The organism is Streptomyces sp. NBC_00996 (genome assembly GCF_045162675.1).
Lineage (GTDB): Bacteria > Actinomycetota > Actinomycetes > Streptomycetales > Streptomycetaceae > Streptomyces.
In genome coordinates this window covers 5,098,101-5,328,786 of record NZ_CP108723.1, presented here as the reverse complement: position 1 = coordinate 5,328,786, position 230,686 = coordinate 5,098,101, and the positions used below count along the sequence as shown (strand labels likewise).

Genomic DNA, 230,686 nt, shown 5'->3' with positions numbered 1-230,686 from the left:
GTGGAGATCCCCGGCCGGGGCGAGTACCGCGTGCAGTATCAGGAAGGCAGGAACGGCGCCTTCTACGTGGCGCTCCCGACCAGCGACGTCACCAACACCCTCACCACGCTGATCTACGTCGAGGTCAGCGTCACCGGTGCGGGTCTGGTGGCCGCCTCCCTGGCGGGCGCCGCCATCGTGACCCTCGCCCTGCGCCCCCTGCGCAAGGTCGCCGCCACCGCCACCCGGGTCTCCGAACTCCCCCTCCACACCGGTGAAGTCACCCTGTGCGAGCGGGTCCCCGAGTCGGAGTCCGATCCGCACACCGAGGTCGGGCAGGTCGGTGCGGCGCTCAACCGGATGCTCGACCACATCCACGGCGCCCTGCACGCGCGGCAGCAGAGTGAGATGCGCGTACGGCAGTTCGTCGCGGACGCGAGTCATGAGCTGCGGACGCCACTGGCGTCCATTCGCGGGTACGCCGAGCTCACCAGACGCGGCAGGGAATTGACGGGTCCCGACACCCGGCACGCGCTCGGGCGCATCGAGTCCGAGGCGGGGCGGATGACCCTGCTCGTGGAGGACCTGCTGCTGCTCGCGCGCCTCGACGCCGGGCGGCCGCTGCAGCACGAGCAGACCGACCTCGTACCACTCGTCATCGACGCTGTCAGCGACGCCCGGGCGGCCGGGCGCGACCACAACTGGCGGCTCGAACTGCCGGAGGAGCCCGCCCTGGTGTCGGCCGACGCCGCACGCCTGCAACAGGTCATGGTCAATCTGTTCGCGAACGCGCGCACGCACACACCACCGGGTACGACCGTCACGGCACGCGTGCACCGGCACGGGCCGTGGCTTTGCGTGGACGTCCAGGACGACGGGCCCGGGATTCCCGCCGATCTGCTCCCACGTGTTTTCGAGCGGTTCGCGCGCGGTGACTCGTCGCGCTCCCGTGCCTCCGGATCGACCGGTCTCGGGCTCGCGATCGTGCAGGCCGTCGCGTCCGCGCACGGGGGTGCCGTGACCGTCGACAGCGTCCCCGGCCGGACGGTGTTCACCCTGCATTTGCCTGCGCTTGCTCTGGAAACACAGTGGCAATCGCATTCACAGGCACAGCACAGCGCCACCACATGGGTGCAACAGGGCGCTTGACGAGAGTCGTTCGCATGCGAACCGACTCTTCTCCCGGCAACCTGCCGGCGCGGGAGCACCTCCCGGCCGGAGACGCCGGTACGCCTGTCCTGGACGTAGTGATCCCCGTCTACAACGAGGAGAAGGACCTCCAGCCATGTGTGCTCAGACTGCACGAGCACCTCAAGCACACGTTCCCGTACGCGTTCCGCATCACCGTCGCGGACAATGCGTCCACGGACACCACGCCACAGGTGGCCGCGCGGCTGGAGGCGGAGATCCCGGAGGTCACGTCCTTCCGGCTGGAGCAGAAGGGCCGCGGCCGGGCGCTGCGGACCGTGTGGTCGGCCTCGGACGCCCCGGTCCTCGCCTATATGGACGTGGATCTGTCCACCGATCTCAACGCGCTGCTGCCGCTGGTGGCGCCGCTGATCTCCGGTCACTCGGATCTCGCGATCGGCTCCCGGCTGTCCCGCTCCTCGCGTGTGGTGCGCGGCGCCAAGCGGGAGTTCATCAGCCGCACGTACAACCTGATCCTGCGCGGTTCGCTGCAGGCCCGCTTCTCGGACGCGCAGTGCGGCTTCAAGGCGATCCGCCGTGATGTCGCCCAGGTGCTGCTGCCCCTGGTCGAGGACACCGGCTGGTTCTTCGACACCGAGATGCTGGTGCTCGCCGAGCGCGCCGGACTGCGCATCCACGAAGTGCCGGTCGACTGGGTCGACGACCCGGACTCGACGGTGCACATCGTGAAGACCGCGACCGACGACCTCAGGGGGGTGTGGCGGGTGGGACGCGCTCTCGCCACCGGCTCGCTGCCGCTCGACCGGCTCGCCCGGCCCTTCGGGGACGACCCGCGCGACCGCGACCTGACCGACGTGCCCAAGGGACTCGCCCGCCAGCTCGTCGGGTTCTGCGTGGTCGGCGGTCTGTCCACGCTCTTCTATCTGCTGCTCTACAGCGGCTTCCGGTCGTTCTCGGGGTCGCAGGTCGCCAACGCGCTCGCCCTGCTCGTGTCGGCGGTCGCCAACACGGCGGCCAACCGGCGGCTCACGTTCGGCGTACGCGGCCGGGGCAGTGCCATCCGGCACCAGGCGCAGGGCCTGGTCGTCTTCGGTATCGGTCTCGCCCTCACCAGCGGCTCGCTCGCCGCCCTGAACGCGGCGACGACCAGCCCCTCGCACTCCACCGAGCTGGCGGTCCTCATCGCCGCCAACCTCGCGGCGACGGTGCTGCGGTTCCTGCTCTTCCGCGCCTGGGTCTTCCCGGACCGGCAGGGCGAGATGCCGTCGCAGGTCGTGGCCTCGTACAACCCGGCCCCGTACAACCCGGCCTCGCCCACCTACGCGACGGCCCCGCACGCCCAGGCCTCGCACGCGCACGCCGCGCATCCGCCGCTGCCCCAGCGCCAGGCGGCGTCCCCGTCCCCGTACGACACCTCTTCCTACGACACAGCCCAGTTCCGCGCCGGTGAAGCCACGGACCGCACCTGGGGGGACTCGACCATGCAGTTGCAGGCGGTGCGCCCGCACGATCACGAACCGAGGAACGCACGATGACGACTCAGCCCGATACGAGCCATCAGGGGGGCGGGAGTCCCTCCTGGGGACCACCGGACACGCAGGGCGGGAGTCCCTCCTGGGAGCCGCCGGAGACGCAGGGCGCCACCGCCGTGCACGAGCCGGTCGTGCCGGCCGCGACCCCCGTTCCATCCCCTGGCTCCGGTGATCCCGAGCAGCCCTTCGCGCGCCGGGTCTGGCGCGGCCGGCCCGAGGACCCGCGCTGGGCACGCCCCGCCTTCCTCGGCCTGCTGCTCGCCACCGCGGTGCTGTACCTGTACAACCTGAGCGCCTCCGGGTACGCCAACTCGTTCTACTCGGCGGCCGTGCAGGCCGGCAGCCAGAGCTGGAAGGCGATGTTCTTCGGCTCGCTCGACTCGGCGAACGCCATCACGGTCGACAAGCCCCCGGCGTCGCTGTGGCCGATGGCCCTGTCGGTGCGGATCTTCGGCGTCAGCTCGTGGGCGATCCTCGTCCCCGAGGTGCTCATGGGCGTGGCCACGGTCGGCGTCCTGTACGCGGCCGTCCGGCGCCGCTTCAGCCCAGCGGCAGGTTTGATCGCGGGCGCCGTGCTCGCGCTCACTCCCGTCGCCGCGCTGATGTTCCGGTTCAACAACCCGGACGCGATGCTCGCGCTGCTGATGACCGTCACCGTCTACTGCGTGATCCGCGGTCTTGAGGACGGCCGCACGAAGTGGCTGGTCTGGGCGGGCGTCGCGGTCGGCTTCGCCTTCCTGGCGAAGACCCTGCAGGCCTTCCTGATCCTGCCGCCGCTCGCGGTCCTGTACGCGGTCTGCGCGCCGGTGAAGCTGAAGAAGCGGTTCGGCCAGCTGGCCCTGTCGGCGGTCGCGATGGTCGTCGCCGGCGGCTGGTGGGTCGCGATCGTGGAGCTGTGGCCCGCGTCCTCCCGCCCGTACATCGGCGGCTCGCAGAACAACTCCTTCCTCGAGCTGACCTTCGGCTACAACGGCCTCGGCCGCATCAACGGCGACGAGACCGGCAGCGTCGGCGGCGGTGGCGGGGGCGGCGGCACCGGCCAGTGGGGCGAGACCGGCTGGGACCGGATGTTCAACTCGGAGATCGGCAGTCAGATCTCGTGGCTGCTGCCGGCCGCGCTGATCCTTTTCGTCGCGGGGCTCGTGCTCACCCTCCCCCACTCTCGGCTTCGCTCGAGCGGGGGGACCCCCATGGCCAAGCGGACCGACCTGGCCCGCGGTTCGTTCCTCGCCTGGGGCGGCGCGCTGCTGATGACCGCGGTCATCTTCAGCTACATGGCGGGCATCTTCCATCAGTACTACACGATCGCCCTGGCCCCCTATATCGCGGCCGTGGTCGGCATGGGCGTGACGGTCCTGTGGGAGGAGCGGTCCAGGATCTGGGCCTCGCTCACCCTCGCGGCCTCGGTCACCGCGACCGCGGCCTGGGGGTACGTCCTGCTCAACCGCACCCCCGACTACCTGCCCTGGCTGAAGTGGCTGGTCCTCATCGGCGGTCTGGCCGGCGCGCTCGGTCTGATCTTCGCGGCCAGGCTGGGCCGTCAACTGGCGCTCGCGGCAATCGCGTTGAGCTTCGTGGCCTCGATCGCGGGCCCGACGGCGTACACGCTCTCCACCGTGAACACCGGGCACACCGGCTCCATCGTGACGGCCGGTCCCGCGGGCGCGAGCATGATGGGCGGCCGGGGTGGCGGCCGAGGTGGCGGTCCCGGCGGCGGCGGTGGCATGCGGGGTGGCTTCCCCGGTGGCGGCCAGAACCAGCAGAACGGCAACGGCAACACCCGGCAGGGTGGCGGCATGGGCCGGCCCCCGACCGGCGGTACCGGCGGTTTCCCCGGTCAGAACCAGCAGGGCAACGGCAACACCCAGGGCCGGAACCAGCAGGGTGGCATGCCCGGCGGTGGCGCGATGGGCGAGGGCGGCATGGGCGGTGGCGGCGTGGGCGGTCTGCTCAACGGCGCGAGTGTCGGCTCCGCGGCCAAGAAGCTGCTGGAGACGAACGCCGAGGACTACACCTGGGCTGCCGCGGCCATCGGTTCTCAGAACTCCGCGAGCTACCAGCTCGCCACCGGCAAGCCGGTGATGGCGATCGGCGGCTTCAACGGCACCGACCCGTCCCCGACACTGGCCCAGTTCAAGAAGTACGTGGAGGACCGCAGGATCCACTACTTCATCTCGGGCGGCGGCATGAGCGGTGGCGGCAACTCCGGCACCTCCTCGCAGATCAGCTCGTGGGTCACGGCCAACTTCAAGAAGGTGACGGTCGGTTCGGCCACCTTCTACGACCTGACGCAGCCGACGAGCAGCAGCTGACGGTTCCTTTCACAGGGCGGTGGCCCGGGGCGATCCCGCTCCGGGCCACCGCCCTTTTCGTACGGTGCCGCATGCCGCTTTCGTACGGTGCCGAATATCGCGTTGTACGCCGTATGGGAACTGTTCTACGATGTACAGCACGCCCAGCATGCCGACCTCTCAAGCTCCCCGAGCTCCCCAAGGACACCCCCAGCGCTGGCTGATCCTCGGCGTCATCTGTCTCGCGCAGCTCACCGTGCTCCTCGACAACACCGTTCTGAACGTCGCGAACCCCTCCCCCACCCGGGAGTTGGGGGCGGCCAACTCGGACGTTCAGTGGATGATCAACGCGTACTCGCTCGTGCAGTCGGGGCTGCTGCTGGCGGCGGGCAGCGCGGCCGACCTCCCCCACTGCCCAATCGGCGTGGGGGACCCCCATCGGCCGCAAGAAAATGCTGACGGCGGGACTCGTGCTCTTCGGGTTCGGCTCGCCGGTCGCCGGACTCGCCGACTCCACCGGGCAGTTGATCGCCGCCCGGGCGGGCATGGGCGTGGGCGGAGCGCTGCTGCTCACCACGATCCTCGCCGTCGCGATGCAGATCTTCACGCCCGACGAGCACCCGAAGGCGATCGGTATCCGGAGCGCCGTGAACGCGCTCGGGTTCGCCGCGGGCCCCCCTCCTCGGCGGCTTCATGCTGAACCACTCGCGGCGGCGTTGCTGCGGCGGGCGGAGAGGGCAGACTCCGCGATGGCGGTTTCCGCGTAACGCCCGCTTAGCATCATCAGGGAGGCGGACCGGGGAATTCCGGCCCGCCCCGCAGTCCGAGTTCCGAGGAAGGTGCGCCATGGTGAGGGCAGCCGACAGGGCCAAGCGTCCGGCGCGGACCAGTGTCTGGCTGGAGGGCAAGGCCCACCGGGGCGGAGCGGCCCGTGGTGGCGGCCAGCCGTCGGGACTCGACCGGGAGCGGATCACCGAGGTCACGGTGCGGCTGCTGGACGCGGAGGGGCTGGCCAAGTTCTCCATGCGCCGGCTGGCCGCCGAGCTGAACGTCACCGCGATGTCCGTGTACTGGTACGTCGACACCAAGGACGATCTGCTCGAACTGGCCCTCGACGCGGTCTTCGGCGAACTGGAGCTGCCGGATCCCGAGTCCGGCGAGGACTGGCGCGATCAGCTGCGCTCCCTCGCCGTCGGCTACCGGGCTCTGCTGGTGCGCCACCCCTGGGTGTCCCCGCTCATCGGCAACTTCCTCAACATCGGCCCGCACTCCATGGCCTTCTCGCTCCGTGTGCAGCAGGTGGTCGGCAACACGGGGCTGCCGCCGCACGGCCAGATGGGCGCGCTCTCCGCCGTCTTCCAGTTCGTGTACGGCTTCGGCACGATCGAGGGGCACTTCGTGCAGCGGTGCGCCTCCGCGGGCATGTCCCAGGACGAGTACTTCCGCCAGGCCATGAGCACCATCAGCGAACAGCCGCAGTTCGCCGCGAACCTCGAGAGCGCGGCGGATCTGCTGGAGGCGCGCGGGGGCGACACGGTCGAGGAGATGCGCGAGCGGGACTTCGCCTTCGCCCTGGAGATGCTCATCGCGGGCATCGAGACGATGGTCCAGCGCGGCTGAGGGACGGCTTTCTTCGCCCCCTCCGCCCCTGAAAGGGGCGCGGGGAACTGCGCGAACAACCCCCACCGGCCCGCACCAAGAGAACAACGCAGGGGGGTCCTGGGGGCGCAGCCCTCAAGTACGGGAACGGGCAGGCGCGGAGGGGGCGAAGAAACCGCTCCTACTCCTGCGCAGCGAGCCGCGCCGGGAAGCCCCCGGTCGCCACCGGCCCCCACCGCTCCGGGGTGACCCGGATGATCGACTTGCCCTGCTTGAGCATCGCCTCGCGGTACTCGTCCCAGTCCGGGTGCTCGCCGGCGATATTGCGGTAGTACTCGACGAGCGGCTCGACCGAGTCGGGGGAGTCGACGACCTCCGCCGTGCCGTCGATCTGGACCCACGGCCCGTTCCACTCGTCGCTCAGCACGATCAGGCTGACACGCTCGTCCCGCTTGGCGTTGCGGGTCTTGGCGCGCTCGGGGTAGGTCGAGACCACGATGCGCCCCGAGTCGTCGACTCCGCAGGTCAGGGGGGAGCCCTGGGGGCTGCCGTCGGCCCGGCGGGTGAGGAGGATGGCGCGGTGGCGGGGGCGTACGAAGTCCAGCAGTTCGTCGCGGGATACGGAGGTGTTCGTCGCGATGTTCGGTGCCATGGGTGCAGCCTAGGGGCACAGTGGCCCGCCCAGGCTGACCCTGCCGTGCCTACGCTCACGCCTGCGGCAGCGATTCCCCCTGCACCGCCTGAATGTCCAGCTCCACCTTCAACGTCGTACCGATGGCCGAGATGCCCGCCTGGACGACCTGGTTGTAGTTCATGGCGAAGTCCTCGCGGTGGAGTTCGGCGGTCGCGCGGAACGCGGCGCGGGTGCCGCCCCATGGGTCGGCGCCGGTGCCGAGGTACGCCAGGTCCAGGTCGACCGGCCGCACCACCCCGTGCATCGTGAGCTCGCCATGGACCGTCCAGCGGTCCGAACCGGCCGGGGCCAGCCCCGTCGAGCGGTACGTGATCTGCGGGTAAGTGCCGACGTCCAGGAAATCCGGGGACTTCAGGTGCCCGTCGCGCATGCCGTTGCCGGTGTCGATGGAGGCGGCCTGGATCACCGCCTCCACGCGGGACTTGGCCACCTCGGCGGGGGCGATCTCGATCGAGCCCGCGAAGTCCGTGAAGCGGCCGTGCACGCTGGAGATGCCCAGGTGCTGGGCGACCGCACCCACGGAGGAGTGCGCCGGGTCGATGGTCCAGGGACCGGGCGGCGGAAGCTCGGTGCCGCCCTGGCGGGCGAGGGTCACGTTGCCGACCTCGGCCCGGCCGCTCGCCGTGACGATCGCGCTGGACGCGGCGGGGGCGTACCCGACCGCGGTGACGATCACGGTGTACGCGCCGGGCGCGAGGGCGGTCGTGTCGTGCACGGCTCCTTCGCTGTCCGCCTCGGCGCGCACCACCTGCGTACCGGTCATGTCGATCACCGTGACGACCGCGTGCGACACGGCCCACCCGTCCCGCGTGCGGATGCGTGCGGTCAGTCCCATCCCGTTTTCTCCCTGCAATGCATGAAAAATTGGTCGCAATGAAACCGGCCCGTGGGGGGCGCACCTCCGCTCAGAGTGCGCGCGTCCCCACGGGCCGGGGCTCGGACTACTCGCCGGGGTGGGCGAGGTCGATGTCGTGGTCGTCGACGCCGCGGCCGCCCACGGTCAGGGCCGTCGCCACCGGCGGGTAGCCCGTCGCGATGACCGTGTACTCGCCGGTGTCCAGGTCGGTGAAGGCGTACGCGCCGTCCGTGCCGGTCCTGGCCGTGCCGATCACGTTGCCCGCCGCGTCCACCAGCGTCACGCGGGCGTCCGCGAGGGGGCCGTACGGTGCCCGTACGACACCCTGGACCTGGGCGCCCGAGTCGAGTTCGACCTCGATGCGGGTGACTCCGGCGCCGCCGACCTCGACGGGCAGGGCCCGCGGCCGGTGACCCGCGGCGTTCACCGCGACCGTCATGACACCCGGCACCAGTTCGGCGAAGGTGAATTCGCCCTGCTCACCGGTGGTCCCGGTGGCCAGCACGTCACCGCGGACGTCGGTCACGATGACCATGGCGTCCTTGACCGGGGTGCCGAAGGCGGCGGCCCGGACGACACCGCTCAGCCCGCTCGTGCCGCTCAGCAGGATGTCGTACGCGACCGGCTCGTCGTTCACGACGATCGTCGAGGCCTGCGGCTGGAAGCCGTCGGCGGAGGCGATCAGGACGTACGACCCGACGCCGGGCGCGTCCACCGCGTAGGAACCGTCGGCCTGCGCGACCGAGCGGCCCAGCTGCCGTCCCGCGAGCGAGATCAGCGTGACCGCGGCCTGCGGCACGGGCGCGCTCTCGGCGCCGCGGACGTGACCGCGTACCGGGATTCCGCCGGACAAGGGCATCGGGGCGCTCTCCTTCGTCGCCGTGGCGACTGCCGCCAACGGCTGCGTTCCCTGGGGGCCCGTCTCGGTGACGGCGACGGCCCAGCTCGGGACCCTCTCCTCGACGGCGGCCGGGGTCTCGGCGACGGCCGGAGCAGCGACCTCCGCCTTGGCCTCCGCGGCCTGGGCCAGCGCGCCCGAGGTGCGCAGCGGGACCTCCTTGATGAACAGCACGATGAGGAAGGCGATCAGCGCCATGCCGGCGGCGATCAGGAAGACGTCCGCGATGCCGTGGCCGTACGCGCTCTCCATCACGGTGCGCAGCGGCTTGGGCAGCTTGTCCATGTCCGGGATGCTGCTGGAGCCGGAACCGGACGCCAGCTTGGCGTACTTGGGGCCGAGGTCGGTCAGACCGTCCTTGACGTAGTCGGTGATCCGGTTGGCCATGACCGCGCCGAGCGCGGAGACGCCGATCGCACCGCCGAGAGAACGGAAGAACGTCACCGTGGAGCTGGCCGCGCCGAGGTCGGACGGGGCCACCTGGTTCTGCGTGGACAGCACCAGGTTCTGCATCATCATGCCGATGCCGAGGCCCAGCAGCGCCATGAAGATCGCGATGTGCCAGTACGTCGTGTCGGAGCGGATCGTGCCGAGCAGGCCCAGGCCCGCGGTCACCAGGGCGCCACCGGCGACCAGCCAGTACTTCCACCGGCCGGTCTTGGTGATGATCTGGCCGGAGACCGTGGAGGAGATGAACAGGCCGCCGATCATCGGGATCGTCATGACGCCCGACATCGTCGGGGACTTGTCGCGGGCCAGCTGGAAGTACTGGCTGAAGAAGACAGTGCCGGTGAACATCGCGACACCCACGAAGAGCGACGCGAGAGAGGAGAGGGTGATGGTGCGGTTGCGGAACAGCCGCAGCGGGATGATCGGCTCGCTCGCCTTGGACTCGACCAGGATGAACAGCAGCCCGAGGACGACCGCGCCGCCGACCATCGCGTACGTCTGCCACGAGATCCAGTCGTACTTGTCACCGGCGAAGGTGACCCACAGGAGCAGCAGGGAGACCGCGGCGGAGATGAAGAACGCGCCGCCCCAGTCGACCTTCACATCCCTCTTCACCACGGGCAGGTGCAGGGTCTTCTGCAGCACGATCAGCGCGATGACCGCGAACGGCACACCGACGTAGAAGCACCAGCGCCAGCCGAGCCACGAGGTGTCGGTGATGACACCGCCGAGCAGCGGGCCGCCGACGGTTGCGACGGCGAAGGTCGCGCCGAGGTAGCCGGAGTAGCGCCCGCGCTCACGCGGGGAGATCATCGCGGCCATCACGATCTGCGCGAGGGCGGACAGACCGCCGACGCCGATGCCCTGCACGACACGGCAGGCGATGAGCATGCCGGGGTTCTGGGACAGACCCGCGGCGGCCGACCCCAGCACGTAGATGATCAGTGCTATCTGTACAAGCGCCTTCTTGCTGTACAGGTCGGAGAGCTTGCCCCACAGGGGTGTGGTCGCCGTCATGGCGAGCAGCGAGGCGGTGACGACCCAGGTGTAGGCGGACTGGCCGCCGCCCAGGTCGCCGATGATGCGGGGGAGGGCGTTGGTGACGATCGTCGACGACAGGATCGCGACGAACATGCCGAGCAGCAGCCCGGAGAGCGCCTCCATGATCTGCCGGTGCGTCATCGGAGCGCCGTCGGCGGCGCCTCCGTGCTTGGCGTGAGAGCCCCGCACACCGGCTGGTGTGGTCGTTGCCATGGGCTTCCTTTTCTTACGTGCTTAAGCGGGTGTACGGGTGGTCGGTTCGGGATGCGCTGTCGCATACGGGTGCGGGTGGGGCGGCCGCGGTGTGGCACGGCAGTCGCCGAAGCTCTCCCGCAGCCGGCCCATGAGCGCGATGAGCAGCCCGACCTCGTGGTCGGACCAGTCGCTCAGCCGGTCGGCGAGGAGCCGCGTCGTGCGTCGGGAGAGCTCGTCGAGCTGCTCCTGGCCCGCGGCGGTCAGGTGCAGGATGCGTGAGCGCTTGTCGGCCGGGTCGGGGGACCGTTCGATCCAGCCCCGGTCCGCGACGTGCGCGACATGGCGGCTGGTCACGGACATGTCCACGGAGAGCAACTCGGCGAGCCTGCTCATCCGCATCTCGCCGTACCGGCCGAGCAGCGTCAGCACGGCAGCGGAGCCTCCGGGGCAGTCGGGCGGCAGGATCCGCCCCATGTCCCGCTTCACGGCACCGATGGCGCTGAGCTGACGAGCCAGCTCCTCGTACTGCGCCTGCTCGGCCATCACACACCTCCCGTATTCGTTGCTTAGGGCAACCATAAATACAGTTGGTTGCCGCAGGCAAACTAAAAAGAGCATGCGGGGCTAAAAACTTGGCAAAGGCAAGTATTGGCAAATGTAAACCTGCAGGTGGGAGGGGCGGCCTGGCGGGGAGATCGCTGGGAAGCCGCGGTCGGGATCACCGAGTCCCAGTGGCCCCCGCACTTGGGCAGTCCCGGCGCATTCGCTAGTGTCCTGCTCCATGGCAAACACCCAGGGCCCCGAGGGCAACTACGACCCCGCGGGTAGCACCCAGATGTTCCGTGCGTTCGTGGACGAGGCCCCCCAGGGCCGACAGCAGCAGCAGGCGGCCGCCCCCGCGGGGCCGCGTATCGGTCTGATCGTCGGCGTCGTCGTCGCTGTGGTGGTCGTGGCCGCGGTGGCTTGGCTCGCGCTCAAGTAAGTCCGGCGAGCGGCTCGGCTCGCGCTCAGGTGACCACGGCGGAGCGAAGCCGTACGGCTCTGGGTGCGGGGCGAAGCGCTACTTCCACCGGACGGACACGTCCCGCGTCTCGATGTGCATGCCCAGCGGCACGCGCCACGCGTCGACGCACACGCCTTGTCAAGCCAACCGTGGGGCACACGCCATCTGAACGGGCCCGCATTCTCGAGGGCCTCCACATCAAGGCCGTCCGGCAGCAGCACCGGACCCAGGACCTGGCCCACCAGCCCGGCAGCGGCATCGATCCCCTCGCGCGCGCCGGCCACTGGGAAGAGCGCATTGAGGAGATCAACGCCCACTGGGAACAGGCCGACCAGGCGTGGCGTGACGCCCGCACCCAAGCCGGCCCGTACCCCACCCCAGGCGAAGCCGCACGTATCGCCATCCTCCTCGGCGAACGCGACCGCCTCAACGCTGAGTACAGCCGCGCCCGCGACCTACGCGACCAAGCCATCGACGAGGCAGAAGCCCACTACCGCCTGCGCGGCTGGTGACCACCATGAGCGGCACCCTCACCCCCAAGCACGGCGTCAACGCGGGTAGCGAACCCCGCCAAGGCTGGCCACGACGGACCTTCCGGCCCGAGCCAGACCTGCGCCGTACGCGAGCCGCAGCCGATCCGGACGCTCCAGACCACTCGGCTGCGGTTCGCACCTCCAGCCACACGCGATCATGCATCGTCGCAGGTCAGAGCCGTGGAAGCGGAGGGGTAGGGGGGCGGGTCCGGCACGTGGTCATGGAGCACCCTGACCCCGCCCCCATTCAGGATTTCTCTCCCTGGCTTTTTTGGTCACGTAACAGAGCCCCCCTGGATATTTCCAGGAGGGCCGCAGAACTGATCTGGGGTTATGAGGCGTTCGGCTCGCTCCGGTCGAGGTTCCGTTCCCGGGGGCCCTGTTCTGCCTCTGATTCCATCATCCTGCTACGGCAGGGTGGCGTCAACGCCCCAACTCCCCTTTCCTCGACATCTTTTGGGATGCCCCCGCAGGTGAGGGGGCAAGGGTGCGGAAGTGATCAGCAATTCCGTCGTTGCTCTTCCGTGTCACGGTACGGACCCCCCACCACACATCTGACCTGGTGTTTTACGGGTTGGCGTAACGGCGTAACGGCACATCGTGCTGCCGTAACGGAGACGGTTCGGCATGTGCGGGCCGACGTCTGGGGGTGTGGCTGATGGGCAGCTCCCGCACCTCTGTCGTCTGGGACTTGATCGCCCGCGACCGGGCATCCCGCACCTTCGCGCAGGTCGGCGGTGCGGCCACCCGCCTGTCCCACCAGGGCAGCAAGGTCGGCGCCGCGCTCGCTACCGGCTTCAAGGTCGGCTCTGTCGCCGCTGGGGGGCTCGCGTTCGCCTCGCTGAAGGCGTCCGGCGACTTCGAAAAGAGCATGAACCAGGTTCGGGCCGTGTCCGGGGCGACGGGCAAGGATTTCCAGGACCTTCGCAACGAAGCCAAGGACCTGGGCAAGACCACGAAGTTCAGCGCGAGCCAGGCCGCGGATGGCATGGGATTTCTCGCGATGGCGGGCTTCAAGGCCAAGGACATCCTTTCGGCGATGCCCGGCGTGCTGTCGCTGGCCTCTGCCGGGAACATGGACCTCGCGCAGTCCGCGGACATCGCCTCGAACATCCTCACCGGCTACGGCTTCAAGGCGAAGGACACCAACAAGGTCGTCGACATCCTCGCGAAGACCTTCACCTCGACGAACACCAACCTCGAGCAGCTCGGCGAGGCGATGAAGTACGCCGGGCCCGTCGCCCACAGCGCCGGCCTGAAGTTCGAGGAATCCGCGGCGGCGATCGGCCTCATGGGCAACGCCGGTATCCAGGCGTCGATGGCGGGCACCTCGCTGCGGGGATCGATCTCCCGGCTGCTCGCGCCGACGGACAAGATCCAGGGCGCGCTGGACAAGCTCGGCGTGAAGGTGACGGACGCCCACGGCAAGATGCTGCCGCTGGCGGACATCATCGAGCAGCTCGGCAAGAAGGGCGCCAGCACCTCCGACCTGATGACGATCTTCGGTCAGCGGGCGGGCCCCGCGATGGCCGCCCTGATCGACCAGGGCGCGCCCGCGCTGCGGAAGCTGACGGGGCAGCTGGAGCATGCGGGCGGCACCGCCGACCGCATCGCGAAGATCCAGATGGAGGGCCTTCAGGGCCAGTTGGTCTCGCTCAAGAGCGCCTGGGAAGGCCTGATGATCGAGATCGGTGATCTCGGCATCCTCAAGCTCGCCACCGGCGCGGTCGAGGGCGTCACCACTGCCACCCGGGGTCTCACCGGCTTCGTCGACGAGCACGCCTTGCCCGCGATCAAGGGCTTCCGCGACAAGGTCACGGACATGGTTCCGCTCGGTGACCTGAAGAAGAAGTTTGCCGACGCCAAGACTGCTGTGGGTGACTTCTTCTCCGGGCTGGCAGGCAAGGGCACGGTCAACGTGGCTACGCCGCGCTTCGACAAGGCGCCCATGGTGATGCCGACGTCGCAGGCGACGCAGATCGGGCAGCAGATCCGAAACGCGATCAGCGGCGGCATCTCTGGCATCGACTGGGGTGAGCTCGGCGGGAGCATCGGCTCCGGTCTGGCGAAGGCCGTCGGAGTGGCTGCGAAGGGCGCCGTGAAGCTGACCGAGGCGTTCGGCAAGTTCCTCGGAAAGATCGACTGGGTTGGTGTCGGTATCAGCGTCGGCAAGTTCGTTCCCTCGCTGATGGCTGGCTTCATCGTCGGCCTACTTAATTTCGACTTCGCCGGCTTGCTCAAGGGCATCGGCCAGCATTGGCAAGACGTGGCGCTCGCCGTCCTGTTCGTGGCGTTCTTGCCCGCCAAGTGGGCCGGCGCCATCAGCAAGACCCTCGGCAAGATCCCGTTCGCGGGCAAGCTACTGTCCTGGGGATTCGATGCCTTCACGAAGGCATCGAAGGGCCTGGTCAGCGGCGCGGGCAAGTTGCTCGGCGCGATCGGCCGCGGCTTCCTCGGCGGCCTCGAACACATCTTCCCCGGCCTCAAGTCGGCGCTCAGCGGCAAGTTCGATGACATCGTCCTGAAGATCATCGGCTATGGCGGGCGGCTCGGCGGCGCCGCCGAGCGCATCGCCAAGGGCATCGGGCCCGGCTTCCTCAAGGGCGCCGAAGGCATCGGCCAGGTCGCAGGCCGGGTGATCGGTTGGATCGTCAAGCCCTTCGCCCGCGCGGGCGGCTGGCTCGTCAAGCGCGGCGGCGAGTTCGTCGGCGGCCTCATCCGGGGCATCGCCAGCAAGGCCAAAGGCATCGGCTCATGGGCGTGGCGGACTGCCGGGAAGCCTGCTGTGGATGCCTTCAAGGGCGCCGGATCGTGGCTGTATTCGAGGGGCAAGGGTTTCGTCGGCGGTCTGAAGTCCGGCGTCACCGAGGGCGCCAAGGGCATCGGCGGCTGGCTGGGCAAGAACGTCATCAGCCCGGTCAAGGGCGCCTTCAAGTACGCGGGCACGTGGCTGACCGGCAAGGGCAAGTCCATGATCTCGGGCCTGGTTTCAGGAACTTGGGACTGGCTGAAGGCGAAGGGCAACAGCTTCACGGACTGGGCCGGGAAGATCTTCAAGAAGATCACCGACGCGATCATCGACGTGTTCAAGATCGGCTCACCGTCCAAGAAGATGATGGTGTACGGCGGGCACATCATGTCCGGTTTGTGGCATGGAATGCTTCGAGGCAAGGACACGCTCGACGCAATCGCGAAGACCCTGTTCAGCAGCCCGCTCGATGCCGCGAAGAACATGTTCAAGAACGGCATCAGCATCGGCAAGGAGTGGCTGGGCAAGGTTGGTGGGTCGATCGGTCTCGGCGACAGCTCCGCCACCACCAGCGCCCAGCAGTTCGCACAGGGCGCGATCAAGTCGTATGGCTGGGGGCCCGCCGAGTGGCCCGCGCTGAAGGCGCTCTGGCAGCGCGAATCCGCGTGGGACTACAAGGCCACCAACGCGAGCAGTGGCGCCTACGGCATCCCGCAGGCTCTGCCCGCATCGAAGATGGCGTCTGCGGGCTCCGACTGGCGCACGAACGCGGCCACGCAGATCCGGTGGGGTCTCGGCTACATCAAGTCCCGGTACGGCTCTCCGTCGAATGCCTGGTCGTTCTGGCAGCGGCAGTCCCCGCACTGGTACGACTCCGGCGGCTACCTGCCCACCGGGGCCTCGCTGGTGATGAACGGTACGGGCCGCAAAGAGCCCACCGCCGTGTTCACCCAGCAGCAGTGGGACACCCTGCACGCCCTCGCCACAGGCAGCGCAGGCACCGAGGTGCACGTCTTCATCGGAGACCGGGAGATCCGGGACATCGTCCGCGTCGAGACCAAGCCCATCGTCACGGATGCCGTGGACCGGGCCGCGTTCAGACAGAAGGTGGGGTACAGGTGAGTGAGCAGCTGCCCAGGGTGGAGCTGGGTCCGGTGGTGTGCCCTGAGTGCCAGAAGGTCATCATGCCGGGGGCGAAGGTCGTCGACCGTGGCCGCCAGGGGTGGGCACACCGCCGCTGCGCCCCGGACGCCGCGGGCAGTGTGGCCGTTCAGGATGCGTGGAACAGCGGCGTGCCCGTGGGTCGCGTGCACAGCGTGAGCCCGCTGCGGATCTGGTGAGAGCCTCTTGCGGCCTGCTCAGGCCGTGTTGGTCTCCTGTTCGCGCATGGCGTCGGTGAGATCGGCGAGGTCCCACATCGCGGTGGCCTGCCCGCGCTTGCCCGGGGGCCGGTAGTGGGCGACTGGCGTCACGCCGCGTCGCGCTGCCCAGCTGCGGAAGCTGGCCGCCTTGAGGCCGAGGCTGTACGCGGCGAGTTCGGTGGGGACCAGCTGCCGCCCGTCGCGGCCCGTGCGTGTGGAGGGGAGCACGGTCCCCAGTGTCCTCCCGCGCCTGCCCTGTCGGCGCCTCCCAGCCGCTCAGGGTGCCGCGCATGCCGGGCGCCATCGGCGAGCCGCACGGGCCGGAGACGGGCGCCTGGCCGGTGGCTAGGCTCGCGCCCATGACTGACTTCGTGCAGGTATCCACAGCGACGGAAACCCGTGAACAGGCGGTCGCACTGGCCCGATCGGTCGTCCAAGGCAGGCTGGCCGCGGGCGCGCAGATCATCGGCCCTGTGACCTCCGTCTTCTGGCACGACGGCGAGTTTGGCACCGGCGAGGAATGGCAGCTCCTGCTGAAGACCCAGCAGGTCCGGTACGCCGAGCTGGAGGCGCACCTCCTCAAGCATCACCCCTGGCAGAACCCGGAGATCGCGGCCGTACCGATCGTGGCCGGTTCGGAAGCCTGCCTGCGGTGGCTGGCCGCCAACACGAAGCCGGAGCCTGCCGAGTAGCGGCGGTCAGGCGCTGGCCTTGTCCAAGAGCTCAGCGACAGCAGGGAGCGCACGGTGCTCGCCGAGCCGCCGCAGGACGGGAGCAAGGCGTTCGCGGGGCCGTACGGAGGCCAGGCCGGCCGAGAGGTCGAGCGCGCGGCCGGTGACGGAAGCCGCCTGCTCGACCTCTCCGGCGGTCAGATATGAGTCGGCGAGCCACGACAGGTACAGGCTCTTGTCCCGCGCGTGCGCGTCGTCGTAGCGAGCGAGAGCGGCCTCAAGGACGGGAACTGCCCGCAGAGGGCGGCGCAGTTCCGTCCAGCACCGGCCGGTCATGATCTGTAGCTCATTCGCGTCGACCCACGTCACCCAGTCCGGTTGCGGGAGGTCGTCGACCTCGGCGAGCGCGGCCGCCGCAGACTCGAGAGCGCGCTCTGTCTCACCGGCCCGTCCGGCAACCGCGTGCGCCCACGCGAGCCGCTCGTACAGGAGCGCGCGGACTCCGGGGGCCGCATCCGGGCCGGCCTCTGCCACGGAGCGGGCGGCGATCTCGATTCCGGCTTGCCGGTCACCGGCGACGGTCTGGTAGGCGAGAAAAGCGAGCGCGTTGCCCGCCAGCTCGGCGTCCCCGGCGTCGGCCGCGGCCTTGTGGCTGGCCTCATACAGCCCGGTCGCATCCTGGTGTCTGCCGCCGTCGAACGCAGCCCAACCGGCCTGCTGCGCCTGTTCGGCGAGTATCGAGAGCAGGGCGCGGCCGGTCTTCTCGGTGTATGTCGCATCGCGCAGCAGCGCCTTCGTGGCCTCGTACTCGCCGAGATAGACCGGGTATGTGTCGCCGCCCCCGAGAACGTCATCGAGGCGACGCAGGCGCGCCGTACGTTCCCGTAGCCGCTCAGGGAGGTCACTTCCGACTCGGCCGCCCTCTCTGGGGCGGATGAGGTCGGACAGGCCGACGATGAGCCCGGCTCCGGCCGTTGCCTTGAAGAACTCCCTGCGCCGCAACTCATCTCCGTCCGCATCGGGGGCATGGGCGGGCGTGGGAAGCACGCGGCGCAGCGGGGCCGGCGCTTCCCAGCCGCGTGGGGCGAGGCCGAGCATGTGTCCTGGGATGCGCAGGGCGTCCGCGATGCGCGTGATCTTCTCGAAGGTGGTCACGCTGCCCTGTCCACGCGCCAGGAGGCCGACGCGTTCCGGCTTCATGTCGCACTCGGCTGCGATCTTCGAGTAGCTGATCTGCGCTTCGGCGCGTGCGAGACGGAACACTGTGCCGAAGTCGTGGGCCGTGATCGCGGCCCTCATGTCCGCGCGGTCAAGAAGTGTGCACGGAAGAGCGGTTGGCGGTTCATAGCCGGTCATGGGATGCCCCGTCGCGCCTGATGTCTCGCTGCCTGGGAGGCAGCCTACCCATCATGGGGATACCCGCGGATGGGAAGTCAGCAGCTCTACAGCGCTGGAAGGTTGGGGCGTTCAAGACCCCGGCGGCCGTGCGACCGGCCCCGGGGCGTGGCCAACGCTGCAAGGAGCGTCGACGTGAAGAACGCTACCGCTGACCCGCCCACCGTCGAAGACCAGGGCGCCCCGCCTCCGGACCTTGAGGCGATGCGGGACGCTGTGAACTGCCTCCTCGATCCGGACGCGGTCCCCGAGGCGCTGCCGCCGGCCCCCGAGGAACTCGACACGCTGACCCTCCAACTCCGCGGGCACGTGGGGCTGCTCGTCGCCGAGGTGGAGCAGATGGCCTTGCGCCTCCCGAAGGACAGCATCCCGCGCTATTGCGCGCTCGCCTGCCTGGGTGAGGCGCGGGAGAAGCTCCGCGCGCAGCCCGGCGGGGGACCACACGGCGCCCTGGTGTACGCCCGGCGCCTGGCCCGCGTCCTCAATGCCCTGTGCGACCACCACGAGGCGCTGAGCGGCTCCCCGTCGTGAAGGCGGTCGCCGCCCTCTTCCTGTACGTGGCGGCCGTGTCCGCCCCTGTCCTCGCCCTGGTGCTGGCGCGGACACCGAACTGACGCACCCCCATGGCGGCCGTACGGGATAGGGCCGCACAATGAACGCCCGTCCCGCTGGAGCTCCGCAAGACTCCGGCGGGACGGGTTCGACGGCCCCGGCCGCTGTCCGATCCCCGTGACAGCGGCCGGGGCTTCCTCGCGCCCGCACGCGCACGGGCCGCACAACTGGTCCGGACGGACCAGTTCAGCCGTAGCGCTCGCGCGCGCGTACGGCCATACAGAAAGGTGTCTTCCTGAGAAGACACCTTTGCAAGCGCTCGCGCGCGCGTACGGGCCATACCCTCGCCGACCAGCGACGCGACGGCGCCCCTGGTCCGTTTCGGACCAGGGGCGCTACGCCGTACGGCAATCAGACCGCGCGCAGTCCGTGCCGGTCGGTCCCGTGGATGTGCTGCTGGCCGCTGCTGCGGCCGCCCTCGAGGACCCGGAGCACCGGCCGGGAAGACTGCGGCCCGGCCGCCTCCATGTCGTCCTCGGCGAGCAACTGGCGGAGGAACTGAAGGTGTGCGCGGGTGGCCCGCAGTTCGCGTGTGAGGTTGACCAGCTGCTCCTCGGCGGCCTCCAGGCGCCGTTCCTCAGCGGCCGTCATCTCCGCTCACCCCCGTCGCGTATGACGGGCGGTGCGCCACCCGTACGACCGCCGCGCGAGCCGTCATACGGCTTCACCATCAGGTGGGTGACCTCGGGCATCACGCCCTCGGGGATCCGGCCGGACTCCCACGCGTTGCGACAGCCGCCCGCCACGATGGACACCGCGGTGCGCACCGCGTCGGACAGCGTCATACCGGTCTGGAGCATCGTCGCGAGGTCGTCATACAGCTGTGGGTCGACCTTCACCGACAGGGCTTTGCCCGGCTTCGGAGGAGTGCTCACCGGCCCTCACCTCCTGCCAGGATCACGGCGAGCCCGCGGGCTCGGTCGCGCAGCTGCTCGGCGTGCGCCTCCAGTTCGGACGCCATCCGTTCAAGGCCGGCGAGTCCGGTCTCGTACCAGTCGCCGCCGATCTCGACGGCGACGAACGGCCCGCGCAGGAACGACTCGGCGACGAACGGGCGCGACTCCAGCGCGGTGACCAGGTGGACGGCCGGGCCGCGGCGGGTGGGGATCGTCAGCGGGCGGTCGGGGCCGACGTGTGTGATGTCGACGCGGGCGCCTCCGTCCGGGTGGCGTCCAGCGCACCAGGACGGCTCCGGGATGGTGACCGGCCCGTGGTCGACCGTGCGGATCGTGACGGTACGGGGAGCGCTCATCGCGTCTCACCGCCCGCAGGCTGGACGGCTTCAATCCACGACTTCCCGGCCGCGAGCGAGGCGCGCGCCTGGTCGTAGGCGACGTATCCGGTGGGCGGGTGCTCGGCGAGCCGCTCGCGGAGGTACTGAACGTTCCAGTTGACGCCGAGCGGGCAGTCGTCGGTGAGGACGCTGTGGAGAGCGATCTTCGCGTGCATGACGCGGTCGATCAGGATCCGGTCATGCGCCTCGCTGTCGCCGACGGTGGCGGGGTGCGGGATGTCGAGCGCTTCGAGGACGGCCGCGAGCAACTCGCGCAGCGGCTCGTCCGGACGTGCAGGCGTGGGTACGGTGTGGGCCATGGGGGTTGACCTCCGAGTCAGGTGATCCCCTAGGGCTCGTCCGGTGTTGACGCACCGGGCGGGCCCGCAGTGATCCGGAGGCCGTGTCGCCCCCGGCTGTTACCGCTCCTTCTCTCGTGTGTGAGAGATGAAGATCGGGTCTGCTCCGGGGTACGTCACCGTGATGTCGTGCTCCATGTGCGCACCCAGAAGAAAAGACCCCTCATAGAATCTGTCGACGCACACCGTCCAGGTCTTGTCCTTCCTCGTGCCGGCGGTGATCGGCGCGGGAAGGTCCTCGGTGGACTCGATCGTCGCCCAGTCGATCCCGAGCGCCCCGATGATGTGCGTCCCGAAGGTCACCGTGCCCGAACGCACCGCCGTACCACCCGTGTTGCGGAACGAGACGGTCACCTTCTCGCACCACCGCTGATCGGTGGCCTCGCGCGAGGGGGTGCCCACGCTGAGCACGGCGGGCCCGGGGCTCGCCGTGGACCCGGACGCCGTCGGGGTCGGCGTCGCGGACGCGTGCCCCGAAGTCCCGCCTGAACCACCGTTCGAACCCCCGCTCGTGCGCCCGGAGTTGCCGTCACCGGACGGGGGCGTCGACGTACCGCTTCCGTCGGCCGGATCGCCGGAGCTCGAAGTCGTCTCTCCGGAGGCCGAACCGGATTCGGAGCCGGGACCCGAGGCCGTCTCCCCCGAGCCCGAACTCCCGGAAGTGTTCGTCCCCTTGGAGTCGGGGGCCGCGTCACCCCCGCCCTCGAGCGGCATCAGTGACACGTCTCCCGAGGGGGCCACCACCGCCCCCGGTCCCCCGGGCGAACCCCCCGCGGCCCCGACGGCGACGTACCCGTCGCCACCCCCGCCACTCCCGCACGCGGCCAGCACGCCACCCAGACACAGCACAGCCGCCGAGGCACCCACAAGGGCACCTCGGCGACCACGTATCGACTCTCGACGCATCGCGCCAGTGTGGCTGACGCATCGTCAATTATGAACCCTGCGTGGGGTGGTCAGTCGGAGATGAGCCCTTCCCGCAGCTGCGCGAGCGTGCGGGTCAGCAGCCGGGAGACGTGCATCTGCGAGATGCCGACCTCCTCGCCGATCTGCGACTGGGTCATGTTCGCGAAGAAGCGGAGCATGATGATCCGGCGCTCGCGGGGCGGCAGCTTGGCGAGCAGCGGCTTGAGGGACTCGCGGTACTCGACGCCCTCCAGGGCCGTGTCCTCGTAGCCGAGGCGGTCCGCGAGGGAGCCCTCGCCGCCGTCGTCCTCGGGGGCGGGGGAGTCGAGGGACGAGGCCGTGTACGCGTTACCGACGGCGAGGCCGTCGACCACGTCCTCCTCGGACACGCCCAGGACCGCGGCGAGTTCGCCGACCGTCGGGGAGCGGTCCAGCTTCTGCGAGAGCTCGTCGCTGGCCTTGGTGAGGGCCAGTCGCAGTTCCTGGAGGCGGCGCGGCACGCGCACCGACCACGAGGTGTCGCGGAAGAACCGCTTGATCTCGCCGACGACCGTCGGCATCGCGAACGTCGGGAACTCCACGCCGCGTTCGCAGTCGAAGCGGTCGATCGCCTTGATCAGGCCGATCGTGCCGACTTGGACGATGTCCTCCATCGGCTCGTTGCGGGAGCGGAAGCGCGCGGCCGCGTACCGGACGAGCGGGAGATTGAGCTCGATGAGCGTGTCCCGGACGTAGGCGCGCTCCGGGCTGTTCTCGCCGAGTGCGGCCAGCCGCAGGAACAGGGAGCGGGACAGGGTGCGGGTGTCGATGGCGCCCGAGGATTCGGGGGCCGGGAGGACGGCTTCGGGGGCCGGAACGGCCGGGACGGCGTCGGGGGCCGGAAGGGCCGGGACATCGTGAAGCGCGTCGGGCGCGGACTCGCTCTTCATGAGCGTGAGCACCTTCGAGCTGCCCTGGTCTGCGGACATGCCACCCCCTTTGGGTCGCGGACGGTCGCGGCAGTCGCTCCCGTCGGAGGAACGCAGCCTCCACCTGAATACCGGAGGCGAGGCCGCGGCAAACGCGCTTCCGGAAGAATGTCACATGTCGGCAACACGCTGTAGTGACATGTCGACATGGAGGGGGTGAATCGGCCCTGGAAAGAGGGGGTCTGACGGTTTTTCAGTACGGAACTGTCGGAAAAGGCGCCGCTGGGGGATTCGCTCTCAGCGGTTACGCCTCGATCCTGTTTGCGGATCGAAGACGCGCGAAACTGCGGGCGAGCAGCCTTGACACATGCATCTGGGAGACTCCCAGTTCCGCGCTGATCTGTGACTGCGTCAAATTGCTGTAGTAGCGCAGGAGAAGGATCCGCTGTTCGCGCTCGGGCAGTTGTACGAGCAGATGCCGTACGAGGTCGCGATGTTCGACCCCGTCGAGCGCCGGGTCCTCGTAACCGAGCCGGTCGAGCAGTCCCGGCAGCCCGTCGCCCTCCTGGGCCGCTTCGAGGGAGGTCGCGTGGTAGGAGCGGCCCGCCTCGATGCAGGACAGCACCTCGTCCTCGCCGATGCGCAGCCGCTCGGCGATCTCGGCGGTCGTCGGCGAGCGCCCGAAGGCGGTCGTCAGGTCCTCGGTCGCGCTGTTCACCTGCACCCACAGCTCGTGCAGCCGGCGCGGTACGTGGACGGTGCGGACGTTGTCCCGGAAGTACCGCTTGATCTCCCCGACCACGGTCGGCATCGCGAAGGTCGGGAACTGCACACCCCGGTCGGGGTCGAAGCGGTCGATGGCGTTGATCAGCCCGATGGTCCCGACCTGGACGACGTCCTCCATGGGCTCGTTGCGGCTGCGGAAGCGGGCTGCCGCGTACCGGACGAGCGGGAGGTTGGCCTCGATGAGGGCCCCGCGTACGCGGTTGTGCTCCGGGGTGCCCGGCTCCAGCGTCTTGAGCTGACCGAAGAGCACCTGGGTGAGGGCCCGGGTTTCGGCACCGCGGCGGCGTTCGGGCGAGGCCCGCTCCGGCGCGACTTCCTGCACGACGTCCCGTGCGACTGCCGGTGCGACTTCGTGTGGCGGTGCTTGAGGCGCAGTACTGGCCGGCACGGTCAACTCCACCTCTGTGATCCGTCAACTCATCCGTGATCAACTCATCCGTCAAAAGCGGTCATAGCATCACAAGACATGTGCACTGTGTGCAAGCACCGCATAACGCCGTGTTGAGGGAGAGTTGGGGTGTAAGGCACAAAAAACCTCTGGCCGGTTGCGGCCAGAGGCTTCGAAACGGTGTGGCCCGGAAGGGTCAGAACGGATAGTCGGCGATCACCCAGGTCGCGAACTCCCGCCACAGCGCGACGCCCGCCTGGTGCGCAGGGTGCTCCAAGTACCGCTTCAGGGCGTCGATGTCGTCGACGGCGGAGTTGATCGCGAAGTCGTACGCGATGGGCCGGTCGGTGATGTTCCAGCCGCATTCCCAGAAGCGCAGCTCGGGGATCCGGTCGCCGAGCACGCGGAACGCGGCTACGCCCTCGACCACGCGCGGGTCGTCGCGCTCGACGCCCTCGTTGAGCTTGAAGAGGACCAGATGGCGGATCACGGACACTCCCTGGTGGTGCGGTTCTTGTCTCTGCCCCGTCGGCTCGGCGCCGGCTCGGTTCGGGCTCTGTGCCGGCTCGGTTCGGGCTCTGTGCCGGCTCGGTTCGGGCTCTGTGCCGGCTGGGCTCCGGCTCAGTTCTTGGCTCCGTCGGCGACCCAGGTCATGAAATCTCCGATGGCCTGAGCGGCGTTCGATATGCCTTCGAACCCTATCTGGACGTAATCGGCGGCCTTGGCCGGATCCGTGATGATCACATAGAGCGCGAAGACTACGAGCACGTAGACGGCGATCTTCTTCGAATTCACCGCCATCGCGGCCTCCCTGTGACTGTTGCGCCCGGTGGGCCCCCTGTTGCCGGCGGTGAGTGTAACCTTCACGCCGCTTTTAAGGACCAACGGCCCGCTGGTCGAGGCCTTTTGTCGGGCCGATCCGGGCACCGCCGGGCCCAGGATGGATGGTGAGCCCGGCGGAATCGGCAGGAATCCGCGGGGCCGGGACGGACCCCACTGCGGGGTCTCGCCGCAGGCTTCCCCCGAGGCAGCGGTGCGGACTTGTGGGTCCTTCTCCATCGGTGGAAGCGGCTTGTCCCCCCGATGTCGCTTCCCCCGCCCTCATGGGGTGCGGGAGCCACCGGGATCGGGTGCGAAAGCCCCGGCTCGAGCGGCGCCGGGGCTTTCGCGCACCCGGGCGACTGTTCGCGCGCACTCGCGCGACTGCCGGACGCACAACGCGACTGCCGGACGCACAAAGGGCCCCGTCTCTCGACGGGGCCCTTCTCAAGCGGTAGCGGAGGGATTTGAACCCTCGGTGACTTGCGCCACACTCGCTTTCGAGGCGAGCTCCTTCGGCCGCTCGGACACGCTACCGAGGGAGACCCTACCCCAAGGTGGGCCGTGGTCCGAAATCCGTTTCGGCGACCCGGATGATCAACGATCAGCGGCCGTGGAAGCAGCCCCGGTGATCAGCGGCGACGATCAGCGATCGCGGAAACAGCCCCGATGATCAGCGGTCGCGGAAGAAGTCGGTGAGCAGGCTCGCGCACTCGCCGGCGAGGACGCCCTCGATCACCTCGGGCCGGTGGTTGAGCCGCCGGTCGCGTACGAGGTCCCAGAGGGAGCCGGCCGCGCCCGCCTTGTCGTCGCGGGCGCCGTAGACGACCCGGTCCACCCGGGACTGCACGAGCGCACCCGCGCACATCGTGCAGGGCTCCAGGGTGACGACGAGCGTGCAGCCCGTCAGCCGCCACTCGCCGAGCTCTGCGGCGGCCCGGCGCAGCGCGAGAACCTCGGCGTGTGCCGTCGGATCGCCGGTGGCCTCGCGCTCGTTGTGCCCGGTCGCGAGCACCGTCGTACCGTCCGCGGACAGCACGACGGCGCCGACGGGAACATCCCCGCCCCGGACGGCCCGGTGGGCCTCGTCCAGGGCGAGCCGCATCGCGGCCCGCCAGCGGTCGCGTACCGGATCGGCAGGATCGGGCTGTGGAGTTTCCTCGGTCGTGCTCACCCGGGGAACCTAGCGGAAGGTCTTCAGGGCCTGGTGAGAGATCTCCAGGGACTCGCGGAAGCTCCCCGGAGACTTCCAGGCCCTATCGGACGGTCTCCAGGACCTCCGCCGCTCCCAGGGCGTCGGCGATCGTGCTGAGCGCGTCGCCTTCGTCCAGGGCGAGCAGTTCCTTCTCGCTCACTCCGAGGTCCGCGAGGATGTCGCGGTCCCCGACGGGGCTGTGCGAAACGGCCTCGTCGGACACGGTCTCCTCCTCGTCCTCGTCGGAGTCCTCGGGTTCACCGTCCTCCGTGCCGTCCAGGTCGAGGGAGTCCAGGTCGGCTTCGTCGTCGCCGGGCTCCCGTCCTAGTAGTTCGTCCGTGAGCAGGATCTCGCCGTACGAGCTGCGGGCAGCCGCGGCGGCGTCCGAGACGTAGATACGAGGGTCCTCCTCGCCGTCCACGCGGACGACGCCGAACCACGCGTCCTCCTGCTCGATGAGCACGAGCACCGTGTCCTCGTCCGAGGCTTCACGGGCCAGGTCGGTCAGATCCGACAGGGTCTCCACATCGTCGAGCTCTGTGTCGCTCGCTTCCCACCCGTCTTCGGTGCGCGCGAGCAGTGCGGCGAAGTACACCGTGACTCTCCCACTGGTCATAGGCGTGCCGGTTGGGGGTCCCCCCGGCGGAGGCTGTGGGCGGGGAGTGCTTCTCCGAGCCCCACCCACTCGGAATCGTGGCAGAAACAGAGCGTTCAGGGGACGTCTTCGGCCTGCTGTGTCTGCCTCTTTTGATCGCTAACAGCGGATCGTACGCGGCTGTCGGCCCTCGTACGCACCTCCCCGCCCAGACACGGGCTCGCGCGGCACGGGTGGGGGATCGGGTTGGTACGGGCGGGGCACCGGCTCGGGGCATGTGCGCCGTCGGTCCGGGCGGGCGCGCTACCAGCGGAAGGTGCGCATGCGCATGGCGTGGCGCAGTCGGGCGGCCTTGGCGCGGCGGGGCTGGACCCGGTCGCGCAGCTCGCGCGCCTCGGTCAGTTCCCGCAGGAACCGGGCGCGGCGCCTCCTGCGCACGGCGTCGGTCTCCGCCTGCTCGGGGGACTCCTCTTCCTGGTTCCGCATAGGCACACCACCCCAGGTCCGTCCCTCCCACTTTCCCTCCGCCGGACGGTTTGATGCCAGCATTCGGGTGACTGGGCGGGCGGGTACTTGACGGGCGGCGTCGCGCGGGGCAAAGGCCTTTGTCCGCAGCGGACGGGGCAGTGGCGGGCGCCCCGGGCCCGGCTACTGTTGTCGACATGCGTCTCCACGTCGTCGACCACCCCCTGGTCGCCCATAAGCTCACCACCCTGCGCGACCGGCGCACCGACTCCGCGACCTTCCGGCGCCTCGCCGACGAGCTGGTCACCCTGCTCGCCTACGAGGCCACGCGGGACGTGCGCACGGAGCAGGTCGACCTCGTGACCCCGGTCGCCTCGACCACGGGCGTCAAGCTCTCCCACCCGCGCCCCCTCGTCGTGCCGATCCTGCGGGCGGGTCTCGGCATGCTCGACGGCATGGTCCGGCTGCTGCCGACCGCCGAGGTGGGCTTCCTGGGCATGGTGCGCAACGAGGAGACGCTGCAGGCCTCCACATACGCCACCCGCATGCCGGACGACCTCTCCGGGCGCCAGGTGTACGTTCTCGACCCGATGCTGGCCACCGGCGGCACGCTCGTCGCGGCGATCCAGGAGCTGATCAAGCGCGGCGCCGACGACGTCACCGCCGTGGTCCTCCTCGCCGCACCCGAGGGCGTCGAGGTCATGGAGCGCGAACTGGCGGGCACGCCGGTCACCGTCGTCACAGCCTCGGTCGACGAGCGCCTCAACGAGCACGGCTACATCGTGCCGGGCCTCGGAGACGCGGGGGACCGGATGTACGGGGCCGCCGAGTAGCCCCTTTACGAGGACGGACCACGAGACTTCCAGGACGAGGCTTTCAGCAGCTCTTCTGTGAGGTGGAGGGCGTTGAGCGGGGCTTGGCCAGGACGGCCAGGGCCCTGTCGGCGTCCTCCTTCTTCGTCAGCGACTTGAAACCGGTGCCGATGATGAAGTCGACCTCGTCGGCCTTCTCGCGGCCGTCGGTCTTCAGTTCGGCGCCGGCGAGCTGCGTGTTGAGGACGGGGAGCGCGGCCGCGAAGGCCGCCTTCGCGCCGAGCAGTACCCCGGCGCCGTCCACCTTCTTGTCGTACGCGTCCGTCGCGTTGCCCACCTTGCCGATCTTGAAGCCGCGCTTCTTCAGCTCGTCCGCGGTCGCCTTGGCGAGCCCGCTGCGGGGCGTGGCGTTCAGGACGTTCACCGTGATCCGGCCGGGCTCCGGCAGGGCGGTGGTCGCTGTGGACGCCGTGGATGCCTTGGCCGACGGGCCGGCCTTGGACGGGCAGTTCCCCTTGGATCCCGCCGCCGTGGCCCTGTCGCCGCCGCCCGTGAAGACGTCGAGGAGCTGCAGGGTCCCCCACCCGATCAGCCCTAGTGCGGTGACGGAGGCGACGACCAGGAACACGAGCCTCCGGCGCCCCTTGGGTCGGCGCATCCGCGGGTACTTGTCCCCCGTGATCCGATACTGACCGCCCATGCCAGGGGGAGTGAGCATGCTCATGGGCGCAGCGTAGTGCGCCTGGGCAGCAATGCCTACTAGATGATCATTGGATTCCGCCCAGGAGAACCCGAAAGGGCCAACCTCGGGTCAGGCTCGGTGAACCGAGCCTTGGAAAGGGGGCCTGTCAGTCGAGCTCGAGCACACGCGCGTGGAGGACCTGGCGCTGCTGGAGCGCGGCGCGGACGGCGCGGTGCAGGCCGTCCTCCAGGTACAGGTCGCCCTGCCACTTCACGACGTGCGCGAAGAGGTCGCCGTAGAACGTCGAGTCCTCGGCGAGCAGTGTTTCCAGGTCGAGCTGGCCCTTGGTCGTCACGAGCTGATCGAGGCGGACCGGGCGCGGCGCGACGTCCGCCCACTGCCGGGTGCTTTCCCGGCCGTGGTCGGGGTACGGCCGTCCGTTTCCGATGCGCTTGAAGATCACACGGAAAGCCTACCGGTCAAGACCTTCCGGGCGCAGCCATGGCGACGGAGTGCGACGCTGGAAAAGACGCCGTTGATGCCGTAAATCCGCGCAAATCGGGAAGCAGGGGCCTGATATGAGCGACAGCGAGACTGTGCCTGCCGCCACCGATCCACGGTCGGCCCCGGCCACCGCCCCCAAGACGGCTTCAGCCATCGCTCCCGAGAAGGCCGGCAGCGCTCCCGCTCTCCCTCAGGAGGCCCTGGAGATCGCCTCCGGGTATGCCTTCTCCGGCCCCGCCCTCGATCTCGGCGCCCTGCTCTGGGTCGGGCAGTGCCTGCCCGACCTGCAGATCCGCATCCCGCTGCCGATAGCACGGCCTGGTCGCGGGCGCCACCGGCACCGGCAAGACCAAGACCCTCCAGCTGATCGCCGAGCAGCTGTCGGCCCAGGGGGTGCCCGTCTTCCTCGCCGACATCAAGGGCGATGTGTCGGGAGTGTCGGCGCCGGGCGTGTCGAACGACACGGTCCAGGAGCGCGCCCGGCACGTCCACCAGGAGTGGACGCCCGCCGGGTGCCCCACCGAGTTCTACGCGCTCGGCGGCATGGGCCATGGCATCCCCGTACGGGCCACGGTCACCAGCTTCGGTCCGGTGCTGCTGTCCAAGGTGCTCCAACTCAATCGGACCCAGGAGCAGTCGCTCGGTCTGATCTTCCACTACGCCGACCAGAAGGGCCTGGAACTGGTCGACCTCAAGGACCTGCGTGCGGTGGTCGCCTTTCTGACCTCGGACGAGGGCAAGCAGGAACTGAAGGGCATCGGCGGGCTGTCCACCGCCACGGCCGGCGTGATCCTCCGTTCCCTCACCGCCTTCGAGGCGCAGGGCATGAGCCCGTTCTTCGGGGAGCCGGAGTTCGACACCGGCGAACTGCTGCGAGGTCGTCGGCAGCGGCCTGTTCGAGTCCCTCGCCCGGTCCGTCGGCACGCAGATCGGGCGGGAGATCACCAGGTCGCTCTTCGGGACGGCGCGGCGCCGGCGGTAGGCGCCCGCTCCGTCCCGGTGAGGGGCGGCGACCGCTCCATCCGGGTGAGGGGCGACCGCTCCATCCGGGTGAGGGGCGCCCGCTCCCTCCCGGTGAAGGGGAAGAAGCGGTCGCCTTCCGTGATCAGTCGCGGCCGTGTTCCTTGATGGGGGTGATCGGCGCCGGCCCGCCGGGAAGTTGTCCGTCCGACAGGTACCGGTCGGACGGTTGTCCGTCCGGCTCGGGGCGGTGGTCCGGCTTCGGTGCGTTGCGTACGGCTTCCGCGCGCAGCAGGGCGCGCAGCACCGCGTAGGGGTCGTTGGGCATGGGGGTGTCCTTGTGTTCGCTGGTGAGGGACCGTTCCGGAAGCCGGGTCCGTCAGCAGCGCAGGACCACGCAGCGCAGGGCGTGCAGGGCGTGCAGGGCGTGCAGAGCGGGGGAGCACGAGCTCGGTGCGGGTGCCCGAACGGGGCGGGGGCCTGCTTCCCGCTCGGAGTGGCCCGCGTCGGGGCCCAGGGCGGTGAGGGGACGGTGTCCCTGGCGGCTGGGCGGTCGCAGGGCCGTATCGGGTACGTCGTGTTCGGCGGTACCCGATCCGGCGGTGGCCGTGGTGGTGGCGGCGGACGTGGCGAACACCTCGGGGTGTGCGCCCGTGGCGAGCATCGCGACGATGAGCACGATGAGAATCCGCAGCCAGGCACTCGAAGGAGCCCCTCCCCGCGCTCGCGCGCGCCGGGGCAGCGGGTGCGAGTGGCGCGGAGCGGGGCTCATAAGACGTCATCTCCCCACCGGGGGCCGGTGGTTCATCGGGTCTGCCGGGAGATCCGCCCTGTTGGCGTACCCGGCGGTCGCCGGGTTGACGTCCGGGGACGCCGGGCGGCGTCGGGGAGCGGTCACACGATGCGGGGGACGGACCGGGCGCCGGAGCGGATCCGGAACGCCATGATGATCTCGATGATGCCGACCGCGACGAGCCAGCAGCCGCCGACGACGGTGAGGACGGCGACCGACTCGAACGGGGACGCGATCAGCACGATTCCGGCGAGAAGGCTGACGATTCCGAGGAGGACCTGCCAGCCGCGGGCCGGCACGCTCGGGTCGGAGGCGGCGGCGATGGTCTGGGTGATGCCGCGGAACAGCCAGCCGATGCCGATCCACAGGGCGAGCAGCAGGATCGACTGCATCGCGCCCCGGAAGCAGAAGAGGCCCAGCAGGATGGACAGCGTGCCGCTGATGAACGCCATCACGCGGAGGGACGTCGCCGCGTGGGTGCCGAAGGCGGCGACGAGTTGCAGAACGCCGCTGAAGATCAGATAGAGGCCGAAGAGCACTCCCGCGGCGAGGAGCGAGGCGCCCGGCCAGATCAGCACCAGGACGCCGAGCACCAGGGCGGCGAGGCCGGCGACCAGGACGGTCTGCCAGGTGGCGCGGGAGAGGAAGTGCAGGGGGCCTTCGGGCTCGACCGTGGGGGCGCGCGCCTCCTTCGCGGCGTGCACGTGGCGGTCGTCGTCGTACTCCGGGCCCCAGGGGGAGCCGCTCGGTGGCTCGGTCATGACCCATGCTGTGAACGGCCCGGGGGCGCCCGCCACTGGGATGAGCCGAGCGGTGGACACGGCGGGGTCGGTGGGCGGGGGGTTTCCGCCCCCGCCGCCCCCGCCCGTCCCGACCTGGGGCTCCGCCCCGGACCCCGTTCCCCCAGTTGCCCGCGCCCCTGAAAAGGGGCGCGGGGAACTGCGCAATCTTTTGGCGGGGGTCTGGGGGCGGCAGCCCCCAGGGACGGGACGGGCAGGGGCGGAGGGGGCGAAAAACACCCGGGGCCTACCGGCCGGATGCCTTCGCTGCCTTGGCCGCCGCCTTCATCTCCTGTTTGTGGGCGCGGACCTTGGCCAGGGATTCCGGGCCGGTGATGTCCGCCACCGAGCGGAAGGACTTCGGCTCGCCATAGGCGCCCGCGGCCTCGCGCCACCCCTTGGGGTGTACGCCGAACTGCTTGCCGAGGAGCGCGAGGAAGATCTGCGCCTTCTGCTTGCCGAACCCGGGCAGGGCCTCCAACCGCTTCAGCAGTTCCTGCCCGGTTTCGACACCCTCCCAGATCGCGCTCGCGTCCCCGTCGTAGTGCTCGACGAGGTACTGACACAGCTGCTGGATCCGCTTGGCCATCGATCCCGGGTAGCGGTGCACGGCCGGCTTCTCCGACAGGAGCGCGGCGAAGGCCTCGGGGGCGTTCGCCGCGATCTCGTGCGCGTCCAGGTCGTCCGTGCCCAGCCGCTGGGCGATGGTCGACGGGCCCTTGAACGCCCACTCCATCGGCACTTGCTGGTCCAGCAGCATCCCGATCAGTGCGGCGAGCGGACTGCGGCCGAGGAGTTCGTCGGCCTCGGGGTCCTGGGCGAGGTGAAGAGTGACATTCATGGGTCGATGATCGCCCGACCGCCTGCCGGGCGCAGCCGGGCGCGACGCGCGACCGTCGTTCGGCGCGCACTGTCTCGACCAGGTGCGCGCCGGAGCGCAGCCGCGGCATGTGGCGCACCTCGTGCCGGTCCGGATCCACGCGGAGGGGGAGGTCGTTCGGCGTGCCCTCGAACCAGATGGCCGCCGGTGCCGAATCCAGCGCGTCGAGAAGGGAGTTGAGGGCGGGAAGCGATGCCGGGTCGGCGATCGCGAAGACGCGCGAGGGGTCGGGCCGGGGCCGCTCGAAGCCGGTGCCGTGGACCGTCGCCTCGATGGTGTCCCCGGGCGCGGCCGCCCGCGCCAGTCGCCGGCGCGGCCCTCGTGCAGGGCGAACTCCAGGTCGAAGGTCCCGGCCGCCGGGGCGGGACCGACGAGCGTGAACGCCCGCTGATGCGGTTTGCCCGCGTCGTCGAACCACAGTCGTACCCACATGGTCGGGTGGGCCCCGGTCGCCGCGAGCATGCCGCCGTCGGCGAGGCGCAGCCGCCGGTAGCGCGGCGTGACGTCCTCGGCGCCGGTCACCGTGAAGGTGAAATCCCTGGCGCGCAGCAGCTTGAGGACCGCGCCCTCCCAGCCATGACCGCGGCCCATGCCGTCTTCACCCCTCGCGTACGATCCCCGCGCACCCCGCGCACCCCGCGCACCCCGCGCACCCCGCGCACCCCGCGCACCCCGCGCTGGCCGAGCTGACCGATCCGCCCGCCTACCCGGAGGTCTTCCTCCCCTGGCTCGCCCTCACCCCGCGCGTCGGCTTCGCCCTCGAAAACCTGCTGAAGGCCGAGGAGTTGTACGGCATCGACCGCGACGCCGTGGGGCGGGACGCCGTCGAGGAGGTGGCGGCGGGCCGCACGCCGGGCACCTGGGGTGACACCCACCGGCTCGCCCCGTGGCGCGCGCTCCCCGACCCCTCGTACCGGGCCCCTCGGCTCTCCGGCGACCACGACTGCGTGCTGTGCACGTCGGCGGTGCCCGGTCTGACCGACCTGAGCGCGCGAGGCCCCGCCGCCCGCTACGTCTGGGATCTCGCCGACCGCGACAACAACCTCTGGGTGGTTCCCCTCGGCGCCGACGGCGTCCCGGGCGCGGCCCACCACCGCGACCGACTCCCCTTGTGGCTCAAGGGGGATCTGGTCCCGGTGGCCACCGACTGGAACGAGCTGACCAAGGAGAACCATGACGACTGAGCCGTACGGGCGCGACCGCGAGGCCGTTCACGAGCAGCTGGTCGACGGCTTCGGCACCGTCCGGATCCTGCCCCTCGACCCGCACGCGGACCTCGACATCGTGCACACCTGGGTGGCCCAGGAGCGGGCCGGGTTCTGGGGGATGAACGGGTTGACGAAGCAGCAGGTCCTGGACACGTATCTGCATCTCGCCTCGCTCCACACCCACCACGCCTTCCTCGCGGTCAGGGACGGCGAACCGGTCGCGCTCTTCCAGGCAGGCCTACGAGCCCGAGGCCGACCGCGTCAGCGAGTGCTACGACGTCGAGCCGGGCGACATGGGCGTCCACCTGTTGATCGGGCCGCCCGGACAGGCCGGCGCGCGCTCGGGTTTCTCCTCTTCGCTGCTGGTCGCCTTCACCACGTACGTGCTGGTCGGCCTGGACCGCGAGCGGGTCGTCGTCGACCCCGGCGAACGCAACGAGAAGGCGATCGCCCGCTTCGAGCGGCAGGGCTTCGACCCGGGACCGGCCGTCGTGCTGCCCGAAATCGACCTTCCGGACGTGTACCTGCCCGAGAACCGCGCCCGACTCGCCTTCCTCACCAGGAAGGCGGCCTTTGGGGAGTGATCTCACGCTGCGGCGGGTGAGTACGCCGCCGGATTCGTCCGTACGTATCCGAGACTCTGGAAGCGTGAGACGGAGACGGCGTGTGAGCGGACAGCGAGACCGGCGGCGCATCGTCCGGGGCCTGAGCCTGATCATCGGGGTCCTGGCCCTTGTCCTCTTCGGCGGCGTGGGCGGCGCGTCCGCGCACGCCGCGCTGACGGGCTCCGATCCGCAGGACGGCAGCGTGCTGAAGTCGGCCCCGCGGCAGGTCACGCTGACGTTCAGCGAGTCCGTCGGCCTCCTCGACGACTCCTTCCGCGTGCTCACCCCGGAGAACCGGCGTGTCCACACGGGCAAGCCGGGCCACGCGGGCGACCGGTCCTCCACCGCACGCGTGACGCTGCCGCGCGGACTGGGCACCGGCACGTTCACCGTGGTCTGGCGGGTCGTCTCGGCGGACAGCCACCCGGTCTCGGGCGCCTTCACCTTCTCCATCGGCGAACCCTCCGCGACCAGTGCCGCCGTGCCCACCGCACCCGCCGCCGACGCCGCCTCGGCCACCCTCTACGACATCGCCCGCTACGTCGCGTACGGCGGTCTGGCCCTGCTCATCGGCGTGGGCGCCTTCGTGCTGGCCTGCGGGTACCCGGGCAGCGTGCGGCGCCTGCTGCAGGCCGGCTGGTGGACCCTGCTGCTGTCGACGCTCGCGCTGCTGCTGCTGCGCGGGCCCTACGAGCGCGGCACGGGGGTCGCCTCGGCCTTCGACCCGGCGGCCCTGCGCGAGACGCTGACGAGCAGGCCCGGGGTGGTCCTGGTGGCCCGGCTGGTGCTGCTGATGGCGGCCGCCTTCCTGCCCGAACGCGTGCGCGTACGGGAGCGCGGGCAGGCGCGCGGGGTCCTCGCGCTCGGCGGAACGCTCGCCCTCGCTCTCGCGGTCACGTGGGCCGCGGCCGAGCACGCCTCCGCCGGGATCCAGGTCCCCGCCGCGATGGTCTCCGCCGTGCTGCACCTGCTCGCCATGGCGGTCTGGCTCGGCGGCCTGACCGCCCTGCTCACCGCGCTGCACCGTCCGGACGAGCCCCTGCCCACGGCCGTCGTCACCCGCTTCTCCCGGCTCGCCCTCGCCTCGGTAGCCGTCCTCGCCGCCACCGGCGTCTACCAGTCCTGGCGCGGCCTCGGCTCGTGGGACGCCCTGACCTCGACGTCGTACGGCAGGATCCTCGTCGTCAAGCTGTGCGGGGTGCTGCTCCTGCTGGCGGGGGCGGCGTACTCGCGGCGCTGGACGGGGCGGCTGGTGATGGCGGAGACCGCCGCTCCCGTGACCGTTCCGGCGGAACGGGTGGCTGTGCCGGTCGGCGGTCCCGCTGTCGCGGAGACGGTGGCCCCCGAGGACGTACCAGCCGAGGCCACCCCTGAGCCGGGCTCAGGTCCAGGCTCCGGTTCCGGCTCAGTTTCCGGTTCCGGTTCCGGCTCCGGCTCGGGCTCGGGCTCGGGCTCGGGCTCGGGCTCGGGCTCGGGCTCGGGCTCGGGCTCGGGTGAGCCTGCCGCGTACCGCCGGGCTCTGCGCCGCTCCGTCCTCGCCGAGGTCACCGTCGGGATCGTCGTCCTGGTGATCACCACCCTGCTGACCGGGACTCAGCCGGGGCGGGCTGCCGAGGAGACCGCGGTGGCCTCGACCACGGCCCCCGGGCAGCCCACGTCGTCGACGACGCTGGTCCCCTTCGACGTCGGTACGCCGGGCGGGCACGGCAAGGTGCAGATAGAGCTGACGCCGGGCCGGGTGGGCGAGAACTCGGTGCAGGCCGTGATCCTGGGTCCCGACGGAGGCATCGCGACCGTCCCCGAACTGCGTCTGACCTTCACGCTGGCCGCGCAGAAGGTCGGCCCGCTCGACGCGGAGCTCACCGACAAGGGCGGCTACTGGGGCACGGACGGCCTCACGCTCCCGCTGGCCGGCACCTGGACGATGAACGTCACGGTGCGTACCAGCGACATCGACCAGGTCACGGTCTCCAAGACCGTCAAGATCGGCTGATCCGCCCACCGCGGCGCGGCCGGCCGGGAAGTCCACCCGCAGCGTGGACGGCTCGCTCGTAGCGGCATCGCGGCCACCCCGGTCGGCCCCTGCCAGGGCAACTCGCGCGCTCGCCGGGCCGACCGGCGGCGCACGGCTGCCGCGGCGCGGCCGGCCGGGAAGTCCACCCGCAGCGTGGACGGCTCGCTCGTAGCGGCATCGCGGCCACCCCGGTCGGCCCCTGCCAGGGCAACTCGCGCGCTCGCCGGGCCGACCGGCGGTGCACGGCTGCGACCCCGCCCCGGTCCCCGGCCGCCGCGGTGAGCCCCCGGTCGGCGGATTTGATCACGGTGCCACGATCACATTTCAACAAAGGCGCCCGACATCTCTTGACGCATGACAAGACATACGGCTGTTATTGCGCCCACGATGTTCGGTCGAGTTGATTTCTGGTCGATTTCGATCTGGCTCAACTCGGCTCTCCCCGCGACCGGACACATGCCCGTCAGGAGCCGCTCATGCACCACCTTTCCCCCTCCGGTCTCTCCGTCCCGGGTCCCAGCCGCCGCACCCTGCTGCGCGGCATCGGCGGAGCGGCCGCGCTCGGCGCGTCCATACCCTTTCTCAGCGCCTGCGCCGGCAGCGGCGCGGCCAGTGACCCGAAGACCCTGACCCTCGGCTCCAACGCGTCGGACGCCGTGCCGAAGAAGGCTTTCGCCGACATCTACGCGGCCTTCAAGAAGCAGTCCGGCATCACGGTCGACGTGAACACCAAGGACCACAACACCTTCCAGGAGCAGATCAACTCCTACCTCCAGGGCACGCCCGACGACGTGTTCAACTGGTTCGCCGGCTACCGCATGCAGTTCTTCGCGGGCAAGAAGCTGGCCACCCCGATCGACGACGTGTGGAAGACGATCGAGGGCGACTTCCCCGACGCGATGAAGGCGCTCAGCAAGGGCGAGGACGGCAAGTACTACTTCGTCCCGCTGTACACGTACCCCTGGGCGATTTTCTACCGGAAGAGCGTCTTCAAGCAGCACGGCTACGAAGTCCCCACCACCTGGGCCCAGTTCATCGCCCTGTGCAAGCAGATGAAGAAGGACAACCTGGTCCCGATCGCCTTCGGCGACAAGGACGAGTGGCCCGCGCTCGGCACCTTCGACCAGATCAACTTCCGGACGAACGGCTACGACTTCCACGTCGAGCTGATGGCCGGAAAGGCATCCTGGACCGACAAGCGCACCCGCGCCGCCTTCGACAACTGGGCCGAGATCCTCCCCTACCACCAGGACGGCGCCGTCGGCCGCACCTGGCAGGACGCGGCCCAGACCCTGGTGTCGAAGAAGGCCGGCATGTACCTGCTGGGCATGTTCGTGGGCCAGCAGTTCACCAGCGCCGCCGACCGGGAAGACCTGGACTTCTTCCCGTTCCCGGAGATCGACCCCTCGTACGGGCAGGACACCGTCGAGGCCCCGACGGACGGCTTCATGCTCAGCAAGGCCCCGAAGAACCACGCCGGTGCCGTCAAGCTCCTGGAGTACCTGGGCTCCCCGGCCGCCGAGCAGATCTACCTCAAGTCCGACCCGAACGTGGTCGCCGCCTCCACCAAGGCCGACACCTCCTCCTACAGCGCCATGCAGAAGAAGGGGTACGACCTGATCAGCGGGGCCAAGAACCTCACGCAGTACATGGACCGCGACAGCCGGCCCGACTTCACCTCCACGGTGATGCAGCCCGCGCTGCAGAAGTTCGTCCGCGACCCCAAGGGCGTGGACAGCCTGCTCTCGTCGATCGAGCGCCAGAAGAAGACGATCTTCGCGTCCTCATGAGCACCGACACCAGCACCGCTGAGATGCCGGAGGCGGCCCTCGCGCCGCCTCCGGCCCCCGCACCCGGCAAGAGGGGGCCGCGGGGACACCGCCGCCTCCTCACCCGTCGCGACCGGTTCACGCTGGGCCTGATGGCGGGCGTCCCGACGATCCTGCACATCGCGCTCGTCTGGGTGACCGCCCTCGCCTCCGTCGCCCTCGCCTTCACCACCTGGGACGGCATCGGCTTCGACTCCATCAGGTGGGTCGGGCTGCAGAACTTCCGCGAACTGTTCACCCAGAACCCGCAGTTCTGGCCCGCCGTCCAGCACAACGTCATCTGGTTCGTGGTCCTGATCCTGATCCCGACCCCGCTCGGACTCCTCCTGGCCGTGCAACTGGACAAGAAGATCCGGTTCAGCAGGGTGTACCAGACCGCGTTCTTCCTGCCGGTGGTCGTGTCGATGGCGTGCATCGGCTTCGTCTGGCAACTCGTCTACAACCCCGACACGGGCCTGATCAACAGCCTCATCGGGGCCAACAAGCCCGGCCACTACATCGACTGGATCGGCGACCCGCACCTCAACCTGTGGGCGATCCTCATCGCCGCCTCCTGGCGGCACACCGGCTACATGATGATCCTCTACCTGGCCGGTCTGAAGGGCGTCGATCCCTCGCTGCGCGAGGCGTCCTCGCTCGACGGCGCCAACGAATGGCAGACCTTCAAGAACGTCATCTTCCCGACGCTGCGCCCCACCAACACCATCGTGCTGGTCGTCACCATCATCGAGTCGCTGCGCGCCTTCGACCTCGTCTACGTCTTCAACGGCGGAGCCCAAGGCACCGAACTGCTCTCGATCCTCGTGACCGACAACATCATCGGCGAGTCCAGCCGTATCGGATACGGGTCCGCCATCGCGGTCGTCCTGCTGCTGATCTCGCTCGTCGTGATCATTCCGTACCTGGTGAGCACCTTCCGGAAGGAGCGGCGAGCATGAGCACCGCCACTGTCGCGCCGAAAAGGCGCGCGCCCGTCCGCCCCGCCCGGCTGCTGCTGCACCTGTTCCTCGCGGGCGCCGCGCTGGCCTGGCTGGCCCCGCTGCTCTGGGCGCTGTACGCGGCCATGCGTCCATACGCCGAGACCAGCACGAAGGGCTATGTCTCCTGGCCCGACAAGCTGAGCTTCGACAACTTCACGAACGCGTTCACGCAGTCGGACATGGCGCACTACTTCGGCAACACGCTGCTCATCGCCGTCCCCGCGGTGCTGCTGACGCTGTTCCTGTCGTCGATGGTCGCCTTCTACGTCAGCCGGTTCGACTTCCGCGTCAACCTCGCCCTGCTGCTGGTCTTCACGGCGGGCAACCTGCTGCCGCAGCAGGTCATCATCACCCCCCTCTACCGCATGTTCCTGCTCATCGACCTGCCCGGCATCACGGTCAGCGGCAAGCTGTACGACTCCGCGCTCGGCCTGGTCCTCATCCACATAGCGTTCCAGTCCGGCTTCTGCGCCTTCGTGCTGAGCAACTACATGCGCATGCTGCCGCACGAGCTCACCGAGGCCGCGCTCGTCGACGGCGCCTCGGTGTGGCGGCAGTACTGGCAGATCGTGCTGCCGCTGTGCCGCCCGGCGATGGCGGCCCTGGCGACGCTGCTGTCCATCTGGATCTACAACGACTTCTTCTGGGCCATCGTCCTCATCTCGACCGGCGAGAACATGCCGATCACCTCGGCCCTGAAGAACCTCTCCGGGCAGTACTTCACCGACCCCAACCTGGTCGCCGCCGGCGCCCTGCTCACCGCGATCCCGACGCTGATCGTGTACTTCGTGCTGCAGCGCCAGTTCGTCAGCGGCCTCACGCTCGGTGCCAACAAGGGCTGACGCCCGACCTGATGTCGTGGCCGACGCCCGACCCTTTGAAAGAGAACCACCGTGCCCCACCCCTTCACGCCCCTCGCCCTTGTGCCCGTGGACCCGCGCACCGCCCGGGTCCACGAGGAGGGCTGGCAGTCCTGGAGCCCCAGCGGCGCCTATGCCCTCGGCGACAAGCCGTACCGCCCGACCGACGACAACTGGGCGACCGTCTGCTATCGGCCCGGGCGCACCGTCCCGTCCGGCGTCTTCCAGGGGGAGGGACTCCTGGCGCTCGCCCCCGGTGACGGCTCGCCGGTGCGGCTGTGGGCGGCGGCCGATCCGCTGCACGCCGTCCCCTCCATCCGCCTGGAAGTGCACGGCGAACGGGCGGAGGTCAGCGCCGACGGGCCCGTTCGGGAACTGACCGGCAGGGACATCCAGTCGGCCCTGGCCACGTGGGCGCAGGGCCTCGGTCTCGTCGCCCCGCGACCGGCGCCCACCGTCTGGTGCTCCTGGTACGAGTACTTCACCGCGGTCACCGAGGAGGACATCCACGAGAACCTCCGCGCGATGGACACCCTCGACCTGCCCATCGACGTCGTCCAGATCGACGACGGCTACCAGAGTGCGCTGGGCGACTGGCTGACGTTGTCCGGCCGCTTCCGCTCCCGCGCCGGGATCGCGGAGGCCATCCGCGCGCGGGGCCGCAGGGCGGGCATCTGGACGGCACCGTTCCTGGTCGACCCGGCGAGCGAACTGGCGGCCGAGCATCCGCAGTGGCTGGTACGGGACCCGCAGGGCGGCTTCGCGCACGCGGGCCGCAACTGGGGGCACGACCTGTGCGTCCTGGACACGACGCATCCTGACGCGGCGGCGTATCTGACGGACGTGTTCAGGACCCTGCGCGCCGAGGGTTACGACTACTTCAAGGTCGACTTCCTGTACGCGGGCGCGCTGGACGGCGTACGGCATTCCTCGGACGACGCGCTGACGGCGTACCGCGAAGGCATCTCGCTCGTCCGCGAGGCGATCGGCGCGGACGCGTATCTGCTGGGCTGCGGCGCGCCGATCCTCCCCTCCATCGGCCTGTTCGACGCGATGCGGGTCAGCCCCGACACGGCTCCGCACCGCCGTCCCGAGGCCGACGACTACTCCCAACCCGGGCAGGATCCCGCCGAGTTCACCGGTGTGGGCCGCCGGTGGCAGCACGGCCGCCTCTGGGTCAACGACCCCGACTGTCTGATGGCCCGCCCCGCCGTGGAGACCCGTGAACGCTGGGCGGCACACGTGGAGTCGACCGGCGGACTGATGGCGTCCAGCGACCGGCTGCTGTCGCTGGACGAGTGGGGCGTGACCACAACGCGCCGTCTGCTCGGGGGAGTTGCCCGATGAACCGCACGCTGTCCGTCCCGGGCATCGCCTACGGCGGCGACTACAACCCCGAGCAGTGGCCCGAGGAGGTCTGGGCCGAGGACATGCGCCTGATGCGCGAGGCCGGCGTGACCATGGTCAGCGTGGGCATCTTCGCGTGGGGCCTACTGGAGCCGTCCGAGGGCGAGTTCGACTTCGCCCGTATGGACCGGCTGCTGGATCTGTTGCGGGAGAACGGCATCGCCGCCGACCTCGCCACGCCCACGGCCGCGCCCCCGGCGTGGTTCTTCCGCGCCCACCCCACGGCGCTGCCGGTGGACCGGGACGGCCGCACGCTGTCGTACGGCAGCCGCCAGACGTTCTGCCCGAGCAGCCCCGCCTACCGGGAGGCCGCCCTGCGCATCGCGGGAGCGCTGGCACAGCGGTACGCCGACCACCCGGCCGTGGCGATGTGGCACGTCCACAACGAGTACGGCTGCCACAACGCGGAGTGCTACTGCGACACGAGCGCGGCGGCCTTCCGCGCGTGGCTCCGGGCCAGGTACGGCGATGACCTGGCGGCGCTGAACCACGCCTGGGGCACCACCTTCTGGAGCCAGTGGTACTACGACTGGGACGAGATCCTGCCGCCCCGCGCCACCGGAGCCGTCCCCAACCCGACCCACCGACTGGACTGGCGCCGCTTCTGCTCGGACGAGTTGCTGTCCCTGTACACGGCGGAGCGCGACGTCCTGCGCGCGGCGGCCCCTGCCGTGCCGGCGACCACCAACTTCATGGTGATGCACAACTTCGACGCCCTGGACTACTGGCGCTGGGCCCCGGAGCTGGACGTGGTCTCGAACGACCACTACCTGCGGTCCACGGATCCGGAGTCGGAGATCGACATCGCGCTCAGCGGCGACCTGACGCGCTCGCTCGCCGGCGGCCCCTGGCTGCTGATGGAGCACTCCACGGGCGCGGTGAACTGGCAACCGGTGAACCGGGCGAAGAACCCGGGGGAGTTGCGCCGCAACGCTCTCGCCCATGTGGCACGCGGCGCGGACGGCATCGCCTACTTCCAGTGGCGGGCGGCGAAAGCGGGTGCCGAGCAGTGGCACTCGGCGATGCTGCCGCACGCGGGGACGGACAGCCGGATCTGGCAGGACGTGGTGGCGCTGGGCGCCGACCTGAAGGCCCTGGCGGAGGTACGCGGCAGCACGGGCACGGCCTCCGTGGCCGTCGTCTGGGACTGGAACGCCCGCTGGGCCCTGGAGCTGCCCTCCCAGCCGAGCGGCGAACTCCGTTTCCAGGACCTGGTCCGGGACTGGTACGAGCCGCTGTGGCGCTCGGGCGTGGCAGTGGACTTCGTACGCCCGGACGCCGACCTGTCGTCGTACCGCCTGGTCCTGGCCCCGAGCCTGTACCTGGTGGACGACGCGGGCGCGGCGAATCTGGTCGGCTTCGCGGAACGCGGCGGCACGCTGGCGGTGGGCTTCCACAGCGGGGCGGTGGACGAGAACTGCCATGTGCGGCTGGGCGGTTACCCCGGCGCCTTCCGGGAGGCGCTCGGCGTACGGTCCGACGAGCTGTTCCCGCTGCTGCCGGGCGAGCCGGTGGGCCTGAGCGGGGGCGGCACGGCCACCCTGTGGTCGGAGCGCGTGCGCCTCACCGGGGCCCAGGCGCTGGTCTCGTACACGGAAGGACCGCTGGCCGGCGTCCCGGCCGTGACACGTCACGCGTACGGCGCGGGCACCGCCTGGTACCTGGCCACCCGCCCCGACCCGGCCACTCTGGCCGACCTGCTGACCCGGATCCGTACGGAGGCGGGCGTCGAGCCGGTCGCCGCCGCTCCGCCCGGCGTCGAGGCGGTCCGGCGGCGCGGTCCGCACGCCGAGTACCTCTTCCTGATCGACCACAGCGGTCGGGGCGCCGGGATCCCGGTCCCCGACGGGGCGACGGAACTGCTCACCGGCGAGCGGCTCTCGGGGACGGTCACGGTGTCACCGGGGGGCGTGGCGGTCGTACGGGAGCCGCGCCGCAGCTGAGGCGTCCCGGGAGCCCCGGGAGTGTGCGCCGTGTCAGGGCTGCGTCGGGTGGCCGGTGTGCTGAAGGGCGAAGACGGCCTCCGTGGTGCGGCACAGGGCCCCCACCGCGCGGCGCAGCGACCGCCAGGAGGCCAGCCAGACCACGGCCCCGACGGGCGCCGCGGGCCACCACCAGGCGCCGAGGAGGGTGAACGCGATGCTCCAGGCGAGCGCCTCGCACGCCGCGTCGTAGGCGTCGCGAGCCTTGCTCAGCGCGGCCCGGGAGGTGTCCGGGACGGTGAGGAGCAGCCTGGTCCAGTCGCTCGCGATGTCGACGCCGGTCTCCGCTCGGACCTGCGCCTCGGCGGCGCGGATCCGGTCGCCCGACCAGGTGGGGGAGCCGGGCCCGGCCCGTCCGGTACGCGCCCGGCGCGCGTCGAGCCGGTCGGCGCGCAGCTGTCGCCCGGCGGCGCGTGCGCGGACGGCTTCCCTCCCGATCTCGTCGGGGTGCGCCCAGCGCCGTACGCGCCACGCGGTGAGGCGCCGGCCCAGCGGCATCAGCCACCAGGGCCAGGCCCCCGACGCGAGCGCGCCGATCGCGCCGGCGGCGAAGGGCACCGCGAACGCGGCCGCCACCGCCGCCACCGCGACGAGTACGAGGGACGCGACGGCGTCGGCGGACATACCGCCGCTCAACCGCAGCGCACCGGCGATCCGTTCGCGGGCCAGCCCCACGTCGTCCCCGTGGCACTGCCCGAGCTGCCCGCCACCCACGGTCGCCACCACGACGAACAGCACCGCGGGCAGCAGCCGCCGCAGGAACCATCCGTCGGGTATGCGCTTCTGCAGCTCGACGAGCAGTCCCACCGCCCTCAGCCGTCCACCAGGCGCATCGCCCGGCCGGCCAGGGCACATGTCGGCGTATCCGGGGCCGCGCCCTCGCGCAGGTCCACCCGGGCACAGCGGCCGGTGGGGCAGACCCAGCCGACCGACCGCGGCGTGGGTGCGGACGGCCAGTCGCCCACCCCCATCGTGGAACTCAGGCCCAGCCCGCCGGGGATCCCGGCCGCCTCGGCCGCGAGGTGCAGCTCGCGCACGGCGTCCCGCCACTCGACGGTCGAAGGGTCGCCGAGCCGGACGACCGCGAAGGGTGCCTCCCAGAGTGCGGGGCCGAGCAGCTCGCGTACCGCGTCGACGTTGCGGCACAGGTACTCGACGGCGTCCTCGTACACCCTGAGCGCTTTCGCCCCGTCTCCCACCGCAGACTCCCTGAAAGTCCGGAGAACCACTGCTCCCTGACGTGAGATCAGATTAGTGTAATGAAGGATGACTGAGCTTCAGGACCGTGTGGTTGCCCGCCTCGTAACAGCTCAGAACGCCCGCGACCCCGCCCCGCTGCGCGGGCCGGACGCGGTGGGCGACGCTCTGGCCCTGCTGCGCGAGGCCGCACCGTCGCCCGAGGGCGCGATCGATCTCGACTCGGTCGCCGCCGTCTGCTGGACCTTCTGGCTGCGCCATCAGGGCGCCGAGGACCCCGACGCGCTGCAGAACGTGCTGATCGCGGTCGGCACCTGCGGATTCCTGTGCCCGCGGGTGCCCGGCCACGTGCCGCTGCCCGAGCCCTTGCGAGACGCCTTCGACCCCACCGATCCGGCGCACGACGCGCGGTTCTCGCACGTCGTGAGCGCGGTGTACGCCGATGGCGCCCTCAACCCGCCGGATCTCGCGGAGGCGGACCGGCTGGCCGCGCTCGAGCACGCGCTCGTCTGGTCCGACGCAGCGCACCACCAGCTGCCGGAAGGGCATGAGAGCTTCGTCGATCTGGCCTGGCATGCTCACGGGCTCAACGTGACGCGTTTCCAGCTCGCCGCGGATCCGGACGCGCTCGCCGCCGCGGCCCGACATGCGGCAACGCTGTGCGAGCGGCTGTCCGCCGTCGGGCAGAGCGCCCTGGGCCCGGAGGGCGCCGGGGTGGCCGCGGCCGCCCTCGGGACCGTGGTGGACGCCGCACGGCTGCTCGGCGAGCCCGAACTCACGGTGGTCGAGCGGCTGGTCGCGACCTTTCCGGACGGGATGCTCGCCCCGGAGGCCAGCGAGGGGCTGCGCCTGCTGCGCGCACTGCACGCCGAACCCGCCGCCTGGCCGGGGCAACGGGACCTGCGGATCGGCTCGGCCGTCGCCGAGGCCGGCATCCGTGAGCACGACGCCGGGCGGATCGCCTGCGCGGTACGACGACTGCGCGCGGCGCTCGCCCACACCCCCGCCGATCACCCGCAGCGCCCCCTTGTCACCGCGGCTCTGGGCCAGGCGCTCGAGGCCCTGGCCCGGGAGCGCGGCGACGACGAGGCCGCTCGCGAGGCGGTGGAACTCCTCGCCACGCTCGACGTGACGGGCATGATGAGCGACGCCGACCGGGAACTGGTCACTGATCTCCAGGAACTCACCGAGCTGCTGGACGGCGACGATCGGCGCCGCATCCAGGATGCCGGGCCGCTGCTCGGCCGCTTCCGTGAGCGCCTCGAGGAGCGCGCCACACGCAACGGTGACCCCTCGCCTCTTTTGGACATCGACCTCGAAATCCTCGACCTGGGCATCGCGCTCGCCGGAAATGCCGCAGCGGTCTCCGACGAGCGGATCGAGCGGTACCGTTCCGGCCTGGCCGCACTGCCCGCCGGCAAGCCGCGCCGCCATGCCTACGTCGCCGTGCTCGCCGCTCTCACAGGAGCGCGTGCGGAGACTCTGAGGGAGACCGAACCCGCCGGGGCGGAACGGCTCGTGGCCGAGGCACGGTCGCTGACGGACGAGGTGGCGGCCGCCGCCCCACCCGGTTTCCTGGCGCTCGGCCTGCTGCGCCGTGGCCGGTTCGACGCCGCGCTGCCCATCGCCCTGTCGACGATCTTCTCCGACCAGCCGGACGGCATGGCGGACGGAAAGGCCGCCCGGCTGGTTTCTCTCCTGTCCGGCCTCGACGACATCCGCTTCGACGGCGACGAGTACAGCGCCTCCGACATCGCGACCCTGCGGAAACTGCTCGCGGACGTCGGCGACGACGACCCTTCCCTGCGGGCACCGCTCGCGGCGGCGCTGGGCTGCGCGCTCCTGTTCCATGCCGTCAGGCACCATGACGACGCGGCCCTCGACGAGGCGGTCCCGTTGCTGCGCCACGCGCGCTCGCACGGGCAGGACCTGCCCGAAGAAATCGACCAGATCCTCGCCTTCGCGCTCACGTCCTGGTCGCTCGGAAGCTTCGACGCGGAAGCGGCGCGCGAGGCGTCGGCTCTGCTCGCCTCGGCGCCCGCCGACGAGACACCCGCCGACCTCGGCGCGGCGATGCTGTCGGCCCGTACCGAATTCTTCAACGCCCTGCAGAACTATCTGTTCGGCCACGAGCCGGCGCAGCTCGAACGTGCCCGGGAGCTCGCGCGGCGGCTCAACGACCTCAGCCGTGCGGCAGCCGCCCCGACCGGGGACGATCCGCCGGAGCCCGAGGTGATGGGCGAGGCCCTGCTCAACCTGGTGGACAGCATCGGACCCGGCGGCGGCCCGAGGGCCGACATCACCGACGACGCGATCGATCAGTGCCGGAGAACCTTCGCCGCGTCTCCCGCCGGCCAGCCGATACGGCTCTTCACCGCGTCCACCCTCCTGCGGACGCTCATGCAGCGGTCCTTCGCCCTGCGCGGCGCCGACCCGCAGGCCGCAGCGCGGCTCGTGGCCGAGGCCAATGACGTGTTCCACGCTGTCGAGGGGCAGGCACCCGAGGACTGGCGCGACATGACACGCATGTTCCTCGACCTCGTGGAGCGCGGCAGCCTCCCTCCCGTCTCTCCGTCGGCCCCGCCGCCCGAGGCGTCGCCCCAGCCTCCGGCGAACGCCGTGGAGGCCATGCTGACGTCGCTTCGGGCGCGGCTGTCCGGCGCCGAGCCTGCCGCGTCGGGCCGTCCCGCGCTGCCGACGTGGTTCCGGGCACATGGCGAACTCGGCGCGGCGGCAGGGGCGTTGGGAAGGGACACACCGCGCGTCGACCTGGCCCTGTCCCACCTCGAAGCGGCCATCGAGGCCATGGCCGAGATCACCGACCGGGGCAGTGACCAGCAGTCCGCCGAGCACGGTCTGACGACGTTCGAGGGTGACATCCGGACCATCGTCGAGCTGATCCTCATCCAGGCCCTCGGCCGCCAGGCCGCTGTGGGGGTGCGCGCCTTCAGGGAGGAACTCGCGGCGGCCCTGGACGGCCTCAAGGCGGCCCTCAGCGAGCAGCGGGTGCCCGACGCCCTCGATGCCCTGCCCAAGCCCGAGGCCCTCCACCGATCCCTCCTCCACGGCCCCGTCGCCGGCCCCGAAGTGGACCGCGCCGCCGAGCTGCTGGAGCGCGGCCGGGGACTGCTGCTGGCACGGAGGATCGAGGCCCGCGCCGACATCGGCGAACTGCGCGCGGCGCACCCCGCGCTGGCGCGCGACTTCGAGCGGCTGACCGACCGGCTGTCCGCCGAGCCCGACGTTCTGGCCCCGGCTCCCGCCGGGCAGGCGGAGTGGTCCCGCCTCGCCAAGCTCCGCGCGTCGCGCGAACTGGACGAGCTGGTCGTACGCATTCGTACCGAGCCGGGATTCGACGCCTTCCTGCGCCCGCTCTCCGCCGAGCAACTGCGCGCGCTCGCGTCCGACGGCCCGATCGTCGTGCTCAACCACGCGGCACGCCACTGCCACGCCCTCGTCGTGACGGCCCGGTCGATCACCGCCCTGCGCCTCGAAGCCGAGTCGGACGAGATCACCGACGCGGCACGGCGGCTGGGCGAGACCGTCGACGCCATCAACGCGCACGGCCCGTCGAGACCGTCCCCGGCGCAGCTCATCGCCGCCGGGGCCGCGCTCCGCCGGACGCTGTCCTGGGCCTGGCACAAGATCGTGCGTCCGGTCCTGGAGCTCGTCGGGTCGTCCGATCCCGTTCCCGACGGCGGCACCTGGCCGCGCATCTGGTGGGTGCCCACGGGCGCCTTCAACGCCCTCCCGCTCCACGCGGCACAGTGCACGCTGCCCGACTGCGCCCTCCACGGCTGCGGCGCCGCGCTCGACGCCGTGGTGTCGTCGTACGCACCCGGGTTCCAGACCCTGGCGTACGCGCGCAGCCGGGCCGAGCACCGCGACACCACCGACAACGGCGGTGCCCTGCTGGTCGCGTCGTCGGAGGACGAGCTGCCCGGCGTCGCGGCGGCGGCCGGCTACGCGGCCGGACTGCTCGGCGCCCGGGAGCCGCTGGTCGGTGCCGCCGCGACCCGCGAGACGGTGCTCGCCGCGCTCGGCGGCACCCCCTGGGCGCACTTCGGCTGCCACGCGGCGACCGACCCGACGGAACCCTCCGGCGCCCTGCTCCACCTGCCGAGCGGTGAGCCGCTGTCCGTCCTGGAGATCTGCCGGGCCCGTCCGCAGTCGGCACGGCTCGCCTTCCTCGCGGCCTGCGGCACCGCGCGCACCTCCGAACGGCTCGCGGACGAGGCCATCCACATCACCAGCGCCTTCCTGCTCGCCGGTTTCCCCACCGCGATCGGCACCCTCTGGGAGATCGACAGCACCCACGCGGATCACGTCACCCGCGACTTCTACCGCCGCATGACGCCCCCCGTCACCGAAACCTCCGCACACGCCCTGCACCACACGGTCCGAGCGCTACGGCACCGCATCCCCGACCGCCCCCATGTCTGGGCGGCCTACGTCCACGCGGGAACCTGAGCGCACCGGTCCCGGACGACGCGGTCCTTCACGTGGCTGTCCTCACTTACCTGGAGCGACTTCGTGTCGCACACTGAGCGCTTCAGTTGGCCGGGTTGGCCACCTGTGGCGCTCAATTGGCGGTGCTCGGGTCATAGGCGGAGGACGATCAGGGCGATGTCGTCGGGGGCGCCGCTGCTGACGCCGAGGTGCGCGAGCAGGGCGTCGGCGAGACGTTCGGGATTGTCGCGGGCATAGAGAGCGAGCGCGTCGGTGAGGCGTTGCAGGCCGGCATCGATGTCCTCGCCGCGGCGTTCGACAAGGCCGTCGGTGTAGAGCACCAGGGTGTCGCCGGGGCTGTAGGGCAGGTCGGCTTGGGGGCGGGGGACGTGTTTGAGGCGGGCTGCCAGCGGAGGGTCGGTGGCCTGGTCGAGCAGGTTGCAGGTGCCGTCTTGGTGAACCAGGACGGGGGGCGGGTGGCCGGCGCTGCTGTACGTGATGCGGCGAGCGTCGGTGTCGACGACTGCTTGGACGGCGGTGGTGGCCAGCGCGCCCTCCACGTAGCGCGCGTACAGGCCCAGGACTTCCAGGGCTCTCGCGGGCCCTTCGACGGCCCGGAGGGCGGAGGACAGCGCGCTGCGGAGCATGCCCATGACGGCGGCGGCTTCCAGGCCATGGCCGACGACGTCGCCGACCGCGACGGCGAGCCTGTTCTCGGGCAGGTCGACCACGTCGTACCAGTCGCCGCACACGTTCAATGACCCGGTGGCAGGCAAGTAGCGCACCGCAGTGTCCCGGTGCCGGGCCAGGTGGGGCGAGCGGAGCATGGCCTCCTGCAAGGTGAGGGCGACCTGGCGTTCCCGGGCGTGGGCTTGGCGCAGTTGCTCGTTCAGTCGCTGGAGCTCGCGCGCCCGCGCGTACAGTTCGACCTCCATCGCCTCCGCGTCGCTGAGCGCCCCGCCTTCTCGCGGGCGGGAGTGGGAGAGGATGAACGCGGTCACGTCCTCCCCCCGGTGGATGATCCACGCCACCTGCCCATCCGGCCCGAGCACCGGAGTGTTGATCGCGGACCACCACCGCTCCTCGAACACGCCGGGTTGGCCGGCCACGGGAATGTCGTACTTCTGCGGCGCCACCGTGTCCGGCTCCTTCGAGCGCAGGACCCGGTGCAGGGAAGCGTGCAGATTCCGCACCCCTTCAGCGCCGGGGTCCGCCGGATTCTCAGGGAAGGCGTCGAAGAGGTACCGCCCGAGCAGATCCTCCCGAGTGCGGCCGGTCACTCGGCAGGCCGCCTCGTTGACGTCGGCGATCACCAGGTCCGGGCCCAGCACCATATAGGGGCTGGGGGTGACCGCGAACAGCGCCTGGTAGTCGATCCCTGGCCTCGTCACACGCTGCGGCCGTGCATCCTCATCAGGGAGGTTCTCGTCCCTCACCCCTACGTTCTACCGTGCACCAGCACCCTCGGCACCTGGGCACACCGCCTGCCCTCGACCCGGCACCCCCTGCCACGTGCCCCCATGACGACAGCCTCCAGAGGCCGCGAAGGCACTGGCGCAACCGCGCCGAACCGGTTGCCCGCCAACTCTGCCCACAGGTGGACAACAAGCTGAGCGCCAGAGTGGCCAACTGAAGTACGCAGTGGCCAAGTAGCGCGCTCAGTCACACCTCCGCCGCCTGACGCGGCCTCTTTGCCGGCCCGAAAAATCGAACACATGCTTGAATTCGGTCATGCGACCGTTTCCCGACGACCTTGCCCAGGCGCAGCAGGAGTGGAGTGCCATCTACCGGCAGCTTGCCGAGCGGCCCGGCCGTACCGAGTTGCGCCGGCGTCTGTACCGGCCGGCGGCTCAGCTGTTCTTTCATCCCTACTGGCGGCGACAGCGCCCGAGCCCTGCGGCGTGGCGGGAACTGCGTGATCTGGGACGCTCGGACGGGGACGTGAGTGAGCGGCTTCATCGATGACGCGCTGCAATGCGGGGCCGCATATCCCAGATGATCCTGAAGGCATGTCCGGACCGATTCGCGTGATCGTGCATCCGCCGTCGCCCACGGGTGGCCGGCGCGTACGCGTGGACGGCGAGATCCTCGGCCTGGCCCACAGCGTGGTCGGCGTCGCGGAGTTCCTGCGCCGTGCCGGGCTGGAGATCGACCCGGCGGAGGTGGCAGGGGCGCCGTGGATCGACTGGCGCGGAGTAGGGCCGGAGCGCTGGGGCCCGGAGACGTGATGCCCTGGGCGCATCGCGCCGAGGCCAGCACCTTCTGATCCGTAGCTCTATGTGGATCGGTCATTGAAGGTCATACAGGCCGCGATGAGTGCGGTGGGAGCCGATACTCAGACGCTGGCGGTTGCTGGGCGCATGGCCGTAGACCTGGGCACGGGGCTGGAACGCCTGGCGTGGGCCCGCACCCGCATGAACTGGCACCGACTCGTATACGGCAGATTCGCCCGGGCAGCGCCGACGGGAACCTTGGATGCCATCCGTACGGCCACGCTCCTCATCGGACACGGGATCACGCCCGCGGCCAGAGGGCCCGGTGGAATCACCCGGCGGGTGGTCGGCACGATCTCGCCCGACGCCGTGCCCCTCGGCGTCAGCGCCTTCGTCCGCACCTCGTACGACTACTGGTCGCTCTTCGGCCCCCTCTCCGTTTCGTGGCCAGCTGTTGTGGCGGCTATCGAGAAGGAGTTGCTGCTGTACAGCGACGCGAGGGGCAAGCTTTCCCGGAGCGCGGGCCGGCATCCGTAACGCTTGATCCCCTACACCAGACGCGGGACACGACGTATTTCCCGGCGCTCGCTCAGAACAGTTCCAGGCCCTCGCCGCTGGTGTCCGCGATGACTGGCCGGAACTGGGCGGGGAGGCCGTCCAAGCGGTCAGGGCCGGCCGCGGCGGCCACGGCGGGGGCCGTCTCGGCCAGCCAGACGCGAAACCGCTCGACGGCTTCGCGGTAGGGGACTCGCGCCAGGACACGGTGCTCGCCGGAGGGGCAGAGGTCGATGGCGACGGTCAACACACAGGAACGGGGAGCCTGCTGATTGCCCGTCCAGGACACGCGCAGGACACCGCAGGGCTTGCGCCCACGGGGTGCGCGGTGGGTCGGGCGCAGTGATCGGCAGGCTATGTGGGCGGTCCATGCGGCGAGGTGTGGCAGGGGCAGGGTGGTGCGTGCGCGGCAGCCGGGGCAGCGGTGCCAGTGACGGAGCCAGGTGCCGGTGTCAGTGTGGAAGAGGCGTGCGTAGCGGTTGGTCACGCGGATGTCGTTGCTGTACAGGTGGTCGGGGCGTTCCTGTGTGTTGCAGGACTGGCAGACGGGGGCGCGGACGTAGCCGTGTTCGTGGCAGTGGTCGAGCACGGTGGCGGGTGCGGTGCGGCAGACGGCGCACGCCCACCCGGCCACCTTCCGGGAGGTGCCGGGCTTCCTGCTGAGCACCGAGTACAGCTGGCCTTCCAGCTCTCGGGTGTACGGGCGCAGTGAGACGGTGGGGCGCTCGGGGCTCGTCGTCTGCCGCCCGTCGGCGTCTCGGGCCTGCCCGGCGCAGGAGGACGGCTCGACGACGGCCGCGTCCGCCCGGCGGGTCCGCGCGGCTCGCGCCCACTGCGTTTCGGTGTGCTCGGCCGCGTCGAGCAGCCTGACCACGGCGCGCGGCAGCCACCACGTCCGCCGCGTCCCGTCGCGGGTCCGCTCCACGAGTATTTGTCGCCAGTCGATCCCCGCCAGATGGCACTGGCCGCCTTCACGTCGTGCTGCCTGCTCGGAGCCGCCCAGCTCCTGCAGTTCCCACGTGATGCGCTGACGCCAACGCAGCGGCGTTCCCTCGTCGTACTCCTGCCTCGGCACCCGACGAAACGGACCGATGCGAACCAGGTCCTGCCGATCCACGCCCACCGCGTTCAGTTCCGCCGCCGCCCGGCGCACTTCGGCCTCCGGAACACCCCACTGGCCGCCGCTCGCCTTCACCGTCGCCACCACATGGCCGCCGAGCAGGACGTACCCCGTCCGTGCAGGGGCAGGAGAGCGGGTGAATGCCCCGGAAGCCGTCGGCACAGCACTGCCAGCCGTCAGATCGACCCACAGAGCGTCTGCGGCACCCAGGGTGATCAAGCCGTCCGTGCGACCGGGTATGACACGCTCTGACATATCGACAGGCTAACGGTCCGCAACACCGCAACGGGTTCCAGCGCCTCGGGCAGCCGGGCCTGCGCCCAGCCGTATCCGCCGCACCCCGCAACTCGCCATTCCTGAGCGACTGGACGGCCGGTCGCCTTCGAACAGAGACCAACGGCGGGGCCCGTCGCCTTCGAACAGAGACCAACGGCGGGGCCCGTCGCTGCATGACCACCGGTGCCCGCGACCCAGGTGGAAACCCCGGAAGACTCGATACAGGGTCTGGGACATCCTTTCGGGGCCAGCGCTGAAGGGCGCCGGCCCCAAAGGGATGCGACGGTGTCAGACCTTTGTGATCAGGTGCGTGGTGAGCGTGCGGGCCTGGGGTGTGAGGCCGTTGAGTACCTCCTGGGTGTAGGGGGTGTCGGGGCGGGCTACGAGGTCGTGGACGGTTGCCCAGTTCTCGGTGATGAGCTGGAGGGCCTGCTGGGCGCGGGCTATCGCCTCGGTGCGGCGTGTGCGGTGTTCCTCGGCGTGTTGGGCGGCCTGCTGCCAGGTGAGGTCGCCTTGTTCGGCGAGCGGTTCACGAGCGGCGGGTCGTCCACCATGCCCACGCTGCGTTCCTGCCCGGTGGCGAGCGTGAGCCGACCGTTCGTCCGGAGCCATGGTCGCTGGGACGCCTGGGAGTTCGAGACGCTCCTCTACACCGACCAGGTGGTGCGCTGGAGCACTCTTCGCCGACTCGGAGGGGAGATCGATGTCCGGGCGAGCGGAACGGACGAAGGAGCTGTGACGGCGGCTTTCGCGGCGGCTTGCGCACAGGCTGCGGATCGCGCGAGGGATCCGGACAAGTACGGCGACGGCGAAGAGCGGTAGCTGGAGACGCGGTGGACTGTACCGGAAACGGTGCAGGCCACTGCCCGTTTACGGTTCGTGGATTGGCCGATCTGGGTGGCCCACAGGGCGGGCAGTGCAGCACGAGGCCGTGACCGGCCCCCCGTCCCGGTCACGGCCCCGCTGGTGTGTAGGTCGGTTCATCGACGGATCAGCAGCAGCAGCCGCCTGCCGCGGCCGGTTCCTTCGCGTCGGTGCCGTCCAGGGCCGGGCTGGTGCAGCAGGCACTGTCCTGCTGCTTGGCGAGGGAGTCGGCGTCGGCCTTGACCACGTACACCTCCCAGGGTTCCTGGCCGGGGCCGTGAACCCAGACCTTGTCCTGGAGGGCGTAGCAGCAGGTGGTGTCGTTCTCCTCGGCCGTAGCCAGGCCAGCCTCGCTCAGGCGGGCGGTGGCGGCGTGGACGGCCTCCGTCGACTCGACTTCGACGCCGAGGTGGTCCAGGCGGGTGTCCTCGTCCGGGGGGCCCTCGATCAGGACGAGCTTCAGCGGGGGCTCGGCGATGGCGAAGTTGGCGTAGCCGTCGCGGAGTTTGGCGGGCACGGTGCCGAAGAGCTTGCTGTAGAAGGCGATGGACGCGTCGAGATCCGGGACGCGGAGGGCGAGTTGTACGCGGGGCATGGCGAATCTTCCTGGATGGGTTGGGCGTTCAGCAGCCGGACGCGGGAGTCGCGGCGCCGCTGCCGATCTGGAGGGCAGCGGGCGCGGCGCAGCATCCGCCACCGGACTGCTCGGCGTTCTCCGGCTCGTCGAACAGGCCCGCGCCGCCGCACACACCGGTCTCAGGCAGAGTGAGCTCGACGCGCTCGGCGGCCTCCTGGTCGCCTGCGATCGCGGCGGTGATGGAGCGGACCTGCTCATAGCCGGTCATGGCGAGGAAGGTCGGGGCGCGGCCGTAGGACTTCATACCGACCAGGTAGACGCCCTGCTCCGGGTGGGAGAGCTCGTTCACGCCGTGCGGGTAGACCGTGCCGCAGGAATGGACGTTCGGGTCGATCAGCGGAGCGAGCGCGGTCGGGGCCTGGAGCCGCTCGTCGAGGCCGAGGCGGAGCTCGGAGAGGAAGGACAGGTCAGGGCGGAAGCCGGTCAGGACGATGACCTCGTCGACCGGGTCGAGGCGACGGCCGCCCTCGGCGACGAGGACGAGCCGGTCGCCGTCGCGCTCCACCGCCTGTGTACGGAAGCTGGTGACCGCGCTCGCGTGGCCCGCCTCGACGGCCTCCTTGGCGCGCAGGCCCAGGGCGCCTCGGGCGGGAAGCTGGTCGGCCTCGCCTCCGCCGTAGGTGTTCGCGCCGATGCCGCGCCGCAGGATCCACACCGCGTGGGTGCCGTCTTCCTCCTTTGCCAGGCTGGCGAGGAGGGCCAGGGCGGTGAAGGCGGAGGCGCCTGAGCCGATAACGGCGGTGCGCTTGCCCGCGTATCGGGCGCGTACGGCCGGGTCCTTGAGGTCCGGGACGCGGTAGGAGACGCGGCTGACGGCCGACTTCTCGCCGAGGGCGGGCAGGCCGTCCGCGCCCATCGGGCTCGGGAGGGACCAAGTGCCGGAGGCGTCGATGACGGCACGGGCGGTGATCCGCTCCTCGTGGCCGTCGGCGGACTGGACGTGCACGGTGAAGGGCTGCTCTTCGCGGCCGGCGTCGACGATGCGGTCGCGGCCGACGCGGGCGACACCGGTGACGGTCGTGCCGTAGCGGACCTTGTCACCGAGGACATCGGCGAGCGGCTGCAGGTAGCGCTCGGCCCAGTCGCCGCCGGTCGGGTAGGCGGAGGCATCGGGGCGGACCCAGCCGGTCGGGGCGAGGAGCTTCTCGGCGGCCGGGTCGATGACCTCGCCCCAGGGGGAGAACAGCCGGACGTGTGACCAGTCCCGTACAGCGCTGCCTGGGGCGGGGCCGGCTTCCAGAACGAGGGGCTCGATGCCGCGCTCGACGAGATGGGCGGCTGCGGCCAGGCCGATCGGGCCGGCTCCGATGACCACGACGGGCAGCTGGTCAGTGGTGGGCGCGTTCACGAGGTCCCCTTTGTTTCGATGTTTGTCGATGTCGTGGCGCCAGGATGGCACCTGAATCGATGAGCGTCAACATAGACATGCATCGAATCTAGCTGGATGGATCCCTCTCGCCAGGCTGGTTAGGCGTGTGTCAACATAGATGCATGTCGAATATGAAGGTGCTGCCGCTGCTGGAGCCCGAGGGTTCCGAGGGTGTGGCACCGTGCTGCCCTCCGCTGACCGAGCGCCCCTTCACGGCCGAGGAGGCCGAGACGGCCGCCCGGATGTTCAAGGCCCTAGGTGACCCGGTGCGTCTGCGGCTGTTCTCCGCTGTGGCCTCACACGAGGGCGGCGAGGCGTGCGTGTGCGACATCTCCGACGTCGGTGTGTCCCAGCCGACCGTCTCCCACCACTTGAAGAAGCTCAAGGATGCTGGCCTGCTCACCTCCGAGCGGCGCGGCACCTGGGTGTACTACCGAGTCGAGCCGTCGGTGCTGGCAGCGATGGGCAAACTGCTGACCATGACGCCAGCTGTCTCCTGAGTGGTCCGTCATACCGGGACGGGATGTCAGTAGCCCCGTGGATGATGGGGCGATGAGCATCGACGTCGAGTGGGCGCGGGTGAGCTGGCACGCTTCTTGGAGCTCACTGAGCTGTACCGGCCGCCGGATCCGCCGGGCATGACCGTCTTCAGCACCGGGAAGCCCAACCGCGGCAAGCCGGACGAGATCGTCGCCGGCGCGCATGTGGTGGAGCAGATCATCGACCGTGTCCTGCCGGACTGGCGTACTGAGGCTTCCGCCAGTGGCAATCAGCGCATCAATCGGTGGTATCAGCACCACGAGGCCGCCCAGCGCGCCGACGCAGCCCTCCTGCGGGACGCGGAGATCCGGGAGCGCCTGGGTGATGCCGCGCCACGCCTGAGCGCTGCCAGCCTGCACCCTTGGGTCTGGTCGGCGGCACGGGCGCTGTGGCGTGACGGGCACTTCCGGGAGGCTGTCACCGCCGCCGCGAGGAAGGTCAACCGCGAAACGCAGAACAAGGTAATGCGTCGGGACGCGACCGAAACCGCCTTGTTCCAGAGCGCCTTCTCGAAGGACGCGCCCAAGCCGGGGCAGCCGCGTCTGCGGCTGATGACCGACGACGGCGGCGACACCTTCCGAAGCATCCAGCGTGGTGCCGCGGTCTTCGCCGAGGGCTGTTACGCCGCCATCCGAAATCCCAACAGCCACGAGGACGGCCTGCCCGAGTTGCCCCAGCACGAGGCGCTCGAGCAACTCGCTGCCTTCAGCGTTCTGGCCCGCTGGGTGGACACGGCCACCCTCGCCACGTGATCGTCGGCCGAGGAGTTCGGAATCAGGACAGGATCTCGGCGATCTGCCGGGCCGCGTCTCGGGCAGGCCGTCCGACGCCGATGAGGGTGGCGGAGGCTGGGCCGGTCCAGTCGCCGTAACCGAGCAGGTGCAGTCGCGGTTCGTGCACCGCCTGAGTGCCCTCGGTGGCGATGTGGCCGCGGCGGCCACGGAGTTGGAGTGGGGCGAGGTGGGCCAGGGTCGGGCGGAAACCCGTGCACCAGATGATCACGTCAGCCTCGGCGTGGGTGCCGTCGGACCACTCGACGCCGCCGGAGACGAGACGCGAGAACATCGGTTTCGCTTTCAGGAGGCCGTGGTCCCGGGCCTCGCGTACGGGCGGTACGGCGACGATGCCGCCGAGTGAGGCGACCCCGCGGGTGTCCGTGCGTCCCTCGTCCAGGGCGCGGCGGCGAGCGGTGGCCACGTCGAACAGGGCACGTCCGTCGATGTCGTCGGCGAGGAAGCGCGGGGGGCGCTGAGTGACCCAGGTCAGCCGGGTGTTGTAGGCGAGGTCGGCAGCGATCTGGGCGCCGGAGTTGCCGCCGCCCACCACGATCACACGTTGGCCTGCGAAGTCGGCGGGGCTGCGGTACTCCACCGTGTGCAACTGGCCGCCTCCGAAGGCCGGGTGGCCGGGGATGGCGGGGAGGAAGGGGCGCCACCAGGTGCCGGTGGCGCTGATCACCGCGGGGGCGTGCCAGGTGTCCGAGTCGGTCTCCACCCGCAGCAGTTGGCCGTCTCGGTGGACGCCGGTAACGCGTACGGGGCGCTCGACGGGCAGCCCGTACCGCTTCTCGTAGTCGGCCAGGTACTCCACCACATGCCGCGCATCGGGGCAGGTCTCCCCGGCCTGCGTCGGCATGAGGCGTCCGGGCAGTGAGGAGTACGCGGCCGGGGAGAACAGGTGCAGCGAGTCCCAGGCTTGCTGCCAGGCACCGCCCGGTGTGGTCTGGGCGTCGAGGATGACGAAGTCCAGGCCGAGGCGGCGCAGGTGGTAGCCGGCGGCCAGCCCGGCCTGGCCGCCGCCGATCACCACCACCTGCGTTCTGCGGCTCATTCGGCCGATCGTCCGGGCATGAAGATGAGGGCCACCAGGGCCAAGCCGACCACGCCACCGACGATCTGCATGCCGATGAAGGCGGCGAGCGAGCCGGGCGCAATGCCTGCGAAGGTGTCCGTGAACGCCCGGCCGATGGTCACCGCCGGGTTGGCGAAGGATGTGGACGAGGTGAACCAGTAGGCGGCACCGATGTAGGAGGCGACGGCCACCGGGGCGTACTGCAGGCGGTCAGCGCGGGCAAGGCCGAAGATCAGCAGGATCAGGCCGGCCGTGGCGACGACCTCGCCGAGGAGCAGGTGCCCGGCGGAGCGGTCGTGGGTGGACCACTTCACCAGCGGCTCGCCGAACATCGCGTCCGCCAGGATCGCGCCCGCGATCGCGCCGACGATCTGCGCGGGCAGGTATACGGCCGCCTCGCCCGCCGTGACGCCGGCGCCGCCACGGCGGGCGGTCCACCACTCGGCCAGCGTGACCACGGGGTTGAAGTGGGCGCCGGAGACCGGACCGAGCAGGAGGATGAGGACGCCGAGGCCGAAGACGGTGGCCGTGGAGTTGGCCAGCAGTTGCAGGCCGACGTCCTTGGTCAGTTCGGTGGCCTGGATGCCGGAGCCGACCACGACCGCGACCAGCGCCGCGGTGCCTATGAGTTCGGCGGCGGCCCGGGCGACCAGCGGGGTACGCGGCGGGGTGGCGCCCGGCGCGGGCGCAACGGACTCAGGCGCGGGCGCGGTTTCGGCGGCGGTCACGGGCAGGCCCTCTTGTTCTCTGCGGCGGCACGAGCGGACTCGGCCAGGTCGGCGAACTGGTCGGCGAGCTGGGCGATGACGTCCGGGCGCAGCTTGTAGTACGTGTACCGGCCGCATGGCTCCGTCTCGACGACCCCGGCCTCGCGCAGCACCTTCAGGTGGTTGGAGAGGTTGGTCTGCCGGGCACCGGTCTCCTCCACGAGGTGGGTGGTGCACAGAGTCTCTTTGGCGAGCAGGGTCACGATCTGCAGCCTGAGCGGGTCGGACAGAACCCGGATCAGATCAGTGTCGACTGACGTCATCATGGACTGATACTGTCACATCAGCGGTGACTGACACCATCGGGTGCTGATATGTCGTGCCCGTTCTGTTGCGAGACAAGAGAGACCTCTGATGTCCGACAAGCCCTCCGTGCTGTTCGTCTGTGTCCACAACGCCGGCCGTTCCCAGATGGCCGCCGCATGGCTGACCCACCTGGCCGGAGACCGCGTCGAGGTCCGCTCAGCCGGCTCCAACCCCGGTGCCAACGTCAACCCGGCCGCCGTCCGGGCCATGGCCGAGGTCGGCGTCGACATCTCCGCCGAGGTCCCGAAGATGCTCACCGTCGACGCGGTCAAGGAGTCCGACGTGTGCATCACCATGGGCTGCGGCGACACCTGCCCCGTCTTCCCCGGCAAGCGGTACCTGGACTGGAAGCTGGATGACCCGGCGGGCCAGGGCGTCGAGGCCGTCCGGCCGATCCGGGACGAGATCAAGGTGCTGGTCGAGGGCCTGATCAAGGAGATCGCGCCGGAGCCCCAGGCATGAGCACCGAGACCGACACGACCGGGGACGTCCGCAACGTCATCGTCATCGGCTCGGGTCCGGCCGGATACACCGCAGCCCTCTACACCGCCCGCGCCTCACTGAAGCCTCTCGTCTTCGAGGGCGCCGTCACGGCCGGCGGCGCGCTGGTGCAGACGACCGAGGTGGAGAACTTCCCCGGCTTCCGCGACGGCATCATGGGCCCCGACCTGATGGGCAACATGCGGGCCCAGGCCGAACGCTTCGGCGCCGACCTCGTCCCCGACGACGTCATCGAGGTCGACCTCACCGGCACGGTCAAGACCGTCACCGACAGCACGGGCACGGTCCACCGGGCGAAGGCCGTCATCGTGGCCACCGGCTCGCAACACCGCAAGCTGGGCCTGCCCGGCGAGGACGCGCTCTCCGGCCGCGGGGTGTCGTACTGCGCGACCTGCGACGGCTTCTTCTTCCGCGACCACGACATCGTGGTCGTCGGCGGCGGCGACACCGCCATGGAGGAAGCCACCTTCCTTTCCCGCTTCGCCCGCTCCGTGACCGTCGTCCACCGCCGTGACACGCTGCGAGCCTCCAAGACCATGCAGGACCGCGCCTTCGCCGACCCGAAGATCTCCTTCGCCTTCAACCGCGAGGTCGCCGAGATCCACGAGGACGGCGGCAAGCTCGCCGGACTCACCCTGCGCGACACCGTCACCGGCGAGACCTCCCGCCTGTCGGCCACCGGCCTGTTCGTCGCCATCGGCCACGACCCCCGCACCGACCTGGTCATCGGCCGGCTCGACCTGGACGACGAGGGCTACCTCGAAGTGGCTTCTCCGTCCACGCACACGAACACCCCTGGCGTCTTCGGAGCGGGCGACGTCGTCGACCACACCTACCGTCAGGCGATCACCGCGGCCGGCTCCGGCTGTGCGGCTGCCCTGGACGCCGAGCGGTACCTCGCAGCCCTGAGCGACACCCACACCGCAGGCGAAGCGGCCGTGGCCGCCGTCTGACGCACCGGAGGAAGATCATGGCTCTCAAGGACGTTACCGAGGACTCCTTCGAGCAGGACGTCCTGACCAGCGGCAAGCCGGTCCTGGTCGACTTCTGGGCCGCCTGGTGCGGCCCGTGCCGCCAGCTCGCACCCTCGCTGGAGGCGATCTCCGCCGAGCACGGCGACAAGATCGAGATCGTCAAGCTCAACATCGACGAGAACCCCGCCATCGCCGCCCGCTACGGCGTGATGTCCATCCCGACCATGAACCTCTACAAGGGCGGCGAGATCGTGCAGACCATCGTTGGGGCCAAGCCGAAGGCCGCCCTGGAACGCGAACTCGCCGACCACCTCGGATGAGCGCGACGCAGGTGGGTGCCCGCAACGCTCCCACCGGCCCCTTTCCCGTTCTCCGACGGCCCCGACCGGTGGGCGCTGTCACCGCTCTTCTGGACGTCGAGTTGGACATGAAGAGCCGTCGGTAGCTGAACCTGACCGCCATGGCGGTCCCGGTGCCCGGTCAGTGCAGCCCGCCGGGGCGAGGCGGCCCAGGCGTAACACCGCAGAGCTGGGCTGAAGAACATCTGCCCGCACGGCGCTCATAACCGCCGGGCTGCGAGCCTCCTCCACGGCTACCTGCCGCGCCAGACACCAGGGCCGTCCGAGACCGCGGCCCGTGACGCCGTACCGCCGGACAACGTAGTACGGGAGGCGCCAATCCACTCACCCGGTGCGGGCTGGGAGCTCAGGCGGAGGGAGCTGAAATGCCGGGAGAGGTGTCCTCGGTGCGGGCGGCTGTGAGCCGGGTGCGGAGGGTGGTGGCAAAGTCCTCGGCGCGGGCCCAAATGTTCGTCTGGGGGTTCTGGGGCGTACGGGAACGTCCTGACCTGCGATCCAGCTGGTCCGGGCGGGGGTTCTGAACGGTGCTGTACGCCGGTGAATGCAACCGGAACTGCGACCACGGAAGTGGAGCAGCGTGAGTGGGTCCAGCTTCAGCTCGTGGCTCCTGGTCAGCTGGGAATCGCCTCCTTACTCCCCGTTCCGCGACCAGGCCGCGGTGAGCGCGGTGACCGGGTCACTGTCGGCTGGTGCCGCGGGCCACCATTCGCCGTCGTCGTCCTGCAGGTAGGGGTACCAGCGGGCGTCGGGGCCCAGACGCAGCTGGATGCCGTGGTGGGTGAGGGTGAGGCGGTTGCGCCAGGCTCTGAGGTGTGTGGGGGAGTCGGTCATCTCGGCGAGGGCCGTGTTCAGAGCGGTGCGGGTGGCTTTCATCACCGTCGGGTCGGGGGTGTGGGGCTGTTCGGCGACGGTGATGCCCGTGGGGCCGCTGTGGCGCCAGGCGCGGGTGAGGCGTGCGAAGGCAGTGGGGTTGGTGCCGGTGTTCTGGATCAGGTGGTGGAACCACTCGGGTCCGGGGTTGCTTGCGGCGATGCGCACGGCGTCCTGGTGCCGGGTCAGGTGCAGGTCGGCGGTGTCGCCCGCGAGGAGCCGGGCGGCGCGCGCGGTGGCGTCGGCCATGAGGCGTTCCAGGTCTGCGGCGGCCAGGCCGGTGCCGGGTGGCGGGACGACGGGCAGTGCTGTGGTGTGGGCGGCGGGTTCCGGGAGTTCGGGCAGTTCGGGGGGCTCTTCGGCCCAGTGGGCGTACGCGGCGGCGGCCGGGATGCCGGCCGGTGCCGGTGCGGCGGCGGTCTCCTGTGCTGCCGTACGGAGTGCGCGCAGCTGGGCGAAGACCTCCTCGCGACCGCGGCCGCGCAGCGCGAAGAGCACGAACGGGTCGGTGTCGATAGTGGCGGCGATGGCGTAGCAGAGCGCGGCGGCGTGCTTGCAGGGGTATCCCCAGTCGGGGCAGGAGCACTCCGGATCGAGCTCGGTGGGCAGTGGGAGCAGTGGGACGCCTGCGTGTCGGGCGTCGTCCACGAGTTCGGCGGGCATCTCGTCGTCGAGAAGTGCTGCGAGATGCCCGGCGCGGGCCGCGATCGTGTCGAGCAGGGTGTCCCACTGGGGGTCGGTGAGGACGGGCAGGTGGACTGAGGAGCGGTACGGGCGCGGGCGGCTGCCCTGAACAGCGGCATTGACCTGGCCCGGAGCGACGGTGACCGGGCCGACCATGCCTTTGCGGGCGTAGGTGCGTCCGCGCGAGAGCCGTCCGGCGTCCAGGGTGGAGTCCTCCAGGGCGGCCACCCATGCCTGGCCCCACCATGTCGCGGCGAAGGCTCGCTTGCCGCGGGTGGGCGCACGGCGCGGGCCGGGGACAGCGGGACTCATGACTGCCTTCCCAGGGCGACGAGTTCGGCGAGTTCGGCGTCGGACAGTTCGGTGAGGGCTGCCTCGCCGGAGACGACGACGGCGTCGGCGAGGGCGCGCTTGGCTTCGAGCAGCTTCGCTACCTTGTCCTCCACGGTTCCCTCCGCGAGGAGCTTGTGTACTTGGACGGGTTTGTCCTGGCCGATGCGGTAGGCGCGGTCGGTGGCCTGGTCCTCGACGGCCGGGTTCCACCAGCGGTCGTAGTGCACGACGTGAGTGGCGCGGGTGAGGTTGAGTCCGGTGCCCGCCGCCTTCAACGACAGCAGGAACACCGGTACTTCACCGCGCTGGAAGCGGTCCACCATCTCCTCGCGCCGCGCGACGGGGGTGGCACCGTGCAGGAAGAGAGCGGGGACGCCGCGCTCTGCGAGATGCATCTCCAGCAGAGCCGCCATCTGTTTGTACTGCGTGAAGACCAGCACGGATTCGCCTTCGGCGGTGATGGTGTCGAGAAGTTCGTCGAGCAGGTCGAGCTTGCCGGAGCGGCCCCGCAGGGGAGTGGACTGGCGCAGGCTGTGCTCTTTCAAATACTGGGCGGGGTGGTTGCAGATCTGCTTCAGCGCGGTGAGCAGCTTGAGTACCAGACCGCGCCGGGCGATGCCCTCGGACTCCGCGATCTTCGCCATGGTCTCGCGGACCTGTGCCTCGTACAGGCTGGTCTGCTCGGCCGTCAGCGGGACGACGTGGTCGGTCTCGGTCTTGGGCGGCAGTTCGGGCGCGATGCCGGGGTCGGACTTCTTGCGGCGCAGCAGGAAGGGACGTACGAGACGGGACAGGCGCTCGGCTGCCTCGGGATCCTCGCCCGCCTCGATGGCGCGGGCATGCCGGTCGCGGAAGGCGGTGAGTGTGCCGAGGAGCCCGGGGGTGGTCCAGTCGAGCAGGGCCCACAGCTCGGAGAGGTTGTTCTCCACGGGGGTGCCGGTGAGAGCGACGCGGGCGCGGGCGGGCAGGGCGCGCAGTTCGCGGGCGGTGACGGCGTAGGGGTTCTTGACGTGCTGGGCCTCGTCGGCGGCCACCAGCGACCAGGCCGGCTCGGCAAGCACCTCGCGGTCGCGGCGCAGCACCCCATAGGTGACCAGGACGATCTCGGCGCCGGCCAGGTCCTTGAGGTGGCGGTCGCCGCCGTGGTAACGGCGTACGGGGGTGGACGGTGCGAATCTGGCGGCCTCGCGCTGCCAGTTGCCGAGCAGGGAGGCCGGGCAGACGACAAGGGTGGGGCCCGCGGTGGTGGGGTCGCTCTGGCGGTGCAGGTGCAGAGCGAGCAAGGTGATGGTCTTGCCCAGGCCCATGTCGTCGGCGAGACAGCCGCCGAGGCCGAGTGCGCACATCTCGGCCAGCCAGGCCAGGCCCCGCTTCTGGTACTCGCGCAACGTGGCCTGGAGAGCGGCGGGCTGCGGCACGGGGGTGCGGGACTCGGGGTCGCGGATACGAGCGACCAGGTCGCCGAGCGCACCGACCGCCGCACAGGGGACCCGGTCACCGTCCCGCTCGGCCTCGCCGGTCAGCGCGGCGCTCAACGCCTCCATGGGGGTGAGCGGTTCCATTCGGCGGCGCTTGGCGCGGGCCACCAGCTTCGGGTCGGCGACCACCCACTGGTCGCGAAGCCGGACGAGGGGACGGCGTGACTCTGCGAGGGCATCCATCTCGGCCTCGGTGAGCGGCTCGCCGCCAAGGGAGACCTGCCAGCGGAAGTCGAGGAGGGCCTCGGTGTCCAGCAGGCCGCCCGCGGTGGAACCGGGGGCGGTGCGCTGCCCGACCTCCGCGGTCACGGTGAGCGCCTTGACCAGTTCGCGCGGCCAGTGCACGTCGACACCAGCCGCGCGCAGCGCGTCCGTGGCGTCCCCAAGGAGATCGAAGGCTTCGTCGTCGGTCAACCGGAGCTGATCGGGAGCGGCACCGTCGAGCAGCCTCCGCAGCGGAGGCCAGGCGCGGGCGCCGCGACGCAGGGCGAGCAGGGTCTCGGTCTCGGCGCGCGGGCCGAGCAGCCGCTCCACTTCGGTCGGCTCGCTCCACAGCCGTGCGGCCTCGATGACGAGCGCCGGGTCCGCCGCGGTGTGCAGTTGCAGGACGGCCCGGAACTGCCGTCGGCGTCCTTCGGGTACGTCGACGCGCAGGGAGACACTGACCTCGGCGGTGAGCGCCGCCTGGGTTTCCTCGGCCCATTCACGCAAGGTGGGCACGGCACGGGCCTCGCGCCAGGCGTACGGCAGTGCTCCCATGGCGAGCGGCGCGGCCGGCGTACGGACCAGATCATCGGCGACCGCGTCGCAGAACTGGCGTACCAGCGCAGCCGGTTCGGCGATCCGTACCGGCGCAGGGCCTGGCTCGGGCAGGCAGTGGGCGTGCGGCGGGAAGGCGGCGGCCAGGGCGTCCAGCGACTGGCGCTGGGCGGCGGTGCAGGGACCCACCTTCCAGGTGTCGTAACCGGCGGGGGTGAGGGCCGGGTGGAGGCGGCCGTCGGCGAGCAGCCGCAGCGCGAAGCGAGTGGCGGCCTGCCAGGCGGCGCCGGAGGGATGCGTCGGCTCCGCATCAACCAGGGCGGAGACAGCGAGGGCGACAGGCAGCGCGTAACCCTCGACCCTGCGCCGCCTGACCGAGCGGCCGTGCGGCAGGACCAGCTCCACCGCCTCGGTCTCAAGGCCGGTGGGCGCCACACTGTCTCCGGCTGCTGCCCCGGTCGGCTTCCACAGCAGCAGCCGCCCAAGGCGGGCGGGCTCACCAGGCAGGAACACCGCCGCCCAGCCGGCGCCGAGCAACTCCTTCACGAAGGCGGATGTTTCCTGCCGGGCCAGCGGCGGTGTGCTCCTCGCGCCCGTACTCGGCTCTCGTACGACGACTCGTGCCACTCTCTTCCGCCCTGTCGCTTGCCGGACCCTCCCCAGGCCCGCTCACTACCGAACCCCACCAGGCAACGTCACACGCTGGCAACCGCGGGCCTTGGCTTGACTGCTGGCGACGGCGCCACGGCGGATATGCCGCTGCTGAACACACCGGTCCTCAACCGTACGGTGCGGCGCTACGGTGAGGCCATGAGCACCTGGGAACCAGCCGCGCTGGAGGCGTTGATCGAAGAGGCCACCGTCGACGCCTACGGCGAGGATGAGCAGCTCACCGGCTTCTTCACGATGATCGAGGACAACCTTGCAGTGCCGTTCACCACGACTGTTCTCGGCGTCGAGGTGAACGTGGTCGGGGTCGACCTGGCCGAGGACGGGCGCGTGGTCGCACGCTGCGCCCGGAGGTCGTTCCGACAGGACATCGGAATTCTGGACCTGCCGCTGCCGGAACCCGCCCCCGAGGGCTCGCAATGGATCGAGGCATACCGCTACTGGACCCGCTGAACCGGCGCGTCGCGCAACTGCCCGGCTGAGCCCGTGCTCGAACCCACCTGAGCCCGTGCTCGAACGGACAGTCGCCCCGACTGACGCTGACCGCCCCGACTGCGGGAAACAGAGAGTACGTAGCGCGCATACCGCAGTATGCTTACCGCTATGGCTGACACCACACGCATCACGGTGACACTCCCCACCGAGCAGGTGGCGGAGCTGAAGAAGATCACGGACAACATCTCCGGCTACGTGGCCGAAGCGGTCGCCAGACAGATCCGGCACCAGCTTCTCGGGGCCGACCTGCGCAGCCACACAGACGAGCACGGGGCCTTCAGTGAGGAAGAGCTGGCCGAGGCGCGGGCGCGGATCTTCGGTACGACGCAGGCCGCCGGCGGCGCGAGCGCCGCGTGAGCGGGCACATGGAGACTGTCGTCCTGGACAGCGAGGGGCTGTCGGCCTGGGTGGCGCAGGACCGGAAGGTTCTGGCGATGTTCCAGGTGTTCCACGACACGGGAGCGGACCTTGTCGTCAGCGCCAACACCATCGTGGAGGTGAGCCACGCCGGGGTGAACCTGCCCCGACTGCAACGGGCGCTCTCCCGGGTCAAGGTGGAGCCGGTTACCGAGGCGGCGGCCAAGGTGGCAGCACAACTGCTCAAGGGCGCCGGTCTGCACGGACACAAGTACGCGATCGACGCCACCGTCGCGGAAGCGGCCTTGCGTCAGCCCGGCCCGGTCGCCATCCTCACGTCGGATGTCGATGACATGACCCGGCTGTGCGGCAGCAAGGTCCGGATGATCGGGCTCTGACCGCGACATCGTCCCGGGACCATGGACGAATCCGCGTGGATCCGCCGAGAACCAGAGTCGCCGCAGTGGGTCCTGGCGGCCGATAGCCGTCGTGACGTATCCCGTCGGATGGTGTGGCTCCGCGCAGTCTGCGCCGGTCGCCCTGTGCGGACGCGAGCGTGCGCCCTTCCCGCTTGATGACATGTCCCAAACGTCGGCTATGAATGCAGCCGAAACTGCAACCAGAGCATGCCGAAGAGCTGGACCGCAATGAGCGGTCCAGCTCTTCGTTTCGCCTGTTCAGGCGGCTGCGGAGGATACGAGATTCGAACTCGTGAGGGGTTGCCCCCAACACGCTTTCCAAATGTTCGTCCGGGGGTTCGGGATCGATCGGCCGTGTCCTGGCCTGCAGCGGAATAGGCTGGGGCCAGGTAGCGGACGGTGCTGAATAGCAGCGAATGCAACCAGAACTGCAACCGGGGGCTCGGTTCCTGCTCATGCCCTGCGCCAAGCGCTGAGCAGTTCCTCGGGGCCGTACACTGCCTGAAGGCCGGAACAACCGACCCCGCTGCGGGAGACCGCCACGAGCGGTACCGGCTCGTCGGTGATCGCTGCCCGGTGCTTGTGCAGTGCGGCCAGGTCGTGGCGGTCGAACGCGGAGTTCTCCAGCCACTTGACCGAGCCGAGAAAGAGCAACTCCTTGGCCACCGGCTGCCGGTCGGCGCCCACCAAGTCGATTTCGATGTCATTGCTGCGGGTCCAGTACCCGCCGATCGCCGGGGCGGCGGGCAGGAGCCCGTCCGGCAGGAGACGGGCGAGGGACTCCCGCACCAGGGGTTCGACCGCGCGGCCCCGCCAGCTCGTCCACTGCTCCTGGATGCGGCTCAGCGTGAGATCGCCCCGCATCCGCTCGATCTCCGCCATACGCGGATCCAGAAACGCGAGCCAGAAGCGCAGGTAGGGGTCGGCCACCCGGTAGCGGCGTTCCTTCGACGGCCTCAGCGAGAGCGGCAGCTCGGCGGCCACGACCCTTTTCTCGGTCAGGACGTCAGTGGCTCGGGTGAGAGTGGTGTGGGAGATGCCGCCCGCCGCGCGCGCGATGTTGGTGAAGGTGCGCTCTCCGGAACCGATGGCTCGCAGGACCTCCCTGCTCATCGCCTGCGGTGGAAACTCCGCGGCCAGTGAGCGCTCGGCGGAGACCAGCAGCGCCGAGATCGGGTTGTCCAGCGAGTCGCGGAGGAACTCCCGGACATCCGCGCCGGCCCGCCACTCGGCGCAGATCAGGGGGAGACCACCCGTGATCAGCGCGGCGTCGAACGCGGCCGCCGGAGACAGACCGAGCATCTCGCCGATGTCGGCCGGGTTCAGGGGCCCCACGACCATTTCCCGGCCCCGCTGGTGAAAGGGACGGTCGTAGCTGTTCAGCGCCTCCATCATCGACAGATCGGACCCGACCAGGAGGAGAAGCACCGGTTTGCGGCTGAGCAGCCGGTCCCACGCCCGCTGGAGCATGCCCTCGAAGGCGTCGATGCGGTCCATGAGGTACGGAACCTCGTCGATGACCACCACGCTCGGGCTGTCGTCGGGAAGGATCTCCGCGAGCAGCCTCAAGGCCGCGTTCCACTGCGTCGGGGTCTCCTCGGAGAACAGTTCCCGCTCCGGCAGGGTGGATCTGGCGACGGCGTCGAGCAGTTCCGTCATTTCGTCCTCCGCCGTGCCGCCCGCAGCGGTGAAGAAGAGGTACGGCGTCTCGGTACGCCGGAGGAACTCCTCGACGAGGCTGGACTTGCCGACCCGCCGCCTTCCCCGCATGAGGACGCACTGCCCCGGCTTCGCCGACCCGACGGCGTCGTCGACCGCCCGCAAGGCGTTGCCGAGCACGTTCAGCTCGCGGTCCCGCCCGATGAAACGAGGCATGGCAAGCCTCCCGACGGAGATAGTATCGGCAGAGATACTATCTCCATCGATACCAAACTCTTCCATTCGCATGGGCTCATGACGCCGTGGATGCGGGAGAGGGCGAACACGCGCTCGTCGTCTCGCAGGTGGCACCAGGCTTCGAGGTAGAGCCGGGTCGAGTTCGAGGGGGCTGAGGGTGCGTACCGTCCGGTTCCCCGAGGTGGCGACGTAGTCGAACGGTGCTGGGTGCACCGGCATCGATGGCGTGGGCGAGCTGGCGGACGTCGCTGTACGGCAGGTGCTTCGCCCACCCCGCGGGGATCTCCTCGGTGCCCGTGGCGAAGGGCGATCCTCGGTCGAACGGCACGGGATTCCGGAGTCGTTGTCGTTCCCCCGATCAGGCCGGGAGGATTCGGGCGTAGGCCGATCATGGCGGCTTCGTCACGATTCCGAGCTCCTTCGTCGAAGCAACCCCGACCGGCACACCAGGATCTTCGAAGCAACCCCGACCGGCACACCAGGATCTTCTAGGAACTGCTTAGCGGGACTCCGGCGGTTAGTGTCCGCAGGACCTCCCGGGCCTCGGCGCGGAAGCGTTCGTCGTCGAGGATGATCCGGTCCTGGAGGCCGGCGCCCACGACGCGCCGGTCGCCGTCCGCAAGGTTGCGGATCAGGTCGAGCTGTGCGGCGGTGAAGGCTGTCGGGCCGAGCGCGACGAAGACTTCCAGCAAGGCCGAGGCGGAGCGCGCATACAAGCCCGGTCGGGTCGCTGCCAGGACACAGTCGGCCAGGGCGGTCCGAGCGAGCCCGGCGGGGGTGTCGGCCTCGGGATAAACGCTGGTCAGGACGAGCACGAGGGCGGGGGAGAGTTCTGGATCGTCCAGCAGCGTCAGGAGGTCGGGGACGAGCGGCTCGGCTGCGGGACCGAGTAGGCAAGCGACTTCGGCGGCGCGCCTCACCGTCGCCTGGCCCCATACTGGGGAGGCCCAGGCGAGGCCCTCCTGGATCACCGGGAGCACCGCCTGCTCATCCCCGGTCATTTCCCAGACCAGCGTTGCGGCCCCGAGCGCTGCCCTGATCGCCGGCACGGTCTCGCGCGACTGCGCCGGTTCCGCCAGCAGTGCGTGCAGTAGCGGCAGCAAGGGACGAGCGGCCTCCCTGAGCGCGGCGGCCGCAGTGACGGCGTGGTCCAAGCTGTTGCCTCGCCTGGCCAGCAGCTCGGAGAGTACTGAGATCAGGGCGTCGGCGTCGCCGGTCAGGGAGTGGAGTGCGCTCGCTGCTGCCTGACGCGTTGCCAACGGTCCCTGTCCAGCCTGGGCTCGCAGCGCCTCGATCACGTGGACGTCGGCCTGGGGATCGGCCACGGTGGCCAGGACGCGGCTGACTGGGAGCGGATGACGCGGCAGCGCGGCGAGCAGCTCCGGCAGGGCGGCCCTGGCCGACCCACCCCAGGCGGCCAGCAGCCCGCTCAGGTAAACCGGTTCGTTGGTCGCGGCCAGCCCGCCGGCGAAGACTGATCTGCGCTCGGGGGATGGTTCGGCGGCAAGCCGGACGCGTATCGCGTCGAGCAGTTCGGGATCGTAGGGCAGCGGCGTCCGGTCCTCGCCGGGCGTGTGGATATGACTCGGCGTCCGGGTTTCACCGGTCGCGAGGCGGTACGCGGCCTCCAGCGCCCGGGGCCGCTCGGACAGATGGCGGGCGAGCAGCCCGGACGCCTCTGGGGCTCCCAGGCACACCAGCGCCGCGAGGGCCTCGTCGGCCAACTCACTGTTGTCCTGCGCGATGGCAAGCAGCGCCGGTACCGCCTCTGGGGCCGGTTGACACCAGGTTTGCAACAGCGGGATCACGTCGGCCGCGGTGGCCGGATCGTCGAGCAGCGGGAGCAGCTCGGGGAGCAGCCGCGCCGGGGCGGTTCGTGAGCGGCGGGCGAGGGACTCGGCGGCCCACCGCGCCTCGGTGATGGCGGCCTGCGCATGCTCGCTCCCCTGAAGCCGCAGCGCCGCGGCCCGCCCAAGCGCGGAGCCGACCACGTCGATGGCGGTGTCGACCTCGCCGCGCGCGTGCAGAGCTTTGGTCAGCGCCTGCAGCGGCTCTCGCTCCCACAGGGCGCCGAATCCGTGCCGCTCCAACGGGACCAATGTCGTGACGCGCGCGGTCACGTCCGTGTTCCACGGCAGGCCGCAGTCGGCGGTGGCCAACAGGGCCGCAACCTGAACCGGCGCCGGCTCGTTTCCGGCGAGCACCGCGGAGCACAGCTCCTCGGCCGCATCGGGATTCAGGAGCACACAGGCCGTCAGCACGTCCGCGCGCACCATCGGATCGCTCTCCGCCGCCCAGCGGGCCCACAGCGCCGCACGCGCATCGAGGCCGGCCGCCGACCGGCACTGGGCCACCGTCCACGCCGTGGTCCGCCGCACCTCGCGATCGTCGTCCGCGAGTAGCGGCAGGAGCAGCCCCAACTGTGCTGCGACGGCGTCGCGGGCCGCGCCCGGCACCGGCAGATCGTGCTCGTCGACGCTCCCGGCGATCACGCCGAGCATGCCCACCAGGGCGCTCCGGCGCACGCCTTCGGTAACGAGTCGCACCAGGAACGGCACGGCGGGCGCTGTCGCCGTATAGACCGTGCCCTGGTGCACGATGCTGTCCCACAACTCCTGCTCCGCCTCCGCGGCAGTCTCCTCCACAGGGGACGCGAGGTCCCGAAGCAGCGCGGGGAGGGCCTCTGCGGAGCCGTAGGCATGGCGAAACTGTGACCAGTCCACATGGTCGAGGCCGGCGAACACGAGGAGGAGATCCATGCCGCGGATCATGCCACCTGGAACCGACAACGATCGGCTGTGCCCACCGCGGCAGCACGACCGAGGCCGGGCTCTGGGGCGGGACGCGACACGCAGCACGCGCAGCGGGACATGCTCAAGATCCCGTGCCCGGACGCCCTCCGGTCAGCTGATCACGTGGGTATTGGCTGTCGGCAACCGCCGCGACGTCTACCGCCCACTTCCGTAGGGCCCTCTGCGGGCAGGCCGGTCCCGATTGTCCGCCGGGAGCCGTGGGGGCGTGCGCCTGCCCGTTGGGCGCGATGTCCTGAATGTCGCCCGTGAATGCAACCAAAACTGCAACCGACGCATACCGAAGAGACGAGCCGCAACTGCGGCTCGTCTCTTCGTTTCGCCTGTTCAGGCGGCTGCGGAGGATACGAGATTCGAACTCGTGAGGGGTTGCCCCCAACATGCTTTCCAAATGTTCGCCAGAGGGTTCGGAGGTGGTCGTCGGTGTCCTGACCGGCAGTGGAGTGGACTGTTCAGCGGCGTCCGGACATAGCTGAACGGAGGTGAATGAGACCAGAGCTGAGACCACGAGGTGACGGGTGGGCGACCCACGTCGTTCGGCGGGTACTGGCACGCAGGCCAGATTCCTACTTATTTGATAATCTCGATCCCATGAGTGAGATTCCGTACAGCGTCGGCGAAGGGCCGGCCACCAGGGTCAGCCTCTCGCTCCCCGAGGGGACGGCGGAGGCGATCCGCCGACGGGTCGGCAAGCGTGAGTTCTCCGCGTTCATCACCGAAGCGGTGGAGCGCGAACTGCGCGGTCAGATCCTGGATGAGTACCTGGCCGACTACGAACGCCGTCAGGGGCCGATCTCCGAGCACGAGCAAGAGCGGGCACGCCGGGTCTTCGACGAGGTGTTCGCCGAGGAGGGGCAGTGGCCCGCCGCAAGCTGAGTCACGAAGGCACCCTCGTTCTCGACCGCGAGGGCCTGTCGAAGTTCGTCAGTGATCACGAGCCCGTGGTCGCCCTGATCGCCGAAGCCCGCAAGCGGGGCATGGAGGTGGTCATCGGCGCGCTCACCATCATCGAAGCGGTGCATCGCCGGACCGACAAGGCGCGGCTCGCCTGGGTCCTGTCCGGCGTGCGGATCGTGCACATCGGCGACGAGGAGGCCAAGGCCGCCTCAGCCATGCTGATCAACGCCGGGCTGCATGGTCACAAATACGCCATCGACGCTGCCGTGGCCGAGATGGCGCTGCGTCAGCGGCGCCCGGTCGTCATGATCACCTCGGACATCGACGACATGACGAAGCTCTGCGGCGACAGAGTGCGCCTCGTCGCCGTGTAGTCGATGCCCAAGACCCGAACGCCGGGCCAGGAAGGTCGGCCCGTACGTCCTTGTCCGAGCGCGGCGGGGCCGGTGGAGCAGTCGGTAGTACCCAGGGCCGTGAACGGCTGCGGGGCAGGACGCCTTGTCTTTCATGGTGCCTTGAGGTGCAGCAGCCGTGCGTTGGCCTCGTCTGGCGTGAAACGGCCAGGGGCGAATTCCGTGGCGGACCGAAGTCCGAGCCACGCCAGCATGGCGTGGTGTTCCTCATGGGCCGGGTCGGCGAGGATCACTTTGAGATCGCTGTAGCCGGGGGCGCCGCCGCAGTCCTCGGGCGGGCACGCCCCAGCACCGTCCATACAGTGCGGGTAGTGGAGCCCGGCTGAGGCTGTCTCGAACCGCTTCACGGTGATGAGGTGCTCCCAGGAGTCCCCGAAGTCGTATGTGTACACGAAGTGGGTGCCCGGTTTGAGCAAGTCGGCCAGTGTGGCGATGCGCTCATCGCGGAATCCGAGTTCACCGCCGGGACGGCCGTACTGGACGCCGTCGATGGTGAACGCGTGCATGTGGCAGTTCTGCCAGCCCATCGCGTCCTGGATCACGGAGTGGAGCCGGTCCAGGCTGATCGCGGCGGGCACAAGTAGTCGCCGCCAAACTCGGGGGCTGTCCACATCCGCCAACTCGACGAGGATCTGCAACACCGCGTCGCCGGGCTCGGGCTCGCCGCGCATTCGGGCCGTCTCGGTGCGGCCGTCCGCCGTCAACTCGGCGCTTTCCCCGGCGACATGGACAGCGCCCAGGGAAGCGAGGGCCTTCAGGACTCGCTGGATGTCGTGGTCGTTGGCGGTGCGCAGATGCCGCAGACGGTCGGGGGACAGGTCGTCGAGCACGTACAGCGGGCTGACCGCCTGCCACACCACCTCCTGCAGGTCACTGAGCGGCACCGGGGTCGTGGCCGCGTATAGCCGCTGAAGCAAGGCCCGCAGGCCCCGGTCGTACTCGTGCGCGAACAGGGACTCCAGCCAGCCGGACACCGTTACGGCGGGGCCGATGTGCGGTAGTGCGGCGAACAGCGCGCGACGCAGCTCGTCGGGGCGGTCCAGCAGCTTGGCGTTCTTCTTCACCGGCAGCAGGCGCCCGCCCGCGGCCCGCAGCAGTCGTGCAGCCTTCGCCCACTCGACCAGCAGCGTGAGGTGGTACAGCTCCTCGCTGGACTTCGTTTTGAACGTACGGTCTCCGATCACCGGGTCCATCCGGTCGCCGGTGTCCAGAATCTCCACCAGCGCACGCGCGTCGGCGAGCGTCACACGGCCGGTCTGGGTCAGCTTGCGACCCGCACCGACCCAGCTGACCAGCGCTCGCACCTGCTCGACGGTCCTGCCTACTGCCTCACCCATGTCGACCCACACGTTCCGGCTCGATTGCGCCCGTTGCCACCAAGCCCAGGATGACAGGCGGCGGGTAGCTGGGCCGGGATGCCCTCACGTGCACTCCGTCGTGGGGCATGACGCGTGCGTGGCAGACTGCGACGGTGACCACGCACGACGAGGAACTGCTGGCCCGGGTACGGGAGATGAGGGAGCGCGGCAGCGCGCCGAAGCAACTGGCCCAGGCGATCGTGCGCGACGCGGTCACCTACGCCGGCGGGCTCGGCTTCGAGCCCGCGGCCGGCTTCACCGACGCCGCCGTGCACCTGGGAACCGCGCCCGGCGATCGCCCCACCATCGGCTTCGGCCGGGACGGTAAGCCGTTCTATTTCTCCGGTCCCTACGACGATCCGCGCAAGGTGGTACAGGCGCTGGAACGCACCTGCGGGACCGGCAACTATCACTATGCCGCCCACCTGTAGGAACGGGACGTGAGCGGCACGAAGCAGGGAATACGCGCAGTGGCACCGGTCGAATGGCAACAGCAGTCCACCGACGCTCCGCGGGTCCGGCACACCGAGCATGAGGCGCAGACCAGCCTGCTGGCGGTGCTGCGTCTGTGCGCCGCCGGCAAGCTGAGGTGCAGTGAGAAGACCCGTCGCCCCGGCGCCGCCACCGTCGCGGCGGTCGCCGACGTCCTGGAGGGCGGCGACTTCTATGAGCACGAGGCCATTGCCGCCTTCGCCTGGCCGATGCTGCTCCAGGCAGGCGGCCTCGCCCAGCTCACCGGCGGTCGGCTGGCGCTGACTCCGCGCGGACGGGCCGCGCTGACCCGGCCACCGCACCTGACGATTGCTCAGCTGTGGCAACGCTGGCTGAACAACAGCCTCCTGGACGAACTCTCCCGCGTCGAAGAGATCAAGGGCCAGCGCTCGGCGAACGTCCTGACTGCCGCCAAACCGCGCCGCAAGCTCGTCGGCAAGGCACTCGCCGGCCTTACCCCGGGTGAGTGGACAAGCATCGACGGCCTGTTCACCGAGATGCGCGCGACTGGTCTGAATCCCGTCGTCCACCGCAGTGAACGCGCCCTGTGGAAGCTCTACCTGGAGGATCCCCAGTACGGCAGCCTCGGCTACGACGGCCACCACGGCTGGTCCCTCCTCCAGGGCCGGTACACCCTGACGGTGCTCTTCGAGTACGCCGCCACGCTCGGCCTCATCGACATCGAGCACGTCGCCCCGGAGGGCGCCCGCGACGACTACCGGCACAACTGGGGCGGCGACTACCTCGACCGGCTCAGCCGCTACGACGGCCTGACCGCGGTCCGCCTCAACCCGCTCGGTGTGTACGCCCTCGGACTCACCGGCGACTACGCCCCCACTCCGGCACCGGCCGTCCCTACGGGCAGGGTCACCGTCCTGGCGAACTTCGACATCGTCGCTCTCGACGGGCTGCCCTCGGCCGACGCACTTCTCCTGGACACGTTCGCCGACCGGAAATCCGACCGGGTCCGGACGCTCAGCACCGCGTCCCTTCTGAGCGCCCTCGACCGCGGGCACACTCTCGACGAGTTCCGCCGCTACCTGGACCAGGCAGCCTCGCACCCTCTGCCCCAGACCGTCACCACGCTGCTGGACGATACCGCCCGCCGCACCGGCCGACTCCGTGACACAGGGCAGGTCCATCTCATCGAATGCGAGGACGAGACACTGGCGGCCCTCGTTGTCAGCGACCGCCGCCTGCGCGCGTTGTGCACCCGGCTCGGCGAACGCCACCTCGTGGTCTCCCCTGAGCGGCTACAGGCGTTTCGCAAGGCCACTCGCGCCCTGGGCTACCCGCTGGGATGAGGCGAGCAGACCACTTGGGGGGCGGCCCCAGGGCCGGGCCCGGGGCGCACGTCGATGCGGGATCCCTGGTCACCGCGGGAGCGGTCCGCCGTGCGAGCGAAATGAGTTGAATGCCGGAAATAAATGAGACCAAAACTGAGACCAGAGCATGACGAAGCTCCGGACCGCGAGATGCGGCCCGGAGCTTCGTTTCGCCTGTTCAGGCGGCTGCGGAGGATACGAGATTCGAACTCGTGAGGGGTTGCCCCCAACACGCTTTCCAAATGTTCGTCTGGGGGTTCGGCGGGGGACGGGAACGTTCTGACCTGCGGTGGAGCAGTCCGTTCAGACGCTTCCGGACGCCGCTGAACGGAGATGAATGCAACTAAAACTGCAACCACGATCCCGGCTCGCTCAGCGCGTCGGGGCTGGCGTCATGTTTGGCCGTACAACATCGGCAGGCTGATCAGTTGGATGTCGAGGGCGCCCTCCGATGCGGCCTCTGCCTTGTCGTTGAAGCCCGCCCCGCTGAAGCAGAGCAGCCGGGTGTGGGTGGTGTCGTAGCGTCCGGCCTGGGTGATGAGGTCGCGAATGTGCTGGAGGCGTTCGATGTGGGCGATGCCCATCGTGTCGTTCCATTTGGCTTCGCCGATGGCCAGCAGCGGGGGCTTCGTGCCGTCTGCGATGCCGATGACCGCTACGTCGACCTCGTGGCCGGTGCGGGCCTTGGGGTCGTGGACGACGCCGTGGCCGACGCGGGCGGGCAGGCCGCCGAGCAGGTCGGGGTCGGCGTGGTGCAGGGCCCAGTCGCGGCAGATCTGCTCGAAGTGGGGGCCGAGGACATTGCTGACGTAGCGGCGACGGCTCGCCTGCCAGACACGGGCGGCGCTGCCGGGGCGCTCCAACTGGTCCCATACCGGGCGCATGATGGCGTGGTAGAAGCCGATCAGGGGTTCGGCGATGCGGTAGGTGGGCCGGTTGTCGCGGAAGGCATCGGCGTCCCGGTGGAGCAGCCCGGCGTCTTCGAGGACGTTGATGGGGTGGGCGATGTCGGTGGCCTTGCGTTCCAGGTAACCGGCCATGCCGCCGCGGGTGGCGTTGCCGTCGGCGACTGCTGCCAGGACGGACAGATACAGGGCGGTGTCGCGCAGGTCGGGTTCCTCGGCCAGCAGGTAGCGGGCCTCGCGGAAGAGGGGCGTCTCTGGATTGAGGACGGTGCGGACGACCCAGTCGTCGAAGTCCTCCGGCCCGGCTGGGCTGTCGCCCCGGGCGAACTCACGCCGGTAGGCGGGCGTACCGCCGACGATCGCGTTGACCTGGAGGGCCAGCCAGGGGTCGGTGATGTTCCAGAACTCGGCGGCCAGACGGTGGTCGAGGGGACGTACGACCAGTTCCAGGCCGGCCCGGCCACGCAGCGGCGCGTTGCCTGACAGCAGCTTGCCCATAAAGGACAAGGCCGAGCCACACAGGAGGAGCCTGGCGCGGGAAGCGGTGCGCTGGTCCCGCAGCGGGCGGAACGCTTCCTGGATGATCGAGGGCAGCTCCGGGTTGGCTTTGGCGAGGTACGGGAACTCGTCGATCACGACCGGCACCGGCCGTTCTGCCCCGAGGGCGAGAAGGGCGTCGACCGCCTCGACCCAGTCGGCGAAGTGAAAGGGACTGGCGGGCTGGACATGGGCGGTGAGGGCGGCGCTGATACGGCGTAGGGATTCCGCGTCGGCGGCCTCCGTCGCTCCGAAGTAGAACCCGCCTGCGGCACGGCAGGCCGCGTCCAGCAGGAAGGTCTTGCCCTGGCGCCGCCTCCCCGAGACGACCCCAAGGGTTGCGCCGGGCTGTGGGTCGGTGACGAACCGGGTCAGCGACGACCACTCGTACTCGCGATCGAACATCTCGGCAGGCTTGTCCACGCGCCACCCCTCGCGACAGATATAGAAGTACGTATCTATAAAACTTACTCCTATATGTGCGCCGATGGTGCCGACGCGCGCAGTGACGGCGCATCGCGAGGGGAAACCTGGCCACGAGGACTGCTGCGCGCAGGACGACGTCCAACACGGTGTCGGCGGGAATACCTCGCAGCGCCAAGGCTGAGCGAAATGACTGTAATGCCCGACATAAACGCAACCAAAACTGCAACCAAAGCACGCCGAAGAGCCGGACCGTGATCACGGTCCGGCTCTTCGTTTCGCCTGTTCAGGCGGCTGCGGAGGATACGAGATTCGAACTCGTGAGGGGTTGCCCCCAACACGCTTTCCAAATGTTCGTCTGGGGGTTCGGGAGTGATCAGGAGTGTCCTGACCTGCGGTGCAGCTGGTGTGGGTGGGGCTTCTGAACGGTGCTGTACGCCGGTGAATGCAACCAGAACTGCAACCATGGATCTGCGTGTTCTGCCTGGTCAACGCTCCGCCGACTCCGGCTAGCGCCTGGTCACGGCTCCTGCGTGGAGGGTGGCTGTTTCCGGGAGCTTGGTCTGTTTTGCCACGGTATCGGCGATGGCCGCTATTATCTCTTCGGAGTTGGCCTAGAGCCAGCGTTTGAACTCTTCGCCGACAGCGGCTCCGAGCGTTTCCGGCACGCTCACCTCGTGCAGGTAGAGCCAGTCGGCGAACGCTTTCGTGACACCCTGTTCAACAGCGCGAGACTCCCTGGTCGAGGTGCTCCGGAACGCGAGGACCTAGGCCGGTCTGGGGAGTAGCACGGCTCCCCTTCGCTGCATGTCGCGCAGGAGGTGGAGGGGCTTCCGATGGAGCTGGAAGTGGGGAACCCCAGGCTCGCTCTGTAAGTTCACCCCAGGCGTCAGGGGCAACGGTTCGGGGGGCTACGCCTTCGCTGAGTGCGGTGGTCTTGTAAACGCCGTCGGGGCGCTCGGAGCGGACCCCGGGGGATCACCAGGGGATCTGCCGACCCCTCTCCGTGAGGCCCGCAGGTGCCGAGGGGAGCTGGTCCCTGGAACTGAGGCTGGGATGCCAGCCGCTCCCACGTCCTTCTCGATGCCCTGCGTGAGGGTCGTCTTCCCGGTGGCGTACGTGCCGACGAAGCCTATGCAGAACGGGAGTTGCTCTCTTACCCGGCGTCCCAGGACTGCGACAAGGAACCCTTCTGGGTGGACAAGGGCGACGCACCGCCAGCTGACATCCCGCAAGCCATCACACCGGAGAGGCTCGCCCAGCTCGCCTATGCCGAGATCCGCGTGCCGTCGACCAAGGTGAGCCTCGCCCCCGATGGCACGACGAAGGTGAACCTGCCGACCTGGGCATGGCTGAACGCCGCGAAGTTCAAGCCGGTCTCCGTCACCGCGTCCGTCCCGCTGCTCGGCATCAGCGCGACGACCACCGCCGAGCCGGTCTCGCTGACGCTCAAGCCGGGCACGGACGACGCGGTCACCTACCCCGCCTCCGGCCAGTGCGCGATCCACGACGGCCAGATCGGCGAGCCCTACGCCAAGGGCAAGGCCGACGAGACCCCGCCATGCGGGGTGAAGTACCTGCGCTCGTCCGGCGACGGCTCGTACAAGCTTCAGGCGACCATCACCTGGAAGATCAGCTGGACAAGCACCACCGGCCAGGGCGGCGACCTCCCGGACGGCACGTTCGGCGCCGATCAGGACGTCGTGGTCCAGGAGATCCAAGCCGTCAACCGATAGATGGTCAGGTGCGACGGGCTCGACGATTCGATTCGTTCTGCCGGCCGGGGGCAGATGGAATGGGCCACGTCGTGCCGGACAACGGGCGGGGGGTCAGTGCCGTGGGGAGTCGTCCCCCGTCACGCCCCGGCCGGCGGCGTCCAGGATCTGCGCGTACTTGGCGTACCTGCGGCGGGCCATCCACAGGCCCAGGAAGTACAGGCCGAAGACCGCCAGCCACACGAACGCCCCGACCGCCACACTCGTCGCGGTGAAACCGATCTTGGCAAGAGCGATGACGATCAGGATCGGCGCGATGAAGAGGAAGGGCAGCGTGCGCTTTCTCTGGACGTCACCGCTGAGGTCGACCTCAATGCGCGCGTGGAGAAGATCGACAGCGGGCCGGACCTTCGGAAGAGGCCGCAGTCCGCTCGCCACCGGCTTCATGCCGGGCGTGGGCCCGCCTCGCGGAGCCGAGGGGTACTGCGCCCGAGTCGCCGCGGCCCGCTCACGCGCTTCCGGGCTGGGATTCCGTCGGAAGAGAAACACGGGACGGGCGCTCCCCGACAGGGTGGGTTCGAGACCCGCGTACACGTAGCCGTACTGCTCGGCGATGTAGGCGTACGCCGCGAACTTCCGCTTGGAGTTCCAAGGGCTCTGGAAAGTAAAGGTCTCAGCGCCCCGCTCGTCCTCCCGGAGCAGGGCCCTGATGTGTCGCTCGACGCCCATCTTGCCTCCCCTTGGCCTGTGCGGGCTCGCTTCTGGCAGCGCTGCCCCGGCCGACCCGCCCTACTGTCTGCGCGCAGTCATCTTATGTGTGCTCGGATACGGGCCGACCGATCGCACTCGCAATGCTTGGGGCGGGCGTCTGACGAGTACCTGCCCATCATCATGGCGTCCATGATCGCCCCACCGATACCGTCGTACCCAGCAGCCTCTGCTGTGGGGGATGAACCAACGGGGCAAGAGTGAAGGGGGATGAGGCGGTGTCGTTCCTGAGATTCGCAGGCACCGAGGTCAGGGAGATGGCCAGGAACCTCGAGACCGGCGGCGGTCACATGAAAAGCGCGTCCAAGAAGATGTCGGCAGCCGATGCCGCTCGGATCGGGCACAGCGAGCTGCAAACCGCTTGCGACGACTTCGCGGATTCCTGGAACTACGGCTTCGGCCAGCTGTCCAAGATGACCAAGGGAGTCTCGAAGTTCGCCAAGAACGCGGCGGACAAGTTCGACGAACTGGACCAGAAGCTGCGAGACGAGCTGAAGAAGGCCGCCGAGCAGAGGAAGAAGGGCAAGTGAGCAGTCACGACTACCCGCATCTGGGATTCGACCCCGCGCCCGGCGACCTGGAGACCATTCGCGAGCTGGCTCTCACCGTCGGCACAGTCAGCCGCGACGGCGACACCACGAAGACCGAACTGGACAAGATCGGCACAGACGACGGGCTGTGGGTCGGAAAGGCCGCCAACGCGTTCACCGACACGTTCAGCGAGGTGCCGCCCTACCTCAAGAAGGCCCTGTCGGCCATGGGCGAGGCGGCACGCGCACTCGACACGTGGCACAGGGAGGTGAGCGCCTTCCAGACGCGCGCTCGACGCCTCGAGGAGGAGGCCGCCACAGCCGCCAAGAAAGCCAACGGCGCGAAGAGCGCCCTCGACGGGCTCCCCAGCGACACGACTTCGATGTCCGCTAAAGAGCTGGAGGAGCACAACAAGGACAAGAAGGCGAAACAGAGCGCCTACGACTCGGCCGACGACGAACTGGCGAGCATCCGCAGGCGCGCCCACACGCTGAACGACGAGTACAACACCTCGGCCACCCATGCCGCGTCACAGCTCAAGAAGGCCACCGACTACGCCCCGCCCGAGCCCGGCCTCTTCGACGAACTCGTGGGCATAGCCAGCGACATCCTCGAAGGCGCTTGGGACTGCGTCACGGACCCCAACTGGTGGAAGGCGCTGGGCGACGTACTCGCCGACATCGCGATGGTGATCGGGGTCATCTGCTTGATCACCATCTTCACCGGCGGACTGGGCTGGCTGGCCCTGGCAGGAGTCATCGTCGCGGCCGGCGCGCTGGCCGCCCACGGCATCGCCATGAAGATGGGCGCGGACGTCACCTGGGAGACACTCGCCTGGGACGCCGCCGGCCTGTTCGCCGCCGGCACCGGCATGGCAGGTGCGAGGCTGGCCCGAGCGGGGCGAGGTCTCGTCGTCGCAGGCCGTGAACTCAGGGCGGCGGAAGGGCTGCTGAGCCGCTTCGCCGGTGCCAGTCTCAGGAACCCCAAGTCGTGGATCTACCCTCTGTCGGCACCCTCGGGTGCGCTGCGGTCCCTTGAGGGCTTCGCGATGAGCGGCGGCGGGCGCGTGGCGGTAGGGATCGGTGAGGTGGTAGACAAACTCAGCACCGGCTCCGGGCTGATTCTGGCCGGCGGGTCCAACATCGAGCGCTGGTTCGGCGACAGCCTGAGCAAGCAGGACATCCCCATCATCGGGCCGATCCTGGACTTCATGAACCCGCCCGACAAGTACAACGACAACTACGACGACACCGACCTGGTGACCCCGCCCAGGGAGGTTGAGCCCCAGGTGATGCTGAGTTCCGCGGGAGACAGCTTCCTCAACGGCCTCAGGCCGACCGGTGGCGCGGGAGCAGTCGCGTGAACGTGAACGCCCGAGAGTCCCGCGGAGTCCAGGACGACGCAGAGACCGGAAAGCATTTCAGGTACGCCTTCAAATACGAGGTCCCTCACGCTTTCGTCGAGCTGCCGGACCCAGCCGACGACCGAGGATGGACACGTGCCCTGGAAGAACTCATGCCCGGAAGCGAGGAACCCGCACGCGTTATCGCCGCAGAGCAGATGCGTGCCGTGCTTCCCATGATGGCGGGGATCAACACCGTCGAGACCGGGCTGTGCGTGGGGACCGACGCCGGATCCCTCTCGACCGGATTCCTCGTCGTGTCCGTCCAGCACACCGGGCACGACAACCCCGTTCTGGCGGCCGAGGGCATCTTCCGCGCCAAGGAGCAGCAGTACTTCGCACAGGACACGGCCACCGAGGACGTGGATCACGAACTGGGGAAAGGGACCAGAGGGACGCAGGACCTCCTGCTCGCGACGCGGCTGCCGTGCGGACCGGCCGTCACTGCCGTCTCGATGCGTTCCATGACGTTCCCCGCGGGCAACAGCAAGGTGCCGCCTCCCGTTCTCGCCATAGGGTCGCTGCAGATGGTCATTCCCGCCCCGCGCGAGTACTGCGCCTACGTGACCATCTCCACCCCGACGATCTACCACCTGGACGCATACAGTGCGCGTCTCGCCCACATCGCCCGCACCTTCTCGTTCGACGTGCCGAAGGAACAGTGAGGCATTTCGGTTGGGTGGAGTCGGCAGTGAAGGAGCCGAGTTGGACGGGCTGAGTGAGCAGGAGTTCCAGGAGCGCGCGGGCGAGCTCTGGCCGGTCAATCGCTTCACGGCGGCGCCGCACCTGTTGAGCCCGTGGCTGACCCGGCGGATCCCGGCGTTGTCGCGGCGGGGCGCGATCGGGCTGTTCGTGAGCGCCGCGATGCCCGTCGCCGTCTTTCCCCTCCTTCTGGTGCTGCTGCCGGTCGACGCCGCCGCAGCGGTACGGCGCAATACGGTGCTGCTGGTCGCGGTCTGGCTGGTGGTGCTGATGCTGGAACTGGGCCGCTATGGCGTCGGAGTCCTGTCTCTGATCTGCCTCTACTTCATCCTGCTCGGGGCGGTGGTTGCTTCCACCTCCCTGTATGAGCAATTCGTCCTGCACGAGCGCGGACACTGGATGGAAGTGACGGTCGTCGGACAGAAGGCCGCGAGCAGGTCGTCGAGCGAGTCCTGTTCGCTGCGGTCGGTGCACGACGGGACCGTTCTGGAGCGTTCGCTGGGCGACTGCGGCGACCTGTCCGTCGGCGACCGCCTTCGGGTGTTCGCCGATCCGGAGGGCTATGCGACCCCCACGCGGCATCCGGGGGAGTCGGGCAGGTGGGGGCCGGCCACTGTCATTGCACTGAACGCGGCCTTGTCGGCAGCGATGACCGTGACGGTGGGCCTCGCGGCGGGGCTCGGCCACTGGCGACGGAAGCGGAGCGGCCTGCACGGCCGGGCGGCCGGCGACGCCGAGGCCCACTACGGGCGCTATCGCGGACCGCGACGTCCCGACGTGCGGCAAGACCCTCCGGTCGGCCCGCCCGAGGCGGAGCAGCGGCTTCGGGAGCTCCTGCGCTCCAGATCCTTCGACCGCCGCGGCTACATCCGCGTCTCACCCGGTGGCCCGTACCGAGGCATCACCCAGCAGCGAGCGGCCCGGATCGCCCGCGAGGAGGGCTTGCGAGCCGAGGCGCTCGGGAACCGCGGTTACTGGCGCTTCGCCGAAGAAGCCATCGAAGAGGTGGAGGGAGCCGTCGGGGTCGGTCCCGGCGGTGAAGAAGAGGAAGCGGCCGAGACGAAGTGAAAGACGCGGAGATCACGGGCCGTTTCGACGGACGCGGCCGTGCCGAGTTCGTCCTCGGGGGACTCCAGGGCATGGACGCCGACCAGATCACCGCCATCGCCTACGAGTTCGGCTACGACCTGGGCGAAACCGAGTTCGTGAGCAGGAGCGCGTACCGCATGATCTATGTCCGGAACGACTCCCCGGAGGTGCGTCGGCGCGCCCAGCAGACTCACCACAGACTCCGCGCCGGTGGCCCGCTCCTCCGCACGGCAGAGTGACGGTCGGCTTGAAGGATGACGGCAGGCCCGATCGTCGTCACATCGAGCGCAAGACAAAGACCGAGGTAACCAGGGCTGTCCGCGAGATGGAGCGGGCGCGGGACGCCAAGAAGCTCAAGAAGCCCGGCAAGAGCTGGACCTTGCAGAGCTGGCTTGAGCACTGGGTCGAGAACATCGCCAAGCCGTACGTCTCCGAGAACACGTACGACGGGTACGAGGTAGACGTACGCGTGCACCTCGTGCCCGGCTTGGGCGCTCACAAGCTCGACAAGCTGGAGCCCGAACACCTGGAGCGCTTCTACCGGAAGATGCAGGACTCCGGGAGCGCTGCTGGCACCGCTCACCACGTCCATCGGACGGCTCGGGTCGCCCTGGGTGAGGCAGTGCGGCGCGGGCACGTCCCGACCAACGTGGCCGAGATCGCCAAGGCTCCGCGTCTCGAAGAAGAGGACATCGAGCCGTTCACGATCGAGGAGGTGCAGAGCCTGCTTGTCGAGGCGGCCAAGCTCCGCAACAGCGCGCGCTGGGTCGTCGCCCTGGCACTCGGTCTCCGCCAAGGTGAGGCGCTCGGGCTGCACTGGGAGGACGTCGACCTCGACGCCGGGTACGTCCGTATCCGCAAGAACCGACTCCGGCCCAAATACACGCACGGCTGTGGGGACAACCCGTGTGGCCGGAAGGCGGGGTACTGCCCCAAGCGGGAGCAGACCCGTCGCGAGCACAAGTCCACCAAGTCCCGCGCGGGACGGCGCACGATCGGCCTGCCCGACCCGCTGATCAAGATCCTCCGCCACCACCAGGAGGTGCAGGAGAGGGAACGGATCGCGGCCGGTGCGGATTGGGAGGGCAAGGGATACGTCTTCGCCTCGCCGATCGGTGGGCCGCTGAGCCCGAACACCGACTTCCACATTTGGAAGCGGCTTCTTCGGGATGCGGGCGTTCGGGACGGGCGGCTTCATGACGCTCGCCACACGGCGGCGACCGTGCTGCTGATCCTCGGCGTCCCTGACGTCGTGATCGACTCGATCATGGGGTGGGAGCCCGGGGGAGCGGCACGGATGCGCGCCCGGTACATGCACATCACCGGCCCGATGCTCCGGAAGGTCGCGCAGCAAGTGGGAGACGCGCTCTGGGCTCTGCCCGAAGCCAACCGGCGAGCCAACTGAGACGGAAACTGAGACGGACAACGACGAAGGGCCCCACCGCGAACGGTGGGGCCCTTCGACATCGTGCCCGGTGAGGCACTGGCGGAGGATACGAGATTCGAACTCGTGAGGGGTTGCCCCCAACACGCTTTCCAAGCGTGCGCCCTAGGCCTCTAGGCGAATCCTCCGCCGCAAACAATACAAGACGTTGAGGAGTGCTCGCGAACTCGTTCCCCCTGCCCAGATCCTGTACTCTGTGCAGAGCCCCTCACGTGGCGCTATCTGACTGAACTCCCCCAGGGCCGGAAGGCAGCAAGGGTAGGTTGGCTCTGGCGGGTGCGTGGGGGGCGCTTGCGTTTGCGGGGACGGCGGGGATGCGATCCGCCGCGATCTCGGGGGGCGATCCGCCGGGATGCCGGACAGGGCGGGGATCGGGGATCGGGGATCTAATCCGCCGGGACGTCGGGGACGCCGGGGATGCGTTGTCGGGCGGTCCTTGTTGTCAGTGGGCGCCTATAACCTCGTATGCGTGTCGTCTCTCGCGCTGTACCGCCGCTATCGCCCGGAGTCGTTCGCCGAGGTCATCGGGCAGGAGCATGTCACCGACCCGTTGCAGCAGGCGCTGCGGAACAACCGGGTCAATCACGCGTACCTGTTCAGCGGTCCGCGCGGGTGCGGGAAGACGACCAGCGCGCGGATTCTGGCGCGGTGTCTGAACTGCGAGCAGGGGCCTACGCCGACGCCTTGCGGGGAGTGCCAGTCGTGCCGCGATCTCGCGCGCAACGGTCCGGGGTCCATCGACGTCATCGAGATCGACGCCGCTTCGCACGGTGGTGTCGACGATGCCCGTGACCTGCGGGAAAAGGCCTTCTTCGGGCCGGCGAGCAGTCGGTACAAGATCTACATCATCGACGAGGCCCACATGGTGACGTCGGCCGGCTTCAACGCGCTGCTGAAGGTCGTCGAGGAGCCGCCGGAGCACCTCAAGTTCATCTTCGCCACCACCGAGCCCGAGAAGGTCATCGGGACGATTCGATCGCGTACACATCACTATCCGTTCCGGCTCGTGCCGCCGGGGACTCTTCGGGAGTACCTGGGCGAGGTCTGTGGGCGTGAGGGCATTCCGGTCGAGGACGGGGTGCTGCCGCTGGTCGTTCGGGCCGGCGCGGGGTCCGTGCGTGACTCCATGTCCGTCATGGATCAGCTGCTCGCGGGGGCGGCCGAGGCCGGTGTGACGTATGCCATGGCGACCTCGCTGCTCGGGTACACGGACGGGTCGTTGCTGGATTCCGTCGTCGAGGCCTTCGCCTCCGGTGACGGCGCCGCGGCCTTCGAGGTCGTGGACCGGGTCATCGAAGGGGGTAACGACCCCCGGCGGTTCGTCGCCGACCTGCTGGAGCGGCTGCGGGATCTCGTCATTCTGGCCGCCGTGCCCGATGCCGCGGAGAAGGGGCTCATCGACGCTCCGGCCGATGTGGTGGAGCGGATGCAGGCCCAGGCCGGGGTCTTCGGCGCCGCCGAGCTGAGCCGCGCCGCCGACCTCGTCAACGAGGGGCTGACGGAGATGCGCGGCGCCACCTCGCCGCGGCTCCAGCTCGAACTCATCTGCGCGCGCGTGATGCTGCCCGCCGCCTACGGGGACGAGCGGTCCGTCATGGCCCGGCTGGACCGCATCGAGCGCGGGGTGAACTTCTCCGGTGGCGGGGGCGGCCCTGTCATGGGGTACGTGCCCGGGCCCGAGGTGCACGGTGCGGCGCCCGTGCCGACAGGCCAGGCCGTGCCTCCGGGAAGCGGACCCGCGGCGGCTCGTGCGGCGGTGCGGGGGGCTGGACCTGGGGGAGGCGGTTCCGGCGCCGGGGCCCCGCAGGGCGTGGGAGCGGCTCCCGAGCCGGCGGTGCCCGCGGTTCCTGCGGTGCCCGCGACGCCTGCGGTCGGCGCGCCCCCTGCTGCCCCGGTGGCCCCTCCCGTGGCCGCGCAACCGCAGGCGCCGGCTGCTTCGCCCCCGGCCGGCGCTCCGGCGGAGGCCGCGCCCGGTGCCTGGCCCACCGCCACGGCCGCGGGCAGTGGCCGGCGTCCCGGAGGGTGGCCGACGGCGGCCCCAGCGGGTGGGGGGCAGCCTCCGGCACCGTCGGCTCCCGCTCCGGCGCCCACGCACGCTGCCACTCCTGCCGCGGCCGCACCCGCCCCTGCCACGGCGCAGGCCCCTGGCGGCCCCGACCCCCGCATGCTGTGGCCGAACATTCTGGAGGCGGTGAAGAACCGCCGCCGGTTCACCTGGATCCTGCTCAGCCAGAACGCGCAGGTGACCGGCTTCGACGGTACGACCCTGCAGATCGGCTTCGTCAACGCGGGCGCGCGGGACAACTTCGCGAGCAGCGGCAGCGAGGAGGTCCTGCGGCAGGCGCTGTCCGAGCAGTTCAACGTCCAGTGGAAGATCGAGGCGATCGTCGACGCCTCGGGCGGTTCGGGCGGTTCGGGCGGTCCGGGCGGCTCCGCACCGGCGGGTCCTGCCGGCTCAGGGTTCGGCGGCGGTGGTTACGGCGCGGCCCCGGCCGCCCCCCGCCCCGCGCCCCAGCAGCCGCCGGTCCAGGCGTCGCGCCCCGCGACTCCCCAGGGCGGCCCGTCCGCGGGCCACGCCCCGGCCGCGCCCGCCACGGCACCGACCCCTCCTCCGGCCCCCGAACCGCCCCCGGTCGCCCCCGAGGACGACATCCCCGAGGACGACGACCCCGACCTCGACGAGTCCGCCCTCTCGGGCCACGACCTGATCGTCCGCGAGCTGGGCGCGACAGTGATGGAGGAGTTCTCCAACGAGTGACCCCCTTTTCGGAGGATCCCACCAACGCCCAGCACCCCCCGCTTCGGAAGCCCCCACAAAGGCACCCGCTCACGGCGGTTAGGCTGACCCCGTGAAGGTCCTCGTCATCGGTAGCGGCGCCCGCGAACACGCCCTGTGCCGTTCCTTGTCCCTCGACCCCGACGTCACCGCCCTGTACTGCGCCCCCGGGAACGCAGGCATCGCGGAGGTGGCCGAGCTGCACGCGGTCGACGCCCTCGACAGCGCCGCCGCGGCCGCGCTGGCTGCCGAGCTCGGCGCCGAGCTGGTGATCGTGGGCCCGGAGGCCCCGCTCGTCGCGGGGGTCGCCGACGCCGTGCGCGAGGCGGGCATCCCCTGCTTCGGCCCCTCGAAGGAGGCCGCGCAGCTGGAGGGCTCCAAGGCCTTCGCCAAGGACGTGATGGCGAGTGCGGCGGTCCCGACCGCGCGCTCGTACGTCTGTACGACGCCCGAGGAGGTCGAGGAGGCGCTCGACGCCTTCGGAGCCCCGTACGTCGTCAAGGACGACGGGCTGGCGGCCGGCAAGGGCGTCGTCGTGACCGACGACCTCGAGAAGGCCCGCGCGCACGCCAACGCCTGCGACCGCGTCGTCATCGAGGAGTTCCTCGACGGCCCCGAGGTCTCGCTCTTCGCGATCACGGACGGCGAGACCGTCGTCCCGCTGCAGCCCGCCCAGGACTTCAAGCGCGCGCTGGACGGCGACGAGGGCCCGAACACCGGCGGCATGGGCGCGTACTCGCCCCTCCCGTGGGCGGACCCGAAGCTCGTGGAGGAGGTCGTGGAGAGCGTCCTCCAGCCGACCGTCGACGAACTGCGCCGCCGCGGCACACCGTTTTCCGGTCTTCTTTACGCGGGTCTGGCGATCACCAGCCGTGGCGTACGGGTCATCGAGTTCAACGCCCGCTTCGGCGACCCGGAGACCCAGGTAGTCCTCGCCCGCCTGAAGACCCCGCTCGCTGGCGTGCTGCTGGCCTCGGCGAACGGCACCCTCGCCGATCTGGCGCCGCTGCGCTGGAGCGACGACGCCGCCGTCACGGTGGTCGTGGCCTCGTACAACTACCCGGACACCCCGCGCACCGGCGACCCGATCACCGGGCTCGACGAGGTGGCGGCCCAGGACGCCCCCCACGCGTACGTCCTGCACGCCGGGACCAAGCGCGACGGCGACGCGGTGGTGAGCGCGGGCGGCCGTGTGCTCTCCGTCACGGCGACCGGCACCGATCTCACCGAGGCCCGCCTCCGTGCGTACGCGGCGGTGACCCGCATCGGTCTCGACGGTTCGCAGCACCGCACGGACATCGCGGCGAAGGCGGCGGCAGGGGAGTAGCCCCGGTCGCGGACCAGTCGCAGTCCAGTCGCACCCGCTCATCCCGCCGAGGCGCCTTCGCCGCTCGGCAAGCTCCCGGGCCCCGGATTCCGCACGGAATCCGGGGCCTCTTGCTGCCCGGGTTTCCGCACGGATTTCTGCACCCTCGCGTGGATTTCTGTACGGAACCGGGGCCTGATCGTTGCCCACCGTCATCCACCTTTCCCCAAAGCCATTCCATCGAGTGACCGATGCCCCATCCGGCTGACGGGGACCGAGGCCCCAACTAGGGTGCGGCGAAAGCGTTCCGGCACTTGGCCCACCGGCATTGCGATGTCAGTGATGGGTGCCACAGTGGGGGAGTGAGCAACACCAGGGCATCCGTCGGTGCGGGCTGCGAGACAGTCGGCGCGGGGCGGACAGTAGGGGGTGACGTCCGGTCGTGACCGGTATGGGTGTGGAGGTGGGCGCGCAGGCCGCGCGTTCCCGGGCTCTCGCCGTGCTGCGCATACGCAGCAGGGCGTTGGCCGTCGCCCTGCTGCCCGCGGCCGTCGCCGTCGTGCTGCTCGTGGGCGGCTCCACCGGCCATATCGTCGGCGGGCACTGGGGGATCACGCGCTGGATCGTCTCGGTCCTCGCCGCGATCGTCCTCCTCGCCGCCGCGGGCATCGCGCTCGTCGTGGCCCGCTCGCGGCCGGCAGTGAGCCCCACCGTCCCGATCGCCGAGGAATCGGCGCCCGACCTCTACCGCATGGTCCGCGACCTGGCCGACCGCCTCGACGTCCCGGCACCCTCGGCGATAGCGCTCACCCCCGACTGCGACAGCTGGTTGGAGGACCGGACCCACCCGGCACACGGCCCGCCCCCGCCCGAGGGCAGGGACGAGATAGAGGGAGTACGAGGCATATGTGGAGCGCGGGGCGTACGGGGACTGTCGACACAGCCCCGCCGTGCCCCCTCCGCGCCGGTCCTCGTCATCGGCTCCCCCTTCCTGTGGTGGATGCGGGTCGGGGAACTGCGCGCGGTCCTCGCCCCGGTCGTCGCCGGTACGGGCCCGTCGGCGCACCCCGACATAGCCGCGGCCCGTCGCTTCGTACGAGGCCTGGACGCGGCCGTGGCCGTGACGTCGACGCCCGCCCGTGGCCCGCTCTCCCGCACGGTGCTCGGCGCGGTCGGCTGGGTGACCCGCCTGCTGCTGCGCAGTTGCCGGGGCCACGCGGCCGAGATGGAACGCGGCGTGGCGGCCGCCGCGGCCGAGCGTGCACAGGCTGTGGACTACGGCCTGCGGATCGTCGCCCAGGAGCAGGTGGGTCTGGCGTACGCGGGATGGGACCGGCTCCTGACCCGGGTCGCGCTGCCCGCCTGGCGGATGGGCCGTTGGCCGTCCCGGCTGGACGCGGGTGTCGTCGCGGCCCTGACCGAGCTGTCCCGCCGTGACCGCCTGGCCGAGGGCTTCGCCTCCCGCCTCGGCGAGCGCCCCGCCTGCGACCTGCTCGAAGAGCCCGGCACAGTGGACGAGGCGGCCTCGCTCCTCGCCGCCCGCCTTTTCCACGGCGGTCCTGCCGAGTCCGGGCCGGACTGGGCGCCGGTCGACTGGCAGGACTACCCGGAGGAGGTCGTCGACCGCAAATGGCGCACCGACGCGGCCCGTCTCCACCGGGTGCTGGACGCGCTCGGCGTGCGGCACTCCACCGACCCGGCGGCACGTGACTCGGACGGGCCGACGCTGGCGCGGGTGATGGACCACCTGTCCGCGCGGCCGGAGGACCCGGACTCGGCCGCCCTCGCCACTTCCCGCGAGGACGCGTACGCGCAGATGGGGATGACCGAGGACGAGGACGACGCGGACCTCGGCCTCGGGAACGAGCGGACGGCTTCGCTGGCGGCCGGTCTCAGCGCGGAGCTGGCCCGCGAGGAGGCGTCGGCGCCGCCGCCCGCCCCCGTCGGGGGCACGGAGCCGCACGACCCCGCCCGGGCCCTCTGGGACGACGGGATGCTCCCTCTCTTCCCCCTTCAGCCACCCCGCACAGGCCGGGAGCTACTGGCCGACCACGTCACGGCGATGGTGTGCTGCGCGGCGATGGACACCGCCGGGGCGGCGCCGGGCCTCGACTGGCTCGACGGCCCGTCCCTCCTCATCGACGGCGAACGCGCCGCCGACCTGGGCCCGCGCGTCCTCAGTCTCGTCGAGACCGGCGACCCCGCGCCCCTCCGCGACTGGCTCCGCCACCTCGGCGTCCGCCCCGAGAAACCGGTTCGCCTGGTCTGAGACCCCCGGCCGCGCCCCACGAGCGAGTCTTTCGCCCCCGCCGCCCCTACCCGTCCCGTACCTGGGGGCTGCCGCCCCCAGCCCCCGCTTCGGCCTTGACGGCCTCGTCCTCAAACGCCGGACGGGCTGAAAGTCCTCCAGCACCGCCCGGACTGACCAGTGCAACGGGGATTCCGTCGGGCGGGTGGGATGCCGGCACGGCCCCGCCCCACCCACCGGCCGCAGGCGGAACCACCCACCGGCGCGAACCGCCCCGCCCACCAGCGCAACCCCGCCCACCAGCGGAAAGGCGGAACCATCACCGACGCAAACCCGCCCCACCCCCCGACGGCAAGGCGGAGGCAAACATTCCACTCGCGTCAATTCGCGACGAACGGTGACGGACTGCGTGCGTAATGTGATGTGCTGGGACCGATCGCGCACACGGCAAGGGCTTGCAAGGACGACGGGGGCAAAAGGGAGGGGAGCAGGCATGGGGTCGGAGCAGATTCGCCGCTGGGAGTCGGGCGCACTCGCGCACGCCGTGACGGACCCCTTCGGCCAGGGCCCCGTCCCCTGGCTCCGCGGCGACGAGCACTACTTCGACGACACCGGCCACGTCGTCCCCTGGTACATCGATCACCTCGACCCCACCCAGGGGGGCACCACTCTCGTACGGGACGAGCACGAAGACCGCGACACCAGGGCCAGGTCGGCCAAGCGACCCATCCCCCACCCCCGAGTCGGAGGCCCCCGCTCCGCCGACGACGTCCACCGCCAGATCAAGGGGTTCACCTCCACCGGCGCGGCCGCCCCCGGCGAGGCCATCGACTTCCACATCACCGTCGACCCGCCTCAGGAATTCAGCGTCGACATCTACCGGATCGGCCACTACGGAGGCGACGGTGCCAGCAAGATCACCACCAGCCCCCGCCTCTCCGGCATCGTCCAGCCTCCGCCTCTCACCGCCGACCGAACTGTCTCCTGCCACCACTGGTGGCTGTCCTGGCGCCTCCAGATCCCCACCTACTGGAGCATCGGCGCGTACGTCGCGGTGCTCACCACCGCCGACGGCTACCGCTCCCACGTCCCGTTCACCATCCGCGACAACCACCCCGCCGACCTGCTCCTCCTGCTCCCGGACATCACCTGGCAGGCGTACAACCTGTACCCGGAGGACGGCCACACCGGCGCCAGCCTGTACCACGCGTGGGACGAGGACGGCCGCCTGCTCGGCGAGGCCGACGCCGCGACGACGGTCTCCTTCGACCGGCCGTACGCGGGCGCGGGCCTCCCGCTCCACGTGGGCCACGCCTATGACTTCATCCGCTGGGCCGAGCGCTACGGCTACGACCTCGCCTACGCCGACGCCCGCGACCTGCACGCCGGCCGCGTCGACCCCACCCGCTACCGCGGCCTCGTCTTCCCGGGCCACGACGAGTACTGGTCGACGCAGATGCGCCGCACCACGGAACTCGCCCGCGAGAACGGCACATCGCTCGTCTTCCTCTCCGCCAACACGATGTACTGGCAGGTGGAGTTGGGCCCGTCCCCGTCCGGCGTCGCCGACCGACTGCTGACCTGCCGCAAACGCAAAGGCCCCGGGAAGCCCGCGCTGTGGCGTGAAATCGACCGCTCCGAACAGCAACTCATCGGCATCCAGTACGCGGGACGTGTCCCCGAACCCCACCCTCTCGTGGTCCGCAACGCCGACCACTGGCTGTGGGAGGCGACCGGCGCCCACGAGGGTGACGAGCTGGAGGGCATGGTCGCGGGAGAGGCCGACCGCTACTTTCCCCGCACCCCGCTCCCCGAGCACCAGGGCAGGATCCTGCTCTCCCACTCCCCGTACCGGGACAGCGAGGGCGCCATCCGCCACCAGGAGACGTCGCTCTACCGGGCGCCGTCCGGCGCCCTGGTCTTCGCATCCGGAACCTTCGCGTGGTCCCCGGCCCTCGACCGCCCCGGCCACGTCGACACCCGTATCCAGCGAGCCACGGCCAACCTGCTCGACCGCATCTGCAAACGCGACTGACCGGGCACCGCACGAAGGGCGTCCCGAACGTCACCACACACCCCCTGGCCAAAGCCGCTCCCCGCATACGGGAGAATCGAGCCAATTGGACAGAACCACGGGGAGGAACCGTGTCCGGATTCGTTGAAAAGCCCGAGCCCCTGGAGGTTCCGGGTCTGGTGCATCTGCACACCGGCAAGGTGCGCGAGCTGTACCAGAACGAGGCGGGCGACCTCGTGATGGTCGCCAGTGACCGCATCTCCGCCTTCGACTGGGTGCTCCCCACCGAGATCCCCGACAAGGGCCGCACGCTCACCCAGCTCTCCCAGTGGTGGTTCGACAAGCTCGCCGATCTGGTCCCCAACCACGTCCTGAGCACCGAACTCCCGCCGGGCGCCCCCGACGACTGGGCCGGCCGCACCCTCATCTGCAAGTCCCTGCGGATGGTCCCGGTCGAGTGCGTCGCGCGCGGCTACCTCGCCGGTTCCGGCCTGGTCGAGTACAACGAGTCCCGCACGGTCTGCGGCCTCGCCCTCCCCGAGGGCCTCGTCGACGGCTCCGAACTCCCCGCGCCGATCTTCACCCCCGCCACCAAGGCCGCCGTCGGCGAGCACGACGAGAACGTGTCGTACGAGGAGGTCGCCCGCCAGGTCGGCGCCGAGACCGCGGCCCAGCTGCGCCAGACGACCCTCGCCGTCTACAACCGCGCCCGCGACATCGCGCGCGAGCGGGGGATCCTCCTCGCGGACACCAAGTTCGAGTTCGGCTACGACGGCGAGACGCTCGTCCTCGCCGACGAGGTGCTGACCCCGGACTCCTCCCGCTTCTGGCCCGCCGACGAGTGGGAGCCGGGTCACCCCCAGCCGTCCTTCGACAAGCAGTACGTCCGCGACTGGCTGACCTCCCCCGAGTCCGGCTGGGACCGCAAGAGCGAGCAGCCGCCGCCTGCGCTGCCCCCGCACATCGTCGAGGCGACCCGCGCCAAGTACATCGAGGCGTACGAGCGCCTGACCGGCACGAGCTGGTCGTAACCCCCACCGGGCCCGGCGACCAGCCGGGCCCGAGCACACGCGGAATCCCCGAGCACACGCGGAATCCCCGAGCACACGCGGAATCCCCGAGCACACGCGGAATCCCCGAGCGCGCGAAGGGGCCCCGAACACACGAAGAAGCCCCCGACCTGAGGTCGGAGGCTTCTTCTGCGGAGCGGACGACGAGGCTCGAACTCGCGACCTCAACCTTGGCAAGGTTGCGCTCTACCAACTGAGCTACGTCCGCACTGCGCCGTGGCGCGAGAGCAACTATACCCAACCTCGCTCGCGCGCGAGTCGCACCGCCGCGTGACGGTTCTCCGCCCCGAGCTTGGAAGCGGCCGACGACAGATAGTTCCGTACGGTCCCCTGGGACAGCGCGGCCCGCTCGGCGATCTCCGCGACGGGCGCTCCGTCGGCGGCGAATTCGAGCAACTCGGCCTCGCGCGCCGTGAGCGGCGAGTCCCCGGCGGAGATCGCGTCGGCGGCCAACTCCGGGTCCACATAACGGTTTCCCGCATGCACCGTACGAATGATCTCCGCGAGCCGCTGTGCGCTCACCGTCTTCGGGACGAACCCACGCACACCTGCCGCAAGCGCCCGCTTCAGATGCCCCGGCCGCCCGTGACTCGTCACGATCAGCACCTGACAGTCCGGCAGTTCGGCCCGCAGCGATGTGGCTACCCTCACACCGTCCGCCCCCGGCATCTGCAGATCCAGGACGGCGACATCGGGCTCGTGCGCCCGCGCCATCGCCAGCGCCTCCGGCCCGGTCGCCGCCTCGGCCACCACGACCAGGTCGTCCTCCAGGGCGAGCAGCGCGGCGAGCGCTCCCCGGATCAGATGCTCGTCGTCGGCGAGCAGCAGACGCACGGGTGGGGTGGAAGGGGCGTCCGGTGCGGACGTGATGGGAGAGTCGGACGGTACAGACGTCACGGGGTGACCTCGCTCACTGGATGTGCACCGGACAGCGGAAGCGGCCCTGCTTCCGAAGCCGGATCCTCGACCGAACCGGGCCCCGACCTCGAATCCGCCGTCGGCCTCGACCCCGAACCCGACCTCGCCCCCGAATCCGCCGTAGGCCCCGGCCTCGAACCCGGCCTTGCCCCCGAATCCGCCGTCGGCCCCGGCCCCGAACCCGACCTCGCCCCCGAACCCGGCCTCGCCCCCGAACCCGGCCTCGCCCCCGAACCCGGCCTTGCCCCCGAATCCGCCGTCGGCCCCGGCCCCGAACCCGACCTCGCCCCCGAACCCGACCTCGCCCCCGAACCCGACCTCGCCCCCGAACCCGACCTCGCCCCCGAACCCGACCTCGCCCCCGAACCCGGCCTCGCCCCCGAACCCGGCCTCGCCCCCGAATCCGCCGTCGGCCTCGACCCCGAACTCGCCCGCGAACCCAACCCCGAATCCGCCACCGGCCCCGGCCGCATCGGCAGCGGCACCTCCGCCGTCAAGCGGAAGACACCCTCTTCGGCAGGCCCGGCCTGCAGCACCCCCTCCACCTCTGTGAGCCGCTCCCGCAGTCCCGCGAGCCCGGACCCCCTCCCCGGCTCGACGGCGGACCCCGAGCCGGGCGCCCCGTCGTTCTCGACGGTGAGGGTGACCCGGCCCTCCGCCACCCGCAAGGACACCGCACACTTCTCCGCGTCCCCGTGCCTCAGCACGTTCGTCGTCGCCTCCCGTACGACCCAGCCGAGCGCCGACTGGACCTGGGTGGGCAGTGCCGTTGCCGAGCCCGTGACCTCGCATTCGATACCGGCGGCCGTCAACACGCTCTGGGAGCCTGCGAGTTCGCTGCCGAGGTCGGCCTCGCGGTAGCCGCGTACGACCTCGCGCACCTCCCGCTGTGACTCCCGGGCTATCCGCTGAACCTCGACCATCTGGTCCTCGGCTTCCGGTCGCCCGCGCCGGGCCAACTGCACGGCGAGCTCGCTCTTGAGGGCGATCACCGCCAGATTGCGGCCCATCACGTCGTGCAGATCGCGCCCGAAGCGCAGCCGTTCCTCGGCGACGGCGAGGCGGGCGCGGGTCTCGCGGGCCTCGTCGAGTTCGTAGACGGCGTTGAGCAGCCAGACGGAGAAGGCTGCGGTGAAGGTGAGGAACCCGGCGGCCAGCATGACGACACCGGCTGTGATCAGCGCGGAGGGGCCCGGGAAGCCCAGTGGAAACGACACCGCTCCGGCACCCGCGGCCGCACCGACCACCGCGTGCGTCATCCTTCGAACGTTGCGCGTCCCGAGGGCGAGCGTGCCCGTGCCGAACGCTATGACGCCGACGAACAGCGAGGCGGCCAAGCGGACCTCGGCATCGCTCGCCGGGCGCCATTCGGTGCCCGAGAGGACGACCGCCACGACGGCGACGACGGCGGTGCCCACGGCCAGCGCGATCAACATGCGCCCGGGCTGCTCCCGGGTTCCCCGCGCCCAGTCCAGCGCCCGCGAGGCAGTCACCGCGCAGAGGATGGCGTGTCCGCACACCAGCAGGAACAGCATCCAGGACAGGGCCGGCGACACGGTCCCGAAAACAGGCAGTCCGATCGACACGACCTCGATCACGGCGAAGAAGTGGAACGACCACCGCGTGTACGTCTCGACCTTCGCCGGTGTGCTCTTGCCCCGCCACCAGCCACCCGGCCTGCTCATGCCCACCCCCGCATCCGTGGTCACCGCCGCGGTTCCCAGCGGAACCTCCGCCGTACAGCAAACACCGCGAGCACGATCCAGGCCACCGCCGTCGCGAGGGCGCCGAGGGCCTCGTGCGCGGAGAGGTCGCCGGTCCAGCCGCCGCGTATCAGGGTGATCACCGGGGTGAGGGGCAGTAGTTCGCAGGCCGAGGCCAGCCCGTCGGGCATCACCTCAAGAGGGAAGAACGTGCCCGAGCCGAGCAGGGAGAGCAGCACCAGGGGCATGGCGGCGACCTGGGCTCCCTCCACGCTCTTGCTGAAGTTCGCGGTGACCGCGGCGAGCGGGGGCCACATCGCCAGGCCCAACAACAGCCCCAGGACGGCGAAGTGGGGAGCTTGGGGCGCCCCGATGTCCAGGAGTGCGGCGCAGGCGACCGTCAGGAGCAGGCACTGCACCAGGCCGATCGCGACCGATGGCAGCGCCGCGCCCGCGAGGATCTCCGCGTCCCGCAGCTCCCCGGTGCGCAGCCGCTTGAGGACGAGCTCCTCGCGGCGTGCCGCGTACACGCTCACCAGCGAGCTGTAGACCGCGAAGAGAAGTGAGAGGCCGACGGAGGACGGCAGGACGACCGAGCCGACCGAGAGCCCGGCGCCCTTCAGGTCCATCTGGTCGACCGTCGAGCGGAGGCTGAACGGCAAGGTCAGCGGTACGAACACGGCGGCGGCGAGCGTCGCCTTCGCGCGCCCCAGCAGGGTCAGTTCGGCGCGTGCCAGGGCGGCCATCCGTCCCACGGTCGTGGTCGTACCCCTGCTCGTACCCGTACCCATGCCCGTCGTGACTGTCGTTCCGCTCATGCCGCCGTCTCCTTCTCGCGTACCCCCGTGCCGTGCGCCGCCGTCTCCCGGACTATCCGCAGGAACGCCTCCTCCAGCGAGGCCGACCGCACATCGAGCCCCCGCAGCTCGATGCGCGCCCCATCGGCCCACAGCAGCAGTGCGGTGGCCGTCCGCTGCAGCTCACCGGTGCGCAGCTTGATGACGCGGCCCGCCGTCTCGTGGTCCATCACGCCGAGTTCGGCGAGCGGCGGCAGGTCTCCGAGGAAGTAGCCGTCGGGCAGTTCGAAGGAGATCCGGGACGGCTGGGAGGCGGTCACCTCGGCGGGGGTGCCGGAGGCCGCGATGTGCCCTTCGTGGAGGATCGCGAGACGGTCCGCCAGCTCCTCCGCCTCTTCCAGGTAGTGGGTGGTCAGCAGCACCGTCGTGCCGCCGTCGCGCAGCTCGCGCACCAACTCCCAGGTGCTCCGGCGTCCTTCGGCGTCGAGTCCGGTCGTCGGTTCGTCGAGGAAGAGGACCTCGGGGCGGCCGAGCAGCGCGAGTGCCAGGTCCAGCCGCCGTTTCTCGCCCCCGGACAACTGCTTCACCCGTACCTCGGACCGCCGCGCGAGGCCGACCAGGTCCAGGGCCTCTGCCGTGGGGCGTGCCCCGCTCGTGCAGCCCGCCCACATCCGTACGGTCTCGGCGACGGTCAGCTCGGAGGGGAAGCCGCCCTCCTGCAGCATCACACCGATCCGGGGCCGCACGGCCGCCCGCTCCGCATAGGGATCGCGCCCGAAGACCCGCACCCGTCCGCCGGCCGGGGGCGCGAGGCCCTCCAGCAGTTCGACGGTGGACGTCTTGCCCGCGCCGTTCGTGCCCAGCAGGGCGAAGAGCTCTCCGCGGCCCACGGAGAAGGTGACTCCGCGAACCGCCTCGAAATCTTCCCCGTACACACGCCGCAGATCAGTGACCTCGATCACGTCATCGTGCTCGTTCGTGTTCATGAAATCAGCGTCCCCGCGGACAGGACCCGGCAGCAGTGCGCGGTGTCATCACTCCGCATGACAAATGTCAGATGGGCGGGAGGCGTACCGAGATCGGCGAGAGACCTACGGAGATCGGCGGAACACGTACGCAGATGGGGCGGAACACGTACGGAGATCGACAGAGGGCGTAGGAAGAAGGAGAAGGGCACAGCAAAAAGCCCCAGTCATTGACTGGGGCCTTCATGCTGGAGCGGACGACGAGGCTCGAACTCGCGACCTCAACCTTGGCAAGGTTGCGCTCTACCAACTGAGCTACGTCCGCATTGCCTCCGACCGGCTCTCACCGATCGGCGCGAGCACCAGCCTACCTGATCCACAACAGTGGTCGGTAAGCGATGCGGAGCGGGTGACAGGAATTGCACACTGCGCCTTCCCCCTGGAAGGGGGATGTTCTGCTACTGAACTACACCCGCGCGACTCCGTGAGCTCCGGCTTTTTCGGCCTTGCCCCTCGGCGTGCTCCAGACTCTAGCTGATCAGCGGGGGGTCAGCGCAAGTCGGTTGTTCCCAGGGCCCGATGAGGGGTCCTCGCGAGCGCCCCCGGAGGACCCGGGGCTCAGTGCGACTCGGCGAACGCCTCGTACACCTTCTTGGGGATGCGGCCCCGCGGCGGCACGTCCATCTTGTTGGAGCGGGCCCAGGCGCGGACGGCGGCCGGGTCGGGCGTCAGCGCGGTGTGCGTGTACGCCTTCCCGGACTTCGACTGCTTGCGGCCGGCCTCGACGTAGGGCGCGAGCGCCTTACGCAGTTTCTTGGCATTGGCTGGATTGAGGTCGATCTCGTACGACTTGCCGTCCAGTCCGAAGGCGATCGTCTCCGCCGCTTCTGAGCCGTCGATGTCGTCAAAGAGAGTGACCACGACACGCTGCGCCACGAATATCGGTCCCTTCGTGCGACACCTCTGCGATCAAGTCATGACGTGCGCGGACGTCACGGAGTTGTCGGGGAGATGTCGACTGTCCGGCTGTTATTGGGCAAAGTATCGGCTATTGCCAATTCATTTGTACAGTGCCCGGCAATGCATTGTGAAGCCCGACTAAATCCTTCCGCGTGTCCGAAGGCAATGGGGTCCTGCCGCTCTTCTGCGGTTTTTCCCAGGATTTTCCGTGCAGGCCCCCGCGTCGATGCGGGATCGTGATCGGGCTCACGTAGGATTCTACGAATCTACGCGAGTAGAAATTTTGTGCAGGTAGTCTGAAGGGACCTGCTCAGCACCACACACCGGGAGTGCCAGTGGCACGCGTCGTAGTCGACGTCATGCTCAAGCCGGAGATCCTCGACCCCCAGGGCCAGGCGGTGCAGCGTGCACTGCCGCGCCTCGGTTTCGAAGGTGTCTCCGACGTACGTCAGGGAAAGCGATTCGAACTGGAAGTGGACGGACCGGTGGACGACGCCGCTCTCGCCCGCATCCACGAACTCGCGGAATCCTTCCTCGCCAACACCGTGATCGAGGACTTCACCGTCAAGGTCGAGGAAGTCGCGGAGGCGGGAAAGTGACCGCTCGTATTGGAGTCGTCACCTTTCCCGGCAGCCTCGACGACCGCGACACACAGCGCGCGATCAAGCTCGCCGGTGCCGAACCTGTCGCTCTCTGGCACAAGGACAAGGACCTCAAGCAGGTCGACGCCGTGGTGCTCCCCGGCGGTTTCTCATACGGTGACTATCTCCGTGCCGGTGCCATCTCGCGCTTCTCGCCCGTGATGGAGACCGTCATCGAGCAGGCGAAGTCCGGAATGCCGGTCCTCGGTATCTGCAACGGCTTCCAGGTTCTCACCGAGGCGCACCTCCTCCCCGGCGCGATGCTCGGCAACAACCACCTCCACTTCATCTGCCGCGACCAGAAGCTGCGGGTGGAGAACGCGGAGACCTCCTGGACGACCGACTACGAGTCGGGTCAGGAGATCCACATCCCGCTGAAGAACATGGACGGGCGGTACGTCGCCGACGAGCACACCCTCGACATGCTGGAGGCGGAGGGCCGGGTCGCCTTCCGTTACCTCGACTTCAACCCCAACGGCTCCCTCCGGGACATCGCGGGCATCACCAACGAGGCCGGGAACGTGGTCGGTCTCATGCCGCACCCCGAGCACGCCGTCGAGCCCCTCGTCGGGACCGGCCGCACCGACGGCCTCCCCTTCTTCACCTCGATCCTCAAGAAGCTGGTCAACGCATGAGCCGCACGCCTCTGGACACCGTCGAGAACGCGGCCGCGACCCCCGACGTCGAGCTGCCCTGGGCCGAACTCGGCCTGAAGAAGGACGAGTACGAGCGGGTCGTGGAGATCCTCGGCCGCCGGCCCACCGGTGCCGAGCTCGCCATGTACTCCGTCATGTGGTCCGAGCACTGCAGTTACAAGTCCTCGAAGGTGCACCTGCGCCAGTTCGGCGAGAAGGCCCCGCAGTCCGACGCCCTCCTCGTCGGCATCGGTGAGAACGCCGGTGTCGTCGACGTCGGCCACGGCTACGCCGTCACCTTCAAGGTCGAGTCGCACAACCACCCGTCGTACGTCGAGCCCTACCAGGGCGCGGCCACCGGTGTCGGCGGCATCGTGCGCGACATCATCGCGATGGGCGCCCGCCCGGTCGCCGTCGTCGACCCGCTGCGGTTCGGCGCCGCCGACCACCCCGACACCAAGCGCGTCCTGCCCGGTGTCGTCGCCGGTATCGGCGGCTACGGCAACTGCCTGGGCCTGCCGAACATCGGCGGCGAGGTGGTCTTCGACGCCTGCTACCAGGGCAACCCGCTCGTCAACGCCGGCGCCATCGGCGTCATGCGGCACGAGGACATCCACCTCGCGAAGGCGTCCGGCACCGGTAACAAGGTCGTCCTGTACGGCGCCCGCACGGGCGGCGACGGCATCGGCGGCGCCTCGATCCTCGCCTCCGAGACCTTCGACGACGCCAAGCCGTCGAAGCGTCCGGCCGTCCAGGTCGGCGACCCCTTCCAGGAGAAGCTGCTCATCGAGTGCACCCTGGAGGCCTTCAAGGAGAAGCTGGTCGTCGGCATCCAGGACCTCGGCGCGGCAGGACTGTCGTGCGCCACGTCCGAGCTGGCTTCCAACGGCTCCGGCGGCATGCGCGTCACCCTCGACGACGTGCCGCTGCGCGACTCCACGCTCTCGCCCGAGGAAATCCTCATGAGCGAGTCGCAGGAGCGCATGTGCGCGGTCGTCGAGCCGGCGAAGGTCGACCGCTTTCTGGAGATCTGCGAGAAGTGGGACGTCATCGCCACCGTCATCGGTGAGGTGACGGACGGAGACCGCCTGGAGATCTACTGGCACGGCGGCAAGATCGTCGACGTCGACCCGCGGACGGTGGCGCACGAGGGCCCCGTGTACGACCGCCCGTACGCTCGCCCCTCCTGGCAGGACGCCCTCCAGGCGGACGACGCCAACAAGCTTCCGCGGCCGGCGACTTCGGAGGAGCTGAAGGACCAGGTCCTCAAGCTGGTCTCCTCCCCGAACCAGGCCTCCAAGTCCTGGATCACCTCCCAGTACGACCACTTCGTGCAGGGCAACACGGTGCTGGCGCAGCCCGAGGACTCGGGCATGATCCGCATCGACGAGGAGACCGGACTCGGCGTCGCCATCGCCACGGACGGCAACGGCCGCTACGCCAAGCTCGACCCGTACGCGGGTGCGCAGCTGGCGCTCGCCGAGGCGTACCGCAACGTGGCGACGACCGGTGCCAAGCCGCTCGCCGTCTCCGACTGCCTGAACTTCGGCTCGCCCGAGGACCCGGCCGTCATGTGGCAGTTCGCCGAGGCCATCCGCGGTCTCGCCGACGCCTGCCAGCAGCTGGGCACCCCGGTGACCGGCGGCAACGTCTCGCTCTACAACCAGACGGGCGAGGCCGCCATCCACCCGACCCCGGTCGTGGCCGTGCTGGGCGTCATCGACGACGTCGCCCGTCGCACGCCCGTCGCCTTCCAGGAGGACGGGCAGCTGCTCTACCTCCTCGGCGACACCCGTGAGGAGTTCGGGGGTTCGGCCTGGTCGCAGGTCGTCCACGACCACCTCGGCGGTCTGCCGCCGCATGTCGACCTGGAGCGCGAGCGGCTGCTCGCCGAGATCCTCATCTCGGCCTCCCGCGACGGCATGATCGACTCCGCGCACGACCTGTCCGACGGCGGTCTGATCCAGGCCGTGGTCGAGTCGGCGCTGCTCGGCGGCAAGGGCGCGCGGCTGATCGTCCCCGATGGTCTCGACGCCTTCACCTTCCTCTTCTCGGAGTCGGCGGGCCGCGCGGTCGTCGCCGTCCCGCGTTCGGAGGAGCTCCGCTTCAACGACATGTGCGGTGCGCGGGGTCTGCCCGTCACCCGCATCGGCGTCGTGGACGGTGACACGGTCGACGTCCAGGGCGAGTTCGCGCTTTCGCTGGACGAGCTCCGGACGGCGCACGAGGGCACGATCCCGGCGCTGCTCGCGTAGCACTCGGCAGTCGTACGACGATGAAGGCCCCGCCCGGGGAACGGGCGGGGCCTTCATCGTGTGTACGTCGGGCCCGGACCCGGCCGTCGGTCCGGCGCCTGACCGTCACACCGGGATCCGACCGTTGCACCGGATCCGACCGTCAGGCCGGGACGGGCTCCGGCTGCCGCGAGGGCTGCTCGGTGTCCTCCGGCCGCTCCGGCCTGGGCAGCCACACCGCCAGAATCGCGGCGAGCGTCATCAGGGCGGCGCCGCTCCAGAACACCACGTCCGTCGCGGAGACGAAGGCGCGCACGCCCTCGGCGTGGACGGTTCCGGTCAGCCGGGCGAGGGCGCTGACGTCGCCGCCGGGGCCGTCGGCGGCGTAGAGCCGGGCCAGGACCGTACCGAAGACGGAGGCGCCGAGCGCGCTGCCGAGGGTCTGGAAGAACCGGATGCCGGTGGTGGCGACGCCGAGTTGGTGGCGCGGTGCGGCGAACTGCACGAGCAGGATCAGCTGGCCCATGAGCTGTCCCAGGCCGAGGCCCATCAGCAGGAGCGCGGCGCGGACCAGCCAAAGGGAGCTGGTGGGGCCGGTCGTGATGGCGAGGGCGGCGAAGGCGAGGGCGGTGGTGGCCGTGCCGCTGAGGGTGAAGGTCCGCGCGGACCAGCCTCGCGTGGTGAGCCGTCCGGAGAGCAGGCCCGCCGTCGACATCCCGACTGCCATGAAGATCAGGTAGAGACCGGCGGAGGAGCTGGCGACGCCGCGGACGATCTGCAGATAGACGAGCACGTAGTAGATGGCGCACATCATCGCGGCCCCCACGATGGCCTGGATCACGAAGCCGAGGCGCAGTTCGCGGACCCGGAACAGCGAGAGCGGGAGGATCGGTTCGGCCGCCCGGGTCTGCCGCCACAGGAACAGGGCGAGGGCCGCGGCGGCCGTGACGATCAGTGCGACGACGATCGGGGAGGACCAGGCGTACCGGTGGCCGCCCCAGTCCGTGACCAGGAGCAGGGCGCTGGAGAACGCGGCGCCGAGAGCGGCGCCCAGGTAGTCGAGCGGGCGGCGCACCGGGTGGTCGGGGAGCTTGAGGACGAAGGCGGACGCGGCCAGGACCGCGAGGCCGATGGGCAGGTTGACGTAGAAGATCCAGCGCCAGCTCGCATGGTCGGCGAGCAGACCGCCGATCCACGGGCCGACCGCCATGCCGGCGCCCGCGACGAGCCCGCCGGCGTTGCCGCCCTTGCCGGCACCCGCCTCGTCCGGGCCCTTGAGGTGGGCGATCACCACCATCGTCACGCTCATCAGTCCGCCGCCGCCCAGGCCCTGCACCGCACGGGCCGCGATGAGCTGGTCCATCGACTGGGCGGCGCCGCACAGCGCGGAGCCGAGCAGGAACGTGGCGATCGCGCCGGTGAAGACGCGCTTGGCGCCCAGGGTGTCGCAGAGCTTGCCGTACAGCGGCAGCATCGCGGCCGACGCCAGCGCGAACGCGCTGACCAGCCAGGGGATCTTGTCGACGCCGTGGTCCGGATCGAGGTCCCGGACGATCGGGACGGTCGCCGCCGACACGATCTGCAGGTCCAGGACGGCCAGCACGATCGTGACGAGACAGATGAGGAAGCCGATTTTGCGCCGGGTCTCGGTCATGGGCATCACCCTGCCCCAGAAGTGTGTACTGAATCAATGTTTCATCCGGGCTCAAATTTAATCCAGGTACATCGGCCATTGGTACAGTGGTCCCATGGCTGAGGCGATGGGGCTGCGCGAACGCAAGAAGCTGCAGACGGCGAAGCGGATCTACCGGGCGGCGGTCGACCTTTTCGTCGAGCGGGGCTTCGACAACGTCTCGGTGCAGGAGGTCGCCGAAGCGGCCGAGGTGTCGAAGATGACGGTCTTCAACTACTTCGGCACCAAGGAGGACCTGGTCTTCCGCCCCATGGAGGAGCACTTCGGCGACGTGGCCCGCGCCGTGCGTGAGCGGAAACCGGGCGAATCCGCGGTGGACGCCGTACGCCGGCAGTTCCTGGAGCTGGTCGAGGCCCGCGATCCCTCGGTCGGCCTGCACAGCGAGCCCTTCGCCCGCCAGGTGCGCCGACTCGTCATGGAGACCCCGGCCCTGATGGAACGCGCCTTCCTCGCCGCCCAGAAGGGCACGCGAGACCTGGCCGGCGTCCTTGCCGAGGAGACCGGCGACGCGATGCTCGCCACGGTCGTCGCCGCCACACTGAGCGCCGCCCGCAACGCCCTCATCGAGGAGCACCACAACCGCGTCGAAGCCGGCGAGAGCCCGGACGTCGTCGCCGACGCCGCCGCCGAACGCGCCCGGCACGCCTTCGACCTGATCGAAAAGGGTCTGAGCGGATACGCCGTCAAGCTCTAGTGCCGGGTCAGCCAGGGTTCGCCCGTCAAGGAGCGGCGTCCGGTGCGTGCTCTGGGGGTCCCCCCCGGCCGAAGGCTGGGGGAGTGCCGGCCGGAAGTCCTCGTACTGGACGTACTTGGGCTTTCGGCCGGTGCGGCGAGTGGGGGCACCTCCCACGCCCTTGAGGCAGTGGGGGAGCGTGCCGGGCGTCGCGACGGGGCGAACCTTGGCCGACGCGGCACTAGTGCGCTGCGCCAGAAGTTCGTCGGTGGATTCGCGCCTTGCCCGGCCGGGTTGGTTGTCCGCCCATCCAGCCCCGGCCTGCGAGTATTCGGCCAAGTCGGCGGCAGTGGGGCACCAAGAACTAACGACGAATTGATGGCGCAGGACACTAGGGTGATGGCCATGCCCCCGGCCAAGAGACGCGCCCGTACGTACGACTCCGCCAAGATCCGCGCGGCGGTGCTCGCGCAGTTCGGGAACGTACGGGACGGCGTTCGCACTCTCACCGAGGAGCAGTTGGCACGGCCCACGCACCTCGGGGACTGGAGGGTGCGGGAATTGGCCGCGCATATCACGATGGCCGTCGAGACCGTGAGCCGGAACCTCGACCGGGACGAGCCGGTGAAGGCCGAACTCGGGCTCCTCGACTGGCCGTTCGCGACTGCCGCGCGGGCCGGGGACATCGCGGACGGCAGCAGCGCGCTCGCCGAGGAGAACCCCGACCTCGACGCGCTCTACGACCGCACCGAGCAGCGGATCGCCGAGCGTCTGCCCACGGCGCCGGACGACCGGCTGCTCGCGGCGCGCACCGGTGCGATGACGCTCGCCGACTACCTCGTCACCCGCACCGTGGAACTCGTCGTCCACACCGACGACCTGAACCGCGCCGCGGGCACCGACATCCCCTTCGACCGGCAGGCGCTCGCCGCCTGTACTCGGCTGCTCGCCGACGCGCTTGCCGAGAAGGCACCGGGGGCGTCGACGGAGGTGCGGATTCCGCCGTATGCCGTCGTGCAGTGTGTGGAAGGGCCGCGGCACACCCGCGGCACTCCGCCGAACGTCGTGGAGACCGATCCGCTGACGTGGATCCGGCTCGCTACGGGGCGTACGGTCTGGGAGGCGGCGCTGGAGGATGCCAAGGTCAGCGCGAGCGGGGAACGCGCGGACCTCGGAGGGCTCCTCCCGTTGATGGGCTGAGCCGCCCCGCCGCCGCCCGCGTAAGGCCTTTTTCGCCCCCTCCGCCCCTGCCCGTCCCGTACCGGCTTTTCGGCTGCGCATGGGTGCGGGCAACTGCGCAGTCTTTTTGGGCGGGGGTCCGGGGGCGGTACCCCCAGGGACGGCAATGGGCAGGGGGGAGGGGGTGAAAGAACCGGGAACCGACCACCCCACCCCTCCCGTCACATCGGCATGGACAAGCAGCGACTGACGCTCACCGCACTGACCCTGCTTCCGCTCGCGGTGGCCTGTGGCACACAGCCGGGCAGCGGCAGCAGCTCCGTGGCGGCGGCGGGCTCGTCACCCGTCACCGGAGTCCACTGGACCCTCGACAGCCTCACGGTGGACGGCAGGACCAGGCAGGCACCCGAGAGCGCGTATCTGCGGATCGGCGAGGACGGCCGGGTCAGCGGCAATGCGGGCTGCAACAGCTTCGGCTCGACCGTCACCCTCAAGGGCGACCACGTCGACTTCGGGGACATCCAGACGACCGACATGGGCTGCCCGAAGGCCTCGATGGCCTTCGAGGAGAGCCTGAGCCGCACCTTCACCGGCGGCACTTTCACCAGCAAGGTCAAGGGCGACGAACTGACGCTCACCACGGACGACGGCGACCGCGTCGATCTCACCAAGGAGCAGGACGCCCCCCTCTACGGCACCCGGTGGAACGTCACGGCCCTCGGCGACGCCGACGTGGCCCACTCCCTCCCCGCCGGAGCCAAGGCGTACCTCGTCCTCGACGAGAAGCAGGGCACCCTCAGCGGCAGCCTCGGCTGCAACCACGTGTCCGCAATGGCCACCGTCCGCGACGGACACATCACCCTCGGGGCTGCCAAGACCACACGCATGATGTGCGACGGCTCACTCATGGACACCGAGAAGACCCTGCTCGGCCTCTTCGACGGCACGGTCGGATACGAATTGGATCACCGCACCCTCACGCTGACCAGCGCAAACGGCACCGTCGTCAGCGCCGTCGCCGGCAAGTGATCGATGGGGACCCCGTATCCCCAATTCGGACCCGTGGTCGATCTCGCCTACACTCGGTGGCGTGCCACGTGGTGACGGTCGACTCAATCATGATCTGCTTCCCGGTGAGAAAGGCCCCCAGGACGCTTGCGGCGTCTTCGGTGTCTGGGCTCCGGGCGAAGAGGTCGCCAAGCTCACTTACTTCGGGCTCTACGCCCTCCAGCATCGGGGTCAGGAATCCGCGGGAATCGCGGTCAGCAACGGCTCCCAGATCCTCGTCTTCAAGGACATGGGCCTTGTGTCCCAGGTCTTCGACGAGACTTCTCTCGGTTCGCTCCAGGGTCATATCGCGGTCGGTCACGCCCGCTACTCGACCACCGGCGCCTCCGTCTGGGAGAACGCCCAGCCGACGTTCCGCGCCACCGCGCACGGCTCCATCGCGCTCGGCCACAACGGCAACCTCGTCAACACGGCGCAGCTCGCCGAGATGGTCGCCGATCTGCCCAAGCAGGACGGCCGCACCACACGTGTGGCGGCCACCAACGACACCGACCTGCTGACCGCGCTCCTCGCGGCCCAGGTCGACGACGACGGCAAGCCGCTGACCATCGAAGAGGCCGCTCACACGGTCCTCCCGCAGGTCAAGGGCGCCTTCTCCCTCGTCTTCATGGACGAGCACACCCTCTACGCGGCTCGCGACCCGCAGGGCATCCGCCCGTTGGTCCTCGGCCGCCTGGAGCGTGGCTGGGTCGTCGCCTCCGAGTCCGCCGCCCTCGACATCTGCGGCGCCGCCTACGTCCGCGAGATCGAGCCGGGCGAGTTCGTCGCCATCGACGAGAACGGCCTCCGTACGTCACGGTTCGCGGAAGCGAAGCCCAAGGGCTGTGTCTTCGAGTACGTCTATCTGGCCCGTCCGGACACGGACATCGCCGGCCGGAACGTGTACCTCTCGCGCGTCGAGATGGGCCGCAAGCTCGCCAAGGAAGCCCCTGTCGAGGCCGATCTGGTGATAGCGACCCCGGAGTCCGGGACGCCCGCCGCGATCGGTTACGCGGAAGCCTCCGGCATTCCCTTCGGCGCCGGTCTGGTCAAGAACGCCTACGTCGGCCGGACCTTCATCCAGCCCTCGCAGACGATCCGCCAGCTCGGCATCCGTCTGAAGCTGAACCCGCTCAAGGAAGTCATCAAGGGCAAGCGCCTGGTCGTCGTCGACGACTCGATCGTGCGCGGCAACACCCAGCGCGCGCTGGTGCGCATGCTGCGGGAAGCGGGCGCGGCCGAGGTCCACATCCGGATCTCCTCGCCCCCCGTGAAGTGGCCCTGCTTCTTCGGCATCGACTTCGCGACCCGCGCGGAGCTGATCGCCAACGGCATGACCATCGAGGAGATCGGCACCTCGCTGGGCGCCGACTCCCTCTCGTACATCTCCATCGACGGCATGATCGAGGCGACCACCATCGCCAAGCCGAACCTGTGCCGCGCCTGCTTCGACGGCGAGTACCCGATGGAGCTCCCGGACCCCGAGCTGCTCGGCAAGCAGCTCCTGGAGACCGAGCTGGCCGCGGGTCCCGCAGCCACGGCCGCGGCCGACGCCATCCGTCGCCCGTAAGCGCCGCAGAGCCCCGTTTCACCAACCCGAAAGATCCCAGGCAATGTCTGCTGTTTCTGATCAGTCGACTGCGTCGACGGGCACCCCCGGTGCTTCCTACGCGGCTGCCGGCGTCGACATCGAAGCGGGCGACCGCGCCGTAGAGCTGATGAAGGAGTGGGTGAAGAAGACGCAGCGCCCCGAGGTCCTCGGCGGCCTCGGCGGCTTCGCCGGCCTCTTCGACGCCTCCGCCCTCAAGCGCTACGAGCGCCCGCTGCTCGCCTCCGCGACCGACGGCGTGGGTACCAAGGTCGACCTCGCCCGGCAGCTCGGCGTGTACGACACCATCGGCCACGACCTGGTCGCGATGGTCATGGACGACATCGTGGTGTGCGGCGCCGAGCCGCTCTTCATGACCGACTACATCTGCGTCGGCAAGGTCCACCCGGAGCGCGTCGCGGCCATCGTGAAGGGCATCGCCGAGGGGTGTGTGCTCGCGGGGTGCGCCCTGGTGGGCGGCGAGACGGCGGAGCACCCGGGTCTGCTCGGTCCGGACGACTTCGACGTCGCGGGGGCGGGCACCGGTGTGGTCGAGGCCGACCAGCTGCTCGGCTCGGATCGTATCCGTAAGGGTGACGCGGTGATCGCCATGGCGGCCTCCGGTCTTCACTCGAACGGGTACTCGCTCGTCCGGCATGTCCTGTTCGACCGGGCGAACCTTCGCCTGGACCAGCACGTCGAGGAGTTCGGCCGCACGCTCGGCGAAGAACTCCTGGAGCCCACCAAGATCTACTCGCTGGACTGCCTGGCGCTGACCCGGACCACCGAGGTGCACGCGTTCAGCCACATCACCGGCGGGGGGCTCGCGGCCAACCTGGCCCGCGTCATCCCGGACGACCTGCACGCCGTCGTCGACCGTGAGACCTGGACCCCGGCCCCGGTCTTCGACCTCGTCGGCAGGACCGGCGACGTCGAGCGCCTGGAGCTGGAGAAGACGCTGAACATGGGCGTCGGCATGATCGCGATCGTCCCCGAGGAGTCCGCGGATGTGGCACTGGCCACCCTCGCGGACCGCGGGGTGGACGCCTGGATCGCCGGTGAGCTCACCGAGCGCGGCGAACACGAGACGGGCGCGGCGCTCATCGGGGACTACACCGGCTAGTGCCGGGTCAGCCAGGGTTTGCCCGTCAAGGAGCGGCGTCCGGTGCGTGCTCTGGGGGTCCCCCCGGCCGAAGGCTGGGGGAGTGCCGGCCGGAAGTCCTCGTACTGGACGTACTTGGGCTTTCGGCCGGTGCGGCGAGTGGGGGCACCTCCCACGCCCTTGAGGCAGTGGGGGAGCGTGCCGGGCGTCGCGACGGGGCGAACCTCGGCTGACGCGGCACTAGTCAGTGATCCCGTCCGGGACGGTGCCCGGGACGGCCAGCTGACGGCGCCGGACGGCAGCGCAAAACCCGGTCCGGCGCGTATCCGCCCCGGACCGGGTGAAGCATTGCTGGACAGTCAAGCGCCGCGACGCTGCTGTGACGACGGACCGGACTCGTCGTCCTCGTCCTCGTCGTCGTTGTACAGATCCGCGTACTGGGCGTACGGGTCGTCTTCCTCGTCGTCGTCCTCGAACGGCTCGCCATTCGGCGGCTGGCTCGAAGTCGAAGCGCCCAGCTCGTTGGCCAGACGCGACAGGTCAGTCCCGCCGCTGTTGTACTTCAGCTGGCGGGCGACCTTCGTCTGCTTGGCCTTGGCCCGGCCGCGCCCCATGGCTCGACCCCCTCGGTGACGGGGCTCGACGGCCCCAGAGTCTTGACACGCGTTCATGATCTGGAACGGGCTCTCCGCGGAGAGACCGGTCCGTAGGGCTTCCACGGTACCTGAGCCCACGCCCATACGGTACGTCGCCCGCAGGACGCGCGTGTGCGCAGAACCCGCGAGGAGCCCCGTCCTCGCTGGTCAACCGCGATTTTAACCTCTTCTTGGCCGACGACCCGCCGACAGACGTGAGAGTTCTCTCTAACTACCGTCGGCGGGTACCCGTCACAAGGTCAGCGACGCCGGGCCTCCGCCATCCGCTGCTCGGCGATCCGGTCGGCCGCGGCGGCCGGCGGAATGCCGTCTTCCTTCGCACGTGCGAAGATGCCCAACGTGGTGTCGAAGATCTTCGCGGCCTTCGCCTTGCACCGGTCGAAGTCGAAACCGTGCAGTTCGTCGGCGACCTGGATGACACCGCCCGCGTTCACCACGTAGTCGGGGGCGTAGAGAATCCCGCGGTCGGCGAGGTCCTTCTCGACGCCCGGGTGCGCGAGCTGGTTGTTGGCGGCGCCGCACACGATCCTCGCGGTGAGGACGGGCACGGATTCGTCGTTCAGCGCCCCGCCCAGCGCGCACGGGGCGTAGATGTCGAGGCCCTCGGTGCGGATGAGTGCCTCGGTGTCCGCGACGGCCGTGACACCGGCCGGGTGCGTGTCCAGAATCCGGCGTACCGACTCCTCGCGTACGTCCGTGATCACGACCTCGGCGCCGTCCTCCAGCAGATGCTGCACCAGGTGGTGGCCCACCTTGCCGACGCCCGCGATGCCGACCTTGCGGCCGCGCAGCGTCGGGTCGCCCCACATGTGCTGGGCGGAGGCCCGCATGCCCTGGAAGACACCGAAGGCGGTGAGGACGGAGGAGTCCCCGGCGCCGCCGTTCTCGGGCGAGCGACCCGTGGTCCAGCGGCACTCGCGCGCCACGACGTCCATGTCGGCCACATACGTACCGACGTCGCACGCGGTGACGTACCGGCCGCCCAGCGAGGCCACGAACCGGCCGTACGCGAGGAGCAGCGCCTCGGACTTGATCTGCTCCGGGTCGCCGATGATCACGGCCTTGCCGCCGCCGTGGTCGAGACCGGCCATGGCGTTCTTGTACGACATGCCGCGCGAGAGGTTGAGGGCGTCGGCGACGGCCTCCTCCTCGCTCCGGTACGGGTAGAAGCGCGTACCGCCGAGGGCCGGGCCCAGTGCGGTGGAGTGAATGGCGATGACGGCCTTGAGGCCGCTGGCGCGGTCCTGGCAGAGCACGACTTGCTCATGCCCCCCCTGGTCCGAATGGAACAGGGTGTGCAGGACGCCGTCGGTTACGTCGGTCACTGTGGTGACTCCCAGGTAATAAGCGGCGGTTGGGTGCGGGGCCCGTGCGGATGGGGGGCTCCGTGGGCATGAGACTAGAGCCTGCGCCCACCCGCCTTAGGTGCAGTGTTCAGGATCACCTACCGGCGGAGTACAGCCGTGGTTCGATTTGCATAGATTTCTCGTGAGGTTGTGAGCGGTTTCCGCTGGTTTTCCTGGTGGCCAACGGGGGAGGGAGCAGGCGTGCCCAAGGTGTCCTCGGTGATCGTCCCGTACGCGTCGTATCTGCGCGTGTATGAACCGCTGGCCGCCTTCCCGGAGCCGGAGCGGGGCCACTGGGCGCGCTATGCCCGCCGCGCGGAGCGCCCCTCGTACCAGGACGAACTGCGTCGCTCGCTGGCCGACTTGCTGCCCACCCCGCCGATCCCCGTGCCGGTGCAGGAGAGCGGCGACGCCTTCGTGGCGGAGGTCGACGGGGTGCTCTGCGTCTGCCCCTGGCGCACCCGGCTGCGCGGCTGGCAGGCCCTGGGCGAGCTGGCCGAGGAGCTGCCGGCGCCCGTCCTCGACGCTGTGCTGCCGCCGTGGGTACGCCGTCAGGCCGCCCTGGACTACGAGCGCTGGATGGCCCGCAACCCCGACGCCCGTCCGTGGATCCGCACCTCCACCTGGCAGGTGCCGCTGAACTGGTTCGTGCTCGTCTCCGACGAGGAGCGGGAGTACGAGAAGGGGGCGGGGCCCGGCGGCGCCGAGCCGGTGCTGCGCTACCGGACGCCGATGGTGCAGGCCCGGCGGCGCACGGCGCGGGCCCTGAAGACGCTGAAGGACACCCTCGACGAGGGGCCGCTCATCGACGGCCTGGTGGACGTGGGGCGCTGGCTGGAGGAGTTCCATCCGCGCTCGCTGGTCGAGCTGGACTACGGCGGGCTCGTGCACGTGCTGCCGGCCGGGCACCTCGAGGGGGACCATTCGGCCGCGGACGTCTCCGAGGGCATCGAGGCGCTGCGCGGCGGGGACGGTGCCGCGGCGGGCGAGGCGTACGGGCGGCTCGTGGAGCGGTGGCGTTCGGTCAGGGACCGGCGCTCGGCCAACTGAGACCTCTGAGGCGTGTGGGTCGTGTGATCTGCTTCTCACTGGTTCGCGTCGAACTGGCGTATGGTCCTCCCACGCTGAAGAACCCTCACTCCGGGACGTAGGTCCTGATCCGGGCTTTCGTCTCAAGCGGTGTCAAGGCGGTGCCAAGCGTGATGGACAGCACTTACCTGGCTCTTGCGCCGCTTGCCCCTCCTCGTGCCAAAATAGGACAAGGAGTCCGGGGGAAGGCTCCATCCATCCATGTATGGGTGGAATCTCAGCATTGCACGCTATGGGGGGTCTGATGACTCCTGATCGCCCTGTGACTGATCGTCACAGCGGCGTGACTGTCCGCTATGGCATGGTCCATCGGCTTCCGTCGCTGATGAACACCTGGGAGGGCAATTCCATCGGTTTGGCCGACGCGGCTGGACAGATGGTGTAGTTGTAGTGCCGAGGACAAGCCGTTCGTCCTATAACCGACTCGACTCGCGTCCGCCATTTCGGGCAACGCGGGTCAAGGTGCAGAATTTAGAGGAAAGAACCGAGAAGGTTCGGTTCTCCCGAGGAGGCCGCTCATGACCGCTCGCACCCCTGATGCCGAGCCGCTGCTGACCCCGGCTGAGGTCGCCACGATGTTCCGCGTCGACCCCAAGACGGTCACGCGGTGGGCGAAGGCCGGCAAGCTTACGTCCATCCGCACGCTCGGCGGGCACCGCCGCTACCGCGAGGCTGAGGTCCGCGCACTGCTCGCGGGTATCCCGCAGCAGCGCAGCGAGGCCTGAACAACTCCATAACCGGGCAATTCGGTAGGTCCCCCAACCCGCCGAGGTGTCCGAACCACAGCTCCAAGCGACGCGGGTCCTGCCCCAACAGAACCCACGCCCAAGCTTCTTTGGTACGTGACAAGGGTGCGTCGTAGATCGCGCTGGACTCCGCCGGGTCCAGCGCGATCTTTTTGTGCCCTGTTCGTGCCCGGCCGGCCGGCCTGTGAGCGGCCTTGTCGGAGTCTGGGGAGGGGTGTCGGATCTCCTGTGGGCGCCCCCGGAAGAGGGTGCAATTGCACATATTAAATTGACCAGTTGTAGGTGGGGTGTAAGTTCCGCGGTTCTGAAAACTTATGCGGTGACACCCGTCACATGCCACAGTCCTTGTTGCTCACGGGGCTTCTGCGCTAAGGGAGTTGAGGCCGCGCGCAGGCGGACGCACCTCCGGACTCCCACCGCCCGCTGAGCGGGTCCGCCGCCTCCGGTCACGCCTTGGAGGGGCTTTCGTCCTCGCGGGCGCTCTCGGGGTCCTCCTCGCCCCATGGAGCGGGCTCCATGGCCAGCCGCAGGAGCTGGTGGCAGATCGGGCAGTGCCGCGTCAGGTGGCGGTACCCGGAGGCGGCCGACAGGTGGGCGCGGAGCAGAGCTCGCGTCTCGTGCCTAGCGGTCGCCGCCATACGCACCTCCGAGGGATCGAGGGGCCCTGGTTTCTGGGTACCGGCGGAATGTGACGCCGTCAAGGCGGCGGGGGGCCGGCGGGCGGGTTTGTTTCGCCTCCGCCGCCGCTGAAGGGGCGCGGGGAACTGCGCGACGAGCCCCCACCGGCCCGCGCCAAGAGAACAACCCGGGGGTCTGGGGGCGGAGCCCCCGGCACGGGACGGGTGGGGGCGGCGGGGGCGAAGAAAGACACCCCTGCGTCGGCCCCGGTGGCGCATACGACAAGGGCCCCGCATCCGAGAAGGATGCGGGGCCCTTGTTCACTGCGGTCCTGACGGGATTTGAACCCGCGGCCTCCACCTTGACAGGGTGGCGAGCACTCCAAACTGCTCCACAGGACCAGGTTTCGCAGCAACTCATTCCTGCGCTGTGCTGCGAGAAGAGACTGTACAGGAGGGTGGCCCCGGGGTCGAACTCACCCAACGTACAGAAGCGGTTACGGGACAGCCGCGTCGATCGCCTTCACGATGCGCTTGTCCGAGACGGGGTACGCCGTACCGAGCGCGTGTGCGAAGTAACTGACCCGGAGCTCCTCGATCATCCAGCGGATGTCCAGGACCGACGAGGGGATCGGCCGGCCCTGCGGCAGCTGCTCCAGGAGCCAGGCGTACTCGTCCTGCATCTCGTGGACCTTCTCCATGCGCGTGGTGTCCCGCTGGACGTTGGTCGGCATCTGCTGCAGCCGGCGGTCGGCGGCGACCAGGTAGCGCATCAGGTCCGGAAGCCGGCGCAGCCCGGTCGCCGTGACGAAGCCGGGCTTCACGAGGGCGTCCAGCTGCGTCCGCACGTCCGTGAGGTTCGCCAGCAGCGTCGGGCTCTTGATGGCCTTCAGACGGCGCTGACAGGCCTGCCAGGCGGCAAGCACCTGCTGCACCTGGCCCACCGTACGGACTGTCGCGTCGACGATCTCGGCGCGCACCTTGTCGTACAGCTTCCGGTACGACTCCTCGTCCCACGCGGGGCCCCCGAAGTCCCCGATCAGCTTGTCCGCGGCCGCCATCGCGCAGTCGTCGAAGAGGGCCTGGATCGAGCCGTGCGGGTTGGCGGACAGGGCGAGCTTCTGGGCGTTGGTGAGCTTGTCCGAGGCGAACTTGCCGGGGTTCACCGGGATGTTGCGCAGGATCAGCCGGCGCGTGCCCTTCCACATGGCCTGCGCCTGCTCGGCCTCCGTGTCGAAGAGCCGCACGGAGACGGTGTCGCCGTCGTCGACCAGCGCCGGGTACGCCTTGACCGGCTGGCCGGCGCGACGGGTCTCGAAGAGGCGCGTCAGCGAACCGATCGTCCAGTCCGGCAGCCCCGTACGTTCCAGCGACTCGCCGCCCGCGCGTTCCGCGGTCGCCGCCGCGGCCTGCGAGATCGCCTTGCGCGCCTTCGGCTTCAGCCGGAGCTGCAGCACCTGAAGGTCCTTGTCCTCGGCGAGCTTGCGGCGCCGCTCGTCGACGATCCGGAAGGTGATCTTGAGGTGGTCGGGGACCCGGGACCAGTCGAAGTCGTCGGCCGTGAGGGGGACGCCGACCATGCGCTTCAGGTCGCGGGCCATCGTCGTGGTCAGCGGCTCCTGGAGGGGCACGGCCCGCTCCAGGAACCTCTGCGCGAAGTTCGGGGCAGGGACGTAATTCCGGCGGATCGGCTTCGGCAGGGACCGGATGAGCTCGGTGACGACCTCTTCCCGCAGGCCCGGAATCTGCCAGTCGAAGCCCTCGTCCGTGACCTGGTTGAGCACCTGGAGCGGGATGTGGACGGTCACGCCGTCCGCGTCCGCGCCCGGCTCGAACTGGTAGGTCACCCGGAACTTCAGCCGTCCCTGGCGCCAGGAGTCGGGGTAGTCGTCCTTCGTGACCGCCCCGGCCTTCTCGTTGATGAGCATCGAGCGCTCGAAGTCGAGGAGTTCGGGCTCTCTGCCTTCGATGGTCCGCTTGTGCTTCCACCAGGAGTCGAAGTGCGCCCCGGACACTACGTGCTCGGGCACCCGCTGGTCGTAGAAGTCGTAGAGCGTCTCGTCGTCGACCAGGATGTCCCGGCGCCGCGCGCGGTGTTCCAACTCCTCGACCTCGGTGAGGAGTTTGCGGTTGTCGGCGAAGAACTTGTGGTGCGTACGCCAGTCGCCCTCGACGAGCGCGTTGCGGATGAACAGCTCGCGGGAGGTCTCGGGATCGATCCGGCCGTAGTTGACCTTCCGCTGGGCGACGATCGGTACGCCGTACAGCGTGACCTTCTCGTACGCCATCACCGCGGCCTGGTCCTTCTCCCAGTGCGGTTCGCTGTACGTGCGCTTCAGCAGGTGCCCGGCCAGGGGCTCGACCCACTCCGGCTCGATCCTGGCGTTGACGCGGGCCCAGAGACGGGAGGTCTCGACGAGCTCGGCGGACATCACGAAGCGCGGGGGCTTCTTGAAGAGGGCGGAGCCCGGGAAGATCGCGAACTTCGCGTTTCGCGCGCCCAGGTACTCGTTCTTCGCTGTGTTTCTCCCGCCTTCCCCCCCGGCCTCCTTCACGTCCTTCATGCCGACGTGGGAGAGAAGGCCGGCGAGCAGGGAGACGTGGACGCTCTGGTCGGCCGCGGAAGTACCCGCCGACGGCTCCTCCAGATGGATGCCCATCTGCTTGGCGACCGTGCGGAGCTGGGAGTAGATGTCCTGCCATTCGCGAATGCGCAGGAAGTTCAGGTACTCCTGCTTGCACATGCGGCGGAACGCCGACGACCCCCGCTCCTTCTGCTGCTCGCGGACGTACCGCCACAGGTTCAGGAAGGCGAGGAAGTCGGACGACTCGTCCTTGAAGCGGGCGTGCTGCTGATCCGCCTGCGTCTGCTTGTCGGCCGGGCGCTCGCGCGGGTCCTGGATGGAGAGCGCGGCCGCGATCACCATGACCTCGCGTACACAGCCGTTCTTGTCGGCCTCCAGGACCATCCGGGCGAGCCGTGGGTCCACGGGCAGCTGGGCCAGCTTGCGGCCGGTCTGCGTGAGCCGCTTGCGCGGGTCCTTCTCCGTCGGATCCAACGCGCCCAGTTCCTGGAGGAGTTGGACGCCGTCACGGATGTTGCGGTGGTCCGGCGGGTCGATGAACGGGAACTTCTCGATCTCGCCGAGGCCGGCCGCGGTCATCTGGAGGATGACGCTCGCCAGGTTCGTACGGAGGATCTCCGCGTCCGTGAACTCCGGGCGGGCGAGGAAGTCGTCCTCGGAGTAGAGCCGGATGCAGATGCCGTCGGACGTGCGGCCGCAGCGGCCCTTGCGCTGGTTGGCGCTGGCCTGCGAGACCGGCTCGATGGGCAGCCGCTGGACCTTGGTGCGGTGGCTGTAGCGGGAGATCCGGGCGGTGCCCGGGTCGATGACGTACTTGATACCGGGGACGGTGAGCGAGGTCTCGGCGACGTTGGTCGCCAGAACGATCCTGCGTCCGGTGTGCGGCTGGAAGACGCGGTGCTGCTCGGCGTGCGAGAGGCGGGCGTAGAGGGGGAGGACCTCGGTGAACCGATAGTTCTTCTTGGTCAGCGCGTCGGCGGTGTCGCGGATCTCCCGCTCGCCGGAGAGGAAGACGAGGATGTCGCCCTTGCCTTCCCCCTGCAGCTCCTCGACGGCGTCGCAGATCGCGGTGATCTGGTCGCGGTCGGCGTCGTCGCCGTCCTCTTCGAGGAGGGGGCGGTAGCGGACCTCGACGGGGTACGTACGTCCGCTGACCTCGACGATCGGAGCGTCGCCGAAGTGCCGGGAGAAGCGCTCGGGGTCGATGGTCGCGGAGGTGATGACGACCTTGAGATCCGGGCGCTTGGGGAGCAGCTGGGCGAGGTAGCCCAGCAGGAAGTCGATGTTGAGGGACCGCTCGTGGGCCTCGTCGATGATGATCGTGTCGTACGCGCGCAGCTCGCGGTCGGTCTGGATCTCGGCGAGCAGGATGCCGTCCGTCATCAGCTTGACGAAGGTGCCGTCCTGGTTCACCTGGTCGGTGAAGCGGACCTTCCAGCCGACGGCTTCGCCGAGCGGAGTGTCCAGTTCCTCGGCGACGCGCTCGGCGACGGTACGGGCGGCGATACGACGGGGCTGGGTGTGCCCGATCATGCCGCGGACGCCGCGCCCCAGCTCGAGACAGATCTTGGGGATCTGGGTGGTCTTACCGGACCCGGTCTCACCGGCGACGATGACGACCTGGTGGTCGCGTATGGCCTCCGCGATCTGGTCCTTCTTCTGGCTGACCGGGAGCTGCTCGGGATACGTGACGGCGGGTACGCGGGTACGGCGTTCGGCCATGCGGAGCTCGCCCTTGGCGACCTCCGCATCGATCTCGGCGAGCACGGCGGAGCGGGCCTCGGGCTTGCGGATCTTGCGCGCGCCTTCGAGCCTGCGCCCGAGCCGGTGCGCGTCGCGCAGGGACAGCTCGGCCAGACGGGGGGCGAGATCGCCGAGGGCGGGGGCAGGATGCGTAGACATACGCGGTCCAGGATCTCACCTCGCCGAAATACCTGGCGAACGCTTTTGCGCCCGGCGGCTCCGGCTGGGGGCGTGCGACCTTCGGTCAGGCCTGGTCGCGGGGTGATGTGTCGCGCTGCGACATGGCCTTCGCGGTGTTGGAGACGGCCTTGATACCGAGATATGCGGTGGTCATCGTGCTGACAGCCGTGAAGGCGGCGCTGATGACGCCGAGGGCGACCGACTTGTCGCCGTTCAGCTGCCACACGGCGACCCCGGCGATCGCCGCGATCACGACATTGCTCAGCCCGACGGCTATCAGCCCGAAGAGCGCACGGTCCCGCTCCAGCCTCAGCTCACCCGTGACCTTCGACTCACCCGCGGCCGGCGCCACGGCGCCCGACCCGCCTTGCGATGCGGCGTCCGGCCCGGCTTGGGAGGCGGTTTTTGACTCATCAGGGCTGGTCGTCATGGTCCCCCCACCAGTAAGCGCTGCTTCGGCCAGGCCGAACGTAGCGCCGTGCCGGGGACATGCCAAGTCGAGCCGGAGGGTGGTGGTGCCCATCGGGTTCCGGGCAGGCACGACGAAGGCCCCGTCCGTATGGACGGGGCCTTCAGGTTGTGGCTGGGGCCGGGGTCGAACCGGCGACCTATCGCTTTTCAGGCGATCGCTCGTACCAACTGAGCTACCCAGCCACGAAGTCCCTTACGGAACTTCAGCGGTCCTGACGGGATTTGAACCCGCGGCCTCCACCTTGACAGGGTGGCGAGCACTCCAAACTGCTCCACAGGACCAAGCTGTTGTGTGCGAACAAGCGAAACCAGTGTCGCACACCGTTCTGCGTGCCCCCAACGGGATTCGAACCCGTGCTACCGCCTTGAAAGGGCGGCGTCCTAGGCCGCTAGACGATGAGGGCTATCGGCCCGCCTGGGCGCTTCTCAGCGCGTCGGGGACGTGAGAAGCATATGGGATGGCGGGAGGTATCGCCAAAACGGTTTACCGGGTGGTTCCGGAGGGGGTGGGGGACTGGGGCGCGGGCAGGCCGGCCCCCGGCTGGTTCTCCTTCGGCAGGTGGCGGCTGACCTCGGCGGTTGTCAGACCCAGGCCGCCCAGCTCGATCTCGTCCCAGGCCTGCAGACGGCGGGTGTCGCGGTCCACGTAGAGGATCGAGGCCTCGATGGGGTCGGGGTACTTGCCTTCGACGGCTCGCAGGCCGCTGCCGCCCGTCGAGCCTTCGACGCGCAGGCGGGTGCCGTACTTCATGACCTCCATCTCCTCGTGGTGGAGGTGGCCGGCCAGCACCATCGGGACCTCGCCGTCCGTCCCGCGCGCCGCCGACGGCTCGTGGGCGATGGCGATGTCGACAGGGGTGCCCGCCACCCGCTGGTCGTGCAGCGCCGACGCCAGGCGGGCGCCCGCGAGCTCCTCCGCCGGGTTGCCGCCCGGGGTGACGGCGCGGTCGGGGGTGAACTGCGGATCGCCGATGCCCGCGAAGCGCAGTCCCGCGACCGTGACTGCCCGGCCGTCGTCCAGGACGTGCACGTTCTTCATGTGCTCCAGGTAGCGCTGGGTGAGGAGGGAGTCGTGGTTGCCGCGGACCCAGACGTACGGGGCTCCGAGGTCCGCGATGGGGTCCAGGAAGCCGTTCTCGGCCGCGGTGCCGTGGTCCATCGTGTCGCCGGAGTCGACGATCACGTTGATGTCGTACTGCTTCACGAGCGAGGCGATGATCTTCCAGCTCGCCGGGTTGAGGTGGATGTCCGAGACGTGCAGGACCCGGATCGTGGACGGGTCGGGCCGATACGTCGGGAGCGTGGACGTGACGTCGTACAGCTTCGTCACATTCGTCACCAGGCGCGCCAACTCCTTCTGGTAGACGTCGAATTCACTGACGATGCTGCGGGCGTTGCCGACCAGGGAGGGCGCCGAGGAGAGGAGCCCGGAGAATTTCGGCTCCAGGACCGAGTTCGGGTTCCAGGTGGCGAACGCCGTCGCTCCGGACGCGGCCAGCAGGGTGAGAGCCAGGCCGCCCGCGGCGAGGGCGCGGCGCGGGCGGCGGTAGACCGCGAGCCCGAGTGCGGTGGCGCCGGAGACGACCGCGATGCAGGACCGTACGGCCAGGTCGAGGGTGCCGTGTTCGACGTCGTGCGCGACCTCGTCCTGGAGGCCGGACAACCGCTCCGGGTGGTCGACCAGCGCCTGGGCGCGCACCGGGTCGAGCTGATCGACGTCCACGTCGAGGCGGATCGGGGCTTCGTGGCTGCGCAGCTCCAGTGCGCCCAGCGGGGAGACGTTGATCTTCGTGCCGCCGGCGAGCGAGGGGCGCAGGGTCATGGTGGTGTTCATGGGCCCGACCGGGACGCGTACGTTCCCCACGATCAGCAGTCCCAGCCAGGCGCCGAGGAGGACGACGCAGAGCAGGCCGAGCGCGCGGGGGTAGGGGTGCGGCTGGGGGACGAGCTCGACCGCGGGGAGCGCGCGGCGGTCGCGGTAGCGGCGGGTCAGGGGACGGACCGCCGTCCGGGCGCGGCTTCGTATGCGGTGCGCGGCGGCGGTTACGGCAGCGGGGAAGCGGGCCATTGGTCCCGTATGCCCAAGTGTGCGGGTGGGTATGCGGCGCGCGTCCCCGCTGTCGGGCGGGTCGTGACTCCCGGACGCGGGGGCGGTGATTCTCGGCGTCGCCATGGGCCTCGTACGCGGTCGCTGTGACGCCCGTACGCGCTCGCCGTGGCTCTCGTACGGCGTCCTCACGAGGCCCGTACGCGGTCGTCGTGATGCGCATACGGCGCTGTCGTCGACTCTCCTGCGGCGGCGTCGTGCCGGACAATGGCCGTGTGCTGGAGATGACGCGCGAGGAGTTCGAGGAACTGGTCGCCGAGGCCCTGGACCGAATTCCGCCGGAGCTGACGCGGCTGATGGACAACGTGGCGGTGTTCGTCGAGGACGAACCGCCCGCCGAGGATCCCGAGCTGCTCGGGCTGTACGAGGGGACTCCGCTGACGGACCGTGGGGAGTGGTACGCGGGGGTGCTGCCCGACCGGATCACGATCTACCGGGGGCCGACTCTGCGGATGTGCGACACGCGCGAGGACGTGGTCGCGGAGACCGAAGTGACCGTGGTTCATGAGATCGCCCATCACTTCGGGATCGATGACGCGCGGTTGCACGCGCTCGGGTACGGCTGACGTTCGCCCGTTCCGCTTGGTTGGCGTGTCGGGACGCGTGTCTTCTTGTGGGCGGCGGGAGTTGGGCAGGGGGACACCCGTTCCGCCCTCGGAGGTGGCTGCCCGTGCGCACCTTGTACGTACCCGTCCGTCTGGCCGCCACGATCATGGTCGTAGTCGCGGCCGCCGGCTGTATGAGCGTGGGTGACGACGGGAAGCAGCCCGGGCCCGCCCACTCGGCGGGGCAGCGGGCCGGGGAGGCGCCCGACGGCGGTTCCGCGGTGAGCGGGGGCGGTGCCGGGTTCCGTGGGGGGAAGCACGCGAAGGGGTCCGCCTCCCCGAAGCCCGGTGAGTCCGCGTCCGGGGACGCTTCTGTGTCGGCGTCGGCCTCCGGGGGTGCGAAGCCGTCCGCCAAGGCCCCGGGCAAGGGCGGGAAGGGGCGGACGGAGGTGCCCGCACCGCCGCAGGGGGTGCCGAGTCCCGCGCCTACCACCGCGGAGCCGACGCCTTCGCCTCCGCCCCCGGCGTCGCCGCCGGCGTCCGATCCGGCCACGGCCGAGCCGTCGTCCTCGGCACACGAGCAGGCGACCCAGCTGGTGGAGCGGGAGCCGGCGCCCGAGGCGGGAGTGCCGGTCTAGGGCCTTTCGCCCCCGCCGCCCCTGCCCAATCCCTTGTCCGGGGGCTGTCGCCCCCAGACCCCCTCGGGTGGTTCTCTGGACTGCCGGTACTTGGGGGCCGGTCGCGCGGTTCTCCGTGCCCCTGGCGGGGGCGCTTCGGTCGGAGAAGTAGTCCTGACCTGCGGCATCGGGGCTCAGTTTGCCTTCGGGGGTGGGAGGTGCGTATGGTGGTAGATCGTTTGATCCCATTTGCCCGGCGCCAACGCAGAGAGCGCCGCGTGTGGCGCGTACTCTCCCTTGCCGTGGCCGGACCGCATAGAGGCGGTCGATTGCGACTTCACGGAGTTTGGGCGCGTGCCGAAGAACTCCGGAAGGTTCGCATTTCGCATGTCTGTTTCCAGTACTGATCACGTCGTCGTGCCCGAGAACAACAACGAGGGCAACGAAGCCGTCGAGATCGTCGACACCGTCGAGTCCGCTCCCGAGGTCACCTTCGCGGACCTCGGTCTGCCCGAGGGCGTCGTCCGCAAGCTCGCGCAGAACGGCGTGACCACCCCCTTCCCGATCCAGGCCGCGACCATCCCGGACGCCCTGGCCGGCAAGGACATCCTCGGCCGCGGCCGCACCGGCTCCGGCAAGACGCTCTCCTTCGGTCTGCCGACCCTGGCGCAGCTCGCCGGCGGCCACACCGAGAAGAAGAAGCCGCGCGCCGTCATTCTCACCCCGACCCGTGAGCTCGCCATGCAGGTCGCGGACGCGCTGCAGCCGTACGGCGACGTCCTCGGCCTGAAGATGAAGGTCGTCTGCGGCGGTACGTCGATGGGCAACCAGATCTACGCCCTGGAGCGCGGCGTCGACATCCTCGTCGCCACCCCGGGCCGACTGCGCGACGTCATCAACCGCGGAGCCTGCTCCCTCGAGAACGTCCAGGTCGCCGTCCTCGACGAGGCCGACCAGATGTCCGACCTGGGCTTCCTGCCCGAGGTCACCGAGCTGTTCGACCAGATCCCGGCCGGCGGTCAGCGCATGCTGTTCTCGGCCACCATGGAGAACGAGATCTCCACGCTGGTCAAGCGCTACCTGAGCAACCCCGTCACGCACGAGGTCGACGCCGCCCAGGGCGCCGTCACGACCATGTCGCACCACATCCTCATCGTGAAGCCCAAGGACAAGGCGCCGGTCACCGCCGCGATCGCCTCCCGCAAGGGCCGCACGATCATCTTCGTCCGTACCCAGCTGGGCGCCGACCGTATCGCCGAGCAGCTGCGCGACGCCGGTGTGAAGGCCGACGCGCTGCACGGCGGCATGACCCAGGGCGCCCGGACCCGGACGCTGGCGGACTTCAAGGACGGTTACGTCAACGCGCTCGTCGCGACCGACGTCGCCGCCCGCGGTATCCACGTGGACGGCATCGACCTGGTCCTGAACGTGGACCCGGCCGGCGACCACAAGGACTACCTGCACCGCTCCGGGCGTACCGCTCGCGCGGGCCGTTCCGGCACCGTCGTGTCGCTGTCGCTGCCGCACCAGCGCCGGCAGATCTTCCGGCTGATGGAGGACGCGGGCGTCGACGCCGCGCGTCACATCATCAACTCCGGTACGGCCTTCGAGCCCGAGGTCGCCGAGATCACCGGCGCCCGCTCGATGACCGAGGTCCAGGCCCAGTCGGCGGGCGACGCCGCCCAGCAGGCCGAGCGCGAGGTCTCGCAGCTCACCAAGGAGCTGGAGCGCGCGCAGCGTCGTGCGGCCGAGCTGCGTGGGGAGGCCGACCGGCTGATCGCCCGTGCCGCGCGCGAGCGGGGCGAGGACCCGGAGGCCGCGCTCGCCGCCGCCGCCGAGGCCGTCGTCGAGCAGGCCGTGACCGAGGCTCCCGCCGAGGTTCCCGCCGTGTCCGAGCAGCCCGCCGAGCGTCCGGCGTACGAGCAGCCGCGTCAGCGCCGGGACGAGCGGGGCAACTACGAGCGCCGTGACGACCGTCGCGACGACCGTGGTGGCCGTTCGTTCGAGCGTCGTGACGACAACCGCGGCGGCTTCAACCGCGACCGTCGTGACAACGACCGTGGCGGCTTCCGCCGTGACGACCGTCGCGATGACCGTGGTGGCCGTTCGTTCGAGCGTCGTGACGACAACCGTGGCGGCTTCAACCGCGACCGTCGTGACGACCGTGGTGGCCGTTCGTTCGAGCGTCGTGACGACAACCGTGGCGGCTTCAACCGTGACGACCGCGGTGGCTCCAACCGTGACGACCGTGGTGGCCGTTCCTTCGAGCGCCGCGACAACGACCGTGGCGGCTTCCGCCGTGACGAGCGTCGTGACAACGACCGTGGTGGGTTCCGCCGTGACAACGACCGTGGCGGGCGTTCCTTCGAGCGCCGCGACGACCGTGGCGGCCACCGTGGCAGCGACCGTCCCTTCAACCGCGACCGCCAGGACAACCGCCCCTCCAGCGGTTTCCGCTCCGGCAGCCACGACCGCCCGAACGGCCGTCGTGACGACCACCGCGGCACCGGCACCGGCACCGGTTCCTTCCGCCGCGACGAGAAGCCGCGCTGGAAGCGCAACGGCTGACGCCGAGTGACGTAGTGAAGTGGCCCCCACCCGGGTTCGGGTGGGGGCCACTTTTCTGTGGACCACCGGCCGGATCAGCCGGCTTGTGTGGTCGGTGCCCGTGCCGCCGCGGAGCCGACGTCGGGGACGTCATCGGCGACGGGAAGAAAGACCTGGTCGTGAGTGACACCACGGGCAACCTCTACCGCAACGACGGCAAGGGGAACGGGCCGTTCGGCTCACGGGTGGGGATCGCGAGCGGCCGGCAGAGCTGCGAGGGCCTTTTTTGGCCAATCGCCGGGCGCATGTCATGCCCTCGGCGAGGGAATCGCTGGGGGCATGACAGATGACGCCGTAGCGAGTGGGCTGTCGGACGAAGAACGGCTTGCCCAGCTCGGCTACACGCAGGTTCTCGCCCGCCGCATGTCGGCGTTCTCCAACTACGCGGTCTCCTTCACGATCATCTCGGTCCTGTCGGGCTGTCTGACGCTGTATCTGTTCGGCATGAACACCGGCGGCCCAGCCGTGATCACCTGGGGCTGGGTCGCGGTAGGACTGATGACGCTGTTCGTCGGGCTGTCCATGGCCGAGATCTGTTCGGCCTATCCCACCTCCGCCGGGTTGTACTTCTGGGCGCACCGGCTTGCCCCGTCCCGTACGGCCGCCGCCTGGGCCTGGTTCACGGGATGGTTCAACGTCCTCGGTCAGGTCGCGGTGACCGCGGGCATCGACTTCGGCGCCGCCTCGTTCCTCGGCGCCTATCTGAACCTCCAGTTCGACTTCGAGGTGACGCCGGGCCGCACGGTCCTCCTCTTCGCCGGGATCCTGGTCCTGCACGGCCTCCTGAACACCTTCGGCGTACGGATCGTCGCCCTGCTCAACAGCATCAGCGTGTGGTGGCACGTGGTGGGCGTCGCGGTCATCGTGGGCGCGCTCGCCTTCGTGCCGGACCACCACCAGTCGACGTCCTTCGTGTTCACGAAGTTCGTCAACAACACGGGCTGGGGCAGCGGTGTGTACGTCGTCCTCATCGGCCTGCTGATGGCCCAGTACACCTTCACCGGGTACGACGCCTCGGCCCACATGACGGAGGAGACCCACGACGCGTCCACGGCCGGCCCGAAGGGCATCGTGCAGTCCATCTGGACATCGTGGATAGCCGGATTCGTCCTGCTTCTCGGCTTCACCTTCGCCATCCAGTCGTACGACAAGGAGCTGGGCTCGGCGACCGGCGCGCCCCCGGCGCAGATCCTGCTCGACGCGCTGGGGGCCACGGCGGGCAAGCTGTTGCTCCTGGTGGTGATCGGTGCGCAGCTCTTCTGCGGGATGGCGTCGGTCACCGCCAACAGCCGCATGATCTATGCCTTTTCGCGCGACGGCGCGCTGCCCTTCTCGCATGTGTGGCACACCGTCAGCCCGCGCACGCGGACACCGGTGGCGGCGGTGTGGCTGGCGGCGCTGGCAGCGCTGGTGCTCGGCCTCCCGTACCTGATCAACTATGCGGCCTACGCGGCGGTGACCTCGATCGCGGTCATCGGGCTCTACGTCGCCTACGTCATCCCGACGCTGCTGCGGGTGCGCAAGGGCGAGGCCTTCGAACGGGGGCCCTGGCACCTGGGCCGCTGGTCCCGGCTCGTGGGCGTCGTCGCGGTCGCCTGGGTGGGTGTGATCACCGTCCTGTTCATGCTGCCCCAGGTCTCGCCGGTCACCTGGGAGACCTTCAACTACGCGCCGATCGCCGTCCTGGTCGTCCTCGGCTTCGCGGCGACCTGGTGGCTGGCCTCGGCGCGCCACTGGTTCCTCAATCCCGACCACCAACGCACCATCGCCCGCGAGGAGGCCCGCAAGGGCGCGCCCGAACCGGTCGATCCATGACCTTGCACGCTTTTGGCGTGGCCGGGTCCCCGATACCCGATCGGAGTCCCGGCCACGTCCGGCTATGCTCGGGGTTGCATCGGCACGGGATCGATACGGGCCGGTGCGTGGACCCTTAGCTCAATTGGCAGAGCAGTGGACTTTTAATCCATTGGTTGTGGGTTCGAGTCCCACAGGGTCTACGGCTGCGGGGGAGGGGAAAACCCCCTCTGACCTGATAGGCAGCGTCCGGGTCGGCTTCGGCTGGCTCGGGCGCTGCTTCGTTTTCCGGCCCGTGCGTGAGCGATGCGTGAGCGGATGTGCCTGTGGCCTGCGGATCGGCTGCCGCTGGATCGCCGTACGCCACGCCGACGACCACATCCACATCCTCGCCACCACCGTGCGTGAAGACGGCCGCCGCCCCACACTCCACGACAGCGGCCTGCGCGTCGGCGACGCCTGCCGCGAGATCGAGAAGGACTACGGGCTGCGCCGACTGAAGAAGGGCGACCGCACCGGCACCCGCCGGCCCACCCAGGCCGAGATGCACAAGGCCAACCGGCTCGGCTGGGAGCAGCCCAGCCGCGAGTGGCTCCAGGACCGCATCCGCGCCGCCATCCCGCACGTGACCAACGCCGAGGAATTCATCGCCTACCTGCAAGCCGACGGCATCGAGGTCCAGGCCCGGCGCGGCCCGTCAGGAGACCTCCTCGGCTACGCCGCCGGCCGCCCCGGCGACCTCAACGAGGCCGGGGAGCAGATCTTCCACCCCGGAGGCAAGATCGCCCCCGACCTCTCCCTGCCCAAAATCAAGGCCCGCCTCGAATCCAGCCGGCCCGAAGAACACCCCACCGCCCGCCGCAGCCGCCCCAGCACACCCTGGCAGCAGGTCACCGAGGCCCTCGACACCCTCCACACCGACCTCGCCGACGACACCCACGCCCAGGCCCACGTCACCGCCCTCGGTGAACTACTGGAAACCACCGCCCAGAAAGCCCCCGACACCCTGCGCGCCGAACTCCACGCCGCCGCCAAGGCGTTCGCCCGAGCCCAGCACTCCCAGATACGGGCCGAGGACAGCGCTGCCCACGCGCTGCGCAGCGCGGCCCGCGACATCGTCCACACCGCCACCGGCCCCGACGGCAGCGCACTGGCCGCCCTGGTCGCAGCCCTCGTCTGGGCGGAGTTGGTGGTCCCGGCGTGCTGACCGTGCGGCTGCTGCCCGAAGACGGCTGGCGGGCGTCGCCGATCCAGAGCGATGCGTGGAGCTGGCCGTGCCCCGCCGAACCGAGGGCACGATCACCGTCCGCACCCTGCGCCTGACACCCATCGACCTCGTACTGTTCCGCATAGAAACCGATCTGTCGCTGGCGGACCTCCGCACGGAAGGCATGCGGACCGAGACCACCTGGCGCCCACGACTCGGGAAGTGGCACGCCGACGGGTGAGCCGCCGCCTGGTGTGCCTGAAGGACAGCATCTGCAGTCTGGGGAACCGGCACTGTGGATCTGGGCTCAAGACCTCTCGCCCTGCCTGTCCTGGAACTAGCCCCTGACAAGTCCCGGTGCGAACGCCGTATCACCAGTTCTCTTACGAGCGGTTCAGACGCTCCACCGCAGGGGCAGCGGATTCAGGCAGGGTTGAGTGCACGGCTGCGGAGTCGAAGCCACGTCGGCGATCGGGTGCGGGCCGGATCAGCCGCAGCAGAGGACCGGTCATGATGGTGGTCAGAACGGCCATCGCGACCATCAGCGAATACAGTTTGCCGTCTAGCACACCGAGTTGTTGGCCGACGCCTGAGAACGATCAGCTCGGTCAGTCCCCGCGTGCTCATGAGGGTGGCGAGAGCAGCGGACTCCCGCTTGTCCACCCGTTGATTCTCGCGCCGGAGAACACGCCGGCAGACTTCCCGCCGATTGCCGCGACCAGGATCAGGGCGAGGTCTCCCAGCCCAGAGGCGTCCAGGTCGGACAGATCTACTTTGAGGCCGGCGATCACGAAGAACACCGGGAGCACAGGAAAGCCCCCTCGCCGTCAGGGGGAGGCTTCCGTTACGTCAGGGTCTGTGCCGCGTGCAGTTCTCGGTACGGCTCGCAGTTCTCCAGCAGGACGTCGTGAGGGCCTTCCTTCACCAGGCCGCCCTCGTCCAGCATGATCACGTGTCTGGCGCTGCGGACGGTGGACAGGCGGTGGGCCACTACGAGGACCGCCCTGGTGCGGGCCAGGTCTTCGATGAGGGAGCGGAAGCGGTCTTCGTTGATTCCGTCGAGCTGGCTGGTGGGTTCGTCCAGGATGACCAGCTCGGTGTCCGAGAGCAGGGCTCGCGCGAGCGCGAGACGCTGGCGCTGGCCTCCTGAAAGGTCTGTTTCCGCGCCGATGACCGTGTCCAGTTGGTCGGGGAGCGCTGTGACGGCGGCGGTCAGGCCCACGGATTCGAGTGCTTCCCACAGTTCACTGTCGGCGATGGGCTCTTTGCGCTGGAGGGACAGGTTCTGGCGGATGCTCGCCTGCAGGAGCGTGAACGCCTGGTCGACGTAGGTGATGTTCCGGCGCAGGTCGTGGAGTGGCCAGGCGTGGATGTCGGTGCCGAGGATGTAGATGTGGCCCCGTTGGGGAGTGGTGAAGCGCTCTATCAGGGACAGTACGGTGCTCTTGCCCGCGCCGGAGGGGCCGACCAAGGTCGTCAGGCCATGACGCGGTACGAAGAACGACAGGTCGGTGATGGCCTGTTGCTCAGTGCCCGGGTAGCCGTAGGAGACCTTGTCGAACACGATGCCGGTGTTGTAGTGGGTTGCCGGGCGACGCGTCTCCGGCTGTTGGCCGTCCTGTTCGCGTGGTGTGGCGAGCAGGGTGTTGAAGCGTTCCTTGACGGCCTGTCCGATGCGCAGCCGTCCGAATCCGGTGAACAGCAGCATGACCGGGGCGGCCAGTTGCAGCAGGTACAGCACGAAAGCGGAGAAGGAGGCGACGCTCAGTGTGCCGTGGGACATCTGGACGCTTCCGACGAGGATGATGGCGAGCAGCGCGACCTGCTGCCCGCCGGCGAGGACGGGCAGAATCGCCGCTTGCAGGACGTCGCCGGTCAGGCCGATGCGCCGTACGCGATCCGCTTCGCGGGACAGGTCCTCTTCGACGGTGTCCTCGGCGCCCGACGCTTTGATGGTGGTGATGGCGTCGAGGTGGGAGGAGAAGCGTCCGGCGATGCTACCGAGCGCCGTCTGCTGTTCGATCGCGTTGGCTTTGATCCACTTGAACATGAACACGATGGCTATCCCGACCAGGGCGAACACACCGGCTGATACGAGGGTCAGCAGCCAGTTCAGCCAGGCCATTGCGGCGATGGAGGCGGCCACCAGCAGCGCGGAGGCCGGCATCTGCGCAAGACCGACGTCGATGACCTGGCGCAGCATGAGCGCGTCGGAGGTGATGCGAGAGGTGAGGGCTCCGGCCCCTTCGGCTTTGATGTGCTGGACGGGCAGGCGCAGGATGTGGCTCATGACGGCCACGCGTATGCGGTAGACCATGTGGGAGCCGATGCGGGCCAGCAGATAGGCCGATCCACCCTGGGCCGCGGCCGATGCCAGGGCGATGGCGAAGGCTCCTATGACGAGCCAGTTCACTGAGCGTCCGGCGGACACGTCGGCGATGACCTGACGGGTGATCAGGGGTACGGCCAGGGATCCGGCGGTCGAGAGCAGGCCGGTGAGCAGGGAAATGGTCAGCGCTGCGGGATGGCGGGTGATTTCTTTGAGTAGCCGTATCTGGGTGGTCTGACTCATCAGGTCTCCTGGGCTAGGGTCTGCGTTCCCTCGTTGTCCAGCAGGTCGGCGAGCATGCCGACGTAGGTGTGGAGTTCGGTGTGGAATCCCACGTATGCAGCGAAGTCGTGGGCGTGGGCGGCGATCCGGACGACGGCTGTCCGTGCTGTTCTGGCGGTGTCCAGTGGTGTTCCGTAGCCGTTCAGCAGTGCGTTGCGCCATGCGGTGACCGGCTTGCTGAGCATGGTGCGGGCGGTGAGGGACGCGGCGATCTCGTGGAGTTCGCCCAAGACGCAGCCGAGGTCGATTTCTGGTGCGGCGAGGGCGCCTTCGGGCCCGCAGAGCAGGGCCACAGGCTGTGTGGGTTCGGGGTTGTCGACGGTGATGAGGCTTCCCAGGGTTGCCCATCCGATGACGACGGTCAGGTGTCCGGACCGGGATGTCGCCTCGTGGGCGTAGGCGGTGAGCTTGCTCCAGCGCTGTGTGCCGAGACCGTCTCGCAGGATCGTGTGGAAGGCGGGGGCCGCGCGGGTCCCGGCGGCGGTGCGTATCCAGTTGGCGAGCCGGGTGGGGTAGCGCGGGGCCGGATAGGTGGTGCCGTCGGTGACACCGGTGCCGTGGAAGGTCCTGAGGTGCCGACCGTAGGTGTGGGCGATCCGGGCCGAGGCGTCGGGGTCGTGCGGTGTGCCGTCCAGCAGGGTCTGGGCCGCGCTGCGTGGGCCGGGTGCGTTCCAGGTGTAGGCGCCGTTGTTCCACGTGTCGGGGACGGCGAAGGTGAAGTGGTCGCTGGAGGCAGCGGACGCGCGGTGGGTGAAGTCCTCGGGGACCGGGCCGGGTTGGTGCTGGGGTTCGGTGCGTACGTCCTTTCCGGGGCGTCGTGTCCACAGGAAGCCCGTGGCGGTTCGCGTCACCGTGGTCCGGGCCATTCCGGTGGTGTACTGGGCGACGGTTTCACCGTTCGTCACAGGGTCTCCCTGAGGTCCTGGAGCGCGGTGAGGGCGTGGGGGAAGAACGCGGCGGTGCCGATCTCGGTGTGGCCCGTGGTCGCGCTGACTCCCTGGGTCGGGGGCAGCACGGTGGTGTGAGGGCGTTCAGCGAGGGTGGCGGTGTGGGAGTGGTAGGCCGGGCTGTCGGCTCCACCGGGAGGCAACGCGGGGCAGATGACGACGGGTGCGGACGTGCATTGCAGGGCCAGCATCATCGGGGTGTCGGCGATGCCCAGGGCGAGGCGCGCGACCGTGTGGAACGTGGCGGGGTGGACGATGATGCCGTCGCTCCATTCGGCGAGTTCCACATGCACGGCATGGTCGACGTCCTGGTTCCACGTGTCGGTGAACGGCTGTTGTCCGCCGCTGAATACGGAGCAGGCGAGGGGTGTGGTGAACCGCAGGGCCGAGGGGGTCAGCACGCAGCGGATCTGTGTGGCGGGGTAGTGGGTGTGCAACCAGTCCAGCCAGGTGGGAAGGAGCGTGGTCTGGATGCCGCCGGTGGCCATGACGATGAGCCGTTCGCCGGTGAACTCCGGTGCCGGGGTGCTCATCCCGCGGCCCGTTCCGCCACGGCGGTGAGGATGTCGGTGGTGTCGCGGAGGGCTTCGCCCAGGCCCGCGGTGATGAGGACACCGGAAGTGTTGAGGATGATCTCGTCGGCCCCGGCGTCGTGCCAGACGGTGAGCTGTTCGGCGATGTCGTCGGGGGTGCCGGTGACGACGACGCCCGCGTCGAGAAGGGTTCGGGCCGAGGCGGTGGGGTCGCCGTGGACGACGGGCAGGCCGGAGCGCTGGAGCATGTCGACGTAGTGGGGCAGCGAGAGGTGCTGGTGGGTGCCGTTGTAGGCGACGAGGTCCATGTCGCGTCCGGGGCGGGTGACGGCGACCTGCACCACGGTGACGAACCGCGGCGCTTTGCGGTCCGCTTCGCGAGCGGCCTTGTCGGCGGCGGGCACGAGGTGGTCCGAGAGGAGACCGGGCGGGGTGAGCCAGGTGATCGCGGCGTCGGAGTGGCGGCCGGCTGCCCGTGCCATCGCGGGGCGCAGGACGCCCATGCCGACCTCGATGTCGGGAGTGTCGTCCAGGGGCAGGAGCTCCATCTCGGGTCCGCCCGGTGCCATGGCGACGGGGGTGCCGTCCAGGAGTGCTCTGACCTTGGTGACGAAGTCGACGGTGTGGGCGACGGGCTTGTCGAGTCTGGCCCCGTACATGTTGGTCTGGAAGCTCGTTCCGCTGGGGCCGAAACCGGCGGTGAAGGGCTGTCCGGACAGCGCGGCGATACTGCGGGCCTCGACGGCGGCGTGGTACGGGTGGCGGAGGGGGGTGAGGACGACGGAGGTGCCGAAGCTGACCTGGACGCCCATCCCGGTGAGGGCGGCGAACAGGGCGTGGGTTTCGATCTGCATGGACTGTCCGCACCACAGCCGGATGCCGAAGCGTTCGGCGATTCGTCCGTAGGCGGCCATGGGGCCCACGTCGGCGGACTGCAATGGGTACAGAAGGGTCGTTTTCGGCACAGCGGTGTCCCTTGTGTTCGTGGTGCGGACGGAAAGGGAGGCGGTCAGGCGACGGTCGCCTTGTCCTTGCGCCTTATCAGAGAGGCGCCGGTCTGCTTGCGGACCATGGTGCGCATCAGGGGGACGGCCAACAGCGATCCGGCGGCCAGCCACGCGGCGCACACGAGGACGAAGATCCAGGCGGGGAAAGTGTGCAGGTGCCCGGCGAAGGCGTCGCGTGTGCCCCGGGTCATCCAGGCGAGGGGGAAGATGTCGGCGATGTAGTTCAGCCAGTTCGGAAGCCCCTGGTTGGGGGTGAGGACCCCTGAGATCCCGGCGATCATCATGAACGGGAAGGAGACCATCGCGACCGCTTCGCGAGGGTTGGGCAGGAGCGCGCCGACGGCGATGCCCAGGGGGACCAGTGCGGCGCCGCCGGTCATGATGACGATCACGGCGAGGACGACGTCCAGGGTGCCGGCGGGGAGATCCGCGCTGGTGGCGAAGACCACGATCAGCAGGGGCAGCATGGACACGAACGACGTCACGGTGCTGTAGATGATTCTGGCCGCGACGTAGGCAGGGATGCCCCGGGGGATGTTCTTGCGCCGCAGGATCGTTCCGTCGGTCTTCTCCAGGGCGATCAGGGACGGGATGGACAGCATCGCGCCGACGGCGGGCATGAGGCTCATTCCGCCGAGGAGCACGATGGTGCGATGGTTCCACTGAGCGAATCCGGCCGCGATCATCAGGATGACGAAGACGAAGATGTTGAAGAGGTCCTTGGGCGACGTGAACGTCATCTTCAGGTCGACGGCGGCCTTGTTCCATGCCAGGCGGGTGATGGTCACCGGGCGGCCTCCACGATGCTCATGTAGATCTCTTCCAGGGACGGCCGGTCGATGCGCAGCCCGGTCAGCGGGCCGCCGTGGGCGGTCATCAACTCGTGGACGAAGGTGTCCGGGTCGTCGGTCAGTTCCATTCGCCTGGTCCCGTCGGGGGCGGTCCATGACACCTGGGTGCGCTGCCCGATCGCCGTGACGAGCTGATCGGGGGTGGAGTCGATGTGGATGACGCCGCCCAGCAGGATGCCGATGCGGTCGGCGAGGCGTTCGGCTTCGGTCAGGTCGTGTGTGGTGAGCACGATGGTCACGCCCTGGCTCTTCAGCCCGGTGATCATTTTCTGGAAGTCGGCGCGGGCCTCGGGGTCGAAGCCGGCGGTCGGTTCGTCGAGGAACAGCACCCGCGGGTGACCGATGAGGCCGAGGGCGACGTCCATGCGGCGGCGCTGCCCGCCGGAGAGCTGGTTGAGCCTGCGGCGGCGCTGTTGCTCCAGCCCGACCAGCTCCAGCAGTTCGGTCGTGGGGTAGGGGTTGCTGTAGTAGGCGGCGATGTCGTTCAGCAGGGTGTCCAGCCGCCAGGTGGCGTGGTCGGCCCAGGACTGCATGACGATGCCGACCTGGTCGCGCCAGGCGTCGTCCGCGGTCAGCGGGTTGCTGCCCAGGACGCGAACCGTTCCCGAGGCCGGCTTGACGTAGCCTTCCATGATCTCGATGGTGGTGGTCTTGCCCGCCCCGTTGGGCCCGAGCAGCACGAACAACTGGCCTTCCTCGACGGTCAGGTCCAGCCCCTTGAGTACCTGCTGGTGCCCGTAGGACATGGTGACGCCATCGAGGGCGATGGGTGGATGGTTCAACGTGCTCAGCCTTCCTCGGGGATCGCCGGGCGGACGACGACGTGGGCGGCGGGTCCCGCGCCGTAGACGAGACGTGCCGCTTCTGTCACCTGTGCGGCTGTGGTCCCGCTGATCTCGCGAGGCAGGCCGGATATCTCGGGGACGCCCAGCCCCGAGGTGGCGTAGGACAGCAGGGAGGCGGCGAGGCCGGTCTGGGAGGACAGGGCGAGGGCGTACTGGCCGGTGACGAAGGAGATGACGTCATCGAGCTCGGCGTCTTCGATGCCCCGCTCGGTGAAGGTGTCCACGATCGAGGTGATCTCCGTGTCTGCGGTGTCGGCGTGGCCGGGAGCGACGTCGGCCTCGACGAAGACCATGTCGTGGTCGAGGTACTGGCCGACCGAGGCGTCGGTGCGGTAGGCGAGTCCGAGCCGTTCGCGGACCCGGCTGTTGATGCGGCCGGAGAAGTAGCCGAGCGCGGCCGTGGCCAACAGCGACGCGGGGAAGAGGGGATGGCTCCTGTCCAGACCGTTGTAGGCGTAGCGCAGATGGGCGACGGACCAGCCGGGCCGGGTGTGTTCCTGGCGTGCGCCGTCCCCGTTCACCGGTCCGGGAAGCAAAGGCGTGGGTCGGTGGGTTCCGGCGGGCAGTGGGTCCATGGCGGTGCACGCCAGTTCCAGGGTCCGGTCGGGCGTTATGTCTCCGCATATCACCAAGTGGGCTGGGGATCCCGTGCTGTGGCGAGGTGCGAAGGAGGCGATGTCCTGCTCGGTGGGGGCGTCCCACATGGGGCCGGTGAGCTGGGTGGACAGCGCGGGGGGTACGTGTCCCAGGGCGGCCAGGGTGACGAGTTCGGTGCTGATGGCGGCGGGGCGTGCGGCCGTGCTGCGTGCCTGTCGGCGAGCCCTGTCCGTGGCCTGGCGCAGCTCGTCGTCGCCGGCCTGCACGGATGCGGCGGCCGAGCACACGGTGTCGATGGTCTCCTGGACCAGGGTGCTCGGTGCCATGGCGGCGAAGCTGAGCCAGTGCTGGCTGCGCGCGACCTGCACTGTTCCGCCGAGCCGCTGCAGGGCGGTGACTTTCGCCGTGGTCAGCCAGTGCGCCTGGAACACCTCGGCCCGGGCGAGGTCGGGCAAGGTCGGTGTGTCGCTGCGCCAGGCGAGATGGACCCGGACCAGAGGGGCGGTGGCCAGGGGGGCCACGTGGATCTCCGCGCCGTTCCTGGAGCGGGTCTGAAGGACATGGGGCTGGGCCACGAGTGTGCCGGTCATGCTTCTCCTGCGGGGGTGAGCTCCGCGTAACCTCTGCCCTGATGGCTCATCAGCTGCTGTGCGGCGGAGTGGACATGGGCGACCGGCACGGTGGCGGTGGCGAGCATGGCACGGCGGATCAGGCCGGGATCCTCGAACAGCAGAGTGGAGCGGGCCAGGGCGCGGGCCTCGTTCAGGGCGGAGTCCTGCTGCGCCAGCAGGGAGACGTAGGTCTGGCTCCTGGCCGGGTCGATCCCGTCGCTGCCGGTGACGGCGAGGTGGCTGCACGCCTCGTCGAACGCCTCGATGACAGCGTCCCGTTGGCCCGGGTCGTGGTGGGCGACGAACGTGAAGGTGTCCGGGTCCACGGCCAGCCACGGGCCGAACAGGCCGCACACCGAGGCGCAGGGGATGCCCCGGCTGTCCAGGGACCGCCGGAGCCGGCTGTGGTCGTTGCCGGTCAGCCACATCGACGCCACGACGAAGCCGGCGTAGGCGTCGATCTCGGACGGGGCGGGCAGGGGCCGTCCCAGAGCCAGCGCCGGACGCGGCGCGAGAACGTCACGGTGATGACGAGTACGGGCGGGGGAGTCCGGATCCTCCGTGAGCGGCGGCAGTTTCGGATTGCCCCGGTCGTCCAGCACGCCGAAGATCTCCGCCGCGTCCTGGACGACTCGGTCCGGGTCGATGTCGCCGGCGACGGCGACCACGGCGTTCCCCGGGGCGTACATGGCCGCGTAGAAGTCGCGGCACTCCTGGACGGTGATCTCCATCAGGTCGGCTTCGTCGCCGTATCCGTTGTGGGCGTTGGGCCAGGCCGAGTAGATCGCCTGCGGCAGCACCGTCCAGGGAAAGCCGCCGTAGGGGCTGCCCTTGACCTTGAGGTTGATCTCTTCCAGGACGACACGGCGCTGTACGTCCAGCCGGTTCTGATCGATGATCAGGTTCTGCATGCGGTCGGCTTCCATCTCCAGGACGCGCCGCTCGCATCCGGCCGGGACCAACTGGTGGAAGTCGCTGACATCGGTGAAGGTGTTGCCGGACACCGTGCCGCCCAGCCGCTGGACATAGCCGAAGTGCCCGCCCGCGCCGATGGTGGTGGAGCCCTGGAACATCAGGTGCTCGAAGAGGTGTGCCATGCCCGAGCGTCTCTCGGGTTCGCTGCGGAACCCGGCGCGGTAGTTCACCGCCACACCGACGGCTCCCTGCCCGGGAAGACGCTGCGCGACGATACGCAGCCCGTTGGACAGCGCCGCGTGCCGGATCGTGTCGTCTGTAGCAGTCACGGGCCGTGAGACTAGGGACAACCGCGTGCACCATTCAACGGTTTCTTGCCGCGGCGGCCCACGTCTGGCGCCGCCGACCAGCACAAACTTGGGGACCGTGCCAAACAATCACCATGTTTGCGGCGTTGCCACCCCGTGCCGCGGGGTCCTAGCGTCCAGCGACCATGGACAGCCAATCAAGCTCCGACCACATACGGTTCGAGCCGGCCGACCTCGGCCGGCACCCTGAGGTCAACGCCCTTCTGGAGCGCACGGGGCTCGGGAAGTTCGTGGCCGACACCGTCACCTCGCCTTTCGGGCGCAACGAGTCCTGGATGGGGACCACGGACCGAGGCGACCGCGTCTTCGTCAAGACATTCGATCCGCCCGGCCGCCAGGAGAGGCTGCAGCGCACGCTCACCTTCACCGAATGCGCCCTGCGGGCCGGTATCGCCACCCCGAAGATCCTCGGGCACGACGAGCGGACGGCGACCGTGGTCTTCGAACTCCTCGACGACCCGCAGTCCCTGCTGGAACTGTTCACCGAATCACAGGACGGCCACCAGGACTTCGACACCAAGTGGTGCGTCAGGGCCGCCCGTCTGATCGCCGACACCCACCGCCTCGCCCCGGACAGCTTCGACACCTCCGACCATCCGTTGCCACCGCTCGGCCCGATGAACGCCCTGACCTTGCCGGGCTACCTGCGGCAGTCGGGAGCCGAACTGCACATGTGGAAACTGCTTCACAACGACCCGGACGTCCTTGAGGCCGTCACCGCCATGAGGACCGCCGACAACCCCACCCTCGGCCAGTGGGTTCCCGTCCACGGCGACCTGCGCCTGGACCAGTTCCTCATCAGCGGCGGCGAGCTGTTCCTGACCGACGCCGAGGAGTCCCGTCTGGGCGATCCCGCCCGCGACCTGGGTGCCTTCGCCGGGGAATGGCTCTACCACGCCGTCAACCGCATCCCCACCGTCCTCAACGAGTCAAGGGTCGTGGGACACGTCCCCACCCATCAGGAGATCGTCGCCACCGGAGCGGCGGAGGTCGACCGCTTCGCCCCCCGTACCCAGGCGTTCTTCTCCGCCTACCTGGAACACGTCGACCTCGACGCATCCCTCCACGAGGAGCTCGCCGTGCGCGCCGCCCGCTACGCCGGATGGCACATGATCGACCGGATGATCTCCATCGCCCGGCAGAAGCAGATCCTGGAGGCCGTGCCCCGCGCCGCCGCGGGGATCGGACGCTCCCTGCTCCTCAGCCCGCGGCAGTTCCTGGACACCATCGGACTAAGGACCCCTGCCCATGCTGCTTGATGCCCAACTCGCTCCGGCCGTCGCCCGACTGGCCGACCAGGTCACCGTCACAGCGACGGACGACGGTGACGTCAGCGCCCTCTGGCAGAAGGAGACCCTCACCGGCAGCTCCCAGAAAGTCGCCTCGGAGCTCGCCGCACTCCTGTACAAGTCCGCACACGCCCGTCTGGACCAGCGCAAGGACCTCACCCCGCGCACCTTCTCCGACCCGGAGTTCGACCGCGCCTTCTATGAGACGGTGGGCGACAGGAACAGCCGCCGTGAGGTGAGTGTCGCTCACGAGGGCGGCGAGCACACCATCGTCGCCCTCGACTCGATCCGTGTCGCGGTCGCCCCGGACAGCCTCACCCGCGACGGCGAGAAAACGTATCTTCGACTGAGCTGGGCCAGACCGTCCCTGTCGCCGGGGTTCTTCTTCCTCACCTCCTGCACGACTCCCATGCCGACCCGGACCGGCGGAGTGCTGCGCCTGTACGCCCACGTGGCCGACCCCGACCACGGCCCCGCACTGCTGGCACGGGCCGCCACCTACCTGGAGGACCGCGGGCTCCCCTGGCAGGCCAAAGCGTCCTCCAGTCGCGACCTGTACCCGCGTACCGACGCCGTCGTGGTCTATCTGCCCCGCGTCTCGTGGAGCGCGGCGCGTGAACTGGCCCAGTTGCTGGAGAGCGGCGGAAACCTCGCAGAGGGCACCTCCGCCTTCACACACTCCCTGACCGCGTCGGTGGGCGTGGCGTTCGAACCCGCCGACAAGCGGCCCGGCCGCGAACGTCTCAGCTTCGGGCAGCACCGCTGCCGTGTTCTTGCCGAGGCCCTGGTGACACACGCGACGACAACGGACGGCCAGAGCCGGACGGGACGCATCGTGGCGATGTTCAACGACGCCTCCATCGACCCGCTCAACCCCGCCCGCAACCTCAGCTCACCGGTCACCCCCGTCATCCCGGCCCACTGAAAGAAAGACCAGCGACATGGCCACCCGTACCACAGACACCGACGTCCTCATCATCGGCGCCGGACCGGCCGGCGCCGTCGCGGCCGGACTTCTGGCCCGCGAAGGACACCGCGTCACCGTGCTGGAGAAGGAGGTCTTCCCCCGCTATCACATCGGCGAATCGCTGATCACCGGCATGCTCCCGGTCATGGAGGAACTGGGGCTGAGAGAAGAACTCGACAACATGGGGTTCCCCAAGAAGTACGGCCTCACCCTGGTCTGGGGCAACGATCCCACCCCGTGGTCCACCAAGTTCCGCGATGCCGGCCCCTACGAGTACTCCTGGCACGTGCGCCGCGCCGAATTCGACGCCCTGCTCGCCAACCGCGCCGCAGACCTCGGTGCCGAGATCATCTACGGGGCCACCCTCACCGCGGCGCTGCGCACCGGCGAAGGAACCGTCACCGGCGTGCAGTGGCGCGACGCATCGGGGGCGGAGCGCACGACCACGGCCCGCTACACCATCGACGCCTCCGGCCAGGCCCGTGCCCTGGCCCGGCTACTGACCCCCGTCCAGCGCGCGGACGACCTCAACTCGGTCGCCATCTGGTCCTACTACAGTCCCTTCGCGCCCCTGCCCGGAGACCTGCACTCCCACATCATGGTCGAGGCGTTCGACGACGGATGGTTCTGGAGCATCCCGGTCTCCGAATTCGAGATGAGCGTCGGCATGGTCATGCACACCGAGGTGTACGCGACCGCGACGAAGAACTCGACGCCCGCTGAGATCTTCGAGCAGCGTCTGTCCACCACTCAGGTGCTGAAGGATCTCCTCAAGGACGGTGTCCGCAAGGAGGGCCTGCGTACCGGCCGTGACTGGTCCTACGCCTCCGATGCCTTTCACGGGCCCGGCTGGATGGCCATCGGTGACGCGGCGGTGTTCGTCGACCCGTTGTTCTCCTCGGGGGTCTGGCTGGCCACGTCCGGGGCGTGGCTGGCCGCAAAGGCCCTCCTGGCATCTCTGGCCACTCCGGAAGCGGAACCGCCCGCGATGGAGAAGTTCGAGAACGTCTACCGGCAGATAGCCAAGGACATCCTGGCCTACGTCCGCTACTTCTACGACCCGAAGCGGAACAAGGAGGACTACCTGGCCAAGGCCAACGCGGCCACGAAGATGGTCTCGGAACAGTCGGAACTGGGATTCATCTCGCTGATCTCGGGGATCAGCAGCCTGCCGGAAGTGCTGAACTTCGACCCGATCGGACTGGAGAACCTGCTCGACGTCGGGCAAAACGTCGGTATCAACCAGGGCGGCCAGCAGGCAGAGCCGGAACTTTCTTAACTTTGCCCCGCCGGGACTGCGGGGGCGGAATTACAGGCGACGGAGCACGAAAGCAGGGAAAGTTACCCGTTTCTTGCGCCTCTTGGAACACCTGAACGGGCATGGCAGCGTATGTCCCGGCCGGTTTCCCCCGACTGGCAGAACACCGCGCAGGATGCGGTGAGGCAGTGTGGCCGCACGGACGATTTCCTTGTCTTCGCGATGTGCGGCCGCACTGCCCGCAGGGCCAGTAACGGGGATTACCGCTGCCACACACTTCTTTCACACACGAGGGGAAACGATCATGACTCAGGACCTCATCTCCGGCTACGCCGCATACGCCGAGGCCGACGAACTGGTGACCGCCACGGGAGAGGCCCCGGCCACCCCCGTCACCATCGCCATCTCCGGCGCGTTCTCCACCTCGCTGGCCGCCAGCGCCGCCACCGTCGGCGCTCACTGCTGACCTCTGACCTTCAGCACACAGTGCCGGTACCACCGGCGCTGTCATAACAGCAATCACAAGGAGAAGACATGACTGACGAACTGATCGAGGGCTACGCCTCCTACGCGTCCGCCGAGGAAATCCAGGCCGCCGGCCAGGCGCCGGCCACCCCCGTCACGGTCGTGCTGTCGATCGCCGGCAGTGCCACCGCCGGTGCCAGCGTCGGTGTCAGCATCGGCGAGAGCATCAAGCACTCCTGCTGACAGCAGCACGTTCGGTCCGGTGAGCCGGAATGCGGCGGTTACGTGAAAACTTTACGTGACCGCCGTATCCCGTTCTTCCGGTGTCGTTGCGGCGGGATGCTAGAATCGGCTGTCATGGCATTACGAAAGGGGGACAGCCGGTGAGTTCAAAAGAGGGCGGAAAAGATATGGAAAACAACCTGTCGATGCTGCTCGCGTACGGCATGGTCGGCCTGTCATTGCTGACGGGACTTGTCGTCTTGCTGTGGATGACCATGCGAAGCAACTAGGCTCAACAGAGCGGTGCAGATTTTTCTGATGGCTGGTCTCCGTATAGGGGACCAGCCATCAGGTGCTTTTCAGGCCATCAATATGTCATCGGGGGTTCCATGGCCTTGTCGCCATGTCGCGCCGCGTGGCTTCTTTAATGGCCCTGAGCTGCAAGAAGGCGTCTCCAAGTGCCGCTTTAAGATTGTGTACCTCTTTGCGGAGCTGTCTTTCTCTGTCGCTTACTTGGGTATCGCCGTCATGAGTCGCAGGCTCGAGTGCTTCTTTCCCGGCGCTGATGAATTTCCGCTTCCAGTTCCCTATGGACTGCTCTGACACGCCCGCGAGTTTCGCTGCATCGGAGATGGTCAGTTCTCCTTTTAAATGCATGAGGACGATGTCTATCTTTCTGGTTGCGGGTAGCGCAGGTGGTCGCGACAAGACTTCCCCCGTTCCTCGGTCAACGCGGGGCGCGTGAGGCTCACGCACCCCAGTCGGATACATGAAAACATGTTCGATGCTGGGGTTAAAACCGCCAATCCGGAACATGAAGGTAAAGCTTACATCATCGTTTGGTGATGCTTTTGTAAATTCTCTGGGGTCCTGAATTTAACCAGCTCAGGCAAGGTCGAGAAGGCTGAGTGGCCGGTGGGGGGGGTGGCCGTAGGGCATCTCGCGGAGGTTGGCGGTGATGTCGGTGTACCCGCATTCGACACCTTGAGGGATGCCTGCGTGCTCGAGCTAACCGCCTGGGGCCAGGAGAGGGAGGTGAACTTGGCGGCTGGTTTGCCGGTGGTCTTCGCTGCTGCTGCGAATGTCTTGGGCTTGCACGTGTGGTCAGTTCGCTGAGAGTGGCGAGCGCCGTCCGGGCGGCCGTAAGTTGCCCCCGCTGGGCCGCCCTCTTTGTGGTCGCCGCGGCGGCGTGCGCTCTGTCGTCTGCGGACGCAGGCCCCGCCGCGCAGGCCGTCAGGACTGCGGCCGTCGATATCCCCGTGGGTATGCCTGTCCTTGTGCACATACCGGAACTTCTCCCGGGGGTTGTGCAGTGATGGGAATAGGGTGATCTATTTCGTGGTCAAGTGACTCTATGCAGCCTGCATGTGCATGTCGAGCTGACTTGAGGAACATCAGAGGTTGACTGCTCAGCCATTTCCTTCGCATCGGGCGCATCCTGAATTGCCCGGCTTCGGATGGGATATGCATATACCTGCTCGTAAGCGGTCGGTAGCTCGCGGTCAGGGCGCGTCCCAAGTCATAGCCGCTGAATGGGCTGGACCGGCACAGGCGCGTCGACCGCTCTCACCGCCCTGCCCGAGACCGTCTGCCGGATGGTCGGCCTGATCGAACTCCGGGCGCAGCACAACCGGCTGACCATGCTGCCCGACGGCATCGGCCGGCTGCACAGCCTGCGCGAGCTCTGGCTCCGGGGCAACGCGGTCGAAAGCCTGCCGCCGTTCATGGCTGACCTTCGCGAACTGCGCCACTTGGACCTGCGGGAGAACGCCCTCGCCGAACTGCCGGAAGTGCCGGCCGACCTGCCCCGACTGGGTCACATCGATGTGCGAAGCAACCGCCTCGTGCGACTGCCGGACTGGGTCGTCGACATGCCTGCGCCGGAGAAGTTGGACCTGTGCTGGAACGCCTGCGAGCCTCCCCCGTCGCTGCTGAACAAGCTGGAGCGGCGAGGGTGCGTCGTCCTCTTGTCGCCCGAAAGCTGCTGCTCAGCGGCGCGCCGTGCGTGAGCGATGCGTGAGCGGATGATGTGGCAGGGACCGTTACGGCGCGGACTGGACATGTGGCAGCACCTGCCCTGACCAGGTGGTTCCGGACCGCGGCGCAGCGTCCGGAACCACCCAACAAGATCACGCCAGGACTTTTGATCCATTGGTTGTGGGTTCGAGTCCCAGAGTCCCACAGGGTCTACCGCGCACAGCCCCGCCCGGCTTCGGCCGGGCGGGGCGCTGTTGTCGTTGTTCAGGCGGTGAGCAGGGATTTCTCGCAGTCGCGCCAGGCGTGGTCGCTGAGGAGCGGGCGGAAGCCGGTGAAGAGGGTCAGCAGACCGGGGCCCCACCGGGTTCGCCAGTCCGGGTTCTCGTCCACGAGGTCGAGTTCGTTGGCGGCGGTGAGTTCGGCGAAGTCGCGGAGCTGCGGCGGGGCGGGGGCCCAGGTGCGGCCGGTGAAGCGGTCACGGAAGGCGGGGGACGGGGACGCGAGGGTCGGATACGAGGCCGTCCGGTCGCAGCTCGCGTAGAAGTGGACCTGGGCCTCGGCCTCGGCGCCGATGACGGATCTGAGCTCGGCGCGGCGGTCGGTCGGGAGCAAGGCGGTGGCGAAGCCGTCGGTGCCGTAGAACGCGTGGCAGAGCCCGGCGAGTTGGAGCGTGGGCCTGGCCTCCCAGCGGGCCAGCCGGTCCCGCACCCGCACCAGGTGCGCCAGCAGTGTGCCCCCCGGATGGTCGATCTGCTCCGCACCGAGCTCGCGCAACAGGGCGATGGCCTCCGCCCCGGTCTGCGTCGCTGCATCCTCCATGGGCCACTCCTCCTGACGGGACCTGTCGGCTTCTCGGCAGATCCTCGGCCGGGACGAACGGGGCAGTCAATCGGCGGACCGGGAGCGTCAGCCCGCCGTGAGTTCCGGCAGGGGGAGGGTGTGCTGGGTCTGGAGGACCTTGGCGCGGAGATAGCGGACGTTGTGGTCCGTGGTGAAGACGCCGGTCGGCACGCGGTGGGAGACCGTGATGCCGAGGTCGCGGAGCTGGTCGGCCTTGTCGGGGTTGTTGGAGAGCAGGTCCAGGGAGTCGATGTCGAGGGCCTGGAGCATCTGGGCGGCGGCCGTGTAGTCGCGGTCGTCCTCGGGCAGGCCCAGCGCGGCGTTGGCGGCGTAGGTGTCCAGGCCCTGGTCCTGGAGGGCGTACGCGTCGAGCTTGTTGTAGAGGCCGATGCCGCGGCCTTCCTGACGCAGGTAAAGCAGCACCCCGCCCCGCTCCGCGATCTGTTCCACCGCCTCGCGCAGCTGCGGGCCGCAGTCGCAGCGGGCCGAGCCGAAGACGTCACCGGTCAGGCACTCGGAGTGCAGTCGCACCAGCGGGTCGGCCCCGGGCGCGCCGAGGACGACGGCCAGGTGCTCCTTGTCGTCGGCGAGGCCGTGGAAGGTGACCAGCTCCGCGTCGACCGAGTAGCCGTCGCCGAAGCGCAGGGGGACCGTGACGCGGGTGCGCACGGTGGCGGTGGGGTAATCGCGCATGTTGTCTCTCCGGTCCGGTCCAGTGGGTTCGTGGACAGTGCTTCAGATTTGAAGCACGTCCCTGGAGGCAGACAGTACATGTGCTTTAAAGTTCAAGCAACGGACTTTACCCACCCCTCGCGTCCCTCACGATGGGGAGGAACGCCGCCGCCACGGCAGATCTTCCCCACCGACCCCGGAATTCTCGCCTTGGATCGCCCGCGCGATGCTCCCGCAGATCTCCTCCAACTGCCCCACCTGCTCGGGGGTCAGATGGTCGAAGACCGCCGACCGCACCGTTTCCACATGCCCCGGCGCCGCCCGTTCCAGGAGGGCCATGCCCTCGTCCGTGAGGGCCGCGACATGGCCTCGCTTGTCGGTGGGGCAGCCCTCGCGCCGTACCGCGCCGTCGTTCTCCAGCCGCGTCACCGCGTACGTCAGCCGACTGCGGGTGATCTTCAATATCTCGGCGAGCTCGGTCATCCGCAGCCGCCGGTCCGGCGCCTCGGACAGCATGGCCAGGACGGAGTAGTAGAGGTGGGGCATGCCCGCCTCCGCCTGGAGTCGGCGGTCGATCGCGTCCTCCAGGAGCGAGGAGGCGGAGACGTACGAGCGCCAGGCGCGCTGTTCGGCGGGGGAGAGCCAGCGGGTCGTCATGTCGCCAGTCTAGGTATTGTTTAAAAGTTGAACCACAGGCCTTGAGTCAACCGTACGAGTCATCCTGAGTCCGTGAACCGTACGGGCCATCGTGAGTCCGTGAACCGTACGAGCCATCGTGAGTCCGTGAACCGTACGGGCCACCGCGAGCCGGAGGGTGCGCCCCCATGCCCCACCCCTACGTCCTGTTGTCCGCCGCCGTCTCCCTCGACGGCTTCCTGGACGACACAGGCCCCGAGCGGCTGCTGCTCTCGGGCCCGGCCGACTTCGACCGGGTCGACGAGGTGCGGGCTTCCAGCGACGCGATCCTGGTCGGCGCGGGCACGATCCGCTCGGACAATCCACGGCTCCTGGTCAACTCGGCCAGGCGCCGCGCGGCCCGGGTGGCCGCCGGCCGCCCCGAGTACCCGCTGAAGGTGACCGTCAGCGGGTCCGGCGACCTCGACCCGGCGGCCCAGTTCTGGCACACGGGCGGCGAGAAGATCGTCTACACGACGGACAAGGGCGCCGCGAGGGCGGCCGACGCCCTGCGCGGACTCGACGACGGGCTCGGCGTCGACATCGTGTCGACCGGTCCCGAGCTCGATTGGCGTGTGCTCCTGGAACACCTCCATGACGTACGAGGTGTGCGGCGCCTCATGGTCGAAGGGGGCGGACGGGTCCACACCCAGCTGATGCGGGAGGAGCTCGCGGACGAACTGCAGCTCGCCGTCGCGCCGCTCTTCGTCGGGGAGCCGGACGCACCGCGGCTGTTCGGGCCCGGGGCGTATCCCCCCGGGCGGATGCGGCTGATGGAGACGCGGGCCGTCGGGGACGTCGTCCTCATCCGGTACGTCCCCACGGCGCCCGGCGTCGGGCGGCTCGCCGCCGCCGCGGACCGGCACTGGCTGACGCTCGCCTGCGAGCTGGCCGCGTTGTGCCCGCCCTCGGAGACCGCGTTCAGCGTGGGCGCGGTGGTAGTGGCCGCCGATGGGACCGAGCTGGCGCGCGGGTACTCCCGTGAGGGCGGCGACTTCGTGGTGCACGCCGAGGAGGCGGCGCTCGCCAAGATCGACCCCACCGATCCGCGCCTCGGCTCGGCCACGGTGTACAGCAGCCTGGAGCCCTGCGCCCGGCGAGCCTCCCGGCCCGCCCCGTGTGCCCGGCTGATTCTCGACGCGGGGGTACGGCGGGTGGTCACCGCCTGGCGGGAGCCCGACACGTTCGTCGCCGGGGCCGACGGGAACGGACTCCTCGTGGCCGAGGGCGCCGACGTGGTCGTACTCCCGGAGTACGAGGAGCGCGCCAAGGAGCCCAACCGGCACCTTTGGTAAATCCTGCCGACACCTGCCGCTGGGGCCCGTACGGGGGCGCGTTTAAACGTGTGTGCTTCGGGTCCTACGGATGGCGTACACTGGTTTCAACGACGCGGGGTGGAGCAGCTCGGTAGCTCGCTGGGCTCATAACCCAGAGGTCGCAGGTTCAAATCCTGTCCCCGCTACTGAAGGCCAAGGGCCGGAACTCGGATTCACGAGTTCCGGCCCTTGGTGCGTGCCGGTCACCACGGCTCCGCACATCCCCCACCTCTCCGCATCCCCCGGTCGGTCCACACGGGTCGCCCCCTGCCTCCGCTCCGGGAAACCTGGATGAGTGGGGCAGCAAACAGGCGAGCAGCGGGCCCAGGGCCCGTACGACCAATCCGGTGGACGGCTGTCCGGCGACCCCATGCCCGCCCCCGGCCTCGGGAGCACCCCGCGGCTCGGCCGCGCGGAACCCGGCCGGCACAGGATCTCGAAGGCGCGCGCCTTCGTCCGGGCGCTTCCCGCACTGCTCATCGTCGGCGGGGCCTTCTACGACTACTTCATGCCGTCCGACTTCACCGCGGCCCCCCTCTTCACGGCCGCGCCGTTGGTGGCCGCGCCCCTCTACTCACTGCGCGGCACGGTGCTCACCGGCCTCGCGGCCATCACCGCGGTGTTCGCGATCCACATCAGGCTCGGCATCGTCCTGGACGTCGACTCGATCACCGAAGTGGTGACGGTGGCGACGGCCGGCGTCCTGGCCGTCGTCATCAACATCCTCGTCCGCCGCAGCGACGCACGGCTCGCCACGGTCCGGGAGATCGCCGAGTCCGCCCAGCGCGCCGTGCTGCCGGAACCCGACGAGCGGATCGGCGGCCTCGAGGTCGCGGCGCGCTACGAGGCCGCGCAGGCGGACGCGTTCATCGGCGGCGACCTGTACGCGGTGCAGGACTCCCCGCACGGCGTACGGCTGGTCGTGGGCGACGTGCGCGGCAAGGGGATGGGCGCGGTGGGCGCCGTCGCCGTCGTCATCGGGGCGTTCCGGGAGGCGGCCGAGCAGGAGGCGACGCTGGAGGCGGTCGCGCAGCGCCTGGAACGGGCGCTGGCGCGCGAGGGCACCCGGCGCGAGGGCCTCGATGCCTTCGAGGGGTTCACCACGGCCGTACTCGCGGAGATCCCGCACGGCGAGGACGTCGTACGGATCGTCAACCGCGGCCATCCGCCGCCGCTGCTGCTGCACGCGGACGGCACGCTCGTCTCACTCGACGCCGAGGATCCCGCGCTGCCGCTCGGCATGGGCGAGTTGGGCACCTGGCCCGACCGGGCGATGCAGGCCAAGTTCCCGCAGGGCGCGACGCTGCTCCTCCACACCGATGGCCTGTCCGAAGCCCGCGACCGGCGCGGGGGCTTCTACGATCCCGCCGCGCGCCTCGCGGGACGCGTCTTCCCCGGGCCGGACGCCCTGCTGGCGGCCCTCGCCGAGGAAGTCCGCAGGCACACAGGAGACGGCACGACGGACGACATGGCGCTGCTTGCCGTGCGGCGTTCTTGGGAGTCGCCTCCACGGCTTCCCGGTGAGTCGTCCGTACGGCGTTCTTGATTGTTGTCACGAGGGGTGATCGGACGGTGCCCCTCCGCATAACAACTGACACACCGTCAACTGAATCGATGTTTATGGAGCGTGGTCAACTCGCCCGATTTGGGCCGGTGGTGACCCCAAAGTCCTGGCCAAAAGCGTTAACGATCAGTCCGAACAGCTTGGAATCCGGTACCCGGGTCTATTAACGTTCGATAACGCAGCGCGGTCGTCCCAGCCGTCACAAGAGGCGGCTCCGTGCGCACGCGCCGAATTCCGCAAGGGAACCGGGGAACCACCAACTTGGGGTGAATCGAGCGTCTTTCACGGTGGAGAAACCGTGGTGGACGCGCGTAGGAGACCTTCCTGCTCCGAACCCGTCAGCTAACCCGGTAGGCGAGAAGGAAGGAAAGGAGCACGCCCACGTGGCGTCCAACCGGCCTGCCCAGCAAACCTCGTTCGCGCCCGACGACACACAGCCCTTCGGCTACGCGTACGGCAACGACGAGGGTCCCTGGGAGGAGTGGAATCCCACTGAGGATTCCGTCCGTCCCGTCCGCGGCCGGCACCGCGTCAGCAAGCAGCGCGGCGGAGGACTCGCGCGCAGCTCCACGGTTCTCGGCGTAGGCGTCATCGCCGCCGTCGGCGCGGGCGGCATGGCCACCGCGGCGCCCGGCAAGTCGCCGGTGTCGATCTCGCTGCCCGACCTGTCGTCGGTCACCGAATCCGCCAAGGCTCTGATATCCGACGGCGGCTCCAGCACGCCGAAGGGCTCCGCCACCCCGCTCACCAGCGCCGGTCTGACCAGCGCCGACTCCGCGCAGGGCACCACCGACGCGGGCGAGGCACTGCGCGCCCGCATCATGCAGCAGGCCGAGTCGCAGCAGGACCAGGTCGACAGCGCGGCCCAGGACGCCGCCGAGACCGCCGCCGCGAAGCAGGCCGTCGCGCTCGCCGCCAAGCAGCAGGACGACGCCGAGGCCAAGGCCGCCGCCGCGAAGAAGCAGGCGGACGAAGCGGCCAAGAAGGCCGCCGAGGCCAAGCGCCTCGCCGAGCTCGCCAAGAGCTACTCGCTGCCCACCTCCTCGTACACGCTGACCTCCCGCTTCGGCGAGGCCGGCTCCATGTGGTCCTCCGGCTACCACACCGGCCTCGACTTCGCCGCACCCACCGGCACGCTGATCAAGGCGATCCACAGCGCGACCGTCACGGAGGCGGGCTGGGCCGGCGCGTACGGCTACCGTACGATCCTCACCCTCGACGACGGTACGGAGCTGTGGTTCTGCCACCAGTCGTCGATCAGCGTCAGCGTGGGCCAGAAGGTCGCCACGGGTGACGTGATCGGGCGCGTGGGCGCGACGGGCAACGTCACCGGGCCGCACCTGCACCTGGAGGTCCACCCCGACGGCGGCGACGCGATCGACCCGATGGCGTGGCTGCGCGGCAAGGGCCTCACCCCCTGACACGTACGTTCTCCTGATCCCCGGTGGTCCTGACCGACAACCCCCCGACGTCAGGGCTGCCGGTCAGGCGTGTGCGCAGTCGTGCGGGGCGTGCGGGTGATCGGGCGGGTAATCGCGTGTGGAATGCACCCATCCGGTACGGGTGTTGAAGTTGAGCATGACTTCTCTGCGCAAGCTTGGTTCCTCCGACCTCGAGGTCTTCCCGCTCTCCCTCGGCGGCAACGTGTTCGGCTGGACCGCCGACGAGGCCCAGTCCTTCTCCGTGCTCGACGCGTACGCGGCCGCCGGCGGCAACTTCCTCGACACGGCCGACTCGTACTCGGCGTGGATCGAGGGCAACAAGGGCGGCGAGTCCGAGACCATCATCGGCAAGTGGCTCAAGGCGCGCGGCAACCGTTCGGATGTCGTGGTCGCCACCAAGGTCAGCCAGCACCCCGAGTTTCCGGGGCTGTCCGGCGCCAACATCAAGGCCGCGGCCGACGCGTCCCTGCGCCGCCTGGGCACCGACTACGTCGACCTCTACTACACGCACTTCGACAAGCCCGAGGTGCCGGTCGAGGAGATCCTCGGCGCGCTCGACGAGCTGGTGAAGGCGGGCAAGGTGCGTCACATCGCCGCGTCCAACATCTCGCCCGAGCGGCTCCGGGAGTCCCTGGAGTTCTCCGACCGCGAGGGGCTCGCGCGGTACGTCGCCCTCCAGCCGCACTACAACCTCGTCTCGCGCGATACGTACGAGGGCGCGCTGCGCGACATCGCGTCCCGTTCCGGTCTGGCGGCCGTCCCGTACTTCGCCCTCGCCTCCGGATTCCTCACCGGTAAGTACCGGCCGGGAGCGACGGTGGACTCGGCGCGGGCCCAGGGCGCGGCCAAGCACCTTGAGACGGAGCGCGGGCTTCGCGTGCTCGCCGCCCTCGACGAGGTCGCCCGGGCCCATGACGCCGAGGTCGCCACGGTCGCCCTCGCATGGCTGGCCGCCCAGCCGACGGTCGCGGCGCCGATTGCTTCGGCGCGGACGCCCGAGCAACTGCCGGCGCTGCTGGGGGTGGCGGACCTGGTCCTGACGGACGGGGAGCTGAGCAAACTGACGGAGGCGTCGGCGTAAGCGGTTGTTTCTACGCCCCCTCCGCCCCTGCCCATTCCCGTACCAGCCTTTCGGCTGCGGGAGGGTGGGGGCTTGTCGCGCGGTTCCCCGAGCCCCGTTCAGGGGCGCGGGGAACCGCGCGATCTTTTGGCGGGGGTCTGGGGGCGGTAGCCCCCAGGGACGGGACGGGCAGGGGCGGAGGGGGCGAAAGAACTACGTGCGGTACGGGTTGTACGCGGGATATGGGGTGGCCGCGGCTCCGTAGGGGCTGTACGTGTACGCGTAGCCGTGCGCGGGCCAGGGTGGGGGTACCGGGACCATCGGGGCCGTGGCCCGGGCCGCGTAGGACAGGGCCGGGCGGGCCACCTCCCGGCGGCGCCACAGCTCGTCGAGCAACTCCCGCTCCCGCACGACGAAGTCGGCACCCGCGCGCCCCCGGCGCCCCCGGTGCCGCAGAAACGCCAGAGAGGTCGCGTACGCCTCGTACTCCGCGACCGAGCGAGCCGCGGCCTTCCCGAAGTGGTGCCCGGCCCACTCGCGGGCGAGCCGCCGCGCCCGCATCGAACCGAGCACATACGGCTCGGGCGCGGTCAGCCACCCGGCGACGGCATATGCGGGCAGTTCCGTGCGCACGGTGCGCAGCTCACGCTGCCGCGTCCAGACGGCCAGCCAGGTCAGCAGCCCGAACGCGGGCACCATGAACGCGGCGTACACCGCGAAGAACCCGTACTCCCCGAAGCTCGACGAGCTGTTCCAGGCGGAGTGCATGCCCATGGCGAGCAGCAGTCCGGTGAGGGGGAGCAGGACGCGGCGCAGATGCTGGCGTTCGGCGGACAGGGCCGCGATGCCGAAGCCGATGCCGGTCAGCACGGTGAACAGCGGGTGCGCGAAGGGCGACATCACCACGCGGACGAAGAAGGTCGCGGCGGTGACGGACGCGAGCCCGCTCTCGCCGCTGAGCTGGTCGGTGCCGAAGGCGGTGCCGAGGTAGAGGATGTTCTCGGTGAACGCGAAGCCGGTGGCGGTGACCCCGGCTATCACCACCCCGTCGACGATCCCGGTGAAGTCCCGTCTGCGGAAGAGGAAGACCAGCAGCACGGCCGCCGCCTTCGCGGACTCCTCGACGATGGGCGCTATGACGGTCGCGCCGAGGGTGTCGGCGCTTGAGGGATCGGCGGTCGCGGTCGCTATCCATCTGGTCGCGAAGCTGTTGGCGACGATCGCTATCAGTGCGGCCGCGCAGGCGCCCCAGGCGAAGGAGAAGAGCAGGTTCCGCCAGGGCCCGGGCTCGACCCGGTCCAGCCACCGGAAGGCGGCTATGAGGAGCGGCACGGGGAACACGGCGAGGCCGAGGCCGACCAGAAAGCCCTCGGTGCCGGTCTGTTCGCGGACGAGGGCCAGGATCACGAGCCCGCTGATCGCGAGCAACGCGATCAGCGCGCCGTACCGCACCCACTTCCGCTGCCACCAGTGTGCGTGCCGCAGCGCACCGCCGGCGGGACCGCTGGGGTGCGTCGGGTAGGGGGGACAGGTGGCCACGGCATCGACCCTAACGAGGGAGGGGCGCAGCCCGCGACGGCGCCTGGTGCCGCCCCGGGGGGCTCCCGAGAGAGGTCCGAGAGACTCCCGCGGGGCTTCAGCGGGCTTCAGCTGTCGACGGATTGCTGGTCCGGCTGCTGGTCCGGGTGGTCTACGAGGTGCTGTACGCGCCGGAACAGGAGGTCGTTCACCACATGACCCTTGTCCAGTCCCTGGCCCTCGAAACGGGTCAGCGGCCGGAAGTCCGGACGTGGCGCGTAACCACCGTCGGGCTGGGTGTTCTCGAAGTCCGGGTGTGCGCTCAGTATTTCGAGCATCTGTTCGGCGTACGGCTCCCAGTCGGTCGCGCAGTGCACCAGGGCGCCCGGCTTGAGGCGGGTCGCGACGAGGCTGAGGAACTCCGGCTGGATCAGCCGCCGCTTGTGGTGCCGCTTCTTGGGCCACGGGTCCGGGAAGTACACGCGCAGGCCGCTCAGGGACTCCGGCTGGAGCATCTCCCTGAGCAGGATGATCGCGTCGCCGTTGCCGACCCGGATGTTGGACAGACCGTTCCGGTCCGCGAGATTGAGCAGATTGCCCTGTCCCGGGGTGTGCACATCCACGGCGAGGATTCCGGTCTCCGGGTCCTCGGCCGCCATGTGCGCGGTGGCCTCGCCCATCCCGAACCCGATCTCGAGCACGACGGGCAGGTCGCCCCCGAACAGCTCCGCCAGGTCGATCGTCCGCTGCCCGTCGATGTCCAGCCCCCACTTGGGCCACAGCCGCTGCAGCGCGTCCGCCTGCCCGGCGGTCACGCGACTGCGCCGCGGCTGAAAACTCCGGATTCGACGCTCGAAGTGCGACCCGGCGGGGTCGGCCTTCGGTCCGTCGGGGAACCGGGGCTCCCCCTTGGCGCGGGCATGACGCAGCGAGCCGCCGGTGGGTGGGACGGGACGCGGCTCTTCGGGCGAGGTGAAGGAGGACTCAGACACAGTGGGGTCGATTTTACGGCGGTCGGCCGCGCCCGGGCGCTACGCCCCCGCAGGGGCGCGGGGAACTGCGCGACAAGCCCCCACCGCCCGCAGCCGAGGGACAACCGGAGGGGGCTGGGGGCGGAGCCCCCAGGTACGGGACGGGTAGGGGCGGGGGGGCGAAAAACTCTCATGGCCCTGAAGGGGCGCGGGGAACTGCGCGACAAGCCCCCACCGCCCGCAGCCGAGGGACAACCGGAGGGGGCTGGGGGCGGAGCCCCCAGGTACGGGACGGGTAGGGGCGGGCGAAAAAGCTCTCAAGCCCCTGCCAGCGCACCCAGCGCCCTCCGGGCGACCTCTCTGCCGATCGGCAGAGAGGCCGTCGCGGCAGGCGACGGCGCGTTCAGCACGTGCACGGTCCGGGGCCCCTCCTGGATCAGGAAGTCGTCCACCAGCGTCCCGTCGCGCAGGACGGCCTGCGCACGGACCCCCGCCGCCGCGGGGACCAGATCGTCCGGCGTCACCGCGGGCAACAGCCGACGCACGGCGTCCGTGAACGCCGGCTTCGACAGCGACCGCCGCAGCTCCCCCGCCCCGTACCGCCAATGCCGTCGAGCGATCCGCCAGGCCCCGGGCCACGCCAGGGTCGCTCCAAGCTCACGAGGGCGTACGACACTCCACCCGTACCCCTCCCGGGCGAGCGCGGGCACCGCGTTCGGCCCGATGTGGACGTCTCCGTCGATCCCCCGGGTGAGGTGGACCCCGAGGAAGGGGAAGGCGGGGTCCGGCACGGGATAGACCAGTCCGTGCACCAGCTCGGGCCGCGCCAGCGAGTAGTACTCGCCCCGGAAGGGGACGATCCGCATTCCCGGGTCGTCCCCCACGAGACGCGCGACCTCGTCGCAGTGCAGCCCCGCGCAATTGACCAGCACGCGCCCGCGGACCACCGACCCGTCGGTGGTGAGCACGGCGGCGCCGCGCCCGGGCCGCCGGTCGACGCGGACGACATCCGCCCCGTACCGGATGTCGGCCCCGGAGGACTCCGCGAGCTGCCGGGCCACCGCGACGAAGTCGCAGATCCCGGTCGTGCCGACATGGATGGCGGCGAGCCCGCGCACCTGTGGCTCGTACTCCGCCATCTGGGCGGGGCCCAGCTCTCGCACCGGAATGCCGTTCTCCCGGCCGCGCTGGACCAGCCCGTGCAGCCGGGGCAACTCCGCCTTGTCCGTGGCGACGATCAGCTTGCCGGTGACGGCGTGCGCGATGCCGTACTCCGCGCAGAACTTGACCATCTCGGCGGCGCCCCGCACCGCGTACCGCGCCTTGAGGGAGCCCGGGCGGTAGTAGATCCCGCTGTGGATCACCCCGCTGTTGCGCCCCGTCTGGTGCTGGGCGGGCCCCTGCTCCTTCTCCAGCACCGTCACCCGCGTGCCCGGTGCCGCGCGCGTGATCGCATACGCCGTCGACAGGCCGACGATGCCGCCGCCGATCACCAGCACATCGCAGTCGTACGCGAGCTCCCGCACCTGCACCACCTCCCGACTTCGATAGTGCACTGCGCCACTGACAACGCGCTCAAACCCGGGGGAGGCCCTGCACCCCGAAGGGGCGCGGGGCTGTCACATCCTGCGGCTGCGCCGCGCGGGCGCGACCAGCACACACAACCTGCGGCCCCGAGACCGCAGCGCCAGGCAGACGCGTCGGAACCCTGCTCCGAACGGAGCACCTACGCGGGAGCCATCAACAGCGGCCGTGCGCGCTCCCGCAGTTCGACCACGCGCGGTTCGTCGCCGTACGGCTCCAGCCGGTGCAGGAGATCCTTCACGTACTCGGTGGTGCGAGCGGAGGAGATGCGTCCCGCGACCTCCACCGCCCGTACGCCCTGCTCGCACGCCGCGTCGAGGTTGCCCGACTCCAGCTCGGCGACCGCCGACACCACCAGGCGCAGCCCGTGCGAGCGTACGAACTCTTCCGTCGGCTTCGACAACGCCTGCTCCGTGAAGCGGCGCACCTGGCGCGGTGCCTTCAGGTCGCGGTAGCACTCGGCCGCGTCGGCGGCGAAGCGGTCGTACGAGTAGAAACCGAGCCAGGACGGGTCGTGGTCGCCGTCGCGGGCCCGCTCCAGCCAGCCTTCGGCGGCCCGCAGGGCGGTGCCGGCCGCCTGGGCGTCACCGGCGCGCGCGTGCGCGCGTGCCTCGACGAGGCGGAAGAAGCTCATGGTGCGGGCTGTCGCCAGTCCCCGGTTGCGCTCCAGGGCGGCCTGGGCGAGGTCGACGCCCTCGTCGCCGAAGCCGCGGTAGGTCGCCTGGAGGGACATGGAGGCGAGTACATAGCCCCCCAGAGGCACGTCGGCGGCCGCCCGGGCCAGGCGCAGCGCCTGGATGTAGTAGCGCTGGGCCGCCTCCTGCTGGCCGGTGTCGAAGGCCATCCACCCGGCGAGGCGGGTGAGCTCGGCGCTGGCTCCGAAGAGGGCCCTGCCCACCTCGTCCGAGTAGGAGCCGAGCAGCAGCGGTGCCGCCTCCACCCTTAAGCACTCGGGCACCATGGACGAACGCCAGTCGCCGCCCCCGTACTTGGAGTCCCAGCGCCTGGCGTCCTCGGCTGCCTCACGGAGCTTCTGCACGTCGCTGTGGCCGACTTTCAGCGGTGCTCCGGAGCCCTCACCGGGGCTCACCTCGCGCGCCACCGAGCTGTCGGCCGGGGTTATCAGCCACCGTGACGCGGGAGTTGCGTATGCGCTTACTGCGAACGAGCCCGCCAGCGACTGCCAGATGCCGCCGCCGCCGGCCCGGCGCCCGGCGAGGTCGAGGCGGTACAGCTCGGTCGCCGAACGCACCGCCTGTCCGACGTCACGGGGGAAGGCGAGGCCCACTTCGGGTGCGGGATCCGCGTCGGCCAGGCCGATCTCGTGGAGCGGCACCGGGCGGCCGAGCTTCTGGCCGATCGCGGCCGCGATGAGGTGCGGCGCCGCACCTTGCGGCACCATTCCCTTCGACACCCAGCGCGCCACTGACGTCTTGTCGTAGCGAAGAGTCAACCCGCGTTGAGCGCCAAGGTCGTTGACGCGTCGCGCGAGTCCTGCGTTGCTGATTCCCGCGAGGGCGAGAACGGCGCCGAGTTTTTCGTTCGGCCCGCGTTGCTCCCTGGACATGCGCCACCCCTCGACACAGACGGCTGCCGCGCTGGCATAACCACGCGGCATTCGTAAACCCAGCGTAGTTCGCCCAATCCCAAGCGTTAAGGGGCGTACTTCCGGATGGCGGGATTGTGGTCCGTACGACAGTACGGACGGTTGCCGGCGTGCTCCCGCTGTGTGGCCGTGCGCCCGTCCGTGCGCTCTTCTCCGGCCATCGGGGGAGCGCTTCCATGGATCGTGCGTGGGTCGGCCCGCTGTACTGGATCCAGTGGGCTGGGGGACACCGCCGCCTACATCCCCGCGGGCGGCGGACCGGTCCGGGAGGCGAACTCCGCCTCCCGGACTGTGCGTTGCGGAGCGGTGCGCAAGGCCTGTACGGAGCGTGTGCGCGCCTGTGCATCCGCAGCTGATTTGGCCGAAAATCGACGGTGGCCATCGGGCGCGAATAGGGCTCCTACCACGTCAGTTGAGGGCGCGCAGGGGGTTTTGGGGGAGCGTATCGGGGGCGCATTCGCGTCGGCTCGGGGCTGGTCGAGTGCCGGTCGAGGGAGCGCTCGGCACCGCTCCGAAGGTCGGCGGGCGGGGCGCTCGACACCACTTCGGGAGTCGGCTCTCCGTCGGTGGCGGGTGGGGAGACGGCGGGCGTGCGTCGGCTTCGGATCGGCACGGGCGCCCATTCGGGGGCGCACTTCAGGGAGTGCAAGCCGCCGCAGGGGCCCTCCCACGCGCTTCCTTCGTGGCAGCATGGTGCCCAGTTCGTACGGTGCACTGGTTGTCCACAGCCCGTGGAGGCGGCGATGCGATGGTTGGTGGGGTGGAGCAGTACCGCCGCCAGAGCGCCTGAGATCGGCTCGGCGGGCGCCACGGGCAGCGACGGTGAGACCGTTCACCCGGTGGGTTCCCAACTCCTGTGGGGCGACCCCGATCCGCTCTGGGCCGTCGGCGACTGGCGTCCCGACGAGGTGCGCGTGGTGAAGGCCGACGCGCAGAACCGGATCGCCGTACTCGGCACCTGCGGAGCCTCCGACGAAGAGCTGCGGGTCGGGCTGTTCGCCGCGCGCGGAGGGGCACTTCGGCATCTGACCAACTGGTCCGGCAGCTACACGGCGGTCGTCCAGGTGGGCCGGAGGGTGACCGTCTGCGGTGATCTCGCGGGCGCGCGGCCCGTGTTCTACACCCCCTGGGCGGGTGGCACGGCCTACGCGACCGCCGCGCTGCCCCTCGCCGACCTCATCGAGGCGAACCTCGACTTCGGGCATCTCGCGGCGCTGCTCGCCGCCCCCGACGTACCGGCCGCGGTGCACGACTCGACCCCTTACGACGGTGTGCGGCGCATCCCGCCGGGGCACGCGCTGATCCTGCGTGCCGGGGCGCGCGAGATCGCCGGGTACGAGCCGGTCGCCTCCCTCGCGGTCGCGGCGCCGTCGGCCGACCCGACGAGCGCCGTGGACGCCGTGCGTGACGCCCTCGTGGAGGCCGTACGCGCGCGTCTCGCCGCGCCGCGCCATGTGCCGGGCACCGATGTGGACCCCGGGCCCGTGCCCGGAATGGGGCCCGCCGAGCGGCGCGCCGCGCGCGGGATGCCGGTGCCGGGGATCGGCGCCGACCTCTCGGGCGGGCCGGCCTCGGGGACATTGGCGCTGCTCGCGGCCGGGCTTCCGGGGGCGCCCGGTACCGTCCTCGGGCACGGCACGGGCGCCGGTGAGCGTCTTCTCGCAGTCACCTTCAACGACCTCGCCGTCAGCGGGCGGGAGGCCGAGCTGGAGCGGGCCGGCACGCTGGCCGCGAATCCCCGGCTGCACCATGTGGTCGTCGCCGGGGGCGAAGAGGTGCTTCCTTACGCCGACTTGGAGGGTCCGCTGACGGACGAGCCGGGCCCCTCGCTGGTCACGGCCGCCCGGCATCGCGTGCGGCTCTCCTCGGGGAGCGCGGACCACTTCACGGGGTACGGCGCCCGGCAGGTCCTGGACGCCCACCCGGCGCGGCTCGCCGACCTGTTGATGGACCGCAAGCGGCGACATCTGGTGAAGCCCGTCGCTGCGCTGGCCAAGGCCGACGGGTCGGTGCTGGTCCCCGCGCGCGTGTACGGCGCCGCGCGGAAGCTGGCCCGTACGCCGTACCGCACCGGTGTCGACGAGCTCGCCGACCGGCTGCTGCACCGGCGGTTCGAGGAGCCGGGGGGTGCGGTGGGGGCGTCGCTCGCCGCGCTCACCTGGGCCAGACCCGGGCCTGCGGCGCGATGGCTGACCGGGGAGGCGCTGGCTGAAGTATCGGTTCGCCTGCAGGGCGCGACGGGGCGGCCCGGGGTCGGTCCCGGGCAGCGGCCGGGCGACTTCCGCGCACGTGCCGCGCTTGCGCGTCACGCGGCGGATCTGCGGGTCCTGGAGCAGGCCGCCGAGATCCGCTTCCAGCGGCTGCACGCGCCGTTCCTCGACAACCAGGTGGTACGCGCGTGCCGTGACCTGCCGGAGGCGCTGCGGGTGCAGCCCGGGGCGCGGGCGGCGATTCTGCGGACGGTGCTGGAGGGGGCGGGGGTGGCTGATCTCCCCGCTGGGTGGGGCGCGCCTTCCCACGCGTCCTCGGCTGCGGCTGCGCGTACGGGGTTGCGGGTGGCCGCGGATCCCTTGATCGCGTTGTTCGACACGCCGTTGCTCGCCCAGGCGGGCCTGGTCGAGGCCCGCGTGGTCCGCAAGGCGCTGCGCGGGGCCGCGGAGGGCCAGCCGCTGCCCCTGGACGGGCTGGCCGACCTGGTCTCCCTGGAGCTGTGGCTACGGCGGCTGCTGGCCCGGCGGGGGACCTGCTGGACGGGAACCCCTGCCCGACAGCGGGCCGTGCCTGCGGGGATCGTGCCGCAGGGGCGGGCGTTGGGGGCGGGGGCCGGGGCGGTTCGGCGGGGGTAGCTGGGGGAGGGTGACCTCGCGCAGTGCGGAGGCGGCGCTCTGGTAGGCGGCCGGGTCGGTGAAGCGGAGCCGGACGTGTCCGCCGGGGATGAGCCGCTTGAGCTCGCCGGCGGTGCCCTCGGCGGCGATCTTGCCGTCGTGGAGCACGGCGATGCGGTCGGCGAGTTCGTCGGCCTCGTCCAGGTACTGGGTGGTGAGGAAGACGGTGACGCCGACCGTGACGAGCTCGCGGATGATCTGCCACATTGTACGGGACGGATAGGGGCGGAGGGGGTGAAATCCCCAAACCACCCGCACTCCCGCGCCGGGCGAGGCGGAGTGTCCGGGGAGGCTCGCCGGGGATTGGCGGAGTGTCCAGGGAGGCTCGCCAGGGAAAGCCGACGTCTCCGGTGCCGGAGGCGGTGAGAATGGGTGGGTGCGGTACAGGATTCTGGGGGTCGCCCAGGTGGAGGATGACCGGGGGGCTCAGGTCGCCGTCGGAGGCCCCCGCGTGCGCGCGCTGCTCGCGGCGCTGGCGCAACGCCCCGCCCGCACCTCCACTCCGGACACCCTGATCGACGAGGTGTGGGCGGACAATCCCCCGCTGGACGCCCCTGCGGCACTACAGGCCCTCGTCGGCCGATTGCGGCGCGCCATCGGCAAGGACACGGTCGCCTCCGAGGCGGGCGGCTACCGCTTGCGGGCCATCAAGGACGACGTGGATCTGTTCGTCTTCGAGCGACTGGTGGGGGAGGGCAAGACGGCGCTGGAACGCGGCGACGCCACGACCGCCGCCGCCCGGCTGCGCGAAGGACTCGCTCTGTGGCGTGGCCCCGCCCTCGCGGACCTCCCCGACCGCACCGTCGCGACCCGCCCGGAGGCCCTCCGTCAGGAGGCGACCCGGACCCGCGTCGAGGCGGACCTGAGGCTGGGCCGCGCCACCGACGTCGTACCGGAGTTGAGGGAACTCGCGTCGGCCCACCCGTACGACGAGGCGCTGCACGGTCTGCTCATCCGTGCCCTGCGCGACGCCGGCCGCGGCGCGGACGCCCTGGCCGCGTACGAGGGGGTGCGCCGCGGACTGATGGACGGGCTGGGCGCGGATCCCGGGCCGGAACTGCGTGCGCTGTACGAGGAGTTGTTGGATCCCCGGTCGCGGCGCGATGAGGGGGACGGGACGTGGCCCGGGAGCGGCACGGCTCACCGCCAAGCCCGTGCCGGTGGGACGTCGCACACGGGCTCCGCCGAGCCGGGAGACTCCTCCCGTGCTGCGCGGAACGGGAACATTCGTCCGCGTCTGAACTCGTTCGTCGGCAGGGAACCCGAACTCGACGCCATCCGTTCGGACGTTCGGAGGGCACGCCTGGTCACCCTGACCGGACCAGGTGGTTCGGGGAAGACCCGCCTCGCCGAGGAAGCCGCCTCCGGGCTTTTGCAGGCGTGGCTGGTCGAGCTGGCCCCGCTCGACCGGCCCGAGGCGGTCCCGGGCGCTGTGGTCAGCGCCCTCGGCCTGCGCGAAACGGTGCTGATCACCAACGAGATGGCGGTCCCGCAGGACAACCCGCTCGCCCTGCTCGTCGAGTACTGCGCCCCGCGCAGCCAGCTCCTGATCCTTGACAATTGCGAACATGTCATCGGTGCGGCGGCCGAGCTCGCCGAGACCCTGCTGACGCACTGCCCAGGGCTCACGATTCTTGCCACCAGCCGGGAACCCCTGGGTGTGCCCGGCGAGTTGGTGCGTCCGGTCGAACCCCTGCCGCCCGACCCCGCGCGCCGCCTTTTCATGGAGCGGGCGTCGGTCGTCCGCCCCGATGCCGACGCCGCGCCGCACGACTCGGCAGCCGTGGACGAGATCTGCCGACGGCTCGACGGCCTGCCCCTGGCCATCGAGCTGGCCGCCGCCCGGCTGCGGCTGCTCACCCCTCGTCAGATCGCCGACCGGCTCGACGACCGCTTCCGGCTGCTCACCTCCGGAAGCCGCACAGTGCTGCCCCGCCAGCAGACCCTGCGCGCCGTCGTCGACTGGTCCTGGGACCTGCTCGACGAGCGGGAGCGGACCGTGCTGCGCGAGGCGTCCGTGTTCGCGGGGGGTTGGGAGCTGGAGGCCGCGGAGGCCGTCTGTACCGGGCCCGCGGCCGACCTCGTCGGGGCGCTGGTCGACAAGTCCCTGATCGTCGCCACCCCGTACGACGAGGACGGCAGTGGCGGCATGCGGTATCGCATGCTGGAGACCATCCACGAGTACGCGACCGAGCGCGCCGCCGAGGTCCCCGAGCTGCGCGCCGCGGCTGAGCGGCGCCACCGCGCGTGGGTGCGCGCGCTCGTCGACGAGGCCGAGCCGCTCCTGCGCTCCGCCGAGCAACTCCCCTGGATCAGGCGCCTGGAGACCGAACTCGACAACATCAGGGCGGCCCTCCACCGCACGATCGCCGCCGGCGACGAGGAGGAGGCCGGCGGCCTGGCCCTCGCCATGACCTGGTTCTGGTGGCTGCGCAACTTCCGTCGTGAGGGCATGGAATGGACGGATCTCGTGCTGCGGCTGGGCGCGGCGATCAGTCTTGGAGACCTGCCCGTCACGGGGATCACCAGAGGGGCGGGAGGGTCTACTCGCGTCGCGGGTGATGTCCACCTCGCCGCGTTGGACGCCGTGGACCCGGTGGGGGCCTTCCTCGACGCACCCGAGAGCGACGAGCACCCGCTGCACGGTATGCGGATGCGGCTGCGCATGCTCTACCTGTTCATGAAGCTGGATGTCGAACCGCTGGACAGGCGGGACGACAGCCGGATGTGGGAGTACGTGACGCGCGTGCGGGCCGTCTTCGCGAAGGGCGGCCCGGACGCGGCCCGCATGCCGGGCATCGTCTGGCCGCTGGCCGAATTCTTCCTGAACGACTCGGAAGACATGCGGACCACCATGGACGCGGCGGTCGCCAACTGTCGTGCGTACGGCGGCGAGTGGGAGGTCGGCGTCCTCCTGATGTTCCGTACGCACATGGTCGTCGACGCACCGGGCGGTATGCACGGTGTGGACGACGACCTTGCGGAGCTGCGCGTGCTCAGCCGACGGGTGGGGGACCGTTGGATGCGGGCCCAGGTGTGCAGCGCGGCCGGTGAGGCAGCCATGGCGCGCAGCCGCTTCGACGAGGCGAAGGGGGAGTACGAGGAGGCGCTGCGGCTCGCCTACGAGGTGGGCGCGTATGCCGAGACGCCGTTCCTGAAGGCGCGGCTTGCCGAGATTGCCTACCGCGCGGGCGATCGCTCAAGGGCGCTGACCGCCCTGGACGAGGCGAGCACGGCGGCCGATCGCTACGGGGTGATGGACTCCCGGGCGTTCATCCACCTCCTGCGCGCCCAGCTGGCCCTGGACGACGGCGAGATCGCCTACGCGCGCGAACTGTTCGAGCTGGCGCGCGAGCAGAGTTCCCAAGGCACCCCGCCCCCGCAGTTCACGGCTGCGCTGAACTGGGTGGACGCGCTCGTGACGGCTGCTGAGTCCGGCCCGGAGCGCGGTCTGCGGAAGCTGTTCGACGCCCTGCGGGAGGCAGTGGACACGCGGTGCGCCGATGTGGTGGTAGCGGGCCTCGTCGATGTCGCGGCGGGCCTCCTCGCCGAGCTCGGCGACCACCCGCCCGCGAGCCGTCTGCTCGCGGCCGCCGTGCGGTGGCGCGGTGGCCATCCGCGTCCCGCGCGCGAGCGCGCCGAGGCCGAGCGCACGGAAGCCGCCGCGATGGCGGCCCTCGGACCGGTCCGCTACGAGTCCGAGCGCGCCACGGGTTCGGACTTCACCACGGAGGACGCCCTGCGGGACCTGGCCGAAGCGCTCAAGGAGCACGCCGGCGAGTAACGGCGCTCCTCACGCGCGCTCACCGGCACAGGAACTTCGACTCCGCCCAGTCCGCCGGCGCCGCCGAGTCGAGCGGAGTGTGCGGCTCGACGGCGAGGCGGATCGTCTCGTGGCCGACGAGGTTCACATGGACGGGGACCGCCTGGTCGCCGCCTTTGATCACCAGCGACTGCCATGCCTGGGACCCGTCGACGTACACCGAGAAGCGGACCTTGCCCAGCCCCATCGTCAGGTCGTCGACGCCGACCATCGCGTCGTACGAGGTGCAGCTGCGGTTGAGGTCGATGGTGACGGACGAGCGGCCGTGGACGGTCACGCCGTGCGTGTACTGGCTGTTCGCGATCGACACCCCGTGGCGCTGCCACACCCAGCTGCTCTCGCCGAGCCGCATCTCGGGCTTGGTGTGATCGCCGTTGAAGCCGTAGCTCAGTTCGCTCCACTGGTAGACGAACGGGGCGGGAGGGGGAGGCGTCGGGGCCGGGGTCGGCTTGGGCGTGGGCCTCGGCTCGGCCGTCGTCGGGGTGGGGGTGGGCGTCGGCTTGGGCGTCGGCTTCGGTGTGGACTTGGGCGCCGGAGAAGGGGGTGGCGGAGGAGTCGGGGTTGGCGCCACCACCGGCGGCTTCGGCGCGGGTGCCTTCTTCGGCGGCTTCGGCGACGGCAGCGGCGCTTCGACGGCGGGCGAGGTGGCCGGCTTGGCCTCGGTCTTCTTGGCCGGGCTGTCGTTGCCGACCAGGGCGAACGCCACCGCCGCCGCGGCCACCGCGACGACTCCCGCCGCGATACCGGCCCTGGCCGGCGCGCCGATCCCCTCCGAGGCAGCCACGCCGCCCGCCGCTCGCGCGCCCCCGGCGCTGCCGCCCGCCACGGCGGCCGCGCCCGCTCCGGCGCCACCGGCGATGAGCGCGACGGCCTTCGCGTACCCGGCGGCACCGAACCAACCGATGACCGCGACCGGCACGACCGCGGGGATCCCGCCGGCGACTTCCTTGATCTGGCCCGCGGCCAGCCGGCACTTGGCGCACTCCTCCAGGTGCTTGCGCAGCCCGCGCTCGGCGCGCGTGCGCAGCCCGCCGCGGGCGTAGGCGCCGAGCCGATCGGCGTAGCGGGCGCACTCCTCGTCCATGGTGAGCGCGGCGCTCACATGTGCCTGGAGGTAGGCCTGTTTGAGGCCCTCGCGGGCGCGGCTGGCAAGGACGCGGGTGCCGTTGGCGTCGAGCCCGAAGAGCGTGGCGACCTCGCTCGGCGACTCGTCCTCGACCTCCGTGTGCCACAGCACGGCCTGCCAGCGCTCGGGCAGCGACCGGAACGCCTGCATGGCCATGGACTGTTCGGCCTCGTGCATCGCGCGGACGTCCGCTCCCAGGCCCAGCGTGTCGTCGTCGGAGACCTCGGAGGTGCGCGCGGCCTGCGCCGCGAACGCCGCGAAGTCGTCGACCAGTTGTTCCCGCTTCGCCGATTTCGTCCAGTTCGCGGCGACGCGGCGGACGGTCGTCAGCAGATACGCGCGTACGGCGTGCTCGGGGCCGCTGCCGCCGCGTACCGCCTGCAGCATGCGCGCGAACACCTCGGCCATGAGGTCGTCGGCGGTGTGCCCGTCCCGGCAGCAGGTGCGGGCGTACCGGCGCACCGCGTCCGCGTGGCGCCGGTACAACTCCTCGTACGCCGTGTCGTCGCCCGCGCGCATCCGCTCGATCAGAGTGGCGTCGGACGGCGGCAGATCGGCCGGAGGCGGCGGCAGGGCAACGCCGTCGCGCAGGTCGAACCGGTCGCGCTGCGACGGGACGCCGGGATCCGGCACGCCACGGGACTGCCTGGCACCCGGGGGTGAGGCATCCGAGGGCGTGGTACCCGGGGTGCCGCTCTGCCGCCCGCCCTGACTGGGCACCTGGGGCGTCGACTGCCCACCGGTTCCCGTGCCGCCGTCCGCGCCACCGTCGCCGAGTGACTCGTCCCGCCCGTCAACGCTCATCGCGGAAAGCCCCCGCCTGCACACTCGGACCGAATACCGGGCAAGAGTGCCACACGCCTCAGGGGACTGACCCCCCAGTAGGGACCAACCACTCGTCCGTGGGGACTTCCCGTACGAGAGCACCAGCGGTCACTCGTTTGGGGAATAGTCAACGAACGATCCCCGCACGGGAGTTGCCGTGCCATCCGGCATGTCCGGAAAGTAACGGGCGGCACCCGGTACGCGAGTGGCGCAGCACTCGCGTCCAGGGCGGCCCGCTACTCCGGGAGAACCCGGATTCCGGGAAGCCCGTTACTTCAGGGAACCCCGTGCTCCAGGAAACCCGTACTCCGGGAAACCCGTACTCCGGGAAACCCGTACTCCGGGAAACCCGTACTCCGGGAAACCCGTACTCCGGGAAGGCCCGGTGCGTGACAGCTTGAGGGACGGCTCACGCCGGACGCGAGCGCAGACCCTCCAGCAGGATGTCGAGCAGCCGTGCCGAGGCCGCGGCCTGTTGGGCGGCGTCCGGCAGCGAGGGCGCCGCCGTCGCTATCACCAGCAGTACGTCCGCCACGGTCACGTCCGCTCGCAGCTCGCCCGCCGCGCGCGCCCGGTCCACCAGTCGGCCGACCACGTCGAGCAGCGCCGCCGCACCGGCGTCGTCCGCCGCGATCGCCGACTCCTCCCCGGGTGTCGGCCGCTGCTCGACGAGCCGCAGCTCGGGCGTGAGCTGGGACCGCTGCTGCGGCACCCGTGCCTCGTCCGCCTCGACCCCGTCCTCCGCGACGCCGACCCGCAGTATCTGCGGCGGCAGCAGCCGACCGGCGCCCGAGGCCACCGACGTGCGCAGGAAGCGCGAGAGCGCCGACCACGGCTCGTCCTCCTGGCCGAGCGCCGCGCGTGCCTGGTCGGTCAGCCGAGAGGTCTCCTCCTCGGCTATCCGGCGCACCAGGACGTCCTTGCTCGGGAAGCGTCGGTACACCGTGCCGACACCGACCCTCGCGCGCCGCGCCACGTCCTCCATCGGCGCGCCGTACCCCAGCTCGCCGAAGACCTCGCGCGCCGCGCGCAGTACGTGCTCCAGATTGCGCTGTGCGTCCACGCGCAGCGGCGCCGTACGCGATCCTTCACCCGGACCGCGGCCGTTGCCGCTCGCTGCCGCGCCGACCGTGTCACCGGATGCGATGGCAGACGCGGAAGACCAATGAGAGTCCTGAATGTGCATAAGCGTTCCCCCGGTAATGACGTCTCCCCCCGGAGACTCTCCCCGCCATTGGTAGCCGGAGTGCGGAACAAGCTTGTGTGCACGAGCCCGCCCTGCGGACCCGTCGAGCGCATCCCCCTACACCCCGTCGACACACGAACATAGTTGAGAGGGGGTCAATTCAGAAGGGGCAGGTTCCGCACGGAGCGCCCCCCGATCGGAGTACGGGACGGTTACGTCCCGATTGCGCCCCCTCCGCGCACCCCGCGCACCCACGCTGACCTGCGCATCTTCCATGCACTCCGGCAAATCGGCCAACCCTGCGCGTTGTCGGCGTCCGGTCACACAAATTGCCGGGCCTGTGGACAAACTCCAGAGCTGGGTGCGTCATGGGATGGTGAAGGAACGTGCGCGCATTCTCATTGTCGGCGGCGGCTACGTCGGGATGTACACAGCTCTGCGCCTGCAGCAGAAGTTGAAGCCCGAACTGAAGCGGGGCGAGGTCGAGATCACGGTCGTCTCGCCCGACCCGTACATGACGTATCAACCGTTCCTTCCCGAGGCCGCCGCGGGCTCGATCTCGCCGCGCCATGTAGTCGTCCCGCTGCGCCGGGTCCTGGACCAGTGCCGGATCGTCATCGGCGAGGTCCAGTCGATCGACCACGCCAAGCGCACCGCGACGCTCAGCACGCTCGCCACCGAGGAGGAGGGCGCGGGCGCGGCGCAGATCACGTACGACGAACTCGTGCTCGCCCCCGGCTCGATCTCCCGCGCCCTCCCGATCCCCGGCCTCGCCGACTACGCCATCGGCTTCAAGACGGTCGAGGAGGCCATCGGTCTGCGCAACCACGTCATCGAGCAGATGGACATCGCCTCCTCCACCCGCGACCCCGCGATCCGCGACGCGGCGCTGACCTTCGTCTTCGTAGGAGGCGGTTACGCGGGCGTCGAGGCGCTGGGCGAGCTGGAGGACATGGCCCGCTACACCGCGCGCTACTACCACAACGTCCAGCCCGAGGACATGAAGTGGATCCTCGTCGAGGCCTCGAACCGCATCCTCCCCGAGGTCGGCGAGGAGATGGGCAAGTACACCATCACCCAGCTGCGCCGCCGCAACATCGACGTACGGCTGGAGACCCGCCTCGACTCCTGCGCGGACCGCATCGCCGTCCTCAGTGACGGTGCCCGCTTCCCCACGCGTACGGTCGTGTGGACGGCCGGTGTGAAGCCGCACCCGCTCCTTGCCGCCACCGACCTCCCCCGGAACGGGCGCGGCCGCCTCAAGTGCACTCCCCAGCTGACCGTCGACGGCGTCACGCACGCGTGGGCCGCGGGAGACGCGGCCGCCGTCCCCGACGTCACCGCCGAGCCCGGCAAGGAGACCGCCCCCAACGCCCAGCACGCCTTGCGCCAGGCCAAGGTCCTCGGCGACAACATCGCCCACTCCCTGCGCGGCGAGGCGCTCGAGACGTACTCCCACAAGTACGTCGGCTCGGTCGCGTCCCTCGGGCTGCACAAGGGCGCCGCACACGTCTACGGGCGCAAGCTGAAGGGCTATCCTGCCTGGTTCATGCACCGCGTCTACCACTTGAGCAGGGTGCCCACCTTCAACCGCAAGGCCCGTGTGCTCGCCGAATGGACCCTGGCGGGACTCTTCAAGAGGGAGATCGTTTCCCTCGGTTCGCTCGAACATCCCCGTGCGGAGTTCGAACTCGCGGCCGGTGGAAAGCATCCTCTCGACCCCAAGCTCGACCCGAAGGGGTCGTCCTGACCGGACCCAGGAACTCCACCGGTTGGGCCGACGTCTGACGGATGTCGGTCCGGTCCGCCAGACTGGTCCACGACCTCGGGCGGGCCCACCGCCCGCCCTTCTGAACCCACGACGCTTTCCCCACTGTGCTGCATCCCCCCGGGGGACGCAGCACTCAACAGCGGCTCCGCCGCGGGCCGGACCCCGACCGACCCGGTGCCGGCCGTAGTCCACAAACACGAGGCAAGGATTCGTGAACTTCACGCGCTGGAGCGCCCGGCTCCCCGGAACGCAGCGCCGCGCCGCAGCGCGGACCGAGCACACGGTCTCCCCGGACCGACGAGGGGAAAGCTCCGTGCCCGCGGCCCGCGTCGAGCAGCTGGACGACGAAGCGCCGCCCGTGCTCGCCGTCGACGAGCTGCCGGTGCGCGAGGTCCTCGACCGCGTCCCGGCCCTCGTCGCCCTGGTGCGCGGCCCCGAGCACCGCCTCGCGTACGTCAACGACGCCTATACGGCAGCCTTCGGCGTACGCCCCGTCGGCGAGCCCGCGCGCGCGGCACTGCCCGAGCTGGACGAACTCGGCCTGCTGCCACTCCTCGACCAGGTCCTGCGCAGCGCGAAGCCCCGCACGGTCAAGTCCCGCAAGGTGTCGAGCGGGCGCTCGTACACCTTCACCTGCACACCCGTCGACACCGCCCCGGAGGGCCAGGGCGGCGGCGTACTCATCTTCGCCACCGATGTCACCGACCACGCCGAAGCCGCCGAACGGCTGCGCGCCAGCGAGCGCCGCCAGCGAGAAACGGCCGTCACCCTGCAGCGTTCGCTTCTCCCGCAGGAGCTGGAGGAGCCCGACGACCTGCGCATCGCCGCCACCTACCAGCCCGGCGGCACGGAGGCCGCGGTCGGCGGTGACTGGTACGACGTGATCACCCTCGGCGGCGGCCGCACGGCGCTCGTCATCGGCGACGTCATGGGCCGCGGGGTCCGCGCGGCGGCGGTCATGGGCCAGCTGCGCACGGCCGTACGCGCGTACGCCCGCCTGGACCTCCCCCCGCACGAGGTCCTGCAACTTCTGGACGGCCTCGCCACCGAGATCGACGCAAACCAGATCGCCACGTGCGCGTACGCCGTCCATGACCCGAACGAGAGCCGGCTCGTGTACGCCTCTGCGGGCCACCTGCCCATCCTGGTCCGCGACGAGAGCGGCACCGTCCACCGGGCCGACGAGCCCACCGGGCCGCCGCTCGGCACCGGCGGCTGGCTGCACACGTCGGGATCGGTGCCGCTGGGCCCCGGCTCCACGGCCGTCCTGTACACGGACGGCCTGGTCGAGCGCCGCGACGAGGACCTGGACGAGGGCATCGCCTCCCTGGAGCGCGCCCTGGCCGGTGCCACGGGCACCCCCCAGGTGATCTGCGACCGCCTGGTCCGCTCGGCCGGCGTCACGGCCGACCACGACGACGACGTGGCGGTCCTCGTCCTCCAACACCCGGCGCGTACGGGCCCGGACGGCGAGCTCTTCCGCAACGCCGCCCTGGAGTTGCTCGGCGGCGTCGAAGCGGCTCCACGCGCGCGTGCCTTCGCCTCCGGCGTGCTCACCAGCTGGCGCTTCCCGCCCGATCTGCACGACCTGGGCGTCCTGGCCACGAGCGAACTCGTCGCCAACTCGCTGCAGCACGGCACCCCACCCATGCGCCTGCGCCTGCGCCGCACGGACCGCCGCCTGATCATCGAGGTCACCGACGGCGACGACCACCTGCCGCGCCGACGCCGCGCCGAGCCCGGCGACGAGGCCGGCCGTGGCATCGCCATCGTCGCCACGATCGCCTCCGGCTGGGGTTCCCGGCGTACGCCGGGTGGTGGGAAGGCGGTTTGGTGCGAATTCGGCTTGCCGGGCGGGTAGGCGCGTTTCCCCGCGCCCCTTTTCAGGGGCGCGGGGAAATGCGCAGTCTTTTGGCGGGGGTCTGGGGGCGCAGTCCCCAGGGACGGGACGGGCAGGGGTGGAGGGGGCGAAAAACCCCCACCCGCACCCTCGCGCGTCACCCAGCCGCCCACCCCACCCAGTGCTAGTAGCTCCCCCATGGCAGACGAAACGGGCTTTCAGCTCAAAGGAAGTGCTCCCGAGCGCTACGAGCAGTACGCCGCGCCGTTGATGGCGCCCTTCGTGGCGACGATCCTGGATGCCGCCGACCTGTTCCCCGGTGCCACGGTCCTCGACCTGGCCTGCGGCACCGGCTTCACGGCAAGGGCGGCCGCCGCCCGCGTAGGCCCAGCGGGCCGCGTCTCGGGCGCGGATGTCAACCAGGGCATGATCAGGGTGGCCAGGGAACACGCACCCCGCATGTACCCGGACATCGAGTTCACAGTGGCCCCGGCGGACAAACTCCCCTACGAAGACGCGACCTTCGACGCGATCGTGTGCCAGCAGGGAGTCCAGTTCTTCCACGAGTTGCCCGTGGCGCTGGCGGAGACGGCCCGCGTGACCCGCCCGGGCGGCCGCTTCGTCGCGACCGCCTGGGCCGACAGGGACCGCATCCCGTACTTCGTGGCCCAGTACGAGGCCGTCAAGGAGTACGGCGGCCCGGAGATCGCCGCGGACTACGAGGGCGCCTTCTCCGGCACCGCCGAGCGCCTCACCACCACCCTCCGCACGGCCGGCTTCCACGACGTCACCTCCCGAGAGGTCAGCTTCGGCATCGCCTTCCCGCCCCTCGCCGAATACGCCCCCGGCCAGCTCTCGTCGACGTCCTGGGGTCAGTCGATCGTCGACAACGCCGGCGACGACGCCCTCGTACGGGCAGGCCGCGCCGTCCAGGCCCGCCTCGCGGACCGCACCGCCCCCGACGGCAGCGCGACCCTCCCCTTCACCGCCAACCTGGTGACAGGGGTTCGCTGACAGACGAAGACGGCCGCGACCCCGGTGAAGGTGGTCGCGGCCGTCGTGCGTCGGTCCGTCAGGAACTCGCCGGGACCGGCACCGGCTCCGTCGGCGCGCCGCCCTGCGCGACCACCCGGCTCTTTGCGAGCGACGGCTGGTTCTGTACGGGGGTGAGCTGCCGCCCCAGCCGCACGGCCAGGAAGGTGATGCCGAGCGAGAACAGCAGGAACGTCACGATGTACGGGCCGTGCAGCGAGGCCCCCATCGGCCCGCCGACCGCGGGACCGACGGCCAGCGCGAGCTGCTTCACCAGGGCGAAGGCGGAGTTGTACTGACCGGCCATGCCCGTCGGTGCCAGGTCGGCGACCAGCGGCGCGACGGTCGGCGACAGCATCGCCTCGCCGAGCCCGAAGAGCGCGTACGTCGAGACGAAGGCCGCCGCGGCCATGGTCCGGCTGCCGTGGCCGAGGCCCGCGTAACCGGCCGCGAGCCATGCGACGGCCCAGATGAGACCGACCGCGGCGATCACCCGGGACCGCTTCCGGCGCTCTACGAACTTCAGCACCGCGAACTGCGCGACCACGATCATCGCGGTGTTGGCCGCCATCGCCGTACCGAGCGCGGACGTGGAGATCCCGGCCGCCTCGACGCCGTACGCGGAGAGCCCCGACTCGAACTGCCCGTAGCAGGCGAAGAACAGCACGAAGCCCAGCACGGACAGCTGCACCATGGCTCGGTTGCCGAGCAGCTGCTTCCAGCTGCCGCCCTTGGCCTGCGGCGCACCTTCGACCTTAGGCGCGTGCGGCATCCGTACGGTCGACATGATCACGACGAGCAGCAGGAACATCGCCGCCTCGATCGCGAACAGCAGCGTGAAGGAGCTCGCCCGCGAGGTGTCGACGATGTGGCCGCCGATCAGACCACCGATGCCGAGCCCGAGGTTCTGCAGGAAGAACTGCATGGCGAAGGCGCGCGAGCGGGTGTCCGCCGTGGAGCAGTCCACGATCATCGTCGCGAGCGCCGGCTGCATCACGGCCTGTCCGGCACCGAGCGCGGCCGCCGACAGCAGCACGGTCGTGGCGCTGTTCGCGAGCCCCAGGCTCATCGCTCCGAAGGCGGCGGTGACCAGGGCGGCGAGCAGGACCGGCCGCGGGCCGCGCCGGACAATGGCCCGCCCGGCGAACGGCAGCACGACGAGAGCGGCAACGGCGAAGACGGCGAGCACGAAGCCCGCCGTCATGGAGCCGAGTCCCCGCACCTGCGCCACATAGACGTAGAGGAAGGGGACCGTAAAACCGAGCCCGAACGCGCTGAGTGCGTTGCCCACGTGGATCCGGCGCATCGCTGCGCCCATCGCCCTGGTCACTTTCACCTGCCTTGGTCGTGAAGCTTCACTCTGCATCGATGCAGACCTGAAGACTTCGAAGCTAAAGTTAGATGTTGAACTGTACACCTCGAAGGACTTCAACGCCAAGCGACGTCGTGCGATACTGCGACCATGGGCGACACCCCCGGCGTCAGCGAGCCGACACTCGAAGAACAGATCGCTGCCTACCAGCGCGAGTTCCAGGACCTCGACCCCCAGGTCGAGAAGATCGTCTCGGCCCTCTCCCGCCTCAACCGGCGGATGAACGTCGCCTACGGCCGCCAGACCGCAGCGCTCGGCATCAGCAACGCCGAGTGGGAGGTCCTCAAGGCCCTCGTCCTCTCCGGGGCTCCGTACCGCATGGGCCCGAGCGACCTCGCCAAGCGGCTGGGCCTCACTCCTGCGGCGATGACGCACCGCATCGACCGCCTCGTCGCGGAGGGGCTGGTCACGCGAGAGCGCGACGAGTCCAATCGGGTACGCGTCATCGTGGAGCTCACGGCCGAGGGGCGCGAGAAGTGGCTTGAGGCGATGCGCCTCGCCACGGTCTTCGAGGAGGACCTGCTCCAGGACCTGTCCGCCGACGAACGCGGTGTCCTGGGCGAAGTTCTGACCCGTCTTCTACGACGAGTGGAGCACGCCCAGCCGGACGCGGGCGGCCGGCTCAGCGACCTCGATTAAAGATCTTGACAGGGGCGGTTGACATCACCCTTCCCGATCCGTAAGGTTCTTCGAGTTGCCACGGAGCCGTAACGGTTCTGCGGCGGCACCTCCGCCGCTGATGCGGCAACCAAACCACCAGCATGATCTCCTATCGGGGTGGAATTCGGCGTGCCCGAATTCAATTCGATTTGGGTTCGGCGGCCCGATTAGGAACTGCCGAGAGGATCCGCTAAAGTTTGGAACGTCGGAACAGCCCAACAGCCGCGAAGACAAGCCCGCTGACTGGGAGTCAGGCCCGAAAGGATCTGATAGAGTCGGAACCGCCGGAAAGGGAAACGCGAAAGCGGAAACCTGGAAAGCACCGAGGAAATCGGATCGGAAAATGATCTGATAGAGTCGGAAACGCAAGACCGAAGGGAAGCGCCCGGAGGAAAGCCTGAGAGAGTCTCTCGGGTGAGTACAAAGGAAGCGTCCGTTCCTTGAGAACTCAACAGCGTGCCAAAAATCAACGCCAGATATGTTGATACCCCGTCTCCGGCCGATCGGCTGGGACGAGGTTCCTTTGAAAAAGTCCTGCCGGGCATTGCCTGGTAGGCGCACAGCGAGGACGCTGTGAACCGTCCGATTATTCCTCGGACGGTTCCGCTCTCGTGGTGTCGTCCCGATTACGGGAAAACATTCACGGAGAGTTTGATCCTGGCTCAGGACGAACGCTGGCGGCGTGCTTAACACATGCAAGTCGAACGATGAAGCCCTTCGGGGTGGATTAGTGGCGAACGGGTGAGTAACACGTGGGCAATCTGCCCTTCACTCTGGGACAAGCCCTGGAAACGGGGTCTAATACCGGATAATACTGCGGACCGCATGGTCTGCGGTTGAAAGCTCCGGCGGTGAAGGATGAGCCCGCGGCCTATCAGCTTGTTGGTGAGGTAGTGGCTCACCAAGGCGACGACGGGTAGCCGGCCTGAGAGGGCGACCGGCCACACTGGGACTGAGACACGGCCCAGACTCCTACGGGAGGCAGCAGTGGGGAATATTGCACAATGGGCGAAAGCCTGATGCAGCGACGCCGCGTGAGGGATGACGGCCTTCGGGTTGTAAACCTCTTTCAGCAGGGAAGAAGCGAAAGTGACGGTACCTGCAGAAGAAGCGCCGGCTAACTACGTGCCAGCAGCCGCGGTAATACGTAGGGCGCAAGCGTTGTCCGGAATTATTGGGCGTAAAGAGCTCGTAGGCGGCTTGTCACGTCGGTTGTGAAAGCCCGGGGCTTAACCCCGGGTCTGCAGTCGATACGGGCAGGCTAGAGTGTGGTAGGGGAGATCGGAATTCCTGGTGTAGCGGTGAAATGCGCAGATATCAGGAGGAACACCGGTGGCGAAGGCGGATCTCTGGGCCATTACTGACGCTGAGGAGCGAAAGCGTGGGGAGCGAACAGGATTAGATACCCTGGTAGTCCACGCCGTAAACGGTGGGCACTAGGTGTTGGCGACATTCCACGTCGTCGGTGCCGCAGCTAACGCATTAAGTGCCCCGCCTGGGGAGTACGGCCGCAAGGCTAAAACTCAAAGGAATTGACGGGGGCCCGCACAAGCAGCGGAGCATGTGGCTTAATTCGACGCAACGCGAAGAACCTTACCAAGGCTTGACATACACCGGAAACGGCCAGAGATGGTCGCCCCCTTGTGGTCGGTGTACAGGTGGTGCATGGCTGTCGTCAGCTCGTGTCGTGAGATGTTGGGTTAAGTCCCGCAACGAGCGCAACCCTTGTTCTGTGTTGCCAGCATGCCCTTCGGGGTGATGGGGACTCACAGGAGACTGCCGGGGTCAACTCGGAGGAAGGTGGGGACGACGTCAAGTCATCATGCCCCTTATGTCTTGGGCTGCACACGTGCTACAATGGCAGGTACAAAGAGCTGCGAAGCCGCGAGGCGGAGCGAATCTCAAAAAGCCTGTCTCAGTTCGGATTGGGGTCTGCAACTCGACCCCATGAAGTCGGAGTTGCTAGTAATCGCAGATCAGCATTGCTGCGGTGAATACGTTCCCGGGCCTTGTACACACCGCCCGTCACGTCACGAAAGTCGGTAACACCCGAAGCCGGTGGCCCAACCCCTTGTGGGAGGGAGCTGTCGAAGGTGGGACTGGCGATTGGGACGAAGTCGTAACAAGGTAGCCGTACCGGAAGGTGCGGCTGGATCACCTCCTTTCTAAGGAGCACTTCTCACCAGGAACCTTCGGGGACTTGGTCAGAGGCCAGTACATCGGCGAATGTCCGATGCTGGTTGCTCATGGGTGGAACGTTGATTATTCGGCACACTTGATCGTCTTCTCCTTCCAGTACTGCTCTTCGGAGCGTGGAACGTCGAGGGGAGCGGTGAGGGTGTCGGGCACGTTGTTGGGTGTCTGAAGGTACGGCCGAATGTGGCTGCCTTCAGTGCCGGCCCCAGTGAACTCCGGGTTGTACCGGGGGTGATGGGTGGTTGGTCGTTGTTTGAGAACTGCACAGTGGACGCGAGCATCTGTGGCCAAGTTTTTAAGGGCGCACGGTGGATGCCTTGGCACCAGGAACCGATGAAGGACGTGGGAGGCCACGATAGTCCCCGGGGAGTCGTCAACCAGGCTTTGATCCGGGGGTTTCCGAATGGGGAAACCCGGCAGTCGTCATGGGCTGTCACCCGCTGCTGAACACATAGGCAGTGTGGAGGGAACGCGGGGAAGTGAAACATCTCAGTACCCGCAGGAAGAGAAAACAACCGTGATTCCGGGAGTAGTGGCGAGCGAAACCGGATGAGGCCAAACCTCAAGCGTGTGAGACCCGGCAGGGGTTGCGCTTGGGGGGTTGTGGGATCTCTCTTCTGTCGTCTGCCGGCGACAGGACGAGTCAGAAACCGTTGATGTAGGCGAAGGACATGCGAAAGGTCCGGCGTAGAGGGTAAGACCCCCGTAGTCGAAACATCAGCGGCTCGTTTGAGAGACACCCAAGTAGCACGGGGCCCGAGAAATCCCGTGTGAATCTGGCGGGACCACCCGCTAAGCCTAAATATTCCCTGGTGACCGATAGCGGATAGTACCGTGAGGGAATGGTGAAAAGTACCGCGGGAGCGGAGTGAAATAGTACCTGAAACCGTGTGCCTACAAGCCGTGGGAGCGTCGGACAAGCACTTGTGCTTGTCTCGTGACTGCGTGCCTTTTGAAGAATGAGCCTGCGAGTTTGCGGTGTGTTGCGAGGTTAACCCGTGTGGGGAAGCCGTAGCGAAAGCGAGTCCGAACAGGGCGGTTTAGTAGCGCGCTCAAGACCCGAAGCGGAGTGATCTAGCCATGGGCAGGTTGAAGCGGCTGTAAGAGGTCGTGGAGGACCGAACCCACCAGGGTTGAAAACCTGGGGGATGACCTGTGGTTAGGGGTGAAAGGCCAATCAAACTCCGTGATAGCTGGTTCTCCCCGAAATGCATTTAGGTGCAGCGTCGTGTGTTTCTTGCCGGAGGTAGAGCACTGGATAGGCGATGGGCCCTACCGGGTTACTGACCTTAGCCAAACTCCGAATGCCGGTAAGTGAGAGCGCGGCAGTGAGACTGTGGGGGATAAGCTCCATGGTCGAGAGGGAAACAGCCCAGAGCATCGACTAAGGCCCCTAAGCGTACGCTAAGTGGGAAAGGATGTGGAGTCGCACAGACAACCAGGAGGTTGGCTTAGAAGCAGCCACCCTTGAAAGAGTGCGTAATAGCTCACTGGTCTAGTGATTCCGCGCCGACAATGTAGCGGGGCTCAAGCGTACCGCCGAAGTCGTGTCATTGCAGCATGAGGGCCAACGCCCGCTGTGATGGGTAGGGGAGCGTCGTGTGCCGGGTGAAGCCGCGCCGGAAGGCAGTGGTGGACGGTTCACGAGTGAGAATGCAGGCATGAGTAGCGATACACACGTGAGAAACGTGTGCGCCGATTGACTAAGGGTTCCTGGGTCAAGCTGATCTGCCCAGGGTAAGTCGGGACCTAAGGCGAGGCCGACAGGCGTAGTCGATGGATAACCGGTTGATATTCCGGTACCCGCTGTGAAGCGTCAAACATCGAACCAGGCGATGCTAAGTCCGTGAAGCCGCCCCGGAGCCTTCGGGCAAAGGGGAGTGGTGGAGCCGACGGACCAGACCTGTAGTAGGTGAGTGATGGGGTGACGCAGGAAGGTAGTCCATCCCGGGCGGTGGTTGTCCCGGGGTAAGGGTGTAGGCCGTGCGATAGGTAAATCCGTCGCACTTGTGGCTGAGACCTGATGCCGAGCCGATTGTGGTGAAGTGGATGATCCTATGCTGTCGAGAAAAGCCTCTAGCGAGTTTCATGGCGGCCCGTACCCTAAACCGACTCAGGTGGTCAGGTAGAGAATACCGAGGCGTTCGGGTGAACTATGGTTAAGGAACTCGGCAAAATGCCCCCGTAACTTCGGGAGAAGGGGGGCCATCACCGGTGAGGGAACTTGCTTCCTGAGCTGGGGGTGGCCGCAGAGACCAGCGAGAAGCGACTGTTTACTAAAAACACAGGTCCGTGCGAAGCCGTAAGGCGATGTATACGGACTGACGCCTGCCCGGTGCTGGAACGTTAAGGGGACCGGTTAGTCACAATTCGTTGTGGCGAAGCTGAGAACTTAAGCGCCAGTAAACGGCGGTGGTAACTATAACCATCCTAAGGTAGCGAAATTCCTTGTCGGGTAAGTTCCGACCTGCACGAATGGCGTAACGACTTCTCGACTGTCTCAACCATAGGCCCGGTGAAATTGCACTACGAGTAAAGATGCTCGTTTCGCGCAGCAGGACGGAAAGACCCCGGGACCTTTACTACAGTTTGATATTGGTGTTCGGTTCGGCTTGTGTAGGATAGCTGGGAGACTGTGAAGCATTGGCGCCAGCCAGTGTGGAGTCGTCGTTGAAATACCAGTCTGGTCGTGCTGGATGTCTAACCTGGGTCCGTGATCCGGATCAGGGACAGTGTCTGATGGGTAGTTTAACTGGGGCGGTTGCCTCCCAAAGAGTAACGGAGGCGCCCAAAGGTTCCCTCAGCCTGGTTGGCAATCAGGTGTTGAGTGTAAGTGCACAAGGGAGCTTGACTGTGAGACCGACGGGTCGAGCAGGGACGAAAGTCGGGACTAGTGATCCGGCGGTGGCTTGTGGAAGCGCCGTCGCTCAACGGATAAAAGGTACCCCGGGGATAACAGGCTGATCTTCCCCAAGAGTCCATATCGACGGGATGGTTTGGCACCTCGATGTCGGCTCGTCGCATCCTGGGGCTGGAGTCGGTCCCAAGGGTTGGGCTGTTCGCCCATTAAAGCGGTACGCGAGCTGGGTTTAGAACGTCGTGAGACAGTTCGGTCCCTATCCGCTGTGCGCGTAGGAGTCTTGAGAAGGGCTGTCCCTAGTACGAGAGGACCGGGACGGACGAACCTCTGGTGTGCCAGTTGTCCTGCCAAGGGCATGGCTGGTTGGCTACGTTCGGGAGGGATAACCGCTGAAAGCATCTAAGCGGGAAGCCTGCTTCGAGATGAGGACTCCCACCCCCTTGAGGGGTTAAGGCTCCCAGTAGACGACTGGGTTGATAGGCCAGATCTGGAAGGCGGGTAACCGCTGGAGGTGACTGGTACTAATAGGCCGAGGGCTTGTCCTCAGTTGCTCGCGTCCACTGTGTTGGTTCTGAAACCACGAACAACCCCATGCCCCGGGGCCACCGGGCATGGTGCGGTTGACAGTTTCATAGTGTTTCGGTGGTCATAGCGTGAGGGAAACGCCCGGTTACATTCCGAACCCGGAAGCTAAGCCTTACAGCGCCGATGGTACTGCAGGGGGGACCCTGTGGGAGAGTAGGACGCCGCCGAACTAATTTTGAGAGAAAGCCTCAACTCTTGGGTATGCACCCGGAGTTGGGGCTTTTTCGCGTTCACTATGCTGTCATGTTCACGTCAATCATCACCCATAGTCCCGACTCCCGTCACGCCCTCGCGCTACCGCCGTGCACCCCGCCGGATGTAAAGCCACCCCCGCCGGCCACCAGGCTCGGCTCGGAAACCTCCGACTCAACGCCGTGCTCTCGCCCGACAAGAGCGTGCTCCTGGTGAGCAACGCCGGTCAGGGCACCCAGTCCCTCCAGGCTTCTGTACGGGCTGTGCCCGATGATCAGGTGGCAGACCTGGATGACGACGACTGAGTGACGTACGTCGGCCCCCAGTCCCCTCGGGGGTGGGGGCCGTTCCCTTGGGGCGGGCTACTTCAGGCGGGACGACGCGACGATCGAGACGATGTGGGCCGGGACGAGGAGCCACACGATCGCCGTCACGGCCACCGTCGCGATCTTCGTCGCCGTCAGGTCGCCGAGCGCCAGGTCGACGATCGCCGTGACGAGCAGCAACAGGGTGCACTCGATGCCGTTGACCAGGCGGTGCAGGCCGACGGCCGAGGTGAGGCGGCGGACTCGGGCGAGGCCGCTGGAGCGCGGGACGACGGACTGGTCGGTGGCCTTCTCCATGCCGCTGTCGGAGCGGGCCACGTGGACGAGGTCGGAGGACGACTTCAGGAGCAGCACACCGATGGCCGCCGCAAGGCCGGCCACCAGGTAGGGGTCCAGGCCGAGTTCGGAGGCGCGGATGCCCATGCCGACCATGACGGCGGCGTCGGCGAGGTAGGCGCCGAGGCGGTCCAGGTAGACCCCGAGCGGGCTGAACTGCTTGCGCCAGCGGGCCACTTCGCCGTCCACGCAGTCCAGCAGCAGGTACAGCTGCATGAAGACCACGGAGAGCACCGCGCCGCCGAGGCCGGGCAGGACCAGGGCGACTCCGGAGAGGACGCCCGCGAAGACCATCAGCGTCGTGATCTGGTTCGGCGAGAAGCGCGTGCCCAGCATCAGGCGGGTCACCCTCAGCGAGAGCGCACGCATGTAGAGGCGGCCGGCCCAGTGCTCCGCCCTGCTGTCCAGTTTGCCCGCTGGGTGGATGACCTCGCGGAGTTCCTCTAGTCGGACCTTGGACATGCGGCATTCTCCCCTGGATCAATGTGCGTTCAGGGAAGAGCATGACGGGGGCCCGCACGGCGGGCGTAGGCAGGGTGGATAACCGGTGGGTGATGTCGTACACGCGTATTACGGTGGCCCCCATGAGCCACGTGATCCGTTCCATATGTTCCGACGAGTGGGCCAAGGTGAAGGAGCTCCGGCTCGCCGCCTTGCGGGATCCCGTCGCGCATCTTGCGTTCCTGGAGACGTACGAGGATGCCGCTGCCAGGCCCGACGCATTCTGGCGGGAGCGTGCCGCGGGGGCCGCGGTGGGGACGACCGAGCGGCAGCAGTTCGTCGCCGTGGGCGAGGACGGGGAGTGGGGCGGCTCCGTGACCGTACTGGTCGAGGAGGCCGGGTCGCAGGACCCCTTCGGGACCGTGGTCGAGCGGAGCCAGGGGCATCTGGTGGGGGTTTTCGTCCGGCCCGAGCACCGCGGGAGCGGGGTCGGGGTGACGGGGGCGCTGTTCGACGCCGCCGTTGAATGGTGCTGGGGGATCGGGCTCGATCGCGTACGGCTGTTCGTGCACGAGAAGAACGGTCGCGCCGAGGCGTTCTACCGCAAGGCGGGGTTCGTGCCGACCGGGGAGACCGCGGAGGTGCCGGGGGCGCCGGGGGAGCGGGAGCTGGAGTTCGTGATCACTCGGGGGAGTTCGCGGGGCGTCTAGCTCCTACGTGAGCCTGGTCCTGGTCCTGGCCCTGGCGCCGGCACTGGTCCTGGCGCCGGCACTGGTTCTGCGTGGTCCCTGCCTGCTTCGCGCCTGCTCCTTGCCCAGTTTCTGCCCGGTCCTCGGTCAGACCGGGAGTTCGTACTGGGGCCAGCGGGATCTCGCCTGTTCCTGGGAGCGGAGCAGGGCGAGGGTCGGGAGGCCCCGTTTCGCCCCGCCGGCCAGGAGGTCCGGGAGCTGGGGGAGCGGGGCCACGGCCGCTACGTCGTCCAGGACGAGAGCAAGTGGTGGGTCGAGGCGACCGGAGGATGACCGTTCGGCCATGCGCCGGCCGCGCTCGACCACGCTTGAGGCGAGGGCCGTCAGGAGCGGCATCGCGCCGGGGTTCGCCTTGGGGTCCTCGATGGGTTCACCGACCACATAAAGCGTGCCCCCTTCGTTGACGAAGGAATCCAAGGCGAGGCTGTCATTTCGGTTCGGAGTGCAGGCCTCGCGGACGTTGACCGTGGAGAGGGAGGAGAGGGCGCGGGCCGTCAACTCCTGGGCGATGTCGCGGCGTTCGGGATGCGAGGTGAGGGCGGCCTCGAGTTCGCCCGCGGCGCCGGATGCGGCCCTGGGGTTCGTACGGAGGGCTCGTACGGCGTCCTGTACCTGGGTGCCCTGGGCCCAGCGGTGGACGTGGCGGAAGGGTTTTCCCTCCACGGCGGCGGCGTGCAGATAGCTGCGCAGGAGCGTTTCCGCAGAGTCTGCCATTGCCTGGTCGACCTTGGCGGTGGGGCGTACGGGGGCGAGTATCGCGGCCGCTCTTGCCGCCGCCGTTGCCTTGTCTTCGCAGCCCGTTGCCGGGGACCAGTGGAGGCGGGCCGGGGTGTCGCACAGGTGCGAGGGGTCGTAGAGGAGGACCGGGCCCAGCTTGGCTCTGGCGTCCTTCGTCTCCGACCAGGTCCTGGGGTTCGAGGTGATGACCAGGGCCGGGCCCTCGGCGTCTCGGACGGCTTGGGTGGCGGTGGTGTGGCGGGCTTCGGCGGGGGCGAGGACGACAGTGCCTGTGGGGTGTGCTGCCCACCCGGCCGCGCGTTCGCCCCGTTCCCGCGGCTGCGCCGCCACCGTTGGCAGGACCGCGTCGTCGGCGCGGATGTCCTCCCGCTCGCCCGCCCGTTCACCGTCAGCTGCCGAAGGAGCCGCCGGCATCGGCTGCGGCGTCGCTATGGGTTGCGACGCAGCGCCTTCGGCGCGCGCGGTCTCCCACCCGCCTGCCCACTCACCGTCAGCTGTCGAAGGAGCCCTCGACGAGGCCGTCCTCGGCTGGGGGGCCGTCGGCGTGTGCGGCACTTTCCCCTGCCTCGGTACCTCCACCGCACCGCCTGCCTCCGCCCTCCGTCTCGCTCTTCCCGCTCTCCACCGCGCCACCGTCCCCATCACGAACACCGTCAGGACCAGCAGCACCATCAACTGGCCGATGAACAGGCCCCAGAAGAGCCCATAGCCGGACAGCTGGGCTGCGGGGGTGTCGGGCCAGGCTCCTGTGATGTCGTGCGGCCGACCGATCAGATGGCGCATGGCCAGGGGGGTGTGCGAGAAGGTGACCGCGTCGGGCCAGGCGCCCCGGGCGAACCAGGCCGCGAGGCCCGTGGCCGTCCACACCATCAGCGTCATGCCGAGGAGGAAGGCGAGTACCCCGACCAACAGCCCGTCAGGGATGCCGCCTTCCCCTTCGCGACGCCCGTCACGCTGGTCCTGTCTCATCTCACGCCCACCTCTCAGGCCACCGTGGACTCGGAGGAGTCGTCGAGATCGCTGAGGTGCTGTTCCACAAAGGCCGCGGCCCGCTCCTCCGCCTCCAACTCCGCGGCGCGAAGGGCGTCGTCGGAGAGGAGGTCCGCGGAGGACTCGGTCATGGCGCGGTCGGTGAAGACGAGGGGGCGCTCGGTCTCGGTGATGAGGTGTTTCACCACTTGGACGTTGCCGTTGACGTCCCAGACCGCGATGCCGGGGGTCAGCGTCGGGATGATCTCGACCGCCCACCTGGGCAGGCCGAGGACCCGGCCCGTCGACCGCGCTTCGTCCGCCTTCTGGGCGTAGATCGTCCTTGTCGACGCCATCTTCAGGATCGCGGCGGCCTCCTTCGCCGCCGCGCCGTCGACCACGTCGGACAGGTGATGGACCACCGCCACGAAGGACAGACCCAGCCGTCGGCCGAACTTCAGCAGGCGCTGGAAGAGTTGGGCCACGAAGGGACTGTTGATGATGTGCCAGGCCTCCTCGACCAGGAAGATGCGCTTCTTCCGGTCGGGGCGGATCCATGTGTGCTCCAGCCACACGCCCACGATCGCCATCAGGATCGGCATGGCGATCGAGTTGCGGTCGATGTGCGACAGGTCGAAGACGATCAGGGGCGCGTCGAGGTCGATGCCGACCGTGGTCGGGCCGTCGAACATGCCCCTCAAGTCACCGTCGACCAGGCGGTCCAGGACCAGCGCCACGTCCAGACCCCACGCCCGTACGTCGTCTATGGCGACGTTCATCGCCTCGGCCGACTCCGGCTCGGGGTGCCGTAGCTGCTCGACGATGTCCATCAGCACCGGCTGGCGCTCGACGATCGTCTCGTTCACATACGCGTGCGCGACCTTCAGGGCGAAGCCCGAGCGCTCGTCGAGGCCGTGGCCCATCGCGACCTCGATGATCGTCCGGAGCAGCGCCAGCTGGCCCGTCGTCGTGATCGCGGGGTCGAGCGGGTTGAGCCGGATTCCCATGTCGAGGGCCGCTGTCGGGTCGAGCCGGATGGGAGTTATTCCCAGCTCCTCCGCGATCAGGTTCCATTCGCCGACGCCGTCCTCGCCCTGTGCGTCGAGGACGACGACCTGGCGGTCGCGGAAGCGCAACTGGCGAAGGACGTACGTCTTCTCCAGGGCCGACTTGCCGTTGCCTGACTCGCCGAGGACCAGCCAGTGCGGGGCCGGCAGCTGCTGTCCGTACAACTGGAAGGGGTCGTAGATGTAGCCCTTCCCGGAGTACACCTCGCGGCCGATGATGACGCCGGAGTCGCCGAGGCCGGGCGCGGCGGTCGGCAGGTAGACCGCCTGGGCCTGGCCCGTGGAGGTGCGCACGGGGAGGCGGGTCGTCTCGACCTTGCCGAAGAGGAAGGACGTGAAGGTGTCCGTGGCGGCGGACAGCGGATCCCGCATCAGAACATCAGCCCCTACCTGCGGATTCCGGTGGCGAACGGCAGTGTGTTGACGAAGGCGCGGTGGTGCTCGCGGTCGCACCACTCCAGCTTCAGATACGACTTGCCGGCCGAGGCGCGGATCGTCCGCTTGTCGCGGGCGAGGGCTTCCGGCGAGCGGGCGGAGACCGTGATGTAGCCGACGAGGTTCACGCCGGCGGCTCCGCTGGCGAGGTCCTCGCCCCGCTGGTCCAGGCGGTTGTGCGAGGCGACGTCGCGCGGGTCCACGGTGCGGTTCATCTTGGCGGCGCGGCTGGCCTCGGCCTCGTCGTTCGTCTTCTCGGTCAGCATGCGCTCGATGGCGACCTCGGTGGGTTCGAGGTCCATCGTGACGGCCACGGTCCGGATCACGTCCGGGGTGTGGACGAGCAGCGGGGCGAGGAAGTTGACACCCACCGGCGTCATCGGCCACTCCTTCACCCAGGCCGTGGCGTGGCACCAGGGCGCGCGGGTGGAGGACTCGCGGGTCTTCGCCTGGAGGTAGGTGGGCTCCATGGCGTCGAGTTCGGCAGGCCAGGCGTTGCGCTTGGTCATCGCCTGGATGTGGTCGATCGGGTGGTCCGGGTCGTACATCGAGTGCACGAGGGAGGCGAGCCGCCCCTGACCGAGCGGCTGCCGTACGCGGATGTCGGCTTCCTGGAGCCGGGAGCAGATGTCGGTGAGCTCGCGCGCCATGACGACGGCGAGGCCCGCGTCCCGGTCGAGCTTCTTCCCGCTCTGGGGCCGCGCCGCGCGCGCCATCGCCTGTGCCTCGGCCGCGAGTTCGCGCGAGTAGTGCATGCACGCGACGAGATACGCCCGGTGCTGCTCGCTGCTCGTGGACACCATGGACTGGAGTTGGTCGTACGACTGCTGCAGCCAGCCGGGGGCCCGCTCGTCCCCCCGTACGGCGACGTCCTTGGCGTGTGCGTCCGGGTCGGCGGGCAGGGTGCGCGCGAGCATCTGCAGCCGGGTGACGAAGCCGTCGCCGTTCGCGACGTGCTTGAGGAGGGTCCCGAAGCGGTCGACGAGGGCTTCCTGGTCCTCACTGTCGCGCAGACCGACGCCGGGGCCTTCGATCTCGATCGCCGCGGTGACCGTACGGCGGTCGGCGTGCAGGAGCACGGCGATCTCGTCCGGGCCGAAGGGCGCCGCGAGCCACGAGATGCGGCCGATACCCGGTGGCGGTCCGATCTCGATCTCACGGCCGTCGAGGTGCGTACCCGCCTCCATGACGTTCGACCGGTATGTCGTCCCCTGGCGCAGGGTCCGCTTGTAACTGCGGTTGATCTCGAACCACTTGTAGAACGTACGGCGCTTGTACGGGACGTACACCGCGGCCAGTGCAAGGAGCGGGAAGCCCATGAGCAAGACGATCCGCAGGGACAGGACGGGGACGAGCAGGCCGCACATCATGCCGAGGAACGCGCCCGCGATGATCAGCGCGATCTCGCCGGATTCACGATTCCGGCCGACGATCGCGTTCGGCCGGGCGCGGCCGATCAGATATGTACGGCGGGGCGTGACCGGATGGGACACGTGGGACTCGGTCGTCAACGCCCTTCACCTCCCGTGCGGTTGGTACTGCTGTTGCGGGTGCTGCTCGCGTGCGGGGTGTTGGCCGGGCTGGTACGCGGTGGCGGTGCGGCGGAGGGGACAGATCCGCCGCCTCCGTTCGACGTACGCGTGCTGTGCGCGGCCACACCGCCGGACGCCGGGTTGGCGGGGCGGGGCTGGTTGCCACCGCCTCCGCCGCCGTTGTTGTCGGCGCGAGAGCTGTGGGTCTTGATGCCCTGCGCGACCAGGGTGGCCGGCGAGCTGATCACGGCCGCGGCCTTGCTCTCGGCGCCCTGCATGATGCGGTTGTTGCGGGAATTGGCGATCTCGTCGCCGAAGCCCGGTACGAAGCGGTAGATCATCGCGCTGGCGAAGATGGCGAGCAGGATGATGGCGAGGCCGGAGACGACGGCGGAGAAGGCGTCCGGGCCGCTGTCGGTGGACAGTGCCCCGGCGAGCCCCAGCACGATCACGATCACCGGCTTCACCAGGATCACCGCGATCATGATGCCTGCCCAGCGGCGGACGTGGCCCCACAGGTTCTTGTCGACCAGACCCGCGTAGACGACGGTCCCGAGCAGCGCGCCGACGTAGAGCAGCGCGGCCCGGATCACCAGCTCCAGCCACAGCACCCCCGCCGCGAGGATCGACACCAGCGACACGACGATCAGCATGATCGGGCCGCCGCCGATGTTCTCGCCCTTGCCCAGCGCGCCGGAGAATGTCCCGAAGAAGGTGTCCGTCTGGTTGCCGGTGGTCTTGGCGAGGACCTCGGTGACACCGTCCGTCGCCGAGACGACGGTGTAGAGGATCAGCGGGGTGAAGGCCGACGCCAGCACCGTCAGCCACAGGAACCCGATCGCCTCCGACAGCGCGGTGGTGAGCGGGACACCCCGCACCGCCCTCTTCGCGACCGCCAGCAGCCAGAGGAGGAGCGTGAGGATCGTGGACGCCGCGAAGACGACGGCGTACTGCTGCAGGAACTTGGGGTTCGTGAAGTCGACGTTCGCCGTGTCGTTGACGGCGGCGGAGAGCTTGTCGATGGTCCAGGAGGCGGCGTCGGCGCAGCCCTTTGCCAGGGAGGAGAGGGGGTCGAGGGTGGAAGTGAGGCTGGGGTCGGTGGTGCTGCCGGAGCCGCCGCTTCCCTTGTCGCTCTTGCAGTACTGCTTGGCGGGACCGATCAGGAGGCCGCACGGGTCCTTCGACGGCGACGGCGACGGGGTCGGCGCCGCGGCAGCACGGGTGGCGAGCAGGACAGCCGTGCTCTGTACGACGGTGACGACGGCCGTGAGCGTGAGGACGCGGCTTCGGCTACCGGGCATACGTGAACCCTCCGTACTCCTCGATGGCCTTGCTGATCTCGTCAGAGGTGGCGGCCTTGTCGTCGCCGGGGACGGGGGCTGGGCCGTCCTTCTGGGAGTCGGTCACGATCTTCCAGTCGCCGTTGTCCCACTGGAGCTCGAAGGTCCACGTCTTCCAGGTTGAGCTGACGGGATCGGTCGAGGTCTGACCGGACATACCGATGAGCCCCATGTACCAGACCGAGACCTTGGCGCCGGTGGCGCTGTACTGCTGGACCTTGGTGCCCACCGGAATCGTGCGTGAGACGAACGTGCTGCCCTTCGGCGGATTGCCGTCCGCGTCGAGCCCCAACTTGCTGAGGAACTCCGCCGAGTACGCCTGATCCATCGGACCCTGAAGCCGGCCCGCAGCAGCGGACGTGTAGACGGTGTTGACGATGTCGTGCCGACTGGCGGTCTTGAACATGCTTGTCGAACCCAACACCACCGCATAGTTCGCCGCCGCGCTCTGCGCCCCCTGCTCGCTCTGCGCGAACCCCGAGGGAATCCCCGCCGCCTTCGACTCCACCGGCCGTGTCCCCGACGCCGCCGTGGGTGAGGTCTTCGCCTTGTCGTTGGCTCCGTTGCCCGAAGAGGAATCGTCCCCTCCACGGTTCGCGAAGGCGATCGCGGCGATCAGCAGGACGACGACACCGACGACCGTGACCAGGCTCCGGGAGGAGGACCGCCCGCGGCGGGCACCGCCGTAGACGTCGCCGGGGCGGTCGGGGAGCCGGGTCCGGGTCTGGCCGGAGCCGCCGTACCCCCCGTCCTCGCCGCGCGAGGCGTCGCCGTAGCCGGGTTCGTCACCGAGACTCATGTCGCGTACGCCCCCTCAACCTCTCGCTGAACCAAGTAGTACGACGGTAGCCGTGCTGGTTCCCGCGCGGGCGCGGTGTGGTGACTCGACATCAGGGAAACGCAACCTCAGCCGGTGGGCACGACGGACGGGTGGGTCGGAAGGGAGAGGATCCGGGTGCGCCCGGCCGGGGACTGACGGAGCGCCAGGCGTGGCCGGGCCTAGACAGCCATGCCGTACACGATGGTGAAGAGTGTGCCGAGCGATCCGATGATGAAGACTCCGGTGAGGCCCGCGATGATGAGGCCCTTGCCCTGTTCGGCACTGAAGGTGTCGCGGAGGGCGGTCGCGCCGATGCGTTGCTTGGCCGCGCCCCAGATCGCGATGCCGAGGCAGAGCAGGATGGCGACCGCCATCACGACCTCGATCATCACCTTCGCTTCGTTGCCCAGGCTGCCGAAGGGACCCCAGTCCGGAGCGATCCCGCCGATGATCGTGGTGATGTCGCCCTTATCGGCTGCGAAAAGCATGTAAGTCACCGCCCCTAGTGGGTAGTTCTGCACCCCCTGCCACTGCGCGCAGAGGTCGGGCCCATTCTCGCCGACAATGACGCTGCCGTATGTCGACTTGGCGTCATTGATTGGCGGGTTTCGCACGAAACCCTTGTCACCGGCTTGCGCGGAACCCATGAGGGGGACGTGCGGCGGTATGCGAAGGGTTGCATGGTCACTCTGTGTATCACGGCAGGTTACGCCGGGCAATGAAGTCGGAGCGGAACCTGTCGTGTGGTTCCGTCGTTAACCCCTTCTGCGAAGCGCACGCCCAGCCCGCCTCGTACGTACGCCGGGCGCGCGTCCCATTTCTGACGGGCCGTCGAGCCGATGTTCTCCGGGTCGTCGCGTCTGCGGGATGTGGACGCCGACCGCCGGCCCGGTGATCCAAAGGCTATCCCTCGCCTCTCGGCACGGCGAAACGGGTCGCGGCTGGTTGCCGCGACCCGTTCATCAGGTGCCGCCGGGGATCCCCACGCTCCCCCGGCGGCTCCCCGCTCCCCGGAGGTCAGCCGGTGAAGGCCGCGACTCCCTTTGGGGTGCCCCAGCCGGTCGGGCCGTCGTAGCCGGACGTGGCGGTGCAGAGGTAGCTGGTGGTGCAGGTGCCGTTGTTGCCCGAGGTCACGTCGTTGAGGGCCGAGGTGCCGGCCGCCGTGTACGGGAACTTCGCGGGGTAGGAGCCGGTGGACGGGGTGCCCGCGAGGGCGTAGACGCCCGCGATGATGGGCGACGAGGCGCTGGTGCCGCCGAAGGTGTACCAGCCCGCCGTGATGCCGTACGAGTCGTAGACCGCGACGCCGGTGGCCGGGTCGGCGACGGCCGAGACGTCGGAGATGGTGCGCTTGGCGCAGCCCGTGTCGGTCTGCCAGCTCGGCTTGGTGTCGTACGCGGAGCAGCCGGAGCCGGTCCCCTCGGTGCTGCTGGTCTTCCAGACCGTCTCGGTCCAGCCGCGGCTGGTCGAGGCGGCCTTGGTGAGCGCGGTGCCACCGACGGAGGTGACGTACTGCGAGGCCGCCGGGTACTCGGCGCCGTAGCCCGAGTCGCCCGCGCTGACGGTGATGGCGACACCCGTGTGCTTGAAGTACGAGGTGTCGTAGGAGGTGTCGGAGGACGACTCGGAGCCGCCGTAGCTGTTGGAGACGTACTTCGCGCCGAGGGTGACCGCTTCGTTCACCGCGGTGCCGAGGTTGGCCATGGTGGCGGACTTGGCCTCGACGAGCAGGATGTTGCACTTCGGGCAGATGGCGCTGGCCATGTCGAGGTCGAGGGAGATCTCCTCGGCCCAGCCGGTGTTGCTGGCGGGCAGTCCGGTCGTGGACCCCGTCTGGCTGACCTTCTTGAAGCAGCCGTTGGCGGTGGTGCACGCCGACAGGCCGTAGTACGAGCGGTAGGTCGCCAGGTCCGCCTCGGCGTTGGGGTCGTTGTACGCGTCGACGATGGCGATGGTCTCGCCGGAGCCGTTGGAGGCCGCGGCCGAGGTCAGGCCGTAGGCGGCCTGGAGGTCCGTCGGTCCGAAGCCGGAGGGCGTCGACGCGTCGGCGGCCTTGGGGGTGACGCCCTTGGCGTACGCCTTCTCCGCCATGTACTCGGTGACGCCGCCGGTGACGCGCTTGGCGTTGCAGGCCGCGACGTCCGCCTTGGTGGGCGTCGCGCATGCCCTGGTCCAGCTGACGTGGGGGGTGACCTTCGCGACGCGGGCCTGGGCGTCCGCCGCTGCGGCGCCGCCGAGGCCGGCGAGGACGAGCGCCGCGGCGCCGAGTGCGGCCGCGGCGGTGCGGCCGCGGCGCCGACTGCCGCGTACGGCAGGTCTTTGAAGGTGTGTGGTGCGCAACGTACAGCCTCCTGAGAGTGGTTGACAGGGGCAGTGCAGGTGCGCCGCCGGTGCGGTGTCCCCGGCGGTGGGCCGAGCGACCCGCGGAAGACCATTCCTTGTTGAGTACGCGACAACGAGAGGCTTATGGAATCCTTACTTCCGCAATACCGAACGAGGTGTGGGCGTGACTGGTCAATGGGCTCTCGATGGCGCGAAGCTGACGGTGGCTTGACTCAACTCACAGCCGTCTCATGGGGTTTGAACAGCAGGTTCGGCCTTCGGGGCCAGGATGGCGGAACGGGCCGCGGTTGGTTGCCGCGGCCGGTTCCGGACGCCGCCGGTGGATTCCCACTCACAGACGGTGCCGACCAGCGGCGGCCGCACGGGGGGCGACTCACAGGTGGTGCGTTGTGTCCCTACAGGCACTTCACTGGCGAGGGTCGGAAGGCACCGAGGGCTCCTCGTCCTCCAGGCCCTCCACGAAGTGGTCGAACTCGCCGGCCTGTACGCCCAGTACGAACGCGTCCCACTTCTTCTGGGTGGTCGTGACGACGTTCCCGGGGTCGCTCGTCTCGCGGATGTAGACCAGGTCGTTGTCGCCGAAGGCGAGTTCGATCCAAGGGCCGGGGCCGGTGGCGTCGGGCGGGGCGGCGCGCTCCCAGGTGAGGTTCGGGGGGACGTCAGCCACGGTGGGCGTTCTCCTTCAGTACGTGGACGAGGGCATCGAAGGCCGCCGGGGTGGCGGTGAGTATCGATCCGGTCGGGTCGCCGCTTTCGGTGAGATGGATCGTTTGGGGGGTGGCGCCTATGTGGACGCAGGAGTTGCCTTCCGGGCAGTACGACGACTTCTGCCACGTGAACGGGGACATCACGGACTCCTTCACAGGTCCTTGAGGATGTTGTGGACGAAGGACTGCGACTGCTCGGAGGTGAGGGCCGCCGCCTCCATGCGGTCGAGCAGTACGCGGTACTTGTTCAACTGGGCCTCGGCGTCGAGGAACACCGGCCCGTGTGACTGGTCGAGATTCACGGTGTCGAGCTGCCGTACTGGGCCTTCGGCGTAGTAGATCGACTGACCTGAGCCAGGAAAGATGGTCGAGTCGAACGGCAGGACGTGGACCGCGATGTACTCGCGCTCGTTCATGTCCAGCAGGTACTTGAGCTGCTCCCGAGTCACCCGAGGGCCGGCGAACATCATGCGCAGGGCGGCCTCGTGGATGATCACCTGGTGCGGGGTGGGAGGGCTGCGGAAGAGGACGGCCTGTCGCTTGACCCGGAACGACACCCGGTGCTCAACGTCCGGCGGTGGGAGTTCAGGTACGGCCTGGCGGAAGATCTCGCGGGCGTAGTCCGTGGTCTGGAACAGGCCGGGGATGTGCACGGTCACGGCGGTGCGCAGCCGTCTGGCGTGGTGTTCGAGCTCGGCGAGGTCCAGCAGCCCGGCGGGCAGGATCTCGCGGTACTCCTCCCACCAGCCGCGTTTCCGGTCGCCGGTCATCCCCGCGATGGCCTCGACCAGTGCCTTGTCCGAGGAGTCGTAATGGCAGGCGAGTGTGCGCACGCGCTCGGCGCTCACCCCGAGCCGTCCGGTCTCCATGTTGCTGACCTGCGCCTGCTTCAGGCCGAGTAGTTGTGCGGCCTCCGTTGACGTCAGGCCTGCCCGCTCGCGCAGCTTGCGCAGTTCGGCACCAAATCGGAGTTGACGTCCCGTCGGGTTGGTCCTCACGGGCATTCTCGCTTCCGCACTGCTTGTCACCCACACGGGTGGATGCTTTTAATTTTCCCCGGATTGCGGTGAAGAATATATCCAGAACCGCTACTTTCAGTCTCAGGCGCCCCGCCCAGAAGCACCCCGCTCGACGGAGCGGCCGCGGTCACTGGGCAACGTGACGGCACGGCACCACCCAACCCCCCTCCGTGATCGGAGACTTCCATGGCAACCGTATCCCCGCCCTGGTCCTACACCCTCCAACTCCCGCACGATCCCCGCGCCCCGGGTATCGCCCGGGCCACCCTCCGGACCGTCCTGGCCGCCCATGGCCTGACCGAGCTCGCCCCCACCGCCGAGTTGTTGGCGTCCGAACTGCTCACGAACGCACACCTGCACACGCGGGGGCCGTATGCCCTCCGTCTCCTCTCCGTCGAGCCGGACCGGCTCCGGATCGCCGTGTGGGACACCGATCCACGGGTCCCGCCCGGCTTCGGCGAGGCACCCCCGCGCGCCGCCCCGGCGGACGCCGAACACGGTCGTGGTCTGCCCCTCGTACGGGCCTGCGCCGACTCGTGGGGTGCCTCCGCGCTCAGAGAGCTGGGCGCATCGAAGGGCGGGAAGCTGCTGTGGGCCGAGTGCGCGCGAGCCGAATGGCCCGTGGGGTGACCTACCCGCAACGGCACCTGGGGCGCCGCATACTCGCCCCGGCCATGGCGCCCACCAGGACATGCTGCCCGGAAGTACGGCGAACCCGTGCCCCTGCCGGACCACTCGGGATGCCGGACGGCGTCCACTCACGGATGATTCTCAGAGTGGTCCGAGGGCTTTTCTCACCCGCCTGCGGCAAGGTGAGGGTCGATGAAACGCACCACACGTCTCACCGGACCCCGCCGGTACGCGCTGCTGGGCACTGCCGTGCTCCTGGCGGGCACGTCCTCGTCCCTGGCGGCCGCCGACGACGGCCCCGGGCCGTTCGGGGTGACCGTGCAGGCCGCCGTGACCCGGCAGAGCGTGAGAGTCGGGGCGATCTTCAGCGGTGGACTCGGCGGCCGGCACTTCTGTACGGCGTCCGTGGTGCGCAGTAGCGGGCACGACCTGATCGTCACGGCTGCGCACTGTCTGGACGGCGGCGGAAGCCTCGTATTTGTGCCCGGCTACCGGGACGGCAAGGCGCCGTACGGGGTCTGGAGCATCGGGAAGACGTACCTCGGCGACGCCTGGACCGGCGGGCAGGACGAGGACAGTGATGTCGCCTTCGCCGTCGTGGCCGACAAGGGCGGCAAGGGCGTCGAGGACGTCGTCGGTGCCAATGCCTTCGCGGCGGGGCGAGCCACCGGAGCCACCGCCGTCACCGTCACCGGATACCCCAGCGCCCTCGACGCGCCCCTCACCTGTACCAACAAGCCGACCCTCCACAGCCGTACGCAACAGCGCATCGTCTGCCCCGACTTCGCCGGGGGGACGAGCGGCAGCCCCTGGGTGAACGGCGACGGGGAAGTCGTCGGCGTCATCGGCGGGCACCAGCAGGGCGGCGACACCGACGACGTCTCGTACAGCGTCGTCCTCGGGAACGAAGCCGCAGCGCTCTATCGCGAGGCGGCCACGACGAGCTAGCTCGACATCTCGTTGGAGAGGTACAGGGCGAGCCACAGCAGCGGCAGGATCAGGAACACGTACGCCAGCGGGCGTTGGAAGACCGGCTTGCCCTGGTCCATGACGACCCCCGTCGGGGACGGCGTCGTCGGGTGCGGGAGCTTTCTGATCTTCGTGCGGACGAAGAGGTTCCACAGCAGTGTCAGCGGGGTGAAGAGGACCAGCGACACCGGGCTCCACCAGCCGCCCGCCAGCGTTTTCGCCGTCATCTCGCGGTGGATCGCGGTGGCGCAGGAGCGGCAGAACGGGCCCTCCATCTTGGAGAAGCGCATCGCGACCAGCAGTCCGGTGTGCTGACGGATGGTCATGTCTCCGGCCGGCTGCGAGGCACATATGCGACAGGCGGGGGTGAGGGGTGGCGGGGCGGCCGAGTAGGCGTGGCCGCCTGCGGGGGCGTACGGGTTCTCGCCGGGCGCCGGGTTCTGGGCGTACGGCGGGTTCTGGCCGTACGCCGGAGTCCGGGGCGTGGCTGCCGGGCTCTGTGCGTACGGCGGCTGACCGTACGCCGTGTTCTGCGCGTACGGGTCCTGGCCATACGTCGGCGCCCCGTTTGGCGTGTAACCGCCTTGCGGGGCGAAAGGGTTGCCCTGGGGCGGGTTCGAGTGCGGGGGCGGGGTCGCCACGTGCGGTTTCTCCTTGTGTGTGATCGTCCCGCGGCGCGGGGCCCGCCTCTAGACTGACGGTCGGCGGACTCCTGGGCGGCGAGGGGCGGTTGACGGTGCGTAAGGCATGGATCGTAGCGACCGCTGCCGTCGGGGCCGGGATCAGCCTCGTGATGCTGCTCGTCGTCGGCGTCTACATGGTCGCAGGGAACCTCGCCAACGGGATGGGCTCAGGCGCGGTCGCGCTCGCCAAGGGGGCCGTACCCGCCGCGTACCAGACGCTCGTCCAGAAGTGGGGCAATCTCTGCAGCGCCATCAATCCCGCGCTGCTGGCCGCCCAGCTGTATCAGGAGAGCGGGTTCAACCCGAATGCCCGGAGTCCGGCGAAAGCGGAAGGGATAGCGCAATTCATCCCGGGGACCTGGGCCACCCATGGAGTCGACGGCGACGGGGACGGCGACCGCGACGTATGGGATCCGAATGACGCGATTCCGTCGGCCGCTTCGTACGACTGCCAGCTCGCCTCCTATGTGAAGAACGCGCCGGGGAACGTCACCGAGAACATGCTCGCCGCCTACAACGCGGGGGCCTACGCGGTCATCAAGTACGGAGGCGTGCCCCCGTACAAGGAGACCCGGAACTATGTGAAGACGATCACGACGCTCTCGAAGAGCTTCGCCGCGCCGGTGACCCGGGTGGACCCCTCGAAGCAGGCCGCGGCGGCGATCACGTACGCGCAGAAGAAGCTCGGCACGCCCTATCTGTGGGGCGGCAACGGTACCGCTGACCAGGGTGGACGCTTCGACTGCTCGGGGCTGACGAAGGCCGCGTACGAGAGTGTGGGGGTCGAGCTGCCGCGGGTCGCCAACGATCAGTACAACGCCGGGCGGCACCCGAAGAGGGAGGAGCTGCTCCCCGGGGATCTGGTCTTCTTCTCGGACGACCTCACCGACTCCCGGGCCATCCGGCACGTGGGGATCTATGTGGGCGGCGGGTACATGATCGACGCTCCGAGGTCGGGCGCCGTGATTCGCTTCGACCCCGTCGACACCCCCGATTACTTCGGTGCCACCCGGGTGACCGAAGATGGCGCGAAAGCATTGCCCACCTCTGTGTGAACGCGCGCCCTGAGCTGCGGAGATGTGTCTCTCTTCGATAACGTCTGCGTGATCATTCGGTGGAGGGTGGAACGTATGACTGGGGACTGTGCGTTCCTTTTGACGTAGCGCTGATCTATGACGCGGTTCTAGCGGTTCTACGACCACGGGGGTGGATCGAGCCGCGCACGAAAGGGTGCGCGCGCGGGAAAGACGACGAAGGGGCCGCAGCACCATGGCTGGACTCGCCGAATCCGGTTCGAACCCCGACGTCGAGCTGCTCTACGACATCAATGGCCTGGCCAAGGACGCGCCGCACTGGTTCGACCGGGGCATGGAGTTCGTGGGCGAGTACGGGCTGCTGCTCGCCATGGTCCTGCTGGTGCTGTGGTGCTGGTGGACCGTGCGGCGGCGCGGTGGTGGCGATGCCGCGTCGTCCGTGGCCGCCTTGGTGTGGGCGCCGCTGGCCGCCGGCATCGCGCTGCTGGTGAACGTGCCGATACGGGGCTTCGTGGAGAGACCCCGCCCGTTCGTCGACCATCAGGGGCTGGACGTCCTGGTCTCCGGCAAGACCGACTTCTCCTTCGTCAGCGATCACGCGACGCTCACCATGGCGATGGGGGTCGGGCTGTTCGTGGCGAACCGGAAGTTCGGGCTGGCGGGGATCGGGCTCGCGCTGCTCGAAGGCTTCTGCCGGGTGTACATGGGTGTGCACTACCCGACGGACGTCGTCGGCGGGTTCGCGCTCGGCACGGCGGTCGCTCTGCTGCTGTCGCCGCTTGCGATGGCGTTGCTCACCCCTGTCATGAAGGCCGTGGAGCGGTCCCCGCGGGCCGGGTGGCTGATCCGGGCGCGGGGGGTGGCTCCCGCGGGGCAGGAGTCGCTGATTCCGGGGACACGGGCGGAGCTGCCCGAGGAGCGGGACCTCGCCGCGTAGTCGGCCGGCCTTGGAGGTTTTCGCCCCCTCCGCCCCTGCCCGTCCCGTACCTGGGGTGCTGCCGCCCCCAGACCCCCCGCTTCGGCCCGAACCGCCTCGTCCTCAAACGCCGGACGGGCTGAAAACCAGCCCCCTTTACAGCGCCTGCGGGAACGTGAAGAAGCGGTTCGGGTCGTACTGCCTCTTCAGGGTCGTGAGGCGGGTGGCCGCGTCGCCGTAGTACGCCTTGCGCCAGTCCGTGAGAGTGGAGTCCGTGTAGTTCTGGTAGGCGGCGCCCGAGGCGTACCGGGACATGGCGTTGTGCGCGGTGGTCAGCCAGGACTGTGCGGTGGTGCCGGAGGTGCCCGCCTGCCAGGAGGCGATGTACTGGGCGAGCATGCGCGAGCGGCGGTGGACGAAGGCCGTCGCGGTGGGCGAGACACGGTTGACCGCGCCGCCCAGTGCCGTCAGGGCGATGCTGCCCGCGCCGCCTCGGACCGACGAGATCTGGCTGAGGAGCGTCTGGATGCCGGCGGTCGAGATCGAGCGGTCGAAGAAGTCCGAGCGGGCCGCGTAGGTCTCGCGGCCGAGGGCGCCCTGGGGGCTGCGGCCCGGGGTCGATCCCGGGAGGTGGCACTGGGCGTCGGCCGAGAAGGAGGAGCAGCCCGCGTACACCTCCATCGAGTCCTCGTACGAACGCTTCTTGAGGGAGACGCTGCGCGCGGGGGAGCCGATCTTGTCGGCCAGGCGGTCCACGGCGTTCTGGAGTTCGCTGTACGTGCCGAGGGAGAAGGCCGCGATGGAAACGGTGGGCGTGCCTCCGGCCGCGTTCGCGAGATGGCACGAGGACCAGATCTCGTCCGGCTGGTTCGGGCCCCACTCCTGCCAGGCCTTCACCACGGCGGCGGCCTTGGCCCAGGGCCAGGTCATGTACGCCGAGACGCCCTGCGGGGCGGGGTGGGTCCTGAAGCGCAGCTCGGTGACGACGCCGAAGTTGCCGTTGCCGGCGCCGCGCAGGGCCCAGAAGAGGTCCTTGTTCTCGCCGGCGTTCGCGACGAGCTGCTTGCCGTCGGCGGTGATCAGCGTCGCCTGGGTGAGGCTGTCGCAGGTCAGTCCGTACGCCCGTGACACGACCCCGTGGCCGCCTCCGAGCGTCAGCCCGGAGACGCCGACGGTCGGGCAGGAACCGGCAGGTATGGTCACGCCCTTCGCGGCGAGGGCGCGGTAGACGTCGATCAGTTTCGATCCCGCTCCGACGACCGCCTCGTTCGCGGACGCCCGGATCTTGTTCAGCTTGGAGACGTCGAGGACCAGGCGGCCGTTGCCGGAGGACCAACCGGCGTACGAGTGGCCACCGTTGCGGATCGACACCTTGATGCCGTGGGCGCGGGCGTAGTCCATGGTGGTGCGGATGTCGTCCGCGTGGGCGACGTAGGCGACGGCGGCGGGCTTCAGGTTGTCGAAGCGCGTGTTGTAGAGCTGGCGCGCGGCCGGCCAGCTGTGGTCTCCGGGACGGACCAGCGCGCCGTCCAGCTCCCTGGACAGGGCGGCCCAGTTCGCGGCGGCGCGGGTGCTGGTGGTGGCCGTGCGTATGGAGGTGCCGGTGGTCTCCGAAGCACCGGAGGCCTTCGGGCCGCCGCTGTCGCTGCCGTTGCATGCGGACGTCGTCGCCGCCGCGAGTGCGGCGGTGGCTCCGCCGATGAACGTACGCCGTTGCATGTGCGCCTCCCGTGGGTTCCGTGGAACGAGACGGGTCACCGGGCCCCAGGGTTCCACGGGTGAATGCCACGGAATCGCTACAGCGCAGCTCTCCAGCGGCACGACCGCTCGCGGCTGAAAGGCTACGTCAGCAGGTTCCCGATGTGGGTTTGGGCGTCCGCGCGGGCCAGACTGCGGGCTCTGCGGGCCGGGCCCCTCCAGCCGCAGATGCAGCGGGCTACGCAGAAGCGGCCCTGTTCGACCGTCGTTGTGCGGTGTTCCGCGGAGGAGTCGATCTCGTCCTGCTGCGCCACGCCGACAACGTTACCCAAGGCAAGTGAACGGAGCGCCGCCGCGTGACGGGCGCCCCTACTCGTCGTTAACCGGAACGACAGGGAGGGCCCGGGACGGACCGGCTGGGGGTCGGCAGGAGATGGTGGCGCTGGAGGAAGGGCGGGTCGGCCGGGCGATTGTCGCGGCCGCAGCGGCGGGGTTGATGGTGTGTGCCACGGGATGCTCGGGTGGCGGGGCCGCTGCCGAGGACGCCCGCTCCGGTGCCGACTCCGTCGAGGTGCTGCACCGGGCCGCCGCCGCACTGGAGCGCGCCGGCAGCGCGAAGGCCCGTACGTCCATGGAGATGGCCACCGGCGGGACCCGGGTCACCATCCGGGGCGAGGGTGTGTACGACTTCGAGGATCAGATGGGGCAGCTCAAGGTGCTGCTGCCGCAGGACCCGGCCGGCACCGACGAGCACCGGCCGATCACCGAACTCCTCGCCCCGGGAGCTCTGTTCATGAAGAACCGCGGCGCCGGCGTGCCCGCCGACAAGTGGGTCCGCGTCGACACGGCCGGCCTCACCGACGGGAACCTGGTGACAGGCGGCGCCACCGACCCGTACGCGGCGGCCGAGCTGCTGCGCGGGGCGCGGGCGGCGACGTATGTGGGGAAGACCGAGGTGGCCGGGACTCCGGTCCGGCACTATCGCGGGACCGCCGACCTGGACATCGCGGCCAAGAGCGCCTCGAAGGGACAGCGGAAGGCTCTGCAGGCGGCCGCGAAAGGGTTCGCCACCGCCGAAGTGCCGTTCGACGCCTACCTCGACGACCAGGGGCGGCTGCGAAAGGTCCGCCATCGCTTCAGCTTCGTCAACGGGCAGCAGAAGGGCATCGTCGCGGTCGCATCGACGACGTTGCTGTTCGACTTCGGGGTCCCCGCCGACGTACGGCTGCCGGAGGACGGGGACATCTACGCCGGGAAGATCGCGGAGCAGTAGCTTCGCGGGAGCGGAGCCGTAGCTTCCCGGGAGGGGCCGGAAATGGCCCTTCCGTGCCATGCGCGGTGTGTAGGCCGCTCCCTACTCTAGGAAGTCGGTGACGGCAGGAAGAGGTGATGCACGTGGCTCCGGTCGGCGGTACGGCAGTTCAGGACCACGTGGCCCTCGCCGAGATCGAGCTGTGCGGCGACCTGATCATCGCGGCCTCGGCCGCCCAAGAGGACCGGCTCAGTCTTGAGAGCATCGACGAGGTGCTGAAAGTGGCTGAAGAGCGTACCCACGACGTCCATGAGCGGGGTGCCGAGGAGCAGGCATCCCGGGCCTGACTCCGGTATCCGGGCCTGACTCCGGTACCCGGGCCTGACTCCGGTACCCGGGCCTGACTCCGGTACCCGGGCCTGACTCCGGTACCCGGGCCTGACTCCGGTACCCGGGCCTGACTCCGGTACCCGCCACGTCGTCCCCGTCATCCCCGGCGTCCACGGCGTCTCGAGCACCGTGTCTCGAGCACCATGATGCGCGTCACGCCGTACCTCAGGTACGGAGCAGTCGGCCGATCGCCTTCGTCGCCTCTTCGACCTTCGCGTCGATCTCGCCGCCACCCTTGAGGGCCGCGTCCGCGACGCAGTGGCGCAGGTGCTCCTCCAGGAGCTGGAGGGCGAAGGACTGCAGGGCCTTCGTGGAGGCGGAGACCTGGGTGAGTATGTCGATGCAGTAGACGTCCTCGTCGACCATCCGCTGCAGGCCGCGGATCTGGCCCTCGATGCGGCGCAGGCGCTTGAGGTGCTCGTCCTTCTGCTTGTGGTACCCGTGGATCCCGCGGTCGTGGTCCGTCACGATCTCCTGGGGCTCCTGGACCTCTTCGACCTCGCCGGAGGGTGCCGTCGCGCCGGCCTCGGTGGTCGTCATCGCGTCCTCCTGCTGAATCTGCTGCATTGGTCCGGGGCGGTGGGCGAACCTGTCTGAAACGCCACTTACATATACCCCTGGTAGGTATATGGTATCGAACTTTGCTGGGTATGGAGCCCTTGCCCGATGCCGGGACCGGACCCCGTGCTGACCACTGTGCCCGATGGGCGACACTGGGGGACGGCCCATTAGCCGTGGCCGGATGATGCGCCTAGCATCAGCCTGACCGAACCGAAGCACCCCGAGGACCCCACGTGCGCTTTCGTCTGACCCCCAGGGAGACGAGCTTCTACGACATGTTTTCCGCCTCCGCGGACAACATCGTCACGGGCTCGAAACTCCTGATGGAACTGCTTGGGGCGGACGCCTCCGCCCGGGCCGAGATCGCAGAGCGTATGCGGGCAGCGGAACACGCCGGTGACGACGCCACACACGCGATCTTCCACCAGTTGAACTCCTCGTTCATCACGCCGTTCGACCGTGAGGACATCTACAACCTGGCCTCGTCCCTCGACGACATCATGGACTTCATGGAGGAGGCCGTCGACCTGGTCGTCCTCTACAACGTCGAGGAATTGCCCAAGGGTGTCGAGCAGCAGATCGAGGTGCTGGCCCGCGCGGCCGAGTTGACCGCCGAGGCCATGCCGAACCTGCGGACCATGGACAACCTCACCGAGTACTGGATCGAGGTCAACCGGCTGGAGAACCAGGCCGACCAGATACACCGCAAGCTGCTGGCCCAGCTCTTCAACGGCAAGTACGACGCCATCGAGGTGCTGAAACTCAAGCAGATCGTGGATGTGCTGGAGGAAGCGGCCGACGCGTTCGAGCACGTGGCGAACACGGTGGAGACCATCGCCGTCAAGGAGTCCTGACCCGGTCATGGACACCTTTGCTTTGATCGTGACCATTGGCATCGCGCTCGGATTCACGTATACGAACGGCTTCCACGACTCGGCGAATGCCATCGCCACGTCGGTGTCCACCCGGGCGCTGACCCCGCGGGCGGCGCTCGCCATGGCCGCGGTGATGAACCTCGCCGGTGCGTTCCTCGGCAGCGGCGTCGCGCACACCGTCAGCAGCGGACTGATCGAGACGCCCGAGGGCAGCAAGGGGATGGGAATCCTCTTCGCCGCACTCGTCGGCGCCATCGTCTGGAACCTCATCACCTGGTACCTCGGGCTGCCGTCGTCCTCGTCGCACGCGTTGTTCGGCGGGCTGGTGGGGGCGGCGCTCGCGGGCGGTACGACCGTTCTCTGGTCCGGTGTCGTGGACAAGGTCATCATTCCGATGTTCCTGTCGCCGGTCGTCGGTCTGATCGTCGGTTATCTGGTGATGTGCGCCATCATGTGGATCTTCCGCAGGGCCAATCCGCACAAGGCCAAGCGGGGATTCCGCATCGCTCAGACCGTGTCGGCGGCCGGGATGGCGCTCGGGCACGGTCTTCAGGACGCCCAGAAGACGATGGGTGTCGTGGTGATGGCGCTGGTCATCGGTGGCGTCCAGGGTCCCGATGATGCGATTCCGGTGTGGGTGAAGATCGCCTGTGCGGTGATGCTGTCGCTGGGGACGTACGCGGGCGGGTGGCGCATCATGCGGACGCTCGGGCGGAAGATCATTGAGTTGGATCCGCCGCAGGGGTTTGCCGCGGAGACGACGGGGGCGTCGATCATGTTCGCGACGGCGTTCCTTTTCAAGGCGCCGATTTCCACGACTCATGTCATAACGTCGGCGATCATGGGTGTGGGGGCGACGAAGCGGGTGAACGCCGTTCGGTGGGGGGTCGCCAAGAACATCGTCCTTGGCTGGTTCATCACCATGCCGGCGGCCGCGCTGGTGGCCGCGGCCGGCTTCTGGGTCGTGAACCTGGCGTTTCTGTAGGCGGGCGGTTTTCTCGCCCACTCCGCCCCTGCCCATTCCCGTACCAGCCTTTCGGCTGCGGGTGGGTGGGGGCTTGTCGCGCAGTTCCCCGCGCCCCGTTCAGGGGCGCAGCCCCCAGGTACGGGACGGGTAGCGGCGGAGGGGGCGAAAACCGGTCCTCAACCGCATCGCACGGGTGCGAAAACGAGCGGGCCCGCCCCCGGGAGCCAGGGGCGGGCCCTTCTCGTCCTCGCGGTGGCACCGCCATGCAGCACCGCGAGGGGTATGGGTGGCGTCGGCTCAGCCGAAGCGGCCGGAGATGTAGTCCTCCGTGGCCTGGACCGACGGGTTGGAGAAGATGCGCTCCGTGTCGTCGAGCTCGATGAGACGGCCGGGCTGGCCGACCGCGGCCAGGTTGAAGAACGCGGTGCGGTCGGAGACGCGGGCGGCCTGCTGCATGTTGTGCGTCACGATGACGATCGTGAAGCGCTCCTTGAGCTCACCGATGAGGTCCTCGATGGCGAGGGTGGAGATGGGGTCCAGGGCCGAACAGGGCTCGTCCATGAGGAGGACCTGGGGCTCCACCGCTATCGCGCGGGCGATGCACAGGCGCTGCTGCTGGCCGCCGGACAGGCCGGAACCCGGCTTGTTCAGGCGGTCCTTGACCTCGTTCCAGAGGTTCGCGCCCTTGAGGGACTTCTCGACGATGTCGCTGAGCTCGGACTTCTTGTGGGAGCCGTTCAGGCGCAGGCCCGCCGCCACGTTGTCGAAGATCGACATGGTGGGGAAGGGGTTGGGGCGCTGGAAGACCATGCCGATCGTGCGGCGCACGGCGACGGGGTCGACCCCGGTCCCGTACAGGTCCTCGTCGTCCAGGAGCACCTTGCCCTCGACGCGGCCGCCGGGGGTGACCTCGTGCATGCGGTTGAGGGTGCGCAGGAAGGTCGACTTGCCACAGCCGGAGGGGCCGATGAAGGCCGTCACCGAGCGGGGCTCGACCGTCATGGAGATGTCCTCGATCGCCTTGTGGGCGCCGTAGTAGGCGGTGAGACCGCTTACGTCGATTCGCTTGGCCATTTCAATCACTGCTTCTTTCACAAAGGTTCGGGTCGCTGATTGGCCGCGTCAGCGGCCCGTCTTGGGCGCCTTCCAGCGCGCGATGCCACGCGCTGCCAGGTTGAGGATCATGACGAAGGCGATGAGTGCGAGTGCCGCCGCCCAAGCCCGGTCGTAGGCCGCGCTGGTACCGGTCGCGTACTGCTGGTAGATGAACAGCGGCAGCGAGGCCTGCGGGTCCGAGAACGGGTTGTTGTTGATGACGCTGGTGCCCCACACCAGCAGCAGCACAGGAGCGGTCTCACCGGTGATGCGCGCGACAGCGAGCATCACACCCGTGGTGATACCACCGATGGAAGTCGGCAGAACCACCTTGAGGATGGTGCGCCACTTCGGGATGCCCAGCGCGAGGGAGGCCTCGCGCAGCTCGTTCGGTACGAGCTTGAGCATCTCCTCCGTGGAGCGGACCACCACGGGCATCATCAGGATCGACAGGGCGAGCGCACCGGCGAAGCCGGAGTAACCCATGTCCAGGATGAGGATCCAGAAGCTGAGAATGAAGAGGCCGGCGACGATCGACGGGATACCCGTCATGACGTCGACGAAGAAGGTGACGGCCTTGGCGAGCTTGCCGCGCCCGTACTCGACGAGGTAGATGGCGGTGAGCACACCGATCGGCACGGCGATCAGGGCGGCGATGGCCACCTGCTCAAGGGTGCCGATGAGCGCGTGGTAGATGCCGCCACCGGTCTGCTGGTCGGTGACCACACCCATGGAGTGGGTCAGGAAGTAGACGTCGAAGACCTTCACGCCGCGCTTGACGGTCTCCCAGATCAGGGAGGCCAGCGGGACGACGGCGACGATGAAGCAGACCCAGACGAGGCTGGTCGCGACGCGGTCCTTGGCCTGGCGGCGGCCCTCGACGGACGCGGCGATGGCGTACGTACCGAGGACGAAGAGGATCGCGGCGATCAGGCCCCACTGGACCTTGCTGCCGAGGCCGGCGCCCAGGCCGATGCCCACGGCGACCGCGACGGAGCCCACGGCGATGGCCCACGGGGACCACTTCGGGAGGCTGGCGCCGCGCAGCGTGCTGGGGCGCTTGTGGCGGACGGGTGCGGTGCTCATGCGTTGGCCCCCGAGTACTCCTTGCGGCGGTTGATGATCATGCGCGCCGCGCCGTTGACCAGCAGAGTGATGACGAACAGGACGAGACCGGAGGCGATCAGCGCGTCCTGGCCGAGCGGGGTGGCCTCGTTGAACTTGCTCGCGATGTTCTGGGCGAACGTGCCGCCGCCCGGGTCGAGCAGGCTGGCGTTGATATCGAAGGTCGGGGAGAGGACCGTGGCGACGGCCATCGTCTCGCCGAGCGCGCGGCCGAGGCCGAGCATCGAGGCGGAGATCACGCCGGAGCGGCCGAACGGCAGCACCGACATGCGGATGACCTCCCAGCGCGTGGCGCCGAGGGCCAGCGCGGCCTCCTCGTGCATCTGCGGGACCTGGCGGAAGACCTCACGGCTCACGTTGGTGATGATCGGCAGGATCATGATCGCGAGCAGGATGCCGACGGTGAGCATCGAGCGGGGCGCGCCGCCCTCCCACTCGAAGATGCCGGTCCAGCCGAAGTAGTGGTCGAGCCAGCCGAAGAGTCCGTCCATGTGCGGTACGAGGACGAGGGCGCCCCAGAGGCCGTACACGATGGACGGGACGGCGGCCAGCAGGTCGATCACGTACGCGATGGTGCCGCCGAGCTTGCGCGGCGCGTAGTGCGTGATGAACAGGGCGATGCCGACCGCGACCGGGACCGCGAGGACCATGGCGATGAGCGCGGAGACCACGGTGCCGAAGGCGAGGACCGCGATACCGAAGGTCGCCGGTTCGAGGCTGGTGTTCCACTCGAACGTGGTGAGGAAGTTCCCGTGGTCCTTGCCGATCGCAATGGCGGCACGGTAGGTGAGGAAGGCCGCGATGGCGGCCATGATCACCAGCAGGAAAATGCCGGACCCGCGCGAGAGACCGAGGAAGATCCGGTCTCCGGGGCGGGTGGCGCCGCGGCTCGCACTCTTCAGGGCGGCCGCGGAAGGCTGTGGGGTGGGGGGAGGCGCTTCAGTGTTCTGTGTTGATATGTCCATCAGGATTCTCCGGTCTGCGGAGCCGTAAGAGGTGGCGGCTCCAGGCGGCGGTGCACCGGACGGTGTGGCCCGCCTCGGCGAGGCGGGCCACACACTCAGGTCAGCTCAGGCTCGAGATGGTGGAACGGACCTTGGTGATGATCTCGTCGGGGATCGGCGCGTACTTGGCGTCGGTCAGCAGCTTCTGACCGTCCTCGCTCGCGATGTAGGTGAGGAAGGACTTGGTGGCGGCCAGGGTGTCGGCCTTGTTGCCCTTCTCACAGACGATCTCGTAGGTGACCAGGGTAAGCGGGTAGGCGCCTTCCTCGGTCGGCTTGTAGTTCAGGGACAGCGCCAGGTCATCGCCCGTGCCGGCGACCTTGGCGGTGGCGATGGCCTTGGTGGCGTTCTCGACGGTGGCCTTGACCGGGGCCTTGGCCTCCGTCTTCAGGTCGACGGTGTTGATGCCGTCAGCGGCGTAGGAGAGCTCGAAGTACGAGATCGCGCCCGGGACCTGCTTCACCTGCTGGGCGAGGCCGGAGGAGCCCTGCGCGGACTGGCCGCCCTTGGCCTGCCACGCCTTGCCGCCCGAGTAGTTCCAGTCGGACGGGGCGACGGCCTTCAGGTACTTGGTGAAGTTGTCCGTGGTGCCGGACTCGTCCGAGCGGTGGAAGGCCTGGATCTTGGTGCTGGGAAGCTTCGCGTCGGGGTTCAGCTTCGCGATGGCCTTGTCGTTCCACGTCGTGATCTTGCCGTCGAAGATCTTGGCGAGCGTGGAGGCGTCCAGCGTGAGGTTGTCCACGCCGTCCAGGTTGTAGCCGATCGCGATCGGGCCGCCGACCATCGGAAGGTCGACGGCGGCGTTGCCGCCACAGGCCTTCTTGGCGGCCGTGGCCTCTTCGGGCTTGAGCGGCGAGTCCGAACCGGCGAACGCGGTCTGGCCCTGGGTGAACGCGGTGATACCGGCGCCCGAACCCGTCGGGTTGTAGTTGATCTGCACGCTGCTGCATGCGGCCTTGAACTGCGCCACCCACGCGTCGATCGCGTTCTTCTGCGCGGAAGAGCCGGAGGCCTGCAGCTGGCCCTTGGCGTCGTCGCACTTGATGGCACTGTTGTTGCTGGCCGTCGCCGAGCTGCCGCCACCGTTGCTCTTGCCGGTGTCGTCCGAGCCGCACGCCGTGAGGGCCAGGGCGCCGGAGACGGCGACAGCACCGAGCGACAGGGCGCGAAGCCGGTTCTTGCGCTGAAGCTTCACTTTCGGGAGTTCCTTCCAGGAGCCGCCGTCGAGGTGGCGGCGTGCGAGGTTCGGTGTATGCGGGGGCCGCTTCCAGGAAGCGGTCCGCACCGGGTAAGGCCGAAATTAGGCAGAACAGGTGAAGGCGCCGATGGCCGTAAGTGAACGGGGGGTGAACCCCTGCGGTCGGTGCGGTGAGGTCACGGAACGCTTACGTCGAGGACACAGGGTGGTTTCCGGCAACTCGGGTCCCCTCGACAACTCTAGGTAACCGGGTGTCAGCGCGCAGGTTGCGACGCCGGTGCGCCGACGTCGTATGACGCAACAGGGGCGGCCGAGGCTTCGGCCGCACTCGTGCGGCGGTGACATCGCGGCTAGTGCCGCGTCAGCCAGGGTTTGCCCGTCAAGGAGCGGCGTCCGGTGCGGCGAGTGGGGGCACCTCCCACGCCCTTGAGGCAGTGGGGGAGCGTGCCGGACGTCGCGACGGGGCGAACCTTGGCTGCCGCGGCACTAGGTCAGGTGTAGCGCGGCGAGCAGGGCGTCGACCAGGTCGCGGTCCCTGGGCATCGTCAGCCGGCCGCGGGCCTCGGCGGGGGAGAGCCACAGGACGCGGTCCACCTCGCGGTTCGGGGTGAAGTGCCCGTCCGTCGCCTCGGCCGCCCAGTACCGGACCTCCTTGGGGCGGCCGGCGACGAGGTAGCGGAGCAGCGGCAGGGGGGCGCCCAGCACGGCGGTGTAGCCAGTCTCCTCCTCGACTTCGCGCAGTGCGCCCGCGAGAGGGTCCTCGCCCCGCTTCAGCTTTCCCTTCGGGTGCGACCAGTCGTCGTATTTCGGCCGGTGGACGAGACAGATCTGCAGCTCGCCGTCGACCGGGGAGCGGCGCCACAGGACGCAGCCCGCCGCCTGGATGGTGTCGTCCGCCATGGGGCCTCCCTCAAGGGGTGCGTACGGCTTCCCTCTGCCATGCCTGTTGGAACGCGAAGCGTGCCGCCTCCACCTCGTGCCGTTGGTCGGCGTGGAGCACGCCGAGCGCGTACGCGGTTGCCGGGGCGATACGCGGGGTGCGGGCCGCCGACGCCGCGGCGGACGCCGCCTCCGCCGCGTCCCGGTGCCGGTTGAGTGCCTGGCCCGCGGCGAGGAGTCGTACGTCGATGGGGCACTCCTCGCCGTACAGGACTTCGCGGGCGTAGCGGTGCAGTCGCAGCAGCAGGCGGACCTGGTGCCAGGGGGCGTCCTGCGGCTGGGGCGCGGTGTCGGCGGAGAGGCCGTGGACGAGGGCCTCCGCGTTGTAGGGGCGGCCCGCGGTGACCAGGGGCAGCGCGGCGATCGCGTCGGTGAGCCGGTCCTCCGCGGCGGCGGCCGGCGTGCGCAGGTCGGTGGAGGTGGCCGCGGGGGTCAGCGGGACCTCGCTGGCCAGGACCGCCACGCTGTCGGCGACCGCGTGGAAGCGGCTCGAGCCCAGCGCTTGCAGGGCCGCCGAGTGGGCCCTGGTGCGGGCCAGGGTGAGCTGGCGGTCCAGGAGGGCGCCCGCTTTCGCGGCGCCGAGGGTCAGGTTGCCCGCAGGTTGGGTGCGTGGGCCGGGGGCGGAAGCGGCGGCGGCCGGCTGGCCCACAGCCTTGCCGACCGACTGTGCCGGCAGTGCCGACGAACCCGACAGGCGGTTCAGGGCGCCCAACAGCCGTTCCAGGCGTGCCGCGTACGCGTGTTCGCGGGCCAATGTGCCGGACAGCCAGGCCAGTTCGGGGCGCATGCCCTCCGACCAGTCCGGGTCGAGCAGGGACCGGAAGGTATGGAGGCTGCCGCTGATGCGGCGCGCCGAGCGGCGCAGTGCCCGCGCCGCTTCGACGGACTCCTCCGAGCCGTTCGATGCGCCACCGGTCTCCCGGTGCTGGCGCAGCGAACGGAGGAACTCCGTGGCCTGGGCTCGCAGATAGCCCGCCAAGGCGTCCCCGGACACGGGACCGGCCGTGGGATCGGTGGGGGGATCAAGGTGCTGCTGTGCCACGCCGGCGCCTCCGGGCGTCTATGAGCATCTCCTGGACGTTCCGCAGGGGCTGGCCATCCGCGTCGGTCGCGTGCCGCGTCCACTCGCCGTCGGGGCCCAGGTGCCAGGAGGAGGTGGTGTCGGACATGCCGGTCTCCAACAGCCGGTTGAGGGCTGCCCGGTGGGCCGGGTCGGTCACTCGCACCAGGGCCTCGATCCGCCGGTCGAGGTTGCGGTGCATCATGTCGGCGCTGCCGATCCACACCTCGGGCTCGCCGCCGTTGCCGAAGGCGAAGACCCGGGAGTGTTCGAGGAAGCGGCCGAGGATGGAGCGGACCTGAATGTTTTCGGACAGGCCGGTGACGCCCGGCCGGACCGCGCAGATGCCGCGCACCCAAATGTCGACCGGCACTCCGGCCTGCGACGCGCGGTACAGCGCGTCGATGATCGCCTCGTCCACCATCGAGTTGACCTTGATGCGGACGAACGCGGGGCGGCCGGCGAGGTGGTGCTGTACTTCCTTGTTGATCCGCGAGATCAGGCCGTCGCGCAGGGACTTGGGGGCGACGAGCAGACGGCGGTAGGTCTCGCGGCGCGAGTAGCCGGAGAGCCGGTTGAACAGATCGGAGAGGTCCGCGCCGACCTGCGGGTCGGCGGTGAGCAGTCCGAGGTCCTCGTACAGCCGGGCGGTCTTCGGGTGGTAGTTGCCCGTGCCGACGTGGGAGTAGCGGCGCAGGGTGTCGCCCTCCTGCCGTACGACGAGCGACAGCTTGCAGTGCGTCTTCAGACCGACCAGGCCGTACACGACATGGCAGCCCGACTCCTCCAGCTTGCGGGCCCACTTGATGTTGGCCTGCTCGTCGAAGCGGGCCTTGATCTCGACGAGGACGAGGACCTGCTTGCCGGACTCGGCGGCGTCGATGAGTGCGTCGACTATCGGCGAGTCGCCGGACGTCCGGTACAGGGTCTGCTTGATGGCGAGCACGTCCGGGTCGGACGCGGCCTGCTCCAGGAAGGCCTGCACGGAGGTGGAGAAGGAGTCGTACGGGTGGTGCAGCAGGACATCGCGTTCGCGCAGGGCGGCGAAGATGTCGGGCGCGGACGCGGACTCGACCTCCGCGAGGTCGCGGTGGGTGCCCGCGATGAACTTCGGGTACTTCAGCTCGGGCCGGTCGAGGGCGGCGATGCCGAAGAGGCCGGTGAGGTCCAGGGGACCCGGCAGCGGGTACACCTCGGCCTCGGAGATCTTCAGCTCCCGTACGAGCAGATCGAGGACATACCGGTCGATGGACTCCTCGACCTCCAGGCGCACCGGCGGACCGAAGCGGCGCCGCATGAGCTCCTTCTCCAGGGCCTGGAGCAGGTTCTCGGCGTCGTCCTCCTCGACCTCCAGGTCCTCGTTGCGGGTGAGGCGGAAGGTGTGGTGCTCAAGGACCTCCATGCCCGGAAAAAGCTCTTCCAGGTGGGCCGCTATGACGTCCTCGATGGGGACGTAACGGTTCGGCGAGGCCTCCAGGAAGCGGGAGAGCAGCGGCGGGACCTTGACGCGCGCGAAGTGGCGGTGGCCGCTGACCGGGTTCCGTACGACGACGGCCAGGTTCAGGGACAGGCCGGAGATGTACGGGAAGGGGTGCGCGGGGTCGACCGCCAGCGGGGTCAGGACCGGGAAGATCTGGTGCCGGAAGAGCGTGAAGAGGCGGGCCTGCTCCTTCTCGGTCAGCTCGCTCCAGCGGACCAGGTGGATGCCCTCCTCCGCGAGCGCGGGGGCGACGTCCTCCTGGTAGCAGGCCGCGTGCCGGGCCATGAGCTCGCGCGAACGGGCCCAGATCATCTCCAGGACCTCGCGGGGCTGCAGGCCGGAGGCGGACTTCGTCGCCACGCCGGTCGCGATACGGCGCTTCAGACCCGCCACCCGGACCATGAAGAACTCGTCCAGGTTGCTGGCGAAGATCGCCAGGAAGTTGGCGCGCTCCAGGAGGGGCGTGTTCGGGTCCTCCGCGAGCTCCAGAACCCGCTCGTTGAACCCCAGCCAGCTGCGCTCGCGGTCCAGGAAGCGGCCCTGCGGCAGCGTGATGCCGTCCTGCACCGTGTCCTCGTACGCGTCGAGGTCGGCATCGATGTCGGGCTCGAGATCGGAGACCGCCGCCGACACGGTGTGCGGGCGGTGAGCGGCTATGGAGCCGACGGACGGCTGGGGGTGCTGTACCGGTGCCTGGGCGCTGGGCTGGTTCATGGACCCATTCTTCCGCGCCAGGGGCGAGACCGGCGCGTCGGAGAGGGCGAGCGGCAGCGGAGCGAGGCGGATGTTCCCTCCCCCGCCCTCGGCTTCGCTCGGGCGGGGGGACTCCCATCGCATCACCGGCGTAGGCTCACTCCCCGTCGTCGGCGAGGTCCCGTTCTCGGGTGGAGGCGACGGCTCGGGCACGGCGGGCTTCATTGACCGAGCGTCGCAAGGTCACCTGAATCGATGGTTACGGCGACATGACGTGCGGGATAGCGGGGGGCGGCTCCCGGACGTCTACATGTCCGGGAGCCGCGTACGCGCCCACCCCCGTGAGGTGCGTACGTTGCTCGGCCGTACAGCCGCTCTAAGGGGTACGGCGGCGCAGCAGCCGGAACGCCGCTGCGGTGGCGAGGGCCGCGACGGCGAGGAGCACACCGGTCTCCATGAACTGGAGGGGCCAGAAATGCGACTCGGGGTGGCGAGTGGCCCAGAAGTCGGTCAGGCCGGAGCGGGCCATGCAGTCCTTGATGTCCGCGGCGCTGTCGTAGCCGACACAGGCCAGGTTGTTGCCGATGCGCTCGCCGGTGGTGGTGACGGCGCCGTGTTCGAGCACCTGGGAGCTGCGCGGAAGGTGCAGCGCGGCCCGTCCGGTGACCGTGTCGGCGGGCCACAGGCTGGTCCGGAACCAGTCGACGACGTTGTACAGGACCAGCGTCGCCGCGAAGGCCACGCCCGCCGCGGGCAGGGCCTTCCTGGTGACAAGGCCCGCGAGCGCGCCGAGGGTGAGACCGGCGAGGACATGGGCGACGGCGGCCGGGCCCGTGGAGAGGAAGACGTCGGGGTTGTACCAGTCGCCGACGAGGTCCGGGTTGTCGTCCCGGCGGGCCCCGACGTTGAGGAGGACGATCAGGGTGGTGCCGGTGGCGAGCAGGGCCGCCGGGACGGCGAGCTTGGCGGTGAGCCAGCGCACCGGGGTGACGGACTGGGTCCAGGCCAGTTCCGCGGTCCCGCTCTCCAGTTCGCGCCCGATCAGCGCGGCGCCTGCCCAGGCGGCGACCGGGAACGTCAGGTACGACAGGGCGGTGTCGACGAGGCCGATGCCGATTCCGTAGGTCTCGTCGGTGTTGACCGCCTCGACGTCCGAGCAGCTCGGCAGGGTGTCGGTGGCCGGTGTGGCGCAGGCGCTGAGTCCCGCGCGGGCGTCGGCACCGATCGCGTACATCCAGATCAGGGTCCCCACGGCGGCGAGCAGGAGGGCACCCCAGAGCAGCAGGGCCGTGCGGTGCAGGCGCAGGACGGTCCAGGGGAGGCCGCCGAACGCGCCGCTGTCGTTCGCGGGGGCGACCGTGCCTCTGGCGGTGAGGGCGCTCATACGGCGGTCCCCTTCGCGACGGTGCCGGTGTGGCGATCGAGCACACGGAAGGCGAGAAGGACCACGAGGCCGGTGAGGGCGAGGGTGAGGGCGGTCGCCGTGAGCTGGAGGAACCAGTAGTGGGAGTAGGGGTGCGTCTCGCTGTAGAAGCGCACGATGTGCTGCTTGTCGAGCTGGGCGCGGCAGTCCTTGGCGGCGCTCCAGTACTGGGCGCAGTCCGGGACGGGTACATGGGCGCCGGTGGACGTGACCGCGCCGTAGGAGACCACGGGGCCGCCGAACCAGGGGCCGTCCTTGAGCGGGGTGGTCACCGTGACGGTCGGCCAGAAGTACCCGCGGAACCTGTTGAGCCCGAAGCCCACGGCCGCCGTGACCACGACGGTGACGGCCAGGGCGGCCAGCGAGCGGCGCAGCAGCAGGCCCGTGAGGACGCCGGCGGCCAGCCCGAACAGGGTCAGTGCGACGGTGGTCGGGCCGTTGGCCTGGAAGACCAGGATGTCGTTCCAGCCGAGGACGTCGGCACGGCGGCCCTGGGCCCACAGCAGGTGGTGCAGCAGCACCAGGAGTGAGGTGCCCGCCGTGAGCAGGGCGGCCGGGGCGAGCAGCTTGGCGGCGAGCCAGCGGGCGGGCGTGACCGACTGGGTCCAGGCGAACTGCGCCGTGCCGCTCTCCAGCTCCCGACTGGTCAGCGTGGCGCCGGCCCATGCGGCGACCAGGAGGGGCAGGAAGGTCACGATGTACGAGGCGTAGCGCAGGACGTCCTTGTAGGTGAGGTACGCGTCCTGGTCGTAGGAGCAGGCGTAGTCGCACGCCTTGAGGCGCTGGTAGGCGGCGGCCGCCGGTTCCGCGAGCCATCCATAGCCCCACACCATCAAGGCCAGGGCGGCGAGGACCACGCCCGTCCAGAGGAACAGTGCGGGGCGGTGCAGCCGCAGCATCGCGCGCGCCGTGGCGAACGGGGTGGGCGCCGCCGGGGTGTCGGCGACGGTGACGGCGGTCATGCGGCGGGCTCCTGGGAGGGGGTGCGGGCGGGGTCGAGGATCAGCGCGGGGGCGTCGGGGTTCCGCAGGTGCGCGAGGAGCAGTTCCTCGAGCGAGGGCGCGGTGGCGCCGCCGTCGGTGGGAAGCGGTCCCCGGGGTCGTATCAGCGCGGTCAACTGACGCCCTGTGGTGCGGGATTCGACGACGGTGTGCGGGTCCAGGTCGCGGACCGGACCGGTGGTCAGCGTGTGCGCGGCCAGCAGGTCGTCCAGGTCGCCCGCCAGGCGCACTCGGCCGCCGCCGATCAGCAGCAGGTAGTCGCAGGAGCCCTCCAGTTCGGCGACGACGTGCGAGGACATCACGACCGTGGTGCCGTACTGCGCGGCCTCGGCCATCAGCAGGCCCATCAGTTCGTGGCGGGCGAGCGGGTCGAGGTCGGCCATCGGCTCGTCCAGGAGCAGGAGTTCGGGCCGCTTGCCGAGCGCGAGGGCGAGGGCGACGCGGGTGCGCTGGCCGCCGGAGAGGGAGCGGACCCTGGCCTTCGGGTCGAGGTCGCCGGCCGCCACGATCCGCTCGGCGACGGAGGCGTCCCAGCGCGCGGGGTTGAGCTCCCGGCCCAGGACCAGCGTGTCGGCGACGCTGAGCTGCGGGTACAGCGGCTTGCCCTGCGCGACGTACGCGATGCGCTCGCGGGCGGCGGCCGGGTGCGTGCCGAGTACGGTCAGGGAGCCCTCGGTGGGGGCGAGCAGCGCGGCCGCTTGGGCCAGCAGGGTCGACTTGCCCGCGCCGTTGGGTCCGACGACGGCGCAGACGCGCCCCACCGGGAGCCGGAAGGTGCACTCGCGCAGGGCCCAGCCCCCGCGCCGCCCGAACCGCTTGCCCAGCTCGGCCGCCGCTATGGCGGTCTCGGTCATTCCTGGTCTCCCTTGCTGAACTGTTCATCGAGTACGGCGGTGAAGAGCGCCGCCACGTCGTCGCGCTGGAGCCCGGCCTCGCGGGCCCTGCTCGCCCAGGCGTCCAGTTCGGCGCGCAGGGGCGAGTCGGCCGGGGCGGTGCCCAGCGACTTCCGTACGAAGGTGCCGAGGCCGCGTCTGGCCTCGACCAGGCCCTCCCGCTCCAGCTCGCGGTAGGCCTTCAGGACGGTGTTCGGATTGATGGCGGTGGCTTCCACGACCTCACGGGCCGTGGGGAGCTTGTCGCCCGGTTCAAGGAGGCCGAGGCGCAGGGCCTGCTTGGTCTGCTGGACGATCTGGACGTAGGTGGCGACGCCGCTGCGCCGGTCGATGCGGTACTCGACCACTCGGACAACCACCCTTTCACTAATTGAGTAGTGAAAGGGTGGTGCAAGAGGGTGGCCGCGGTCAAGACCGAGCGGGTCCAAGATTTCGTGGGCCGATGCGTGAACCGATCGGCGGGGCTCGTCCGATGAGGGGTTGTGAGGGAAACGAGAAGCGACGGGGAGCTGCTGCGGGCCATCGCGGTGGACGGGGACCGTCGCGCCTTCGAGGAGCTGTACCGGCGCTACGCGCCGTGGCTGACCGCGCGGCTGCGCGGCCGGTGCGCCGACGCCGGAGTCGTCGACGATGTCGTGCAGGAGACCTTCCTCGCCGTGTGGCGCGGCACCGCCCGCTACCGCGAGGAGGGTGACGCGGCCGGCTGGTTGTGGCGCATCGGCTCGCGACGACTGATCGACGCCCTGCGCGGCGACGGCGCGCGCGGCCGGCTCCGGCAGGCACTCGCCCGTCTTCGGCACCGCGACGAGGACTCCGCCGAGGAGCGCGTGCTGGCCGGGGTCGAACACGGCGATCTGGCAGGCGCGTTGACCCGGCTCTCGCCCGAACTGCGCGCGGTCCTCCAGGCCACGGTGATCGACGGGCTCAGCACCCGGGAAGCGGCCGTCCTGCTCGGTATTCCGCCGGGCACGGTCAAGACGCGGGCACTGCGTGCACGCAAGCAGCTGCGGGAGGAGTTGGCATGAGCGGCGACGAGTATGCAGCCCGTCCGGCGTTCGAGGACGAGGCCGTTCAGGCCGACGCGGGGGACGGGGGACGGCAGCACCCAGGAACGGGACGGGAAGCGGCGGAGGGAGCGAAAACCGCTGGTCCGCCCACACCCGACGCAGGAGCGGGCGCAAGCGCCGAACCGACCGACGGCCGGTGGCACGTGGACGAAGCCGACCTCCGGGCCTACGCACAGGGCGAGTTGGCCCCTCCCCGGCTCTGGTCCGCCGACACCCACCTCGCCTCGTGCGCGCGGTGCCGGGAGGCGCTGGCCGCCGTGAGCGATCCCGTCGCGCTGGACGCCGGGTGGGAGCGGCTCGACGCCGAGCTGGACGCGCCGCGGCCGGGGCTGTTCGAGTCGCTGCTCGTGCGGGCCGGCGTCGCCGATCACATCGCGCGGTTGCTCGCGGCCACGCCCGTGCTGCGCCGCTCCTGGCTGGGCGCGGTCGCCGCCGTGCTGGTCATGACCGTGGTGGCGGCGAACGCGGTGCAGTCCGCGGCCTCGCCCTCGCTGTTCCTGGCCCTCGCGCCGCTGCTTCCGCTCGCCGGGGTCGCGCTGTCGTACGGGCCCCTGCTCGACCCGACGTACGAGATGGCCGTCGTGTCACCGATGCACGGGTTCCGGCTGCTGATGATCCGCACGGTCGCCGTACTGGCCGTCGGCCTGGGCCTGAACGGCCTGGCGACCCTCGCGCTGCCGTCGTACGGACTGCGCGCACTGGCCTGGCTGCTGCCCGCGCTCGCCCTCACCGGCACCGGGCTCGCGCTGACCCCCCGGCTGGGCCCGGTGCTCGCACCCTCCCTGGTGGGCGGTGCGTGGATCGGCCTGCTGGTGGCGGCGCACTCGACGACCGAGGCGGGCGGCACGCTCGCTCCGTTCACGGCGGCCGGACAAGGCGTCGCCGGGGCGGTCGCGGCGCTCGCCACCGGGCTGCTCTATCTCCTACGGGACCGCTTCGACGCGTCGCGTGTGCCCTTCGCTTCCTTCTCCGACGGGGGTGCCGCGTGATGGCCCCCGGTTCCGATGGGGGTGCCGCGTGATGGCCCCCGGTTCCGATGGGGGTGCCGCGTGATGGCCCCCGGTTCCGATGGGGGTGCCGCGTGACCGCCCGCTGCTCCCACAGAGGTGCCGAGTGACCGCCGCCTCTGCCCACGTCTGCGACCTCTTCGACCTCTTCGATCTCTTCGACCTCTCCGACAGGAGTGCCCTGCGTATGACCCCCACCGTCTCCGCATCCGGTCTGACCCTGCGCTACGGCGGGACCGTCGCCCTCGACGACGTCTCGTTGCGGCTGACCGAGGGCGTCACCGGGCTGCTCGGGCCCAACGGGGCCGGAAAGACCACCCTGTTGCGGGTGCTCGCCACCGCCGTGCCCGCCGACCGGGGGGCCTTCACGGTGCTCGGGCACGACCCGGGCACGACGGCCGGCCGCCTGGACGTGCGGCGCGCGCTGGGCTATCTGCCGCAGACGCCCGGGTTCCACCAGGACTTCTCGGCCTTCGATTTCGTCGACTACGTGGCGATCCTGAAGGAGCTGACGGACCGCGGCGCCCGGCACCGGGAGGTGCGGCGGGTGCTCGACGCCGTCGATCTGTCGGGCGTACGGAGCAAGCGCATCAAGAGGCTGTCCGGCGGTATGCGCCAGCGGGTCGCGCTGGCCGCGGCGCTCGTCGGCGACCCCGGTTTCCTCGTCCTCGACGAGCCGACCGTCGGCCTCGACCCCGAACAGCGCATGCGCTTTCGGGAGCTGATCGCCGAGGCGGGTGAAGGGCGGACGGTTCTGCTCTCCACCCACCAGACCGAGGACGTCGCGATGCTCTGCCATCGTGTGATCGTCATGGCCCGCGGAAGCGTCCGCTTCGAGGGCACGCCCGCCGAGCTGACCGCGCGGGCGGCCGGCCGGGTGTGGAGCAGCACGGAACGCGACCCGGGCGCGCGCGCCGGATGGCGTACGGGCACGGGCTCCTTCCGCAACGTCGGCGACCCGCCCGAGGGCGCCGACCTCCTCGAACCAACTCTGGAGGACGGCTACTTGCTCACGCTCGACGGCGAGTCCGCGGAGGTGGCGGCATGAGCGGCACCACCACCGGCACGGTCGAGCAGGCGGCTCCCACGGGGGTGGAGCCGCCCGCTCGGGGACAGGGATCCAGGACAGCCGCCGTGCTCGCCCTCGCCCGCTTCGAGGCACGCGAGCTGCTCCTGCAGATACCGGTGTTCGTCTTCTTCGCGCTGTACGTCGGCTACACCGGCTGGACGATGTTCAACGGCCGCGAGGGCATGGACGACTACCCGGTCCTCCAGGACGTCGACCGGTCCACCCAGACCGGCCCGTTGCTCCTCGGCATCGCGCTGTTCGTCTGCGTCGACCGTGCCGTGCTGCGCTCCCGCAGGCAGGGCACCGACCGGCACTTCGACGTGCTGGTCATGGAGCCGTGGCGGCGCACGGTGGCGCACGCGCTGTCCGTGGTGCCCTTCGCCGCCGGCACGGCACTGGTCGTCGTCTTCCAGTTCACCTGGGCGGCGCTGAAGCCGGGCGCGGTCGGCCACGGCTCGCCCGCCGAACTGGCCGTGGGCCCGCTGGCGATCCTCCTGTCCGGCACCCTCGGCGTCCTGCTCGCACGGCTGATCCGCTCCACCTTCGGCGCACCGCTCTTCGTGGTCGTCGCCTATGTCGTCACCGTCCTCGTGACCAATGCCGCGGGCAGCGCGCAGTGGGCGCGCCGGCTGTCCCCGGCCGTCTCGGAGGAGGGGGCCGACCCGATCCCCTCCGAGCTGCTGGGCCGCCCGGCCGCCTGGCACGTGTTGTATCTCGTGGGGCTCATGGTGTTGCTGCTGTGCCTCGCGGTCCTGGTCGGCGGCGGTCGTACGCGTGCCGTCAAGGCCCTGACCGCCGTCGCCCTCGCCGCCACGGTCACCGGTGTCGCCGGGCAGTCCCCGGGTGATTCGGCCGGGCTGATCGCGGCCCGCGCCAAGGCGTCCGTCACGCCGGAGAAGGTGCAGTCGTGCGTCGGGCACGGCAGGTCGACCTACTGCGCCTACCCCGAGTGGACCGGCCGCACCGCCGACTGGGCCGAGGTCGTCGCCCGCGTCCAGTCCCTCGCGGGCGGCTCGGCCCGGGGCGAGCGGCTGACCGTGCGGCAGCGGGTCGACGCCCGCTACGGACTGGAGAGCGACGCCGCGCTCGAACCGTCCAGCACGCCGGGCGTGGTGACCGTCGGCACGCGGTGGGGCGGCAACCGGATCCAGGAGTTCGCGGTCGGCGTCGCCTCGGTCCTGGTGGCCGGCGACGAGGAGTCCAGCGGCGAAGGGTGCGACGCCCGCGCGGTGACCATCATGTGGCTGGCGCTGGCCTCGGAGCCCGACCCGATGACCGTGTTCCGCCACATCCGCCTCAACGACAGCGTCAAGGGCTCCGGGATCTCGCTCGCGCCCACGAACCCGGTCTATCTGAGCGCCGAACAGACCAGGATCGTACGAGAGTTGCTGCACAAGCCCCGCTACAGCGTCATCCCCAAGGTGCGGGCCCACTGGGCGGAACTCACCTCCGCGAAGACGTCGACGGCTCGGGTGGCCCAGCTGCTGGGAGTGCCGACGGCGGGTGCGGGCGCCGGGGACGCGAAGAGCTGCGAGCAGTGACCGCACCCGTGATCCGAGCCCTGCTGCGCCCGGTGTCCCGGACCCTGCCCCGGCGGGCTCTCGCGGCGGGCAGCGCCCTGGGGCTGCTGCTCGCCGGGAGCCCACGGCTGCTGTCGTCCCCGCCCGACGCGTGGCTCTGCCTCAGCCTTCTGCGGGCCGCCGCGCTCGCCTTCGGCCTGGGCCTGGCCTTCCTGCTCGACGACCCGGCCCGGCACACCACCGCCGCGGTGCCGACCCGGCGACCGGTGCGCATCGGTCTGCGGGTGGCGCTCGTCGCTCCCTTCGCGGTGCTCTGGTGGACGACCGCGCTGCTCCTCGTACCGGAGGAGACCCGGCCCCCGGTGGGCGCGGTCACCCTGGAGGCGGCGGCCATCGCCGTACTCGCCCTGGCCGCCGCGGCCCTGGCCGTGCGGTGGTCCGACGTGGCCGAGCCGGGGGTCGGGGTGTCGGCCGGGCTGCCGGTCGCCGTGCTCGCCTGTGCCCTGCTGCTCCCGGAACGGTGGGAGCTGTTCGTGGCGGTGGCCGACCCGCGCTGGGACGGCGCCCACGAACGCTGGGCGGGGCTCCTGGTCGTGGCGGCGGTGGTCGGTGTGTGCTCCGTCGCGGAACCCGGGCGGCGGCGGATCACCGCTCTTGCTCACCGCTGACCCGGCGTGAGGCGCCGAGCCGGTGCCGGCGGAGCGGTTACGACTCCGTGCGGTACATCAGGTCCGTCTCGTGGGTGACGAAGCCGAGCCGCTCGTACACGGTCACCGCCGCCTTGTTGTCGGCGTCGACGTAGAGCATCGCGGTGGGCAGGCCCTGCGCGGCGAGGTGGCGGAGCCCGATCGTGGTGAGCGCCTTGCCCAGCCCGCCGCCCTGGGCGCCGGGGCGCACCCCGAGGACGTACACCTCGCCCAGCCGCTCCTCGGCGTGGACCTTGGTCCAGTGGAAGCCGGCGAGTCGGCCCTCGCGGAAGGCGAGGAAGAAGCCGGACGGGTCGAACCACGGCTCGGCCATCCGGTCGTCCAGGTCGCGCTGGGTGAGGGAGCCCTGCTCGGGGTGGTGGGCGAAGGCCTCGGCGTTCACCGCGAGCCAGGCGGCGTCGTCCCGGCCCGGCACGAAGGCGCGGACGTGCACTCCGTTCGGGAGCTTCGGCTCCGGCAGGGCGAGGTCCGCCAACGGCCGCCGCATCTGGCGCAGTTCGCGGAAGAGGGTGAGCCCGAGGACCTGCGCGAGGTGCCGGGCGGCCGAGTGCCCGCCGTGCGCCCACACCCGCAACCGCTTCCCGGACTCGGCGAGCAGTGCCGAGCCCAGCGCCCGCCCGTGCCCGTGCCCGCGGTGCGCCGGGTGCACGACCAGCTCGGCGGCCGGGGCCTCCACCGGGTCGGTGTCCTCCAGCTGCGCGTAACCGATGAGCTGGTCGCCGACGGTCAGCAGCAGATGACGTACGCCCTCCCGGGCCCCGCCCTTGAGCTGCAGCCGCCCCTGCTCGGACACCGCCTGCTGCCCATCGGCCCGGGCGGCCTCGGCGAGCAGCTGGAGCACGTCCTCGGCCTGGCCCGGGGAGAGCGCGGAGCAGGTCTCGATGGAGCGGGAGAGGGCGGGCAGTGCGCTGTCGTCGCTGGTCATGGCTACGAGGGTAAGGCCTGCCCCTTTCATGGCGAAGTGCCCTCGACCGCAACCTGTTGGTAACCCTCAACCCCCTGTTGCGCTACGCGCGTTGAATCTAAAGTGCGCGCAAAGCGGTAAGTCGCAGTCGTCGCACGGCTCCTACGGCTTCCACAGCTCTCCGCCTCGTTCAGCTCTTCCGGCTCTTCCAGTTCTTCCAGTTCTTTCGGCCCTTTCAGCTCCCACGGATCCCACAGGGGGAACCCATGCCGCCGACGCCACGGCACAGACGTACCCATCGCCTCCTCGCGGCCGCCGCCGGCCTTGCCACCGTCGGCGCGCTGGCCGCGGCGATGCCCGCGAGCGCGGGTCAGGACAAGGCGACGCCGCTGCACCACCACGGCAGCGGCCGCTACCAGGACGTACAGCTGCTGTCCTTCAACGACCTGCACGGCAACCTGGAGCCGCCGTCCGGATCCTCGGGCCGTGTCACGGAGCTGCAGGCGGACGGCACGACGAAGACCATCGACGCGGGCGGTGTCGAATACCTCGCCACGCATCTGCGCCAGGCCCGCAAGAACAACAAGTACTCGATCACGGCCGCCGCCGGTGACATGGTCGGCGCCTCCCCGCTGATCTCCGGGCTCTTCCACGACGAGCCGACGATCGACGCGCTGAACAAGCTCGACCTGGACGTGACGAGCGTCGGCAACCACGAGTTCGACGAGGGCGCCAAGGAGCTGGCCCGCCTGCAGAACGGTGGCTGCCACCCGAAGGACGGGTGTTACGACGACAGCGAGAAGTTCACCGGCGCCAACTTCCCCTACCTCGCGGCGAACGTCACCGACGAGAAGACCGGCAAGCCGATCCTCAAGCCCTACTGGGTGTGGAAGAAGAACGGCGTCAAGGTCGGCTTCATCGGCGTGATCCTCGAAGGCACCCCGAACATCGTCTCCGCCGAGGGCGTCAAGGGCCTGAAGTTCGGCGACGAGGTCGAGACGATCAACAAGTACGCCAAGGTGCTCCAGCGCCAGGGCGTGAAGTCGATCGTCGCGCTGATCCACGAGGGCGGCGCGCCCGCGTCGGCGGCGTACAACTACGACTGCGACAGCCCCGGCGCCGGAGACGGCATCTCCGGCCCGATCGTCGACATCGCCAAGAACGTCACCCCGGCCGTCGACGCGCTGGTCACCGGCCACACCCACCAGGCGTACGCCTGCACCGTCCCCGACCCGGCGGGCAACCCGCGCATGGTGACGTCGGCCTCGTCCTTCGGCCGGCTCTACACGGACACGACGCTGACGTACGACCGCTGGACCGGCGACATCGCCCGTACGGCGGTGAAGTCCGCGAACCACGTCGTCACCCGTGACGTGGCCAAGGCCGCCGACATGACGGCCCTGATCACCAAGTGGAAGACCCTCGCCGCCCCGGTCGCCTCGCGCCCCATCGGCTACATCGCGGGCGAGATCGGCAACACCGGCACCGAGTCCCCGCTCGGCGACCTCATCGCCGACGCGCAGCTCGCGTACGCCAAGTCCGTCGACCCGGAGGCCGACCTCGCGGTGATGAACCCGGGCGGCATCCGCGCCGGGCTCACCTACACCGCGAGCGGCAGCGAGGGTGACGGCGTGGTGACGTACGGGGAGGCGTACACGGTCCAGCCCTTCTCCAACACGGTCAATCTGGTGAACCTCAGCGGTGCCCAGCTGATCACCGCACTCCAGCAGCAGGTCAGCGGCACGAACGAGGCGGCGCCGAAGATCCTCCAGATCTCCTCGGGCCTCACCTACACGCTGGACCTGACGAAGACGGGCGCCGCCCGCGTGGTCGCGGACTCCGTCAAGCTCAACGGCTCCGCCATCGACCCCACCGCCACCTACCGCGTCGCGATGAACTCCTTCCTCGCGGGCGGCGGCGACGGCTTCGCCGAACTCGGCAAGGGCACGAACATGGTCGTCGGCGGCGACGACCTGGCGGCCTTCGGGTCCTACCTGACGGCCAACTCCTCGGCGGCGAAGCCGTATCCGGTGCCCGCGGCGGACCGGATCACGATCGTGAAGTAGAGATCGTGCCGTGGAGATCGTGAAGTAGATCGCATACGGGCGGTTGCGGTTGCGGACAGGGGCGGTACGCATGGTCGGATGAGACGATGCGTACCCCCCACCGCATAACAACGCATCCCTATACGAACCCCTACGAAGAGCTCGCCGCTCTGGACGACGGCCCGCTGGAGGAGTTCCTCCACGAGGACGAGCCGGAGGAGACGCCGGAGGAGGACTGGGCCCCGCCCAACCACCGCCGGGGCAGCCGACGCCGCCGGAAACGCTTCGCCGGACTGCCGTTCGCGATGAAAGCCGCCGTCCTCGTCCTGTCCCTCGCCGCGTTCCTCACGCTCGCCGACCGCTGGGCGCTGCTGTACGCCGAGCACGAGGCGGCCGGCAAACTCAAGGACCAGCTGCACCTGGCCGCCGCGCCCGAGGTCGAGATCGGGGGCTTCCCCTTCCTCACTCAACTCGCCGACCACCGGCTGGACTCCGTGAAGGTGACCGTGCCGGACGTGGCGGCCGACCGGGTCTCGCTGGCGGAGGTGTCGGCGACGGCGACGCATGTACGGCTCGACGGCGGCGACGGCCCCACCGCCGTACGCGGTGCCCGTATCCCCGCACTGCACGGCGAAGTGCTGCTCTCCTTCGACGACCTGAACCGTGAACTCGGCGCGTCCCAGGTGACGTTCACGGGACACGGCGGCGACCGGGTACGGGCGCGCGGCACGCTGCCCGTCGCCGGACACGATCTGAAACTCCGGGCCGACGCTCGCATCGGCCGCGACGGTGAGCGCGGCATCTCGACGCGGATCGACGGAATGCGCCTGGACATCGGTGACTTGGCCACATACCGGCCGGGTGTCCGCGCCTCGGAGGGTCTGCACCTCACCGCGGGCTCGGTGGCGCGCCTCGGCAAGGAGACCGGCAAGGCGAGGGCCCTGCTCTCCGTCCCGTCGATCGTGCGCCGCCTCGGGGTGCCGGACGCGGCGGTGCGGGAGGCGCTGCGCGACGACACCGAGCTCGCCTCGCTGACGGGTTCGGCGAGGTTCGCCCGCCGGGCGATGCGCGTGAACCTCCTCGACGTGGCGAGCGCCCACCCGGCGCTCCTGAAGCGCTTCGGCCTGGACCCGGCCCTCCTCGACGGCCTCTCCCGGCTCACCCGGCCCGTTCTCGTGGACCAGTTGTCCCTGGGATTCCGCCTGCCGCATCCGAAGGACGGCGACCTGCGGCTGCGCGACGTCCGTGTGGAGAAGGACGGGATCCGGGTGCGGATGACGGGATCGGCGCTGACGATCGGCCGTTGACGGAACACCGACCGGGTGAATTAGCCTTTGCATTACCTCGGTAAGTCCCAGGTGAGGGTCGTCATAAATTCTGTGTGAGTGGCAAGTCGGTTCCGCGGCTTCGCTAAGAATTTCTTTCAGCTGCAATTCATCGAGGTCTCAGCAGAATTGGCGATTTCCGGGTTCGGTGTCCCGTAGTGTTTTCCATGTCGAAAGCGAACAGTGCAAACGACAAAGGGAATTCACCCACTGGAAAGAAGGAGAACCCCCATGAGCTTCCACAAGATCGCCCCGGTCAAGAAGCAGCACAAGGCCGCTCCCGCCGCGAAGAAGGCGCACAAGCCCGCCAAGCCGGCGCCGAAGAAGCCCGCTGCCCGCCGCCCGGTCGGCAACAAGTAACCAGCAGACCTGCCGCAGCAGAGAGCAAAGAGAGGGACACTCATGAGCTTCCACAAGATCGCCCCGGTGAAGAAGACCCGCAAGCCCGCCCCGGCCCCCAAGTGCGCCGGCAAGCCCGCGCCGAAGAAGGCCGACGCTCCGAAGCCGCGCCCGGTGGGCCGTCAGGGCCGCTAGCAGCCGCTACGAGGCGGGGTCCCGGAATTGTTCCGGTGGCCCCGCCTCGGCCGTGTTCCGCACCGTGAGAAGGGAGTTGGCATGCGAGAAGTCCGTCAGGCCTTCGCTCGCTTTTGGCCGCTGACGCGCGGGGACCGTAAGTGGCTCGTGGTGATCATCGGCTGTGTGGTCGTGGCCGCGCTCGCCGAGACGGCCTCGATCCTGCTTTTCGCGCAGCTCACCGACCATGCCCTGAAGGCCGGTTCGCCCGCGGCGTTCTGGGGGCCCGCCGGCGCCTGGCTCGGTGTCGCCGTGCTCGGCGCGCTCGTCGGGTATCTCGGCAACTCGCTCGCCGTGTGGACCGCCGAGAGATTCGTCCTGCGGCTTCGCGCGGGGGTGTTCCGGCACGTCCAGGATCTGCCTCCGCACTTCTTCCAGAAGCACCGCCAGGGTGATCTGGTCGAACGTCTCACCGGTGACGTCGAGGCCATCGAGCAGATGGTCGTGTCCGGGGTCGTCGGGACGGTCTCCGCCGCCTTCTCCGCGGTCTTCTACGCCGCCGCGGCCCTCTGGCTGCGCTGGGACCTCGCGCTCGCCACCTTCGTCCTCGCCCCCCTCTTCCTCGTCGCCGCCCGCCGTTTCTCCGGGCGGATCAGGACCGCCTCCCAGGAGGAGCGGGCCGCCGACGGAGCGATCACCTCCGTCGTCGAGGAATCGCTCGGCAATGTGGTGCTGACGCAGGCGTACAACCGTCGCCGCGCCGAGGAGAAGCGGCTCGACCGGGAGGCGCGCGCCTGGATGCGGGCGTCCGTGCGCGGGGCGCGGGCGAGCGAGATGTACGAGCAGTTCGTCGAGGTCGTCGAGACGGTGTGCGTGCTCGCGGTGATCGGGCTGGGTGCCTGGGAGATCTCCCAAGGGCGGATGTCACTGGGCCAGTTGCTCGCCTTCGCCGCCTTCCTCGGCTATCTCTACCCGCCGATCCGCAATCTCGGGCAGCTCGGTCTCACCCTCACCGCCGCCACCGCCGGCGCCGAGCGGCTCCAGGAGATCCTGGACGCCGAGCCCGCCGTCAGTGACCCCGCGGACCCGGTGCGGGAATGGCCCGTACGCGGCTGGGTCGGCTTCCACGGCACGTCGTTCCGCTACCCGGGCGCCGGGCGCGACTGCCTGCACGATGTGACCTTCACGGCCGGACCGGGCGAACTCGTCATCGTCACCGGACCCAGCGGCGCCGGAAAGTCCACCCTCTCCAAACTCCTCACCCGCTTCTACGACCCCACGGCCGGCGTGATCTGCCTCGACGGCGTCCCGCTGACCGACGTACCCCTGGAGTTCCTGCGCGAGAACGTCGCGCTGCTGCCCCAGGAGACCCTCGTCCTGCACGGCACCATCCGCGAGAACATCGAGTGCGGACGGCCGGGAGCGACGGATGCCGAGATCGAGCGGGCCGCGCGGGACGCCGTCGCGCACGACTTCATCAGCGCCCTTCCGGACGGGTACGACACCGAGATCGCGCCCGGCACGGCCACGCTCTCCGGCGGTCAGCTCCAGCGGATCGCCATCGCCCGCGCCATGTTGCGCGGCGCCCCCGTCCTCGTCCTCGACGAGCCCACGGCCGGTCTCGACTCGGTCGCCGCGCGCCGCGTGGTGCAGCCGCTGCGCCGGCTGATGGCGGGCCGTACGACCATCATGATCACGCACGATCTGTCGCTGGCGCCCGACGCGGACCGCATCCTCGTCGTGGACGGCGGACGGCTGGTGGAGGCAGGCGCGCACGACGAGCTGATGGCGTACGGAGGGGCCTACGCTCGGCTCGCGACGCCGACGGCGGAGCTCGGCGTCAAGCAGACGCCGTCACGGTCCCAGGCGGGCTGAGGCCGACCGGGGCCGGGAAGGGCCCGCTACGACGCCTCGGGCGGCGGGGTCGGCGCGCCCGGCAGGCGGAGTGTCGCCACCGTGCCGCCGCCCGCGGCGGGGGTCAGGGACACCTCGCCGCCCGACTGCTGCACCGTGCGGGCCACGATGGACAGGCCCAGGCCGGAGCCCGGCAGGGCGCGCGCCGACGGGGAGCGCCAGAAGCGGTCGAAGACGTGCGGGAGTTCCTCGCTGGGGATGCCGGGGCCGTGGTCGCGGACGGTGAGTTCGCCGTCCTTGAGCACGACGTCGATCGTGCCGCTCTCGGGGCTGAACTTCACCGCGTTGTCGAGGATGTTCACGATCGCCCGCTCCAGCGCCGACGGCTCCGCCCGTACGAACCAGGGCTGCACATCCGCCGTGATCGTCAACTCCGGCCCGCGCAGCCGCGCACGGCGCAGGGCGGCCTCGACCGTGTCCTGCAGCGCGACCACCTCGGCACGGTCCGCCGGCTGGCCCGCGTCCGACCGCGACAGCGTCTGCAGATCGCCGATCAGGGCGGCCAGCTCGGTCATCTGGGCGGTGACCGAGGCGAGCAGCGCCTTGCGGTCGGCCGGGGGGATCGGGCGGCCCATTTCCTCGCTGCGGCTGAGGAGTTCGATGTTCGTACGGAGGGAGGTGAGCGGGGTACGGAGTTCATGACCGGCGTCGGCGATGAGCTGCTGCTGCAGGTCACGGGAGCTGGCGAGCGCGGAGGTCATCGAGTTGAAGGACTCGGACAGGCGCGCGATCTCGTCGTCGCCCTCGACCGGGATACGAACGGTGAGGTCCTCGGTGCGGGCCACGTGTTCCACGGTCTCGGTGAGCCTGTCGACGGGGCGCAGGCCCGCTCGGGCCACGGCGAGGCCTGCGGCTCCGGCGCCCACTACTCCGACGCCGCCGACGAGGAGAAGGAGCAGGGCCAGTTCGTTGAGGGTGGAGTTGGTGCCCTTGAGGGGAAAGGCGAACTGGATCACGGCATCGGGGAACACCGTCGGGGTGCCGCCGCCGGGTTCGCTGATCAGCAGGGGGACCGTCAGTACCCGTACGGGGTTGCCCTCGGTGTCCGTGCCGTTGCGGAAGATGCCGCGGTCCGGTTTCTTGGCCAGGTCGGTGTCACTGCTGGTGATCTTGACCGTGCCGGGTGACATCGAGGCGACGCAGGACTCGCCGTTCGCCTTGACCACCTGGAGGTAGTACTCGGTCCCCGCACGGAAGCCGCCCTGATCCGTCGACGGTTCGTCGGACTGGTCGGACGACTGGCCGCAATTGTTGATGGTGTCGAGGAGTTTGCCGCCCTGCGGATGGGTCGCCTGTGACTGCAACTGGTTGTCGACCTCGGAGTACAACTTCTTTTGCACGATGAACCAGCACGTCATCGAAACAGCCGCCACCGCGAACGCCACCGCCGCGGCGACGAGCAACGCCAGTCGCGATCGCAGCGGGAGTGACCTGAACCTGCGGATCACTCCGCGCCGCCCGAGCGCAGGACGTACCCCACGCCCCGCACCGTGTGGACCAGGCGCGGCTCGCCGCCCGCCTCGGTCTTGCGGCGCAGGTACATGACGTACACGTCGAGGGAGTTGGAGGAGGGTTCGAAGTCGAAGCCCCAGACCGCCTTGAGGATCTGCTCGCGGGTGAGGACCTGGCGCGGGTGGGCCAGGAACATCTCCAGGAGGGTGAATTCCGTGCGGGTCAGCTCCACGGGGCGTCCGGCCCGCGTGACCTCGCGGGTCGCCAGGTCCATGCGCAGGTCGCCGAAGATGAGCGCGTCGTCCTCCTGCGTGCCGACCGCCGCGGCGGCGTAGGAACTGCGCCGCAGCAGGGCCCGGACGCGGGCGAAGAGCTCGTCGAGTTCGAAGGGCTTGACGAGGTAGTCGTCGGCGCCGGCGTCCAGGCCGGTGACGCGGTCGCCCACGGTGTCGCGGGCGGTGAGCATCAGGATCGGCGTGGTCGTGCCCGCGCCGCGCATCCGGCGGGCCGCCGTCAGGCCGTCCATGCGGGGCATCTGGATGTCCAGGACGACCAGGTCGGGCTGGTAGGCCGTGGCCTTCTCCAGCGCGTCCGCGCCGTCGACCGCGACCTCGGTGCCGTACCCCTCGAAGGCGAGGCTGCGCTGGAGTGCTTCGCGTACGGCCGGCTCGTCGTCGACGATCAGGATGCGCTGGGGTTCACGGTCGCCTTCGGCGGGGCTCATGGTCGGGAGTTCCTCGGTGCGGTGGGACGGTGAGGCTGACGCCATTCAGCCTCGCACGTTTGAGGGCGGGGGCGGAGCGGCTCAGCCGGGGAGTGACCGGCTCGGGCGGGGAGGACCGGCTCAGGTCGGCAGCGTGCTGAGCGCGGTGAGCCGGCGCAGCGGGACCTTGCGGCGGTGGGGGTGCTCGGCGGACATACGCAGTCCCATCAGCTGCGGGACGGCGACCTCCGGGGTCCGTGCGGCCGGGGCGTGCAGTTCGTGTGCCACTTCCAGGGCCAGGACGAATCCGGCCGGGTCGCTGTCGGCGATGATGTGGGAGACGCGCGTGATCATGTGAACCTCCGGGTGTCAGCTGTCGGAGCCGCCGGCCCGCAGAGAGGCCAGGTCGGACTTCACGGTGTTGATCGGGATGGCGAATCCGAGGCCGACGCTGCCGGCGCTCGACGAGGACGAGGACGAGTCCGAAGCGGCGGAGTACATCGCGGAGTTGATGCCGATGATGTTGCCGTTCATGTCGATCAGCGCGCCGCCGGAGTTGCCCGGGTTGAGCGAGGCGTCGGTCTGGAGGGCCTTGTAGGTCGTCGTCGACGAACCGGTGTCGCCGTTGAACTCCCGGCCGCCGAAGGAGAACGGCCACCGGCCGTTGCCGCCGCCCTGCTGTTGCTGCCGGCCCTGGCTCTCGTCCGTGGAGACGGTCACGTCACGGTCGAGGGCCGAGACGATGCCGCTGGTGACGGTGCCGGTCAGGCCCTCGGGGGAGCCGATCGCGACGACGTCGTCACCGACCTGTACGCCGTCGGAGTTGCCGAGCGCGGCGACCTTCAGGCCGGAGGGCGCGCTCTCCAGCTCGATCAGGGCGAGGTCCTTCTTGCTGTCGGTGCCGACGACGTTCGCGGTGTACGACTTGCCGTTGCTCAGCTGGACCTTGATCTCGGAGGCGCCCGAGACGACGTGGTTGTTGGTGATGATCTCGCCGCTCGAGGAGATGATCACGCCCGAGCCGGTGGACGAACCGGCGTTCGAGGTCGCGCCGATCTCGACGATGCTCGGGCTGACCGCCTG

Annotated in this window: 200 protein-coding genes, 11 tRNA genes, 3 rRNA genes, 1 other RNA gene, 9 pseudogenes and 1 riboswitch (2 of these 225 only partly in view); of the genes and pseudogenes, 108 read left to right on the top strand and 116 right to left on the bottom strand. The window is 69.7% G+C overall.

The window, feature by feature from the left end; genetic code table 11:
* The 5 genes and pseudogenes from OG390_RS25125 to OG390_RS25105 all read left to right on the top strand — a co-directional run.
* Positions 1–1,128 carry the 3' portion of an ATP-binding protein gene (locus tag OG390_RS25125; protein ID WP_406171224.1) on the top strand. The gene continues 462 nt to the left of window position 1, outside the view, so only the last 1,128 of its 1,590 coding nucleotides appear in the window; its start codon lies beyond the left edge, outside the window; its stop codon occupies positions 1,126–1,128.
* 14 nt (positions 1,129–1,142) lie between these two features.
* Entirely contained in the window at positions 1,143–2,663 is a 1,521-nt protein-coding gene (locus OG390_RS25120; protein WP_406171223.1) for a glycosyltransferase, read from the top strand.
* The gene (locus OG390_RS25115) at positions 2,660–4,972 is read left to right on the top strand and encodes an ArnT family glycosyltransferase (protein ID WP_406171221.1); all 2,313 of its coding nucleotides are present in this window, start codon (positions 2,660–2,662) and stop codon (positions 4,970–4,972) included. Before OG390_RS25120 ends, OG390_RS25115 begins: the two co-directional genes overlap by 4 nt.
* A 130-nt stretch (positions 4,973–5,102) precedes the next feature.
* Positions 5,103–5,656 (top strand): annotated as a pseudogene (locus OG390_RS25110) (MFS transporter); the annotation flags it as partial.
* A 141-nt stretch (positions 5,657–5,797) separates the two neighbouring features.
* The gene (locus tag OG390_RS25105; RefSeq protein ID WP_406177847.1) at positions 5,798–6,571 is read left to right on the top strand and encodes a TetR/AcrR family transcriptional regulator; all 774 of its coding nucleotides are present in this window, start codon (positions 5,798–5,800) and stop codon (positions 6,569–6,571) included.
* 160 nt (positions 6,572–6,731) lie between these two features.
* On the opposite strand, the gene OG390_RS25100 is transcribed toward OG390_RS25105, so the two are convergent.
* The 4 genes from OG390_RS25100 to OG390_RS25085 form a co-directional block, all read right to left on the bottom strand.
* Positions 6,732–7,202 carry a PPOX class F420-dependent oxidoreductase gene (locus tag OG390_RS25100; RefSeq protein ID WP_406171219.1) on the bottom strand — a complete coding sequence of 157 codons (471 nt, stop codon included), beginning with the start codon at positions 7,200–7,202 and terminating at the stop codon, positions 6,732–6,734.
* Positions 7,203–7,257: 55 nt separating this feature from the next.
* Positions 7,258–8,079, bottom strand: a complete 822-nt coding sequence (locus OG390_RS25095) for a YceI family protein (protein WP_406171217.1) — start codon at positions 8,077–8,079, stop codon at positions 7,258–7,260.
* A 106-nt stretch (positions 8,080–8,185) separates the two neighbouring features.
* Positions 8,186–10,702 carry an MFS transporter gene (locus OG390_RS25090; protein ID WP_406171215.1) on the bottom strand — a complete coding sequence of 839 codons (2,517 nt, stop codon included), beginning with the start codon at positions 10,700–10,702 and terminating at the stop codon, positions 8,186–8,188.
* Positions 10,703–10,723: 21 nt separating this feature from the next.
* Entirely contained in the window at positions 10,724–11,227 is a 504-nt protein-coding gene (locus OG390_RS25085) for a MarR family winged helix-turn-helix transcriptional regulator (RefSeq protein WP_406171213.1), read from the bottom strand.
* Between the two features lie 238 nt (positions 11,228–11,465).
* Here OG390_RS25085 and OG390_RS25080 point away from each other — a divergent pair, with 238 nt between their 5' ends.
* From OG390_RS25080 to OG390_RS25065, 4 genes are all read left to right on the top strand, one after another.
* Complete coding sequence (locus OG390_RS25080) at positions 11,466–11,666, top strand: hypothetical protein (protein WP_406171211.1); 201 nt, start codon at positions 11,466–11,468, stop codon at positions 11,664–11,666.
* 170 nt (positions 11,667–11,836) lie between these two features.
* Positions 11,837–12,199 carry a hypothetical protein gene (locus tag OG390_RS25075; RefSeq protein WP_406171209.1) on the top strand — a complete coding sequence of 121 codons (363 nt, stop codon included), beginning with the start codon at positions 11,837–11,839 and terminating at the stop codon, positions 12,197–12,199.
* Positions 12,200–12,878: 679 nt separating this feature from the next.
* Complete coding sequence (locus OG390_RS25070) at positions 12,879–16,091, top strand: phage tail tape measure protein (protein ID WP_406171207.1); 3,213 nt, start codon at positions 12,879–12,881, stop codon at positions 16,089–16,091.
* Positions 16,088–16,309, top strand: a complete 222-nt coding sequence (locus tag OG390_RS25065; protein ID WP_406171205.1) for a hypothetical protein — start codon at positions 16,088–16,090, stop codon at positions 16,307–16,309. Before OG390_RS25070 ends, OG390_RS25065 begins: the two co-directional genes overlap by 4 nt.
* A gap of 18 nt (positions 16,310–16,327) precedes the next feature.
* On the opposite strand, the gene OG390_RS25060 is transcribed toward OG390_RS25065, so the two are convergent.
* Complete coding sequence (locus tag OG390_RS25060; protein ID WP_406171203.1) at positions 16,328–16,558, bottom strand: hypothetical protein; 231 nt, start codon at positions 16,556–16,558, stop codon at positions 16,328–16,330.
* Between the two features lie 131 nt (positions 16,559–16,689).
* On the opposite strand from OG390_RS25060, the gene cutA reads away from it, so the two are divergent.
* Positions 16,690–17,022, top strand: coding sequence for a divalent-cation tolerance protein CutA (gene cutA / locus OG390_RS25055; RefSeq protein WP_406171202.1), 333 nt, complete (start codon positions 16,690–16,692; stop codon positions 17,020–17,022).
* A gap of 6 nt (positions 17,023–17,028) precedes the next feature.
* On the opposite strand, the gene OG390_RS25050 is transcribed toward cutA, so the two are convergent.
* Entirely contained in the window at positions 17,029–18,300 is a 1,272-nt protein-coding gene (locus OG390_RS25050; RefSeq protein WP_406171200.1) for an XRE family transcriptional regulator, read from the bottom strand.
* A 231-nt stretch (positions 18,301–18,531) separates the two neighbouring features.
* On the opposite strand from OG390_RS25050, the gene OG390_RS25045 reads away from it, so the two are divergent.
* A complete protein-coding gene (locus OG390_RS25045) occupies positions 18,532–18,927 on the top strand; it encodes a DUF6415 family natural product biosynthesis protein (protein WP_406171198.1) in 396 nt (131 codons plus the stop codon).
* A gap of 432 nt (positions 18,928–19,359) precedes the next feature.
* Here OG390_RS25045 and OG390_RS25040 read toward each other — a convergent pair whose 3' ends face one another.
* From OG390_RS25040 to OG390_RS24980, 13 genes are all read right to left on the bottom strand, one after another.
* Positions 19,360–19,599 (bottom strand): hypothetical protein, encoded by a 240-nt coding sequence (locus OG390_RS25040; protein WP_406171196.1) that lies wholly within the window; start codon positions 19,597–19,599, stop codon positions 19,360–19,362.
* Positions 19,596–19,883: a hypothetical protein gene (locus OG390_RS25035; protein ID WP_406171195.1), complete on the bottom strand. Its 288-nt coding sequence runs from the start codon at positions 19,881–19,883 to the stop codon at positions 19,596–19,598. The genes OG390_RS25040 and OG390_RS25035 overlap by 4 nt, the downstream gene beginning before the upstream one ends.
* Entirely contained in the window at positions 19,880–20,260 is a 381-nt protein-coding gene (locus OG390_RS25030) for a DUF6907 domain-containing protein (RefSeq protein ID WP_406171193.1), read from the bottom strand. The genes OG390_RS25035 and OG390_RS25030 overlap by 4 nt, the downstream gene beginning before the upstream one ends.
* Positions 20,257–20,601 carry a hypothetical protein gene (locus OG390_RS25025; RefSeq protein WP_406171191.1) on the bottom strand — a complete coding sequence of 115 codons (345 nt, stop codon included), beginning with the start codon at positions 20,599–20,601 and terminating at the stop codon, positions 20,257–20,259. Before OG390_RS25025 ends, OG390_RS25030 begins: the two co-directional genes overlap by 4 nt.
* A gap of 99 nt (positions 20,602–20,700) precedes the next feature.
* A complete protein-coding gene (locus OG390_RS25020; RefSeq protein WP_406171190.1) occupies positions 20,701–21,354 on the bottom strand; it encodes a hypothetical protein in 654 nt (217 codons plus the stop codon).
* 242 nt (positions 21,355–21,596) lie between these two features.
* Positions 21,597–22,514: an RNA polymerase sigma factor SigF gene (locus tag OG390_RS25015; RefSeq protein ID WP_406171188.1), complete on the bottom strand. Its 918-nt coding sequence runs from the start codon at positions 22,512–22,514 to the stop codon at positions 21,597–21,599.
* A gap of 244 nt (positions 22,515–22,758) precedes the next feature.
* Positions 22,759–23,628, bottom strand: a complete 870-nt coding sequence (locus OG390_RS25010) for an RNA polymerase sigma factor SigF (RefSeq protein ID WP_406171186.1) — start codon at positions 23,626–23,628, stop codon at positions 22,759–22,761.
* 196 nt (positions 23,629–23,824) lie between these two features.
* Entirely contained in the window at positions 23,825–24,118 is a 294-nt protein-coding gene (locus OG390_RS25005) for a Dabb family protein (protein ID WP_406171184.1), read from the bottom strand.
* Between the two features lie 131 nt (positions 24,119–24,249).
* A complete protein-coding gene (locus OG390_RS25000; protein ID WP_327429955.1) occupies positions 24,250–24,429 on the bottom strand; it encodes a hypothetical protein in 180 nt (59 codons plus the stop codon).
* 470 nt (positions 24,430–24,899) lie between these two features.
* Positions 24,900–24,984 (bottom strand) — tRNA-Ser (locus tag OG390_RS24995).
* A 136-nt stretch (positions 24,985–25,120) separates the two neighbouring features.
* Positions 25,121–25,552 carry a tRNA adenosine(34) deaminase TadA gene (gene tadA, locus OG390_RS24990; RefSeq protein WP_406177845.1) on the bottom strand — a complete coding sequence of 144 codons (432 nt, stop codon included), beginning with the start codon at positions 25,550–25,552 and terminating at the stop codon, positions 25,121–25,123.
* A 151-nt stretch (positions 25,553–25,703) separates the two neighbouring features.
* Entirely contained in the window at positions 25,704–26,237 is a 534-nt protein-coding gene (locus OG390_RS24985; RefSeq protein ID WP_406177843.1) for a hypothetical protein, read from the bottom strand.
* A gap of 303 nt (positions 26,238–26,540) precedes the next feature.
* Complete coding sequence (locus tag OG390_RS24980) at positions 26,541–26,723, bottom strand: hypothetical protein (protein WP_406171182.1); 183 nt, start codon at positions 26,721–26,723, stop codon at positions 26,541–26,543.
* A 176-nt stretch (positions 26,724–26,899) separates the two neighbouring features.
* On the opposite strand from OG390_RS24980, the gene upp reads away from it, so the two are divergent.
* On the top strand, positions 26,900–27,535 hold the full coding sequence (gene upp, locus OG390_RS24975; protein ID WP_399082818.1) for a uracil phosphoribosyltransferase: 636 nt from the start codon (positions 26,900–26,902) through the stop codon (positions 27,533–27,535).
* A 43-nt stretch (positions 27,536–27,578) separates the two neighbouring features.
* Here the strand turns inward: upp and OG390_RS24970 are convergent, their stop codons facing one another.
* Positions 27,579–28,238, bottom strand: coding sequence for a LytR C-terminal domain-containing protein (locus OG390_RS24970; protein ID WP_406171180.1), 660 nt, complete (start codon positions 28,236–28,238; stop codon positions 27,579–27,581).
* A gap of 124 nt (positions 28,239–28,362) precedes the next feature.
* The gene (locus OG390_RS24965) at positions 28,363–28,659 is read right to left on the bottom strand and encodes a type II toxin-antitoxin system VapB family antitoxin (protein WP_003999914.1); all 297 of its coding nucleotides are present in this window, start codon (positions 28,657–28,659) and stop codon (positions 28,363–28,365) included.
* A gap of 115 nt (positions 28,660–28,774) precedes the next feature.
* On the opposite strand from OG390_RS24965, the pseudogene OG390_RS24960 reads away from it, so the two are divergent.
* A pseudogene (locus OG390_RS24960) lies at positions 28,775–29,576 on the top strand (helicase HerA-like domain-containing protein); the annotation flags it as partial.
* Positions 29,577–29,805: 229 nt separating this feature from the next.
* Here the strand turns inward: OG390_RS24960 and OG390_RS24955 are convergent.
* From OG390_RS24955 to OG390_RS24935, 5 genes and pseudogenes are all read right to left on the bottom strand, one after another.
* Complete coding sequence (locus tag OG390_RS24955; RefSeq protein WP_406178373.1) at positions 29,806–29,988, bottom strand: hypothetical protein; 183 nt, start codon at positions 29,986–29,988, stop codon at positions 29,806–29,808.
* Between the two features lie 51 nt (positions 29,989–30,039).
* Positions 30,040–30,432, bottom strand: a complete 393-nt coding sequence (locus OG390_RS24950; RefSeq protein ID WP_406171178.1) for a hypothetical protein — start codon at positions 30,430–30,432, stop codon at positions 30,040–30,042.
* 122 nt (positions 30,433–30,554) lie between these two features.
* Positions 30,555–31,214 (bottom strand): HdeD family acid-resistance protein, encoded by a 660-nt coding sequence (locus OG390_RS24945; protein ID WP_406171176.1) that lies wholly within the window; start codon positions 31,212–31,214, stop codon positions 30,555–30,557.
* 265 nt (positions 31,215–31,479) lie between these two features.
* The gene (locus OG390_RS24940) at positions 31,480–32,073 is read right to left on the bottom strand and encodes an HhH-GPD-type base excision DNA repair protein (RefSeq protein ID WP_406171174.1); all 594 of its coding nucleotides are present in this window, start codon (positions 32,071–32,073) and stop codon (positions 31,480–31,482) included.
* Positions 32,074–32,131: 58 nt separating this feature from the next.
* A pseudogene (locus OG390_RS24935) lies at positions 32,132–32,703 on the bottom strand (siderophore-interacting protein); the annotation flags it as partial.
* Between the two features lie 74 nt (positions 32,704–32,777).
* Between OG390_RS24935 and OG390_RS24930 the strand changes: the two are divergent.
* The 8 genes and pseudogenes from OG390_RS24930 to OG390_RS24895 all read left to right on the top strand — a co-directional run.
* Positions 32,778–33,296, top strand: a pseudogene (locus tag OG390_RS24930) (penicillin acylase family protein); the annotation flags it as partial.
* Positions 33,286–33,904 (top strand): annotated as a pseudogene (locus OG390_RS24925) (GNAT family N-acetyltransferase). The pseudogenes OG390_RS24930 and OG390_RS24925, both read left to right, overlap by 11 nt.
* 82 nt (positions 33,905–33,986) lie before the next feature.
* Complete coding sequence (locus OG390_RS24920) at positions 33,987–35,918, top strand: copper resistance CopC/CopD family protein (RefSeq protein ID WP_406171172.1); 1,932 nt, start codon at positions 33,987–33,989, stop codon at positions 35,916–35,918.
* Positions 35,919–36,415: 497 nt separating this feature from the next.
* Complete coding sequence (locus tag OG390_RS24915) at positions 36,416–37,729, top strand: ABC transporter substrate-binding protein (protein WP_406171170.1); 1,314 nt, start codon at positions 36,416–36,418, stop codon at positions 37,727–37,729.
* Positions 37,726–38,706, top strand: a complete 981-nt coding sequence (locus tag OG390_RS24910; RefSeq protein WP_406171168.1) for a carbohydrate ABC transporter permease — start codon at positions 37,726–37,728, stop codon at positions 38,704–38,706. The genes OG390_RS24915 and OG390_RS24910 overlap by 4 nt, the downstream gene beginning before the upstream one ends.
* Complete coding sequence (locus OG390_RS24905; protein ID WP_406171166.1) at positions 38,703–39,590, top strand: carbohydrate ABC transporter permease; 888 nt, start codon at positions 38,703–38,705, stop codon at positions 39,588–39,590. Before OG390_RS24910 ends, OG390_RS24905 begins: the two co-directional genes overlap by 4 nt.
* Before the next feature lie 51 nt (positions 39,591–39,641).
* A complete protein-coding gene (locus OG390_RS24900; RefSeq protein WP_406171165.1) occupies positions 39,642–40,955 on the top strand; it encodes a glycoside hydrolase family 36 protein in 1,314 nt (437 codons plus the stop codon).
* Entirely contained in the window at positions 40,952–42,958 is a 2,007-nt protein-coding gene (locus OG390_RS24895; protein WP_406171163.1) for a beta-galactosidase, read from the top strand. The genes OG390_RS24900 and OG390_RS24895 overlap by 4 nt, the downstream gene beginning before the upstream one ends.
* A gap of 33 nt (positions 42,959–42,991) precedes the next feature.
* Here the strand turns inward: OG390_RS24895 and OG390_RS24890 are convergent, their stop codons facing one another.
* Entirely contained in the window at positions 42,992–43,804 is an 813-nt protein-coding gene (locus OG390_RS24890; RefSeq protein ID WP_406171161.1) for a hypothetical protein, read from the bottom strand.
* 5 nt (positions 43,805–43,809) lie between these two features.
* Positions 43,810–44,196, bottom strand: coding sequence for a hypothetical protein (locus OG390_RS24885; RefSeq protein WP_406171159.1), 387 nt, complete (start codon positions 44,194–44,196; stop codon positions 43,810–43,812).
* Between the two features lie 67 nt (positions 44,197–44,263).
* Here OG390_RS24885 and OG390_RS24880 point away from each other — a divergent pair, with 67 nt between their 5' ends.
* Positions 44,264–48,664, top strand: coding sequence for a CHAT domain-containing protein (locus OG390_RS24880; RefSeq protein WP_406171157.1), 4,401 nt, complete (start codon positions 44,264–44,266; stop codon positions 48,662–48,664).
* A gap of 131 nt (positions 48,665–48,795) precedes the next feature.
* Here the strand turns inward: OG390_RS24880 and OG390_RS24875 are convergent, their stop codons facing one another.
* On the bottom strand, positions 48,796–50,034 hold the full coding sequence (locus OG390_RS24875; RefSeq protein ID WP_406171155.1) for a PP2C family protein-serine/threonine phosphatase: 1,239 nt from the start codon (positions 50,032–50,034) through the stop codon (positions 48,796–48,798).
* A 340-nt stretch (positions 50,035–50,374) separates the two neighbouring features.
* Here OG390_RS24875 and OG390_RS24870 point away from each other — a divergent pair, with 340 nt between their 5' ends.
* From OG390_RS24870 to OG390_RS24860, 3 genes are all read left to right on the top strand, one after another.
* A complete protein-coding gene (locus OG390_RS24870; RefSeq protein ID WP_406171153.1) occupies positions 50,375–50,608 on the top strand; it encodes a hypothetical protein in 234 nt (77 codons plus the stop codon).
* A 44-nt stretch (positions 50,609–50,652) separates the two neighbouring features.
* Positions 50,653–50,871, top strand: a complete 219-nt coding sequence (locus tag OG390_RS24865) for a hypothetical protein (protein ID WP_406171151.1) — start codon at positions 50,653–50,655, stop codon at positions 50,869–50,871.
* A 132-nt stretch (positions 50,872–51,003) separates the two neighbouring features.
* Positions 51,004–51,393: a hypothetical protein gene (locus OG390_RS24860; protein ID WP_406171150.1), complete on the top strand. Its 390-nt coding sequence runs from the start codon at positions 51,004–51,006 to the stop codon at positions 51,391–51,393.
* 52 nt (positions 51,394–51,445) lie between these two features.
* On the opposite strand, the gene OG390_RS24855 is transcribed toward OG390_RS24860, so the two are convergent.
* From OG390_RS24855 to OG390_RS24840, 4 genes are all read right to left on the bottom strand, one after another.
* The gene (locus tag OG390_RS24855; protein ID WP_406171148.1) at positions 51,446–52,786 is read right to left on the bottom strand and encodes an endonuclease domain-containing protein; all 1,341 of its coding nucleotides are present in this window, start codon (positions 52,784–52,786) and stop codon (positions 51,446–51,448) included.
* Between the two features lie 309 nt (positions 52,787–53,095).
* Complete coding sequence (locus OG390_RS24850; RefSeq protein ID WP_406171147.1) at positions 53,096–53,419, bottom strand: hypothetical protein; 324 nt, start codon at positions 53,417–53,419, stop codon at positions 53,096–53,098.
* Between the two features lie 379 nt (positions 53,420–53,798).
* Positions 53,799–54,266: an ArsI/CadI family heavy metal resistance metalloenzyme gene (locus OG390_RS24845; protein WP_406171145.1), complete on the bottom strand. Its 468-nt coding sequence runs from the start codon at positions 54,264–54,266 to the stop codon at positions 53,799–53,801.
* 28 nt (positions 54,267–54,294) lie between these two features.
* Entirely contained in the window at positions 54,295–55,656 is a 1,362-nt protein-coding gene (locus tag OG390_RS24840; protein WP_406171143.1) for an FAD-dependent oxidoreductase, read from the bottom strand.
* A 143-nt stretch (positions 55,657–55,799) separates the two neighbouring features.
* Between OG390_RS24840 and OG390_RS24835 the strand changes: the two genes are divergently transcribed.
* A complete protein-coding gene (locus OG390_RS24835; protein ID WP_406171141.1) occupies positions 55,800–56,177 on the top strand; it encodes an ArsR/SmtB family transcription factor in 378 nt (125 codons plus the stop codon).
* Between the two features lie 69 nt (positions 56,178–56,246).
* Positions 56,247–56,969: a TIGR02391 family protein gene (locus tag OG390_RS24830; RefSeq protein ID WP_406171139.1), complete on the top strand. Its 723-nt coding sequence runs from the start codon at positions 56,247–56,249 to the stop codon at positions 56,967–56,969.
* Positions 56,970–56,991: 22 nt separating this feature from the next.
* Here OG390_RS24830 and OG390_RS24825 read toward each other — a convergent pair whose 3' ends face one another.
* Genes OG390_RS24825 through OG390_RS24815 form a run of 3 tightly spaced genes read right to left on the bottom strand, consistent with a single transcriptional unit; the run spans position 56,992 to position 59,101 of the window.
* Positions 56,992–58,047: an ArsO family NAD(P)H-dependent flavin-containing monooxygenase gene (locus tag OG390_RS24825; protein ID WP_406171138.1), complete on the bottom strand. Its 1,056-nt coding sequence runs from the start codon at positions 58,045–58,047 to the stop codon at positions 56,992–56,994.
* Entirely contained in the window at positions 58,044–58,796 is a 753-nt protein-coding gene (locus tag OG390_RS24820) for an aquaporin (RefSeq protein ID WP_406171136.1), read from the bottom strand. Before OG390_RS24820 ends, OG390_RS24825 begins: the two co-directional genes overlap by 4 nt.
* Positions 58,793–59,101: an ArsR/SmtB family transcription factor gene (locus OG390_RS24815; protein WP_406171134.1), complete on the bottom strand. Its 309-nt coding sequence runs from the start codon at positions 59,099–59,101 to the stop codon at positions 58,793–58,795. The genes OG390_RS24820 and OG390_RS24815 overlap by 4 nt, the downstream gene beginning before the upstream one ends.
* Before the next feature lie 88 nt (positions 59,102–59,189).
* On the opposite strand from OG390_RS24815, the gene OG390_RS24810 reads away from it, so the two are divergent.
* From OG390_RS24810 to trxA, 3 genes are read left to right on the top strand one after another with little or no spacing between them, the layout of a single operon-like run.
* On the top strand, positions 59,190–59,603 hold the full coding sequence (locus OG390_RS24810; RefSeq protein WP_406171132.1) for an arsenate reductase ArsC: 414 nt from the start codon (positions 59,190–59,192) through the stop codon (positions 59,601–59,603).
* The gene (gene trxB / locus OG390_RS24805; RefSeq protein WP_406171130.1) at positions 59,600–60,595 is read left to right on the top strand and encodes a thioredoxin-disulfide reductase; all 996 of its coding nucleotides are present in this window, start codon (positions 59,600–59,602) and stop codon (positions 60,593–60,595) included. Before OG390_RS24810 ends, trxB begins: the two co-directional genes overlap by 4 nt.
* 17 nt (positions 60,596–60,612) lie before the next feature.
* A complete protein-coding gene (gene trxA, locus OG390_RS24800) occupies positions 60,613–60,936 on the top strand; it encodes a thioredoxin (protein ID WP_406171129.1) in 324 nt (107 codons plus the stop codon).
* 669 nt (positions 60,937–61,605) lie between these two features.
* On the opposite strand, the gene OG390_RS24795 is transcribed toward trxA, so the two are convergent.
* Positions 61,606–62,841, bottom strand: coding sequence for an SWIM zinc finger family protein (locus OG390_RS24795; protein WP_406171127.1), 1,236 nt, complete (start codon positions 62,839–62,841; stop codon positions 61,606–61,608).
* The gene (locus OG390_RS24790) at positions 62,838–65,645 is read right to left on the bottom strand and encodes a DEAD/DEAH box helicase (protein WP_406177842.1); all 2,808 of its coding nucleotides are present in this window, start codon (positions 65,643–65,645) and stop codon (positions 62,838–62,840) included. Before OG390_RS24790 ends, OG390_RS24795 begins: the two co-directional genes overlap by 4 nt.
* A 264-nt stretch (positions 65,646–65,909) precedes the next feature.
* Between OG390_RS24790 and OG390_RS24785 the strand changes: the two genes are divergently transcribed.
* From OG390_RS24785 to OG390_RS24775, 3 genes are all read left to right on the top strand, one after another.
* Entirely contained in the window at positions 65,910–66,221 is a 312-nt protein-coding gene (locus OG390_RS24785; protein ID WP_406171125.1) for a calcium-binding protein, read from the top strand.
* Between the two features lie 150 nt (positions 66,222–66,371).
* A complete protein-coding gene (locus OG390_RS24780; RefSeq protein WP_037678403.1) occupies positions 66,372–66,620 on the top strand; it encodes a hypothetical protein in 249 nt (82 codons plus the stop codon).
* Positions 66,617–67,018, top strand: a complete 402-nt coding sequence (locus tag OG390_RS24775) for a DNA-binding protein (protein WP_406171123.1) — start codon at positions 66,617–66,619, stop codon at positions 67,016–67,018. The genes OG390_RS24780 and OG390_RS24775 overlap by 4 nt, the downstream gene beginning before the upstream one ends.
* Before the next feature lie 474 nt (positions 67,019–67,492).
* Here the strand turns inward: OG390_RS24775 and OG390_RS24770 are convergent, their stop codons facing one another.
* A complete protein-coding gene (locus OG390_RS24770; protein WP_406171122.1) occupies positions 67,493–68,914 on the bottom strand; it encodes an ATP-binding protein in 1,422 nt (473 codons plus the stop codon).
* A gap of 509 nt (positions 68,915–69,423) precedes the next feature.
* Positions 69,424–71,694 carry a hypothetical protein gene (locus OG390_RS24765; RefSeq protein WP_406171120.1) on the bottom strand — a complete coding sequence of 757 codons (2,271 nt, stop codon included), beginning with the start codon at positions 71,692–71,694 and terminating at the stop codon, positions 69,424–69,426.
* Between the two features lie 642 nt (positions 71,695–72,336).
* On the opposite strand from OG390_RS24765, the gene OG390_RS24760 reads away from it, so the two are divergent.
* The gene (locus tag OG390_RS24760; RefSeq protein ID WP_030973973.1) at positions 72,337–72,621 is read left to right on the top strand and encodes a hypothetical protein; all 285 of its coding nucleotides are present in this window, start codon (positions 72,337–72,339) and stop codon (positions 72,619–72,621) included.
* Positions 72,603–73,016, top strand: coding sequence for a DNA-binding protein (locus OG390_RS24755; RefSeq protein ID WP_406171118.1), 414 nt, complete (start codon positions 72,603–72,605; stop codon positions 73,014–73,016). Before OG390_RS24760 ends, OG390_RS24755 begins: the two co-directional genes overlap by 19 nt.
* Positions 73,017–73,147: 131 nt before the next feature.
* Here the strand turns inward: OG390_RS24755 and OG390_RS24750 are convergent, their stop codons facing one another.
* Positions 73,148–74,392: a plasmid pRiA4b ORF-3 family protein gene (locus OG390_RS24750; protein ID WP_406171116.1), complete on the bottom strand. Its 1,245-nt coding sequence runs from the start codon at positions 74,390–74,392 to the stop codon at positions 73,148–73,150.
* A 134-nt stretch (positions 74,393–74,526) separates the two neighbouring features.
* Between OG390_RS24750 and OG390_RS24745 the strand changes: the two genes are divergently transcribed.
* Both OG390_RS24745 and OG390_RS24740 read left to right on the top strand, forming a co-directional pair.
* Positions 74,527–74,844: a hypothetical protein gene (locus OG390_RS24745; protein WP_406171115.1), complete on the top strand. Its 318-nt coding sequence runs from the start codon at positions 74,527–74,529 to the stop codon at positions 74,842–74,844.
* Positions 74,845–74,853: 9 nt separating this feature from the next.
* Entirely contained in the window at positions 74,854–76,209 is a 1,356-nt protein-coding gene (locus tag OG390_RS24740; protein ID WP_406171114.1) for a helicase-associated domain-containing protein, read from the top strand.
* Between the two features lie 413 nt (positions 76,210–76,622).
* Here OG390_RS24740 and OG390_RS24735 read toward each other — a convergent pair whose 3' ends face one another.
* Both OG390_RS24735 and OG390_RS24730 read right to left on the bottom strand, forming a co-directional pair.
* Positions 76,623–78,095: an ATP-binding protein gene (locus tag OG390_RS24735; protein ID WP_406171113.1), complete on the bottom strand. Its 1,473-nt coding sequence runs from the start codon at positions 78,093–78,095 to the stop codon at positions 76,623–76,625.
* 720 nt (positions 78,096–78,815) lie between these two features.
* Positions 78,816–79,052, bottom strand: a pseudogene (locus OG390_RS24730) (DUF6009 family protein); the annotation flags it as partial.
* Between the two features lie 209 nt (positions 79,053–79,261).
* Between OG390_RS24730 and OG390_RS24725 the strand changes: the two are divergent.
* Positions 79,262–79,831 (top strand): annotated as a pseudogene (locus OG390_RS24725) (hypothetical protein); the annotation flags it as partial.
* 93 nt (positions 79,832–79,924) lie between these two features.
* On the opposite strand, the gene OG390_RS24720 reads toward OG390_RS24725, so the two are convergent.
* Positions 79,925–80,539 (bottom strand): hypothetical protein, encoded by a 615-nt coding sequence (locus OG390_RS24720; RefSeq protein ID WP_406171111.1) that lies wholly within the window; start codon positions 80,537–80,539, stop codon positions 79,925–79,927.
* Positions 80,540–80,835: 296 nt separating this feature from the next.
* Here OG390_RS24720 and OG390_RS24715 point away from each other — a divergent pair, with 296 nt between their 5' ends.
* The 6 genes from OG390_RS24715 to OG390_RS24690 all read left to right on the top strand — a co-directional run bounded on the left by OG390_RS24715 (position 80,836) and on the right by OG390_RS24690 (position 85,707).
* The gene (locus tag OG390_RS24715) at positions 80,836–81,108 is read left to right on the top strand and encodes a hypothetical protein (RefSeq protein ID WP_406171109.1); all 273 of its coding nucleotides are present in this window, start codon (positions 80,836–80,838) and stop codon (positions 81,106–81,108) included.
* The gene (locus OG390_RS24710; RefSeq protein WP_406171107.1) at positions 81,105–82,472 is read left to right on the top strand and encodes a putative T7SS-secreted protein; all 1,368 of its coding nucleotides are present in this window, start codon (positions 81,105–81,107) and stop codon (positions 82,470–82,472) included. The genes OG390_RS24715 and OG390_RS24710 overlap by 4 nt, the downstream gene beginning before the upstream one ends.
* A gap of 152 nt (positions 82,473–82,624) precedes the next feature.
* Positions 82,625–83,176, top strand: coding sequence for a hypothetical protein (locus tag OG390_RS24705; RefSeq protein WP_406171105.1), 552 nt, complete (start codon positions 82,625–82,627; stop codon positions 83,174–83,176).
* A 40-nt stretch (positions 83,177–83,216) separates the two neighbouring features.
* Positions 83,217–84,281: a hypothetical protein gene (locus tag OG390_RS24700; protein ID WP_406171103.1), complete on the top strand. Its 1,065-nt coding sequence runs from the start codon at positions 83,217–83,219 to the stop codon at positions 84,279–84,281.
* Positions 84,278–84,541 carry a hypothetical protein gene (locus OG390_RS24695; protein ID WP_406171102.1) on the top strand — a complete coding sequence of 88 codons (264 nt, stop codon included), beginning with the start codon at positions 84,278–84,280 and terminating at the stop codon, positions 84,539–84,541. Before OG390_RS24700 ends, OG390_RS24695 begins: the two co-directional genes overlap by 4 nt.
* On the top strand, positions 84,538–85,707 hold the full coding sequence (locus OG390_RS24690) for a tyrosine-type recombinase/integrase (RefSeq protein ID WP_406171100.1): 1,170 nt from the start codon (positions 84,538–84,540) through the stop codon (positions 85,705–85,707). Before OG390_RS24695 ends, OG390_RS24690 begins: the two co-directional genes overlap by 4 nt.
* 79 nt (positions 85,708–85,786) lie before the next feature.
* Here OG390_RS24690 and OG390_RS24685 read toward each other — a convergent pair.
* Positions 85,787–85,874 (bottom strand) — tRNA-Ser (locus tag OG390_RS24685).
* Between the two features lie 71 nt (positions 85,875–85,945).
* On the opposite strand from OG390_RS24685, the gene ffs reads away from it, so the two are divergent.
* The 6 genes from ffs to OG390_RS24655 all read left to right on the top strand — a co-directional run bounded on the left by ffs (position 85,946) and on the right by OG390_RS24655 (position 95,121).
* An RNA gene (gene ffs / locus OG390_RS24680) (signal recognition particle sRNA small type) lies at positions 85,946–86,044 on the top strand.
* Positions 86,045–86,215: 171 nt separating this feature from the next.
* Complete coding sequence (locus OG390_RS24675; protein WP_406171098.1) at positions 86,216–88,504, top strand: DNA polymerase III subunit gamma and tau; 2,289 nt, start codon at positions 86,216–86,218, stop codon at positions 88,502–88,504.
* Positions 88,505–88,595: 91 nt separating this feature from the next.
* Positions 88,596–89,849, top strand: coding sequence for a phosphoribosylamine--glycine ligase (gene purD / locus OG390_RS24670; RefSeq protein ID WP_406171097.1), 1,254 nt, complete (start codon positions 88,596–88,598; stop codon positions 89,847–89,849).
* 430 nt (positions 89,850–90,279) lie between these two features.
* Positions 90,280–92,097, top strand: coding sequence for a hypothetical protein (locus tag OG390_RS24665; protein ID WP_406177840.1), 1,818 nt, complete (start codon positions 90,280–90,282; stop codon positions 92,095–92,097).
* A gap of 472 nt (positions 92,098–92,569) precedes the next feature.
* Positions 92,570–94,111, top strand: a complete 1,542-nt coding sequence (locus OG390_RS24660; RefSeq protein ID WP_406171095.1) for a N,N-dimethylformamidase beta subunit family domain-containing protein — start codon at positions 92,570–92,572, stop codon at positions 94,109–94,111.
* Positions 94,112–94,221: 110 nt separating this feature from the next.
* Positions 94,222–95,121, top strand: a complete 900-nt coding sequence (locus OG390_RS24655) for a phosphoribosylaminoimidazolesuccinocarboxamide synthase (protein WP_406171094.1) — start codon at positions 94,222–94,224, stop codon at positions 95,119–95,121.
* A 174-nt stretch (positions 95,122–95,295) separates the two neighbouring features.
* On the opposite strand, the gene OG390_RS24650 is transcribed toward OG390_RS24655, so the two are convergent.
* From OG390_RS24650 to OG390_RS24615, 8 genes and pseudogenes are all read right to left on the bottom strand, one after another.
* Positions 95,296–95,368 (bottom strand) — tRNA-Gly (locus tag OG390_RS24650).
* 23 nt (positions 95,369–95,391) lie between these two features.
* Complete coding sequence (locus OG390_RS24645; RefSeq protein ID WP_406177838.1) at positions 95,392–96,030, bottom strand: response regulator; 639 nt, start codon at positions 96,028–96,030, stop codon at positions 95,392–95,394.
* 503 nt (positions 96,031–96,533) lie between these two features.
* Positions 96,534–97,763: pseudogene (locus tag OG390_RS24640) on the bottom strand (sensor histidine kinase); the annotation flags it as partial.
* 20 nt (positions 97,764–97,783) lie between these two features.
* Positions 97,784–98,599, bottom strand: coding sequence for an ABC transporter permease (locus OG390_RS24635; RefSeq protein ID WP_406171092.1), 816 nt, complete (start codon positions 98,597–98,599; stop codon positions 97,784–97,786).
* Positions 98,596–99,564, bottom strand: a complete 969-nt coding sequence (locus tag OG390_RS24630) for an ABC transporter ATP-binding protein (protein WP_406171090.1) — start codon at positions 99,562–99,564, stop codon at positions 98,596–98,598. Before OG390_RS24630 ends, OG390_RS24635 begins: the two co-directional genes overlap by 4 nt.
* Before the next feature lie 228 nt (positions 99,565–99,792).
* Positions 99,793–99,868: transfer RNA gene (locus tag OG390_RS24625), tRNA-Gly, on the bottom strand.
* A gap of 79 nt (positions 99,869–99,947) precedes the next feature.
* Positions 99,948–100,019: transfer RNA gene (locus tag OG390_RS24620), tRNA-Gly, on the bottom strand.
* Positions 100,020–100,161: 142 nt separating this feature from the next.
* A complete protein-coding gene (locus tag OG390_RS24615) occupies positions 100,162–100,479 on the bottom strand; it encodes an Lsr2 family protein (protein ID WP_399082755.1) in 318 nt (105 codons plus the stop codon).
* Positions 100,480–100,838: 359 nt separating this feature from the next.
* On the opposite strand from OG390_RS24615, the gene purS reads away from it, so the two are divergent.
* Genes purS through purL form a run of 3 tightly spaced genes read left to right on the top strand, consistent with a single transcriptional unit; the run spans position 100,839 to position 104,034 of the window.
* A complete protein-coding gene (purS, locus tag OG390_RS24610; RefSeq protein WP_005482678.1) occupies positions 100,839–101,102 on the top strand; it encodes a phosphoribosylformylglycinamidine synthase subunit PurS in 264 nt (87 codons plus the stop codon).
* Positions 101,099–101,779 (top strand): phosphoribosylformylglycinamidine synthase subunit PurQ, encoded by a 681-nt coding sequence (gene purQ / locus OG390_RS24605; RefSeq protein WP_399082752.1) that lies wholly within the window; start codon positions 101,099–101,101, stop codon positions 101,777–101,779. The genes purS and purQ overlap by 4 nt, the downstream gene beginning before the upstream one ends.
* On the top strand, positions 101,776–104,034 hold the full coding sequence (gene purL, locus OG390_RS24600; protein ID WP_406171088.1) for a phosphoribosylformylglycinamidine synthase subunit PurL: 2,259 nt from the start codon (positions 101,776–101,778) through the stop codon (positions 104,032–104,034). The genes purQ and purL overlap by 4 nt, the downstream gene beginning before the upstream one ends.
* A 142-nt stretch (positions 104,035–104,176) precedes the next feature.
* On the opposite strand, the gene OG390_RS24595 is transcribed toward purL, so the two are convergent.
* Complete coding sequence (locus OG390_RS24595; protein WP_406171086.1) at positions 104,177–105,667, bottom strand: MFS transporter; 1,491 nt, start codon at positions 105,665–105,667, stop codon at positions 104,177–104,179.
* Positions 105,668–105,761: 94 nt separating this feature from the next.
* Between OG390_RS24595 and OG390_RS24590 the strand changes: the two genes are divergently transcribed.
* The 5 genes from OG390_RS24590 (at position 105,762) to purM (ending at position 111,316) form a co-directional block, all read left to right on the top strand.
* Positions 105,762–106,400, top strand: a complete 639-nt coding sequence (locus tag OG390_RS24590; protein WP_406171084.1) for a TetR/AcrR family transcriptional regulator — start codon at positions 105,762–105,764, stop codon at positions 106,398–106,400.
* A gap of 384 nt (positions 106,401–106,784) precedes the next feature.
* Complete coding sequence (locus tag OG390_RS24585) at positions 106,785–107,579, top strand: sterol carrier family protein (RefSeq protein ID WP_406177836.1); 795 nt, start codon at positions 106,785–106,787, stop codon at positions 107,577–107,579.
* A gap of 210 nt (positions 107,580–107,789) precedes the next feature.
* Positions 107,790–108,587 carry an META domain-containing protein gene (locus tag OG390_RS24580; RefSeq protein WP_406171083.1) on the top strand — a complete coding sequence of 266 codons (798 nt, stop codon included), beginning with the start codon at positions 107,790–107,792 and terminating at the stop codon, positions 108,585–108,587.
* A gap of 61 nt (positions 108,588–108,648) precedes the next feature.
* Positions 108,649–110,175: an amidophosphoribosyltransferase gene (purF, locus tag OG390_RS24575; RefSeq protein WP_399082733.1), complete on the top strand. Its 1,527-nt coding sequence runs from the start codon at positions 108,649–108,651 to the stop codon at positions 110,173–110,175.
* A 43-nt stretch (positions 110,176–110,218) separates the two neighbouring features.
* The gene (gene purM, locus OG390_RS24570; RefSeq protein ID WP_406171081.1) at positions 110,219–111,316 is read left to right on the top strand and encodes a phosphoribosylformylglycinamidine cyclo-ligase; all 1,098 of its coding nucleotides are present in this window, start codon (positions 110,219–110,221) and stop codon (positions 111,314–111,316) included.
* A gap of 338 nt (positions 111,317–111,654) precedes the next feature.
* Here purM and OG390_RS24565 read toward each other — a convergent pair whose 3' ends face one another.
* Complete coding sequence (locus OG390_RS24565) at positions 111,655–111,909, bottom strand: DUF3073 domain-containing protein (RefSeq protein ID WP_005315345.1); 255 nt, start codon at positions 111,907–111,909, stop codon at positions 111,655–111,657.
* A gap of 281 nt (positions 111,910–112,190) precedes the next feature.
* A complete protein-coding gene (locus OG390_RS24560; RefSeq protein WP_406171079.1) occupies positions 112,191–113,276 on the bottom strand; it encodes a Leu/Phe/Val dehydrogenase in 1,086 nt (361 codons plus the stop codon).
* 222 nt (positions 113,277–113,498) lie between these two features.
* Here OG390_RS24560 and OG390_RS24555 point away from each other — a divergent pair, with 222 nt between their 5' ends.
* Entirely contained in the window at positions 113,499–114,347 is an 849-nt protein-coding gene (locus tag OG390_RS24555; RefSeq protein WP_406171077.1) for a hypothetical protein, read from the top strand.
* A gap of 557 nt (positions 114,348–114,904) precedes the next feature.
* The gene (gene bldC, locus OG390_RS24550) at positions 114,905–115,111 is read left to right on the top strand and encodes a developmental transcriptional regulator BldC (protein ID WP_003949541.1); all 207 of its coding nucleotides are present in this window, start codon (positions 114,905–114,907) and stop codon (positions 115,109–115,111) included.
* Between the two features lie 467 nt (positions 115,112–115,578).
* Here bldC and OG390_RS24545 read toward each other — a convergent pair whose 3' ends face one another.
* From OG390_RS24545 to OG390_RS24510, 8 genes are all read right to left on the bottom strand, one after another.
* A complete protein-coding gene (locus OG390_RS24545) occupies positions 115,579–115,770 on the bottom strand; it encodes a DUF6274 family protein (RefSeq protein WP_406171075.1) in 192 nt (63 codons plus the stop codon).
* A gap of 306 nt (positions 115,771–116,076) precedes the next feature.
* Positions 116,077–116,151: transfer RNA gene (locus OG390_RS24540), tRNA-Asp, on the bottom strand.
* Between the two features lie 95 nt (positions 116,152–116,246).
* On the bottom strand, positions 116,247–120,236 hold the full coding sequence (gene hrpA, locus OG390_RS24535; RefSeq protein WP_406171073.1) for an ATP-dependent RNA helicase HrpA: 3,990 nt from the start codon (positions 120,234–120,236) through the stop codon (positions 116,247–116,249).
* 85 nt (positions 120,237–120,321) lie between these two features.
* A complete protein-coding gene (locus tag OG390_RS24530) occupies positions 120,322–120,609 on the bottom strand; it encodes a hypothetical protein (protein ID WP_406171071.1) in 288 nt (95 codons plus the stop codon).
* A 228-nt stretch (positions 120,610–120,837) separates the two neighbouring features.
* A tRNA-Phe gene (locus OG390_RS24525) sits at positions 120,838–120,911 on the bottom strand.
* Between the two features lie 24 nt (positions 120,912–120,935).
* A tRNA-Asp gene (locus tag OG390_RS24520) sits at positions 120,936–121,010 on the bottom strand.
* A gap of 49 nt (positions 121,011–121,059) precedes the next feature.
* A tRNA-Glu gene (locus tag OG390_RS24515) sits at positions 121,060–121,132 on the bottom strand.
* 80 nt (positions 121,133–121,212) lie between these two features.
* Positions 121,213–122,796 carry a metallophosphoesterase gene (locus tag OG390_RS24510; RefSeq protein ID WP_406171069.1) on the bottom strand — a complete coding sequence of 528 codons (1,584 nt, stop codon included), beginning with the start codon at positions 122,794–122,796 and terminating at the stop codon, positions 121,213–121,215.
* A gap of 254 nt (positions 122,797–123,050) precedes the next feature.
* On the opposite strand from OG390_RS24510, the gene OG390_RS24505 reads away from it, so the two are divergent.
* The 7 genes from OG390_RS24505 (at position 123,051) to OG390_RS24475 (ending at position 129,846) form a co-directional block, all read left to right on the top strand.
* On the top strand, positions 123,051–123,401 hold the full coding sequence (locus tag OG390_RS24505) for a metallopeptidase family protein (protein ID WP_369234815.1): 351 nt from the start codon (positions 123,051–123,053) through the stop codon (positions 123,399–123,401).
* Positions 123,402–123,505: 104 nt separating this feature from the next.
* Positions 123,506–124,018 (top strand): hypothetical protein, encoded by a 513-nt coding sequence (locus OG390_RS24500; protein WP_406171067.1) that lies wholly within the window; start codon positions 123,506–123,508, stop codon positions 124,016–124,018.
* A gap of 366 nt (positions 124,019–124,384) precedes the next feature.
* The gene (locus OG390_RS24495) at positions 124,385–126,565 is read left to right on the top strand and encodes a DEAD/DEAH box helicase (protein ID WP_406171065.1); all 2,181 of its coding nucleotides are present in this window, start codon (positions 124,385–124,387) and stop codon (positions 126,563–126,565) included.
* Between the two features lie 318 nt (positions 126,566–126,883).
* Positions 126,884–128,419 (top strand): amino acid permease, encoded by a 1,536-nt coding sequence (locus OG390_RS24490; RefSeq protein ID WP_406171063.1) that lies wholly within the window; start codon positions 126,884–126,886, stop codon positions 128,417–128,419.
* A gap of 109 nt (positions 128,420–128,528) precedes the next feature.
* Positions 128,529–128,601 (top strand) — tRNA-Lys (locus tag OG390_RS24485).
* Between the two features lie 107 nt (positions 128,602–128,708).
* Entirely contained in the window at positions 128,709–129,605 is an 897-nt protein-coding gene (locus tag OG390_RS24480) for a hypothetical protein (RefSeq protein WP_406171061.1), read from the top strand.
* A 67-nt stretch (positions 129,606–129,672) separates the two neighbouring features.
* Positions 129,673–129,846 (top strand): hypothetical protein, encoded by a 174-nt coding sequence (locus OG390_RS24475; RefSeq protein WP_406171059.1) that lies wholly within the window; start codon positions 129,673–129,675, stop codon positions 129,844–129,846.
* Between the two features lie 382 nt (positions 129,847–130,228).
* Here the strand turns inward: OG390_RS24475 and OG390_RS24470 are convergent, their stop codons facing one another.
* Genes OG390_RS24470 through OG390_RS24430 form a run of 9 tightly spaced genes read right to left on the bottom strand, consistent with a single transcriptional unit; the run spans position 130,229 to position 138,851 of the window.
* On the bottom strand, positions 130,229–130,405 hold the full coding sequence (locus tag OG390_RS24470) for a hypothetical protein (protein WP_406171058.1): 177 nt from the start codon (positions 130,403–130,405) through the stop codon (positions 130,229–130,231).
* 44 nt (positions 130,406–130,449) lie between these two features.
* The gene (locus OG390_RS24465; RefSeq protein ID WP_406171056.1) at positions 130,450–132,177 is read right to left on the bottom strand and encodes an ABC transporter ATP-binding protein; all 1,728 of its coding nucleotides are present in this window, start codon (positions 132,175–132,177) and stop codon (positions 130,450–130,452) included.
* Positions 132,177–133,121 carry a hypothetical protein gene (locus tag OG390_RS24460; protein WP_406171054.1) on the bottom strand — a complete coding sequence of 315 codons (945 nt, stop codon included), beginning with the start codon at positions 133,119–133,121 and terminating at the stop codon, positions 132,177–132,179. Before OG390_RS24460 ends, OG390_RS24465 begins: the two co-directional genes overlap by 1 nt.
* Complete coding sequence (locus OG390_RS24455) at positions 133,118–133,696, bottom strand: flavoprotein (RefSeq protein WP_406171052.1); 579 nt, start codon at positions 133,694–133,696, stop codon at positions 133,118–133,120. Before OG390_RS24455 ends, OG390_RS24460 begins: the two co-directional genes overlap by 4 nt.
* Positions 133,693–134,661, bottom strand: a complete 969-nt coding sequence (locus OG390_RS24450; RefSeq protein ID WP_406171050.1) for an LLM class flavin-dependent oxidoreductase — start codon at positions 134,659–134,661, stop codon at positions 133,693–133,695. Before OG390_RS24450 ends, OG390_RS24455 begins: the two co-directional genes overlap by 4 nt.
* Before the next feature lie 44 nt (positions 134,662–134,705).
* On the bottom strand, positions 134,706–135,491 hold the full coding sequence (locus OG390_RS24445) for an ABC transporter permease (RefSeq protein WP_406171048.1): 786 nt from the start codon (positions 135,489–135,491) through the stop codon (positions 134,706–134,708).
* The gene (locus OG390_RS24440; protein ID WP_406171046.1) at positions 135,488–136,336 is read right to left on the bottom strand and encodes an ABC transporter ATP-binding protein; all 849 of its coding nucleotides are present in this window, start codon (positions 136,334–136,336) and stop codon (positions 135,488–135,490) included. The genes OG390_RS24445 and OG390_RS24440 overlap by 4 nt, the downstream gene beginning before the upstream one ends.
* A 5-nt stretch (positions 136,337–136,341) precedes the next feature.
* A complete protein-coding gene (locus tag OG390_RS24435; protein ID WP_406171044.1) occupies positions 136,342–137,586 on the bottom strand; it encodes a M16 family metallopeptidase in 1,245 nt (414 codons plus the stop codon).
* Positions 137,583–138,851, bottom strand: coding sequence for a M16 family metallopeptidase (locus tag OG390_RS24430; protein ID WP_406171042.1), 1,269 nt, complete (start codon positions 138,849–138,851; stop codon positions 137,583–137,585). Before OG390_RS24430 ends, OG390_RS24435 begins: the two co-directional genes overlap by 4 nt.
* Positions 138,852–139,015: 164 nt before the next feature.
* Here OG390_RS24430 and lxmK point away from each other — a divergent pair, with 164 nt between their 5' ends.
* From lxmK to OG390_RS24400, 6 genes are all read left to right on the top strand, one after another.
* Positions 139,016–140,149, top strand: a complete 1,134-nt coding sequence (gene lxmK, locus OG390_RS24425; protein WP_406171040.1) for a class V lanthionine synthetase subunit LxmK — start codon at positions 139,016–139,018, stop codon at positions 140,147–140,149.
* Complete coding sequence (locus tag OG390_RS24420; RefSeq protein WP_406171038.1) at positions 140,139–141,104, top strand: T3SS effector HopA1 family protein; 966 nt, start codon at positions 140,139–140,141, stop codon at positions 141,102–141,104. Before lxmK ends, OG390_RS24420 begins: the two co-directional genes overlap by 11 nt.
* A gap of 16 nt (positions 141,105–141,120) precedes the next feature.
* Positions 141,121–142,425 (top strand): NAD(P)/FAD-dependent oxidoreductase, encoded by a 1,305-nt coding sequence (locus OG390_RS24415; protein ID WP_406171037.1) that lies wholly within the window; start codon positions 141,121–141,123, stop codon positions 142,423–142,425.
* Positions 142,426–142,708: 283 nt separating this feature from the next.
* Entirely contained in the window at positions 142,709–142,870 is a 162-nt protein-coding gene (locus OG390_RS24410) for an LxmA leader domain family RiPP (protein WP_266797768.1), read from the top strand.
* 68 nt (positions 142,871–142,938) lie between these two features.
* Positions 142,939–143,112 carry an LxmA leader domain family RiPP gene (locus tag OG390_RS24405; protein ID WP_404204785.1) on the top strand — a complete coding sequence of 58 codons (174 nt, stop codon included), beginning with the start codon at positions 142,939–142,941 and terminating at the stop codon, positions 143,110–143,112.
* 140 nt (positions 143,113–143,252) lie between these two features.
* Positions 143,253–143,381, top strand: a complete 129-nt coding sequence (locus tag OG390_RS24400; protein WP_406171034.1) for a hypothetical protein — start codon at positions 143,253–143,255, stop codon at positions 143,379–143,381.
* 85 nt (positions 143,382–143,466) lie between these two features.
* Here OG390_RS24400 and OG390_RS24395 read toward each other — a convergent pair whose 3' ends face one another.
* A complete protein-coding gene (locus OG390_RS24395; protein WP_406171032.1) occupies positions 143,467–143,907 on the bottom strand; it encodes a transposase in 441 nt (146 codons plus the stop codon).
* Positions 143,908–144,686: 779 nt separating this feature from the next.
* Here OG390_RS24395 and OG390_RS24390 point away from each other — a divergent pair.
* Positions 144,687–145,100, top strand: a complete 414-nt coding sequence (locus OG390_RS24390; protein ID WP_406171030.1) for a leucine-rich repeat domain-containing protein — start codon at positions 144,687–144,689, stop codon at positions 145,098–145,100.
* Between the two features lie 232 nt (positions 145,101–145,332).
* On the opposite strand, the gene OG390_RS24385 is transcribed toward OG390_RS24390, so the two are convergent.
* The 3 genes from OG390_RS24385 to OG390_RS24375 form a co-directional block, all read right to left on the bottom strand.
* Entirely contained in the window at positions 145,333–145,887 is a 555-nt protein-coding gene (locus OG390_RS24385; RefSeq protein WP_406171028.1) for a DUF6817 domain-containing protein, read from the bottom strand.
* An 87-nt stretch (positions 145,888–145,974) separates the two neighbouring features.
* Positions 145,975–146,601, bottom strand: coding sequence for a GTP cyclohydrolase II (ribA, locus tag OG390_RS24380; RefSeq protein ID WP_406171026.1), 627 nt, complete (start codon positions 146,599–146,601; stop codon positions 145,975–145,977).
* 126 nt (positions 146,602–146,727) lie between these two features.
* Positions 146,728–147,237 carry a MarR family winged helix-turn-helix transcriptional regulator gene (locus tag OG390_RS24375; protein WP_406171024.1) on the bottom strand — a complete coding sequence of 170 codons (510 nt, stop codon included), beginning with the start codon at positions 147,235–147,237 and terminating at the stop codon, positions 146,728–146,730.
* A gap of 167 nt (positions 147,238–147,404) precedes the next feature.
* Between OG390_RS24375 and OG390_RS24370 the strand changes: the two genes are divergently transcribed.
* The 5 genes from OG390_RS24370 (at position 147,405) to OG390_RS24350 (ending at position 152,658) form a co-directional block, all read left to right on the top strand.
* Positions 147,405–148,550: a dihydrofolate reductase family protein gene (locus OG390_RS24370; RefSeq protein ID WP_406171022.1), complete on the top strand. Its 1,146-nt coding sequence runs from the start codon at positions 147,405–147,407 to the stop codon at positions 148,548–148,550.
* 93 nt (positions 148,551–148,643) lie between these two features.
* A tRNA-Met gene (locus OG390_RS24365) sits at positions 148,644–148,717 on the top strand.
* Between the two features lie 224 nt (positions 148,718–148,941).
* Entirely contained in the window at positions 148,942–150,117 is a 1,176-nt protein-coding gene (locus OG390_RS24360; RefSeq protein WP_406177834.1) for a PP2C family protein-serine/threonine phosphatase, read from the top strand.
* A gap of 233 nt (positions 150,118–150,350) precedes the next feature.
* A riboswitch (cyclic di-AMP (ydaO/yuaA leader) is annotated at positions 150,351–150,507 on the top strand.
* A gap of 11 nt (positions 150,508–150,518) precedes the next feature.
* Positions 150,519–151,556, top strand: coding sequence for a M23 family metallopeptidase (locus OG390_RS24355; protein WP_406171020.1), 1,038 nt, complete (start codon positions 150,519–150,521; stop codon positions 151,554–151,556).
* 157 nt (positions 151,557–151,713) lie between these two features.
* Complete coding sequence (locus OG390_RS24350; protein WP_406171019.1) at positions 151,714–152,658, top strand: aldo/keto reductase; 945 nt, start codon at positions 151,714–151,716, stop codon at positions 152,656–152,658.
* Between the two features lie 192 nt (positions 152,659–152,850).
* Here the strand turns inward: OG390_RS24350 and OG390_RS24345 are convergent, their stop codons facing one another.
* From OG390_RS24345 to OG390_RS24330, 4 genes are all read right to left on the bottom strand, one after another.
* A complete protein-coding gene (locus OG390_RS24345; RefSeq protein ID WP_406171018.1) occupies positions 152,851–154,176 on the bottom strand; it encodes a PrsW family intramembrane metalloprotease in 1,326 nt (441 codons plus the stop codon).
* A 107-nt stretch (positions 154,177–154,283) separates the two neighbouring features.
* Positions 154,284–155,147 carry a tRNA (guanosine(46)-N7)-methyltransferase TrmB gene (gene trmB, locus OG390_RS24340; protein WP_406171016.1) on the bottom strand — a complete coding sequence of 288 codons (864 nt, stop codon included), beginning with the start codon at positions 155,145–155,147 and terminating at the stop codon, positions 154,284–154,286.
* Positions 155,148–155,443: 296 nt separating this feature from the next.
* Positions 155,444–156,661 (bottom strand): L-2-hydroxyglutarate oxidase, encoded by a 1,218-nt coding sequence (gene lhgO / locus OG390_RS24335; RefSeq protein WP_406177832.1) that lies wholly within the window; start codon positions 156,659–156,661, stop codon positions 155,444–155,446.
* A gap of 191 nt (positions 156,662–156,852) precedes the next feature.
* A complete protein-coding gene (locus tag OG390_RS24330) occupies positions 156,853–158,277 on the bottom strand; it encodes an MFS transporter (protein ID WP_406171014.1) in 1,425 nt (474 codons plus the stop codon).
* Between the two features lie 782 nt (positions 158,278–159,059).
* Between OG390_RS24330 and OG390_RS24325 the strand changes: the two genes are divergently transcribed.
* Entirely contained in the window at positions 159,060–161,162 is a 2,103-nt protein-coding gene (locus OG390_RS24325; protein WP_406171012.1) for an asparagine synthase-related protein, read from the top strand.
* 9 nt (positions 161,163–161,171) lie between these two features.
* On the opposite strand, the pseudogene OG390_RS24320 reads toward OG390_RS24325, so the two are convergent.
* A pseudogene (locus tag OG390_RS24320) lies at positions 161,172–161,411 on the bottom strand (ABC transporter); the annotation flags it as partial.
* Positions 161,412–161,577: 166 nt separating this feature from the next.
* Here OG390_RS24320 and OG390_RS24315 point away from each other — a divergent pair.
* Positions 161,578–164,985 carry an AfsR/SARP family transcriptional regulator gene (locus OG390_RS24315; RefSeq protein WP_406171011.1) on the top strand — a complete coding sequence of 1,136 codons (3,408 nt, stop codon included), beginning with the start codon at positions 161,578–161,580 and terminating at the stop codon, positions 164,983–164,985.
* A 19-nt stretch (positions 164,986–165,004) separates the two neighbouring features.
* Here the strand turns inward: OG390_RS24315 and OG390_RS24310 are convergent, their stop codons facing one another.
* Complete coding sequence (locus tag OG390_RS24310) at positions 165,005–166,954, bottom strand: sigma-70 family RNA polymerase sigma factor (protein ID WP_406171009.1); 1,950 nt, start codon at positions 166,952–166,954, stop codon at positions 165,005–165,007.
* A 430-nt stretch (positions 166,955–167,384) separates the two neighbouring features.
* The gene (locus tag OG390_RS24305) at positions 167,385–168,161 is read right to left on the bottom strand and encodes a TetR/AcrR family transcriptional regulator (RefSeq protein WP_406171007.1); all 777 of its coding nucleotides are present in this window, start codon (positions 168,159–168,161) and stop codon (positions 167,385–167,387) included.
* A gap of 373 nt (positions 168,162–168,534) precedes the next feature.
* On the opposite strand from OG390_RS24305, the gene OG390_RS24300 reads away from it, so the two are divergent.
* The 3 genes from OG390_RS24300 to OG390_RS24290 all read left to right on the top strand — a co-directional run bounded on the left by OG390_RS24300 (position 168,535) and on the right by OG390_RS24290 (position 172,786).
* Entirely contained in the window at positions 168,535–169,911 is a 1,377-nt protein-coding gene (locus OG390_RS24300) for an NAD(P)/FAD-dependent oxidoreductase (protein ID WP_406171005.1), read from the top strand.
* Between the two features lie 232 nt (positions 169,912–170,143).
* Complete coding sequence (locus OG390_RS24295) at positions 170,144–171,793, top strand: SpoIIE family protein phosphatase (RefSeq protein WP_406171003.1); 1,650 nt, start codon at positions 170,144–170,146, stop codon at positions 171,791–171,793.
* Positions 171,794–171,970: 177 nt separating this feature from the next.
* Positions 171,971–172,786, top strand: a complete 816-nt coding sequence (locus OG390_RS24290) for a class I SAM-dependent methyltransferase (protein WP_406171001.1) — start codon at positions 171,971–171,973, stop codon at positions 172,784–172,786.
* A gap of 58 nt (positions 172,787–172,844) precedes the next feature.
* Here the strand turns inward: OG390_RS24290 and OG390_RS24285 are convergent, their stop codons facing one another.
* Positions 172,845–174,122 carry an MDR family MFS transporter gene (locus tag OG390_RS24285; RefSeq protein WP_406177830.1) on the bottom strand — a complete coding sequence of 426 codons (1,278 nt, stop codon included), beginning with the start codon at positions 174,120–174,122 and terminating at the stop codon, positions 172,845–172,847.
* Positions 174,123–174,266: 144 nt separating this feature from the next.
* On the opposite strand from OG390_RS24285, the gene OG390_RS24280 reads away from it, so the two are divergent.
* From OG390_RS24280 to OG390_RS24260, 5 genes are all read left to right on the top strand, one after another.
* Positions 174,267–174,815, top strand: coding sequence for a MarR family winged helix-turn-helix transcriptional regulator (locus tag OG390_RS24280; RefSeq protein WP_399082639.1), 549 nt, complete (start codon positions 174,267–174,269; stop codon positions 174,813–174,815).
* 660 nt (positions 174,816–175,475) lie between these two features.
* A 16S ribosomal RNA gene (locus tag OG390_RS24275) occupies positions 175,476–177,001 on the top strand.
* A gap of 316 nt (positions 177,002–177,317) precedes the next feature.
* Positions 177,318–180,437 (top strand): 23S ribosomal RNA (locus OG390_RS24270).
* Positions 180,438–180,530: 93 nt separating this feature from the next.
* A 5S ribosomal RNA gene (gene rrf, locus OG390_RS24265) occupies positions 180,531–180,647 on the top strand.
* Together the 16S, 23S and 5S rRNA genes form the textbook arrangement of a ribosomal RNA operon.
* A gap of 204 nt (positions 180,648–180,851) precedes the next feature.
* Positions 180,852–180,974: a hypothetical protein gene (locus OG390_RS24260; protein WP_406170999.1), complete on the top strand. Its 123-nt coding sequence runs from the start codon at positions 180,852–180,854 to the stop codon at positions 180,972–180,974.
* Positions 180,975–181,031: 57 nt separating this feature from the next.
* Here OG390_RS24260 and OG390_RS24255 read toward each other — a convergent pair whose 3' ends face one another.
* Positions 181,032–181,793: a CDP-alcohol phosphatidyltransferase family protein gene (locus OG390_RS24255; RefSeq protein WP_406170998.1), complete on the bottom strand. Its 762-nt coding sequence runs from the start codon at positions 181,791–181,793 to the stop codon at positions 181,032–181,034.
* Between the two features lie 122 nt (positions 181,794–181,915).
* Here OG390_RS24255 and OG390_RS24250 point away from each other — a divergent pair, with 122 nt between their 5' ends.
* Entirely contained in the window at positions 181,916–182,482 is a 567-nt protein-coding gene (locus tag OG390_RS24250; protein ID WP_406170996.1) for a GNAT family N-acetyltransferase, read from the top strand.
* Between the two features lie 126 nt (positions 182,483–182,608).
* On the opposite strand, the gene OG390_RS24245 is transcribed toward OG390_RS24250, so the two are convergent.
* From OG390_RS24245 to OG390_RS24200, 10 genes are all read right to left on the bottom strand, one after another.
* A complete protein-coding gene (locus OG390_RS24245; RefSeq protein WP_406170994.1) occupies positions 182,609–184,228 on the bottom strand; it encodes a type VI secretion protein in 1,620 nt (539 codons plus the stop codon).
* A 14-nt stretch (positions 184,229–184,242) separates the two neighbouring features.
* Entirely contained in the window at positions 184,243–185,667 is a 1,425-nt protein-coding gene (locus tag OG390_RS24240) for an ATP-binding protein (protein ID WP_369247595.1), read from the bottom strand.
* A 14-nt stretch (positions 185,668–185,681) separates the two neighbouring features.
* Positions 185,682–187,241 carry an SCO6880 family protein gene (locus OG390_RS24235; RefSeq protein ID WP_406170992.1) on the bottom strand — a complete coding sequence of 520 codons (1,560 nt, stop codon included), beginning with the start codon at positions 187,239–187,241 and terminating at the stop codon, positions 185,682–185,684.
* Positions 187,238–188,563 (bottom strand): hypothetical protein, encoded by a 1,326-nt coding sequence (locus tag OG390_RS24230; RefSeq protein ID WP_406170990.1) that lies wholly within the window; start codon positions 188,561–188,563, stop codon positions 187,238–187,240. The genes OG390_RS24235 and OG390_RS24230 overlap by 4 nt, the downstream gene beginning before the upstream one ends.
* Complete coding sequence (locus OG390_RS24225) at positions 188,553–189,401, bottom strand: hypothetical protein (protein WP_406170988.1); 849 nt, start codon at positions 189,399–189,401, stop codon at positions 188,553–188,555. The genes OG390_RS24230 and OG390_RS24225 overlap by 11 nt, the downstream gene beginning before the upstream one ends.
* 200 nt (positions 189,402–189,601) lie before the next feature.
* A complete protein-coding gene (locus OG390_RS24220) occupies positions 189,602–189,910 on the bottom strand; it encodes a hypothetical protein (protein ID WP_028804304.1) in 309 nt (102 codons plus the stop codon).
* Between the two features lie 529 nt (positions 189,911–190,439).
* On the bottom strand, positions 190,440–191,762 hold the full coding sequence (locus OG390_RS24215; protein ID WP_406170987.1) for a peptidase S8: 1,323 nt from the start codon (positions 191,760–191,762) through the stop codon (positions 190,440–190,442).
* 409 nt (positions 191,763–192,171) lie between these two features.
* Positions 192,172–192,432, bottom strand: a complete 261-nt coding sequence (locus OG390_RS24210; protein WP_406170985.1) for a DUF397 domain-containing protein — start codon at positions 192,430–192,432, stop codon at positions 192,172–192,174.
* Complete coding sequence (locus OG390_RS24205; protein WP_406170984.1) at positions 192,425–192,613, bottom strand: DUF397 domain-containing protein; 189 nt, start codon at positions 192,611–192,613, stop codon at positions 192,425–192,427. Before OG390_RS24205 ends, OG390_RS24210 begins: the two co-directional genes overlap by 8 nt.
* An 11-nt stretch (positions 192,614–192,624) precedes the next feature.
* Positions 192,625–193,476, bottom strand: a complete 852-nt coding sequence (locus OG390_RS24200; RefSeq protein WP_406170982.1) for a helix-turn-helix domain-containing protein — start codon at positions 193,474–193,476, stop codon at positions 192,625–192,627.
* Positions 193,477–193,677: 201 nt separating this feature from the next.
* Here OG390_RS24200 and OG390_RS24195 point away from each other — a divergent pair, with 201 nt between their 5' ends.
* Positions 193,678–194,121 carry an ATP-binding protein gene (locus tag OG390_RS24195; protein WP_406170980.1) on the top strand — a complete coding sequence of 148 codons (444 nt, stop codon included), beginning with the start codon at positions 193,678–193,680 and terminating at the stop codon, positions 194,119–194,121.
* Positions 194,122–194,313: 192 nt separating this feature from the next.
* The gene (locus tag OG390_RS24190) at positions 194,314–195,069 is read left to right on the top strand and encodes a trypsin-like peptidase domain-containing protein (protein ID WP_406170978.1); all 756 of its coding nucleotides are present in this window, start codon (positions 194,314–194,316) and stop codon (positions 195,067–195,069) included.
* Here the strand turns inward: OG390_RS24190 and OG390_RS24185 are convergent.
* The gene (locus OG390_RS24185) at positions 195,066–195,731 is read right to left on the bottom strand and encodes a hypothetical protein (protein ID WP_406170976.1); all 666 of its coding nucleotides are present in this window, start codon (positions 195,729–195,731) and stop codon (positions 195,066–195,068) included. The genes OG390_RS24190 and OG390_RS24185 overlap by 4 nt on opposite strands.
* Positions 195,732–195,820: 89 nt before the next feature.
* Here OG390_RS24185 and OG390_RS24180 point away from each other — a divergent pair, with 89 nt between their 5' ends.
* Positions 195,821–196,828: an NlpC/P60 family protein gene (locus OG390_RS24180; protein WP_406170975.1), complete on the top strand. Its 1,008-nt coding sequence runs from the start codon at positions 195,821–195,823 to the stop codon at positions 196,826–196,828.
* A 214-nt stretch (positions 196,829–197,042) separates the two neighbouring features.
* On the top strand, positions 197,043–197,744 hold the full coding sequence (locus tag OG390_RS24175) for a phosphatase PAP2 family protein (protein ID WP_406170973.1): 702 nt from the start codon (positions 197,043–197,045) through the stop codon (positions 197,742–197,744).
* Positions 197,745–197,879: 135 nt separating this feature from the next.
* On the opposite strand, the gene OG390_RS24170 is transcribed toward OG390_RS24175, so the two are convergent.
* Both OG390_RS24170 and OG390_RS24165 read right to left on the bottom strand, forming a co-directional pair.
* A complete protein-coding gene (locus tag OG390_RS24170; RefSeq protein ID WP_406170971.1) occupies positions 197,880–199,442 on the bottom strand; it encodes an FAD-binding oxidoreductase in 1,563 nt (520 codons plus the stop codon).
* 122 nt (positions 199,443–199,564) lie between these two features.
* Complete coding sequence (locus OG390_RS24165; protein ID WP_406170969.1) at positions 199,565–199,735, bottom strand: hypothetical protein; 171 nt, start codon at positions 199,733–199,735, stop codon at positions 199,565–199,567.
* A gap of 182 nt (positions 199,736–199,917) precedes the next feature.
* On the opposite strand from OG390_RS24165, the gene OG390_RS24160 reads away from it, so the two are divergent.
* Together OG390_RS24160 and OG390_RS24155 are read left to right on the top strand one after the other, a co-directional pair.
* Positions 199,918–200,694 carry a hypothetical protein gene (locus OG390_RS24160; protein WP_406177828.1) on the top strand — a complete coding sequence of 259 codons (777 nt, stop codon included), beginning with the start codon at positions 199,918–199,920 and terminating at the stop codon, positions 200,692–200,694.
* A gap of 116 nt (positions 200,695–200,810) precedes the next feature.
* Positions 200,811–201,020, top strand: a complete 210-nt coding sequence (locus tag OG390_RS24155) for a hypothetical protein (RefSeq protein WP_406170968.1) — start codon at positions 200,811–200,813, stop codon at positions 201,018–201,020.
* Positions 201,021–201,228: 208 nt separating this feature from the next.
* On the opposite strand, the gene OG390_RS24150 is transcribed toward OG390_RS24155, so the two are convergent.
* Positions 201,229–201,603, bottom strand: coding sequence for a metal-sensitive transcriptional regulator (locus OG390_RS24150; RefSeq protein ID WP_406170966.1), 375 nt, complete (start codon positions 201,601–201,603; stop codon positions 201,229–201,231).
* Positions 201,604–201,857: 254 nt separating this feature from the next.
* On the opposite strand from OG390_RS24150, the gene OG390_RS24145 reads away from it, so the two are divergent.
* Both OG390_RS24145 and OG390_RS24140 read left to right on the top strand, forming a co-directional pair.
* Positions 201,858–202,478, top strand: a complete 621-nt coding sequence (locus OG390_RS24145; RefSeq protein ID WP_406170965.1) for a DUF47 domain-containing protein — start codon at positions 201,858–201,860, stop codon at positions 202,476–202,478.
* 7 nt (positions 202,479–202,485) lie between these two features.
* Positions 202,486–203,484, top strand: a complete 999-nt coding sequence (locus OG390_RS24140; protein ID WP_406170963.1) for an anion permease — start codon at positions 202,486–202,488, stop codon at positions 203,482–203,484.
* 279 nt (positions 203,485–203,763) lie between these two features.
* Here OG390_RS24140 and pstB read toward each other — a convergent pair whose 3' ends face one another.
* From pstB to OG390_RS24085, 11 genes are all read right to left on the bottom strand, one after another.
* Positions 203,764–204,540, bottom strand: coding sequence for a phosphate ABC transporter ATP-binding protein PstB (gene pstB, locus OG390_RS24135; RefSeq protein WP_406170961.1), 777 nt, complete (start codon positions 204,538–204,540; stop codon positions 203,764–203,766).
* Between the two features lie 48 nt (positions 204,541–204,588).
* Positions 204,589–205,647 carry a phosphate ABC transporter permease PstA gene (pstA, locus tag OG390_RS24130; protein WP_406170960.1) on the bottom strand — a complete coding sequence of 353 codons (1,059 nt, stop codon included), beginning with the start codon at positions 205,645–205,647 and terminating at the stop codon, positions 204,589–204,591.
* Positions 205,644–206,651: a phosphate ABC transporter permease subunit PstC gene (pstC, locus tag OG390_RS24125; RefSeq protein ID WP_406170958.1), complete on the bottom strand. Its 1,008-nt coding sequence runs from the start codon at positions 206,649–206,651 to the stop codon at positions 205,644–205,646. Before pstC ends, pstA begins: the two co-directional genes overlap by 4 nt.
* A gap of 100 nt (positions 206,652–206,751) precedes the next feature.
* On the bottom strand, positions 206,752–207,885 hold the full coding sequence (pstS, locus tag OG390_RS24120; RefSeq protein WP_406170956.1) for a phosphate ABC transporter substrate-binding protein PstS: 1,134 nt from the start codon (positions 207,883–207,885) through the stop codon (positions 206,752–206,754).
* 489 nt (positions 207,886–208,374) lie between these two features.
* Positions 208,375–208,788: an NUDIX hydrolase gene (locus OG390_RS24115; RefSeq protein WP_406170954.1), complete on the bottom strand. Its 414-nt coding sequence runs from the start codon at positions 208,786–208,788 to the stop codon at positions 208,375–208,377.
* 10 nt (positions 208,789–208,798) lie between these two features.
* Positions 208,799–209,869 carry a CHAD domain-containing protein gene (locus OG390_RS24110; RefSeq protein WP_406170952.1) on the bottom strand — a complete coding sequence of 357 codons (1,071 nt, stop codon included), beginning with the start codon at positions 209,867–209,869 and terminating at the stop codon, positions 208,799–208,801.
* The gene (locus OG390_RS24105; protein ID WP_406170950.1) at positions 209,850–212,081 is read right to left on the bottom strand and encodes an RNA degradosome polyphosphate kinase; all 2,232 of its coding nucleotides are present in this window, start codon (positions 212,079–212,081) and stop codon (positions 209,850–209,852) included. Before OG390_RS24105 ends, OG390_RS24110 begins: the two co-directional genes overlap by 20 nt.
* 355 nt (positions 212,082–212,436) lie before the next feature.
* Complete coding sequence (locus OG390_RS24100) at positions 212,437–213,444, bottom strand: hypothetical protein (protein ID WP_406170948.1); 1,008 nt, start codon at positions 213,442–213,444, stop codon at positions 212,437–212,439.
* A complete protein-coding gene (locus OG390_RS24095; protein WP_406170946.1) occupies positions 213,441–214,445 on the bottom strand; it encodes an ABC transporter permease subunit in 1,005 nt (334 codons plus the stop codon). The genes OG390_RS24100 and OG390_RS24095 overlap by 4 nt, the downstream gene beginning before the upstream one ends.
* Positions 214,442–215,338 (bottom strand): ABC transporter ATP-binding protein, encoded by an 897-nt coding sequence (locus OG390_RS24090; protein ID WP_406170944.1) that lies wholly within the window; start codon positions 215,336–215,338, stop codon positions 214,442–214,444. Before OG390_RS24090 ends, OG390_RS24095 begins: the two co-directional genes overlap by 4 nt.
* Entirely contained in the window at positions 215,335–215,724 is a 390-nt protein-coding gene (locus tag OG390_RS24085) for a GntR family transcriptional regulator (RefSeq protein ID WP_399086348.1), read from the bottom strand. The genes OG390_RS24090 and OG390_RS24085 overlap by 4 nt, the downstream gene beginning before the upstream one ends.
* Before the next feature lie 135 nt (positions 215,725–215,859).
* Between OG390_RS24085 and OG390_RS24080 the strand changes: the two genes are divergently transcribed.
* The 5 genes from OG390_RS24080 (at position 215,860) to OG390_RS24060 (ending at position 220,708) form a co-directional block, all read left to right on the top strand.
* Positions 215,860–216,402 carry an RNA polymerase sigma factor gene (locus OG390_RS24080; protein ID WP_406170942.1) on the top strand — a complete coding sequence of 181 codons (543 nt, stop codon included), beginning with the start codon at positions 215,860–215,862 and terminating at the stop codon, positions 216,400–216,402.
* Positions 216,399–217,433 (top strand): zf-HC2 domain-containing protein, encoded by a 1,035-nt coding sequence (locus OG390_RS24075; RefSeq protein ID WP_406170940.1) that lies wholly within the window; start codon positions 216,399–216,401, stop codon positions 217,431–217,433. Before OG390_RS24080 ends, OG390_RS24075 begins: the two co-directional genes overlap by 4 nt.
* A gap of 205 nt (positions 217,434–217,638) precedes the next feature.
* A complete protein-coding gene (locus OG390_RS24070; protein WP_406177826.1) occupies positions 217,639–218,499 on the top strand; it encodes an ABC transporter ATP-binding protein in 861 nt (286 codons plus the stop codon).
* Entirely contained in the window at positions 218,496–220,061 is a 1,566-nt protein-coding gene (locus OG390_RS24065; RefSeq protein WP_406170939.1) for an ABC transporter permease, read from the top strand. The genes OG390_RS24070 and OG390_RS24065 overlap by 4 nt, the downstream gene beginning before the upstream one ends.
* Positions 220,049–220,708, top strand: coding sequence for an ABC transporter (locus OG390_RS24060; protein WP_406177824.1), 660 nt, complete (start codon positions 220,049–220,051; stop codon positions 220,706–220,708). The genes OG390_RS24065 and OG390_RS24060 overlap by 13 nt, the downstream gene beginning before the upstream one ends.
* A gap of 37 nt (positions 220,709–220,745) precedes the next feature.
* Here the strand turns inward: OG390_RS24060 and mshD are convergent, their stop codons facing one another.
* The gene (gene mshD / locus OG390_RS24055) at positions 220,746–221,672 is read right to left on the bottom strand and encodes a mycothiol synthase (RefSeq protein WP_406170937.1); all 927 of its coding nucleotides are present in this window, start codon (positions 221,670–221,672) and stop codon (positions 220,746–220,748) included.
* 245 nt (positions 221,673–221,917) lie between these two features.
* On the opposite strand from mshD, the gene OG390_RS24050 reads away from it, so the two are divergent.
* The 5 genes from OG390_RS24050 to OG390_RS24030 all read left to right on the top strand — a co-directional run bounded on the left by OG390_RS24050 (position 221,918) and on the right by OG390_RS24030 (position 227,409).
* On the top strand, positions 221,918–223,717 hold the full coding sequence (locus OG390_RS24050; RefSeq protein WP_406170936.1) for a bifunctional metallophosphatase/5'-nucleotidase: 1,800 nt from the start codon (positions 221,918–221,920) through the stop codon (positions 223,715–223,717).
* Positions 223,718–223,803: 86 nt separating this feature from the next.
* A complete protein-coding gene (locus OG390_RS24045; protein WP_406170934.1) occupies positions 223,804–225,003 on the top strand; it encodes a DUF2993 domain-containing protein in 1,200 nt (399 codons plus the stop codon).
* 249 nt (positions 225,004–225,252) lie between these two features.
* Positions 225,253–225,381 (top strand): hypothetical protein, encoded by a 129-nt coding sequence (locus tag OG390_RS24040; RefSeq protein WP_399086201.1) that lies wholly within the window; start codon positions 225,253–225,255, stop codon positions 225,379–225,381.
* A 42-nt stretch (positions 225,382–225,423) separates the two neighbouring features.
* Positions 225,424–225,555, top strand: coding sequence for a hypothetical protein (locus OG390_RS24035; RefSeq protein ID WP_399086198.1), 132 nt, complete (start codon positions 225,424–225,426; stop codon positions 225,553–225,555).
* An 81-nt stretch (positions 225,556–225,636) separates the two neighbouring features.
* Positions 225,637–227,409 (top strand): ABC transporter ATP-binding protein, encoded by a 1,773-nt coding sequence (locus OG390_RS24030; RefSeq protein WP_406170932.1) that lies wholly within the window; start codon positions 225,637–225,639, stop codon positions 227,407–227,409.
* Positions 227,410–227,435: 26 nt separating this feature from the next.
* On the opposite strand, the gene OG390_RS24025 is transcribed toward OG390_RS24030, so the two are convergent.
* The 4 genes from OG390_RS24025 to OG390_RS24010 form a co-directional block, all read right to left on the bottom strand.
* Positions 227,436–228,896, bottom strand: a complete 1,461-nt coding sequence (locus OG390_RS24025; protein ID WP_406170931.1) for a sensor histidine kinase — start codon at positions 228,894–228,896, stop codon at positions 227,436–227,438.
* The gene (locus OG390_RS24020) at positions 228,893–229,624 is read right to left on the bottom strand and encodes a response regulator transcription factor (RefSeq protein ID WP_406170929.1); all 732 of its coding nucleotides are present in this window, start codon (positions 229,622–229,624) and stop codon (positions 228,893–228,895) included. Before OG390_RS24020 ends, OG390_RS24025 begins: the two co-directional genes overlap by 4 nt.
* A gap of 120 nt (positions 229,625–229,744) precedes the next feature.
* Complete coding sequence (locus OG390_RS24015; RefSeq protein WP_406170927.1) at positions 229,745–229,957, bottom strand: hypothetical protein; 213 nt, start codon at positions 229,955–229,957, stop codon at positions 229,745–229,747.
* Positions 229,958–229,972: 15 nt separating this feature from the next.
* Positions 229,973–230,686, bottom strand: partial view of a S1C family serine protease gene (locus OG390_RS24010; RefSeq protein WP_406170926.1) — the 3' portion only. Its footprint extends 513 nt past the window's final position; only the last 714 of its 1,227 coding nucleotides appear in the window; the start codon falls outside the window, past its right edge; the stop codon is at positions 229,973–229,975.

Bases quoted from the DNA above. Each gene is read 5' to 3' on its own strand.
- OG390_RS25120 (WP_406171223.1), top strand. From the start codon at position 1,143: ATGCGAACCGACTCTTCTCCCGGCAACCTGCCGGCGCGGGAGCACCTC.
- OG390_RS25115 (WP_406171221.1), top strand. From the start codon at position 2,660: ATGACGACTCAGCCCGATACGAGCCATCAGGGGGGCGGGAGTCCCTCC.
- OG390_RS25105 (WP_406177847.1), top strand. From the start codon at position 5,798: ATGGTGAGGGCAGCCGACAGGGCCAAGCGTCCGGCGCGGACCAGTGTC.
- OG390_RS25100 (WP_406171219.1), bottom strand. From the start codon at position 7,202: ATGGCACCGAACATCGCGACGAACACCTCCGTATCCCGCGACGAACTG.
- OG390_RS25095 (WP_406171217.1), bottom strand. From the start codon at position 8,079: ATGGGACTGACCGCACGCATCCGCACGCGGGACGGGTGGGCCGTGTCG.
- OG390_RS25090 (WP_406171215.1), bottom strand. From the start codon at position 10,702: ATGGCAACGACCACACCAGCCGGTGTGCGGGGCTCTCACGCCAAGCAC.
- OG390_RS25085 (WP_406171213.1), bottom strand. From the start codon at position 11,227: ATGGCCGAGCAGGCGCAGTACGAGGAGCTGGCTCGTCAGCTCAGCGCC.
- OG390_RS25080 (WP_406171211.1), top strand. From the start codon at position 11,466: ATGGCAAACACCCAGGGCCCCGAGGGCAACTACGACCCCGCGGGTAGC.
- OG390_RS25070 (WP_406171207.1), top strand. From the start codon at position 12,879: ATGGGCAGCTCCCGCACCTCTGTCGTCTGGGACTTGATCGCCCGCGAC.
- cutA (WP_406171202.1), top strand. From the start codon at position 16,690: ATGACTGACTTCGTGCAGGTATCCACAGCGACGGAAACCCGTGAACAG.
- OG390_RS25050 (WP_406171200.1), bottom strand. From the start codon at position 18,300: ATGAGGGCCGCGATCACGGCCCACGACTTCGGCACAGTGTTCCGTCTC.
- OG390_RS25040 (WP_406171196.1), bottom strand. From the start codon at position 19,599: ATGACGGCCGCTGAGGAACGGCGCCTGGAGGCCGCCGAGGAGCAGCTG.
- OG390_RS25030 (WP_406171193.1), bottom strand. From the start codon at position 20,260: ATGAGCGCTCCCCGTACCGTCACGATCCGCACGGTCGACCACGGGCCG.
- OG390_RS25025 (WP_406171191.1), bottom strand. From the start codon at position 20,601: ATGGCCCACACCGTACCCACGCCTGCACGTCCGGACGAGCCGCTGCGC.
- OG390_RS25020 (WP_406171190.1), bottom strand. From the start codon at position 21,354: ATGCCGCTCGAGGGCGGGGGTGACGCGGCCCCCGACTCCAAGGGGACG.
- OG390_RS25015 (WP_406171188.1), bottom strand. From the start codon at position 22,514: ATGTCCGCAGACCAGGGCAGCTCGAAGGTGCTCACGCTCATGAAGAGC.
- OG390_RS25000 (WP_327429955.1), bottom strand. From the start codon at position 24,429: ATGGCGGTGAATTCGAAGAAGATCGCCGTCTACGTGCTCGTAGTCTTC.
- tadA (WP_406177845.1), bottom strand. From the start codon at position 25,552: ATGCGGCTCGCCCTGGACGAGGCCCACCGGGCCGTCCGGGGCGGGGAT.
- OG390_RS24980 (WP_406171182.1), bottom strand. From the start codon at position 26,723: ATGCGGAACCAGGAAGAGGAGTCCCCCGAGCAGGCGGAGACCGACGCC.
- upp (WP_399082818.1), top strand. From the start codon at position 26,900: ATGCGTCTCCACGTCGTCGACCACCCCCTGGTCGCCCATAAGCTCACC.
- OG390_RS24970 (WP_406171180.1), bottom strand. From the start codon at position 28,238: ATGAGCATGCTCACTCCCCCTGGCATGGGCGGTCAGTATCGGATCACG.
- OG390_RS24955 (WP_406178373.1), bottom strand. From the start codon at position 29,988: ATGCCCAACGACCCCTACGCGGTGCTGCGCGCCCTGCTGCGCGCGGAA.
- OG390_RS24950 (WP_406171178.1), bottom strand. From the start codon at position 30,432: ATGAGCCCCGCTCCGCGCCACTCGCACCCGCTGCCCCGGCGCGCGCGA.
- OG390_RS24945 (WP_406171176.1), bottom strand. From the start codon at position 31,214: ATGACCGAGCCACCGAGCGGCTCCCCCTGGGGCCCGGAGTACGACGAC.
- OG390_RS24940 (WP_406171174.1), bottom strand. From the start codon at position 32,073: ATGAATGTCACTCTTCACCTCGCCCAGGACCCCGAGGCCGACGAACTC.
- OG390_RS24915 (WP_406171170.1), top strand. From the start codon at position 36,416: ATGCACCACCTTTCCCCCTCCGGTCTCTCCGTCCCGGGTCCCAGCCGC.
- OG390_RS24910 (WP_406171168.1), top strand. From the start codon at position 37,726: ATGAGCACCGACACCAGCACCGCTGAGATGCCGGAGGCGGCCCTCGCG.
- OG390_RS24905 (WP_406171166.1), top strand. From the start codon at position 38,703: ATGAGCACCGCCACTGTCGCGCCGAAAAGGCGCGCGCCCGTCCGCCCC.
- OG390_RS24895 (WP_406171163.1), top strand. From the start codon at position 40,952: ATGAACCGCACGCTGTCCGTCCCGGGCATCGCCTACGGCGGCGACTAC.
- OG390_RS24880 (WP_406171157.1), top strand. From the start codon at position 44,264: ATGACTGAGCTTCAGGACCGTGTGGTTGCCCGCCTCGTAACAGCTCAG.
- OG390_RS24870 (WP_406171153.1), top strand. From the start codon at position 50,375: ATGCGACCGTTTCCCGACGACCTTGCCCAGGCGCAGCAGGAGTGGAGT.
- OG390_RS24865 (WP_406171151.1), top strand. From the start codon at position 50,653: ATGTCCGGACCGATTCGCGTGATCGTGCATCCGCCGTCGCCCACGGGT.
- OG390_RS24860 (WP_406171150.1), top strand. From the start codon at position 51,004: ATGGCCGTAGACCTGGGCACGGGGCTGGAACGCCTGGCGTGGGCCCGC.
- OG390_RS24855 (WP_406171148.1), bottom strand. From the start codon at position 52,786: ATGTCAGAGCGTGTCATACCCGGTCGCACGGACGGCTTGATCACCCTG.
- OG390_RS24850 (WP_406171147.1), bottom strand. From the start codon at position 53,419: ATGGCTCCGGACGAACGGTCGGCTCACGCTCGCCACCGGGCAGGAACG.
- OG390_RS24845 (WP_406171145.1), bottom strand. From the start codon at position 54,266: ATGCCCCGCGTACAACTCGCCCTCCGCGTCCCGGATCTCGACGCGTCC.
- OG390_RS24835 (WP_406171141.1), top strand. From the start codon at position 55,800: ATGTCGAATATGAAGGTGCTGCCGCTGCTGGAGCCCGAGGGTTCCGAG.
- OG390_RS24825 (WP_406171138.1), bottom strand. From the start codon at position 58,047: ATGAGCCGCAGAACGCAGGTGGTGGTGATCGGCGGCGGCCAGGCCGGG.
- OG390_RS24815 (WP_406171134.1), bottom strand. From the start codon at position 59,101: ATGATGACGTCAGTCGACACTGATCTGATCCGGGTTCTGTCCGACCCG.
- OG390_RS24810 (WP_406171132.1), top strand. From the start codon at position 59,190: ATGTCCGACAAGCCCTCCGTGCTGTTCGTCTGTGTCCACAACGCCGGC.
- trxB (WP_406171130.1), top strand. From the start codon at position 59,600: ATGAGCACCGAGACCGACACGACCGGGGACGTCCGCAACGTCATCGTC.
- trxA (WP_406171129.1), top strand. From the start codon at position 60,613: ATGGCTCTCAAGGACGTTACCGAGGACTCCTTCGAGCAGGACGTCCTG.
- OG390_RS24795 (WP_406171127.1), bottom strand. From the start codon at position 62,841: ATGAGTCCCGCTGTCCCCGGCCCGCGCCGTGCGCCCACCCGCGGCAAG.
- OG390_RS24785 (WP_406171125.1), top strand. From the start codon at position 65,910: ATGAGCACCTGGGAACCAGCCGCGCTGGAGGCGTTGATCGAAGAGGCC.
- OG390_RS24780 (WP_037678403.1), top strand. From the start codon at position 66,372: ATGGCTGACACCACACGCATCACGGTGACACTCCCCACCGAGCAGGTG.
- OG390_RS24770 (WP_406171122.1), bottom strand. From the start codon at position 68,914: ATGCCTCGTTTCATCGGGCGGGACCGCGAGCTGAACGTGCTCGGCAAC.
- OG390_RS24765 (WP_406171120.1), bottom strand. From the start codon at position 71,694: ATGGATCTCCTCCTCGTGTTCGCCGGCCTCGACCATGTGGACTGGTCA.
- OG390_RS24760 (WP_030973973.1), top strand. From the start codon at position 72,337: ATGAGTGAGATTCCGTACAGCGTCGGCGAAGGGCCGGCCACCAGGGTC.
- OG390_RS24750 (WP_406171116.1), bottom strand. From the start codon at position 74,392: ATGGGTGAGGCAGTAGGCAGGACCGTCGAGCAGGTGCGAGCGCTGGTC.
- OG390_RS24720 (WP_406171111.1), bottom strand. From the start codon at position 80,539: ATGGGCGTCGAGCGACACATCAGGGCCCTGCTCCGGGAGGACGAGCGG.
- OG390_RS24715 (WP_406171109.1), top strand. From the start codon at position 80,836: ATGGCCAGGAACCTCGAGACCGGCGGCGGTCACATGAAAAGCGCGTCC.
- OG390_RS24705 (WP_406171105.1), top strand. From the start codon at position 82,625: ATGCCCGGAAGCGAGGAACCCGCACGCGTTATCGCCGCAGAGCAGATG.
- OG390_RS24665 (WP_406177840.1), top strand. From the start codon at position 90,280: ATGGGTGTGGAGGTGGGCGCGCAGGCCGCGCGTTCCCGGGCTCTCGCC.
- OG390_RS24660 (WP_406171095.1), top strand. From the start codon at position 92,570: ATGGGGTCGGAGCAGATTCGCCGCTGGGAGTCGGGCGCACTCGCGCAC.
- OG390_RS24635 (WP_406171092.1), bottom strand. From the start codon at position 98,599: ATGAGCGGAACGACAGTCACGACGGGCATGGGTACGGGTACGAGCAGG.
- OG390_RS24630 (WP_406171090.1), bottom strand. From the start codon at position 99,564: ATGAACACGAACGAGCACGATGACGTGATCGAGGTCACTGATCTGCGG.
- purL (WP_406171088.1), top strand. From the start codon at position 101,776: ATGAGCCGCACGCCTCTGGACACCGTCGAGAACGCGGCCGCGACCCCC.
- OG390_RS24595 (WP_406171086.1), bottom strand. From the start codon at position 105,667: ATGACCGAGACCCGGCGCAAAATCGGCTTCCTCATCTGTCTCGTCACG.
- OG390_RS24590 (WP_406171084.1), top strand. From the start codon at position 105,762: ATGGCTGAGGCGATGGGGCTGCGCGAACGCAAGAAGCTGCAGACGGCG.
- OG390_RS24585 (WP_406177836.1), top strand. From the start codon at position 106,785: ATGCCCCCGGCCAAGAGACGCGCCCGTACGTACGACTCCGCCAAGATC.
- OG390_RS24580 (WP_406171083.1), top strand. From the start codon at position 107,790: ATGGACAAGCAGCGACTGACGCTCACCGCACTGACCCTGCTTCCGCTC.
- purM (WP_406171081.1), top strand. From the start codon at position 110,219: ATGTCTGCTGTTTCTGATCAGTCGACTGCGTCGACGGGCACCCCCGGT.
- OG390_RS24565 (WP_005315345.1), bottom strand. From the start codon at position 111,909: ATGGGGCGCGGCCGGGCCAAGGCCAAGCAGACGAAGGTCGCCCGCCAG.
- bldC (WP_003949541.1), top strand. From the start codon at position 114,905: ATGACCGCTCGCACCCCTGATGCCGAGCCGCTGCTGACCCCGGCTGAG.
- OG390_RS24545 (WP_406171075.1), bottom strand. From the start codon at position 115,770: ATGGCGGCGACCGCTAGGCACGAGACGCGAGCTCTGCTCCGCGCCCAC.
- hrpA (WP_406171073.1), bottom strand. From the start codon at position 120,236: ATGTCTACGCATCCTGCCCCCGCCCTCGGCGATCTCGCCCCCCGTCTG.
- OG390_RS24510 (WP_406171069.1), bottom strand. From the start codon at position 122,796: ATGGCCCGCTTCCCCGCTGCCGTAACCGCCGCCGCGCACCGCATACGA.
- OG390_RS24495 (WP_406171065.1), top strand. From the start codon at position 124,385: ATGTCTGTTTCCAGTACTGATCACGTCGTCGTGCCCGAGAACAACAAC.
- OG390_RS24490 (WP_406171063.1), top strand. From the start codon at position 126,884: ATGACAGATGACGCCGTAGCGAGTGGGCTGTCGGACGAAGAACGGCTT.
- OG390_RS24465 (WP_406171056.1), bottom strand. From the start codon at position 132,177: ATGAGTCAGACCACCCAGATACGGCTACTCAAAGAAATCACCCGCCAT.
- OG390_RS24455 (WP_406171052.1), bottom strand. From the start codon at position 133,696: ATGAGCACCCCGGCACCGGAGTTCACCGGCGAACGGCTCATCGTCATG.
- OG390_RS24435 (WP_406171044.1), bottom strand. From the start codon at position 137,586: ATGACCGGCACACTCGTGGCCCAGCCCCATGTCCTTCAGACCCGCTCC.
- lxmK (WP_406171040.1), top strand. From the start codon at position 139,016: ATGGACAGCCAATCAAGCTCCGACCACATACGGTTCGAGCCGGCCGAC.
- OG390_RS24420 (WP_406171038.1), top strand. From the start codon at position 140,139: ATGCTGCTTGATGCCCAACTCGCTCCGGCCGTCGCCCGACTGGCCGAC.
- OG390_RS24415 (WP_406171037.1), top strand. From the start codon at position 141,121: ATGGCCACCCGTACCACAGACACCGACGTCCTCATCATCGGCGCCGGA.
- OG390_RS24410 (WP_266797768.1), top strand. From the start codon at position 142,709: ATGACTCAGGACCTCATCTCCGGCTACGCCGCATACGCCGAGGCCGAC.
- OG390_RS24405 (WP_404204785.1), top strand. From the start codon at position 142,939: ATGACTGACGAACTGATCGAGGGCTACGCCTCCTACGCGTCCGCCGAG.
- OG390_RS24395 (WP_406171032.1), bottom strand. From the start codon at position 143,907: ATGTTCCGGATTGGCGGTTTTAACCCCAGCATCGAACATGTTTTCATG.
- OG390_RS24390 (WP_406171030.1), top strand. From the start codon at position 144,687: ATGGTCGGCCTGATCGAACTCCGGGCGCAGCACAACCGGCTGACCATG.
- OG390_RS24385 (WP_406171028.1), bottom strand. From the start codon at position 145,887: ATGGAGGATGCAGCGACGCAGACCGGGGCGGAGGCCATCGCCCTGTTG.
- ribA (WP_406171026.1), bottom strand. From the start codon at position 146,601: ATGCGCGATTACCCCACCGCCACCGTGCGCACCCGCGTCACGGTCCCC.
- OG390_RS24375 (WP_406171024.1), bottom strand. From the start codon at position 147,237: ATGACGACCCGCTGGCTCTCCCCCGCCGAACAGCGCGCCTGGCGCTCG.
- OG390_RS24370 (WP_406171022.1), top strand. From the start codon at position 147,405: ATGCCCCACCCCTACGTCCTGTTGTCCGCCGCCGTCTCCCTCGACGGC.
- OG390_RS24360 (WP_406177834.1), top strand. From the start codon at position 148,942: ATGCCCGCCCCCGGCCTCGGGAGCACCCCGCGGCTCGGCCGCGCGGAA.
- OG390_RS24350 (WP_406171019.1), top strand. From the start codon at position 151,714: ATGACTTCTCTGCGCAAGCTTGGTTCCTCCGACCTCGAGGTCTTCCCG.
- OG390_RS24330 (WP_406171014.1), bottom strand. From the start codon at position 158,277: ATGTCCAGGGAGCAACGCGGGCCGAACGAAAAACTCGGCGCCGTTCTC.
- OG390_RS24325 (WP_406171012.1), top strand. From the start codon at position 159,060: ATGCGATGGTTGGTGGGGTGGAGCAGTACCGCCGCCAGAGCGCCTGAG.
- OG390_RS24310 (WP_406171009.1), bottom strand. From the start codon at position 166,954: ATGAGCGTTGACGGGCGGGACGAGTCACTCGGCGACGGTGGCGCGGAC.
- OG390_RS24305 (WP_406171007.1), bottom strand. From the start codon at position 168,161: ATGCACATTCAGGACTCTCATTGGTCTTCCGCGTCTGCCATCGCATCC.
- OG390_RS24300 (WP_406171005.1), top strand. From the start codon at position 168,535: ATGGTGAAGGAACGTGCGCGCATTCTCATTGTCGGCGGCGGCTACGTC.
- OG390_RS24290 (WP_406171001.1), top strand. From the start codon at position 171,971: ATGGCAGACGAAACGGGCTTTCAGCTCAAAGGAAGTGCTCCCGAGCGC.
- OG390_RS24285 (WP_406177830.1), bottom strand. From the start codon at position 174,122: ATGGGCGCAGCGATGCGCCGGATCCACGTGGGCAACGCACTCAGCGCG.
- OG390_RS24280 (WP_399082639.1), top strand. From the start codon at position 174,267: ATGGGCGACACCCCCGGCGTCAGCGAGCCGACACTCGAAGAACAGATC.
- OG390_RS24255 (WP_406170998.1), bottom strand. From the start codon at position 181,793: ATGTCCAAGGTCCGACTAGAGGAACTCCGCGAGGTCATCCACCCAGCG.
- OG390_RS24250 (WP_406170996.1), top strand. From the start codon at position 181,916: ATGAGCCACGTGATCCGTTCCATATGTTCCGACGAGTGGGCCAAGGTG.
- OG390_RS24245 (WP_406170994.1), bottom strand. From the start codon at position 184,228: ATGAGACAGGACCAGCGTGACGGGCGTCGCGAAGGGGAAGGCGGCATC.
- OG390_RS24240 (WP_369247595.1), bottom strand. From the start codon at position 185,667: ATGCGGGATCCGCTGTCCGCCGCCACGGACACCTTCACGTCCTTCCTC.
- OG390_RS24230 (WP_406170990.1), bottom strand. From the start codon at position 188,563: ATGCCCGGTAGCCGAAGCCGCGTCCTCACGCTCACGGCCGTCGTCACC.
- OG390_RS24225 (WP_406170988.1), bottom strand. From the start codon at position 189,401: ATGAGTCTCGGTGACGAACCCGGCTACGGCGACGCCTCGCGCGGCGAG.
- OG390_RS24220 (WP_028804304.1), bottom strand. From the start codon at position 189,910: ATGCTTTTCGCAGCCGATAAGGGCGACATCACCACGATCATCGGCGGG.
- OG390_RS24205 (WP_406170984.1), bottom strand. From the start codon at position 192,613: ATGTCCCCGTTCACGTGGCAGAAGTCGTCGTACTGCCCGGAAGGCAAC.
- OG390_RS24200 (WP_406170982.1), bottom strand. From the start codon at position 193,476: ATGCCCGTGAGGACCAACCCGACGGGACGTCAACTCCGATTTGGTGCC.
- OG390_RS24195 (WP_406170980.1), top strand. From the start codon at position 193,678: ATGGCAACCGTATCCCCGCCCTGGTCCTACACCCTCCAACTCCCGCAC.
- OG390_RS24190 (WP_406170978.1), top strand. From the start codon at position 194,314: ATGAAACGCACCACACGTCTCACCGGACCCCGCCGGTACGCGCTGCTG.
- OG390_RS24175 (WP_406170973.1), top strand. From the start codon at position 197,043: ATGGCTGGACTCGCCGAATCCGGTTCGAACCCCGACGTCGAGCTGCTC.
- OG390_RS24170 (WP_406170971.1), bottom strand. From the start codon at position 199,442: ATGCAACGGCGTACGTTCATCGGCGGAGCCACCGCCGCACTCGCGGCG.
- OG390_RS24160 (WP_406177828.1), top strand. From the start codon at position 199,918: ATGGTGTGTGCCACGGGATGCTCGGGTGGCGGGGCCGCTGCCGAGGAC.
- OG390_RS24155 (WP_406170968.1), top strand. From the start codon at position 200,811: ATGCACGTGGCTCCGGTCGGCGGTACGGCAGTTCAGGACCACGTGGCC.
- OG390_RS24150 (WP_406170966.1), bottom strand. From the start codon at position 201,603: ATGACGACCACCGAGGCCGGCGCGACGGCACCCTCCGGCGAGGTCGAA.
- OG390_RS24140 (WP_406170963.1), top strand. From the start codon at position 202,486: ATGGACACCTTTGCTTTGATCGTGACCATTGGCATCGCGCTCGGATTC.
- pstB (WP_406170961.1), bottom strand. From the start codon at position 204,540: ATGGCCAAGCGAATCGACGTAAGCGGTCTCACCGCCTACTACGGCGCC.
- pstA (WP_406170960.1), bottom strand. From the start codon at position 205,647: ATGAGCACCGCACCCGTCCGCCACAAGCGCCCCAGCACGCTGCGCGGC.
- pstC (WP_406170958.1), bottom strand. From the start codon at position 206,651: ATGGACATATCAACACAGAACACTGAAGCGCCTCCCCCCACCCCACAG.
- OG390_RS24115 (WP_406170954.1), bottom strand. From the start codon at position 208,788: ATGGCGGACGACACCATCCAGGCGGCGGGCTGCGTCCTGTGGCGCCGC.
- OG390_RS24105 (WP_406170950.1), bottom strand. From the start codon at position 212,081: ATGAACCAGCCCAGCGCCCAGGCACCGGTACAGCACCCCCAGCCGTCC.
- OG390_RS24100 (WP_406170948.1), bottom strand. From the start codon at position 213,444: ATGAGCGCCCTCACCGCCAGAGGCACGGTCGCCCCCGCGAACGACAGC.
- OG390_RS24095 (WP_406170946.1), bottom strand. From the start codon at position 214,445: ATGACCGCCGTCACCGTCGCCGACACCCCGGCGGCGCCCACCCCGTTC.
- OG390_RS24090 (WP_406170944.1), bottom strand. From the start codon at position 215,338: ATGACCGAGACCGCCATAGCGGCGGCCGAGCTGGGCAAGCGGTTCGGG.
- OG390_RS24075 (WP_406170940.1), top strand. From the start codon at position 216,399: ATGAGCGGCGACGAGTATGCAGCCCGTCCGGCGTTCGAGGACGAGGCC.
- OG390_RS24070 (WP_406177826.1), top strand. From the start codon at position 217,639: ATGACCCCCACCGTCTCCGCATCCGGTCTGACCCTGCGCTACGGCGGG.
- OG390_RS24065 (WP_406170939.1), top strand. From the start codon at position 218,496: ATGAGCGGCACCACCACCGGCACGGTCGAGCAGGCGGCTCCCACGGGG.
- mshD (WP_406170937.1), bottom strand. From the start codon at position 221,672: ATGACCAGCGACGACAGCGCACTGCCCGCCCTCTCCCGCTCCATCGAG.
- OG390_RS24050 (WP_406170936.1), top strand. From the start codon at position 221,918: ATGCCGCCGACGCCACGGCACAGACGTACCCATCGCCTCCTCGCGGCC.
- OG390_RS24045 (WP_406170934.1), top strand. From the start codon at position 223,804: ATGCGTACCCCCCACCGCATAACAACGCATCCCTATACGAACCCCTAC.
- OG390_RS24040 (WP_399086201.1), top strand. From the start codon at position 225,253: ATGAGCTTCCACAAGATCGCCCCGGTCAAGAAGCAGCACAAGGCCGCT.
- OG390_RS24035 (WP_399086198.1), top strand. From the start codon at position 225,424: ATGAGCTTCCACAAGATCGCCCCGGTGAAGAAGACCCGCAAGCCCGCC.
- OG390_RS24030 (WP_406170932.1), top strand. From the start codon at position 225,637: ATGCGAGAAGTCCGTCAGGCCTTCGCTCGCTTTTGGCCGCTGACGCGC.
- OG390_RS24020 (WP_406170929.1), bottom strand. From the start codon at position 229,624: ATGAGCCCCGCCGAAGGCGACCGTGAACCCCAGCGCATCCTGATCGTC.
- OG390_RS24015 (WP_406170927.1), bottom strand. From the start codon at position 229,957: ATGATCACGCGCGTCTCCCACATCATCGCCGACAGCGACCCGGCCGGA.